The 226,881-nt window shown below is 60.6% G+C and carries 211 protein-coding genes, 3 tRNA genes and 6 pseudogenes (2 of these 220 only partly in view); 125 read left to right on the forward strand and 95 right to left on the reverse strand.

Annotated features, from left to right (window positions below; translation table 11 throughout):
- Positions 1 to 86, forward strand: partial view of an NADH:flavin oxidoreductase gene (locus tag BM110_RS16640; RefSeq protein ID WP_093513852.1) — the end only. The gene continues 1,018 nt to the left of window position 1, outside the view; only the last 86 of its 1,104 coding nucleotides appear in the window; the start codon falls outside the window, past its left edge; it ends in the stop codon at positions 84 to 86.
- 49 nt (positions 87 to 135) lie between these two features.
- On the opposite strand, the gene BM110_RS16645 is transcribed toward BM110_RS16640, so the two are convergent.
- From BM110_RS16645 to cysZ, 3 genes are all read right to left on the reverse strand, one after another.
- Positions 136 to 315: a hypothetical protein gene (locus tag BM110_RS16645; protein WP_093513853.1), complete on the reverse strand. Its 180-nt coding sequence runs from the start codon at positions 313 to 315 to the stop codon at positions 136 to 138.
- Between the two features lie 106 nt (positions 316 to 421).
- Positions 422 to 1,600, reverse strand: a complete 1,179-nt coding sequence (locus tag BM110_RS16650) for a glycosyltransferase family 4 protein (protein WP_093513854.1) — start codon at positions 1,598 to 1,600, stop codon at positions 422 to 424.
- Between the two features lie 54 nt (positions 1,601 to 1,654).
- Entirely contained in the window at positions 1,655 to 2,422 is a 768-nt protein-coding gene (cysZ, locus tag BM110_RS16655; protein WP_093513855.1) for a sulfate transporter CysZ, read from the reverse strand.
- A gap of 282 nt (positions 2,423 to 2,704) precedes the next feature.
- On the opposite strand from cysZ, the gene trxB reads away from it, so the two are divergent.
- Complete coding sequence (gene trxB, locus BM110_RS16665) at positions 2,705 to 3,667, forward strand: thioredoxin-disulfide reductase (RefSeq protein WP_016976180.1); 963 nt, start codon at positions 2,705 to 2,707, stop codon at positions 3,665 to 3,667.
- A 63-nt stretch (positions 3,668 to 3,730) separates the two neighbouring features.
- Here trxB and BM110_RS16670 read toward each other — a convergent pair whose 3' ends face one another.
- Genes BM110_RS16670 through BM110_RS16695 form a run of 6 tightly spaced genes read right to left on the reverse strand, consistent with a single transcriptional unit; the run spans position 3,731 to position 6,668 of the window.
- A complete protein-coding gene (locus BM110_RS16670) occupies positions 3,731 to 4,072 on the reverse strand; it encodes a HopJ type III effector protein (protein ID WP_071489183.1) in 342 nt (113 codons plus the stop codon).
- Positions 4,065 to 4,361, reverse strand: coding sequence for a DUF1244 domain-containing protein (locus tag BM110_RS16675; protein WP_092249369.1), 297 nt, complete (start codon positions 4,359 to 4,361; stop codon positions 4,065 to 4,067). Before BM110_RS16675 ends, BM110_RS16670 begins: the two co-directional genes overlap by 8 nt.
- A gap of 23 nt (positions 4,362 to 4,384) precedes the next feature.
- Positions 4,385 to 4,756: a dihydroneopterin triphosphate 2'-epimerase gene (gene folX, locus BM110_RS16680; RefSeq protein WP_003194073.1), complete on the reverse strand. Its 372-nt coding sequence runs from the start codon at positions 4,754 to 4,756 to the stop codon at positions 4,385 to 4,387.
- A gap of 2 nt (positions 4,757 to 4,758) precedes the next feature.
- On the reverse strand, positions 4,759 to 5,319 hold the full coding sequence (folE, locus tag BM110_RS16685) for a GTP cyclohydrolase I FolE (RefSeq protein WP_024077360.1): 561 nt from the start codon (positions 5,317 to 5,319) through the stop codon (positions 4,759 to 4,761).
- Between the two features lie 20 nt (positions 5,320 to 5,339).
- Positions 5,340 to 6,050, reverse strand: coding sequence for a dihydromonapterin reductase (folM, locus tag BM110_RS16690; protein WP_093513856.1), 711 nt, complete (start codon positions 6,048 to 6,050; stop codon positions 5,340 to 5,342).
- A gap of 57 nt (positions 6,051 to 6,107) precedes the next feature.
- On the reverse strand, positions 6,108 to 6,668 hold the full coding sequence (locus BM110_RS16695) for an antibiotic biosynthesis monooxygenase (RefSeq protein ID WP_092249363.1): 561 nt from the start codon (positions 6,666 to 6,668) through the stop codon (positions 6,108 to 6,110).
- Between the two features lie 217 nt (positions 6,669 to 6,885).
- Here BM110_RS16695 and BM110_RS16700 point away from each other — a divergent pair, with 217 nt between their 5' ends.
- Positions 6,886 to 7,836 carry a MerR family transcriptional regulator gene (locus tag BM110_RS16700; RefSeq protein ID WP_071489187.1) on the forward strand — a complete coding sequence of 317 codons (951 nt, stop codon included), beginning with the start codon at positions 6,886 to 6,888 and terminating at the stop codon, positions 7,834 to 7,836.
- Between the two features lie 4 nt (positions 7,837 to 7,840).
- Here BM110_RS16700 and BM110_RS16705 read toward each other — a convergent pair whose 3' ends face one another.
- Entirely contained in the window at positions 7,841 to 8,446 is a 606-nt protein-coding gene (locus BM110_RS16705; protein WP_071489188.1) for a hypothetical protein, read from the reverse strand.
- A gap of 63 nt (positions 8,447 to 8,509) precedes the next feature.
- On the reverse strand, positions 8,510 to 8,977 hold the full coding sequence (locus BM110_RS16710) for a PAS domain-containing protein (RefSeq protein ID WP_071489189.1): 468 nt from the start codon (positions 8,975 to 8,977) through the stop codon (positions 8,510 to 8,512).
- Positions 8,978 to 9,110: 133 nt separating this feature from the next.
- On the opposite strand from BM110_RS16710, the gene BM110_RS16715 reads away from it, so the two are divergent.
- Positions 9,111 to 9,566: a flavodoxin gene (locus BM110_RS16715; RefSeq protein ID WP_092249360.1), complete on the forward strand. Its 456-nt coding sequence runs from the start codon at positions 9,111 to 9,113 to the stop codon at positions 9,564 to 9,566.
- Here BM110_RS16715 and BM110_RS16720 read toward each other — a convergent pair.
- Positions 9,547 to 10,443: a LysR family transcriptional regulator gene (locus tag BM110_RS16720; protein ID WP_071489191.1), complete on the reverse strand. Its 897-nt coding sequence runs from the start codon at positions 10,441 to 10,443 to the stop codon at positions 9,547 to 9,549. The genes BM110_RS16715 and BM110_RS16720 overlap by 20 nt on opposite strands.
- A 98-nt stretch (positions 10,444 to 10,541) precedes the next feature.
- On the opposite strand from BM110_RS16720, the gene BM110_RS16725 reads away from it, so the two are divergent.
- The 8 genes from BM110_RS16725 (at position 10,542) to BM110_RS16760 (ending at position 20,766) form a co-directional block, all read left to right on the forward strand.
- Complete coding sequence (locus tag BM110_RS16725) at positions 10,542 to 10,913, forward strand: CidA/LrgA family protein (protein WP_071489192.1); 372 nt, start codon at positions 10,542 to 10,544, stop codon at positions 10,911 to 10,913.
- Positions 10,903 to 11,589: an LrgB family protein gene (locus BM110_RS16730; protein ID WP_071489193.1), complete on the forward strand. Its 687-nt coding sequence runs from the start codon at positions 10,903 to 10,905 to the stop codon at positions 11,587 to 11,589. The genes BM110_RS16725 and BM110_RS16730 overlap by 11 nt, the downstream gene beginning before the upstream one ends.
- Positions 11,590 to 11,738: 149 nt before the next feature.
- Positions 11,739 to 12,521: a class II aldolase/adducin family protein gene (locus BM110_RS16735; protein WP_093513857.1), complete on the forward strand. Its 783-nt coding sequence runs from the start codon at positions 11,739 to 11,741 to the stop codon at positions 12,519 to 12,521.
- A complete protein-coding gene (locus tag BM110_RS16740; RefSeq protein ID WP_093513858.1) occupies positions 12,521 to 13,423 on the forward strand; it encodes an alpha/beta fold hydrolase in 903 nt (300 codons plus the stop codon). Before BM110_RS16735 ends, BM110_RS16740 begins: the two co-directional genes overlap by 1 nt.
- Positions 13,424 to 13,540: 117 nt before the next feature.
- Complete coding sequence (locus BM110_RS16745) at positions 13,541 to 14,452, forward strand: SDR family oxidoreductase (protein WP_071489196.1); 912 nt, start codon at positions 13,541 to 13,543, stop codon at positions 14,450 to 14,452.
- Between the two features lie 482 nt (positions 14,453 to 14,934).
- Complete coding sequence (locus BM110_RS16750; protein WP_093513859.1) at positions 14,935 to 16,725, forward strand: DUF1302 domain-containing protein; 1,791 nt, start codon at positions 14,935 to 14,937, stop codon at positions 16,723 to 16,725.
- 26 nt (positions 16,726 to 16,751) lie between these two features.
- Positions 16,752 to 18,110, forward strand: coding sequence for a DUF1329 domain-containing protein (locus tag BM110_RS16755; RefSeq protein WP_071489197.1), 1,359 nt, complete (start codon positions 16,752 to 16,754; stop codon positions 18,108 to 18,110).
- A gap of 160 nt (positions 18,111 to 18,270) precedes the next feature.
- Positions 18,271 to 20,766: a LuxR C-terminal-related transcriptional regulator gene (locus BM110_RS16760; protein ID WP_093513860.1), complete on the forward strand. Its 2,496-nt coding sequence runs from the start codon at positions 18,271 to 18,273 to the stop codon at positions 20,764 to 20,766.
- On the opposite strand, the gene BM110_RS16765 is transcribed toward BM110_RS16760, so the two are convergent.
- Entirely contained in the window at positions 20,763 to 21,638 is an 876-nt protein-coding gene (locus tag BM110_RS16765) for a helix-turn-helix domain-containing protein (RefSeq protein WP_093128292.1), read from the reverse strand. The two genes, BM110_RS16760 and BM110_RS16765, sit on opposite strands and share 4 nt — an antisense overlap.
- A gap of 138 nt (positions 21,639 to 21,776) precedes the next feature.
- Between BM110_RS16765 and BM110_RS16770 the strand changes: the two genes are divergently transcribed.
- Complete coding sequence (locus BM110_RS16770) at positions 21,777 to 22,679, forward strand: DMT family transporter (RefSeq protein ID WP_093513861.1); 903 nt, start codon at positions 21,777 to 21,779, stop codon at positions 22,677 to 22,679.
- Between the two features lie 111 nt (positions 22,680 to 22,790).
- Here the strand turns inward: BM110_RS16770 and norR are convergent, their stop codons facing one another.
- On the reverse strand, positions 22,791 to 24,314 hold the full coding sequence (gene norR / locus BM110_RS16775) for a nitric oxide reductase transcriptional regulator NorR (RefSeq protein ID WP_093128297.1): 1,524 nt from the start codon (positions 24,312 to 24,314) through the stop codon (positions 22,791 to 22,793).
- 147 nt (positions 24,315 to 24,461) lie between these two features.
- Between norR and hmpA the strand changes: the two genes are divergently transcribed.
- The 8 genes from hmpA to BM110_RS16820 all read left to right on the forward strand — a co-directional run bounded on the left by hmpA (position 24,462) and on the right by BM110_RS16820 (position 33,218).
- Positions 24,462 to 25,643, forward strand: a complete 1,182-nt coding sequence (gene hmpA / locus BM110_RS16780; protein WP_092249340.1) for an NO-inducible flavohemoprotein — start codon at positions 24,462 to 24,464, stop codon at positions 25,641 to 25,643.
- 213 nt (positions 25,644 to 25,856) lie between these two features.
- The gene (locus BM110_RS16785) at positions 25,857 to 26,363 is read left to right on the forward strand and encodes a disulfide bond formation protein B (protein ID WP_058426762.1); all 507 of its coding nucleotides are present in this window, start codon (positions 25,857 to 25,859) and stop codon (positions 26,361 to 26,363) included.
- Between the two features lie 791 nt (positions 26,364 to 27,154).
- The gene (cyoA, locus tag BM110_RS16795) at positions 27,155 to 28,096 is read left to right on the forward strand and encodes a ubiquinol oxidase subunit II (protein WP_071489203.1); all 942 of its coding nucleotides are present in this window, start codon (positions 27,155 to 27,157) and stop codon (positions 28,094 to 28,096) included.
- A 3-nt stretch (positions 28,097 to 28,099) separates the two neighbouring features.
- Entirely contained in the window at positions 28,100 to 30,118 is a 2,019-nt protein-coding gene (gene cyoB / locus BM110_RS16800) for a cytochrome o ubiquinol oxidase subunit I (RefSeq protein ID WP_071489204.1), read from the forward strand.
- Positions 30,119 to 30,121: 3 nt separating this feature from the next.
- Positions 30,122 to 30,748, forward strand: coding sequence for a cytochrome o ubiquinol oxidase subunit III (locus tag BM110_RS16805; protein ID WP_058426759.1), 627 nt, complete (start codon positions 30,122 to 30,124; stop codon positions 30,746 to 30,748).
- Positions 30,748 to 31,089 (forward strand): cytochrome o ubiquinol oxidase subunit IV, encoded by a 342-nt coding sequence (gene cyoD / locus BM110_RS16810; RefSeq protein ID WP_016979640.1) that lies wholly within the window; start codon positions 30,748 to 30,750, stop codon positions 31,087 to 31,089. The genes BM110_RS16805 and cyoD overlap by 1 nt, the downstream gene beginning before the upstream one ends.
- 11 nt (positions 31,090 to 31,100) lie before the next feature.
- A complete protein-coding gene (gene cyoE, locus BM110_RS16815) occupies positions 31,101 to 31,988 on the forward strand; it encodes a heme o synthase (protein WP_003194050.1) in 888 nt (295 codons plus the stop codon).
- A gap of 144 nt (positions 31,989 to 32,132) precedes the next feature.
- A complete protein-coding gene (locus BM110_RS16820; RefSeq protein ID WP_093513862.1) occupies positions 32,133 to 33,218 on the forward strand; it encodes a pyoverdine biosynthesis transaminase PtaA in 1,086 nt (361 codons plus the stop codon).
- Between the two features lie 87 nt (positions 33,219 to 33,305).
- On the opposite strand, the gene BM110_RS16825 is transcribed toward BM110_RS16820, so the two are convergent.
- Positions 33,306 to 34,025: a hypothetical protein gene (locus BM110_RS16825; protein ID WP_093128306.1), complete on the reverse strand. Its 720-nt coding sequence runs from the start codon at positions 34,023 to 34,025 to the stop codon at positions 33,306 to 33,308.
- A 253-nt stretch (positions 34,026 to 34,278) separates the two neighbouring features.
- Between BM110_RS16825 and BM110_RS30195 the strand changes: the two are divergent.
- Positions 34,279 to 34,362 (forward strand): annotated as a pseudogene (locus BM110_RS30195) (hypothetical protein); the annotation flags it as partial.
- Here BM110_RS30195 and BM110_RS16830 read toward each other — a convergent pair.
- Together BM110_RS16830 and BM110_RS16835 are read right to left on the reverse strand one after the other, a co-directional pair.
- The gene (locus tag BM110_RS16830; protein ID WP_093513863.1) at positions 34,359 to 35,606 is read right to left on the reverse strand and encodes a 2-aminoadipate transaminase; all 1,248 of its coding nucleotides are present in this window, start codon (positions 35,604 to 35,606) and stop codon (positions 34,359 to 34,361) included. The pseudogene BM110_RS30195 and the gene BM110_RS16830 overlap by 4 nt on opposite strands.
- A gap of 83 nt (positions 35,607 to 35,689) precedes the next feature.
- Positions 35,690 to 36,589 (reverse strand): LysR substrate-binding domain-containing protein, encoded by a 900-nt coding sequence (locus BM110_RS16835; RefSeq protein ID WP_093128311.1) that lies wholly within the window; start codon positions 36,587 to 36,589, stop codon positions 35,690 to 35,692.
- A gap of 144 nt (positions 36,590 to 36,733) precedes the next feature.
- Between BM110_RS16835 and BM110_RS16840 the strand changes: the two genes are divergently transcribed.
- Positions 36,734 to 37,762 carry an amino acid ABC transporter substrate-binding protein gene (locus BM110_RS16840; protein ID WP_093513864.1) on the forward strand — a complete coding sequence of 343 codons (1,029 nt, stop codon included), beginning with the start codon at positions 36,734 to 36,736 and terminating at the stop codon, positions 37,760 to 37,762.
- An 11-nt stretch (positions 37,763 to 37,773) separates the two neighbouring features.
- On the opposite strand, the gene BM110_RS16845 is transcribed toward BM110_RS16840, so the two are convergent.
- From BM110_RS16845 to BM110_RS16860, 3 genes are all read right to left on the reverse strand, one after another.
- Positions 37,774 to 38,787, reverse strand: coding sequence for a diguanylate cyclase domain-containing protein (locus tag BM110_RS16845; RefSeq protein WP_256575435.1), 1,014 nt, complete (start codon positions 38,785 to 38,787; stop codon positions 37,774 to 37,776).
- 136 nt (positions 38,788 to 38,923) lie between these two features.
- Positions 38,924 to 40,816: an alkaline phosphatase D family protein gene (locus BM110_RS16850; protein WP_093513865.1), complete on the reverse strand. Its 1,893-nt coding sequence runs from the start codon at positions 40,814 to 40,816 to the stop codon at positions 38,924 to 38,926.
- A 433-nt stretch (positions 40,817 to 41,249) separates the two neighbouring features.
- Positions 41,250 to 42,047, reverse strand: coding sequence for an MlaA family lipoprotein (locus tag BM110_RS16860; protein ID WP_093128321.1), 798 nt, complete (start codon positions 42,045 to 42,047; stop codon positions 41,250 to 41,252).
- A gap of 166 nt (positions 42,048 to 42,213) precedes the next feature.
- On the opposite strand from BM110_RS16860, the gene BM110_RS16865 reads away from it, so the two are divergent.
- Complete coding sequence (locus tag BM110_RS16865) at positions 42,214 to 42,924, forward strand: response regulator (RefSeq protein ID WP_092249316.1); 711 nt, start codon at positions 42,214 to 42,216, stop codon at positions 42,922 to 42,924.
- Entirely contained in the window at positions 42,921 to 44,240 is a 1,320-nt protein-coding gene (locus tag BM110_RS16870) for an ATP-binding protein (RefSeq protein WP_093128326.1), read from the forward strand. The genes BM110_RS16865 and BM110_RS16870 overlap by 4 nt, the downstream gene beginning before the upstream one ends.
- A gap of 62 nt (positions 44,241 to 44,302) precedes the next feature.
- Here BM110_RS16870 and BM110_RS16875 read toward each other — a convergent pair whose 3' ends face one another.
- From BM110_RS16875 to BM110_RS16885, 3 genes are all read right to left on the reverse strand, one after another.
- Positions 44,303 to 46,546: an ATP-binding protein gene (locus BM110_RS16875; RefSeq protein WP_092249311.1), complete on the reverse strand. Its 2,244-nt coding sequence runs from the start codon at positions 46,544 to 46,546 to the stop codon at positions 44,303 to 44,305.
- A complete protein-coding gene (locus tag BM110_RS16880; protein ID WP_092249308.1) occupies positions 46,543 to 47,157 on the reverse strand; it encodes a biliverdin-producing heme oxygenase in 615 nt (204 codons plus the stop codon). The genes BM110_RS16875 and BM110_RS16880 overlap by 4 nt, the downstream gene beginning before the upstream one ends.
- A 194-nt stretch (positions 47,158 to 47,351) precedes the next feature.
- Positions 47,352 to 47,732, reverse strand: coding sequence for a response regulator (locus tag BM110_RS16885; protein WP_092249305.1), 381 nt, complete (start codon positions 47,730 to 47,732; stop codon positions 47,352 to 47,354).
- 183 nt (positions 47,733 to 47,915) lie between these two features.
- Between BM110_RS16885 and BM110_RS16890 the strand changes: the two genes are divergently transcribed.
- From BM110_RS16890 to BM110_RS16900, 3 genes are all read left to right on the forward strand, one after another.
- Positions 47,916 to 48,290, forward strand: a complete 375-nt coding sequence (locus tag BM110_RS16890) for a c-type cytochrome (protein WP_092249302.1) — start codon at positions 47,916 to 47,918, stop codon at positions 48,288 to 48,290.
- Between the two features lie 3 nt (positions 48,291 to 48,293).
- A complete protein-coding gene (locus tag BM110_RS16895; RefSeq protein WP_256575436.1) occupies positions 48,294 to 50,393 on the forward strand; it encodes a hypothetical protein in 2,100 nt (699 codons plus the stop codon).
- A gap of 67 nt (positions 50,394 to 50,460) precedes the next feature.
- Entirely contained in the window at positions 50,461 to 51,027 is a 567-nt protein-coding gene (locus BM110_RS16900) for a hypothetical protein (protein WP_092249296.1), read from the forward strand.
- A gap of 3 nt (positions 51,028 to 51,030) precedes the next feature.
- Here the strand turns inward: BM110_RS16900 and BM110_RS16905 are convergent, their stop codons facing one another.
- The 3 genes from BM110_RS16905 to BM110_RS16915 all read right to left on the reverse strand — a co-directional run bounded on the left by BM110_RS16905 (position 51,031) and on the right by BM110_RS16915 (position 52,984).
- On the reverse strand, positions 51,031 to 51,372 hold the full coding sequence (locus BM110_RS16905; protein WP_371914427.1) for a hypothetical protein: 342 nt from the start codon (positions 51,370 to 51,372) through the stop codon (positions 51,031 to 51,033).
- Between the two features lie 145 nt (positions 51,373 to 51,517).
- Complete coding sequence (locus BM110_RS16910) at positions 51,518 to 51,805, reverse strand: colicin E3-like toxin immunity protein (RefSeq protein ID WP_071496423.1); 288 nt, start codon at positions 51,803 to 51,805, stop codon at positions 51,518 to 51,520.
- A 15-nt stretch (positions 51,806 to 51,820) separates the two neighbouring features.
- Positions 51,821 to 52,984, reverse strand: coding sequence for an S-type pyocin domain-containing protein (locus BM110_RS16915; RefSeq protein WP_093128339.1), 1,164 nt, complete (start codon positions 52,982 to 52,984; stop codon positions 51,821 to 51,823).
- A 432-nt stretch (positions 52,985 to 53,416) separates the two neighbouring features.
- Between BM110_RS16915 and BM110_RS16920 the strand changes: the two genes are divergently transcribed.
- Positions 53,417 to 55,171, forward strand: a complete 1,755-nt coding sequence (locus BM110_RS16920) for a hypothetical protein (protein WP_093513869.1) — start codon at positions 53,417 to 53,419, stop codon at positions 55,169 to 55,171.
- Between the two features lie 88 nt (positions 55,172 to 55,259).
- Here BM110_RS16920 and BM110_RS16925 read toward each other — a convergent pair whose 3' ends face one another.
- Complete coding sequence (locus tag BM110_RS16925) at positions 55,260 to 55,628, reverse strand: PH domain-containing protein (RefSeq protein WP_071489223.1); 369 nt, start codon at positions 55,626 to 55,628, stop codon at positions 55,260 to 55,262.
- A gap of 138 nt (positions 55,629 to 55,766) precedes the next feature.
- On the opposite strand from BM110_RS16925, the gene BM110_RS16930 reads away from it, so the two are divergent.
- The gene (locus BM110_RS16930; protein WP_024077308.1) at positions 55,767 to 56,402 is read left to right on the forward strand and encodes a LysE family translocator; all 636 of its coding nucleotides are present in this window, start codon (positions 55,767 to 55,769) and stop codon (positions 56,400 to 56,402) included.
- Positions 56,403 to 56,410: 8 nt separating this feature from the next.
- Here the strand turns inward: BM110_RS16930 and BM110_RS16935 are convergent, their stop codons facing one another.
- Positions 56,411 to 56,740 (reverse strand): hypothetical protein, encoded by a 330-nt coding sequence (locus tag BM110_RS16935; RefSeq protein ID WP_093513870.1) that lies wholly within the window; start codon positions 56,738 to 56,740, stop codon positions 56,411 to 56,413.
- 274 nt (positions 56,741 to 57,014) lie between these two features.
- On the opposite strand from BM110_RS16935, the gene BM110_RS16940 reads away from it, so the two are divergent.
- From BM110_RS16940 to BM110_RS30200, 11 genes and pseudogenes are all read left to right on the forward strand, one after another.
- On the forward strand, positions 57,015 to 57,299 hold the full coding sequence (locus tag BM110_RS16940) for a hypothetical protein (RefSeq protein ID WP_093513871.1): 285 nt from the start codon (positions 57,015 to 57,017) through the stop codon (positions 57,297 to 57,299).
- Between the two features lie 476 nt (positions 57,300 to 57,775).
- Complete coding sequence (locus BM110_RS16945; RefSeq protein ID WP_371914395.1) at positions 57,776 to 58,687, forward strand: methyl-accepting chemotaxis protein; 912 nt, start codon at positions 57,776 to 57,778, stop codon at positions 58,685 to 58,687.
- Positions 58,688 to 58,696: 9 nt separating this feature from the next.
- The gene (locus tag BM110_RS16950; RefSeq protein WP_058423391.1) at positions 58,697 to 59,065 is read left to right on the forward strand and encodes a response regulator; all 369 of its coding nucleotides are present in this window, start codon (positions 58,697 to 58,699) and stop codon (positions 59,063 to 59,065) included.
- A 23-nt stretch (positions 59,066 to 59,088) separates the two neighbouring features.
- On the forward strand, positions 59,089 to 59,376 hold the full coding sequence (locus BM110_RS16955) for an STAS domain-containing protein (protein WP_058423390.1): 288 nt from the start codon (positions 59,089 to 59,091) through the stop codon (positions 59,374 to 59,376).
- Between the two features lie 40 nt (positions 59,377 to 59,416).
- A complete protein-coding gene (locus tag BM110_RS16960) occupies positions 59,417 to 61,456 on the forward strand; it encodes a chemotaxis protein CheA (RefSeq protein ID WP_093513872.1) in 2,040 nt (679 codons plus the stop codon).
- 29 nt (positions 61,457 to 61,485) lie between these two features.
- Positions 61,486 to 63,144: a methyl-accepting chemotaxis protein gene (locus BM110_RS16965; RefSeq protein ID WP_092249257.1), complete on the forward strand. Its 1,659-nt coding sequence runs from the start codon at positions 61,486 to 61,488 to the stop codon at positions 63,142 to 63,144.
- Positions 63,145 to 63,183: 39 nt separating this feature from the next.
- Positions 63,184 to 63,723, forward strand: a complete 540-nt coding sequence (locus BM110_RS16970) for a chemotaxis protein CheW (RefSeq protein ID WP_092249254.1) — start codon at positions 63,184 to 63,186, stop codon at positions 63,721 to 63,723.
- 9 nt (positions 63,724 to 63,732) lie between these two features.
- The gene (locus BM110_RS16975) at positions 63,733 to 64,542 is read left to right on the forward strand and encodes a CheR family methyltransferase (protein ID WP_093513873.1); all 810 of its coding nucleotides are present in this window, start codon (positions 63,733 to 63,735) and stop codon (positions 64,540 to 64,542) included.
- Complete coding sequence (cheD, locus tag BM110_RS16980) at positions 64,539 to 65,072, forward strand: chemoreceptor glutamine deamidase CheD (protein WP_058423385.1); 534 nt, start codon at positions 64,539 to 64,541, stop codon at positions 65,070 to 65,072. The genes BM110_RS16975 and cheD overlap by 4 nt, the downstream gene beginning before the upstream one ends.
- The gene (locus BM110_RS16985) at positions 65,035 to 66,111 is read left to right on the forward strand and encodes a protein-glutamate methylesterase/protein-glutamine glutaminase (RefSeq protein WP_093513874.1); all 1,077 of its coding nucleotides are present in this window, start codon (positions 65,035 to 65,037) and stop codon (positions 66,109 to 66,111) included. Before cheD ends, BM110_RS16985 begins: the two co-directional genes overlap by 38 nt.
- Positions 66,112 to 66,215: 104 nt before the next feature.
- Positions 66,216 to 66,415: pseudogene (locus BM110_RS30200) on the forward strand (type VI secretion protein); the annotation flags it as partial.
- A 78-nt stretch (positions 66,416 to 66,493) separates the two neighbouring features.
- On the opposite strand, the gene BM110_RS16990 reads toward BM110_RS30200, so the two are convergent.
- The 3 genes from BM110_RS16990 to BM110_RS17000 all read right to left on the reverse strand — a co-directional run bounded on the left by BM110_RS16990 (position 66,494) and on the right by BM110_RS17000 (position 69,724).
- Complete coding sequence (locus tag BM110_RS16990) at positions 66,494 to 66,895, reverse strand: hypothetical protein (protein ID WP_092249242.1); 402 nt, start codon at positions 66,893 to 66,895, stop codon at positions 66,494 to 66,496.
- Positions 66,882 to 67,337: a hypothetical protein gene (locus tag BM110_RS16995; protein ID WP_092249239.1), complete on the reverse strand. Its 456-nt coding sequence runs from the start codon at positions 67,335 to 67,337 to the stop codon at positions 66,882 to 66,884. Before BM110_RS16995 ends, BM110_RS16990 begins: the two co-directional genes overlap by 14 nt.
- Before the next feature lie 74 nt (positions 67,338 to 67,411).
- Entirely contained in the window at positions 67,412 to 69,724 is a 2,313-nt protein-coding gene (locus BM110_RS17000; RefSeq protein WP_256575437.1) for a TonB-dependent siderophore receptor, read from the reverse strand.
- Between the two features lie 120 nt (positions 69,725 to 69,844).
- On the opposite strand from BM110_RS17000, the gene BM110_RS17005 reads away from it, so the two are divergent.
- The gene (locus BM110_RS17005) at positions 69,845 to 70,024 is read left to right on the forward strand and encodes a hypothetical protein (protein ID WP_092249236.1); all 180 of its coding nucleotides are present in this window, start codon (positions 69,845 to 69,847) and stop codon (positions 70,022 to 70,024) included.
- 9 nt (positions 70,025 to 70,033) lie between these two features.
- On the opposite strand, the gene BM110_RS17010 is transcribed toward BM110_RS17005, so the two are convergent.
- The 3 genes and pseudogenes from BM110_RS17010 to BM110_RS17020 all read right to left on the reverse strand — a co-directional run.
- Complete coding sequence (locus tag BM110_RS17010) at positions 70,034 to 70,885, reverse strand: AraC family transcriptional regulator (protein ID WP_092249233.1); 852 nt, start codon at positions 70,883 to 70,885, stop codon at positions 70,034 to 70,036.
- Positions 70,886 to 71,379: 494 nt separating this feature from the next.
- A pseudogene (locus BM110_RS17015) lies at positions 71,380 to 71,937 on the reverse strand (transposase); the annotation flags it as partial.
- Positions 71,936 to 72,817: pseudogene (locus tag BM110_RS17020) on the reverse strand (DNA/RNA helicase, superfamily II protein); the annotation flags it as partial. The pseudogenes BM110_RS17015 and BM110_RS17020, both read right to left, overlap by 2 nt.
- A gap of 384 nt (positions 72,818 to 73,201) precedes the next feature.
- Between BM110_RS17020 and BM110_RS17025 the strand changes: the two are divergent.
- On the forward strand, positions 73,202 to 73,510 hold the full coding sequence (locus tag BM110_RS17025; protein WP_093513875.1) for a DUF3077 domain-containing protein: 309 nt from the start codon (positions 73,202 to 73,204) through the stop codon (positions 73,508 to 73,510).
- Between the two features lie 164 nt (positions 73,511 to 73,674).
- On the opposite strand, the gene BM110_RS17030 is transcribed toward BM110_RS17025, so the two are convergent.
- Positions 73,675 to 73,759 (reverse strand) — tRNA-Leu (locus BM110_RS17030).
- A 108-nt stretch (positions 73,760 to 73,867) separates the two neighbouring features.
- Between BM110_RS17030 and queA the strand changes: the two genes are divergently transcribed.
- The 6 genes from queA (at position 73,868) to BM110_RS17060 (ending at position 79,944) form a co-directional block, all read left to right on the forward strand.
- Positions 73,868 to 74,917 carry a tRNA preQ1(34) S-adenosylmethionine ribosyltransferase-isomerase QueA gene (gene queA, locus BM110_RS17035; protein WP_071489241.1) on the forward strand — a complete coding sequence of 350 codons (1,050 nt, stop codon included), beginning with the start codon at positions 73,868 to 73,870 and terminating at the stop codon, positions 74,915 to 74,917.
- 5 nt (positions 74,918 to 74,922) lie between these two features.
- Positions 74,923 to 76,038, forward strand: coding sequence for a tRNA guanosine(34) transglycosylase Tgt (gene tgt / locus BM110_RS17040; protein ID WP_003175976.1), 1,116 nt, complete (start codon positions 74,923 to 74,925; stop codon positions 76,036 to 76,038).
- Positions 76,039 to 76,081: 43 nt separating this feature from the next.
- Positions 76,082 to 76,420, forward strand: coding sequence for a preprotein translocase subunit YajC (yajC, locus tag BM110_RS17045; protein WP_003175975.1), 339 nt, complete (start codon positions 76,082 to 76,084; stop codon positions 76,418 to 76,420).
- Positions 76,421 to 76,482: 62 nt separating this feature from the next.
- The gene (gene secD, locus BM110_RS17050) at positions 76,483 to 78,354 is read left to right on the forward strand and encodes a protein translocase subunit SecD (RefSeq protein ID WP_071489243.1); all 1,872 of its coding nucleotides are present in this window, start codon (positions 76,483 to 76,485) and stop codon (positions 78,352 to 78,354) included.
- Positions 78,355 to 78,363: 9 nt separating this feature from the next.
- Positions 78,364 to 79,278 carry a protein translocase subunit SecF gene (gene secF / locus BM110_RS17055; RefSeq protein ID WP_071489244.1) on the forward strand — a complete coding sequence of 305 codons (915 nt, stop codon included), beginning with the start codon at positions 78,364 to 78,366 and terminating at the stop codon, positions 79,276 to 79,278.
- Between the two features lie 123 nt (positions 79,279 to 79,401).
- Positions 79,402 to 79,944, forward strand: coding sequence for a glycine zipper 2TM domain-containing protein (locus BM110_RS17060; protein ID WP_092249227.1), 543 nt, complete (start codon positions 79,402 to 79,404; stop codon positions 79,942 to 79,944).
- Positions 79,945 to 79,996: 52 nt separating this feature from the next.
- Here the strand turns inward: BM110_RS17060 and suhB are convergent, their stop codons facing one another.
- Entirely contained in the window at positions 79,997 to 80,812 is an 816-nt protein-coding gene (suhB, locus tag BM110_RS17065) for a type III secretion system regulator SuhB (protein WP_003175971.1), read from the reverse strand.
- A gap of 145 nt (positions 80,813 to 80,957) precedes the next feature.
- Here suhB and trmJ point away from each other — a divergent pair, with 145 nt between their 5' ends.
- The 21 genes from trmJ (at position 80,958) to BM110_RS17170 (ending at position 99,746) form a co-directional block, all read left to right on the forward strand.
- Entirely contained in the window at positions 80,958 to 81,728 is a 771-nt protein-coding gene (trmJ, locus tag BM110_RS17070) for a tRNA (cytosine(32)/uridine(32)-2'-O)-methyltransferase TrmJ (protein ID WP_092249224.1), read from the forward strand.
- Positions 81,729 to 81,730: 2 nt separating this feature from the next.
- Positions 81,731 to 82,513 carry a serine O-acetyltransferase gene (cysE, locus tag BM110_RS17075; protein ID WP_093128400.1) on the forward strand — a complete coding sequence of 261 codons (783 nt, stop codon included), beginning with the start codon at positions 81,731 to 81,733 and terminating at the stop codon, positions 82,511 to 82,513.
- Positions 82,514 to 82,798: 285 nt separating this feature from the next.
- Positions 82,799 to 83,290, forward strand: coding sequence for a Fe-S cluster assembly transcriptional regulator IscR (iscR, locus tag BM110_RS17080; protein WP_003194020.1), 492 nt, complete (start codon positions 82,799 to 82,801; stop codon positions 83,288 to 83,290).
- A gap of 50 nt (positions 83,291 to 83,340) precedes the next feature.
- Complete coding sequence (locus BM110_RS17085) at positions 83,341 to 84,555, forward strand: IscS subfamily cysteine desulfurase (protein ID WP_058423378.1); 1,215 nt, start codon at positions 83,341 to 83,343, stop codon at positions 84,553 to 84,555.
- A 99-nt stretch (positions 84,556 to 84,654) separates the two neighbouring features.
- Positions 84,655 to 85,041, forward strand: a complete 387-nt coding sequence (gene iscU / locus BM110_RS17090) for a Fe-S cluster assembly scaffold IscU (protein ID WP_028617851.1) — start codon at positions 84,655 to 84,657, stop codon at positions 85,039 to 85,041.
- Between the two features lie 28 nt (positions 85,042 to 85,069).
- Entirely contained in the window at positions 85,070 to 85,393 is a 324-nt protein-coding gene (iscA, locus tag BM110_RS17095; RefSeq protein ID WP_003175963.1) for an iron-sulfur cluster assembly protein IscA, read from the forward strand.
- 8 nt (positions 85,394 to 85,401) lie between these two features.
- Positions 85,402 to 85,923 (forward strand): co-chaperone HscB, encoded by a 522-nt coding sequence (gene hscB / locus BM110_RS17100; protein WP_028617850.1) that lies wholly within the window; start codon positions 85,402 to 85,404, stop codon positions 85,921 to 85,923.
- A 53-nt stretch (positions 85,924 to 85,976) separates the two neighbouring features.
- Positions 85,977 to 87,839, forward strand: coding sequence for a Fe-S protein assembly chaperone HscA (hscA, locus tag BM110_RS17105; protein WP_092249218.1), 1,863 nt, complete (start codon positions 85,977 to 85,979; stop codon positions 87,837 to 87,839).
- A 3-nt stretch (positions 87,840 to 87,842) separates the two neighbouring features.
- Complete coding sequence (gene fdx / locus BM110_RS17110; RefSeq protein ID WP_003175958.1) at positions 87,843 to 88,184, forward strand: ISC system 2Fe-2S type ferredoxin; 342 nt, start codon at positions 87,843 to 87,845, stop codon at positions 88,182 to 88,184.
- Positions 88,185 to 88,198: 14 nt separating this feature from the next.
- Complete coding sequence (iscX, locus tag BM110_RS17115) at positions 88,199 to 88,399, forward strand: Fe-S cluster assembly protein IscX (protein ID WP_016977667.1); 201 nt, start codon at positions 88,199 to 88,201, stop codon at positions 88,397 to 88,399.
- A 91-nt stretch (positions 88,400 to 88,490) separates the two neighbouring features.
- Positions 88,491 to 88,916 carry a nucleoside-diphosphate kinase gene (gene ndk, locus BM110_RS17120; RefSeq protein ID WP_003175956.1) on the forward strand — a complete coding sequence of 142 codons (426 nt, stop codon included), beginning with the start codon at positions 88,491 to 88,493 and terminating at the stop codon, positions 88,914 to 88,916.
- A 29-nt stretch (positions 88,917 to 88,945) separates the two neighbouring features.
- Positions 88,946 to 90,094 carry a dual-specificity RNA methyltransferase RlmN gene (gene rlmN / locus BM110_RS17125; protein ID WP_071489247.1) on the forward strand — a complete coding sequence of 383 codons (1,149 nt, stop codon included), beginning with the start codon at positions 88,946 to 88,948 and terminating at the stop codon, positions 90,092 to 90,094.
- Positions 90,095 to 90,106: 12 nt separating this feature from the next.
- A complete protein-coding gene (pilW, locus tag BM110_RS17130; RefSeq protein WP_093128403.1) occupies positions 90,107 to 90,865 on the forward strand; it encodes a type IV pilus biogenesis/stability protein PilW in 759 nt (252 codons plus the stop codon).
- Positions 90,865 to 91,836 (forward strand): RodZ domain-containing protein, encoded by a 972-nt coding sequence (locus tag BM110_RS17135; RefSeq protein WP_092249209.1) that lies wholly within the window; start codon positions 90,865 to 90,867, stop codon positions 91,834 to 91,836. Before pilW ends, BM110_RS17135 begins: the two co-directional genes overlap by 1 nt.
- A gap of 2 nt (positions 91,837 to 91,838) precedes the next feature.
- The gene (gene ispG, locus BM110_RS17140; RefSeq protein ID WP_071489250.1) at positions 91,839 to 92,948 is read left to right on the forward strand and encodes a flavodoxin-dependent (E)-4-hydroxy-3-methylbut-2-enyl-diphosphate synthase; all 1,110 of its coding nucleotides are present in this window, start codon (positions 91,839 to 91,841) and stop codon (positions 92,946 to 92,948) included.
- 21 nt (positions 92,949 to 92,969) lie between these two features.
- Positions 92,970 to 94,259 carry a histidine--tRNA ligase gene (gene hisS / locus BM110_RS17145; RefSeq protein ID WP_092249206.1) on the forward strand — a complete coding sequence of 430 codons (1,290 nt, stop codon included), beginning with the start codon at positions 92,970 to 92,972 and terminating at the stop codon, positions 94,257 to 94,259.
- Between the two features lie 41 nt (positions 94,260 to 94,300).
- On the forward strand, positions 94,301 to 94,942 hold the full coding sequence (locus BM110_RS17150; protein WP_032890712.1) for a YfgM family protein: 642 nt from the start codon (positions 94,301 to 94,303) through the stop codon (positions 94,940 to 94,942).
- Positions 94,935 to 96,086, forward strand: a complete 1,152-nt coding sequence (bamB, locus tag BM110_RS17155; protein WP_071489252.1) for an outer membrane protein assembly factor BamB — start codon at positions 94,935 to 94,937, stop codon at positions 96,084 to 96,086. Before BM110_RS17150 ends, bamB begins: the two co-directional genes overlap by 8 nt.
- A gap of 134 nt (positions 96,087 to 96,220) precedes the next feature.
- Entirely contained in the window at positions 96,221 to 97,690 is a 1,470-nt protein-coding gene (der, locus tag BM110_RS17160) for a ribosome biogenesis GTPase Der (RefSeq protein WP_058423368.1), read from the forward strand.
- Positions 97,691 to 97,818: 128 nt separating this feature from the next.
- Complete coding sequence (locus BM110_RS17165) at positions 97,819 to 98,967, forward strand: pyridoxal phosphate-dependent aminotransferase (protein WP_093513876.1); 1,149 nt, start codon at positions 97,819 to 97,821, stop codon at positions 98,965 to 98,967.
- Complete coding sequence (locus tag BM110_RS17170; protein ID WP_071489517.1) at positions 98,955 to 99,746, forward strand: amidohydrolase; 792 nt, start codon at positions 98,955 to 98,957, stop codon at positions 99,744 to 99,746. Before BM110_RS17165 ends, BM110_RS17170 begins: the two co-directional genes overlap by 13 nt.
- Positions 99,747 to 99,910: 164 nt before the next feature.
- Here the strand turns inward: BM110_RS17170 and leuA are convergent, their stop codons facing one another.
- The 4 genes from leuA to BM110_RS17195 all read right to left on the reverse strand — a co-directional run bounded on the left by leuA (position 99,911) and on the right by BM110_RS17195 (position 105,020).
- The gene (gene leuA / locus BM110_RS17175) at positions 99,911 to 101,590 is read right to left on the reverse strand and encodes a 2-isopropylmalate synthase (RefSeq protein WP_071489254.1); all 1,680 of its coding nucleotides are present in this window, start codon (positions 101,588 to 101,590) and stop codon (positions 99,911 to 99,913) included.
- A gap of 324 nt (positions 101,591 to 101,914) precedes the next feature.
- A complete protein-coding gene (locus BM110_RS17185) occupies positions 101,915 to 102,736 on the reverse strand; it encodes a M23 family metallopeptidase (RefSeq protein ID WP_093513877.1) in 822 nt (273 codons plus the stop codon).
- Positions 102,737 to 102,739: 3 nt separating this feature from the next.
- Positions 102,740 to 104,119 (reverse strand): exodeoxyribonuclease VII large subunit, encoded by a 1,380-nt coding sequence (xseA, locus tag BM110_RS17190; protein WP_093513878.1) that lies wholly within the window; start codon positions 104,117 to 104,119, stop codon positions 102,740 to 102,742.
- A gap of 10 nt (positions 104,120 to 104,129) precedes the next feature.
- A complete protein-coding gene (locus BM110_RS17195) occupies positions 104,130 to 105,020 on the reverse strand; it encodes a LysR family transcriptional regulator (protein WP_093513879.1) in 891 nt (296 codons plus the stop codon).
- Between the two features lie 99 nt (positions 105,021 to 105,119).
- On the opposite strand from BM110_RS17195, the gene BM110_RS17200 reads away from it, so the two are divergent.
- From BM110_RS17200 to guaA, 4 genes are all read left to right on the forward strand, one after another.
- Positions 105,120 to 105,887 (forward strand): sulfite exporter TauE/SafE family protein, encoded by a 768-nt coding sequence (locus BM110_RS17200; RefSeq protein WP_071489258.1) that lies wholly within the window; start codon positions 105,120 to 105,122, stop codon positions 105,885 to 105,887.
- Positions 105,888 to 106,012: 125 nt separating this feature from the next.
- Positions 106,013 to 106,561: a sugar ABC transporter ATPase gene (locus BM110_RS17205; RefSeq protein ID WP_093128416.1), complete on the forward strand. Its 549-nt coding sequence runs from the start codon at positions 106,013 to 106,015 to the stop codon at positions 106,559 to 106,561.
- 104 nt (positions 106,562 to 106,665) lie between these two features.
- On the forward strand, positions 106,666 to 108,135 hold the full coding sequence (gene guaB / locus BM110_RS17210) for an IMP dehydrogenase (RefSeq protein ID WP_010207937.1): 1,470 nt from the start codon (positions 106,666 to 106,668) through the stop codon (positions 108,133 to 108,135).
- Between the two features lie 80 nt (positions 108,136 to 108,215).
- Complete coding sequence (gene guaA / locus BM110_RS17215; RefSeq protein WP_092249186.1) at positions 108,216 to 109,793, forward strand: glutamine-hydrolyzing GMP synthase; 1,578 nt, start codon at positions 108,216 to 108,218, stop codon at positions 109,791 to 109,793.
- Positions 109,794 to 109,867: 74 nt separating this feature from the next.
- Here the strand turns inward: guaA and treR are convergent, their stop codons facing one another.
- Positions 109,868 to 110,572 (reverse strand): trehalose operon repressor, encoded by a 705-nt coding sequence (gene treR / locus BM110_RS17220; RefSeq protein WP_093513880.1) that lies wholly within the window; start codon positions 110,570 to 110,572, stop codon positions 109,868 to 109,870.
- A 237-nt stretch (positions 110,573 to 110,809) separates the two neighbouring features.
- Here treR and treP point away from each other — a divergent pair, with 237 nt between their 5' ends.
- From treP to BM110_RS17245, 5 genes are all read left to right on the forward strand, one after another.
- A complete protein-coding gene (gene treP / locus BM110_RS17225) occupies positions 110,810 to 112,252 on the forward strand; it encodes a PTS system trehalose-specific EIIBC component (protein WP_093125001.1) in 1,443 nt (480 codons plus the stop codon).
- A 118-nt stretch (positions 112,253 to 112,370) separates the two neighbouring features.
- The gene (gene treC / locus BM110_RS17230; RefSeq protein ID WP_071489266.1) at positions 112,371 to 114,017 is read left to right on the forward strand and encodes an alpha,alpha-phosphotrehalase; all 1,647 of its coding nucleotides are present in this window, start codon (positions 112,371 to 112,373) and stop codon (positions 114,015 to 114,017) included.
- A 69-nt stretch (positions 114,018 to 114,086) separates the two neighbouring features.
- Positions 114,087 to 115,307, forward strand: a complete 1,221-nt coding sequence (locus tag BM110_RS17235; RefSeq protein WP_093513881.1) for a maltoporin — start codon at positions 114,087 to 114,089, stop codon at positions 115,305 to 115,307.
- Between the two features lie 49 nt (positions 115,308 to 115,356).
- Positions 115,357 to 117,873 carry a phosphoenolpyruvate--protein phosphotransferase gene (gene ptsP / locus BM110_RS17240; protein ID WP_093513882.1) on the forward strand — a complete coding sequence of 839 codons (2,517 nt, stop codon included), beginning with the start codon at positions 115,357 to 115,359 and terminating at the stop codon, positions 117,871 to 117,873.
- Between the two features lie 2 nt (positions 117,874 to 117,875).
- Positions 117,876 to 118,154, forward strand: coding sequence for a PTS sugar transporter subunit IIB (locus tag BM110_RS17245; protein WP_071489269.1), 279 nt, complete (start codon positions 117,876 to 117,878; stop codon positions 118,152 to 118,154).
- A gap of 124 nt (positions 118,155 to 118,278) precedes the next feature.
- On the opposite strand, the gene mltF is transcribed toward BM110_RS17245, so the two are convergent.
- On the reverse strand, positions 118,279 to 119,739 hold the full coding sequence (gene mltF / locus BM110_RS17250; protein ID WP_093513883.1) for a membrane-bound lytic murein transglycosylase MltF: 1,461 nt from the start codon (positions 119,737 to 119,739) through the stop codon (positions 118,279 to 118,281).
- 287 nt (positions 119,740 to 120,026) lie between these two features.
- Between mltF and purL the strand changes: the two genes are divergently transcribed.
- Both purL and BM110_RS17260 read left to right on the forward strand, forming a co-directional pair.
- On the forward strand, positions 120,027 to 123,923 hold the full coding sequence (gene purL / locus BM110_RS17255; protein WP_093513884.1) for a phosphoribosylformylglycinamidine synthase: 3,897 nt from the start codon (positions 120,027 to 120,029) through the stop codon (positions 123,921 to 123,923).
- Between the two features lie 4 nt (positions 123,924 to 123,927).
- On the forward strand, positions 123,928 to 124,239 hold the full coding sequence (locus BM110_RS17260; RefSeq protein WP_015885716.1) for a YqfO family protein: 312 nt from the start codon (positions 123,928 to 123,930) through the stop codon (positions 124,237 to 124,239).
- A 173-nt stretch (positions 124,240 to 124,412) separates the two neighbouring features.
- Here BM110_RS17260 and nagE read toward each other — a convergent pair whose 3' ends face one another.
- The 7 genes from nagE to BM110_RS17295 form a co-directional block, all read right to left on the reverse strand.
- Entirely contained in the window at positions 124,413 to 126,119 is a 1,707-nt protein-coding gene (nagE, locus tag BM110_RS17265) for an N-acetylglucosamine-specific PTS transporter subunit IIBC (RefSeq protein ID WP_093513885.1), read from the reverse strand.
- 27 nt (positions 126,120 to 126,146) lie between these two features.
- Positions 126,147 to 128,657, reverse strand: a complete 2,511-nt coding sequence (ptsP, locus tag BM110_RS17270; protein ID WP_093513886.1) for a phosphoenolpyruvate--protein phosphotransferase — start codon at positions 128,655 to 128,657, stop codon at positions 126,147 to 126,149.
- Positions 128,658 to 128,686: 29 nt separating this feature from the next.
- Positions 128,687 to 129,709, reverse strand: coding sequence for an SIS domain-containing protein (locus BM110_RS17275; protein ID WP_092246726.1), 1,023 nt, complete (start codon positions 129,707 to 129,709; stop codon positions 128,687 to 128,689).
- Positions 129,690 to 130,796: an N-acetylglucosamine-6-phosphate deacetylase gene (nagA, locus tag BM110_RS17280; RefSeq protein WP_093125034.1), complete on the reverse strand. Its 1,107-nt coding sequence runs from the start codon at positions 130,794 to 130,796 to the stop codon at positions 129,690 to 129,692. The genes BM110_RS17275 and nagA overlap by 20 nt, the downstream gene beginning before the upstream one ends.
- A 10-nt stretch (positions 130,797 to 130,806) precedes the next feature.
- A complete protein-coding gene (locus BM110_RS17285; RefSeq protein ID WP_071489278.1) occupies positions 130,807 to 131,565 on the reverse strand; it encodes a GntR family transcriptional regulator in 759 nt (252 codons plus the stop codon).
- A 263-nt stretch (positions 131,566 to 131,828) separates the two neighbouring features.
- Positions 131,829 to 132,332, reverse strand: a complete 504-nt coding sequence (locus BM110_RS17290; RefSeq protein WP_071489279.1) for a L,D-transpeptidase family protein — start codon at positions 132,330 to 132,332, stop codon at positions 131,829 to 131,831.
- Positions 132,333 to 132,349: 17 nt separating this feature from the next.
- On the reverse strand, positions 132,350 to 132,898 hold the full coding sequence (locus BM110_RS17295) for an NUDIX hydrolase (RefSeq protein WP_092246731.1): 549 nt from the start codon (positions 132,896 to 132,898) through the stop codon (positions 132,350 to 132,352).
- A gap of 149 nt (positions 132,899 to 133,047) precedes the next feature.
- Between BM110_RS17295 and BM110_RS17300 the strand changes: the two genes are divergently transcribed.
- The 5 genes from BM110_RS17300 to purT all read left to right on the forward strand — a co-directional run bounded on the left by BM110_RS17300 (position 133,048) and on the right by purT (position 136,304).
- On the forward strand, positions 133,048 to 133,650 hold the full coding sequence (locus BM110_RS17300; RefSeq protein ID WP_071489281.1) for a CoA pyrophosphatase: 603 nt from the start codon (positions 133,048 to 133,050) through the stop codon (positions 133,648 to 133,650).
- A 36-nt stretch (positions 133,651 to 133,686) separates the two neighbouring features.
- A complete protein-coding gene (locus BM110_RS17305) occupies positions 133,687 to 134,211 on the forward strand; it encodes a gamma carbonic anhydrase family protein (protein WP_071489282.1) in 525 nt (174 codons plus the stop codon).
- Entirely contained in the window at positions 134,208 to 134,423 is a 216-nt protein-coding gene (locus BM110_RS17310; RefSeq protein WP_093513887.1) for a DUF1289 domain-containing protein, read from the forward strand. The genes BM110_RS17305 and BM110_RS17310 overlap by 4 nt, the downstream gene beginning before the upstream one ends.
- A 162-nt stretch (positions 134,424 to 134,585) precedes the next feature.
- Positions 134,586 to 135,053 carry a VUT family protein gene (locus BM110_RS17315; RefSeq protein ID WP_032890779.1) on the forward strand — a complete coding sequence of 156 codons (468 nt, stop codon included), beginning with the start codon at positions 134,586 to 134,588 and terminating at the stop codon, positions 135,051 to 135,053.
- Between the two features lie 69 nt (positions 135,054 to 135,122).
- The gene (gene purT / locus BM110_RS17320; protein ID WP_093513888.1) at positions 135,123 to 136,304 is read left to right on the forward strand and encodes a formate-dependent phosphoribosylglycinamide formyltransferase; all 1,182 of its coding nucleotides are present in this window, start codon (positions 135,123 to 135,125) and stop codon (positions 136,302 to 136,304) included.
- 103 nt (positions 136,305 to 136,407) lie between these two features.
- On the opposite strand, the gene BM110_RS17325 is transcribed toward purT, so the two are convergent.
- The 3 genes from BM110_RS17325 to BM110_RS17335 all read right to left on the reverse strand — a co-directional run bounded on the left by BM110_RS17325 (position 136,408) and on the right by BM110_RS17335 (position 140,061).
- Complete coding sequence (locus tag BM110_RS17325) at positions 136,408 to 137,721, reverse strand: MFS transporter (RefSeq protein ID WP_093513889.1); 1,314 nt, start codon at positions 137,719 to 137,721, stop codon at positions 136,408 to 136,410.
- Between the two features lie 276 nt (positions 137,722 to 137,997).
- The gene (locus BM110_RS17330; RefSeq protein WP_093125051.1) at positions 137,998 to 139,236 is read right to left on the reverse strand and encodes a transporter associated domain-containing protein; all 1,239 of its coding nucleotides are present in this window, start codon (positions 139,234 to 139,236) and stop codon (positions 137,998 to 138,000) included.
- A 12-nt stretch (positions 139,237 to 139,248) separates the two neighbouring features.
- Positions 139,249 to 140,061 carry a cytochrome C assembly family protein gene (locus BM110_RS17335; protein ID WP_093513890.1) on the reverse strand — a complete coding sequence of 271 codons (813 nt, stop codon included), beginning with the start codon at positions 140,059 to 140,061 and terminating at the stop codon, positions 139,249 to 139,251.
- 220 nt (positions 140,062 to 140,281) lie between these two features.
- On the opposite strand from BM110_RS17335, the gene ffh reads away from it, so the two are divergent.
- The 9 genes from ffh (at position 140,282) to thrC (ending at position 148,647) form a co-directional block, all read left to right on the forward strand.
- Positions 140,282 to 141,658, forward strand: coding sequence for a signal recognition particle protein (gene ffh, locus BM110_RS17340; protein WP_003193965.1), 1,377 nt, complete (start codon positions 140,282 to 140,284; stop codon positions 141,656 to 141,658).
- Between the two features lie 251 nt (positions 141,659 to 141,909).
- Positions 141,910 to 142,161, forward strand: a complete 252-nt coding sequence (gene rpsP, locus BM110_RS17345) for a 30S ribosomal protein S16 (protein WP_003175899.1) — start codon at positions 141,910 to 141,912, stop codon at positions 142,159 to 142,161.
- 5 nt (positions 142,162 to 142,166) lie between these two features.
- Positions 142,167 to 142,703, forward strand: a complete 537-nt coding sequence (rimM, locus tag BM110_RS17350) for a ribosome maturation factor RimM (RefSeq protein WP_053135622.1) — start codon at positions 142,167 to 142,169, stop codon at positions 142,701 to 142,703.
- Complete coding sequence (trmD, locus tag BM110_RS17355) at positions 142,685 to 143,458, forward strand: tRNA (guanosine(37)-N1)-methyltransferase TrmD (RefSeq protein WP_016971933.1); 774 nt, start codon at positions 142,685 to 142,687, stop codon at positions 143,456 to 143,458. The genes rimM and trmD overlap by 19 nt, the downstream gene beginning before the upstream one ends.
- A 45-nt stretch (positions 143,459 to 143,503) precedes the next feature.
- Positions 143,504 to 143,854 (forward strand): 50S ribosomal protein L19, encoded by a 351-nt coding sequence (gene rplS / locus BM110_RS17360; RefSeq protein WP_003175895.1) that lies wholly within the window; start codon positions 143,504 to 143,506, stop codon positions 143,852 to 143,854.
- A gap of 113 nt (positions 143,855 to 143,967) precedes the next feature.
- Entirely contained in the window at positions 143,968 to 144,864 is an 897-nt protein-coding gene (xerD, locus tag BM110_RS17365; RefSeq protein WP_092246741.1) for a site-specific tyrosine recombinase XerD, read from the forward strand.
- A gap of 139 nt (positions 144,865 to 145,003) precedes the next feature.
- Positions 145,004 to 145,735, forward strand: a complete 732-nt coding sequence (locus tag BM110_RS17370) for a thioredoxin fold domain-containing protein (RefSeq protein ID WP_010207987.1) — start codon at positions 145,004 to 145,006, stop codon at positions 145,733 to 145,735.
- 130 nt (positions 145,736 to 145,865) lie between these two features.
- The gene (locus BM110_RS17375; RefSeq protein ID WP_071489287.1) at positions 145,866 to 147,170 is read left to right on the forward strand and encodes a homoserine dehydrogenase; all 1,305 of its coding nucleotides are present in this window, start codon (positions 145,866 to 145,868) and stop codon (positions 147,168 to 147,170) included.
- A gap of 67 nt (positions 147,171 to 147,237) precedes the next feature.
- Positions 147,238 to 148,647 carry a threonine synthase gene (thrC, locus tag BM110_RS17380; RefSeq protein WP_092246747.1) on the forward strand — a complete coding sequence of 470 codons (1,410 nt, stop codon included), beginning with the start codon at positions 147,238 to 147,240 and terminating at the stop codon, positions 148,645 to 148,647.
- A gap of 88 nt (positions 148,648 to 148,735) precedes the next feature.
- On the opposite strand, the gene BM110_RS17385 is transcribed toward thrC, so the two are convergent.
- Positions 148,736 to 148,936 (reverse strand): hypothetical protein, encoded by a 201-nt coding sequence (locus tag BM110_RS17385; protein ID WP_093513891.1) that lies wholly within the window; start codon positions 148,934 to 148,936, stop codon positions 148,736 to 148,738.
- 314 nt (positions 148,937 to 149,250) lie between these two features.
- Between BM110_RS17385 and BM110_RS17390 the strand changes: the two genes are divergently transcribed.
- Positions 149,251 to 149,535: a DUF3509 domain-containing protein gene (locus tag BM110_RS17390; RefSeq protein ID WP_071489289.1), complete on the forward strand. Its 285-nt coding sequence runs from the start codon at positions 149,251 to 149,253 to the stop codon at positions 149,533 to 149,535.
- A 226-nt stretch (positions 149,536 to 149,761) separates the two neighbouring features.
- Here the strand turns inward: BM110_RS17390 and BM110_RS17395 are convergent, their stop codons facing one another.
- Entirely contained in the window at positions 149,762 to 150,961 is a 1,200-nt protein-coding gene (locus tag BM110_RS17395) for a CaiB/BaiF CoA transferase family protein (RefSeq protein WP_093513892.1), read from the reverse strand.
- Positions 150,962 to 151,097: 136 nt separating this feature from the next.
- Here BM110_RS17395 and BM110_RS17400 point away from each other — a divergent pair, with 136 nt between their 5' ends.
- Together BM110_RS17400 and recJ are read left to right on the forward strand one after the other, a co-directional pair.
- Positions 151,098 to 151,640 (forward strand): YaeQ family protein, encoded by a 543-nt coding sequence (locus tag BM110_RS17400; RefSeq protein WP_032858231.1) that lies wholly within the window; start codon positions 151,098 to 151,100, stop codon positions 151,638 to 151,640.
- 60 nt (positions 151,641 to 151,700) lie between these two features.
- Entirely contained in the window at positions 151,701 to 153,410 is a 1,710-nt protein-coding gene (gene recJ, locus BM110_RS17405) for a single-stranded-DNA-specific exonuclease RecJ (RefSeq protein ID WP_071489291.1), read from the forward strand.
- A gap of 76 nt (positions 153,411 to 153,486) precedes the next feature.
- Here the strand turns inward: recJ and BM110_RS17410 are convergent, their stop codons facing one another.
- The 4 genes from BM110_RS17410 to BM110_RS17425 all read right to left on the reverse strand — a co-directional run bounded on the left by BM110_RS17410 (position 153,487) and on the right by BM110_RS17425 (position 158,047).
- Positions 153,487 to 154,767, reverse strand: a complete 1,281-nt coding sequence (locus BM110_RS17410; protein WP_093513893.1) for a virulence factor family protein — start codon at positions 154,765 to 154,767, stop codon at positions 153,487 to 153,489.
- Complete coding sequence (gene mprF, locus BM110_RS17415; RefSeq protein ID WP_071489293.1) at positions 154,767 to 157,409, reverse strand: bifunctional lysylphosphatidylglycerol flippase/synthetase MprF; 2,643 nt, start codon at positions 157,407 to 157,409, stop codon at positions 154,767 to 154,769. The genes BM110_RS17410 and mprF overlap by 1 nt, the downstream gene beginning before the upstream one ends.
- Positions 157,410 to 157,688: 279 nt before the next feature.
- Positions 157,689 to 157,765: transfer RNA gene (locus BM110_RS17420), tRNA-Met, on the reverse strand.
- A 205-nt stretch (positions 157,766 to 157,970) separates the two neighbouring features.
- A tRNA-Met gene (locus tag BM110_RS17425) sits at positions 157,971 to 158,047 on the reverse strand.
- 279 nt (positions 158,048 to 158,326) lie between these two features.
- Here BM110_RS17425 and dinB point away from each other — a divergent pair.
- Positions 158,327 to 159,385, forward strand: a complete 1,059-nt coding sequence (gene dinB, locus BM110_RS17430) for a DNA polymerase IV (RefSeq protein ID WP_064054577.1) — start codon at positions 158,327 to 158,329, stop codon at positions 159,383 to 159,385.
- A gap of 130 nt (positions 159,386 to 159,515) precedes the next feature.
- Here dinB and BM110_RS17435 read toward each other — a convergent pair whose 3' ends face one another.
- From BM110_RS17435 to BM110_RS17450, 4 genes are all read right to left on the reverse strand, one after another.
- On the reverse strand, positions 159,516 to 160,469 hold the full coding sequence (locus tag BM110_RS17435; protein WP_093125085.1) for a hypothetical protein: 954 nt from the start codon (positions 160,467 to 160,469) through the stop codon (positions 159,516 to 159,518).
- A 20-nt stretch (positions 160,470 to 160,489) separates the two neighbouring features.
- Positions 160,490 to 162,205, reverse strand: coding sequence for a proline--tRNA ligase (locus tag BM110_RS17440; RefSeq protein ID WP_092246764.1), 1,716 nt, complete (start codon positions 162,203 to 162,205; stop codon positions 160,490 to 160,492).
- Positions 162,206 to 162,386: 181 nt separating this feature from the next.
- On the reverse strand, positions 162,387 to 163,919 hold the full coding sequence (locus BM110_RS17445; protein ID WP_093513894.1) for an AmpG family muropeptide MFS transporter: 1,533 nt from the start codon (positions 163,917 to 163,919) through the stop codon (positions 162,387 to 162,389).
- A gap of 43 nt (positions 163,920 to 163,962) precedes the next feature.
- Complete coding sequence (locus BM110_RS17450) at positions 163,963 to 164,316, reverse strand: MGMT family protein (protein ID WP_058423311.1); 354 nt, start codon at positions 164,314 to 164,316, stop codon at positions 163,963 to 163,965.
- 154 nt (positions 164,317 to 164,470) lie between these two features.
- On the opposite strand from BM110_RS17450, the gene BM110_RS17455 reads away from it, so the two are divergent.
- From BM110_RS17455 to groL, 5 genes are all read left to right on the forward strand, one after another.
- Positions 164,471 to 165,478, forward strand: coding sequence for a DUF481 domain-containing protein (locus BM110_RS17455; RefSeq protein WP_071489298.1), 1,008 nt, complete (start codon positions 164,471 to 164,473; stop codon positions 165,476 to 165,478).
- Positions 165,479 to 165,584: 106 nt separating this feature from the next.
- Positions 165,585 to 166,316 carry a HugZ family pyridoxamine 5'-phosphate oxidase gene (locus BM110_RS17460; protein WP_093513895.1) on the forward strand — a complete coding sequence of 244 codons (732 nt, stop codon included), beginning with the start codon at positions 165,585 to 165,587 and terminating at the stop codon, positions 166,314 to 166,316.
- Positions 166,317 to 166,382: 66 nt separating this feature from the next.
- Complete coding sequence (locus tag BM110_RS17465; protein ID WP_016975517.1) at positions 166,383 to 166,859, forward strand: FxsA family protein; 477 nt, start codon at positions 166,383 to 166,385, stop codon at positions 166,857 to 166,859.
- Between the two features lie 247 nt (positions 166,860 to 167,106).
- Positions 167,107 to 167,400 (forward strand): co-chaperone GroES, encoded by a 294-nt coding sequence (locus BM110_RS17470; RefSeq protein WP_003193940.1) that lies wholly within the window; start codon positions 167,107 to 167,109, stop codon positions 167,398 to 167,400.
- Between the two features lie 50 nt (positions 167,401 to 167,450).
- Complete coding sequence (gene groL / locus BM110_RS17475; RefSeq protein WP_092246773.1) at positions 167,451 to 169,100, forward strand: chaperonin GroEL; 1,650 nt, start codon at positions 167,451 to 167,453, stop codon at positions 169,098 to 169,100.
- Between the two features lie 75 nt (positions 169,101 to 169,175).
- Here the strand turns inward: groL and BM110_RS17480 are convergent, their stop codons facing one another.
- The 4 genes from BM110_RS17480 to BM110_RS17495 all read right to left on the reverse strand — a co-directional run bounded on the left by BM110_RS17480 (position 169,176) and on the right by BM110_RS17495 (position 173,657).
- Complete coding sequence (locus BM110_RS17480) at positions 169,176 to 169,523, reverse strand: hypothetical protein (protein ID WP_092246776.1); 348 nt, start codon at positions 169,521 to 169,523, stop codon at positions 169,176 to 169,178.
- A gap of 120 nt (positions 169,524 to 169,643) precedes the next feature.
- Positions 169,644 to 170,942 carry an ATP-binding protein gene (locus tag BM110_RS17485; RefSeq protein ID WP_092246779.1) on the reverse strand — a complete coding sequence of 433 codons (1,299 nt, stop codon included), beginning with the start codon at positions 170,940 to 170,942 and terminating at the stop codon, positions 169,644 to 169,646.
- Positions 170,932 to 171,630, reverse strand: coding sequence for a response regulator (locus tag BM110_RS17490; protein WP_092246783.1), 699 nt, complete (start codon positions 171,628 to 171,630; stop codon positions 170,932 to 170,934). The genes BM110_RS17485 and BM110_RS17490 overlap by 11 nt, the downstream gene beginning before the upstream one ends.
- 77 nt (positions 171,631 to 171,707) lie before the next feature.
- Positions 171,708 to 173,657 (reverse strand): LTA synthase family protein, encoded by a 1,950-nt coding sequence (locus tag BM110_RS17495; protein ID WP_093513896.1) that lies wholly within the window; start codon positions 173,655 to 173,657, stop codon positions 171,708 to 171,710.
- 200 nt (positions 173,658 to 173,857) lie between these two features.
- On the opposite strand from BM110_RS17495, the gene colR reads away from it, so the two are divergent.
- The 5 genes from colR to BM110_RS17520 all read left to right on the forward strand — a co-directional run bounded on the left by colR (position 173,858) and on the right by BM110_RS17520 (position 177,628).
- The gene (gene colR / locus BM110_RS17500) at positions 173,858 to 174,541 is read left to right on the forward strand and encodes a two-component system response regulator ColR (RefSeq protein ID WP_003175870.1); all 684 of its coding nucleotides are present in this window, start codon (positions 173,858 to 173,860) and stop codon (positions 174,539 to 174,541) included.
- A complete protein-coding gene (locus BM110_RS17505; protein ID WP_092246789.1) occupies positions 174,531 to 175,811 on the forward strand; it encodes a sensor histidine kinase in 1,281 nt (426 codons plus the stop codon). Before colR ends, BM110_RS17505 begins: the two co-directional genes overlap by 11 nt.
- A 188-nt stretch (positions 175,812 to 175,999) precedes the next feature.
- The gene (locus BM110_RS17510) at positions 176,000 to 176,680 is read left to right on the forward strand and encodes a class I SAM-dependent methyltransferase (protein ID WP_092246792.1); all 681 of its coding nucleotides are present in this window, start codon (positions 176,000 to 176,002) and stop codon (positions 176,678 to 176,680) included.
- A 4-nt stretch (positions 176,681 to 176,684) separates the two neighbouring features.
- Entirely contained in the window at positions 176,685 to 177,404 is a 720-nt protein-coding gene (locus BM110_RS17515; protein WP_092246795.1) for a lipopolysaccharide kinase InaA family protein, read from the forward strand.
- A complete protein-coding gene (locus tag BM110_RS17520) occupies positions 177,401 to 177,628 on the forward strand; it encodes a hypothetical protein (protein WP_028617789.1) in 228 nt (75 codons plus the stop codon). The genes BM110_RS17515 and BM110_RS17520 overlap by 4 nt, the downstream gene beginning before the upstream one ends.
- 250 nt (positions 177,629 to 177,878) lie before the next feature.
- On the opposite strand, the gene BM110_RS29405 is transcribed toward BM110_RS17520, so the two are convergent.
- From BM110_RS29405 to BM110_RS17535, 4 genes are all read right to left on the reverse strand, one after another.
- Positions 177,879 to 178,886, reverse strand: a complete 1,008-nt coding sequence (locus BM110_RS29405; RefSeq protein ID WP_139220339.1) for a hypothetical protein — start codon at positions 178,884 to 178,886, stop codon at positions 177,879 to 177,881.
- A gap of 454 nt (positions 178,887 to 179,340) precedes the next feature.
- Positions 179,341 to 180,438, reverse strand: coding sequence for a DUF1513 domain-containing protein (locus BM110_RS17525; protein ID WP_093513953.1), 1,098 nt, complete (start codon positions 180,436 to 180,438; stop codon positions 179,341 to 179,343).
- Positions 180,439 to 180,440: 2 nt separating this feature from the next.
- Positions 180,441 to 181,505, reverse strand: a complete 1,065-nt coding sequence (locus tag BM110_RS17530) for an imelysin family protein (RefSeq protein WP_071489310.1) — start codon at positions 181,503 to 181,505, stop codon at positions 180,441 to 180,443.
- 31 nt (positions 181,506 to 181,536) lie between these two features.
- Positions 181,537 to 182,964: a di-heme oxidoreductase family protein gene (locus BM110_RS17535; RefSeq protein ID WP_093513897.1), complete on the reverse strand. Its 1,428-nt coding sequence runs from the start codon at positions 182,962 to 182,964 to the stop codon at positions 181,537 to 181,539.
- A gap of 140 nt (positions 182,965 to 183,104) precedes the next feature.
- Here BM110_RS17535 and BM110_RS17540 point away from each other — a divergent pair, with 140 nt between their 5' ends.
- Entirely contained in the window at positions 183,105 to 183,668 is a 564-nt protein-coding gene (locus tag BM110_RS17540; protein ID WP_071489312.1) for an NAD(P)H nitroreductase, read from the forward strand.
- Positions 183,669 to 183,742: 74 nt separating this feature from the next.
- Here BM110_RS17540 and BM110_RS30205 read toward each other — a convergent pair whose 3' ends face one another.
- From BM110_RS30205 to gap, 8 genes and pseudogenes are all read right to left on the reverse strand, one after another.
- Positions 183,743 to 184,498, reverse strand: a complete 756-nt coding sequence (locus BM110_RS30205) for a methyl-accepting chemotaxis protein (RefSeq protein WP_370468593.1) — start codon at positions 184,496 to 184,498, stop codon at positions 183,743 to 183,745.
- Between the two features lie 102 nt (positions 184,499 to 184,600).
- Positions 184,601 to 185,881, reverse strand: a pseudogene (locus tag BM110_RS30210) (HAMP domain-containing protein); the annotation flags it as partial.
- A gap of 138 nt (positions 185,882 to 186,019) precedes the next feature.
- On the reverse strand, positions 186,020 to 186,421 hold the full coding sequence (locus BM110_RS17550; RefSeq protein WP_093513898.1) for a YbaN family protein: 402 nt from the start codon (positions 186,419 to 186,421) through the stop codon (positions 186,020 to 186,022).
- A gap of 146 nt (positions 186,422 to 186,567) precedes the next feature.
- Positions 186,568 to 187,176 (reverse strand): biliverdin-producing heme oxygenase, encoded by a 609-nt coding sequence (locus tag BM110_RS17555; protein ID WP_071489315.1) that lies wholly within the window; start codon positions 187,174 to 187,176, stop codon positions 186,568 to 186,570.
- Between the two features lie 133 nt (positions 187,177 to 187,309).
- Positions 187,310 to 189,874, reverse strand: a complete 2,565-nt coding sequence (locus BM110_RS17560; RefSeq protein WP_093513899.1) for a TonB-dependent receptor — start codon at positions 189,872 to 189,874, stop codon at positions 187,310 to 187,312.
- A gap of 115 nt (positions 189,875 to 189,989) precedes the next feature.
- Positions 189,990 to 190,958, reverse strand: a complete 969-nt coding sequence (locus tag BM110_RS17565) for a FecR family protein (protein ID WP_093513900.1) — start codon at positions 190,956 to 190,958, stop codon at positions 189,990 to 189,992.
- 74 nt (positions 190,959 to 191,032) lie between these two features.
- Positions 191,033 to 191,551 (reverse strand): RNA polymerase sigma factor, encoded by a 519-nt coding sequence (locus BM110_RS17570; protein ID WP_092246816.1) that lies wholly within the window; start codon positions 191,549 to 191,551, stop codon positions 191,033 to 191,035.
- Between the two features lie 213 nt (positions 191,552 to 191,764).
- Positions 191,765 to 192,766, reverse strand: coding sequence for a type I glyceraldehyde-3-phosphate dehydrogenase (gap, locus tag BM110_RS17575; protein ID WP_058426789.1), 1,002 nt, complete (start codon positions 192,764 to 192,766; stop codon positions 191,765 to 191,767).
- A gap of 221 nt (positions 192,767 to 192,987) precedes the next feature.
- On the opposite strand from gap, the gene edd reads away from it, so the two are divergent.
- The 4 genes from edd to BM110_RS17595 are packed head-to-tail and all read left to right on the forward strand — an operon-like array spanning position 192,988 to position 198,062.
- Complete coding sequence (edd, locus tag BM110_RS17580; RefSeq protein WP_071489320.1) at positions 192,988 to 194,814, forward strand: phosphogluconate dehydratase; 1,827 nt, start codon at positions 192,988 to 192,990, stop codon at positions 194,812 to 194,814.
- Positions 194,811 to 195,767 (forward strand): glucokinase, encoded by a 957-nt coding sequence (locus BM110_RS17585; RefSeq protein WP_093513901.1) that lies wholly within the window; start codon positions 194,811 to 194,813, stop codon positions 195,765 to 195,767. The genes edd and BM110_RS17585 overlap by 4 nt, the downstream gene beginning before the upstream one ends.
- Before the next feature lie 59 nt (positions 195,768 to 195,826).
- Positions 195,827 to 196,603 carry a response regulator gene (locus tag BM110_RS17590; RefSeq protein ID WP_219731708.1) on the forward strand — a complete coding sequence of 259 codons (777 nt, stop codon included), beginning with the start codon at positions 195,827 to 195,829 and terminating at the stop codon, positions 196,601 to 196,603.
- Entirely contained in the window at positions 196,593 to 198,062 is a 1,470-nt protein-coding gene (locus BM110_RS17595) for an ATP-binding protein (RefSeq protein ID WP_071489322.1), read from the forward strand. Before BM110_RS17590 ends, BM110_RS17595 begins: the two co-directional genes overlap by 11 nt.
- A gap of 60 nt (positions 198,063 to 198,122) precedes the next feature.
- Here the strand turns inward: BM110_RS17595 and BM110_RS17600 are convergent, their stop codons facing one another.
- Complete coding sequence (locus tag BM110_RS17600; RefSeq protein WP_093513902.1) at positions 198,123 to 199,052, reverse strand: AraC family transcriptional regulator; 930 nt, start codon at positions 199,050 to 199,052, stop codon at positions 198,123 to 198,125.
- Between the two features lie 327 nt (positions 199,053 to 199,379).
- Here BM110_RS17600 and BM110_RS17605 point away from each other — a divergent pair, with 327 nt between their 5' ends.
- Together BM110_RS17605 and BM110_RS17610 are read left to right on the forward strand one after the other, a co-directional pair.
- Positions 199,380 to 199,721 carry an antibiotic biosynthesis monooxygenase family protein gene (locus BM110_RS17605; RefSeq protein ID WP_010208042.1) on the forward strand — a complete coding sequence of 114 codons (342 nt, stop codon included), beginning with the start codon at positions 199,380 to 199,382 and terminating at the stop codon, positions 199,719 to 199,721.
- A 9-nt stretch (positions 199,722 to 199,730) separates the two neighbouring features.
- Entirely contained in the window at positions 199,731 to 200,009 is a 279-nt protein-coding gene (locus tag BM110_RS17610) for a hypothetical protein (protein ID WP_093513903.1), read from the forward strand.
- 123 nt (positions 200,010 to 200,132) lie between these two features.
- Here the strand turns inward: BM110_RS17610 and BM110_RS17615 are convergent, their stop codons facing one another.
- Complete coding sequence (locus tag BM110_RS17615; protein ID WP_092246825.1) at positions 200,133 to 200,765, reverse strand: flavin reductase family protein; 633 nt, start codon at positions 200,763 to 200,765, stop codon at positions 200,133 to 200,135.
- A 160-nt stretch (positions 200,766 to 200,925) separates the two neighbouring features.
- Here BM110_RS17615 and BM110_RS17620 point away from each other — a divergent pair, with 160 nt between their 5' ends.
- A complete protein-coding gene (locus BM110_RS17620) occupies positions 200,926 to 201,681 on the forward strand; it encodes a COG4705 family protein (protein ID WP_071489326.1) in 756 nt (251 codons plus the stop codon).
- A gap of 53 nt (positions 201,682 to 201,734) precedes the next feature.
- On the opposite strand, the gene BM110_RS17625 is transcribed toward BM110_RS17620, so the two are convergent.
- The 4 genes from BM110_RS17625 to BM110_RS17640 form a co-directional block, all read right to left on the reverse strand.
- A complete protein-coding gene (locus tag BM110_RS17625) occupies positions 201,735 to 203,054 on the reverse strand; it encodes an MFS transporter (RefSeq protein ID WP_071489327.1) in 1,320 nt (439 codons plus the stop codon).
- A 284-nt stretch (positions 203,055 to 203,338) separates the two neighbouring features.
- Positions 203,339 to 204,664, reverse strand: a complete 1,326-nt coding sequence (locus BM110_RS17630; protein ID WP_093125147.1) for a sigma-54-dependent transcriptional regulator — start codon at positions 204,662 to 204,664, stop codon at positions 203,339 to 203,341.
- A complete protein-coding gene (locus tag BM110_RS17635; protein WP_093513904.1) occupies positions 204,658 to 206,424 on the reverse strand; it encodes an ATP-binding protein in 1,767 nt (588 codons plus the stop codon). Before BM110_RS17635 ends, BM110_RS17630 begins: the two co-directional genes overlap by 7 nt.
- Before the next feature lie 195 nt (positions 206,425 to 206,619).
- Positions 206,620 to 208,143, reverse strand: coding sequence for a fumarate hydratase (locus tag BM110_RS17640; RefSeq protein ID WP_027605509.1), 1,524 nt, complete (start codon positions 208,141 to 208,143; stop codon positions 206,620 to 206,622).
- A 216-nt stretch (positions 208,144 to 208,359) separates the two neighbouring features.
- On the opposite strand from BM110_RS17640, the gene BM110_RS17645 reads away from it, so the two are divergent.
- Together BM110_RS17645 and BM110_RS17650 are read left to right on the forward strand one after the other, a co-directional pair.
- Positions 208,360 to 209,292 (forward strand): iron-sulfur-binding ferredoxin reductase, encoded by a 933-nt coding sequence (locus BM110_RS17645; RefSeq protein WP_093513905.1) that lies wholly within the window; start codon positions 208,360 to 208,362, stop codon positions 209,290 to 209,292.
- A gap of 30 nt (positions 209,293 to 209,322) precedes the next feature.
- Positions 209,323 to 210,072, forward strand: coding sequence for an enoyl-CoA hydratase (locus BM110_RS17650; protein ID WP_092246834.1), 750 nt, complete (start codon positions 209,323 to 209,325; stop codon positions 210,070 to 210,072).
- A 161-nt stretch (positions 210,073 to 210,233) separates the two neighbouring features.
- Here BM110_RS17650 and pyk read toward each other — a convergent pair whose 3' ends face one another.
- Positions 210,234 to 211,685, reverse strand: coding sequence for a pyruvate kinase (gene pyk / locus BM110_RS17655; protein ID WP_071496512.1), 1,452 nt, complete (start codon positions 211,683 to 211,685; stop codon positions 210,234 to 210,236).
- Between the two features lie 173 nt (positions 211,686 to 211,858).
- Between pyk and BM110_RS17660 the strand changes: the two genes are divergently transcribed.
- Positions 211,859 to 212,233, forward strand: coding sequence for a tetratricopeptide repeat protein (locus BM110_RS17660; RefSeq protein WP_092246837.1), 375 nt, complete (start codon positions 211,859 to 211,861; stop codon positions 212,231 to 212,233).
- A 224-nt stretch (positions 212,234 to 212,457) separates the two neighbouring features.
- Positions 212,458 to 212,817, forward strand: coding sequence for a PilZ domain-containing protein (locus tag BM110_RS17665; protein WP_071489334.1), 360 nt, complete (start codon positions 212,458 to 212,460; stop codon positions 212,815 to 212,817).
- A 76-nt stretch (positions 212,818 to 212,893) separates the two neighbouring features.
- Here the strand turns inward: BM110_RS17665 and BM110_RS17670 are convergent, their stop codons facing one another.
- From BM110_RS17670 to BM110_RS17695, 6 genes are read right to left on the reverse strand one after another with little or no spacing between them, the layout of a single operon-like run.
- The gene (locus BM110_RS17670; RefSeq protein ID WP_092246840.1) at positions 212,894 to 214,225 is read right to left on the reverse strand and encodes a DUF58 domain-containing protein; all 1,332 of its coding nucleotides are present in this window, start codon (positions 214,223 to 214,225) and stop codon (positions 212,894 to 212,896) included.
- 7 nt (positions 214,226 to 214,232) lie between these two features.
- Entirely contained in the window at positions 214,233 to 215,228 is a 996-nt protein-coding gene (locus BM110_RS17675; RefSeq protein WP_071489518.1) for an AAA family ATPase, read from the reverse strand.
- Entirely contained in the window at positions 215,225 to 216,394 is a 1,170-nt protein-coding gene (locus BM110_RS17680) for a DUF4350 domain-containing protein (RefSeq protein WP_093513906.1), read from the reverse strand. The genes BM110_RS17675 and BM110_RS17680 overlap by 4 nt, the downstream gene beginning before the upstream one ends.
- Entirely contained in the window at positions 216,391 to 217,920 is a 1,530-nt protein-coding gene (locus BM110_RS17685; RefSeq protein WP_093513907.1) for a DUF4129 domain-containing protein, read from the reverse strand. Before BM110_RS17685 ends, BM110_RS17680 begins: the two co-directional genes overlap by 4 nt.
- A complete protein-coding gene (locus BM110_RS17690; protein ID WP_093513908.1) occupies positions 217,907 to 218,887 on the reverse strand; it encodes a stage II sporulation protein M in 981 nt (326 codons plus the stop codon). Before BM110_RS17690 ends, BM110_RS17685 begins: the two co-directional genes overlap by 14 nt.
- Entirely contained in the window at positions 218,884 to 219,576 is a 693-nt protein-coding gene (locus BM110_RS17695; protein ID WP_092246852.1) for an RDD family protein, read from the reverse strand. The genes BM110_RS17690 and BM110_RS17695 overlap by 4 nt, the downstream gene beginning before the upstream one ends.
- A 167-nt stretch (positions 219,577 to 219,743) precedes the next feature.
- On the opposite strand from BM110_RS17695, the gene sbcB reads away from it, so the two are divergent.
- Positions 219,744 to 221,171 carry an exodeoxyribonuclease I gene (sbcB, locus tag BM110_RS17700; protein ID WP_092246855.1) on the forward strand — a complete coding sequence of 476 codons (1,428 nt, stop codon included), beginning with the start codon at positions 219,744 to 219,746 and terminating at the stop codon, positions 221,169 to 221,171.
- A gap of 88 nt (positions 221,172 to 221,259) precedes the next feature.
- On the opposite strand, the gene mvaT is transcribed toward sbcB, so the two are convergent.
- On the reverse strand, positions 221,260 to 221,634 hold the full coding sequence (gene mvaT, locus BM110_RS17705; RefSeq protein ID WP_016970296.1) for a histone-like nucleoid-structuring protein MvaT: 375 nt from the start codon (positions 221,632 to 221,634) through the stop codon (positions 221,260 to 221,262).
- A 351-nt stretch (positions 221,635 to 221,985) separates the two neighbouring features.
- Here mvaT and purU point away from each other — a divergent pair, with 351 nt between their 5' ends.
- A complete protein-coding gene (purU, locus tag BM110_RS17710) occupies positions 221,986 to 222,834 on the forward strand; it encodes a formyltetrahydrofolate deformylase (protein ID WP_071489376.1) in 849 nt (282 codons plus the stop codon).
- 86 nt (positions 222,835 to 222,920) lie between these two features.
- Positions 222,921 to 223,091 (forward strand): hypothetical protein, encoded by a 171-nt coding sequence (locus BM110_RS29610; protein ID WP_165447918.1) that lies wholly within the window; start codon positions 222,921 to 222,923, stop codon positions 223,089 to 223,091.
- On the opposite strand, the gene BM110_RS30215 is transcribed toward BM110_RS29610, so the two are convergent.
- Entirely contained in the window at positions 223,092 to 223,856 is a 765-nt protein-coding gene (locus BM110_RS30215) for a methyl-accepting chemotaxis protein (RefSeq protein ID WP_371914386.1), read from the reverse strand.
- A 93-nt stretch (positions 223,857 to 223,949) separates the two neighbouring features.
- Positions 223,950 to 224,981 (reverse strand): annotated as a pseudogene (locus tag BM110_RS30220) (cache domain-containing protein); the annotation flags it as partial.
- Between the two features lie 204 nt (positions 224,982 to 225,185).
- Between BM110_RS30220 and BM110_RS17720 the strand changes: the two are divergent.
- Positions 225,186 to 226,664: a helicase HerA-like domain-containing protein gene (locus BM110_RS17720; RefSeq protein ID WP_093513954.1), complete on the forward strand. Its 1,479-nt coding sequence runs from the start codon at positions 225,186 to 225,188 to the stop codon at positions 226,662 to 226,664.
- Positions 226,665 to 226,668: 4 nt separating this feature from the next.
- On the opposite strand, the gene BM110_RS17725 is transcribed toward BM110_RS17720, so the two are convergent.
- A protein-coding gene (locus tag BM110_RS17725) for a DUF721 domain-containing protein (RefSeq protein ID WP_071489378.1) crosses the window boundary here: on the reverse strand, positions 226,669 to 226,881 show its final stretch. It continues 243 nt past the right edge of the window; 213 of the gene's 456 nt are visible here — the last part of the coding sequence; its start codon lies off the right edge, out of view; the stop codon is at positions 226,669 to 226,671.

Below are 226,881 nucleotides of genomic sequence, written 5' to 3' on the forward strand. Positions count from 1 at the left end.
ACCCGGATTGGGCGTTGAAGGTGCGCGAAGGTCGCGAGGGCGACATCCTGCCGTTCAGTCGTGAGGCGTTGATGACGCTGGTGTGAGTGGCTGGGCTCCCTGTGATTACACAGGGAGCTTTATGCCGTCGGGCAGTTAGTACTGCGGCCCCTTGTACAGTTCTTTTGTGTGATCGGTTCTGTTCGGGCCTTTATGCCCCGGTTGGCCGTAGGCAGGAAGTTCTGCCCGAGATTTATCCATCCATTGTTGCTGGCGCGCCCATTCGGCGTTTGGCATGTTGACGCCATTACGTACACCCATTCCGTAAGCTGACATGTACCGTACCTCCATTATTGAAAGCCCTGCTCAGATAGCAGGTATCAATAATTGGTGTGCAGCATTAAGCAGTTCCTGATTTAAATATCAGGAAAGACATATTGATTCATCGCACATAAGGCTGTGTAGGAAGCGCGAGACTTTCATCACATGCACCGCGTAACTGATGCTCAAACTGCTCGATAATCGCCGGCCAGCCCTGGCGGCTCGCATGCTGGCGTGCATTCAGACGCATGCGGCGCAGGCTTTCAGCGTCCTCCAGCAGCCAATTGGCGGCCTCGCAAAACGCGTTCTCGTCTCCGGGCATCGCCAGCACGCCGTTGTAGCCGTGGCGGATATGCTGGCTTGCAGCGGCCTGGTCATAAGCCACCACCCCCAATCCTGATGCCATGGCTTCCAACACCACATTGCCGAAGGTTTCGGTGAGGCTGGGGAAGAGGAACACATCGCCCGATGCGTAATGCCGCGCCAGTTCCTCTCCGCGCAAGGTGCCGCAGAAAATCGCCTCCGGCAATTCCTTCTCCAGCGTCGCCCGCTGCGGGCCATCACCCACGATGATGAGTTTCATCTGGCGCAGTGGATAGGTGTCCTGCAAGGTCTCGAAGCAGCGCTTGAGCAACCCCAGGTTTTTCTCCTGCGCCAGTCTGCCCACGTAGAGCACGGCGGTTTGCTCACTGTTCAATGCCCAACTTTCCCGCAGCGCATTGTCGCGTTTGGCGGGATGGAACAGTTGGCTGTCCACTCCGCGCGACAACATCCCCAGACGTTCGAAATGCCGGCGCTCCAGCTCCAGGCGCTGGCTGGCGCTGGGCACCAGGGTCAGGGTCGAGCGGTTATGAAACCAGCGCAGATAGTGCGTGACCACCCGGCTCAGCATGCTCAAGCCGTACTGGTTCGAGTACTGCTGGAAGTTGGTGTGAAAGCCGCTGACCACACTGATCCCCAGGCGACGCGCGGCACGCAGGGCAGACAAGCCCAGGGGCCCTTCCGTGGCGATGTAGAGCACGTCCGGACGCTGACGGGTCCAGCGCCGCAGCAACTTGTGCATCGACGACTGCCCCCACTGCAGGCCTGGATATCCCGGCAGCGGCCAGCCACGGCATAGCAATAACGCGTCGTCGCTGGGGCGGCTCTGGTCGACGCCCTGGCGCGGTCGTACCAGTTCGACTTGATGGCCACGCGCCCGCAAACCCTCGCACAGGCGACCAAGGGTATTGGCCACCCCGTTGATCTCTGGCGGGAAGGTTTCGGTGATGAGGGTGATGTGAAGCGAAGCTGTCGTCATGACCCACAGTGTCTCCGTGGGGCATGTCGTCATTGTGTCATCGAGATGATGGATTTATGACAGGGTCACTTTTTGCTGCGCCGCCATCGCCTCGGCCCCTTGTTCGCGTACCCAGAACAGCGTCGCCCCGGCTACTGCCGCCGGCATCATCAGCAGGTTGACCACCGGCACCAGCAACACCAGGTAAACAATCCCGCCGAAGCTCATGCTCTGCCAGCGTTTCTGGCGCAGCCAGGCGAGCATTTCGTTCCAGCCCAGCTTGTGGTTGTCGGCCGGGTAGTCGATGTACTGGATCGCCATCATCCACACGCCAAACAGCAACCACAGCGGTGCGGCGACCAGATTGACCACCGGGATGAAAGACAGGATAAACAGGCCGATGGCCCGTGGCAGGAAGTAGCCCAGCTTGCGCATCTCCCGGGCGAGGGTGCGCGGTACCATCGCGATCAGCTCGCCCCAACTGAAGGCTGGGAAGTCATCGGTGCCGCGCACCACCACTTCAACCTTCTCCGAGAGAAAGCCGTTGAAGGGGGCGGCGATGATGTTGGCGAGCATGGTGAAGGTGAAAAACACCATCAACATCACCAGCACCACGAACAATGGCCAGAGCAGGTAGTTCAGGAAACCCAGCCAGCTCGGCAGCGTCGGCATCAGGTGGTCGACCCACAGGCTGAACTGATGACCGGCAAAATAGATCAAGCCGACGAACAGCACCAGGTTGATCGCCAGTGGCAGCAGCACAAACAGACGCAGGCCTGGGCTCAACACCAGTTTGAGGCCTTCGCGCAGGTATTGCGGGCCGGAAAGAGCAGGGGCGGGCATGGGGAACTCCGAGCAAAAGGGCGAACGCGCCGACCTTACCGGCTTTACATCGCAGGCGAAAGCCGCGACATCAGCCGTAACAAACCTGTCGATCAGTCGGGCCAACTACATAGTGACCGACTATGAGCTGGATTGTTATTCCGTATTTCCTTAATCTTGCCCCCCTCGATACGCTGCACCCATTATTTTCAGGGCCTGCGAGTTCAAGCCTTCCCCAAGTGCTTCGTGGTCCCTTTTTTATTCCAGCCGCCTTGTAGTCCGGGCGGTCGATAGGAGTGAGTCATGTCTGATACCCGTCATTCGCGAGTGATTATTCTCGGTTCCGGCCCTGCCGGTTACAGCGCCGCCGTCTACGCTGCCCGGGCCAACCTCAAGCCGCTGCTGATCACCGGCATGCAGGCGGGCGGTCAATTGACCACCACCACCGAAGTCGACAACTGGCCGGGCGACGTCCACGGCCTGACTGGCCCGGTGCTGATGGAGCGCATGAAAGAACACGCCGAACGCTTTGAAACCGAGATCGTGTTTGATCACATCAACCAGGTCGACTTCTCCAAGAAGCCTTACAGCCTGACCGGCGACAGCGGCGTATACACCTGTGACGCACTGATCATCGCTACTGGCGCCAGCGCTCGCTACCTGGGCCTGCCGTCGGAAGAAGCGTTCATGGGCAAGGGCGTTTCCGCCTGCGCGACCTGTGACGGTTTCTTCTACCGCAACAAACCGGTCGCCGTGGTCGGTGGCGGCAACACCGCCGTGGAAGAGGCGCTGTACCTGGCCAACATCGCCAGCACCGTGACCCTGGTCCACCGCCGCGAGACCTTCCGCGCCGAGAAGATCCTGATCGACAAGCTGCATGCCCGTGTCGCCGAAGGCAAGATCATCCTCAAGCTCAACGCCACTCTGGACGAAGTCCTGGGCGACAACATGGGCGTGACCGGTGCCCGCCTGAAGAACAACGATGGCAGCTTCGACGAGCTGAAAGTCGACGGCGTGTTCATCGCCATCGGCCACACCCCGAACACCTCGCTGTTCGAAGGTGTGCTGGAAGCCAAAGACGGCTACCTGGTGGTGCAGGGCGGCCGTGAAGGCAATGCCACCGCGACCAACATTGAAGGTATCTTCGCCGCCGGTGACGTGGCCGACCACGTCTACCGCCAGGCCATCACCTCCGCCGGCGCCGGTTGCATGGCGGCACTGGATGCCGAGCGTTACCTCGACGGCCTGCAGAACGCTTCGTTCTAACCAACGCCGCACAACAAATGTGGGAGGGGGCAAGCCCCTCCCACATTTTGTTTCAGGTCTGGCTCAGGATTTTCGAGTCAGAGGTTGGGCGGTGAACTTCACACCGGCCAAGCCGTTTGCGATCAATGCACGGATATTGCCGTGATCACTCCCCTCAGGCGTCGCCACCACCGAACGGTAATGCTCACCAAACGCCAGCAGCGCTTCCTGCTCGCTCAGCCCTTCCAGCACTGCCAGGCCCAGCGTCTTGCACGACCCTTCGTTCTGCCCGGCGGCATTCTCTACCGCGCCATTGGTGAACGCCTGTGGCTGGTACTCGTAACCGGCAGCGACAAACGCCAGGGTATCGGCAAAAACGTGTTCGCCGCTGTTGAGGCTGGCGCGCAGGGTATTCAAATCATTCATGGGGTTTTCCTTTGGCGAACGCCGCCTGTTGATCGGCGCTGGCTTCTTTCTGGTATTGGGTTTTCCACTCGGCGTACGGCATGCCGTACACCACTTCACGGGCGGCATCCAGGCTCAGCTCGATCTGGCGCGTGTCGGCCTCGGCCTTGTACCACTTCGACAAGCAATTGCGGCAGAAACCGGCGAGGTTCATCAGGTCGATGTTCTGCACATCCTTGCGGCTGTCCAGATGTGCCACCAGCCGGCGGAAGGCGGCGGCTTCGAGTTCGAGGCGTTGTTGGTCGTTCATAAGGTTCACGCAAATCTCAGGGGTTAACGGCTGGCCGCCAGGGTAATCGAAACCGACTCGGCAAAACGCAACGCATGGGGCTTGTCCACTTCCACTTCGGCGTACAGCACCGACTCATTGCTCATCACCAGGTCCAGCAACTCCTGGGTCAGGCGCTCCAGCAGGGCAAAACGATTGCCTTCGACATGGGCGATGATCGCCTTGGTGATGGTGCGGTAGTTCAGCGCGTGGTCGATGTCGTTGTCGCGCACGGCTTCCTGGGCGGCGTACAGGATGGTCAGGTTGATCAGCACATCCTGCTTGTTGAGGATTTCGTCCTCGTTGATGCCGATGAAGGTGCGCAGGCACAGGTCCTTGACCCGGATGCGCGCCATGCCTGGTTGAAGTTGTGGCATTGCTACTTGCTCCGTCCGATCAGTTGCAGGAACTCCATGCGCGTGGTGTTCGACTCGCGGAACGCGCCGAGCATCACCGAGGTGTTCATGGTTGAATTCTGTTTTTCCACACCGCGCATCATCATGCACATGTGCTTGGCTTCGATGACCACGGCCACGCCGGCGGCCTGGGTCACTTCCTGGATGGCGTCGGCGATTTGCCGTGTGAGGTTTTCCTGGATCTGCAGGCGGCGGGCGAACATGTCGACGATGCGCGCCAGCTTCGACAGGCCCAGCACCTTGCCGGTCGGGATATAGGCGACGTGGGCCTTGCCGATAAAGGGCAGCAGGTGGTGCTCGCACAGCGAGTACAACTCGATGTCCTTGAGGATCACCATCTCGTCATTGTCAGAGGCAAACAGCGCGCCGTTGACGATTTCTTCCAGGTTCTGCTCGTAGCCATGACACAGGTATTGCATGGCCTTGGCGGCACGCTTGGGGGTATCGAGCAGGCCTTCGCGCTCGGGGTCTTCGCCCAAGCCCTTGAGGATCTCGCGGTAATGGTGGGGCAGGGATAAGGTCATACAACATCCTCAAAAGCGGCTTACTTGATATGCCGCCCGCCGTTGACGGTCAGGGTGGTACCGGTGACATAAGGGTTATCCAGCAGGTAACGCACGCTCTGGTAGATCACCTCGGGCCCGGGCTCGATGCCCAGTGCGGACTTGGCCAGTACCTTGGCGCGGTAGGCGTCGTCGTCGCCGTCGTTGAACATCACCATCGCCGGGGCGATGCCGTTGACCTTGATCAACGGCGCCAATTGCGCGGCAAACGACAACGTCAGGCTGTCGAGCCCGGCCTTGGTGGCGCAATAGGCGATGTGCTGGCGGCTGCCCTTGCGCACCACGTCGTCGCTGATGTGCACGATGTCGGCCGGTGTCGAGCGTTGCAGCAAGGGTGAACAATGCAGGTTGATCAGGTACGGCGCAAGCATGTGCACGCTGAACATGTCGGTAAACGCGCGACTTTCGTCGTCGGGGGATTCCGCTATCCAGGCCGAGGCGTTATGGATAATCGCACGCAGGCTCTGGGTATGGGTGTTCAGCTCAGCGATAAACGCCAGGATACCGGCCTCGCTGGAGAAGTCGGCAAACACTGCGATCGCCCCACGCTCGCGCAAGGCCTGCACGCCGGGCCGTTCGCTGCGGTAGCTGAAAATCACCGGGTGGCCGTCGTCCAGCAAACGCTGGGCGCAATGCAGGCCGACACGCTGGCCGGCGCCGGTGATCAGGATCGGGGCGTTCGTTGCAGTCATGGGAGGCTCGAGTCGCTGGCAGGTTGAAACTATACCAGCGACCGAGCACCCCTGTATTCACGCCGCGGCTTCGGTAGCCTTGCGCGGTGTAGGGGCAGGATGCAGCCAGTTTGCCAACAGGTGGGTCGACAGTGGGATGAACCAGTAGACCATCAGTGGCGTCAGCGCCATGGTACTGACCAGCACGCGCGGTGCCAGGTCCAGTTCGCTCAGCAGTGGGTTCAGGACAAAGTTGAACAGCAGCGACACCGGGAAAAACGCCAGCCAGATCGCCACAGCCTGCTTCCAGCGAGGTGGGCGCGCGCCCACGGCGCCGAACCAGCCATCGATGCCACGTACGCGATGCTCCGACGGGTCGGCAAACAAGTCGCTGCCACGGCTCAGCCACGCACTGCGCGACGCGGAAAACTCCCAGGCATGCAGGGTCTTCTCATCGGCAAAGCGGAAAATGATCTGGAATTCATCATCGTTGGGCGGCGGTGCCAGGACGCCTGAGCCCAGGTAGCCGGGAAAGTCCGTGGCCAATTGCTCGCCTTCGCGCAGCCAGGCCATCAGTTCTTCATAGCGACCCTTGGCCACGCGACGCGCAACCATCAGGGTGACGGGAGAGGTAGACATTGTGTATCTCCAAATAGTGGGCGCTCGTGACCGGGTAGGTACGACACCAGGTGCAGCTGCGGGGTGATGCGGCTGCGCCTTGAAAAAGCAGGCAAGGATTATTCCTGTTTTGCTGAAATACGCCAGACACTTCTGTCGGTTCGCCCCGTGGCTTGAATCGTTCAACCGAATAAGCGTTAAATAGGATCCAAATCGACACGGATGTTCTTGACCTCTGATGCCCGAAACTATTGCTCCGCAGCGCGAAACGACCCTTGACCGCGTCGCTGTTTCCGATGATCTATTGCCGATTCGAGAAGTCGCTCGGCTGACGGGCGTCAACCCGGTCACCCTGCGTGCCTGGGAAAGACGCTATGGCCTCATCCAACCGGTCCGCACCGAAAGTGGGCACCGGTTGTATTCGCGCACCGATATCGACACCGTGCACCGTATTCTCGACTGGATCGAACGTGGCGTCGCCGTGAGCAAAGTGGGCAGGCTGCTTGCGCGCGATGAGCGCATCGGCGAACCCGGCCTGGCTGGCGGGGACAGCGTGGAGCGGGCCCAATGGCACGGGCAACTGCGCAGTGCAATCAGCGCGTTCGATGATCGCCAGTTGGATCGGCTGTACGGGCAGATATTTTCCGCCTACCCGCTCGCCGTGGCGTTCCAGGATATTCTCATGCCGCTCTGGCAGGAACTGTTGCGTCATCAAGGCCGCTTCGGCGAGGCCAGCGAATGGCTGTTCTTCGATAACTTCCTGCGTTCGCGTACGGCGCAACGTCTGCAGGTGATAGCCGCTTCGCCGCTGCCACGGGTGCTGCTGGCGGCCATAGCCGGAGAATGTCGCGAGCTGGAATTGTTGGTCGCAGGCCTGCTGCTGACGGGGGAGAAATTCGCCGTGAAGCTACTGGGAGTAGGCCAGCCACTCGATGAGTTGACCCTGGTCTGTGAAAAGACCCAACCGCAAGCGCTGGTGCTGTTTTCCAACCGCGCCCCCGGCAGCGAACTGCCACTGCGGCTCAAACGCCTGGCGCTGACCCTGGATTGCCCGCTGCTGCTGGCCGGTGACGCCGCGGACTTCGCCCAGGAAAGCCTGCAAGGCTCGTCAATCGGCTGCCTGGGCAACGAAGCACGGTTGATGCAGCGCCGCTTGCTGCAATTCCTGAGCGGTAGCCTGGATACCTGATGTTTCAGGCGTGCACTTCGGGATGGACCAGGCGGTGCTGGTGCAGGATGAACTGGCGCAGGCGCTCGGTTTCATCGACGTCGTCCTGGCTGAGCCGGTAAGCGAACAGGCCGCGTGCGGTTTCCCGTTCGAACGTTCCGCGCAGCGCAATGCGCTCATAGCCGGAAGGGCTGAACCACAGCGAAAAGGTTTTCGGTGGCTTGAGCCGGCCACGGATCTCCACCAGCACCCCTTTGAACGACACTTCATGCACCCACAACGCGCCCGTGCCGCCCTTGATATTCTCCAGGGCCACCGGCGTTTCGAGCGCCAGGCGCCACGGCCGGATCATCGGCCCATCCTCGAAAATACTCGGCACGCCCAGGCGCAGGTGCACGGCATGAAACTCATCTTCCACCAGGTGCAGCGGGAAGGTGAGTTGCTGATTGTCGAACTGTGCCTGGATGGTGACGTGATCGTGGGCCGCCAGGCGCGTGAGAAGATCGCGAATCTGCGCACCGCCGTTGACTGTCAGGCTCGATGACGCATCCCGCAGGTTCAATTGCGGGTTGTGCTGCATAGTCTGGATAAAATCCAGCTCGTCCTGGGTCAGGAGTGCATCGCGTTGCATGGGCTTGCTCAACGAATGTGGGAAGGCATTAAAACGCCATTATCCTCTTAATGACCGTTATTTCTAATCTTTGTTAGATCCACTGGTCGCCTTGAGTGCCGCCAGTTCGGCCTTGAGTTCGGCCACTTGCGCCTCCAGTTGAGCCACGCGCTGCTGGGCTTTGACCTGGACGCTCACATCTTTTTGCACGCCGACGCAATAAGTCTGTTTATCCGCCGGGTTGTAGACCGTCGACAGCGACAGCTCATTCCAGAAATGCGTGCCGTTCTTGCGGTAGTTGCGCAGGACTTCACGGCAGTGGGTGCCCGCGGCGAGGGCTTCGCGAATGGCGATCAGGGCGGGTTGGTCGCGGTCACCGGATTGCAGGAAGCGGCAATCCTGGTAGAGGATTTCGTCGCGGGTGTAGCCGGTCAGGCGCTCGAAGGCGGGATTGACGTAGATCAGTGGCAAGTCCTTGCCTTCCCGTTCAGCGATGACGATACCGTCATTCGAGGCGTCGATGACCATTTGCATCAAGTGAGCATTAATCATGCGGGGGATCCATCCATTTGGGTGCTGCAAGTCTAAGGCACCGCGCTCCATTTTCCACCCGGTATGGCGATTTTTGTAGCGGCGTTCAAGCTGTTAATATCCCACGCTTTCGCTCAACTACAGGATCAGATTGATGAAAGTCGCCATCCTTTCCGGCTCGGTCTACGGCACCGCTGAAGAAGTCGCTCGTCACGCTGCCGATATCCTCAACGCGGCCGGTTTCGAGGCCTGGCACAACCCACGCGCCAGCCTGGCCGACGTGCAGGCGTTTGCGCCGGACGCATTTCTGGCGGTGACGTCCACCACCGGCATGGGCGAATTGCCCGACAATCTCCAACCCCTGTACTCGACGATTCGCGACCAACTGCCCGCCGCCTGGCGCGGGCTGCCCGGCGCGGTGATCGGCCTGGGCGACGCCAGCTATGGCGACACCTTCTGCGGCGGTGGCGAGCAGATGCGCGAGCTGTTTGGCGAACTGGGCGTGCGTGAAGTGCTGCCGATGCTGCGCCTGGATGCCAGCGAAAGTGTGACCCCGGAAGCCGACGCCGAGCCGTGGCTGGCTGAACTGGTCACTGCACTGCGCGCTTGACCGGAAACTCACGCAGCAACGCCAGCCAGGCCTGGGCGGCTTTCGACAGGTAGGCGCCCTCACGCCAGATAAAGGCAATGTCCCAGCGCAGGTAGTCGGGCGCCTTGAGCGTCAGGCGCACCACCCCGGGTCGCACCAGCCCACGGGCGACCACGCTGGGCAGCAGCACCACACCCTGGCCGGCGGCGACCAATGCGGCGAGGAAGTCCGCCTGGCCGCTGCGACCGATTTCCTTCGGCGTAAAACCCAACTGTTCACACGCCTGCAGCAGGCGGTCGTTGAGCACGAAGCTGCGCTGGTACATCAGGAACGGCGTGTCGGCGAGTTCCTCCAGGCGTACCTGGGCGTTTTCCGCCAGGGGATGATCAATCGGCAACAGCGCGTCCAGGGGCTCATCGCAGAACGCTTGCCAGGCAAACGCCGGGTCGCTGGGTCTGAGGCTGCCCCCCACTTCCAGTTCACCGCTCAGGATGGCTTGCTCGATATTGCGACTGCCGCCCTCCAGCAATTGGATGGTCACGTTCGGGTAACGCCGGCGGTATTCGGCGAACAGTCCGGCAAACAACGTATCCCCGGCCAACAACGGCAGGCCCAGGCGCAGTTCGCCTCGGGTCAACTGGTGCATATCGTCCAGCTCGCTGAGCAACTCGTTTTGCAGGCGCAGCATGGCTTCGGCGCGTTGCAGGACGACTCGGCCGGCGGCGGTCAGGCGGATCTGCGAGCCGATTCGGTCGAGCAGTGGCGTGCCCAGGCTCTGCTCCAATTGCGCAACCTGTTTGCTGACGGCGGACTGGCTGATATGCAGGGTTTTGCCGGCCTGGGTAAAGCCACCCCGGTGAACCACTTCGACGAAGCTGCGCAGCTGTTTGAATTCCATGTGCGAAATTCCAGTTTGGAATAACTGGCAGTCTAACAATTCGCTGTGGGGATGGGGCATGCCTCTTTAAAATGAAGGCCTGCGAGGACCCAAAGCCCATGAAACGTTTCACCCGTCTGTTGATTGAACTGGTCGTGCTACTGGCCATTTACCTGTTCGGCTGCCAACTGGCGATGTGGTTGGCCTGGCCGATTCCCGGCGGTGTGGTGGGCCTGGGCCTGTTGTTGATGGCCTTCGCCAGCGGCCTGGTCAAACCGGCGGCCCTGCAATTGGGTGCCGGCGTGCTGATGGCCGAGATGCTGCTGTTCTTCATTCCGGCGCTGATGAGCCTGCTCGACTACGGCGGCCTGCTGCGCAATGAGGGATGGCGCATCCTGCTGGTCATCGGCTTGAGCACGTTGGCCGTGATGCTGGTGACCGCATTCACGGTGGAACTGGTGTGCCGCTGGAGGCTGCGCCATGAAGCTTGAACTGATGCCGGTGTTCTGGCTCGCCTTGACCTTGGGCACCTATATTTTCAGTCGCTGGATCTACCGTCGCACCGGGCGTTACCTGTTGTCGCCGCTGATCCTGGTGCCCGTGCTGTTGCTGGCGGTGGCCGTACCGATGAACACGGCCTACGCCGAATACTCTGCCGACACCCACTGGCTGATGCTGGTACTCGGCCCCGTCACCGTGGCGTTCGCCGTGCCGATCTGGCAGCAGCGGCGGTTGCTGGCGCGTTACTGGTCGGCATTGTTGCTGGGGATGGTGGCCGGCAGCGTGGCGTCCATCGCCACCTCATTCGGCCTGGCCAAAGCGTTGGCCCTGGACAGCTCGGTGACGATGTCCCTGGTGCCACGCTCCATCACCACGCCGTTCGCCATGCCGGTGTCCTCTGACCTGGGTGGCGTGCCGGAATTGACGGCGGTGTTCGTAATGTTCACCGGCGTATTCGGTGCGATGCTCGGCGGCGTGCTGCTCAAGTGGTTGCCCCTGCGTACGCCGCTGGCGCGCGGTGCGCTGTTTGGCGTGGGCGCCCACGGTGCGGGCGTGAGCCGGGCCCATGAAGTGGGCGGCGAAGAGGGCTCGGTGGCAGGCCTGGTGATGGTCCTGACCGGCCTGCTCAACCTGTTTGCCGCGCCTTTATTGGCGGCACTTCTCTGACGTCGGTTGCGCGGATTTAAACTATTCTCAAAGCTGACCCGTACGGTCATCAAGCTGGCTGCCAAGGCAACTACGGCGGCCAGGGCGTCTGACTAGACTGGCCCATCACTCAAAAAATAATAAGAAAGTGCGCCAAGGAGGTCGTTGCCGTGAGCCTAGCCCCCGTTCCATCGCCACAGAATGTCAAAGATCAGGTCAGCGCCGCCGAGTGGCAGACCCGCGTCGACCTGGCAGCCTGCTACCGCCTGGTGGCGATGCACGGCTGGGATGACCTGATCTTCACCCATATTTCGGCCAAGGTGCCGGGCACCGACGACTTCCTGATCAACCCCTACGGGCTGATGTTTCACGAGATCACCGCGTCGAGCCTGGTCAAGGTCGACCAGGCCGGCAACAAGCTGATGGACAGCCCCTACGAGATCAACCCGGCGGGCTACACCATCCACAGCGCCATCCATGAAGTGCGCCACGACGTGACGTGCGTCCTGCACACCCACACTGCCGCCGGTGTGGCGGTGGCTGCGCAGAAGCAGGGTGTCTTGCCGATCAGCCAGCAATCGATCTTCGTGCTGTCGAGCCTGGCTTATCACGCCTACGAAGGGGTGGCGCTGAACCACGAAGAGAAGGCCCGGTTGCAGGCCGATCTTGGCCAAAATAGTTTCCTGATGCTGCACAACCACGGTCTGCTGACCTGCGGCAGCACCATCGCCGATACGTTTCTGATGATGTTTACCTTCCAGCGCGCCTGCGATATCCAGGTGTTGGCGCAAAGTGGCGGCGCGCAATTGATCCCCATCGGGCCACAGATCCTCGCCGGTGCCAAGGCGATGGTGGCAGCTGTCACAAAGAGTGCTCAAGGTATGGGGGGCGCGCTGGCGTGGCCGGCGTTGCTGCGTAAATTGGACAGCCTCGATCCCGGGTATAAAACCTGATGCCTCTTGCCGAGATCCCGCTGAGTGTCTGGCGCAAACGCAGCCAGACGTTCGACTTCAACGGCCGCACTATCCGCTACTGGGTGGCGGGGCAGGGTGAGCCGTTGCTGTTGATCCATGGCTTTCCCACTGCCAGTTGGGACTGGCATTACCTGTGGCAGCCCCTGGCCCAACGCAACCTGGTGATCGCCTGCGACATGCTCGGTTTCGGCGATTCGGCCAAACCCCTCGACCACGGTTATTGCCTGCTGGAACAGGCGGATCTGCAACAGGCGTTGCTCGAGCACCTGCGCGTGGACCAGCCGGTGCACGTGCTCGCCCACGACTACGGCGACAGCGTCGCGCAGGAACTGCTGGCCCGGCACTACGAAGGTCGCTTTCACATGGCCAGCTGTGTGTTTCTCAACGGCGGGTTGTTCCCGGAAACCCACCGTCCGGCGCTGGTGCAAAAGCTGCTGCTCAGCCCACTGGGCTGGATGATCGGTCGTGCCTTTGGGCGCAATGCCCTGGCGGACAGTTTCAACCAGATCTTCGGGCCCGACACTCGCCCCAGCGAGAGTGCCCTGGATGATTTCTGGAGCCTGATCGACTCTCATGAAGGCACGCGCATCCTGCACAAACTCATTGCCTACATCCCCCAGCGACGGCGTCTGCGCGATCGCTGGGTCGATGCGATGCAACAGGCTGAAGTGCCGCTGCGGGTGATCGATGGCGAAATCGACCCGATCTCTGGCGCCCACATGGTGGCGCGTTACCGCGAGCTGGTGCCCCACGCCGACACAGTGCTGCTGGCCAATATCGGCCATTACCCGCAGATCGAGGCGCCGGTGCAGGTGCTCAGGCATTACCTGGCGTTTCGTGAGCGGATCGGGCGACCGACTTCGCGAATCGCCTATTCCTGAGCTGACGACTATCCCTGCGCCTTATCGAGCACCATTCAGCCCTGGCCGGCTTTATTGTGACCTGCGTCCCCGTGCCTGACACTCGACCCATTCCCATCGTCGCCATTGGAGTTCGGTATGAGTGAGTCAGTGCAGTTCCAGGATAAGGTCGTGATCGTCACCGGCGCCGGCGGCGGATTGGGCCGGGCCCATGCGCTGCTGTTCGCCAGGCACGGTGCCAAAGTACTGGTCAACGATCTCGGCGGTTCCACCCAAGGTGAGGGCGCCAATGCGTCGGCGGCCGATCGGGTGGTGGCCGAGATTCGCGAAGCGGGCGGTATCGCCGAGGCCAACCACGACTCTGTCACCGACGGTGACAAGATCGTGCAGAACGCCCTCGATGCGTTCGGGCGTATCGATGTGGTGGTCAACAACGCCGGGATCCTGCGCGACAAGACGTTCCACAAAATGGAGGACAGCGACTGGGACCTGGTTTATCGGGTGCATGTCGAAGGCGCCTACAAAGTCACCCGCGCTGCCTGGCCCCATCTGCGTGAGCAAGGGTATGGCCGGGTGATCTTCACCGCGTCCACCTCGGGTATCTACGGCAACTTCGGCCAGTCCAACTACGGCATGGCCAAGCTCGGCCTGTATGGGCTGACCCGCACCCTGGCGCTGGAAGGGCGCAAGAACAACATCCTGGTCAATGCCATCGCCCCCACCGGCGGCACCCGCATGACCGAAGGCCTGATCCCGCCGCAAGTGTTCGAGCGCCTCAAGCCGGAGCTGGTCAGCCCGCTGGTGGTGTACCTGGGCAGCGAGGCATGCCAGGAAACCTCGGGGTTGTTTGAAGTGGGCGGCGGTTGGATCGGCAAGACCCGCTGGGAACGCAGCCTGGGCGTTGGCTTTGATCCGGAGGCGGGGTTTTCGCCCGAAGACGTGGCTGCGCACTGGCAGCAGATCTGTGACTTCGAAGGCGCCGTTCACCCCAAGGACAACATCGAGGCGTTGAAGGAAATGATGGCCAACTTGCAGAAATACAGCCTGTGATCGTTGCTTGAAAAAGCTTTAATCCTGCGGGGCGCTGATGGCGCCCCATTTTATTCAGGGCAAAAAAAAGCCGCTGCAAACGCAGCGGCTGAAGTCAGACGTTGGATCAAGGAGCGACAAATCAACGTCAGTGAACACCGGTAACAGATTGAAAGCAGGCCTCAATCCATTTGAATCTGGCTTTTCTTCCGGTCGGGGAAGCGGGCCGTCTGCCCTGAAAGCCCGGTAAGAATAGTCGTTTGTAACAGGATGAGTAATGCCGGTTCGTGACAAGGACTGTTACCAAAACAGCAATAGTTGGGCTGCGCGTCATCCATTCTCCTGATAACCCCTTATCCACCCGCTGCATGCCCGCGCCCAAACCCCGGCCAGAGCGCCTTGTCATCCTTTCGAGCGACAACACGAATCCCTCCTTGGTGCGCTTATCGCTCCTGAGACGCGGCAGTAGGGTGGGGCCTTCTGTCACTCACCGGGGAAGACGCATGACAAGAACAACAATGCGCGCCATCTTCAGGCCACAGGCGCTGGCCGCTGCGGTTGCGTTGGGGTGCTGTGCCCAGGCACAGGCTGTTTCGTTCAACATTGGCGAGATCGAAGGGCAATTCGATTCTTCGCTGTCGGTGGGCGCGAGCTGGGGCATGCGCGACGCCGACAAGAAGCTGGTGGGCACCGTCAACGGCGGTACTGGCCAGGCGTCTACCGGCGATGACGGACGCCTGAACTTCAAGAAGGGCGAGACCTTCTCCAAGATCTTCAAGGGTATTCACGACCTGGAGCTCAAGTACGGTGACAGCGGCGTCTTCGTGCGCGGCAAGTACTGGTACGACTTCGAGTTGCAGGACGAAGACCGCGAGTTCAAGCAGATCAGCAATCACCATCGTGACGAGGGCGCGCGTTCTTCGGGCTATGAATTGCTCGATGCCTTCGTTTATCACAACTACTCCATCGGCGATCAACCGGGCAACGTGCGCCTCGGCAAGCAAGTGGTCAGCTGGGGTGAGAGCACCTTTATCGGTAACTCTATCAACAGCATCAACCCCATCGACGTTTCGGCTTTCCGTCGCCCTGGTGCAGAGATCAAGGAAGGGCTGATCCCGGTGAACATACTGTTCGCCTCCCAAAGCCTGACCAACCAACTGACAGTGGAAGGCTTCTACCAGCTCAACTGGGAAAACACCGTGCTGGATAACTGCGGCACCTTCTTTGGTGGGGATGTGGCGGCCCATGGCTGTAATGACAACTACACGGTGGGCAACCCGGCGATTGCGCCATTGCAGCCCGTCGCCGCCGCGTTCGGGCAAGGCTTTCAAGTGACCCGTGAAGGGGTGATCGTGCAGCGTGCACAGGATCGTGACGCCCGTGACAGTGGCCAATTCGGTACGGCGTTGCGTTGGTTGGGGGATGACACCGAATACGGCCTGTACTTCATGAACTACCACAGCCGCACACCGACGGTGGGCACCATCACCAACAATACGAGCCTGGCCCGGCTCGGTGCGATCGCCGGTGCAGCCAATGGCATCGCGCCCGGCTCCGGCGCAGGCCTGGTCCAGAGCCTGATGCTCGGTCGTGGCCAGTACTACCTGGACTACCCGGAAGATATCCGCCTGTTCGGTGCGAGCTTCTCCACCACCTTGCCCACCGGCACGGCGTGGACCGGCGAGATCAGCTATCGCCCCAATGCCCCGGTGCAACTCAACACCACCGACCTGACCCTGGCCCTGATCAACCCGGTCGCCGGGCAACTGGCCTCGCCGATCCGCAGCAACTTCGGTGACGACAACAAAGGCTACCGGCGCAAGGAAATCACCCAGATCCAAAGCACCATGACCCAGTTCTTCGACCAGGTGCTGGGCGCCGAACGCCTGACGCTGGTAGGCGAAGCGGCCTACGTGCACGTTGGTGGGCTGGAAGATAAATCCAAGCTGCGTTATGGCCGCGACTCGGTGTACGGCGCCTATGGCTTCCAGGGTGACACCGACGGTTTTGTCACGGCCAACTCCTGGGGTTACCGCGCCCGGGCGATCCTTGACTACAACAACGCCATTGCCGGGGTGAACCTCAAGCCCAACCTGTCCTGGTCCCATGACGTGGCGGGCTACGGCCCCAACGGCTTGTTCAACAAAGGCGCCAAGGCCATCAGCGTCGGCGTGGATGCGGATTACCGCAGCACCTACACCGCCAGCCTCAGCTACACCGACTTCTTCGGCGGCGACTACAACACCCTCACCGACCGCGACTTCATCGCCCTCAGCTTCGGCGCGAACTTCTGATCTGGCTTAAGGAAGGACAAGACTCTATGCGTAAGATAATTGCGGTAATGGCCCTCAGCCTGTTGGCGGCCCACGTCATGGCGGCGGTGTCGCCGGAAGAGGCGGCCAAGCTCGGCACCACCCTGACCCCGGTGGGCGCCGAAAAAGCCGGCAATGCCGATGGCTCGATCCCGGCCTGGACCGGCGGCATCCCGAAAAACGCCGGCGCAGTGGACAGCAAGGGCTTCCTGGCCGATCCGTTCGCCAGTGAAAAACCGTTGTTCGTGATCACCGCAGCCACCGTCGACAAATACAAGGACAAGCTTTCCGACGGCCAGGTGGCGATGTTCAAGCGCTACCCCGAGACCTACAAGATCCCGGTGTACCCGACTCACCGCACGGTCAACCTGCCGCCGGAGATCTACGAGTCGATCAAGCGCAGCGCGTTGAACGTCAAGCCGATCAACGACGGCAATGGCCTCGAAGGGTTCACCGGCAACCGCTACTACGCGTTCCCGATTCCGAAGAACGGCGTGGAGGTGTTGTGGAACCACATCACCCGTTACCACGGCGGCAACCTGCGCCGCATCATCACCCAGGCCACCCCGCAGACCAACGGCAGCTACACGCCGATCCGCTTCGAGGAAGAGGTGGCGGTGCCGCAACTGATCCCCGACATGGACCCGGCGAAGGCGGCCAACGTACTGACCTTCTTCAAGCAGTCGGTGACGGCGCCGGCGCGCCTGGCGGGCAACGTACTGCTGGTGCATGAAACCCTCGACCAGGTGAAGGAGCCACGCCTGGCGTGGATCTACAATGCCGGCCAGCGTCGCGTGCGCCGGGCGCCGCAAGTGGCGTACGACGGGCCGGGCACCGCCTCCGACGGCCTGCGCACCTCGGACAACTTCGACATGTTCTCCGGCGCGCCGGACCGCTACGACTGGAAGCTGGTGGGCAAGAAGGAGATGTACATCCCCTACAACAGCTACAAGCTGGACCAGCCGACGCTCAAGTACGACGACATCATCAAGGCCGGCCACATCAACCAGGACCTGACCCGTTATGAGCTGCACCGCGTGTGGGAAGTGGTCGGCACGGTCAAGCCGAGTGAGCGGCACATCTACGCCAAGCGCCACATGTACATCGACGAAGACAGCTGGCAGGTGGCGCTGGTGGATCACTACGACGGCCGTGGCCAACTGTGGCGGGTCGCCGAAGGCCATGCGCAGTTCTACTACGACCACCAGACCCCGGCCTACACCGTGGAAACCCTGTACGACATCATCGCCGGGCGCTACATCGCGCTGGGCATGAAGAACGAGGAGAAGAGCAGCTTCGTGTTCGGGTTCAATGCCAAGGCGGCGGATTACACCCCGGCTGCGCTGAGGGCCGAAGGCGTTCGCTGATCCCGATGTGAAATCAAAATGTGGGAGGGGGAAAGCCTCTCCCACATTGGGTTTTATGCATGGCTGGAAATCACCCCGCTGAATACTTCTTCAACAACCACCAACCACAGGACTAGGGTAGGCGTCACGTTGCATAACAATAAGAACGCAGGATGCAGCAATGACCGCCATGACACGCTGCCTGGACCGTCCTGGATTCATGCCTCGGCTGTCCGCCCACCATCTGTTGCGCCCACGCCTGGCCGAGCCTTTGCTCGCCGCGCCGGTCAGGGTCAAGTTGCTGTGCGCCCCCGGCGGCAGTGGCAAGAGTGCGTTGCTGGCCGAATGCGCGTTACAGGCGCCCGCGGAATGCCAGGTGTACTGGTTGCCGCTCAATGGCGTCGCCCTGAGCCCCCTCGACCTTTGCCGGCGCCTGGCGCAAAACCTCGGCTTGGCGTTCACTGACGAAGCCACGCTGCTGTCGGATCTTGGCCGCTGGCCAACATCGGCATGGGTGTTCCTCGATGATTTCTGCCGCTTGCCCACCCCAGAAACCGATGCCTTGCTCGACCGCCTGCTCACGGCAAGCAGCCCCTCGTTGACCTGGTGGCTGGGGGCGCGGCGCCGTCCAGCCTGCAACTGGCCGCGCCTGCTGCTCGACGATGAGTTGCTGGAGGGCGGCACTGAGTTGGCGTTCACCCTTGAAGAAATTCAGCAACTGCTCCCGCTGGGGCAGTCACCGGACAGCGTGTTTCAGTTCAGCGCCGGCTGGTGTGCCGGCGTGCGCATTGCGTTGCTGGGGGACGGCCATCCGCAGAAAACCTTGCTCGATTATTTGCAGCACGAACTGTTCAGCACTTTGCCGCCCGAGCTGACGGAAGCCTGGCGCGTGCTGGCACACATGCCACGCTTTAATCCGGGATTGTGCGAGCACTTGTTCGGCTTTGGCGACGGTGACCACTACCTGCGCGAGCTGCAGGCCCTCGGCGCCTTTATCCAGCCTTGGGAAGATACCGAGTGGTTGCAGGTTTTCCCGCCGCTTGCCCGGCTGATACGCGATGACCCCTGGCCGGCCAAGCGTTCCTGGCATCGGCGTGCCTGCCAGTGGTTCACCGCCGAACAGGACTGGCAGGCCGCGTTCGAGCACGCGCTGCTGGCCGAAGAATACGAGGTGGCGGTCAGCCTGCTACAGCACTTCAGTTTCGAAGACCTGTTCCGCCAGCAGAACGCCGTATTGATGCTGCGCTTGCATGAAGAGCATGGTGAAGAGTTGATGCTCGGCTCGGCGCAACTGGTGGGGCTGGTGACGGCGGCGTTGCTGTTCGCCGGGCGCTTCGACCAGGCCGCGCAATGCATCGACCAGTTGGCACGGTTTGCGCCGCAACCGACGGCGGTGCAACAACGCTACCTGCTGGCGCGCTGGCAGGCGCAGTGGGGTTGGCTGCTGCACTTGGGCGGCGATGCCGAGCGCTCCCGCGAACATTTCCTCGAAGCGCTGCAAGCCTTGCCCGACAGCGCCTGGACGTCGCGGCTGATGTGCCTGTCGGGCCTCACCCAGCAAGCGTTGCTGCGCGGCGAACTGGACGTGGCCCAGGCGCTGAGCCGCGAAGCGTTATGCCTGGCCCGCGCCCATGGATCGTTGCTGCTCGAGGCCTTGCTTGAGCTGGATCACGCGCAGTTGCTGGAGCAGCGCGGCGCCCCGTATCGCGCGCAGAGCCTGCTGGAGAATGTGCAGGCGATGTTGCTCAAGCAACGCCTGAAAGCCGGGCCGCTGGTGGGGCGTATCGCCCTGCGACGCGGGCACCTGGCGCTGCGTCAGGGCCAGGACAGCCTGGCTGCCGAGTGCTTCGAGAGCGGCATGAAGATGTGCCTGCACAGCCAGGACAAGCGCGTGCTCTACGGGTTTCTCGGCCTGGCCCTGCTGGCCGCCAACCGTGGTGACTACGCCGGGGCCTTTGTGCAACTGCGCGAGGCCGAACGCTTGATGCAACAGCGCCAGGTCCCCGACACGGTGTACCGCGCGGTGCTGCTGTTGGTCAGCGGGCATTTCTGGTTGCAGCAGGGGCGCGCCGAGTTGACGGTGGAAGCGGTGCGTCGTGTGCTTCGCCACTTTCGTGGTCCCCAGGCCAAACAGGCGCCGCCGGCCACCTTGGAACTGATCCCGCGCCTGGAATACTTGCTGGTGCTGGCGGAAGTGAAGCTGGGCTGCGCCGAGCAACCGGTGGCGCGTATGACGGCTTTGCTGGAGGCGGCCCATCAACGCGGCATGCTCTGCCTGGAAACCGAATTGCACCTGGTACTGGGTGAGGTCGCCTGGCAAGTCGGCGACCCAGGTCAGGCGCGCCGCTCGCTGCAAACCGGGCTTGAGCTGGCGGCGCGCTGCCAGGTGCAGCAGGCGATTCGCGAACTGCGGTTGCGCTCGCCGGGGTTGCTCAGTGAGTTGGGCATGGAGCCCCAGGCCGCCGTGTCGGGCACGGCGGAGAATCCCCTGAGCCAACGCGAGCTGGAAGTGCTGCAGTTGATCGCCCTGGGCAACTCCAACCTGGAAATCGCCGACCGCCTGTTTATCTCCCTGCACACCGTCAAGACCCATGCGCGGCGCATCCACAGCAAGCTGGGGGTGGAGCGGCGTACGCAAGCGGTGGCCAAGGCCAAGACCCTGGGGTTGATGACCTAGGCGCTGAAGGCCTGGCGATATTCGCCGGGGGTGGCACCCATGGCCTGGCGGAAGCGATGGGTGAAGTGGCTGGCGCTGGAGAAACCGCAGATCAACGCGACTTCACTCAAGGGCAGGGCGCCGCTGCGCAGCAGCGCCTGGGCGCGGGTCAGGCGGCGCGCCAGCAGGTACTGATGGGGCGGCAGGCCGAAGCTCTGGCGGAACATCCGCGCGAAATGGTATTCCGAGAGTGCGCACAGGCCGGCCAGTTGGCCCAGGCTGATCGGGTCTTCCAGGTGCTGGTCGATGTACTCCACCAACAGCCGCCGCTGGTACGCCGCCAGCCCGCCTTTAAGGCGCAGCCCGTCGCGTGCGCCCACTTGGCTGAGCAGCGTGTGGCTGAGCATTTCATGGGCCAGGCTGCTGGTCAGCAGGCGCTCGGCGGGTTCTTGCCAGTTCAGCGCAATCAGCTGGTGAAAGCGTCGCGCCTGGCCGGCATCTTCCAGAAAGGTGCTTTCGCGCAATTGCAGGGCGCGCGGTTCGCGGTCGAGCAGGGTAACGCAACCGAGAGCGAATTGCTCCGGGCTGAAATACACGTGGGCCAGGCGGATCTCGCCGTTGATCACCCAGGCTGACTGGTGTTCGGCGGGCAGGATGCACAGTTTGTCGGGGCCGCCCTTGGTGCCGGGTTGGTCGCGCCGAAACGTGCCGGTGCCGCCGCCGATGTAGCAGGATAACGTGTGATGGCTGGGGGCCTGGTAGTCCTGCGAGTCGTGATGGTTGCTCCACAGCGCCGCAGACAAGCCGTCACCGAGCTCGGCGCAGGCTTCGAGGCGTGCGTTGGGCGAACGGTTAAGCGCTTGGAAGACTTGCAGGGATTCCAGATCTGGCATGGTTCGTACTCTCCGACGCCTTGCATCCTACTCCGCAGGGTTATTGCTGTGATCCCATTGGCCGACAAAAGCGCAAGATTGTGCAAGAGCGCATCCCAGGCCGGCGGCCACACTGTGGCTCAACCGATGGAGCCCGCTATGAACCTTTCTCTGTATTTACTCACCGTGCTGATCTGGGGCACCACCTGGATCGCCCTCAAATGGCAGTTGGGCGTGGTGGCGATTCCTGTGTCCATCGTCTATCGCTTCACCCTGGCGGCGTTGGTGCTGTTTGCGCTGTTGCTGGTGAGCCGCAGGTTGCAGGTGATGAACCGACGCGGGCACCTGATCTGTCTGGCCCAGGGGCTGTGCCTGTTTTGCGTGAACTTCATGTGCTTCCTCACGGCCAGCCAATGGATCCCCAGCGGGTTGGTGGCGGTGGTGTTTTCCACGGCCACGCTGTGGAACGCGCTGAACGCCCGGGTGTTTTTTGGCCAGCGGGTGGCGCGCAATGTGTTGATGGGCGGCGGCCTCGGTCTGGCGGGGTTGGGCCTGCTGTTCTGGCCGGAGCTGGTGGGGCACACCGCCAGCCCGCAGACCTTGCTTGGCCTGGGCTTGGCGTTGCTGGGGACGATGTGCTTCTCGGCCGGCAATATGCTGTCCAGCCTGCAGCAGAAGGCCGGGCTCAAGCCGCTGACTACCAATGCCTGGGGGATGGCCTATGGATCGGCGATGCTGGCGGCTTACTGCGCGGTGCGCGGGATTCCCTTCGAGATGGACTGGAGTGCGCGCTACATCGGTGCGCTGGGGTACCTGGTGATTCCAGGTTCGGTGATCGGCTTTACCGCGTACCTGACGCTGGTCGGGCGCATGGGGCCGGAACGTGCGGCCTATTGCACCGTGCTGTTCCCGGTGGTGGCGCTGAATGTGTCGGCGTTTGCCGAGGGGTATCAGTGGACCGCACCGGCGTTGGCGGGGTTGGTGCTGGTGATGCTGGGTAATGTGCTGGTGTTTCGTAAGCCCAAGCCAGCGAGCCCGGCCTTCAAGGCAAAGGCAATCTAAAAATGTGGGAGGGGGCTTGCCCCCGATAGCGGTGTGACAGCCAGCCCATCCAGCACTGATCCCCTGCCATCGGGGGCAAGCCCCCTCCCACATGTGAACCAGTTGCCTGGGTTATTTGAGGCCCAGGCGCTTGGCCATCCGCCCGAGGTTGGCACGGTCCAGGCCCAGCTCGCGGGCGGCACTGGCCCAGTTGTGCTGGTGGCGTTCCAGGCAGGCGCTGATGATCTGGCGCTGAAAGTGTTCGGTGGCCTGGCGCAGGTCGCCGGTCACCGGGGCGACCGCCTCGGAGGATTCTTCAACCAGCGGTGCGCTGACATCGGGCAGGTCCAGGTCCTGGGCGTTCAGGCTGAGAATCTTCGGACGCTCGCGACAGTTACCCAGCGCCTTGAGTGCGCTGCGTCCGATCAAGTGTTCCAGCTCCCGCACATTGCCCGGCCAGTTATAGGCCAACAGTGCCGCCTGGGCATCGCTGGTCAGGCGCAGGCTGCCCAGGCCCATGCGCGAGCGGTTCTGCTCCAGGAAGAAACCGGCCAGCAGCAACACATCGCGTCCGCGCTCACGCAGCGCCGGGACCTGCAGCGGGTACACACTGAGGCGGTGGTAGAAGTCGGCGCGGTAGCGACCGTTGCGTACCTCGTCGGCCAGGTCGCGGTTGGTGGCGGCGATCAGGCGCACATCGACCTGGTGTTCCTTGTCCGAGCCCAGGCGTTGCAGCTGGCCGCTTTGCAAAACGCGCAGCAGCTTGGCCTGTACGGTCAGTGATAGTTCGCCCACTTCATCCAGGAACAGCGTGCCGCCGTTGGCCAGTTCGAACTTGCCACGACGTTCGTTCAACGCGCCGGTAAAGGCGCCGCGTACGTGGCCGAACAACTCGCTCTCCACCAGGGTTTCCGGCAGGGCGGCGCAGTTGAGGCTGATCAGCGGTTTGTCGGCGCGGGTTGAGGCGGCGTGGATGGCCTGGGCCACCAGCTCCTTGCCCACGCCGGTTTCACCGGTGATCAGCACGGTGAGGTCGCTGCCGCCCACCAGCTTGATTTCCTCGACCAGGCGCTTGTGGGGTTTGCTCTGGCCGATCATTTCCTTGTGCTGTTGGCCGCTGGCCTCGCGGTAGATTTCGGCGCGCAGGACCAAGTGTTCGATACGTTCGGCGACGTTCACGGTGGCGGCAGCGAGACTGGCGAACGCCTGCAGGGCGTCCAGTTCCACGCGTTCGAAACGCTCGGTATCGAGGGCGTCCAGCGTCAGCAGGCCCCAGGGCTGGTCGTCGACGAACAGCGGGCAACCCATGCAATCGTGTACTTCCAGGTGCCCGTGCAAACCATCGACCAGACCGTCGTAGGGGTCGGGTAATTCGCTGTCGCTGTCAAAGCGCGTGGGGCCGGGGCTGCCGAGCAGCACGGCAAAGCGCGGGTGCTCGCTGACCTTGAAGCGCCGACCCAGGGTGTCGGCGCTGAGCCCGTCCACCGCCAGCGGCACCAGCCACTCGCCGTCCAGGCGCAACAGCGCGGCGGCGTCGCAGGGCAACAGGGCGCGCATGGCTTGCAGCAGGCGGCGGTAACGTTCGCCCTCGGGCAGTTCGCGGGACAGGTCGGCGACCAGGGGCAGCAGGGTGGTGAGCAGCGATTGCGCAGTCATAATGACTCCTTGTAGTCCTAATGACTATAAGCTGTAGGAGGTCATACTGACTACATGTGAATTAACTAATTGAAAATAAACGGATTATTGGTTGGCACGAATACTGAGTAGATAAAGACAATCAGTAAAGAAGCCCAGGAGGCTCCCATGCTTAGTGCCCAAGACCGTGCCATCGTCAAATCCACCGTGCCCCTGCTGGAAAGCGGCGGTGAAGCGCTGATCACCCATTTCTACCGCATGATGCTGTCCGAGTACCCGGAAGTCCGCCCGCTGTTCAACCAGGCTCACCAGGCCAGCGGCGACCAGCCCCGTGCCCTGGCCAATGGCGTGTTGATGTATGCGCGACATATCGACCAGCTCGACCAATTGGGCGACCTGGTGGCCAAGATCATCAACAAGCACGTGGCCCTGCAGATCCTGCCGGAGCATTACCCGATCGTCGGTGCCTGCCTGCTGCGTGCGATTTGCGAAGTGCTGGGCAGCGAGATTGCCACCCCTGAAGTCATGAGTGCCTGGGGCGCGGCCTACGGCCAACTGGCGGATATCCTGATCGGCGCCGAAGCTGCGATCTACGCCGAAAAAGCCCAGGCACCCGGTGGCTGGCGGGGGGCGCGGCCGTTTATCGTGGTCAAGCGCGTGGTCGAGAGCGACGAGATCATCTCCTTCTACTTTGCCCCTGTGGACAATGGCCCGATCCTCGCCGCCGCGCCGGGCCAGTACATCGGCATGAAGCTGGTGCTCGACGGTGAGGAAGTGCGCCGCAACTACTCCCTGTCGGCGTTGACCGATAGCGGGATGTATCGCATCAGCGTCAAGCGCGAAGCGGGTGGTCGGGTGTCCAACTACCTGCACGACCAAGTGCATGTCGGTGCGACCATCGACCTGTTCACGCCGTCGGGCGAGTTCACCCTGGCGGCCAGCGATAAGCCGCTGGTACTGATCAGCGGCGGGGTAGGGATCACACCCACCCTGCCAATGCTCGAAGCCGCCCTGGCCACCGAGCGCCCGGTGCACTTTATCCACTGTGCACGTAACGGCGGCGTACATGCGTTTCGTGACTGGGTGGACGCCCTGGCGGCGAAGCATCCGCAACTCAAGCGCTTCTACTGCTACACCGAAGACGATGGGGTGAGCCCTGCGGCGGACAAGGTGGGTTTGCTCAGCCAGGAACAACTGGCCGCCTGGCTGCCCGAGCAGCGCGACCTGGACGCCTACTTCCTCGGCCCTAAAGGCTTCATGGTCGCGATCAAGCGCCACCTCAAGGCCCTGGGCGTGCCTGAGCAGCAAAGCCGCTACGAATTCTTTGGCCCGGCTGCGGCGCTGGAATAGGGTTTAGCCGATACACCGGGTCGGCATCATCGCAGTTCAGCCCGGCTCCCACAGGGGATCGCATTCCTCTGTGGGAGCCGGGCTTGCCCGCGATGGCGTCCGCCCCGTCACAACATTTCTCTGGATTAATCCGCTGTTAACCCCCCTCTGTTTAAACGGTGGCCTGTGTGTAAACTTGCGCCCATTGGCACAACCAAACAAAGGGATACGGGGATGAGTGACGAATTGCGTTTAGGCAGGGAGCGGCGCTTTCTGGTGTTGCTGGGCATCATCTGCCTGGCGTTGATCGGCGGTGCGTTGTACATGCAGGTGGTACTCGGCGAGGCGCCATGCCCGCTGTGCATCCTGCAACGCTATGCCTTGCTGTTGATCGCGATCTTCGCGTTCATCGGCGCGGCCATGCGTAAAAAAGGTGCGATCACGCTGTTCGAAGGCCTGGTAGTGCTCAGCGCCCTTGGCGGTGTCGCCGCCGCCGGTCATCACGTGTACACCCAGTTCTTCCCCCAGGTCAGTTGCGGCATCGATGTGCTGCAACCGATCGTCGATGACCTGCCGCTGGCCAAGGTGTTCCCCCTGGGCTTCCAGGTCGATGGCTTCTGCAGCACACCGTACCCGCCCGTACTGGGGCTTTCCCTGGCGCAATGGGCATTGGTGGCCTTCGTGCTGACCGTGATCCTGGTACCGCTGGGCATCTATCGCAATCGCCAGCGCAAAGCCTGAATCATTCACTCAAACGCCCCGGCGCTTCTTCATGAAGGCCGGGGCGTTTTTGCGTGTGGGAATTTGTGAACGGAACGTGACGCCGGACAATTTTGGGTGCGCGCAGTGTGCGACATGTTGTCACACGGAAGCCGCCGCAGGACGATTCTGACCCGCCGAACACCCGCTTAAATTTGCATAAAACCGCCAAGATGTGCTGTCAGTTCGTGGTGCTGGGAGGGCCGCGCACCTCGCGCCGCGCCAGGGATTTGGTGATGTCCGAATGCCTTGTTTTATGGGGGGTTGCATCGGTTTGGCAGCCCCTTACACGCGGTAAGGGGGGCGGCAGGCTGCCCTATAACACGGCAATTTTTGTGGTTTTTGTTGAGAATCGAACACGATAAGATCGCGAACCGTTGCAATAATGGTGAAGGATTATTGCTGTAATCGATAAAAATTATTTCTTTATAAGACATGGTTTATACATCGCTAGCTAACTACAATCGCCCGCACTGAATGTCCGGTGCTGTTCAATATTTGAGCACTGGAGCGGTCGAAGGGCAGATGGACGGCTCTGTGCGACCCCAAGGTTCCGGCAGCCTTTCAACTATCCGCACCAAATGGAATTGGTCTGTAACAAGGCCTTTAACCACGAAATCGAATAAGAACTCACCGCAGGTCCGTGAAACGTTCCCTTATGACGTGATGGGCAGGCTCTTATTCAATCGAAGAGAAATGCCAACCCTTGGCAGGGTGAAGTGTTGGCGATCAAAACCCAACTGCATTGCGCAAGCTGCTTTAGAGGTCGTGAGATGAGTAAAAACAGGTACCCCCGATTACTAGGCTTTTTGCCGCTGCTTGGCATGATGTTAATGCTGGGAGGCTGCAAGTGGACCTTGATGGACCCGAAAGGACAGATCGGTCTGGATCAACGAAACCTGATCATCACCGCCACCCTGCTGATGCTGCTGGTCGTGGTTCCTGTGATCATCATGACCTTCGCCTTCGCCTGGAAATACCGCGCGTCGAACACCAGCGCGACCTACGCGCCGAAGTGGTCGCACTCCACCAAGATCGAAATCGCGGTGTGGCTGGTCCCGATCCTCATCATCATCGCCCTGGGTTACATCACCTATAAGTCGACCCACGAGCTGGACCCGTACCGTCCGCTGGAGTCCGACGTCAAGCCGATCAACATCGAAGTGGTCGCGCTGGACTGGAAGTGGCTGTTCATCTACCCGGACCTGGGTATCGCCACGGTCAACGAGATCAAGTTCCCCGAGCACACCCCGCTCAACTTCCGGATCACCTCCGACGCTGTGATGAACTCGTTCTTCATCCCTGCCCTGGGTGGCCAGATCTACGCGATGGCAGGCATGCAGACCCGCCTGCACCTGATCGCCAACGAAAAAGCTGAAATGGAAGGCATCTCCGCGAACTACAGCGGCGCTGGCTTCACCGGCATGAAATTCAAAGCGATCTCGACGAGCCAGGAAGATTTCAACGCCTGGGTAGCCGAAGTCAAGGCCGCACCTAAACAGCTTGATCAAGCTGAATACGATGCCCTGACCAAACCGAGCCAGAACAACCCAGTCGCCCTGTACTCCGCGTATGAGCCGAACCTGTTTCAGAAAATCGTCGACAAGTACGAAGGTATGAAGCCAGGCAAGCCGGTCAAGCACGAGAAGAAAGAAGTGGCCGTGGTTGAAGGTTCTGACACGGGCTCGCATTCAACTGCTGGGGCAGAGGAGTAAACGATGTTTGGTAAATTAAGTTGGGATGCGGTCCCGTTCCACGAGCCGATCGTGATGGTGACCATCGCCATGATCGCGCTGGGTGGTCTGGCACTGTTTGCAGCAATCACTTATTTCAAGAAGTGGACCTACCTGTGGACCGAGTGGCTGACGTCCGTCGACCACAAGAAAATCGGCGTCATGTACGTCATCGTTGCCATGGTCATGCTGCTGCGTGGTTTTGCCGACGCCATCATGATGCGTACCCAGTTGGCCATGGCCACCGAGGGTTCGCCTGGCTACCTGCCACCTGAACACTATGACCAGATCTTCACCGCCCACGGTGTGATCATGATCATCTTCATGGCAATGCCATTCTTCACCGGCCTGATGAACCTTGCCTTGCCGCTGCAGATCGGTGCCCGTGACGTTGCCTACCCGTTCCTGAACTCCCTGAGCTTCTGGCTGCTGGTTTCCGGTGTTGTGCTGATCAACGTGTCCCTGGGCGTCGGCGAATTCGCCAAGACCGGTTGGGTTGCGTATCCGCCATTGTCGGGTATCCAGTACAGCCCGGGCGTGGGTGTGGACTACTACATCTGGGCGCTACAGTTATCAGGGCTCGGGACGACATTGACGGGGGTCAACTTCCTGGCCACCGTCCTGAAAATGCGCGCCCCTGGCATGAAACTGATGGACATGCCGATCTTCACCTGGACCTGCACCTGGGCCAACGTCCTGATCGTGGCTTCGTTCCCGATCCTGGCAGCTACCATGGCGCTGCTGTCGCTTGACCGTTACCTGGATTTCCACATTTTCACCAACGAACTTGGTGGCAATCCAATGATGTACGTGAACCTGTTCTGGGCATGGGGTCACCCTGAGGTGTACATCCTGATCCTGCCAGCGTTCGGTATCTTCTCCGAAGTGATCTCGACCTTTACCGGCAAGCGCCTGTTCGGTCACCACTCGATGGTCTACGCATCGGGCGCGATCTCCGTATTGGGCTTCATGGTGTGGCTGCACCACTTCTTCACCATGGGTTCGGGCGCCAGCGTCAACGCCTTCTTCGGCCTGGCGACGATGCTGATTTCCATCCCGACGGGGGTGAAGCTATTCAACTGGCTGTTCACCATCTACCACGGCCGTCTGCGTATCACCAGCCAGGTTCTGTGGACCCTGGGCTTCATGGTGACTTTCGCCATCGGCGGCATGACCGGCGTACTGCTGGCCATCCCGGGTGCTGACTTCGTCCTGCACAACAGCCTGTTCGTGATCGCTCACTTCCACAACGTGATCATCGGCGGTGCGGTATTCGGTTACATCGCTGGTTTCAGCTTCTACTTCCCGAAAGCGTTCGGCTTCAAGCTGCACGAAGGTTGGGGCAAGGCTGCATTCTGGTTCTGGATCTCGGGCTTCTTCGTCGCGTTCATGCCGCTCTACGCCTTGGGCTTCATGGGCATGACCCGTCGTCTGAACGCCACTACCAACCCTGAGTGGGTGCCGTACCTGTACGTCGCCATGTTCGGTGCGGTGATGATCGCCGTGGGTATCGCCTGCCAGCTGATCCAGCTGTACGTGAGTATCCGTGACCGTAAGCAGAACGCTTGCGAATCCGGCGACCCATGGAATGGCCACACCCTGGAATGGTCGACTTCGTCGCCACCGCCGTTCTACAACTTCGCCGTGATCCCTACCGCGAACACCATTGATGCGTTCACCGAAGCCAAGGAAGACGGTACTGCGTACCAGCGTCCGAAGCACTACGAACCGATCCACATGCCAAACAACACCGCCACTGGCGTGGTGATGGGCGCGTTGTTGACCGTGTTCGGTTTCGCGATGATCTGGCACATCTGGTGGCTGGCAATCGTGAGCCTGGTGGGCACTATCGGTTACTTCATCATTCACGCTGCCCGTGATGATCAAGGCTACATGGTGCCGGTCGAGACGATCGAGCGCATCGAAGCCGAGCAGCACGCTCGCCTGGTAGCCGAGAAGAAGATCCCGGCCAACCGTGTTGAAACCTCGTTGGAACAGGCTTAAACCATGTCGAACTTAGTGACCAATGCTGGACACGCCCATGTCGATGACCATGGGCACGATGACCATCACCACGACTCGGGGCCGATGACCGTTTTCGGTTTCTGGCTCTACCTGATGACCGACTGCATCTTGTTTGCGTCGATCTTCGCGGTGTACGCGGTACTGGTAAACAACGTAGCGGGTGGCCCGTCGGGCCACGACATCTTCGAACTGCCTTACGTGCTCGGCGAAACCGCCTTGCTGTTGTTCAGTTCGATCACCTACGGCTTCGCCATGTTGGCCTTCTACAAGGGCAACAAGAAAGGCGTACTGAGCTGGCTGGCCCTGACCTTCCTGTTCGGCCTGGGCTTCATCGGCATGGAGATCAACGAGTTCCACCTGCTGATCTCCGAAGGCTACGGCCCGCACCGTTCCGGCTTCCTGTCCGCGTTCTTCACGCTGGTAGGCACCCACGGTCTGCACGTGTCTGCCGGCCTGCTGTGGATGGCGGTGATGATGTATCAGGTCAATAAGCACGGCCTGACCAACACCAACAAGACTCGCCTGACCTGCCTGAGCCTGTTCTGGCACTTCCTGGACGTGGTCTGGATCTGCGTCTTCACCGTTGTTTACCTGATGGGGACTCTGTAATGGCTAATGCACACTCCCATGACCATGACAGCCATGATGCAAGCCACGGCAGCGTCAAGTCGTACGCCATCGGCTTCATCCTGTCGGTAATCCTGACGCTCATCCCGTTCGGTCTGGTGATGTACCCGACCCTGCCGAAGTCGATCACCTTGATGATCGTGCTGGCATTCGCGGTGATTCAGGTTCTGGTGCACCTGGTGTACTTCCTGCACCTGGACCGTTCCAAGGAGCAGCGCGACAACGTGGTTGCGTTCGTGTTCGCAGGGATCGTAATCGTACTGCTGGTTGGCCTGTCGATATGGATCATGTTCAGCATCCATACGTTCATGATGGCGAAGTGAGGTAAGACCCGATGTCGCTTAAGCACTTTATCCAAATCACCAAACCGGGGATCATTTTCGGTAACGTGCTTTCTGTGGCGGGCGGTTTCTTCCTGGCCTCCAAGGGACATGTCGATCTGGCCATCTTCCTGGCTGCAATGATCGGTACGTCCCTGGTGGTAGCTTCCGGATGTGTGTTCAACAACTGCATCGACCGTGACATCGATATCAAGATGGAGCGCACCAAGAATCGTGTGCTGGTCCAGGGCCTCATCTCCCTGAAACTGGCACTGATCTATGCGACCGTCCTGGGTGTTGCCGGTGTGGCGTTGTTGTACAAGGTGGCCAACCCGCTGGCGGCGCTGTTTGCCGTGATCGGTTTTGTCATCTACGTCGGCCTCTACAGCCTGTACCTCAAGCGCAAGTCGGTTCACGGCACGCTGGTGGGCAGTCTGTCGGGGGCGATGCCGCCGGTGATTGGTTATGTGGCTGTAACCAATAGCTTCGACATGGCCGCGCTGACGCTACTGGTGATGTTCAGCCTGTGGCAGATGCCGCATTCCTACGCCATCGCGATTTTCCGCTTCAACGACTACCTGGCTGCTTCGATTCCGGTCTTGCCGGTAAAACGGGGTATCCAGGTCGCCAAGAAACACATCCTGCTGTACATCCTGGCCTTCCTCGTGGCGACCTTGATGTTGACCTTCAGTGGCTACGCCGGCATGAGCTACCTTGCCGTTGCCGCCGCCATGGGCATGTACTGGTTGTACATGGCCTGGACCGGCTACAAGGCGGTGGATGACACCGTCTGGGCGCGCAAGCTGTTCGTGTTCTCGATCTTCACCATCACCGCGCTGAGCGTGATGATGTCCCTGGATTTCCAAGTGCCGAAAGAGCTGCTGCTGACCTACGCTCACTGAGTGGTCCTGCAGTGAAAAAGCCCCGCCTTCGAGAGAAGCGCGGGGCTTTTTCTTGGACGGGGTTTAAATCCCCGGCTGCGTTTATCGTCATACCCCTCAGTACGTGCTGTGCGAATCCATCACCCGCCTACAAGGAGTAGCCCTATGGTCAGCGTAAGTCGTCGGTCCCTTCTCGCCCTGGGCGCCGCCCTGCCTCTGCTGGGGCGCCTCGATTGGGCGGTTGCCAGCCCGCCGCCGACCAAGACTGACAAGGTGCTGCTCAACTACAACGAAAGCCCCTATGGGCCCTCTCAGGTCGCCCGCGAAGCCATGCAGAAGGGAATCGCCACAGCCGGGCGTTATCCCTACAAACACATGTACGCCCTGGCCGGGCTGTTTGCCCAGCAGCAGGGGATTGCCGAAGAACAGGTGGCGGTATTTGCCGGCTCCATGGCTGCACTGCGCTATGCAGTGCTGGCATTCACCAGCGAGACCCGCGGTCTGGTGATGGCTACGCCATCCTACGAAGTGCCACGCCAGGCGGCGCAGGCGAACAAGGCCTCGGTCAAGGAAGTCAGCCTCAACGCCGACCACGCCCACGACATCCCGGCCATGCTCGCTGCCGACCCCCAGGCCGGCATGCTCTACCTGTGCAACCCCAACAACCCGACCGGCACCGTGACGCCCACCGACGCCATTCGCCAGGCCTTGGCACACAAACCCGAAGGCAGCGTGTTGGTGGTGGACGAGGCCTATATCGACTTCGCCAATACGCCCAGCGTGGTCAGTTGGGTCAAGGACCACGATGACCTGCTGGTGCTGCGCACCTTCTCGAAAATCTACGGCATGGCCGGTGCCCGCCTGGGACTGGTGGTCGGTCATCCGGCGCTGCTGGAACGCCTGGCCGTGTTTGGCGGTGACAACGTCCCGGCGGGCAGCACGTTGCTGGGCGGCCTCGCCAGCCTGGAGGACGTGAAGCTGTTGCCGCAACGCAAAGCCCTCAACAATCAACTGCGTGATGAGACCGTGGCGTGGTTGAAAGGCCGGGGTTTCACCTGCAGCGCGTCACAGGCCAACTGCTTCATGATCGACGTGAAGCAACCGGCGGAGCAGGTGATCGAAAAGCTGGCGGCGCAAGGTGTGATGATCGGCCGGGTGTTTGAAAGCTGGCCGCAGTGGGTACGGGTGACGGTGGGGGACAAGCAGGATATGGCGCGGTTTCGCGAGGTGTTTGCGCAGCAGGTCAGTTGACGCGACGCCGAACACATGTGAGAGCGGGCGTGCTCGCTCCCACATGGTACCCAGCAGTGTTGCGGATTAAAGGGCTGGGATTAAGGGTTACTGCTGCGCGATGCTGTACCCATCAAACGCCGTCTGCTGCTGCAACGCAGTAATCACGCTCTTGCGGTTCAAAGGCTGTTCGGCGCCGGCGTTATCCACAAAGCTCTCGACTTCCAGCTCCGCTTCATCCCCTTCACCCACAAAGCTGAAGCCCAGGAACTCGAACGCCTCACGGTCAATGTTCAGCTTCGAGCGCGGCGTGCGCAGCGGCAGGGTGACGCTGATGCCATCCTTGCTGATCACAAACACTTCGGCTTCTTTCTTCGGGCGGGATGCCTTGCTCTTGCCGGCGCTCGGGTTGCTGATGGCCTGGTGGCTCTGGTTCAGCACTTTCAACGCCAGGCCGTAGACCAGCTCCTGGAACTCGGGGTCGTCCTTGAAGCAGGACAGGATGCGGCTGATGGAGAACTGGCTGCTCAAGTTTTCCAGGGCAGCGTTGTCGGCGGCCTCGGCGTCCTTGAGCTGCTTGAGCTGACCCATCAGGTCGTAGGCCTTGTCGTCGTCGAAGGCATCGTGGGCCTGACGGATGGCCACGCGCAGTTCGCGGATCTGGTCGCTTTCCTTGGAGGTGTGGAACGCGTCCAGCACCATCTCGCTGATGATCTTGGCGGCGGGCAGATGCTGTGAAAGATTGATGGCGTTTTCGTATTCGGCTTTGGCGTGCAAGGCGACGACGGATTCTTCGGTGGCAGATTGTTCGGTGTAAGAATCGGACATTGAAATTTCACTACTTCAGTAAACGAGGACAAAAAAGCGTCGGGCATTTTCAGGGGGGAGGGAGGTCAGGTCAAGGCAGCACACTGCCTTTGAGGTTGCGCTGATCCATATCAAGTGGCTGCTTGGGGAATTTCGCGACAACAAGCCTGGGGCTTGGCTGGCCCTGGTGATCTGCCTGATCACGCATAAAAACAATTGCACACCTGAACCGAGGAGACCACTCCAGGTCAGGTTTTAAAGAAATATTGCGATGTTCTCGGGGCAACCGCGCCCGGACTTCCCCGACACGGTCAAGGACTGGCCGAACGGCGGCAGGCCCGTGGATGCGCGCTACTAGTCCAACTGCTTGAGGCAGGCCTCGAGGATATCCAGGCCTTCCTCCAGTACTACGGGTTCGATGGTCAGCGGCGCAAGCAAACGGATAATGTGCCGCGACTTGCCGCTGGGCATCAGCAGCAACCCGGCGCCCCGCGCCAGGCCCAATAGTTGAGCGAGCTGTTGCGGCGCGGGTGTGCCGTCGGCGTTGGCCAACTCGATGCCGCGCATGGCGCCGACGCCGGTCAGGCGGCCCAAGTACGGCAGGCCTTGCGCCCGCCAGCTTTCATAGCGGCTGACGATGGCGTGTTGCTGCTGTGCGCCCCAGGCGTGCAGGTGTTCGTCGGTCATCGCATCCAGCGTGGCCAACGCCGCCGCACACGCGATGGGGTTGCCGGAATAGGTCCCACCCAAACCGCCTTTGGGCAGGTTGTCCATCAGCGCCTTGCGCCCGACCACGGCGCCCAGCGGTACTCCACCGGCGATGCTTTTGCCGAGCAGGATCAAGTCCGGTTCGATACCCAGCCGCGAAAAGGCAAAGCGCTGGCCGGTACGGCCAAAGCCTGACTGGATTTCATCGGCAATCAGCAGGATGTTGTGTTCATCGCAAAAGCGTCGCAGCGCCTGGGCAAACTCAACGTCCAGCGCAAGAAAACCGCCTTCGCCCTGCACCGGCTCGATGATGAAACAGGCCACATCGTTGACATCGATTTCCACGCTGAACAGGCGTTCCATGGCCTTCAACGCCTCGGCGCAGCTCACGCCGTTGTCGGCACTCGGGTAGGGCAGGTGATACACCGGACCCGGCAGCACACCGACCTTCTGTTTGTAGGGCGCTACCTTGCCGTTGAGGTTGAGCGTGGCCAGGGTGCGGCCGTGGAAGGCGCCGTCGAAGGCGATCACCGCCGTGCGGCCAGTGGCGCCGCGTACGATCTTCAGGGCGTTTTCCGCGGCTTCCGCACCGCTGTTGGTGAGCATGCCGCTGACTGGGTAGGTCACCGGGATGAATGTGGTCAGCCGCGCCATCAGTTCGATGTAGGGTGTGTGTGGGGCGGCGTTGAACGCGTAGTGAGTCAACCGGGTGGCTTGGTCACGAATCGCCTCGACCACGCCCGGGTGGCAATGACCGAGGTTGAGCACACCGATGCCGCCGACAAAATCGATGTAGCGTTTGCCCGTGGTGTCCCAGACTTCGGCGTTCTTACCGTGGCTGAGGCTGATGGGGTGAACGATGGAAATCGACTGGCTGATGGTTTCGTGGCTCATGAATCGCAGACTCGGCAGTGACGGGTGTCTTTTTATCTAAGCCGGGCACCTACCCTCGTCGCAAACGAAATAAAGTCGCCGGGTCATGACTGAAAATCGCGATGTGCGCCTACATAGTCGACCATCCAGTTCAGGAAAGCCTTCACCTTGGGAATCTCGCCGGCATGTTCGGCATGGGCAATAAAGTGCGCGCCGCTGCTGGGCATCGCATAGTCCCATGGAATCATCAGGCTGCCCTGGGCCAGTTCTTCGGCCACCAGGTACTGCGGCACCAATGCGACGCCATAGCCCGATTGCGCCGCACGAATGCACATGTAGAACGTGTCGAAGCGCGGCCCGTGGTAGCTGTTCTGCGAGTGCAGGCCCTGCTCCAGGAACCACTCATGCCAGGCCTCCGGGCGCGAGGTGCATTGCAGCAGGGTGTGACGTGACGAAGCATCACTGCCTTCGGCGACAAAACCCGGCGCACACACCGGCACCACCGCCTCACGGAACAGCTCGATGCAGGTCGCTCCCGGCCATGAACCCTGGCCGAAGAAAAACGCGATATCTGCCTTCGCCTGCAACACATCGAACGGCTCCAGCTCGTTGCGCACGTCCAGGTGGATGTTCGGATGCTTCGCTGCAAAATCCTTGAGCTTGGGCACCAGCCAGCGGTCGCCGAAGGTCGGCTGGGTGGCGATGCGCAGCACTTCGGTCTCGCCGCCGTAGGTGAGGATGTAGCGGCTGGAGATGTCCACCTGTGTGAGGATTTTGTGCACTTCGGCCAGGTACAGCGACCCGGCCGGCGACAGGTACAAACGCTGGCGCACCCGGTCGAACAGGTTGTGGCAGAGCATCTCTTCCAACTGCGCGACCTGTTTGCTCACCGCACTCTGGGTCAGGTGCAGTTCTTCGGCGGCACGGGTAAAGCTCAAGTGGCGGGCGGCTGCCTCGAAGCATTGCAGGGCGGTCATCGAAGGGGTCAAGCGTTTTGAAATCATGCACTTCATTCCAAATCGGAAGGAGCCTTTGCCTAAAGGTCGTTTGTGGCAGCGGCGCAAAGCCGTTGATACTGCCCGGCAGCACTATAAACCGGCGCGGGCTGTACGACGCCGAATAATAAGGAATGACAGGGAGAGCCATGCATGAACCCACTCAAAACCACCTTGGCCGTGATCGGCGCCACCGCTACATTGGGCCTGGCGAGCAGCGCGCAGGCGGGCGTGACCCTGGACGCCATCCAGAAGAAAGGCTTCATCCAGTGCGGTGTCAGCGACGGCCTGCCGGGTTTTGGCGTACCGGACAGCACGGGCAAGATGACCGGTATCGATGTGGACGTGTGCCATGCGGTGGCGGCGGCGGTCTTCGGCGACGCATCGAAAGTGAAGTTCACCCAGTTGACCGCCAAGGAGCGCTTCACCGCACTGCAATCCGGTGAAATCGACCTGATCTCGCGCAACACCACCTGGACCAGCTCCCGCGATTCGGGCATGGGCCTGGTGTTCACCGGCGTGACCTACTACGACGGCATCGGCTTTCTGGTGAACAACAAACTGGGCGTTACCGGCGCCAGGCAGTTGGACGGCGCGACCGTGTGTATCCAGGCCGGCACCACCACCGAGCTGAACGTCTCGGATTACTTCCGCACCCACGGCATGAAGTACACGCCGATCACCTTCGACACCGCCGACGAAAGCGCCAAGGGCCTGGAAGCCGGGCGCTGCGACGTGCTGACCACCGACCAGTCGGGTCTGTACGCCCAGCGCATCAAGATGGCCCACCCGGACGAGTTCGTGGTGTTGCCGGAAGTGATCTCCAAGGAGCCTTTGGGGCCGCTGGTGCGTAAAGGCGATGATGAGTGGTTCAGCATCGTCAAGTGGACCTTGTTCGCCATGCTCAATGCTGAGGAAATGGGCATCACCTCGCAGAACGTCGAGGAGCAGGCCAAGAGCAGCAAGAACCCGGATGTTGCCCGGTTGCTGGGAGCTGATGGCGAGTACGGCAAGGACCTCAAGCTGCGCAAGGATTGGGTGGTGCAGATCGTCAAGCAGGTGGGTAATTACGGCGAGGTGTTCGAGCGCAACATCGGCCAGGGCAGCGTGCTGAAGATCAAGCGCGGGCTCAATGCGCTATGGAACAACGGCGGCATCCAGTACGCACCGCCGGTTCGATAGCACGGGGGCTGTTATTCAGATACTCCATCTTTTCCCGCCGCTTTGGCGCGGTACAACGCCTGGTCGGCACGCGCCATCAGCGCGGCGGGGGACTCATCCTGTTCGCGCTCGGCTACACCCAGGCTCAAGGTGACTCTGAAGTCGCCGCCGTGCGAGCTGTGTTTCAATTGCTGGCGGATGCTTTTTGCCAGTGCCTTCGCACTGTCCAGCGAGGTCTTGGGCAGGACCAGCACAAACTCGTCGCCGCCCCATCGGGCCAACAGATCCCCACGGCGAATACAGCGTTGCAGGCATTCCACTACCTGCACCAGCGTCTGATCGCCCACGCCATGACCGAAACGGTCATTGATCGGCTTGAAGTCATCGATATCCATCGCGATCAGCGTCAGCGGCAGGCGAAAGCGTTGGGCGCGCTCGCATTCTTCCAGCAGCACTTTCTCCAGGCGGTAGCGGTTGGCGACCAGGGTCAGGGCATCCCGTTCGGCCAGCGAGCGGTTTTCATCCAGCTGTAGCTGCAACTGCTGGTTGACCCGCGACAGCTCGCGTGTGCGCTCGGCCACCAGCGCCTCAAGGGATTGATTGCGTCTTTCCAACTGTTCGACGGAGCATTTTCGCAGATGAATGTTGCGATGGGCGCCCACCATCCTTGCGACCGAGCCGTCGGCGTTACGCGCAATCACGTAGCCACGGTCTTCGATCCACAAGTAGCTGCCGTCTTTTTTGCGACAGCGGTACTCGGCCTGGTAGTAAGGGGCACGCCGGTGGATGTAATCGTCAAACAACTTCATCACTTGGGCATAGTCGTCCGGGTGAATTACGCTTTCCCAGGTGAATACACTGTTCTCCAGCGCGTGGCGGGGATAACCCAGCATTTCGTACCAGCCTGGGTTGCGGTAGACGAACCCGGTGTTGGCGTTCCAGTCCCAGATCCCATCGCTGACCAACTCCAGCACGGTGTGCAGCATGTCGGCGTTGAAGTGAGAGAAGTCCTGTTTCAACGGGTTGGTGTCGGAGTTATCGACCATGTGCGCATTCCTTGCCTGAGCAGACCTCAAGGCCTGCCGTTGTTGACGCCGATACTCCGTGGCTGGCGCTACTGTACAACGGGGCCTGGGTGCTTTGAATAGGGCAGATGTACGGCTAAAGGTTGATGGCTAATGGCTATTGATCAGGTGCCATCATCTCCGTCCGCCCCTTCCCATCAGCGTTGTGCTGGTAGATCGTTTCAGGCTGGCCTTGCTCGTTGAAAAACACCTGGCCGATCCCCGCCGAATTCCACAACCGCTCGCCGGCTTCGGCGTGCTCGGGAATATGCGGCACCACCTGCATACTGCGACGGCGCGTGAACCCGTTGAGGGGCGAGCGGGGTGAGTAGAGCCAACGGTTGAGCCGGTCAAACCATTCCAGCAGGCGTGGGGGGAATTCATTCTTGATGCCACTGCTGGTGATCTGCCAGATCCTGGGGCCCGCGTTGCGATGGCGGATCAGCACTTCGTAGACGAATGAATAGTGAACGTCACCTGAAAGGATCACGTAGTTACCCGGTGTACGCGAGTGGCGAAAGATATTGAGGATCACCTGGGCAGCGCCACGGTGGGCCATCCAGTTTTCCGCATCCACCAGCAACGGGTGGCCGCACCAGCTGAAAATCTTCTGGACCGTCTCGATCAACTTCACGCCAAAGATGGGGGCGGGGGAAACAATAATGGCCGAAGGATGGTCGAGCAGTTCCTGTTGCAGCTCACTCAGCGCCTCCCAGTCCAGCAGGCCGGACGGTTGCTTGAGGGTGAACTCGCTGCGCCACCGGCGTGTGCGGGTGTCGAGCACCACCAGGGCCGGGGTAGTGGGTAGCACGTAGTGCCATTGCTGGAAGTTGAGCAGCGCTTGGATCAAATCATCCTGGGCGGCGGCTTGCAGGTGGTTGGCCTGGGGCTGGCAGGTGAGCGACTGGGTTTGGCTGACCAGTTCGTTGAACGCATCCGGCTGGTTGCCCCAGCCCTGGCAGAGCAGGTAGGCCAGCAGAGCGTTACCGATGATGCGTTTGGAGAACGGGTGGCCGTAGGCGGTGGCTTCCCATTGGGCGCTGAGGTTCCAGTCGTCGGTGATGTCGTGATCGTCAAAGATCATCAAGGTGGACAGGTGCGCGAACACCCGGGCGACGCCTGGCAGGCCATTGCGGAATCGCTCGAGTTGTACGTGTTCGCGGAGGTAGCGCGGCTGTTCTTCTGTGCTCAGTTGCGGCGCTTCAGGCGCGATCAGTTCCCACGGCGTCGGCGACCATACCAGCAGGTACATCGCGATGACTTCAGCGAAGGTCACCAAGTGATTGTCGGCAGTGCTGCTGGTGAAGATCGGCTTTTTCACACCGCCAAAGAAGCGTTCACGCAGGGTTTCGTTGCTGTCCAGTGCCGGCAGCAGGTCGGCGCGATGGTAGTAGCTGGCACGATGCCTGTAGAGGCTGGCGCTGTCATCGATCACGGCGCCCTCCAGGTATTCATCGAACAGGCCCAGGCGTGCGATCAATGCATGTATGGCGCGCAACATCGGCCCGGCCACATCGTCGGCGTACACCTGGTCACCGCTCATCATCAGCAGGGCCGGACGCTCGGCGGCAGTGGTGGCGTCGGCCAGCAGGCGGTCGACACACAGCAGGCCTTCATCGGCGCTGTGATGGGGTTTGCGGCATGAGCCGTGTACCAACTGATGGATGCGGCTGTGCAAAACGAAGCTTGGGTATTGGGCGTTGGCGTACAGCAGGTGTGGCGCCCAGTCGGCGATGCCGGTGTTGTCGAACAGCAGGTCGTAACGGATCGTTATGTCCTGGGGCAACGCATCGTCCAGCGGTACATCGATCAAGTGGATAAAAGCATGGCGCCCCACCGGAACGACCTGGCAATGATCCAGGTTGATCTCCAGGATTTGGGCGGGCAGATGCAACTGCAGGGTCAGTTGCAGGGCTCGACTGCCCACCAGCCACAGTACCAGGCGCCGGGGTTCGAGGCGGCGCAGCAGTGGGCCGGCCAATACGGCGGGCAGTGTATCGAGGTGCGGCATGCAGGTAATGGTTCCACGCTGGGTTTAACCGGCAAGGTTAGCCCAGTGAATGTCATGGTTTTGTTAAGCAGGAGTACGAAGGGCCGTGCACTGCCCTTCGAATCAATGCAGGTTAGGGCAACCTGCCCTGCCCCAGGGAGTCTATCCCACCTCCGCTTTTGCGACGGTCGCTGGCGGCCGTGCTCTCAGGATCGGCGGCGCTCAGTGGCGAGTGTGTGACGTCAGTGCTGCGCTTCCTGCGCTGGGGCTCTGCATCATCCTGCTGCAGTGGGGGGTAAAAGCTGCCCAGTGTGTGATTGATTGCGCTTGGCATGGATGTTTCCTTATAGCGTTTAGAGGATGACTTCGCCTGTTGCAGCGAAGTGAGGCCAAACATAATGACGGCATAGCGAGCAGGCTATAAACCCACTGCTGCAAGAGATTACATGGTTGGCTACCGCGCTCTGAAGTCATCCGAAGCGCTGTTCGCACAACTGTCCAGCGCAGGAGATGTCGCGCCTGCCTGGCCCTCGCGCACAAAAGCCGCCCGATTTTCCGCCACTACATTACGCAACGCGCTGTAGTAATCCGGCAGTTTCTGCAGGCTGTCGGTGAGCGGTAACAATGATGCACGGGTATCGACCGTGCCGCCCACCAGGCTGATGGTGCCCAGGGTTTGCACGGTATCGCTGTCGCCCAGTGGCGAAACCAGGAAGCTCAAGACCTTGCCCGCCGCATCCCGGCTATTGCTGGTGCCCAGCAACGGCAGTTCGACAATCGGCCCATTGCCGATCCCCCACACGCCGAACGTCTGGCCGAAGTCGGCTGTATGGCGCGAGATGCCCAGGCGGTCCGACACATCGAACAGCCCCACCACGCCCACCGTCGTGTTCACGGCGAAACGCCCCAGGGTATTGACCGAGCGTCGCGGGTTGCCTTGCATGAGGTCGTTGATAAACACCGCCGGCTCGCCGAAGTTGCTCGCAAAGTTATGCACACCCTGCTGGAAAAAATCCGGCAGGTCACGGTAACCACGTGCTATCGGCGCCAGGGCGTAGTTATCCACAATACGGTTGAACGCAAACACGCCACGGTTGACTGGCTCGGCCGGGTCATACACCGGGTAATTCACCTGCGCACAGCGAGCAGGTGGCGCCACCTGGGTTGGGCTTGCGCAGCCCGTCAGGTAAGACACTGTCAGCAACAGCACGGCCTGGCGGGCCAGATGCCGGGGGTAGGTCAACGAGCGCATGGGCACAGCCTCCGCAAAAAAGGGAGGCCGATCCTGGCAGTGCAACCTTGCGCAAAGATGTCTGGTTTATTGCGGCGTTGACGCTTTATTGCACGATTGAAATATATGACGGACCGCGCCGAATGGTTTTAGATAGCGCCTCGAACCCACCCAGTGAAGACCGTCGGTGAGCAACTTGTTGATTGTGGACGATGACCTTGAAGTCCTCGCCCTGCTGAAGAAATTTTTCCTGCAACACGGCTATGGGATCGAGACGGCTGCCAGTGGCGCCGAGTTGTGGGCGGCCATGGAGCGCCAGCTGGCTGACCTGATCATCCTCGACCTGATGCTGCCCGGTGATAACGGCCTGCTGCTGTGCCAGCGCTTGCGCCAGCAATATGCGACGCCGGTGATCATGCTCACTGCCATGGGCGAACTCAGCGACCGTGTGGTAGGCCTGGAAATGGGCGCAGACGACTACTTGAGCAAACCATTCGATGCTCGCGAATTGCTGGCGCGGGTGCGCGCGGTCTTGCGTCGGGCGGGTGAAACGCGACTGCCGATGGGGGAGGTGGCACGCCCCCGGATCCACTTTGCCGGCTGGCAGTTGGACCTCACACGCCGCGAATTGCGTTCGCCCGACCAGGTGATGATCCCGTTGTCGTCCGGCGAGTTCGACCTGCTGCTGGTGTTCACCGAACACCCCCAGCGCGTGCTGACCCGTGAGCAGTTGTTGAACCTGGCGCGAGGCCACAGCCACGACGCTTTTGACCGCAGCATCGACGTGCAAGTGAGCCGCCTGCGTCGCAAGCTGGAATTCGATACCAAACGCCCGGCGATGATCCGCACGGTGCGCAATGGCGGCTACCAATTCACCGTCAGCGTGACCCGTTCATGAGTCGCCGCCCACGCGACACCGTGGCGCGCTGGATCGCCCTGACGGTGCTGGTCGCGATGTTCACCGCATTGGCGTTCAACGCCCTGTTCGTGCAACTGGCGGGGGTTTGGGCACGGCCGCCGCTCACCGAGACCGGGCTGCTGGAAAAGATCGCCGTGGTGGTGCGTGTGATCGAAGCGTCGGAGCCGGCGCAACGACCGCGTCTGGCCGAGGTCATGGCTGATGACGCGTTCAGCGTGAGGTGGTCGGCGCAGCGAACCGCCTTTGATCTACCCGTGCTGAATGACCCGGATTTCCAATCGGGAGAACAGGCCTTCGAGCACCTGCTGGACGGCCCGATCCGTCCCATGGAAGCCTATGAACCGTCTGACTGGCCCGACGGCAATGGCCACTACCTGCTGCTGATGCAACTGGCCGATCAGTCCTGGCTGATGTTTACCGCGCCTGCCCGCAGTTGGGGCCTGGACGAGGGCGCACGCAGTGTGATCGTGGTGTTAATGGTGCTGATCTCCACCGCACTGGTCACCCTGGTGGCCACTCGGCGACTGGCGCGGCCGCTGCAGGACTTTGCCCAGGGCGTGCGGCGCTTTGGTGCAGACTTTCGCGCACCGCCCATCGAGCCGGTGGGGCCCCATGAAATCCGCCAGGCGATCCTTGCGTTCAACAGCATGCAGGCGCAATTACGCCACTTCATCCAGGACCGCACGCAAATGCTCGCGGCCATCTCCCACGACCTGCGCGCACCGCTGACGCGCCTGCGCCTGCGCGGGGAATTCATCGAAGATGCCGACCAGCAGCAGCGGCTGTTTCGCGACGTCGATGAAATGCAGGCCATGATCAACACCGCCCTGGAATTCTTCCGCGATGACGCCCGGCTGGAGCAGGCTACGCAACTGGACCTGGCCGAGTTGCTGCAAACCCTGATCGACGACTACCGCGACCAGGCGATCGACATCACCTTTCGCGGCCCGCCACGCCTGGTGTACTTCGGCCGGCCCCTGGGCCTCAAGCGGGTGATCACCAACCTCGTGGACAACGCGATCCACTATGGCATCGCGCCGGAGATCGAGTTGCAGCACACACAGGACGAGGTAGTGATTCGCGTGCTGGATCGCGGGCCGGGCATTGCGGCCGAATATCGGGAGGAGGTGTTCCTGCCGTTCTATCGCCTGGAAGGCTCACGCAACAAAAGCACGGGCGGTGTCGGCTTGGGACTCTCGACCGCTCGGGCGATTGTGCTGGAACATGGCGGCACCGTGACCCTGGCTGAGCGCCAGGGCGGAGGGCTGGAAGCGGTGGTGGTGTTGCCCGTTTAAACATGGCTTGTGGCAAGCCCGCTCACCACAAAAGTCTCGACCTTCACAGTCGGGACGTTCAGTCAGGTATGCGAGTCGTCGATCACCTTCGGCACCGTAAACCGGAACTCACTTCCCCGACCCACTTCACTTTCGGCAACGATCTTGCCGCCATGGGCCTGGACGATGCCTTGGGTGATGTACAGCCCCAACCCGCTGCCGGTCGGGTTGTTTTCCGTCTGGGTCCAGTAGCGATCGAACACGTACGGCAGTTGTTCCGGCGCAATGCCTTCGCCGGAGTCGCGCACAGAGAACACAATCTCTTCGCCATTGCTCATGGCGCTGATGCCGATGTTGCCCTGGCGCGGAGTGAACTTGATCGCGTTGCCGATCAGGTTCGACAGCACCTGGAACAGACGCTCCGGGTCGGCATTGATCTGCAGGCCCGGCTCGGCGTTGAAAGACAGGTCGATGCCCTTATCCATCGCCAGCGGTGCCAGCAGGGAATAGGCTTCCTCGAAGATCTGGGTCACGTCGAGTGCCACCGGCTTGACCACATACCGCCCGGCCTCGATTTTCGAGGTGTCGAGCAAATCCTCCAGCAGTACGTTCATGCGCCCGGCCGCCTGTTGCATGGTGTCGATGGCCGAGGAAATTCGTCGCGAGGTGTGTGGGCCATCGGAGCTGAAGGCCTTTTGCATCATGCCGCACAGCATCGAGATCACTGTCATCGGGTTACGCAGGTCGTGGGACACCACCGCCACCAGTTCATCACGCGCACGCACCGCTTGTTGCTCACGCAGCACCTGGCGCGCCAGGTCGTTTTCCAGGGCCGAGCGGCGCAGGTCGTTGGCGGCAAAGTGGTCGCCATGGCTCCACTTGGTGGAGATACCGGCCATCTCCACTTTCCAGATTTCAAACGAGGTACGTGGGCGAAGGCGCAGGCCAGCGTCGGAGTTTTCCAGGTCCAGCGGTTTTTTCGGGTCGCCACTCCAATTGATGTTCTCTTTCACTTCCGGACGGAACCACAGCACAGCGTTATCCACCGGCTTGGGCAGGCTCATGGCCAACACGCCACTGGCCACCTGCTGGAATTCGGCGGCCGGCGGGTACACCGACACCAGGTTATGGCTGGAAAACACCGGCTCGCTGCGCCCTTGCAGCCACTTGTGCAAGGCGCGGATCTGCGCCGGCTCCGGGCAGTTGCCGTAGCGGTGCAACTGCTTGTCTTCGATGATCGCCACGCCGCCGGACAGGGTCAGGTCCATCAGTACCTGCGGTTGCTGGGCCAGGCCGTCGAATACGTTATCTTCCGAGCGTTTCATCGCCTGGTCGAGCAACGCCAGGGCCTCGACTTTTTCCTCGCGCTGACGGCTCAGGTCCAGGGCCTCCATGGCGCTGATCTGCAACGACAGCACCTGGCCGATGGTCTGGCAGGTGGTGCGCAGCTCGTTCGGCACCAGCAGCGGCTCGCGGTTGCCGCAACTGATCAGCCCCCAGAGTTTGTCGCCCTTCATCAGCGAAATGCTCATGGACGACAACACGCCCATGTTCTGCATGTACTGGCAGTGAATCGGCGACACGCTGCGCAGCGTGGCAAAGCTCAGGTCCAGCGGCTGGCCGGTGTCCGGGCGCAGCTTGGGCAACAGTGGAACCGGCTCGTAGGCCGCGTTCGGGATGATGCGTAGCCAGTTGGTGCGATACAGCTCGCGGGCTTGCTCCGGGATGTCGGACGCGGGGAAGAACAACCCGTTGAACAGCTCCATGGACGGCGCCGACGCTTCGGCGATCACCTGGCCGTGGCCTTCCTCTTCGAAGCGGTAGATCAGCACGCGGTCGTAGCCGGTCATGGCCTGGATTTCAGTCACGCTGATTTCGTACAGCGCTTGCAGGGTTTTCGCCGACTGCAAACGTTGCAGCATCTTGCCCAGGTCACTGGTGCGCCCGTTCAGTGCCCGTGGGCGGAAGTCTTTGAGACGTGGCTCGAATTCCAGCACCAGCACATTCTGATGGCGGTGCAGCAGGCCTTCGAACTCTGCGCCGTTAAAGGAAACGTGCAGCGGTGGCGCGTCAAAAAACGTGTTGTTTTCGGCCATGGCGGCAACCGCCTGGGCGGGCTCGGCGCCCATCAGCGTGTGCAGTGGCTGGCCCAGCAGCGCCTCGGGCGCATGGCCGAACAGGCTGCCCACGTTGGCACTGACCTGGATGATAGTCAGCTCGGGCTCGGACAATGTCAGCAGCACGCCATGGGGCTGGATTGCCCCCGGGAAGCGAATCGGCTCGTCGGCACAGTTGGCAAGCAGCTCTTCAAAATCTTCGGGTTTCATAGCAGTACCTCCTGGCTGTCGAGCCATTGCTCAAAGCAGCGGAATGTTGAACGGGCTGCCTCTACCGCGCGTTGTTTGGCGGGGGCATCCAGCGGCAGGCGGCCCAGGTAATCGAGAAAGTCTTTCCAGCGTCGACCGGTCTCGGCGCCGTATACATTGAGAAACGCCCCACCGTTGTCGGCGTTGACGTCCAGGCGCTGGGCCATTTCCCGGCGCAGCACTTGGCCGCCGAGGGTCGCGCCTTCCAGCACGTACAGGGCTCCGAGGCAGGCGGCGGGGGTGTCGAGGGTCGGGAGTTCGGCGCAGCGGGGCAGGGCGCCGATAGCCTGTTCATTCAGGCCCAGTGCATCCAGATCGTGCAGTAGCGTCGGGGTTTTCGTACGCGCCCCCTGATCGAAGCCCTCAGGGATCAACTCACATTCGTACAGCGCCGCTTCCATCGGTCCATAAAAACCGTAGTACGCCTCAAGCAAGCGCTGATACCAATCGGCATCCAGATGCTCAGAGAAAAACGGCAGGCGCTTCTCCAGCGCCACATGCAGCAGGGCCGTGCCTGTGCGCAACGTTTCCAGCAAAGAGGGCGCACCAACGTCATGGGCCTGTGAATGCATTCAGTGAGCTCGAACTGTGGGCCTCTCGGCCATGAATGACGCGTTAAACGGGCGACAATTCTACACAACTCATGGCGGGCAGCTGTACGCGCAAGGCGAAAAGGCTGACCAGCGGATCAGAAAAGTCGCTCCTTGCTTGCATAATGACCCTGGACGGCGCCATGAAGTTCGATCTGAATGATGTCGTGACGCTATCAGTGCATTGACAAGCCTTGTTGGGTCAACGCCGTTTGTACGCACTCAATCAAATGCTCAGTGCTCCACGGTTTGGGCAAAAAACGCACCGAGCCGCCCAACTGCGCCGCCAACTTGGTATTCCCCGAGGTCAACACCACCGGCACCGTCGGCCAACGATGGGCCACCACCTTGCTCAGGTCATAGCCATTGAGCAGGCCCGGCATCTGGATATCGCTGACAATCAGGTCGACCGGATCATCGGCCCGCTCAAGATAAATCATCCCCTCATCCGCCGAAGGAAACGACGTCACCAGCGCGCCGAAATCCTCCAGTACATCCACCATTAACGCCCGAATGATTTCGTCGTCTTCCAGCACCAAAATCGATGGCTGAGCCATGATCCTTACTCCACCATCAGGGATTCAGTAAGGTGGAGTGGGATGGGTTGGAATAGGTTCGATTGGATGTGTACCGGGCGATGGATGGTCGTTTCAGAGCGCTTCCCGGGCTGTTACCAGAAGCGGCGGAGGGAAATTGATACAGGCATAATCGGCCTACCGTTGCCGGCTGTGGAGCCTTTGATGAAATACGCCTTTTTCACCCTCGCCCTGATCCTTAACGCAAGCCCCGCTCTGGCGGCCGGCGACGCCGAGGCGGGCGGCAAGCTCTTCACCAAGACCTGCGGCGGCTGCCACAGCATCGGCGAAGGCGCGCGCGGCGGTTTCGGCCCGCAACTCAACGGCATCATCGGCCGGCCCGCCGGGACGACCACGGACTATCAGTATTCCGACGCGATGAAAAACTCCGGTGTGGTCTGGACCCGTGACAAGCTCGCGGCCTATATCGAGGCGCCGAAGAAGGTGGTGAGTGGTACGCGGATGATCTTCTGGGGTATCAGCGACCAGGAGAAAATTGAAAACATCCTGGCGTATCTGGAAACCTTCCAGCCCAAGTGATTGGTGTCGATCGAAGCCTGCGGGCTTTACCTTAAAAAAACCAGAGGCACGCTGATGGACCGGCAACTGCTCAAGCTCGCCCGCAACAAACAACTGGCACACCCCGCGATGCTCGACGAGTTCGACATCAACGATTGGATTGTGAAATACCAGGCGCTTTATCCTGGGCACAGCATCGAAAGAGGCTTCCTGGAAGGCGCACGCTGGCTGAACACCCAATTTAAACGGGTGAAGAGCAGCCGTCTGCACTATTCGTTCAGTACAGATGAGCCGCTGACGTATGACGCGCTGATCAGCGCACATATCGGGTCGGCCAATCACTTTTTCTGCGCAATGTCCGCCGAGGCCCTGCACGCCGTCGAGGCCAACCCGACAGCATCCCTTGAAGAGCACCTTTCATTCCGTTCTTCATTGACCAACGGTGAGTCCGGCCTGCCACCGGATCACCTCAACATGCTGCGGCTGGATTCGCTCTGCGGGCCGATCTGGGATCTTTATCAAAACCGCCATGACCTGCGTGTGCTGTTCCCCGACAACTGCCCGCATATGCTCAGCGCTATCAACTTTTTTGCCTATGAAAGCGACCTGGTTCAACTGACCCATAGTTTCAAAAAAATCTGGCAAGAGTTGTTGTACGGCGGCATGGAGTTTTTTGCCGACTCCAAAGGCGTACTGCTCTCCTCTGCGTCGGAGCATCTGGATCTGGTCAAAGTGATTTATGAATACCGCCGTGATCACCACAACGGTACTAACGGTCTGAGAATTTCCAACGACCTTCATCAGGGTCGCCAAACCTATGTGCCCCGGCTCGGGTGGCAGCGCTATATCCTATGCGTCGGCGCCGACGTGTTGTCGATCGGCAACTGGTCTGAATTAAGCGACAGCGTCCAGACAGCCGCGCTTTATGCGTATCTGTCGCCGTATTACATGATCGACGAGTACCTGCATCCGTTGTTCGATGCCTCTCTCGACCCGGCTGTAAAAAGTACAGAGTGCCAAAACCTGCTGCATATCTGGCTGCACCTTGCGGTGATCGCGGCGCAACTCAAAGAGCGCTATGGGCAGATGCCTGCGCCTCGGCAGTGGGAAGACCTGCTCAAGCTGTGTCCGCGGTTTTCCCGCAACACTCTTGTCGAACGGCTTGCAGAGTCCACGGGGCTTGCAGTTGAACAGGTAAACGCGGCCATTGATCTGCTCCTTTACGAGGCCAAGAGCCTGCAGCACGACCTGTGGTCGCGACCGTTGGTGAAGGTGGATGAAGACGTACTGATTCCGATCAGTGCGCCGTTGACGGCCAGCATTTCCAGGAATTTTGATATCTGGCTCAGCATCATCGACCCCAAAGGGAAGCAACGCGGACGACTGTTTGAACGTTACCTGCTCGCGGTGTTGGAAGATTGTCGCAAAACCAACCCGATCATGGCGGGCTTGACATGGTTGGGGGCGGTGAAGTTCAGAGGACCGTCCAAGGTTGTCGAGGAGATCGACCTTGTGTTCTCGTTTGGCAGTCTGCTGGTGGTGTGTGAATTGCGCAGTCGTCGAGCACCGATAACACCGCTGGATTACCACAACGATTTTTCCGACAACAATGGCATCATCCATAAAGCCCGCCAGGCGCGGCGAAAAGCCCAGCATATTCAGCAAGGACTGGGGGCATTTTGCAGCCAGTATTTTCCTCACCTCAGCGACGCGTCCGAAGTCACCGTGCTGCCGCTGGTGATCGTCAGTGGTCCTTATCACGCCGGTTTTGCATATGACGACGTGCCCATTCTGGATCCTCACTTGCTCAGGCATTTTCTCAAGGATGGCGAAGTCCGGTTTGGAGGACGCGCGGACTCCGATACCGCTCACGACTACGGCTATGCCTTATATAGCGATGTGGAAAGTGCGCAGCGTGAGTTCGCAGGTTATGCCGCGAACCCGGCTCTGATCAGGGTCTACCGAACCATGGCCCAGCCCCGGCTGCACAGGTACCCCCTGCGGGGCGAACAGGCTCAGCCAGTGCGGAGTCTGTTCTACGAGCTTTCGGGTTTCAGCTTCGAGGAGCAATTGGCCGTGGCACAGTCGGTTTCAGGCGGCAAACTGCGCAAAATTGACAGGTGATAAGGTTTGGAACATTCCCTGTGAGCCCTAGTCTCTTCATCACCCTCATTCGATAAGGATATCCTCCGTGAAGCGAATCGCATTGCTCTCCCTCGCTCTGGCCCTGGGCGCCTGCCAATCCAACCAACGCGACTCATCATCCAGCCTGTTCAAGGACGGCATTCAGTTTCGCCAGAAAACCGTGGCTGTGGATGCGGAACACGCCAAAGTCATTATGAAGTCCAGTGGCGGCACCCCCGCCGTCGACTTCTCGATCAGTCGCGAAGGCGATCCTGACTCACGCATGGAAGCCCTCGGCACGGTGATGGACACCGGCGAAGGCAAGGTCTTCAACTGGATCGCCAAGCTCAACCAGACCGTGGCCAGTGCGGGCTTCAAGCGTTTCCCACAACTGGAAATCCAGGCCGACCCCGGCAAGAAACTCACTGTATCGGGTTACGCGAACGACACCCGTACTGGTTACTACTACACCTGCGGGCCGGAGATGAATACGTTTAGCCCGGAGAAGGCAAAAGTGTATCTGGTGGAATTCCAATTCAAGGGTTCGGGGTGTGAGCAGCATGTGTATGACGTGACGGACCCGGCAAATCGGGTACCGGTGGCTGAGGCGGGGAGTGGGGGTAAGTCGGGTTGAGGGTTAGCCGTGGTGTGGTAGACCCTGCGGGAATACCACACCGTTGAAAGTGTGGGTGCAGCAGTTGCAGAAGGGTTTCATCTGCTCGGGCGTCAGCTGTGGGTTGACCTTTTGCAGCAGGCCGCCTTCGTCGACCCACAAGCCGCTGTAGTAGCTGTTTTCATCCGTTCTCACGTAATCCTGCTTGTCGCTTTCATGTTGCGCGACCATCCAGAACATCGGCTCCGGACGATCCAGGCGGGCGTTGGCTTCGCTGAACACCTGATCCCATGGGTGACCGACTTTGGAAAGTAGAAAGCGGAATAGCGGGGTGTAATCAAAGCCATGCCGTTTATGGCTATGCATCGAACCGCGGTTTGATTGTTTGTCTTTTTCGCTTTTGGTGTGCCGCTCATACCGGTAGGCGCGACAACTGCCGTGGCGCACGCCATGGGTTCGGGTGTTGACTGAGCGGTAGAGAAGGGGCTTTTGCGATGTGGGTTTCATTGCATCACGACGCCTTTTTGGATTGTTTTGGAGGCGGTGGCCAGGCGCCTTGGTAGCGGAAGGAGATTTGGTAGTCGAGGCGGTTGGGTTGGATCACGTGCTGGAAGTACGGCTGAATTAGCGTTATCCAATTGGGTTGGACGTTGAATACGTCGGCATATATCGCGGTCTCTTCGCTTAAGCCCAATGCTTCAAAAATACTGTCTGGGTCAGCGATATCCGCTGAGTATTCATCCGCTTTCAAGTCATTGCTGTGCTTTTCGTACCATCGCAGTCTGATTTTCATCACCATTTTCAGAATTCCTCTTTATCTATAAATTCGACGTTTCGGGTCCGCCGGTCCTCGACGCTCGGCGGTATAAGGATCAAATGCACCGAGGTGTTCCAAGTCACTTTTTCGATAGACTTCCAGCTCGGCTTTCTTGGAATCCCATTCAAATATTCTTTTTCCTTTTGCGTCTATCCAACGTTCGCGTAAGCCAACGCCCCCTCTTCTTGGCGTCACAGGCCTTTGCGGAATCAGACCAGGGAAGCCTGTTATATCTTCGGCTTTGGGGGCTGGGAAGTAGTCATGGTCTGGGTTTCTGAGCCCTTTCCTTGGCTTGTTGACCACCACATACAGCGGCCGTACCCCCGACTCCACCGGGAACACCAGAATAAAATCCCGATACTCCGGCGGATAAACCGGGTTCACCAGAATCTGCGCCGCTTTCTCCGTCGGCGGATAAATCCAGATCATCGGCGCTTGCGGCGCAGCCTCCAATGGCGGAATCCCCAGCGTGTCGCTGGGATCAACGGCGGGTGTCCAGATCAACTCCACACCCTCACCCAAATCCGCTACAAACTGATCGCTACGGTTTTGGAACTGCACCACATCAATCATCTGCCAATCGGCATGGTTGCCCGTGTAGAACCCATACCCCTTGAGCGTGCCGTCCTCGCGTTGCTCGATATGCAACCGCATCTGCGACCGCGCCCGTTGCATCGAACGCAACTGCTCCTCGCTGTAGAGCGCGCTATCACCCAGCTCTGACGGCCAGGCCAGCGCCACCAAGCCCGTCAGCAGGCCCCCGGCGACCGATCCAACGGCAGTTGCCGCCGACTCCCAAACGGCCGACCGCAACGCCAACTGGCCCAAACCTGCAGGCAATGTGCTGCCGCCGATCTTGCGCAAGGCAACCGCGCCCCTGCTATCCACCTCACGCCCACCCAGCAGGCTTAAGTGGCCGTACTCCTTGATCAGCTCCAGCGGGACATACCCGGCCTGGTCGAAGTAATGAGTGATGCCGTCAGGCAGTTGGCAAGGCTTCATGAAGACGCAGCCGGGAGGTTTGGCTCGCGTAGGGGCTGGGGCAGGGGATGGCTCGAAAAAATCAACCGATGGCGAATACGGCGCACGCGATGGCTGCGGCGTCAGGATGCGTTGTTTGCGTAACTCTTCTTCGGTGGGTGGGTAAGAGCGTTCTGGCATGACGGGCTCACGTCCTTGTGCGAGGAGGTGAGCCTACGAGCGCGCGAGCAGAAGCTTATGTCGGCTTAATTCGATTGTACGTGTGGGAAAAGTGGACTGAGATCTGGTTGGAAAGGCACGTTTCGATTATCTCGTTTTCTGTTTTTTTCGTTTAGCATTGGACTCAATCAGGTTGCGTAATACCGGAGTTGTATCTCTCAAACGATCCGTCCGTGAGAAAAGGAGGTAAAAGTTGCCGCGCAACGCCAGCCGAAATGGGAACCTTGGTTGCGGAGCCAATTGAAAACTGACATTTATATCTTTGATAAAGAAGATAAAACTGCGCCCGCATATAGACATCCTTCGCATCGCGCCTGCGGTTTGATAGCCTCGGAAACTGGCCGTATGAAACGCCGGGGGTAAAGGTAATAAAGAGCGAACAGGAAACTATTTATGATTTATGACAACGTTGATCCAGCGCTGCTTGCCTTTTTGCATAATCCTATGGCGGTAATGACCACGGAGCCTCCAGTAGGGGAACGTCTCAAGTGGCACACTCGAGTGCTTTACCGTATCCCGTTACTGCGTAGCCTGATTCGCTCCGAGCAGATCCAATCGTTACTCTGGGAAAAGCTTAGCGTTAACTTGCGGCATGCCCGCGACACCCTGCCTGATTATTTATTTGAAGACTACACACCCCTTAATCAGGAAACCATGCATCGTTTTACTGATCAGTTAGGTCTGTATTTCAAGGTTGGAGTTTTATTGTCGGGAGAGGACATTAAGTCAGCGTCTCGACGCGAAATGATCGCTGGGTTTAATGCGTCTTATACGTGGGCAGCGCTCGAATATACTTGTAATAGGGTTGCCGAAAGCTTGAAGCTGCGTGCAGTTCATAATTTGGCCATCCTCATGAATGCTAATTTATGGACGAGTTACTACCTAAGTGAAGTTTATTTTCTGATGGCGCAAGGTCTGCTGACGGCTAGGCTGGCGGGAGACACTCTTCATATTACGCCTACTGTGAAGCTACAACGACGGGTTAAGGGTTTTTGGCTAGCGGAAATTACCGAGGCTAATTCAAAGATCAGTGACTTGATTTCTCGGCATGACGCTATACCTTTACTTCAAAGATATGGGCGATTGCCAGAGGCGCTCCGAAAACTTTTGGTTGATCAGACCTTGGATAAATGTTTTTCCATACACGCCGACTATTTGTCAGAAGATATGGTCCGGCATCCGAAATATCAGTACCTGCGAGAAATCGTCGATTTTGCAGTTCACCTTGAGCTGCGTGTGATTTCAGGTCAAGTCACGACCGACGAAGCCTACTTGAGAAGTATTGTCAGCTCCGCAACAGTGGATATGATCAACAGTGCGCTGATTGGACGTTCACCCACGTTGGACTCAGCTAGCAGCTTTATTGAATACAAAGGCGGCGTATATATCAGGGGGGCGCTGAACTTTAAGTATGGGTTGAGAAAGTTTGTCAGGTTTTTATTGGGTGAGGCAAAAGGAAGTGAGAAAGGCCAAAATTTTGGTCACTTGCTAGGGGTGGGGTTCGAAAAAAATTATATCGTCAACTACATTCGGGATCTTAATGATCCGCGCTTCAAGGTCTATGATGAGTTTAAGCCGAGCAATAATTCGAAGGTTAAGGGGTATGATATAGATTTTATTCTTCAGGATGTAGAGGATGATATTTATTACTTTGTTCAGGTTAAGTATCAGTTGTCGGACATGCCGACCTACCTCGCGGAACAATGTCAGTTGTTTCTTAATGATAATTTCCGCGCCGGTTTTGTTCGCCAGTTAGCAGTGCTTAGAGATAGTCTGAGTGATGAGAGTATCCGCAAAAAGTTAAGTCGGCATGGTGTGGGCGGGGCTTATGAGCATAATAGTTATTTCGTGTTATTGCACAATATCCCATTTTTGAATTTTTATGAGTTGGACGGGTTTTTCTTTTATGAGTGGAATTTGCTCCGTAATTTACTGCGAAACGGGCGCGTGCAGGTTCGCAAAAATCGAGACCTTACGGAGGAGCGAGTTCTGAATAAACCACGGTTGCACCGGCCACAGGAGATGGTCGATGCTTACTTCAATCATACCCAGAGCGGCAGGCAGATGGCTGAGCACTATGATGTCTATTGTCGAGCTAACGCGCACTTTCTTTTTGATGACTTGAAGGTCATCTGCAAGCTGCTGTGAAATCACGCTCGCCGGTCACAGTGAGAAAACTGCATCGATCGTTTAAGCGGTGCAGGCTTTCACACTGTAGACTTTTCAAGGCCAGGAGTCAGAGCAGATGTTTGGAAATCAACCGCGAGATTTCCACAATCGAAGTCTTGCCGGTAAATTCGAATTTCACTTTGCCCAGCGACGAAAAGTAAATCTCCAGCTCCGAATCCAGGTCAAACGTCCCGGATGTCTCCACCGAATACGCCACGATGTTTTTATATGGCAGCGACGTGAAGTCTTTCTTGCTGCCGGTTATCCCCTGCACGTTCACCGCGATGATGCGCTTGGTGGTGAACACCACGCCGTCGCGCATGGCCTTGTAGGCGTCGACCACTTCTTCGCCGTCCAGCAGCAGGGCGGCGACGCGTTCGGCGTATTCGTTGTTTTGCTTGAGCTTGAAGAAGCCTTTGTTGTTGAAGTCGATCATGTCCTGCCTCTTGGGTGTATGCCGTTTTACTCGCGGATCTGTATCTAACGCGCGCATTTTGAACGCCCTACCATGGCGGCCAAGCTGACAACCTTGGCCAAATGTTTCGCCGACAACCTAACACCCAGGAGCCCAACAATGCCCGAACTGTCCAGTTGGCTGGCCTATGCGCTGATTTCACTCGGCATGGTGCTCACGCCCGGTCCGAACATGATTTACCTTATCTCCCGTTCGATCTGCCAGGGCCGCACGGCCGGGTTGATTTCCCTCGGCGGCGTGGCGTTGGGGTTTCTGGTTTATATGGTGTGCGCGGCTTTGGGGATCACGGCCCTGGTCATGGCGGTGCCGTTTGCCTATGACGCGCTGCGTTTCGGCGGCGCGCTGTACCTGGCCTACATGGCCTGGCAGGCGATCCGGCCGGGTGGGCGTTCGCCGTTCCAGGTGCGGGATCTGCCCAAGGACAGCCCGCGCAAGCTGTTCACCATGGGCCTGGTGACCAACCTGCTCAACCCCAAGGTGGCAGTGATGTATTTGTCGTTGCTGCCGCAGTTCATCGACCCGAACGGTCATGGCAGCGTGTTGACGCAATCCCTGGTGCTGGGCTTTACGCAGATTTTCATCAGCGTGAGCGTCAACGCCGTGATTGCCACAATGGCGGGGTCCATCGCGGTGTTTTTCGTTACCCGGCCGGGTTGGCAGGTGGTGCAGCGCTGGTTGATGGGCTCGGTATTGATGGGGTTGGCGGTGCGGATGGCGGTGGAGGGGCGGCGCTGAACCGTGCGTTACAGGATGGCTTTCAGGTAATCCTTGAGTGCGTTGAGCGGGGCATTGAGTTCATCCAGTGCCGACGTCTGGCGCACGCTCAGCGCCAAGCGCTGCAACTCGCGCCCCATCACTGTATCGGCCCCGCCCAGTGCTTCAAGCGCTTGATCAACACATTCCGCGACTTTGGATTGAATGGCCGCCAAGTCTCCCTGCCGCACCAGCAGCCCGAATACCTCCCGCTCATACCCATCCATCACCGGATCGTCCCGCAAGACCGGGCTGCCGCCGTCCGTCTCGTGCACCAGCTTCAGTGCAAAAAGCGCAACAGCTTCCAGCGTCAACTCCATGGTCTTGGTTCCTAAGGCTTGGGGGAGGGCGATGATCACTGTTCCAGGCAGGAAAAAAAAGCCCCCAATACCGCGAACCGCCAGGCTCACGCCCCTGTGAAGTCATTTGCCCAAGGAACAATGTTAATTAGCCATGTTCCAACTCGCCGTGCCAAATGCACTCGGCCACCAGACGGAGGCGGTGCAAGGCTTGACCCATTACAAGGACGCAAACACGCATGCACTCACTCCCCACCCAGGCCCCCACAGACACGCAAGTTGTGAGGATTAATCGATGATCTATCGCGGCGCAGGCTGGCTGACGTTGTTTACACCGGTGGCGATGGTGCTGCTATTGATGGGGCTGTGGCCCGACCCCAGCGTCAAACCCGGCAACACATCGCTGATGCAGGTGTTGCTCGGCTTCGGGGTGGGGTCAGCGATCAACACCCTGCTGGGCTTTGTACTGAACCGACAACCGCACGTCGATGGCGTGCGCCACCACTTCTTTTTCATGCCAATGCAATGGCCGGCGTTGGCGATCACGGTGGTCTGCGCGCTGATTGCCTTGTTGAAATAACCCTACCGGCCGCCCGGCAAGGGCGGCCTCAAGGAATGCCTGCCTCAGGTCCACGGGTCATTAACATATCGGTCATAAACCAGACGGAAGGCACTCAACAGACCTAAAGTTGAGGCGCTAGGGGCGGATAAACACTATGTCGTTTATATCCGCAACACTGTTCAAGGACCGAACTCATGCCCCAGCGCCTATCCAGCCGCATGCCCCTTCCCGTTTATCCTCGTTTCCGTTGGTTCGCCTTGATCCCGGTCGTGCCGGCCGTTTTGTGGATACTCGTGCAATCAACCTCGCCGGCCAATCTGCTGGCCTGCGCGGTACTGGTGGTGATCGGCCTCGGTGCCTGTGCCTGGAGCGCGGCTTCACAGCGCAACGCACTGCAGCGAGCGATTGCGCAGGCGCAGGCGGACCAGTCGAGTGCGCACGCACATGACGGCTTGGCCTCGCGTGCACAGCTCGATGAGGTATTGCTGGGTGCCATGCCCATCTGGGCCAAGCAGGTGGAGAGCTCGCGCCATCAGACCGAGGAAGCGATTGTGAGCCTGGTGAACCGTTTCACCGGGATCGCCACTCGCTTGGAGGAAACGGTACAAGCGTCGCAGCACGCGGCCGGCGAGCTGGACGGGCAGGCCGCTGACGGCGCGCTTGAGGTGCTGGCGCGCAGTGACAGCGAGTTGAGCCAGGTGATCAATTCGCTCAAGGCCACTCAAACCAGCCGTGACCAGACCCTGGCGCAGGTGCGCAGCCTGACCGCCTACACGGGCGAACTGCGTACCATGGCCGCTGATGTGGCAGCGATTGCCGCACAAACCAACCTGCTGGCCCTCAACGCGGCCATCGAAGCGGCGCGCGCCGGTGAGGCCGGTCGCGGCTTCGCGGTGGTGGCCGATGCGGTGCGCAGCCTGTCGAGCAAATCCAGTGAAACGGGCCAGCAGATGTCGGCCAAGGTCGACATCATCAACAACGCCATTACTCAATTGGTGCAGGCCGCGTCCAGCAGTGCCGACCAGGATAGCCATTCGGTGGCCGAGTCCGAAAACAGTATTCAAATGGTGCTCACACGCTTCCAGAACATCACTGGGCGCCTGGCCGAATCCGCCGACCTGCTCAAGCAGGAAAGCTACGGCATCCGCGATGAGATGACCGAGGTGTTGGTCAACCTGCAATTCCAGGACCGGGTCAGCCAGATCCTCAGTCACGTGCGCGACAACATGCACGCCCTGCATGACCATTTGCAACAGGCCAACCAGACCCCGGACCAGCCGCTGGCCATCGACGCCCGCCAATGGCTGGCGCGCATGGAAACCACCTATGCCACTGACGAGCAACGACGCCTCCATCGCGGCGAGGCGGCTGTGCAGTCGAATTCCCAAGACATCACTTTCTTTTAGGAGCACATCATGGCGAAGAATGTATTAGTGGTCGACGATTCCAGCAGCGTGCGCCAAGTGGTCGGCATCGCCTTGAAAAGCGCCGGTTACGACGTGATCGAGGCCAGCGACGGCAAGGACGCCCTGAACAAGCTGACCGGGCAAAAAGTGCACCTGATCATCAGCGACGTGAACATGCCCAACATGGATGGCATCACCTTCGTCAAGGAGGTGAAGAAGCTGGCCAACTACAAGTTCACACCGATCATCATGCTGACCACCGAGTCTCAGGAATCGAAGAAGGCCGAAGGCCAGGCCGCGGGCGCCAAGGCGTGGGTGGTCAAGCCGTTCCAGCCGGCGCAAATGCTGGCGGCGGTCTCCAAATTGATCCTGCCCTGACACCCGGCGCCAGGGAGGCCACCATGCCGATCACTCACGAAACAATCGACGACACCGCCCATGTGGGCATCGACGGCGAACTCACGATCTACACCGTCGCTGAACTGGCGGGCGCGTTGTTGTCGCAGATGGGCGCGGCCCCGCGCCTGGAACTGGACCTGTCCCAGGTGACGGAAATGGACGGTGCCGGCCTGCAGTTGCTGGCCGTCATCCAGCGTGAAGCCGGCATTGCCGGTACCGCCTTGAGTGTGACCGGCCAGAGCCAGGCAGTCATGCAGGCGCTCCAACTGTGTCGCAGCGCCGCGCTTTAAGCGGCACTGTCCCGTTCATTGATCGACAAGGAAAGTCCAGGTGAGCATCAATCTCGATCAGGCACTGCAGACCTTCATCGTCGAGGCGCGCGAGCTGCTGCAGGCCATGGAGCAATCCCTGCTGCAGTTGGAAAGCGACCCCGGCGACCAGGATGCCATCGGCGCAATTTTCCGCGCCGCGCACACTATCAAGGGGTCCGCCGGGCTGTTCGGCCTCGCGTCGATCGTGGGGTTCACGCATATCGTCGAAGACGTTCTCGACCGCCTGCGCGATGGCAGTGTGGCGGTGGACGCGGCGTTGATCGCGCTGCTGCTCAAGTGCGGCGACCACATGCTTGAACTGATCGACGTGGTCGCCAGTCGCGGTGAGACGCCGACCCCGGCCGCGCTGGAGCGCGGTGAGACCTTGCGCGAGGCGCTGAGCGACTACCAGCCGCTGCGCACCGCCACCGCCGACGTCGTACCCGCTGCGGTGCACGACGACACGGGGGCCGATGTGCTTTGGCATATTTCTCTGCGTTTCGGCGTGGACGTGTTCCGTAATGGCATGGACCCGCTGTCGTTCCTGCGCTACCTCGATACGCTGGGGCAAATGGTACAGGTCACCACCCTGACCGACAGCATCCCTGCCCTGGAGCACTGGGACCCGGAAAGCTGCTACCTGGGCTTCGAGATCGACCTGCGTTCGACGGCCAGCCATGCCACGCTCAACGAAGTGTTCGACTTCGTGCGCGACGACTGTGACGTGCAGATCCGCGCCGTTGACGAAACGCCCGAAAGCAGCGTCGCCATCGGCAGTGACCTGATCGCGCACGCCGAGCCAGGCCTGGCCCCCGCGTCGCCCCAGCGCCAGCCAGCGAACAGCGAGGCGAAAACCCGCGACGGCAGTTATGTTCGGGTCAACGCCGACAAGCTCGACGAGTTGATCAACCTGGTCGGCGAATTGGTGATCGCCAGCGCCGGCGCAAGCCTGTTGGCGCGTTCCTGTAACAACGACCCGCTGCAGGAGGCCACCTCGACGGTGTCGGGGCTGGTGGAAGAGATCCTCGATGGTGCCCTGCACCTGCGCATGATCCCCATCGGCGACACGTTCAACCGCTTCCGCCGCGTGGTGCGCGATGTCAGCCAGGAACTGGGCAAGGACATCGAGCTGATCATCAGCGGCGCGGAGACCGAGCTGGACAAGACCGTGGTCGAGAAGATCGGCGACCCGCTGATGCACCTCCTGCGCAACGCCATGGACCACGGTATCGAAAGTGCCGATGCGCGACGTGCGGCGGGCAAGTCGAGCAAGGGCCATCTGAGCCTGAATGCCTACCACGACTCTGGAAGCATCGTTATCGAAATCGCCGACGACGGCGCCGGGCTCAACCGCGACCGCATTCTGGAAAAAGCCCAGGAACGCGGGCTGGTGGCCAGCGGCGCGGTGCTCACCGACCAGGAGGTCTACAACCTGATCTTCGAAGCGGGCTTCTCCACCGCCGAGGCCGTCACCAACCTCTCCGGGCGGGGCGTCGGCATGGACGTGGTCAAGCGCAATATCACGCTGTTGCGCGGCACCGTGGACCTCGACAGCCGCCCAGGCCAGGGCACGGTGGTGCGCATTCGCTTGCCGCTGACCCTGGCGATCATCAATGGCTTCCTGGTCGGCATCGACCAATCCACCTACGTGATTCCGCTGGACATGGTCCAGGAATGCGTTGAGCTGGATGACCGCCAGCGCCAGTCCAGCCGCGATCAGGGCTATCTGGACCTGCGTGGCGAGGTGCTGCCCCTGGTGGACCTGCGCGACCACTTCAGCCACGAAGGCCCGGCCGCGCGCCGTCAGAACGTGGTGGTGGTGCGCTATGCCGAGCACAAGGCCGGGCTGGTGGTCGATGACCTGCACGGCGAGTTCCAGACCGTGATCAAGCCCCTGGGCAAGCTGTTCGGCGCACTGCGCGGTATCAGTGGCTCGACCATTCTGGGCAGCGGCGCGGTGGCCTTGATCCTGGATGTACCGGCGCTACTCAATCAAATCGTACAACTGGAAGCCCGCACGGCCCAGGCGCCTCAGTCGCCACCGCTCGTCGCCCGCTGACGTCTTTGCAATTCCATGGAGGTTCCCCGATGAAATGGTTCTACGATCTTAAAATTTCCACCAAGCTGATCAGCTCGTTCCTGGTGGTCCTGGCCCTCACCGGGGCCATGGGCGCCTTCGCTATCCTTCAGCTCGGTGCCGTCAACCAGGCCGCCCAGGACATCAAGGGCAACTGGATGCCCTCCATGCGTGCCGCCGCAGGCATGCGTTTTTTTGCCGCCAACTATCGCTTGAAAGAAAACCGCCACATCGGTACCGAGATTCCCGAAGAAAAGGCCCAGGCCGAACGCGAAGCCGCCGAGGCGCGCCAGCAGTTCGAAACCCGCATGCAGACCTACGAGCAATTGCTGTCGAACGATGAAGATCGTCAACTCCTGCTTAGCGTGAAAAGCGCATGGGACGCCTACATTGCGAGCAGCAAGCAGGTCCTGGAGTTTTCCCGTCAGAACCAGGAAGCCCAGGCGCGCAGTTTGCTCCGGGGTGAATCCAAAGGGCATTTCGATGAGGTGACCAGCCGCCTGCAGAAAATGGTCGAACTCAATGACGCCGGCGCCACTGCCGCGGGTGACAAGGGCTCGGCGCTGTATGAAAGCTCACGCGTGTCGATCATCGCGGTACTGGCCGCATCCCTGCTGATCGGTCTGGGCCTGGCGATATTCATCGCGCGGATCATTTCCCGGCCGTTGCGCCAGGCGGCGAGCGCCGCCGAGCAATTGGCCGAAGGCAACCTTAATGCGCACATCGAGCCAGGTGGCAAAGATGAAACCGGCATGGTGCTCAACGCCATGCGCAACATGGTCGGCAAGCTGGCCCATATCATCGGCGAAGTGCGTAACGCCTCCGATAACCTCGCCAGCGCCTCCGAACAAGTCAGCGCCACCGCGCAATCGATGAGCCAGGCCACCAGTGAACAGGCCGCCAGTGTCGAGGAAACCAGTGCGTCGGTCGAACAGATGAGCGCCAGCATCAACCAGAACACCGAAAACGCCAAGGTCACGGATGGCATGGCCAGCAAAGCGGCCAAGGAAGCCACCGAGGGCGGCGAATCGGTACAGCAGACGGTGGTGGCGATGAAGAAAATCGCCCAGCGCATCAGCATCATCGATGATATCGCTTACCAGACCAATCTGCTCGCGCTCAATGCCGCCATCGAGGCCGCCCGGGCCGGCGAGCACGGCAAGGGGTTCGCCGTGGTGGCCGCCGAAGTGCGCAAGCTGGCCGAACGCAGCCAGGTCGCCGCCCAGGAAATCGGCGAACTTTCTTCCAGCAGCGTGGAGATGGCCGAGAAAGCCGGCAAGTTGCTCGACGAAATGGTGCCTTCCATCAACAAGACGTCCGACCTGGTGCAGGAAATCAGCGCGGCGTCCGAAGAACAGGCCGCCGGTGTCGCGCAGATCAACACGGCGATGACCCAGCTCAACCAAGTGACCCAGCAAAACGCCTCGAGCAGTGAGGAACTGGCGGCCACGGCCGAAGAAATGAGCAGCCAGGCCGAGCAACTGCAACAGGCCATGAGTTTCTTCGTGCTGGATTCAGCGTCCAAGGCTGCGGTGCAAAGCACCGGCGTGGACAGCCCCGGCAGCACGCCCAACCGTCAACCGCCGCGCACCAAACCAACGCCGCCGCGCAAGGCGTTCGCCTACACCATGGCCAGTGCCCCGGACGAATCGGATTTCACCCGCTTCTGATCGCACGATCGATGCGGGCCTACAAGGGAGAGTAGTGACATGGGCGCAGTAATGACGACTCGGCAGACCGCGATGGCGGTCGATGAGGATGCGCAGTACCTGACCTTCATGCTGGGCGGCGAAATGTTCGCCATCGGCATCCTGGGGATCAAGGAAATTATCGAATACGGCAGCCTGACCGTGGTGCCGATGATGCCCGCTTTCGTGCGCGGGGTGATCAACCTGCGCGGCGCAGTGGTGCCGGTGGTGGACTTGTCGGCGCGCTTTGGGCGGGCCAACTCGGCGATCACCCGGCGTTCCTGCGTGATCATCATCGAGGCGAGTACCGAGGACGGTCAGCCACAGGACATCGGGCTGCTGGTCGATACGGTATCTGCCGTGCAGGAGATCCCCGCCACGCAGATCGAACCGCCACCGAGTTTCGGTGCGCGCATTCGCGCCGATTTCATCAGTGGCATGGCCAAGGTCGAGGGCAAATTCGTGATCGTGCTGGAAGTGGACAAGGTGCTGTCCATCGACGAGATGTCCAGCTTGGCCGAGGCCGGCCAGGCGCCGGCCCCTGACCTCGACCTGCGTTGAGGCTCGATCATGTCAGACACCGTCTCCATCGACGATCATGAATTCGGTCAGTTCCAGACCTGGCTGTACCGGGCGGCCGGCATCAACCTGTCGCCCGCCAAGAAAGCCCTGGTGGCCGGGCGCCTGTTCAAGCGCCTCAAGCACTATGAGCTGCAGAGCTATGGTGAGTATTTCAAGCTGATCATGAATGACCAGCGCAAGGGCGAACTGCAGGTTGCGCTGGATTTGCTGACCACCAACGAAACCTATTTTTTTCGCGAGCCCAAGCACTTCGACTTCCTGCGTCAGCACGTGCTGCCCCAGGCCGCGCCGGGCCGGATGTTTCGCGTGTGGAGCGCGGCCAGTTCCACCGGAGAAGAGCCCTACAGCCTGGCGATGACCCTGGCCGAAAGCCTCGGTACCACGCCCTGGGAAGTGATCGGCTCGGACATCAGCTCCCAGGTACTGGCCAAGGCGCGCACGGGGCATTACTCAATGGAACGCATCGAGACATTGCCCCAGCCGCTGCTGGTCAAGTACTGCCTCAAGGGCATAGGGCGTCAGGAGGGCACCGTCCTGATCGACAAGACCGTGCGCAACCGCGTCAACTTTATCCAGGTCAACCTTAACGAAGCGCTGCCGGCGCTGGGGGAGTTCGAGGTGATTTTCCTGCGCAACGTGATGATTTATTTCGATCAGCAGACCAAGAGCCAGGTGGTCGCGCGTCTGTTGCCGCTGCTTAAACGCGGTGGTTATTTGATCATCAGTCACTCCGAAAGCCTCCACGGCGTCAATGACACCTTGAAGCTGGTGGCGCCGTCGATTTACCGCAAGCCATGAAAAAGCCTGTGGGTACGACCGAAGTGGTATTGGCGCCTGGCCAAGTCAGTTTTGCAACGCGGCCGACGCGCCTGCGGACCTTGCTCGGCTCCTGTGTGGCGATTACCTTTTGGCATCCGCAGCGGCTGATCGGCGGCATGTGTCACTTCATGCTGCCGGGGCGCCTGCGCAACCATCAGCCCCTCGATGGCCGGTATGCCGACGAAGCCCTGGAACTGCTGCTGCGTCACGCGCAAATCAATGGCACGCATGCACGGGATTACCAGGTCAAGCTGTTCGGTGGCGGCGAGATGTTTCCTGATCTGCAACGCCGTCTGCCGACGCAGGACGTCGCCAGCCTGAATATTCGCGCGGCGCTGGCCCTGGCCGAGCGTCATCACCTGCACCTGACCGCCCAGGACATGGGCAGTACCGGTTACCGCACGATCATGTTCGACCTGTGGAACGGCAACGTCTGGGTTCGGCACCAACCAATGGGAATACTTCAAGAAGATGCCTACCAAAAAAATCAGTGTGCTGCTGGTCGATGATTCGGCCGTGGTGCGCCAGGTACTGCTGGCGATTCTCAGCGATACGCCGGATATCCACGTCATGGGGGCGGCTTCCGACCCGATTTTCGCCATGGACAAACTGGCGCGGGAATGGCCGGACGTGATCGTGCTGGACGTCGAAATGCCGCGCATGGACGGCATCACGTTTCTCAAGAAAATCATGAGCGAGCGGCCAACGCCGGTGGTGATCTGCTCCTCGCTGACCCAGAAAGGCGCGGAAACCTCCCTGCAGGCGCTGTCGGCGGGCGCTGTGGAAATCATCACCAAGCCCTCAACCGGCCTGAAGAGTTTCCTGATTGAATCGGCGGCCGAGTTAGTGGCCGCGATCCGGGCCGCCGCAAACTCCAACGTCAGGAACCTGGGAAAACGCAGCGTCAGCCCGCCCTTGGTTCCAGCCAGCAAGCTCAGTGCCGATGCGATCCTGCCCGCCGCCAATGGCCATGCCATGGCCCAGACCACCGAGCGCATCGTCGTCATCGGCACCTCCACCGGCGGCACCCAAGCGCTGGAAGCCGTGCTGACGGCACTGCCGCGCGTATGCCCGGGTATGGTGATCGTGCAGCACATGCCCGAGAAGTTCACCGCTTCGTTCGCCGAGCGCCTCAACAGCGTGTGCGAAATCGAAGTGCGCGAAGCGCGCAACAACGACCGTATCCTGCCTGGCTTGGCCCTGATCGCACCCGGCGGCAAGCACCTGATGGTCAACCGCAGCGGCGCCTATTACCACGCTCAGGTGATCGATGGACCGCTGGTCAACCGCCATCGCCCCTCCGTGGATGTGCTATTTCGCTCGGTGGCCCGCTACGCCGGCAGGAATGCCACCGGCATCATCATGACCGGCATGGGCGACGACGGCGCACGCGGGCTCAAGGAAATGCTCGAGGCCGGGGCCGCGACAGTCGCCCAGGATGAAGCCAGTTGCGTGGTGTTCGGCATGCCCAAGGAAGCCATCAAACTCAACGCCGCTCAGCGCATCATGGCGCTGGAGGATATTTATCGGGCGATCTTGCATAAGTGAGGGGGGAGGGTGATGTAGCGGGTGTGTAGGTCGGTGGTTTGAGGATGTTCACTGCACCGAACACGGCTCTTAGAAATAGAGAAATTCGAGAGCTGAGAGGGGGCGGGCAGCGGGTGATCCTCACTTGGAGTTGTCCGGGAACTCTGCGCAATGGGGAGCTGGCAGGGATATTGCCACCGAAACCGGCTTGGAGCACCGCCCGAAGTCGGATGGGGGGGGGCGTGGCCGGCTTCTACTGGCGTCGCTTCATGCTCTGCCAGTAGGCGTGGGATTCTCGCTGGTGTTGTGGAAGCCTGAGATCAAGTAAGGGTTAGAGCAGCAGCTCGCCGCGACAATGCGCCGCGGCAGAGTTTAATTGGAGACCAGATGCCGGCATGGGCCATCAGTGAGATGGCTTTCCATCCTTTGCGAGCAGTTCCTTTGCCATCTCCATTGCTTGCTCGCGTGAAGAAGCTAGAAGCAAAGGGTAGCCCCAGAACTTGGCAAAAACGATTGCGAATGCCCTGAAACCAAGACGTTTTGCCGAGTTGGGTTCGATCATGATCATAGCCAGAACTAACCTACGCAATTCAAGCTTGTGCTTTTTCATCCAGAGCGCGGTGCGTTTCTTTTCTTCCGGTGAGTGCTCATGGTCTTCGGCAGGTACGGTATCGGTCAAGATTACGAAGGACTCCCCGCGCTGCAGATTGGCCTCGAATTCGGCGAAATCCTTTTGGTGATCGTGTCCGGGCTCTTGCGTAAGGCTCATCCAGACAAAAGGGAAGTCAGAACTATTCACCGACATGGACGTTTCCTATGTTTTTAATGCAGCGCCAGGTGGCCGCAATGGCGAACACGCCTGGCAACGTAATGAAAAACACGGCCGAAAAAGCAACGTGCCAACCGTCGCGCAATCCGTCGGAAATTCCTCCGAGGGTATTCAGGGCGAGAAGTAGGCTGCCGAGAACCAAAGCTGCCCACTGAGCCTTACGGGTTCCTATCAGTGCGAGAAGGACCGTTACGATCCAAGAACCATAGAATGCTGAAAACATCCACAGTACATTGGGCTCAAACGTAATCGCAGGTGTCGCTCCGTGCGCTCTCACAAAATCGTTTACGTAGAAAAATAACTGAAAGGTGACAAAAAGTACGGCCCCCACAGCTGTCGTCAGCCAAAACACGGCCACTTTGTTTGCGTTGTTCCTGGCCGTGTCTTGGGCGGGGTCTAGGGTAGGCTTACTGGGCATAAGAGCTTTCTCGATAATCAATGGATGTTGTATGTCTGCGATGTACAACGGTTGAAATGTTCGATTAGGGGAAATCAATACCTGTAGTCCAGCGTCACCATTAAGTTGCGTGGTGCGCCATAACCTACAGTGTCAAAATCTCCTTTCTCCAACGCGTACTTCTTGTCGAGCACGTTGTTGACGTTGACTGCCGCGGTGATCTGCTTCGTGATGGAGTAGCGCCCCAACAGGGATACCAGCGCATAAGAACCTTGTTCACCACCCAACGAACTGGTGCCTGTGTTGGGTGCCTGGTAGAAGCGGCTTTGCCATTTGACGCCTCCGCCCAGCGTCAATTTGTTCCACTCTCCCGGCAACTGGTAGGTGCTGAAAAGCTGGGCAGTGGTGCGCGGTATTTGCGAATTCAAGCGGACGCCATCGCCATCTTGTGCCGTGAAATGGGCGATGCCTGAATAGATGTTCCAGCCACGCGCCAGCTCGCCCTGCAAGTCCAGCTCGATCCCGCGCGACTTCGTCCCATCCGAACCCATATAGGCTTGGGCACCACTTGGCGTATAGGTTCCTGCGACCATCTGTGCAGCGTTGTCCAGCTCGGTATGGAACAAGGCCACCGACGCATTCAGACGCCCATCCAGGTAAGCGCCTTTAAGCCCGACTTCCTTGGTTTTTCCCTTTGTCGGCGTGAGCACGTTGCCCTTGCTGTCGCGATAGTCGGTTTGCGGATTGAATATGCCCGTGTAGCTCACGTAGGCCGAATAGGTCTTATCGATGTCGTAGATCAAACCAGCGTACGGGGTGAATTCACTGCTCTTCTTGTAGTGCAACGACGAGCCGCCGACGGCGTCGTCGATTTCGTAGTTGCTGAAGCGGCCGCCGACAATGAGTTTCAGAGGCTCGGCCAGCGAGAACCGGGCTGCGCTATAGACACCGCTCTGTTTGATCAGGGTGCGAGTCGGTATCGAAGCCATGGCATCGAAGTTGGGGCGGGGAAAGGCCGGGCTCAGTTGATAGACATTGACCGGCGTGAAGGCTGCATAGAACGGAGCGATAGCGTCCTGACTGGCGGTGCGGCGCGAACTCGTCGCCCCCACCACCAAATCATGCTGGCGGCCAAGCAGTTCGAAGGGGCCGCTCGCCATCACATCGAAGGTGTTTTGACGGCTGCGACCTTCGGAAGCCAGTGCCACCGGAAGAGCCCCGTTGGGAAAGGAGCCCAGTCCCGTGGCGCGATCGGGGCGGCCGACCAGGCCGAGCAGTTCGGCATCGAATTCCGTGCGGTATTGATTAGCGACAGCCCGGAGATTCCAGCCGTTGTCAAAGCGGTGCTCGATCTCGGCAAACGCCGTCTTGAGCGTGTTGTCCCAATGGCTCCATTTCTGCGCATAGTTCTTGGAGCGTGAATACTCCGCCTGCGTGCCGTCGCTGAACCATAGCGGCATGCCTCCCCAGGTGGAGCCCTTCGGCGTGCTGTCCTGGTAGTCATAGCCCAGGCTCACCGTCGTGTCTGATGTCAGATCTGCCTCAATGATGCCGTAGAACGCCTTTCTCTGGGGCTTGTACCCATCAATGTACGAGTTTCCTTCCTGGGACGTCCCGACCATGCGGGCGCGGATACGGCCATCCTCGGTCAACGGAGTCGATACGTCGGCCATTTCCCGGTGGGTGTCCCAGCTCCCCGCACCGAGCGAGGCGGACGCCGAGAATTCGCGGGTCGGCCGTTTGCGCACCAGGTTGATGGCGGCCGAGGGATTGCCGGTGCCGGTCAGCAAGCCGGAGGCGCCGCGCACGACCTCGACACGATCGTAGAACGCGGTATCGAGGGAGCCGATGCCGCTCCCGTTGACAATGTCGCCGACGACAGTGGGTATGCCGTCGTACTGAACGTTGTTGATCAAGAAACCACGCGAATAGAAACTCGTCCGTTCGCTGTCTGATTGGTACGACGAGACGCCCGTGGTGTTATCCAGCACGCCCTGCACCGAGTTCAATTGCTGGTCGTCCATGCGTTGGCGGGTGATCACCGTCACCGACTGCGGTGTTTCCCGCAGCGACAGCGGCAGGTGCGTCGCCACCGACGTCTGGCCCGTAGTGTAGGAACCAGTACCTTCGGTGGTCGCCGTATCCACAGGGCCCGTTACGGTGATGGCCGGCAAGGCTATCTCCTCTTGAGGCTTTCCACCGGTCTTGGTCTGAATCTGCCCTGGCTCGGCCGCGAATGCGCCCTGCGCACTAATGAGAACTGCCGCCGCAACTGCCGAGCCCAGCACGGTGCGGGGCGCGCTCCTGATTTCGCTCTTGTACGGCCGATCCAAATGAGGATAGCCAGTGGGCTGTGCGCGCTTATCAATTGGCCAACGGAACTTCCCAACAGTTACGATGATGAACATCAACAATACTCATTTGTATTTGGATGTTACATTTAACAATAGAGACCGCTGGGAGTGATGGCGAAACTAGGCCAGATTGTTATTCAGTTAGGCCAATTGTGATGTTATGCAGGTGCCCGGATGGTTTTCGTCGAAGACCTGGCGTTGCACGAACATTTGCAGCTGCTGGTATTCGAGAAAGGCTTTGCTCTCGACGAGGAACCAGCCTTCACCAACATCACAACGTTGCGAAATGTCAGCAACTTCGCAAGGAAGGACTACAGGCGACGGTGGGCGGCCGCTGGTCCCGAACCAAGATAATCGGATGCATCAGGGGGATATTTCATTGGGGAGGATGATACCGGGCACGGAAGCGAGCTCTGCGCCGCTGATGCGATCCGATAGGTATCGTGCCGGAGGTTTGCCCATGGCCTTGCGGAACATAGTTATGAAACCGCTGGCGTTTTCGTACCCCAGCTCTAATGCTACCGTTTGCACGCTTTCGCCCTTCGTCAAACGTTGAAGTGCAAGGATCACATGCAGCTGCCGACGCCAGCCCCCAAAGCTCATTCCAATTTCATGCAGCAAAAGACGGCTCATGCTTCGCTCGCTCATGCCAATTCGAGTAGCCCAATCGGCCTTCGAGGTCTTGTCCGTGGGGTCGGCCAGCATCATTTCCACGAGGCGGCGCAATCGGGGATCACGCGGCATGGGCAGATGCAAGTCTTCCACCGGTGCCGCCACCAACTCATCGAGCAACGCGGCAATCAAACGGTCTTCTCGTCCACCCTGCGCGTATAACTCAGGAAACCCGGCCACCGTCAGTAGCAACTCGCGTAGTAATGGCGACACCGAAATCGTGCAACAGTTTTTCGGAAGGTCCGGTGCTGCGTCTGGCTCAACGAACAGGCAATAGCATTCCGTTTCACCCGCCCCCCGCGCCGCGTGTGGCAAATCTCCCGGTATCCATACGGCGCACTGCGGCGGCACGATCCAGACACCGTCTTCAATTTCGCAGTTGAGAATACCGCGTAGGGAGTAGATCAGCTGCGCTTTGCGGTGCTGATGCCTCGCGTTTTCCCAGTCCTTTGTCACCGATGTGGCACCTAACGCCACAACGGGGCGCGAGACGCTGTCGACGTCCCAAGGCACCGTTAGATCGGAGATTGCGATGCTAGACATGTTGTCTCGTAGAGCCTCGGATGGAAGATGAGGCTTTGGCCTAATCGGAAAATACTATGACCAACTTGCTCAATAACGTCTAGCCATTCCTTACGCCCGAGGCCTGGCTACTCCAGGAGGGGAGAGGCCAATTTTCTTGGCGACGGACAACCCGTTCCAAGGTCCTCGCGCGCTGGATCTTGTTCCACCAATGTTTGGGTCAAATAGCGGGCTCCAGCGGCAAATTCAACCTGAGCACCATCGAATGACTCAAGTAGTACGTTCACGAGGCCTGGATCAGGCCCAGCGACAGGAACGATCTATTGAAAGTACTTGGACATTGACTGCTTCTGGCCGATTCTGTTGAAAAAGTCGGATTTGCAGATCGGCTGAACTCACGCACGATCTCCACCGGAGAACCTACTCACCACATCGAGTGGTTTTCTGGCCCTTTGTTGAGCTTTGCAGCTCGGTTATTGGGTTGGTTTGAGGGTTTTTGCTTTGTGCAGACGCACCTATCCCGTAACCGGTGGCCCTTGAGAGGTAAATTTGGCCAGACGTCGTAGGTTCTGCACCGCGGCCGCCAGCGTGAACTCATCGGTCGCGCCACTCATGCCACGTAGTCGCAAGCGATCCAGTTTCAGGATGCGCTTGAGGTGGGCAAACAACATTTCGACCTTCTTACGTTCGTGGCGAGAGCGCACGTACGCAGGTGTCGTTGCGATTCGCCGAGCCACATCGCGCGCGGCTTCATGGACGCTGCGGGCGATCTTGCGGAACGCAGTGTTCGGGCAGCACTTGGCTTTCATCGGACAGGCAACGCAGTCGGTCTGCCTGGATCGGAAGATAATGGTGTTGGCTTTGGTGACGTGCGAACGCTCGTTCTTGAAGGCTCGCCATTCGCTACGTAATGCATTGCCAGCCGGGCAGCAGTATTCCTCAGCCTCTTCATTCCAGTGGAAATCGTTGCTCGAAAAACTGTCGTTCTTGCGTTCGGTTTTGTCCCACACCGGCACATGTGGCTCGATGTCCTTTTCCTCCAACATCCAGGCCAGCATCGACGCGGTACCGTAACCCGGGCAGGCGAATCAAGCTGTACGCCTTTCCGTCGGTTCCCGGCTCGAGCACGCCCCGTTGCAGCAGCTCCTTGTTCACCGCACTGATATTCATGCCCTTGAAGATTTCAGCCCTCCAGGCTTCCGGCAGCACGTAGTAGGTGTTGGTGGTGTGCAGTGCGTCCCCCATGCCGTGTTCCAGGGTCTTGCGAAAGCCCAGCCGATCAATCGTGCGTGGGCCGTGTTCATCGATTTTTGCGGCAGCAGATTCCCAGCGGGTAAAGCGGCTTTCTCCAAACCGCTCAATGACCTGTCTCAGCCGCGCCAAAATCGCATCACCCTCGAAATTTCCGGCGCCGCCATGCTCGGCCAGCCACGCATGCAGACACACGCGCGCGGCGGTCGTGGCTGTGCCGTCAGGCCAGCCGGTGACGCCGAAAGCGGTGGCCAACTCTCCGGCCGCTGCTGCGAGGCCAAAGCGAAGGGCTGCACGCTGGGCCTGTCCACTGGCCGATGCGGGTAGGTTTTGTGTGATGAACTGCTCCACCGTGCGGCGAACGATCACCGACCATCTGAGCATTTCTCCAGGCGCGCACAGTGCGTGCAGGAAGGCGGTGAGGGGTGTGCCGTAGTATTTGGCTACACGGACCTTGAGCGCATCGGAGAGGGCAGCAGCGTCCTCAAAACCGTTCAGCTCATCGAACATGCCGAGGCCTTTGCTCTTGTCAGCTGGCAGGGCGAGCATGCGAACTTCCATACCGGCTTTCAGCTCTTTGTTGACGTCTGCCATGTGCTGCGCCAACGTCTTCTCGCCCGTAGAGAGAAACAGCAAGCGCCACGCCTGCACGTAAGCGGGGTTTGTGCACGACTTTCCTCTTCCTAACGCCCGCAACCCTCCAGACTGGCCGCCGGAAATCTCTCGCCACAGATACTAACTTTCATCTCCAGGCGCTCCTGAGCTACTTTTTCTCCGTCGCTTCCAACCCAGCGACCGGACTTGAGAATCCGAGAAACAATAGGCGCATAGGCGCCACCATCCATTAGACTGTTGGCGCTTTTTTGTGCCCGCATGTCTGTGTCATGGTGGCTATGCGTGGGAGACCTTCGGGTCTGCCGGGTTCCTATTGTCCCGGTTTCTCAGCCCGCGCATAGCTGCCACCCATTCGCATGAGAAACGAACGTGGTAGCTCTCTACATTAGGAGCTTGAGCAATGAGCGTTTCTGATAGGTCGTACCCTCGCAATCCCACAACCCACACCTCCGCCCACTTGGGAGGTGCCCAATGATCAACCCACCTCTCAACAAAAACCTCGGCGTCATCACCTTCTCCAACTGCGGCAAACAGCCCAGCCTCCACCACCTATTCCGCGTCAATTCCGGCGTACCCATTCGCGATGCCCTTGAGCATGCCTCCGAGCTTCTCCATTGTTCAAAAATGCTGGCATTGGATGCAGCCATGGACAAAGGCGCAGATCGCTATGCCTGGGCGGCGCATTATTTGGGGGAGATGGCGAAGGCGGTGGTGGATGATTTGGCGAATGGGATGTTGCCGAATAGGGTGGCGGAGGAGGGGGATTCGGTTGAGGTATAGGCAGGTGGTTTGACGGTGTTGGGGCTGCCGCAATCGCAGGCAAGCCAGCTCCCACATTTGGACTGTGTTTCAGGTTGGAAGTGGGCGGTGGGGGATGAATCCGCTGGTGCCACTTTTCTACAGGCGAAAAAAAAGACCTTGAATTTCAAGGTCTTTTTTTAAGATGGTGCCCCGAGGGAGACTCGAACTCCCACTCCTTTCGAAAACGGATTTTGAATCCGCCGCGTCTACCAATTCCGCCATCAGGGCTCAATGGCGGCGAAGTATAGAGAGGTGATTACCGTTGGTCAATCACGTTTCATGGTCAATTTTGACTATTTCCGCTAGACTTCCCGGCCCTGCTAGACGAACCCCATCATGCGCGTTGCTGACTTTACTTTTGAGCTCCCTGATTCGCTGATCGCTCGCCACCCTTTGGCCGAGCGTCGCGCCAGTCGACTGCTGACCCTGGACGGGGTGAGCGGTGCCCTCGCACACCGTCAATTCACTGATTTGCTTGAGCATTTGCGCCCAGGCGACTTGATGGTGTTCAACAATACCCGGGTGATTCCGGCGCGGCTGTTTGGCCAGAAAGCCTCTGGCGGCAAGCTGGAAATCCTGGTGGAGCGGGTGCTGGACAGCCATCGCGTGCTGGCCCATGTGCGCTCCAGCAAGTCGCCGAAACCGGGCTCTTCCATCCTCATTGACGGCGGTGGCGAAGCCGAGATGGTGGCGCGCCATGATGCGCTGTTCGAGCTCAAGTTCGCCGAAGAGGTGTTGCCGCTGCTGGAGCGTGTCGGCCATATGCCGTTGCCTCCTTATATAGACCGCCCCGACGAGGACTCGGACCGCGAGCGCTATCAGACGGTGTACTCCCAACGCCTGGGCGCCGTTGCCGCGCCGACGGCCGGGTTGCATTTCGACCAGCCGCTGCTGGATGCGATTGCGGCCAAGGGCGTCGAGACCGCCTATGTGACCCTGCACGTGGGGGCCGGGACGTTTCAGCCGGTGCGTGTGGATAACATCGAAGACCACCATATGCACAGCGAATGGCTGGAAGTCAGCCAGGACGTCGTGGATGCCGTGGCTGCGTGCAAGGCGCGTGGCGGGCGGGTGATCGCGGTCGGCACCACCAGCGTGCGCTCCCTGGAGAGTGCGGCGCGTGATGGCGTGCTCAAGCCGTTCAGCGGCGATACCGATATCTTTATCTACCCAGGTCGGCCGTTCCATGTGGTCGATTGCCTGGTCACCAACTTCCATTTGCCGGAATCCACGCTGTTGATGCTGGTGTCGGCATTTGCCGGTTACCCCGAGACCATGGCCGCTTATCAAGCCGCCATCGACAATGGGTACCGTTTTTTCAGCTACGGTGATGCGATGTTTATCACCCGTAACCCGGCGCCACGCGGCCCAGAGGAACAACTATGAGTCGTATGTCGTTTGAATTGCTCGCCACCGACGGTAAAGCCCGTCGTGGTCGCCTGACTTTCCCGCGCGGCACCGTCGAGACCCCGGCCTTCATGCCCGTGGGCACCTACGGCACCGTCAAGGGCATGCTGCCGCGTGACATCGTCGCCACCGGCGCCGAGATCATCCTCGGCAACACCTTCCACCTGTGGCTGCGCCCGGGCACGGAAGTGATCAAGAAGCACGGCGACCTGCATGACTTCATGAAGTGGCAGGGCCCGATCCTGACCGACTCGGGTGGTTTCCAGGTGTTTAGCCTGGGCGCCATGCGCAAGATCAAGGAAGAGGGCGTGACCTTCGCCTCGCCGGTTGACGGTTCCAAAGTGTTCATGGGCCCGGAAGAGTCGATGCAGGTGCAGCGCGACCTGGGTTCCGACATCGTGATGATTTTCGACGAGTGCACGCCGTACCCGGCAGACGAAGATGTCGCGCGGATTTCCATGGAGTTGTCGCTGCGTTGGGCCCAGCGCTCGAAGAACGCCCATGGCGACAATACGGCGGCGCTGTTCGGGATCGTCCAGGGCGGCATGCATGAAAGCCTGCGCAAGCGCTCGCTGGAAGGCCTCGACAAGATCGGCTTTGACGGCCTGGCCATCGGCGGTCTGTCGGTGGGCGAGCCCAAGCACGAGATGATCAAGGTGCTGGATTACCTGCCGGGCCTGATGCCCGCTGACAAACCTCGTTACCTTATGGGCGTTGGCAAACCGGAAGATCTCGTAGAGGGTGTGCGCCGCGGTGTGGACATGTTCGATTGCGTGATGCCAACCCGTAATGCCCGCAATGGGCATCTGTTCATCGATACAGGCGTGCTGAAGATCCGTAACGCGTTCCATCGCCATGATGATTCGCCGCTGGATCCCACCTGTGACTGCTACACCTGCCAGAACTTCTCCCGTGCTTATCTGCACCATCTGGACAAGTGCGGGGAAATGCTGGGTAGCATGTTGAATACCATCCACAATTTGCGTCACTACCAAGTCCTGATGGCTGGTTTGCGCGAGGCTATTCAACAGGGTACATTGGCCGCCTTCGTCGATGCCTTCTATGCCAAGCGCGGGCTCCCTGTGCCGCCCTTGGACTGAGTTTTCCGACCCTAAGATTCACTATTTGCAACTGGAGTGCTAAATGAGCTTTTTTATCTCTAACGCCATGGCTGATGCCGCTGCGCCTGCCGCTGCCGGTCCTATGGGCGGTGGTTTCGAGTGGATTTTCCTGGTCGGCTTCCTGGTCATCTTCTACCTGATGATCTGGCGTCCACAGGCCAAGCGCGCCAAAGAGCAGAAAAACCTGCTCGGCAGCCTGCAAAAAGGCGACGAAGTGGTGACCACTGGCGGCATCGCCGGCAAGATCACCAAGGTTTCCGATGCTTTCGTGGTCCTGGAAGTTTCCGACACCGTAGAAATGAAGTTCCAGAAGGGCGCCATCGCCGCCACGCTGCCAAAAGGCACGCTCAAAGCGATCTGAGTAACAACCTTTACCAATCGACGGGGCGCGCAAGGCGCCCCGCGTTATAAGCGGGCGGCGTGATGCTGAACAAATACCCTCTGTGGAAATACGTACTGATCCTGGCGGTGCTGGCGATCGGTTTTATTTATTCCGCTCCCAATCTCTATCCTGATGACCCGGCGATCCAGATCACTGGCGCCAGCACTTCGCTGCAGGTCAATCAGGCTGATCTGGAACGCGCGAGCAAAGCGCTCAACGACGCGGGTATCCAGGTCAAGGCGGCAACGTTGGCAGCTGGTGCGAAAGGCGGTTTGCTGCGCCTGACCAAGGCAGAAGACCAATTGCCGGCCAAGGATGTCGTGCGCAAGGCCATGGGTGACGACTATGTGGTCGCGCTCAACCTGGCACAGACCACGCCACAATGGCTGCGCAGCATTGGCGCGCACCCGATGAAGCTGGGCCTGGACTTGTCCGGTGGCGTGCACTTCCTGCTGGAAGTCGACATGGACAAAGCCCTCGACGCGCGCCTGAAAGTCTACGAAGGCGATGTGAAGAGCCTGCTGCGCAAAGAGAAGTTGCGTTATCGCAGCCTGCCGCAGATCAACGGCGCCATCCAGCTGGGCTTCTCTGACGAAGCATCCCGCGAACAGGCCCGTGCGCTGGTGCGCAAGAACTTCAACGATTTCGATATCGTACCGGCCGACCTCAATGGTCAGCCTGTACTGCGTCTGGCGATGACGCCAGCCAAGATCGCGGAAATCCGTGAGTACTCCATCAAGCAGAACTTGACCACGGTGCGTAACCGGGTCAACGAACTGGGTGTGGCCGAGCCGATCGTTCAGCGCCAGGGCGCCAACCGCATCGTGGTTGAGCTGCCAGGTGTACAGGACACGGCTGAAGCCAAGCGTATCCTGGGCAAGACCGCCAACCTGGAATTCCGTCTGGCGGCTGAGCCGGGTGCTACCCGCGCCACGGCCGAAGAGTTCGAATTCCGCGAAGGTAACCGTCCTCCTGCATTGATCGAGCGTGGCTTGATCATCACCGGTGACCAGGTCACCGATGCCAAGGCCGGTTTCGATTCGCAGCACGGTACGCCTGAAGTGAACATCCGCCTGGATGGCCATGGCGGCGACCTGATGAGCCGCGCCACGCGCAGCAACGTCGGTCGCAGCATGGCGGTGATCTTCATCGAGCAGCGCCCGGTCACCACTTACACCAAGCAAATGGTCGACGGCGTCGAGAAAGACGTACCGGTCCAGACCTTCAAGGAAGAGAAGAAGATCATCAGCCTGGCGACCATCCAGTCGCCACTGGGTGCTCAATTCCGTATCACCGGCCTGAACGGCCAGGGTGAATCGTCTGAGCTGGCCCTGTTGCTGCGTGCCGGTGGCCTGGCGGCGCCGATGTACTTCGCTGAAGAGCGTACCATCGGCCCGAGCCTGGGTGCCGACAACATCACCAAGGGTATCGATGCAGCCTTGTGGGGCATGCTGTTCGTGTCGCTGTTCATCATCGCCATCTATCGCTTCTTCGGCATCATCGCCACCGTGGCCCTGGCGGGCAACATGGTGATGCTGCTGGCCCTGATGTCGCTGCTGGGCGCTACACTGACCCTGCCAGGTATCGCCGGTATCGTACTCACCATGGGTATGGCGGTAGACGCCAACGTACTGATCTTCTCGCGGATCCGTGAAGAGATCGCGGCAGGCATGACCGTACAGCGTGCAATCAACGAAGGCTTCGGCCGGGCATTTACGGCGATTCTCGACTCCAACCTGACCACGTTGCTGGTCGGCGGGATTCTCTTTGCCATGGGCACCGGCCCGGTCAAAGGTTTTGCGGTGACCATGTCCCTCGGTATCTTTACCTCGATGTTCACGGCCATCATGGTGACCCGCGCAATGGTCAACCTGATCTTTGGCGGGCGTGACTTCAAGAAGTTGTGGATTTAAGGGGCTGCCATGTTACGTACAATCAACTTCATGGGCGTTCGCAACGTTGCGTTCGGCGTCACCGTGCTCCTTACCGTTCTGGCGTTGTTCAGCTGGTTCCATAAGGGCCTGAACTACGGTCTGGACTTTACCGGCGGTACGCTCATCGAGCTGACCTACGAGAAGCCTGCCGACGTTACCCTGGTGCGCAACGAGCTGGTCAAGGCCGGCTATCACGAAGCCGTCGTGCAGAGCTTCGGTGCGACCACCGACCTGCTGGTGCGCATGCCGGGCGAAGACCCGCAACTGGGTCACCAGGTGGCGGAGGCCTTGCAGAAGGTCGGCGGCGACAACCCGGCATCGGTCAAGCGCGTCGAGTTCGTCGGCCCGCAAGTCGGTGAAGAACTGCGCGACCAGGGCGGCCTCGGCATGCTGATGGCGCTGGTCGGCATCATGATCTACCTGGCGTTCCGCTTTCAGTGGAAGTTCGGTGTCGGCGCGATTGTGTCGCTGATCCACGACGTGATCGTGACCGTGGGTATTCTGGCGTACTTCCAGGTGACCTTCGACCTGACCGTACTGGCGGCTGTGCTGGCTATCATCGGTTACTCGCTCAACGACACCATCGTGGTATTCGACCGGGTTCGTGAGAACTTCCGCGTACTGCGCAAGGCGTCGCTGATCGAGAACATCAACGTCTCCACCACCCAGACCCTGCTGCGCACCATGGCGACGTCGATCTCCACGCTGCTGGCGATTGCGGCGCTGATGATCTTCGGTGGCGACAACCTGTGGGGCTTCTCCCTGGCGCTGTTCATCGGCGTACTGGCGGGTACCTATTCCTCGATCTACATCGCCAACGTGGTGCTGATCTGGCTGAACCTCAACAGCGAAGACCTGATCCCTCCGGCCAGCACTGGCAAGGAGGTCGACGACCGTCCTTGATGGGCGCTTGTTGATCTGCTGTTACAAAGAAGGCACGAGTATTGAACTCGTGCCTTTTTTTTTGCTCCAAGGCTGGGTATAGCGCGGATCTTTCGATCCGTTTGTGATGGTCAGGAGGTTCACGTGAACAAGTCGTTACTGGTTGGTGCGGTATTGGGTGCTGTCGGTGTGACTGCCGGGGGTGCTGTTGCCACCTACAGCCTGGTAAAAAGCGGCCCTGAGTATGCGCAAGTGCTGGCAGTGCAGCCGGTGAAAACCCAGATAAAAACCCCGCGCGAGGTCTGCAAGGACGTCGCCGTGACCCGGCAGAAGCCGGTGCAGGATCAGCATCAGATCGTCGGCACTGTGGTAGGTGCACTGGCCGGTGGCCTGCTCGGCAACCAGGTCGGTGGCGGTAATGGCAAGAAGCTGGCTACGGTAGCCGGTGCGGTGGGTGGCGGTTACGCCGGTAACAAGGTTCAGGAAGGTATGCAGAACCGCGATACCTACACCACCACGCAAACCCGCTGTAACACCGTCAACGACATCAGCGACAAGGTGGTCGGCTATGACGTGCGTTACAACCTGGATGGCAAGGAAGGCACCGTGCGTATGGATCGTGATCCAGGTGGCCAGATCCCGGTCGACAAAGAAGGTCGTCTGATCCTGGGTCAGAATCAGCAATAATCCCAGGCATAAAAAAAGCACCCCTTGGGGTGCTTTTTTTGTGCTCGCTCGCTTAACGCTTCAGCGAAGCCGGCAGGTGCGGCTGGATCGCCGTCAGTACTGCCTTGAAGCATTTGGTGTTGCCGGCAACCACGTGGCCTTTTTCAAGGAAGTCGTGGCCACCGGTGAAGTCGCTCACCAAGCCGCCTGCTTCCTGGATCAGCAGGGCACCCGCAGCCATGTCCCACTCGGACAGGCCCGACTCCCAGAACGCATCAAAACGACCGGCGGCCACATAAGCCAGGTCCAGGCTTGCTGCGCCAGCGCGGCGAATACCAGCGGTCTGGCCAACCAGGGCGCGGAACATGCCCAGGTAGTTTTCCAGGTTGTCCATCTGGTCGTCACGGAACGGGAAGCCGGTACCCAGCAGGGCGCCGTCCAGACTGGTGCGGCCGCTGACGCGCAGGCGACGACCGTTCAACTGGGCGCCACGGCCACGGCTGGCGGTGAATTCTTCCTGGCGGACTGGGTCGAGTACAACGGCGTGTTCCAGGCGGCCACGGTATTTGCACGCGATGCTCACGGCAAAGTGTGGGATGCCGCGCAGGAAGTTGGTGGTGCCATCCAGTGGGTCGATGATCCACAGGTAGTCTTCGCCTTCACCGCTGCCTTTGTGCAGGCCGGTTTCTTCACCGAGGATGCCGTGGGTAGGGTAGGCCTTGCGCAGGGCGTCGATGATTTTCTGTTCGGCGGCGCGATCAACCTCGGATACGTAATCCTTGGCGTCTTTTTCGTCGACCTTGATGGTATCCAGGCGCTCGATGGAGCGGAAGATCAATTCACTGGCGCTGCGGGCGGCGCGCAGCGCGATATTCAGCATGGGCTGCATGGATGTGTCACCTAAGGTTGTTAAAGAAAGCCGAGCATTCTAGCAGAAACTTTCTTCAGGTGAAGGACGACGTTAGCTTTCATGGCATAACCTTAGGCTGTTCTGTAAGATTTGCTCCCCTTTCCCGTGTCCGAGAGCGCCTCCCTTGCTGCAAAACATTCGTGTCGTCCTGGTCAATACCAGTCATCCCGGCAACATCGGCGGGGTGGCGCGAGCCATGAAAAACATGGGGCTGACGCGCCTGGTGCTGGTCGACCCGCGCGTGTTCCCGCATCACGAGGCCGATGCCCGTGCATCCGGCGCCAATGACCTGCTTGAAAAAGCCCAGGTCGTCGCCACCTTGGAAGACGCCTTGGTCGGCTGCAACCTGGTGCTTGGCACCAGCGCCCGTGACCGTCGCATCCCCTGGCCACTGCTGGATCCGCGTGAGTGCGGCACCAAGGTGGTGGAAGAGGCCGCTGGTGGTGCTGAAATCGCCTTGGTGTTTGGTCGTGAAGACTCCGGCCTGACCAATGAAGAGCTGCAGCGATGTCATTACCACGTGCACATCCCATCAGACCCCGAGTTCAGCTCGCTGAACCTCGGGGCAGCGGTGCAGGTGTTGACTTACGAAGTGCGCATGGCCTGGCTGGCCGCTGCTGGCCAGCCGAGCAAGGTAGAGAAGGACGAGGTTGCCTCGACCAAAAGCGGCGAACTGGCCACTATGGACGAGCTGGAACGGTTTTATGAGCACCTGGAGCAAACCCTGGTGGCCATCGAATTCCTCGATCCGGAAAAACCACGGCACTTGATGGCGCGCCTGCGTCGCCTTTACGGACGCAGCTCGGTCAGCCGGGCGGAAATGAATATATTGCGTGGCATCCTCACGGAAACCCAGAAAGCGGCCCGTGGCGAGCTTCTTAAGCGGAAGGATTAAAAATGTTCGAGCGTCTGCGAGAAGATATCCAGAGTGTTTTCCACCGTGACCCGGCGGCGCGCAACGCCTTTGAAGTGCTGACCTGCTACCCGGGCATGCACGCCATCTGGATTCACCGCTTGTCCGGTGCCCTGTGGGGCATGGGCTGGAAATGGCTGGCGCGGCTGGTGTCGAACTTCGGTCGTTGGTTGACCGGGATCGAGATTCACCCGGGCGCCAAAGTCGGGCGCCGTTTCTTTATCGACCATGGCATGGGCATCGTGATTGGCGAGACCGCCGAAATTGGTGATGACGTCACCCTTTATCAGGGCGTGACCCTGGGCGGCACCAGTTGGAACAAAGGCAAGCGCCACCCGACGCTGGGTGATGGCGTGGTGGTAGGGGCGGGCGCCAAGGTGCTCGGTCCGTTCACTGTCGGGGCGGGCGCCAAGGTCGGTTCCAATGCTGTCGTGACCAAGGCCGTACCGCCGGGAGCGACCGTAGTCGGTATTCCAGGCCGGATCATCGTCAAGCCGGAAGTCGGCGATGAGCAGGAGGCCAAGCGCAAGGCCATGGCCGAGAAGATCGGTTTCGATGCTTATGGTGTCAGCGAGGACATGCCGGACCCGGTGGCGCGTGCTATCGGCCAGTTGCTCGACCATCTGCAGGCGGTTGACGGCAAGTTGGAGGGTATGTGCGGTGCGCTGAAGGATCTGGGCAGCCCTTACTGTGCGAAAGATCTGCCTGAGTTGCGCGAAGAAGACTTCGCCGAGATCAAGGACGAGGCTGCGTCCAAGGCCGGCTGAGACCTTTCTGTGGGAGGGGGCTTGCCCCCGATAACAATGTGTCATTCACCACTTTCGTGGCTGGTACACCGCTATCGGGAGCAAGCCCCCTCTCACATTTTGGTCTCCGTTGATCCAGCGATCTCCATCCGCCCCTGTTCTCGCTGTTCGTCGTCGACCCATCCTGCTATGATTCGCGCGCCCTTTTTACGGGTAATCCTGACTAAAGTACTAGGTCTTATAGTTGACTTAAATACTCGGGAATCGCATACTTGCTCCCATTCTGAAACACCTTGGTACTTGTCCATGAGACTGACTACAAAAGGCCGATACGCGGTGACCGCCATGCTCGACTTGGCTTTGCACGCGCAAACTGGGCCGGTGTCCCTGGCCGATATCTCTGAGCGCCAAGGCATTTCCCTGTCCTACCTCGAGCAACTGTTCGCCAAATTGCGTCGCAGCAACCTGGTTTCCAGTGTGCGTGGGCCGGGTGGTGGCTATCAGTTGTCCCGCGACATGCAGGGCATTCAGGTCGCCCAGGTGATCGACGCGGTCAACGAATCCGTCGACGCCACCAAATGCCAGGGGCTGGGTGATTGCCACGCCGGCGACACCTGCCTCACGCACCACTTGTGGTGTGACTTGAGCCTGCAGATCCATGAGTTTTTGAGTGGTATCAGCTTGGCTGATCTTGTGACTCGCCGTGAGGTGCAAGAAGTAGCCCAGCGTCAGGACCAGCGCCGTTGCAACACCAAGGCGCCGCGTCTGGACAAGATCGAAGCGTCCGCCGTCGAGTGACAGCCGAAGAGCTAACGGCGCGCCAGCCAGCCTGATTTAGGAGAAAGTCCATGAAATTGCCGATTTACCTTGATTACTCAGCGACCACCCCGGTTGATCCGCGTGTCGCGCAAAAGATGAGCGAATGCCTGCTGGTTGACGGAAACTTCGGCAACCCGGCCTCCCGTTCCCACGTGTTCGGCTGGAAGGCCGAGGAAGCGGTCGAGAACGCTCGTCGCCAAGTGGCTGACCTGGTGGGTGCAGACCCGCGTGAAATCGTCTGGACCTCCGGTGCCACCGAGTCCGACAACCTGGCTATCAAGGGCGCGGCGCATTTCTACGCGACCAAAGGCAAGCACCTGATCACCACCAAGATTGAGCACAAGGCTGTCCTCGACACCATGCGCCAACTGGAGCGTGAAGGTTTCGAGGTCACCTACCTCGAGCCGACCACCGACGGTATCGTCACCCCGGCCATGATCGAAGCCGCGCTGCGTGAAGACACCATCCTGGTTTCCGTGATCCACGTGAACAACGAAATCGGCACCATCAACGACATCGCGGCCATCGGCGAGCTGACCCGTTCCAAGGGCATCCTGCTGCACGTCGACGCTGCACAGTCCACCGGCAAGGTCGACATCGACCTGTCGAAACTGAAAGTCGACCTGATGTCGTTCTCGGCCCACAAGACCTACGGCCCCAAAGGCATCGGCGCCCTGTACGTGAGCCGCAAGCCACGTGTGCGCATCGAAGCCACCATGCACGGCGGCGGTCACGAGCGCGGCATGCGTTCGGGCACCCTGGCGACCCACCAGATCGTCGGCATGGGCGAAGCCTTCCGCGTGGCCAAGGAAGACATGGCTGCCGAAAACGTGCGCATCAAAGCGCTGAGCGACCGCTTCTACAAGCAGGTCGAAGGCCTTGAAGAGCTGTACATCAACGGCAGCATGACCGCCCGCGTACCGCACAACCTGAATTTGAGCTTCAACTACGTCGAAGGCGAGTCGCTGATCATGGCGCTCAAGGACCTGGCGGTTTCGTCCGGTTCGGCCTGCACTTCCGCGTCCCTTGAGCCTTCGTACGTACTGCGCGCCCTGGGCCGCAACGACGAACTGGCACACAGCTCGATCCGCTTTACGTTCGGCCGCTTCACCACCGAAGAGCAAGTCGACTACGCCGCGCAGAAAGTCTGCGAGGCCGTCAACAAGCTGCGCGTCCTGTCGCCGCTGTGGGACATGTACAAAGACGGTGTCGATATTTCCAAGATCGAGTGGGCGGCACACTAACTATAGAAGCCGCCACCCCAGCTCTGTAGGAACGTGGCGGAAAACGCAGGCGTTTCTACAGGGTTCCAGAGCGGCCCTGATGAGTGAGGATTCAGTACCATGGCTTACAGCGAAAAGGTCATCGACCACTACGAAAACCCGCGCAACGTCGGCAAGATGGATGCGGAAGATCCTGATGTCGGCACCGGCATGGTCGGCGCTCCGGCGTGCGGCGATGTGATGCGCCTGCAGATCAAGGTCAACGACGCTGGCGTTATCGAAGACGCCAAGTTCAAGACCTACGGTTGCGGTTCGGCTATCGCCTCCAGCTCCCTGGCGACCGAATGGATGAAAGGCAAGACCCTGGATGAGGCTGTCACTATCAGCAACACCCAGCTGGCCGAAGAACTGGCCCTGCCGCCCGTGAAAATCCACTGCTCGGTACTCGCAGAAGACGCCATCAAGGCGGCCGTTCGCGACTACAAGCAGAAGAAAGGCTTGATCTAAGCATTTGGCGACGAGTAAGGAGTCAACGATGGCTATCAGCATGACAGAAGCGGCTGCGCAGCACATTCGCCGCTCCCTGAATGGGCGCGGTAAAGGTGAGGGGATTCGTCTGGGTGTTCGCACCACGGGCTGTTCCGGCCTTGCCTACGTGCTGGAGTTTGTCGACGAGGTGGTTGCGGAAGACCAGGTGTTCGAAAGTCACGGCGAGAAAGTGATTATCGACCCCAAGAGCCTGACCTACCTGGACGGCACCGAACTCGATTTCGTCAAGGAAGGGTTGAACGAAGGCTTCAAGTTCAACAACCCCAACGTACGCGGTGAATGTGGCTGCGGCGAAAGCTTCAACATCTGAGGCTATTCGTGGGTACTCCTTGTCATTTCGCTTTATTCGAGCTGCAGCCGAGCTTTCGGCTTGACCTTGAGCAGCTTGCCACGCGCTACCGAGAACTGGCGCGTGGCGTGCACCCGGACCGCTTCGCTGACGCTTCCGAGCGTGAGCAGCGCCTGGCGCTGGAGCAATCGGCCAGCCTCAACGAAGCCTATCAGACGCTCAAAAGCCCCCCGAAACGCGCGCGCTACCTGCTCGCGATGAACGGTGGCGAGTTGCCGCTGGAAGTGACCGTGCATGATCCGGACTTCCTGATGCAGCAGATGCAGTGGCGCGAAGAACTCGAAGACTTGCAGGACGAGGCCGATCTGGCTGGTGTTGCAGTCTTCAAGCGTCGTCTGAAAACCGCCCAGGATGAGCTCAACGAAAGCTTCGCAGCCTGTTGGGATGATGCAGCGCAACGTGAGCAGGCCGAACGCCTGATGCGGCGCATGCAGTTCCTCGACAAGCTCACCTACGAAGTGCGCCAGCTAGAAGAGCGCCTCGACGATTAACCCCGTGTGCTGCCCGTGATGCACGCCTGATAGACAGATAAGACCTGATTACCATGGCCCTACTGCAAATCGCCGAACCCGGCCAAAGCCCTCAACCGCACCAGCGTCGCCTGGCGGTCGGGATTGACCTGGGCACCACCAATTCCCTGGTTGCTGCCTTGCGCAGCGGCCTGTCCGAGCCGCTGCCGGACGCTGATGGCCAGGTGATCCTGCCCTCTGCCGTGCGCTATCACGTTGATCGTACCGAAGTGGGTGAGTCGGCCAAGCTGGCGGCGTCTTCCGACCCTTTGAATACCGTACTGTCGGTCAAGCGCTTGATGGGTCGTGGTCTGTCCGACGTCAAGCAATTGGGCGACCAGTTGCCGTACCGCTTTGTCGGTGGCGAATCCCATATGCCGTTCATCGACACCGTCCAAGGCCCGAAAAGCCCTGTGGAAGTGTCGGCCGATATCCTCAAGGTACTGCGTCAGCGCGCGGAAAAGACCCTGGGCGGCGAACTGGTCGGCGCGGTGATCACCGTTCCCGCTTATTTCGATGATGCCCAGCGCCAAGCTACCAAGGATGCGGCCAAACTTGCCGGCCTGAACGTGCTGCGCCTGCTCAATGAGCCGACCGCTGCAGCCGTGGCCTATGGCCTGGACCAGCATGCCGAAGGCCTGGTTGCCATTTACGACCTGGGCGGTGGCACCTTTGATATATCGATTTTGCGCCTGACCGGTGGCGTCTTCGAAGTGCTGGCCACTGGTGGCGACAGCGCCCTGGGCGGCGACGACTTCGACCACGCCATTGCGGGTTGGATCATCGCCAGCGCCGGCTTGTCTGCCGACCTGGACCCGGGCGCGCAGCGCAACCTGCTGCAGACCGCTTGCGCGGCCAAGGAAGCGCTGACCAATGCGGCAAGCGTTGAAGTTTCCTACGGCACTTGGTCAGCTCAGCTGACGCGCGAAGCCTTCGATGCGCTGATCGAGCCTATGGTCGCCCGCAGCCTGAAAGCCTGCCGCCGTGCCGTACGTGATTCCGGTATCGAACTGGAGGACGTGGGTGCAGTGGTCATGGTCGGTGGTTCCACCCGCGTACCACGCGTGCGTGAAGCCGTCGCCGAAGCCTTTGGCCGCCAGCCGCTGACTGAAATCGATCCGGACCAGGTGGTCGCCATCGGCGCCGCGATCCAGGCAGACACCCTGGCCGGTAATAAGCGCGATGGTGGCGAACTGCTGCTGCTCGACGTGATCCCGCTGTCCCTGGGGCTGGAAACCATGGGGGGGCTGATGGAGAAGGTGATACCACGCAACACCACCATCCCCGTCGCCCGTGCCCAGGATTTCACCACTTACAAAGATGGCCAGACGGCCATGATGATCCATGTGCTGCAAGGCGAGCGCGAGCTGATCAGTGACTGCCGCTCCCTGGCGCGCTTCGAATTGCGCGGCATTCCGGCGATGGTGGCTGGCGCGGCAAAGATTCGCGTGACCTTCCAGGTCGACGCCGACGGCCTGCTCAACGTCGCTGCGCGTGAGTTGGGTTCGGGTGTTGAAGCCAGCATCCAGGTCAAGCCGTCCTACGGCCTGACCGACGGCGAAATCGCCAAGATGCTCAAGGACTCGTTCCAGTATGCCGGTGACGACAAGGTCGCTCGCGTGCTGCGCGAGCAACAAGTGGATGCCCAGCGCCTGCTCGAAGCGGTGCAGGGTGCCCTTGATGCCGACGGCGAGCGCCTGCTGGATGCCGAAGAGCGCATGGTCATTGACCTGCAGATGCAGGAACTGGCCGAGCTGATGAAAGGCAACGATGGCTACGCTATCGAGCAACAGACCAAGCGCCTGTCGCAAGTGACAGATGCCTTTGCCGCCCGCCGCATGGATCAGACGGTGAAAGCCGCACTGGCCGGGCGCAACCTGAATGAAATCGAGGAATAATCAATGCCGCAGGTCATTTTTCTGCCACACGCCGAGCATTGCCCGGACGGTATGGTCGTGGAGGCTGAGACCGGCAAGTCCATCCTCGAAGTTGCCCATGACAACCACATCGAGATCGAAAGTGCCTGCGGCGGTGTCTGCGCCTGCACCACCTGTCACTGCATCATCCGCGAGGGTTTCAATTCCCTGGAAGAAGCAGACGAGCTGGAAGAAGACTTTCTTGACCGTGCCTGGGGCCTGGAAGCGACTTCTCGCCTAAGCTGTCAGGCAAAGGTTGGCACGGAAGACATCACCGTCGAAATCCCGAAATATTCCCTCAACCATGCAGCCGAAGCGCCGCATTGATTCAAGGAAGTGTCATGAGTCTTAAATGGGTTGATGTGCAAGAGATCGCTATCCTGTTGGCCGACGCCAACCCGGATCTGGATCCTTACTCCCTGAACTTTGTAGCTTTGCGTGACATGGTCATGGCGCTGCCAGGGTTCGAAGATGAGCGTGATCGCGGTGGTGAGAAGGTCCTGGAGGCTATCCAGACTGCCTGGAAAGAAGAACAGGACTGACGCCTCCCTTACGCAGTTAGGCAATACCCAATAACCCGCGTATAATTCGCGGGTTTAATTTTTCGTAAATTACCGTTTCTGGAGTTACACCATGGCTGTTCAACGTACTTTCTCCATCATCAAGCCTGACGCTGTTGCAAAAAACGTCATCGGCGAGATCACCACTCGTTTCGAAAAAGCCGGCCTGAAGGTTGTAGCTTCGAAACTCAAGCAACTGTCCAAGGCTGAAGCTGAAGGCTTCTACGCTGAGCACAGCGCTCGTGGCTTCTTCGGCGACCTGGTTGCCTTCATGATCTCCGGTCCTGTTGTTGTTCAGGTTCTGGAAGGCGAAAACGCTATCGCTCTGAACCGTGAGCTGATGGGCGCTACCAACCCTAAAGAAGCCGCTGCCGGCACCATCCGTGCTGACTTCGCCGAGTCCATCGACGCCAACGCTGTACACGGTTCGGACTCCGAAGCCGCTGCTGCTCGCGAAATCTCGTACTTCTTCGCCGCTACTGAAGTAACCGCTCGCTAAGCATCGGCTTAAAGAGTGAGGGTGAATCCATGACGACATCGACTGTAAAAACCAACCTGCTGGGGCTGACCCAGCCGGAAATGGAGAAATTCTTCGACTCAATCGGGGAGAAGCGTTTCCGTGCCGGTCAGGTAATGAAATGGATTCACCACTTTGGCGTCGATGATTTCGACGCCATGACGAACGTCAGCAAGGCCCTGCGCGACAAGCTCAAGGCCATTGCCGAGGTACGTGGTCCGGAAGTGGTCAGCGAGGACATCTCCAGCGACGGCACCCGTAAATGGGTGGTGCGCGTTGCGTCCGGCAGCTGTGTCGAGACCGTGTACATTCCCCAGGGCAAACGCGGCACCTTGTGCGTTTCGTCCCAGGCAGGCTGTGCCCTGGACTGCAGTTTCTGCTCCACCGGCAAGCAAGGCTTCAATAGCAACCTCACCGCCGCCGAAGTGATCGGCCAGGTGTGGATTGCCAACAAATCCTTTGGCAGCGTCCCGGCGACCGTCGACCGTGCCATCACCAACGTGGTGATGATGGGCATGGGTGAGCCGCTGCTGAACTTCGACAACGTGGTTTCGGCCATGCACCTGATGATGGACGACCTGGGCTACGGCATCTCCAAGCGCCGTGTAACCCTGTCCACCTCCGGCGTGGTGCCGATGATCGATGAGCTGTCCAAGCACATCGACGTCTCCCTGGCGTTGTCGCTGCACGCACCCAATGACGCATTGCGTAACCAATTGGTGCCAATCAACAAGAAGTATCCGCTTAAGATGCTGCTCGAATCTTGCCAGCGTTATATGTCGTCCCTGGGCGAAAAGCGCGTGCTGACCATCGAGTACACCTTGCTCAAGGACATCAATGACAAGGTTGAGCACGCGGTCGAGATGATCGAGTTGCTCAAGGACACCCCGTGCAAGATCAACCTGATTCCGTTCAACCCGTTTCCACATTCCGGCTACGAGCGGCCGAGCAATAACGCCATCCGTCGTTTCCAGGATCAACTGCACCAGGCCGGCTACAACGTCACCGTCCGCACCACCCGTGGTGAAGACATCGACGCCGCCTGTGGCCAATTGGTCGGGCAGGTGATGGACCGCACCCGCCGCAGCGAGCGCTATATCGCCGGACGCGAAGTGAACGCCGCCGACGATTTGCCGCTGATCGCTGTGAATCGAATCTGAGAGAGGAACTCTATGCCCTTGCGCCTTGCGCTGCTTTTACTTTTTACCGGTCTTGCGGCCGGTTGTGTTTCATCGGGCCATGACAGCCCTTTGCAAACCGGTAAAGGCCGTGATGAGGCGCGAGTTGCCTATGTGCAACTGGGCTTGGGTTACCTGCAACAAGGCATGAGCGAGCAGGCCAAGGTGCCGTTGAAGAAGGCCCTTGAGCTGGACAGCCACGACGCCGATGCCAATGCCGCACTGGCCCTGGTGTTCCAGGCCCAGGCCGAGCCTGAACTGGCTGACCGCTATTTCCACAAGGCCCTGGCCGCACGCCCTGCCGATCCGCGGCTGCTGAACAACTACGGCAGTTTCCTGTTTGCGCAGGAACGTTATGAGCAGGCCGCCCTTTATTTCCAGCAAGCCAGCGCCGATACCCTCTATCCTGAGCGTTCGCGGGTGTTCGAGAACCTTGGGGTCACCTCGATCCGCCTCGGCCAGCGCGACAATGCTCGCCGGCAACTGGAAAAAGCCCTGCATTTGAACGGTCGTCAGCCTCGGGCATTGCTCGAAATGGCTGAGATATCCTTTGATGACAGGCATTATGTGCCGGCACGTGACTATTACGAACGTTTTAGCCTGCTCAGCGGGCAAAATGCACGTAGTCTATTGCTCGGTGTGCGACTGGCGACGGTTCATGAAGAACGCGACAAGGCCGCACGTTTTGGCCAACAACTCGAACGACTCTATCCCGGTACGCCGGAATATCAGCAATACCTGTCGGAGCAATGATGAAAGCGGCGCACCCGGAAGTTGTAGCAGCTAATCGCGTAAACCCAGGCGACACCTTGCGTCAGGCCCGCGAAAGCAATGGTTGGTCGCTGGCGGAAGTGGCCCTCAAGCTCAATTTGACCACTACATCCCTGGGCAACCTGGAAGCTGGCGCGTTCGATAAGCTGCCTGGGCATACCTTCGCCCGCGGCTATATCCGTGCCTACGCCAAGCTGCTGGGGATCGACCAGGCAGTTTTGGTCCAGGAATTCGACCAGTTCACCGGCACCGACTCCCAGGGCAGCAATGTGCATGGCTTGGGTCGCATCGAAGAGCCGGTGCGGGTTTCCCACACGATTTTGCGAATTGTCAGCCTGCTGCTGCTGATCGCTGTCATTGGTGGCGGTTTTGTCTGGTGGCAAGACCAGACCTCCCAGCGCACCAAGGACCTGACCAGCAACGCCATGGAGCACGTCGAAGTCGAAAGCGCCGACGGCACCACCCAGATTCATCCGCTGGACGAGCCGGAAGACCAGGCTGTAGCAGAAGGCCAGACCACGCCTGAAGCGCCGCTTGCCACTGAGCAGCCTGCACCGGAAACCCCGCCTGCCGCGACCGCTGTCGCACCGGCTCCCGCGACGCCTGCCGCTCCGGCCCACACCCCGGCCGCTCCTGTACAGGCGCCAGCGACTCAGGCCCAGACCGCCCCGGCAGCGATTTCGCCACCTACCACCCCAGCGTTGATCGCCGGTGATGGCCGCGTACAGATTACCTTCGTCGCCGACTGCTGGACGCAAGTCACCGACGGCAATGGCAAAGTGCTGTTTAGCGGTCTGAAGCGTAAGGGAGATACGCTCGACCAGGGCGGCAAGCCTCCTTTGACGCTGCGTCTGGGCTTTGCCCGTGGCGCGCAAGTGGCCTACAACGGCCAGCCTGTGGACGTAGCGCCGTTCACCACCGGCGAGACCGCTCGCCTGAAGTTGGGACAATAGTCATGCACGGCGAATCTCCAATCAAACGTCGCGTATCGCGCAAAATCTGGGTCGGCTCGGTGCCGGTGGGTGGCGACGCCCCCATCGCCGTACAGAGCATGACCAACAGCGACACCAATGACGTGGCCGCCACCGTTGCCCAGATCAACCGCCTGGAAGCCGCTGGCGTGGACATCGTGCGCGTTTCCGTGCCGGACATGGATGCTGCCGAGGCCTTTGGTCGCATCAAGCAACAGGTCAAGGTGCCGTTGGTTGCCGACATTCACTTCGACCACAAGATCGCCTTGCGCGTGGCCGAGCTGGGCGTGGACTGCCTGCGTATCAACCCGGGCAACATCGGCAGCGAAGCCCGTGTGCGTGCGGTGGTGGATGCTGCTCGCGATCGCGGCATTCCGATCCGCATCGGCGTCAACGCCGGTTCCCTGGAAAAAGACCTGCAAAAGAAATACGGCGAGCCGACCCCGGCCGCGCTGGTTGAATCCGCGCTGCGCCACGTCGAACACCTTGAGCGCCTGAATTTCCAGGACTACAAGGTCAGCGTAAAGGCCTCCGACGTGTTCATGGCGGTAGAAGCCTACCGCCTGCTGGCCAAGGAGATCGTGCAGCCGTTGCACCTGGGTATCACTGAAGCCGGCGGTTTACGCTCAGGCACAGTGAAATCTGCGGTGGGTCTCGGTATGCTGCTCGCCGAAGGGATTGGCGATACTATCCGCATCTCCCTGGCGGCAGACCCCGTAGAGGAAGTGAAAGTCGGTTACGACATTCTCAAATCCCTGCGTTTGCGTTCCCGAGGCATCAACTTCATTGCCTGCCCGAGCTGCTCGCGGCAGAACTTCGACGTGGTGAAAACCATGAACGAACTGGAAGGACGCCTCGAAGACCTGCTGGTGCCGCTGGATGTTGCGGTGATCGGATGCGTGGTCAACGGTCCGGGTGAAGCCAAAGAGGCGCACATCGGCCTGACCGGCGGCTCACCGAACCTGATCTACATCGACGGCAAACCGTCGCATAAGTTGACGAATGACAATCTGGTGGATGACCTCGAAAGACTGATCCGCGAGAAAGCGGCCGAAAAGGTCGCGGCTGACGCAGCGCTGATCGCGCGCGGCTAAGAACGAATTTAAGGATTTGATGTGAGCAAGTCTCTGCAAGCCATTCGTGGCATGAACGACATCCTTCCGGAGCAGACGCCGCTGTGGCGCTACTTCGAGGGCACTGTTGCGCGCCTGCTGGATAACTACGGTTACAAGCAGATCCGCATGCCGATCGTCGAGTTCACCGAGCTGTTCAAGCGCTCCATCGGTGAAGTGACCGACATCGTCGAAAAAGAGATGTACACCTTTGAGGACCGCAACGGCGACTCCCTGACCCTGCGTCCGGAAGGCACTGCCGCGTGCGTGCGCGCCGTACTCGAACATGGTCTCACCGGTGGCGGCCAGCCACAGAAGCTGTGGTACATCGGCCCGATGTTCCGCCACGAGCGCCCGCAGAAAGGTCGCTATCGCCAGTTCCACCAGATCGGCCTGGAGGTGTTCAACCTCGACGGTCCGGACATCGACGCCGAGCTGATCGTGCTGACCTGGCGTCTGTGGGGCCTGCTGGGCATCCGCGACGCGGTCAAGCTTGAGCTCAACAGCCTGGGCACCAGCGAGTCCCGGGGCCGCTATCGCGTGGCCCTGGTCGAGTACCTGTCCGCCCACCTGGACAAGTTGGACGAAGACAGCCAGCGCCGTCTGAAAACCAACCCGTTGCGCGTCCTGGATACCAAGAACGCCGACACCCAGGCCGTGCTGGTCAACGCGCCGAAAATGGCCGATTACCTGGACGACGAATCCCGCATCCACTTCGAGGGCCTCAAGGCTCGCCTGGAGGCAGCCGGTATTCCTTACGTCATCAATCCAAAGTTGGTGCGTGGCCTCGATTACTACAGCAAGACGGTCTTTGAGTGGGTCACCGACAAGCTTGGTGCCCAGGGCACCGTGTGTGCCGGTGGCCGCTACGACGGCCTGGTCGAGCAGATGGGCGGCAAGCCGACCACCGGCGTGGGTTTTGCCATGGGCATCGAGCGGCTGATCCTGCTGCTGGAAACCCTGGAGCAGGTCCCGGAAGAGATCTCCCGCCAGGTGGATGTGTACCTGTGCGCCTTTGGCGAGGCCGCTGAACTGGCTGCCCTGGCCCTGAGCGAACAAGTACGCGATCAACTGCCGAACCTGCGCCTGCAGGTCAACGCCGGCGCCGGCAGCTTCAAGAGCCAGTTCAAGAAGGCCGACAAGAGCGGTGCGCTGTATGCACTGATCCTCGGCGAAGACGAACTGGCCCAGCAAGTGATAGGTTTCAAACCCCTGCGTGGCCAGGGTGAGCAACAGAACATTGCCTTTGATGCGCTCGCTGCGCACTTGGCCACCTGCGTCGTGCAGGGTTGAAGCTGTCGAACAGCCGAATTTAGCGATTAAGGAGTATTGGGGTGTCGAGTACTGATGATGAGCAACTGGCCGAGTTCAAGGACTGGTGGCAGCGCAACGGCAAGCCCCTGGTTACTGGCGGTCTGCTGGCTTTAGTGGTGGTGTTCGGCTGGCAGGCCTGGACCAAGTATCAGGCCAACCAGTCCCAAGGCGCCTCGATCCTCTATCAGCAATTGCTGGAAACCACCCTGACGCCGGACGGCAAGCCCGACCCTGCGCAGGTTGCAGACCTGGCCGGTAAGCTGAAGAACGAATTCGGCGGTAGCACCTACGCCCAATACGGCAGCCTGTTCGTCGCGAAGGTCGCGGTCGACACCGGCAAGCTGGACGACGCCGCCGCTGAGTTGAAGGCCATCGCCGACAAGCCGACCAACCCGACCCTGGGTGAAATCGCACGTCAGCGCCTGGCCCAGGTACTGGCGGCACAGAACAAGGCTGACGAAGCACTCAAACTGCTCGACGGCGATGCTGACAAGGCATTTGTAGCCACTCGCGAAGAGCTCAAGGGCGACCTGTTGGTCCAATTGGGTCGTACCGACGAAGCCAATGCTGCGTACAAGAAAGCCAAGGCGGCGCTGTCTGATGAAGCGGCGGTCGGTGGCTTACAAATCAAGCTGGACGACTTGGCCAAAGGGGATGCGTGACGTGATCCGTTGGAAACATGCAGCATTGCTGGCTCTGGCCATTCTGGCCGCGGGTTGCAGCAGCAACAGTAAAAAAGAACTGCCGCCTGCGGAGCTGACCAGCTTCAAGGAAGAAGTGGTCCTGCAAAAGCAGTGGAGCCGCTCCATCGGTGACGGCCAGGGTGAAACCTACAACATGCTGGTACCGGCTATCGACGGTGAAAATATCGTCGCCGCCGACGTGACCGGCGTCGTCATTTCCATGGATCGCATGAACGGCGACGTGAAGTGGAAGAAAGACCTCGAAATTCCGGTATCCGGCGCCGTAGGCGTAGGTTACGGCATGGTCTTGCTCGGCACGCTCAAGGGCGAAGTCGTGGCGTTGGATTCCAGCACCGGTGAAGAGAAATGGCGCGCTCGCGTGACCAGTGAAGTGCTCGCACCGCCTGCCACCAACGGCGATATCGTCGTGGTGCAAACCCAGGATGACCGTGTGATCGGCCTTGACGCCAGCACCGGCGAACAGCGTTGGTTGTACGACAGCACCCCGGCGGTGCTGACGTTGCGTGGTACCAGTGGTCCGATTGTGACCAACAATCTGGCCGTTGCAGGCCTGTCGACCGGTAAAGTGGTCGCCCTGGATACCCAGAACGGCGTGCCGGCCTGGGAAACCCGTGTGGCCATCCCGCAAGGTCGTTCCGAACTGGACCGCGTGGTGGACATCGATGGCGGCCTGCTGCTGTCGGGTGAAACCCTCTACGTCGCCACTTACCAGGGCCGTGTTGCGGCACTGGACCTGCAGAGCGGCCGCGTCAACTGGCAGCGTGATGCTTCCAGCTACGCCGGTGTCGCCCAAGGGTTTGGCAGCGTCTACGTCAGCCTGGCGTCCGGCACCGTTGAAAGTGTCGACGAGCGTTCCACCACGGCACTGTGGAGCAACGATTCCCTGGCGCGCCGCCAGTTGTCGGCACCGGAAGTGTTCTCCAGTTATGTCGCGGTCGGCGACTTCGAAGGCTACCTGCACCTGTTGAGCCAGGTGGACGGTCGTTTCGTCGGTCGTGAGCGTATCGACAGCGACGGCCTGCGTGCGCGTCCGCTGGTGGTGGGTAACATGCTTTATGTGTATGGCAACAGCGGCAAGCTGGAAGCCCTGACCATCAAGTAAGAACTATGCTTGGGGTAATACCCAGGCGGCCCCGCTCAGGCGGGGCATGCGGCATTTGATTATGCTGCCCCGAGCACCAGCCGCTGCCCTGCAGCGGCTTTTGTATTTTCTGAAATAACGAAGTGGAGAGCCGCATGGTTCCCGTAATCGCCCTGGTGGGCCGACCTAACGTCGGCAAGTCCACCTTGTTCAACCGCCTGACCAGGACTCGCGACGCCATCGTCGGCGACTTGTCCGGTCTGACCCGTGATCGCCAATACGGTGAGGCAAAGTGGCAAGGGCGCTCCTACATTATCGTCGACACCGGTGGTATCTCCGGTGACGAGCATGGCATGGACGAAAAGATGGCCGAGCAGTCGCTGCTGGCCATTGAAGAAGCCGATGTCGTGTTGTTCCTGGTGGACGCCCGTGCGGGCTACACCGCTGCCGACCAGATGATTGGCGAGCACCTGCGCAAGCGCAACAAGCGTTCCTATCTGGTCGCGAACAAGATCGACAACATCGATCCTGAAGCTGCCCGTGCCGAATTCAGCCCGATGGGCCTGGGCGATGCGATCCCGGTCGCAGGTGCCCACGGTCGTGGTATCACCCAGATGCTGGAAATTGCCCTGCGCGATTTCCCCAAGGATGACGTCGAGGAGGAAGAGGGCGAAGAGGAAATCGTTGCCGAAGGTGAGGAAGCCAAGCGCATTCCTGGCCCGAGCGAAAAAGACGGTATCAAGATCGCTATCATCGGTCGTCCCAACGTCGGCAAGTCGACCCTGGTCAACCGCATGCTCGGTGAAGACCGGGTCATCGTCTATGACCAGCCCGGCACCACCCGCGACAGCATCTACATCCCGTTCGAACGTAACGAGGAAAAGTACACGCTGATCGATACCGCCGGTGTGCGCAAGCGCGGCAAGATCCACGAGGAAGTCGAAAAGTTCTCGGTGGTCAAAACCCTGCAGGCGATCAAAGACGCCAACGTGGTGATCTTCGTGATGGACGCCCGCGAGGGTGTGGTGGACCACGACCTCAACCTCCTGGGCTTTGCCCTGGAGGCCGGTCGTGCCCTGGTGATCGCGATCAACAAGTGGGACGGCATGACGCCGAGCGAGCGCGACTTCGTCAAGGTCGAGCTGCAACGTCGCCTGTTCTTCGTCGAGTTCGCCGACATCCACTTCATCTCGGCACTGCACGGCACCGGCGTGGGCAACCTGTACGCTTCCGTGCAGAACTCGTTCAAGTCCGCAGTGACCCGCTGGCCGACCAACCGCCTCACCCAGATCCTGGAAGATGCGGTTGGCGAGCACGCGCCGCCGATGGTCAACAATCGCCGGATCAAACTGCGTTACGCCCACTTGGGTGGTGCCAACCCGCCGATTATCGTGATTCACGGTAACCAGATCGAGAAGGTGCCGAAGTCCTATGTGCGTTACCTGGAAAACACCTACCGCCGTGTCTTGAAACTGGTCGGTACGCCGATCCGTATCGAGTTCAAGGGTGGCGAGAACCCATACGAAGGCAACAAGAACACACTGACTGACCGTCAGGTGAACAAGAAGCGTCGTTTGATGACTCACCACAAGAAGGCCGACAAGAAGCGCCGCGATAAGAAGTAACGACAGCTTCAAGTTGTCAGCTGCAAGAGAGGGCTCCTTTGGAGCCCTTTTTTGTGCCTGGTGGTTTGCCCCTTGACCTGCTTGCGGCTTGCAGCTTAAAACTTGTAGCTCACCCGAAGGGGGCTCCCATGATCACCAGCAAGCTGCCGAATGTCGGCACGACCATTTTCACCACCATGTCGCAACTCGCCGCCGAAACCGGTGCGCTGAACCTGTCCCAGGGCTTTCCGGACTTCAATGGCCCCCAGGGTTTGCTCGATGCGGTGGGCAAGCATATCGCTCTCGGGCACAACCAATACGCGCCCATGACCGGCCTGCCGGTGCTGCGCCAGCAGGTAGCCGCCAAGATCGCCCGTAGCTATGGCGCCACGGTCAATGCGGACACTGAAGTGACCATTACCCCTGGTGCTACCGAGGCGATCTTCTGTGCGATCCAGGCGGTGATTCGCCAGGGTGATGAAGTCATCGTGTTAGACCCCAGCTACGACAGCTACGAGCCTTCGGTGGAGCTGGCCGGCGGCCGTTGCGTGCACGTGCAACTGAGCCTGGATGGCTTCGCGCTGGACTTCGAGAAGATCAAGGCGGCGCTGTCACCGCGTACGCGGATGATCGTCCTCAATTCCCCACACAACCCGACCGGCGCGCTGATCAGCCGCGCCGAACTGGACCAGTTGGCCGAACTGATCCGCGACCGTGACATCTACCTGGTCAGCGATGAAGTCTACGAGCACCTGGTATTTGACGGTGTGCCCCACGTCAGTGTGCTGGCCCACGATGAGCTGTATCAGCGTGCGTTCGTGGTCAGTTCCTTCGGCAAGACTTACCACGTCACCGGTTGGAAAACCGGCTACGTCGTCGCGCCGCCGGCCCTCACCGCTGAACTGCGCAAGGTGCATCAATACGTCAATTTCTGTGGTGTAACCCCGCTGCAGTACGCATTGGCCGATTTCATGGCAGAACACCCGGAGCATGTCGACGAGTTGCCAGCGTTCTATCAGGCCAAGCGCGATCTGTTCTGCGACCTGCTGGTGCCATCGCGCTTCAGCTTCACCCCAGTGACCGGCACCTACTTCCAACTGGTGGATTACTCACAGATCCGCCCGGACCTGGATGACGTCGCCATGTCACTGTGGATGACCCGCGAGCATGGCGTGGCGACGATTCCGGTCTCGGTGTTCTACCAGACCCCACCCCAAGGCCAGCGCCTGGTGCGCCTGTGCTTTGCCAAACGCGAGGAAACGCTGCAACAAGCGGCTGAAAAACTATGCGTGATCTGAGTGCACTGCCGAACCTGAACATCGCCCTGGTCCAGACCAGCCTGGCCTGGCACGACCGCCAGGCGAACCTTGAGCACTTCGAGTTATTGTTGGAACAGGCGCAAGGTGCCGATCTGATCGTATTACCGGAGATGTTCACCACCGGTTTTTCCATGGAATCTGCGACCCTCGCCGAACCCGAGAACGGCCCGACCCACCGTTGGCTACAGGCACAGGCCGCGAAGTACAACGCCGTCATCACCGGTAGCGTGATCATCCAGGCTGCCGACGGCAGCCACCGCAACCGCCTGCTGTGGGCACGGCCGGATGGCGAGGTGTTGCATTACGACAAGCGCCACCTGTTCCGCATGGCCGGCGAGCACAACCACTACACCCCCGGTGAGCGCCAGGTGCAGTTCGAAGTGAAAGGCTGGCGTATTCGCCCGTTGATTTGCTACGACCTGCGCTTCCCGGTGTGGAGCCGCGATGCCCAGGACACCGACCTGCTGCTGTACACCGCCAACTGGCCGGGGGCGCGGCGCTCGCACTGGAACCGACTGCTGCCGGCGCGGGCGATTGAAAACCTGTGCTATGTGGCGGCGGTGAATCGGGTGGGCACGGATGGGAAGGGCTTTGCCTACACCGGGGACAGCCAGGTGTTGGACTTCCAGGGCGAGACCCTGCTGAGTGCGGGGGAGGCGGATGGGGTGTTCCAGGTCAATCTGGATGCAGCAGAGCTGGCGGCGTACCGCACGCGGTTTCCGGCGAACCTGGATGCCGATACTTTCCAGTTTGTCTGACAGACCGCTATCGGGGGCAAGCCCCCTCCCACATTTTGAATGTATTCACAAATTAAAGTGTGGGAGGGGGCTTGCCCCCGATGAGGCCCTCACAGACCACAAAAAACCAAAAAAAAGGCCCCAGGACTCATATCCAGGGGCCTTTCACATTTTAAGCAGACTGCTTATGCCGCCTTCGCTGCCAACTGGCTCAACGAACGGTTCAGCGCGCTGAACAGCGCCTTGAAACTGGCCGTGGTGATGTTTTCATCAATGCCCACGCCATGTACCGGACGCTCACCGTTCACACGCAGTTCGATGTAGGCCGCCGCCTTGGCGTTGGTGCCCGCACCGATCGCATGTTCGTTGTAGTCCATGATCTCCACGCCAATCGGCAAGCCGGCCACCAACGCTTCCAGGGCGCCGTTGCCTTTGCCTTTCCAGTGCAGGTTGGTTTCGCCCTGGCCCTTGCCCGAGACTTCCACCTCGACAAAACTGTTGCCGTTTTCTTCCTGCAGGCGATGGCTGACCAGCGCATACGGGGTATTGGCTTGCAGGTATTCGCGCTGCAGCAAGGCGTAGATCTGCGGTGCAGTCATCTCAAGGCCCACGCGGTCGGTTTCGGCCTGTACCACCTGGCTGAATTCGATCTGCATACGACGTGGCAAGCTGATGTCGTATTCCTGTTCCAGCAGGTAGGCGATGCCGCCTTTGCCCGACTGGCTGTTCACGCGAATCACAGCCTCGTAGCTGCGACCGATGTCGGCCGGGTCGATCGGCAGGTACGGCACTTCCCACAGCGCATCGTCTTTCTGCTGGGCGAAGCCCTTGCGGATCGCGTCCTGGTGAGAGCCGGAGAACGCGGTGTGCACCAGGTCGCCGACGTACGGGTGACGTGGGTGAACCTGAATCTGGTTGCACTCCTCGACGACTTTGCGCACGCCGTCGATGTCGGAGAAGTCCAGCTGCGGGTCGAGGCCCTGGGTATACATGTTCAGTGCCACGGTGACCAGGTCGACGTTGCCGGTACGCTCGCCGTTGCCGAACAGGCAGCCTTCGACACGGTCGGCGCCGGCCATCAGGCCCAACTCGGTAGCCGCTACGCCGGTGCCACGGTCATTGTGGGTGTGCAGACTGATGATCACACTGTCCCGACGGTTGATATGGCGACCGAACCACTCGATCTGGTCGGCATAGATGTTCGGCGTGGCGCACTCCACAGTGGCCGGCAGGTTGAGGATCATCTTGTGCTCAGGCGTCGGGTTCCACACCTCGATCACCGCGTCACAGACTTCCTTGGCGAATTCCAGCTCGGTGGCACTGAAAGTCTCCGGGGAGTATTCGAAGGTCCACTGGGTTTCCGGCTGCTGGGCAGCGTATTTGACGAACAGCTTGGCCGCGTTGACCGCGATGGCCTTGATGCCTTCCTTGTCCTGGTTGAACACAATGCGGCGGAAGGACGGCGACGTGGCGTTGTACAGGTGCACGATGGCCTTCTTGGCGCCGCGCAGGGATTCGAAGGTGCGTGCGATCAAGTCTTCACGGCCCTGGGTCAGCACCTGGATGGTGGTGTCCTCGGGGATGTGGCCGTCTTCGATCAGGGTGCGCACGAAGTCGAAGTCGGTTTGCGAGGCAGCGGGGAACGAGGCTTCGATTTCTTTCACGCCGACGGCGACCAGGGTCTTCCAGAAACGCAGCTTTTTCACTGCGTCCATCGGCTCGATCAGCGACTGATTGCCATCACGCAGGTCGGAGCTGCACCAGATCGGCGCTTCGGTGATGGTCTTCGATGGCCAGGTGCGGTCCGGGATATCGATGGTCGGGAACGCGCGGTACTTCGAAGACGGGTCTTTGAGCATGCTCATCGGGAAATCCTTTGTTGTAGGGGCCGAGAAAAGGCGGCCTGCCGTAGAACTGTTTTTAGGGATAAAACGTAAAGACGAGGCAGATCGATTCAGCCTGGCAGTCGTGCGCTGACGAGGCACAGGCTGCGGTGCTGGCGGAGCTGAATGAGGGTGTGAGAGGTTTTCATAGGCTCAACCCTAACTGCCGGGGTGAAAGATGGCAAGCAGTCGCTAAAAATTGAGAGAACTTCTGTTATTGACCTGTGAAACGAGATTTATTGCCTGAAGATGGTCTGGCGGCTGGATTTAATTGCGCGCCCGTTGTCGAGCGCGCAATCGAGCCTTTCAGGGTTGGAACGCGCCGATAAAGATCGCCGGATCAACCCGCGCATCATTCAGGCTGACGTTCCAATGCATGTGCGGCCCGGTCGCCCGACCAGTCGAGCCGACCTTGCCCACCACTGCGCCGCGTGTGAGCTGATCGCCCACTTTCACGTCGATCTTCGACATGTGGCAGAACATGCTGATAAAGCCTTGGCCATGGTCGACGAACACGGTGTTACCGTTGAAGAAGTAGTTGCCCACAAGAATCACTTTGCCATTGGCCGGCGTTTTGATCGGCGTACCGGCCGGCACGGCAAAGTCCAGGCCAGAATGGGGGTTGCGCTCTTCACCGTTGAAGAACCGCCGCACGCCAAACTTGCTCGACAGCGGCCCGTTCACCGGTTTGTCCAGCACCAGGTTGCTCGGCAGGTTAGGGCTGAAACTGCGGTAGGCCTTGAGCTGCACTGCCAATTCGCTTTCGATGCGCTTGAGCTGCGCCGGGTCAGGGTTTACCTGGCTTTTGTTTTTCAGGGTGATGCGCTGTTCCGGGTACTTTTTGTAGCCGACGATAAACGGCAGGTTGCGCCCGCCGCTGCTGATGCGCTCATTGCCCGGCTTGACCGTCAACGGAATACCGACAATCGCCAGCCAGGTGTCCGCTTCTTTCACCACCAGTACAGGCTTGCCCTGGTACGTGGCTTTGGGCGCGGCAGCGGAAGGACCGAGTTCGACCACGGCAACCCCGCCAGGCACGGGCTTGTTGAGGGTGCGGGAAATGTAGCTGTCGGCCTGCGCGTTAAAGGCAAGGCACAGCAGCATCAACACACTGAAGAGACGTGGCATTGATCAATCCAATAACGAAAGGGTGACGGGTGTCAGGTGGTTGTCTTCCACCCGCACCTGCAATTGGCCCTCACCGAGGCGCGCGGTCAGGCGCTGGCCGGTGTGGGTCTGCGCGGCATTGCGAATAGCCTGTCCGCGCTCGTCCAGCAGGATGCTGTAGCCACGGCCCAGGGTCGCCAACGGGCTGACCACATGCAGCGTCTGCATCTGGCTTTGCAGTTGCAGGCGCCGCGCCTTGAGGCCTTCGCGCATGGCGCGGGGCAGGCGTTCGGCGAGGCTGTCCAGGCGCTGGCGCAGCAGTGCCAGTTGGCGACCCGGGTGCTGGCCGGCAAGGCGCGTTTCCAGGCGGATCAGGCGTTCACGGCGGGTATTGAGGTTGCGCTCGAAGGCGCGGCGCAGGCGCATGTCAAGGTCGTCCAGGCGCTGGGCTTGCTGGCGCAGGCGTTCGCCGGGGTGACGCAGGCGCCGGGCCATGCCTTCCAGGCGCAGGCGGTCGTGGCTCAGGCGATTGCGCATCAGCAGCACCAGGCGGCGGTGCAGGTTTTCGACCTGGCGCACCAGGTGGCTGGCATCTGGCGCGAGCAGTTCGGCTGCGGCGGAGGGCGTAGGAGCGCGCACGTCTGCCACGAAGTCGCTGATCGACACATCGGTCTCATGCCCGACGGCGCTGACGATCGGTGTGACGCAGGCGTCCACCGCACGGGCCACGGCTTCCTCGTTGAAGCACCAGAGGTCTTCCAGCGAGCCGCCGCCACGGGCCAGGATCAGCGCATCGAAGCCACGGGCATCCGCGAGTTTCAACGCGCGCACAATCTGCGGGATCGCTTCGCGGCCTTGCACGGCGGTGGGGATCAGGGTCAGTTCAATGTTGGGCGCACGGCGGCGGAACACACTGATGATGTCGCGGATCACCGCGCCGGTCGGCGAGCTGATAATGCCGATGCGTCGAGGATGCGCCGGCAGCGGCACCTTGCGCTCGGCACTGAACAGGCCTTCGGCGCTGAGCTTTTCCTTCAGCGCATCGAACGCCAGGCGCAACGCCCCATCACCGGCCGGCTCCACGGTATCGAGGATCAGTTGGTAATCGCCCCGTCCCTCGAACAGTGAGACCTTGCCGCGCACTTTCACCGCCAGGCCATCCTTCAGCGCCTGGCGCACCCGTGCAGCGTTGTTGCGAAACAACGCGCAACGCACCTGGGCGCCGCTGTCCTTGAGGGTGAAATACACATGACCGGAAGCCGGGCGGGCGAGGTTGGAGATCTCGCCTTCGACCCAGATATTGGTGAACACGTCTTCCAGCAACACCCGCGCACGGCCGTTGAGCTGGCTGACAGTCAGGACTTCGCGGTCCAGGCCCAGACGGGCAAAAGGATCTTTAATCATGGGCGGCAGTTTATAGGCATTCGTGCAAGGTTTGGCAGAATTGCTCCACCAGCGCGCTCGGCGCCTGTGCGCAGGCCAGGGCCACGGTGCTGAGGCAGTCCGGGTCGGCCAGGGGCAAAAAGTGCACGTTGGCGGGGGCGATGTCCTGCATGGATTTTGGTAACAAGGCAATACCAAAGCCTGCCTGGATCAGTTGCAGCTGGGTGGTCTTGCGCGACATCACTCGCGCGGCCTTGGGGAAAAATCCGGCACGCATGCACAACTCGGCTGACAGATAGCTCAAGCCGCCGCGCTGGGGGTGGGGTATTGAAATAAACGCTTCGTCCTTCAATTGCCCTAGCTCGATGGGCGCCTGACTACGCGCTAACGCATGGTTGGGCGGTACGGCCAGCAACAGTTGCTCGTTATACAAAGGTATCACCCGAACCCCCTCGCGCTGGCGCAGCACCGGCAAGCGCAGTACGCCTACCTCAAGGCGACCGTCGGCGATTTCTTCCAGCTGCGCTTCGGAGGACAGTTTGACGATATCCATCGACACCCCAGGGCAGCGTTCCAGCCAAGCGCTGATGCCCTGCAGCAAAGGGCCGCTCATCGGCACAGTGCTCGAATGGCTCAGGCGCAGTGTGCCCAGTTCGCCATTGCCCACTTGGGTCGCCAGTTCGCAGGCCTTGAGTAGTTCACTCAGCAGGTTGCGGGCCCGCGGATAGAAGGCCTCACCCGCGGCCGTAAGGCGCGGTTGACGTGCGGTGCGCTCGAACAACGGGGTTTTCAGCTGGGTCTCCAGCTCCTTGATCTGTCGGCTCAAGGCTGACTGCGCCACAAACAGGCGCTCGGCGGCGGCACTGAAGCTGCCGCTGTCGGCGATTTCGACGAAGTACCGCAGTTGGCGGGTGGATATCACACGTCATGCCTTTTCGAGATAGGTAGAGGGTTTCGAAGATATTAGTCGCATCCCTCACCGATGGCTAAAGTGATGGCCATCTCTTGCAAGGAATACCCCATGAGCCCGGTTGAGCTGATGAGTCAGTGGTCGTTTGGCGGGATGGATTGGCTGGTGATCGGCCTGGGCATCGTCGTGGCCTATATCGTGTTCGGTATCGCGGGATTTGGCACCGCGTTGGTGGCGGGGCCGCTGCTGATCCTGTTCATGCCGTTGTCGAAGATCATCCCGCTGTTGGTGTTGCTGGATTTTGTCGCGGCGTTTGGCAACCTGCTGCAGTCGCGGCGCGATGTGAACAAGCCGGAGCTGCTGCGCTTGCTGCCGTGCATGGCGATTGGCTGCACACTTGGCGTGGTGTTTTTGCTCAACCTGCATTCGGACCTGTTGCTGTTGTTGATGGGCCTGTTTATCAGTGCCTATGCGATCTATAGCCTGGCGGTGAAGGCGCGGCCGACGCAGCTCGCTGCCGGGTGGTCAATACCCATGGGCACGGTGGGCGGATTGTTTGGTGCGTTGTTTGGCAGTGGCGGCTTTCTCTATGCGATCTATCTGAATAGCCGTCTCCCCAAAGACGCGGCGCGCGCCACCCAGAGTGCGTTGATCAGTTGCAGCACGGTGGTGCGCTTGAGCCTGTTCCTGATTGCCGGGGTGTACGCGGACCTGCCGCTGCTGATGTTGGCGCTGTGCCTGTTGCCGGCGATGGCCATGGGGCTGTGGTGTGGGCGCCGGTTGACGATGCGTATGTCGCGTGAGGCGTTTGTGCGGTTGGTGACGTGGTTGGTGCTGGCCAGCGGCATTGCATTGATCGGGCGGTATTTGAGTACTTGACCTGTTTTTTTCAGGGATTAAGCTGCCTGCCTTCACGGCCTCTTCGGGGGCAAGCCCTCACCCGCCCCAAAATGTGAGAGGGGGCTTGCTCCCGATGACGCCAGACGCCACACCGCAGGACTCCCATGAATTCCCAAAGCATCCTTGTCCCGAAAATCTCCACCTTGCCCGTCCACGAACCCCGCGCCCGGGCGATCGTGCGCTGGCTGGTGCGCAAGAACATCATCAAGGAAGAGCTGACCACCTGTGGCCGCACCGGCAACCGCATGGGCTACGCCCTGGCCGATGGCGCCCGCGCCGTGGTGCTTTACCCGCAGGCACTGCCGTTCAACGAACCGATCAATGGCCTGGAGATCATCTACAAGCGCTGCATCTACACGCCGGCCAAGGGCTTTCTCGAAGAAGCCGGTTGCCCGCAATGCCGCAAGGAAGTCGGCGAAGCGCTGTTCGAAAGCCTGGAAGACTGGATGCCCGGCCACACCGACAACTTCACCTGCCCGCTGTGTGGGTATGAAGACGACATCAACGGGTTCCTGTTCCTGCAGGAGTGCGGGTTTTCCAACCTGGGATTTATCTTCAACAACTGGGCGGAGGCAGGGTTCAAGCAAAGTTTTATCGACGAATTCGCCGATTGGCTGGACCAGAAGATGAGTTGGGTCAAAGTCGAGTTGTAACCCTTCTATCAGTATTCCCAAGTTTGTCAGAGTTTTACATTGAGCCCGACAGGGTGCATGTATATAATGGCGCGCTTCCATTTTCCCGCTCGGGAGCCCCCGCGATGCTGCGTATCAGCCAAGAAGCTCTGACATTCGACGACATTCTCCTAGTGCCCGGTTATTCCGAGGTGCTTCCTAACGAAGTCAGTCTCAAGACCCGCCTAACCCGTGGCATCGAGCTGAATATTCCCCTGGTTTCCGCTGCCATGGACACCGTCACCGAAGCCCGTCTGGCCATCGCCATGGCTCAGGAAGGCGGCATCGGCATCATCCACAAGAACATGACCATCGAGCAGCAAGCTGCCGAAGTGCGCAAGGTCAAGCGTTACGAAGCCGGCGTGGTGAAAGATCCGATCACCATCGAAGCCGACGCCACCGTGCGCGACCTGTTCGACCTGACCCGCCTGCACAACATCTCCGGCGTTCCGGTACTGCACGATGGCGACCTGGTCGGTATCGTCACTTCCCGTGACGTACGTTTCGAGAACCGTCTTGAAGTCACCGTCCGTGAAGTGATGACGCCCAAAGAGCGTCTGGTCACTGTCAAGGAAGGCGCCGACAAGAACGATGTGCGCGAGCTGCTGCACAAGCACCGCATCGAGCGCGTGCTGATCGTCGACGACAAATTCGCCCTCAAAGGCATGATGACCGTCAACGACATCGAAAAAGCCAAGGCTTACCCGCTGGCCAGCAAGGACGATCAAGGTCGTCTGCGCGTTGGTGCCGCCGTCGGTACCGGTAAAGATACCGGCGACCGTGTTTCGGCCCTGGTCGCTGCCGGCGTTGACGTGGTGGTGGTCGACACCGCCCACGGCCACTCCAAAGGCGTGATCGACCGCGTGCGCTGGGTCAAGCAGAACTTCCCTGAAGTACAGGTGATCGGCGGCAATATCGCCACCGGCGCAGCCGCCAAGGCCCTGGCCGAAGCGGGCGCCGATGCGGTCAAGGTCGGTATCGGCCCTGGCTCGATCTGCACCACCCGTATCGTCGCCGGTGTCGGCGTGCCGCAAATCAGCGCCATCGCCAACGTCGCCGCAGCCCTTGAAGGCACCGGCGTTCCGTTGATCGCCGACGGCGGCATCCGTTTCTCCGGTGACCTGTCCAAGGCCATCGTAGCCGGTGCTTCCTGCGTGATGATGGGCTCGATGTTCGCCGGTACCGAAGAAGCGCCAGGCGAGATCGAACTGTTCCAGGGTCGTTCCTACAAGGCTTACCGTGGCATGGGTTCGCTGGGCGCCATGTCCCAGGCGCAAGGTTCTTCCGACCGTTACTTCCAGGACTCCTCGGCAGGCGCCGAGAAGCTCGTCCCGGAAGGCATCGAGGGCCGTGTTCCTTACAAAGGCACCCTGAGCGCGATCATCCATCAACTGATGGGCGGCCTGCGTTCCTCGATGGGCTACACCGGCAGCGCCGACATCGAAGAAATGCGCACCAAGCCAGAGTTCGTACGGATCACCGGCGCCGGCATGGCTGAATCCCATGTCCACGACGTGCAGATCACCAAGGAAGCGCCAAACTACCGCGTAGGTTGAGGCTTCCAGCAAAATGTTAAGTAACCGGGGCTGTTCTTCAGCCCCGAGTTGTTTCTGATTCATTAGACGAGACTGACTTCATGGCCCTCGACATTCACGCCCACCGCATCCTGATCCTCGATTTCGGTTCCCAGTACACCCAGCTGATCGCCCGCCGCGTGCGCGAAATCGGCGTGTACTGCGAACTGCATCCGTTCGACATGGACGACGAAGCGATCCGCGAATTCGCACCGAAAGGCGTCATCCTCGCCGGTGGCCCCGAGTCCGTGCACGAAGCCAACAGCCCGCGTTGCCCGCAAGCGGTATTCGACCTGGGCGTACCGGTCTTCGGTATCTGCTACGGCATGCAGACCATGGCCGAGCAACTGGGCGGCAAGGTTGAAGGTTCCGAGCTGCGTGAATTCGGTTATGCCCGTGTCGACGTGGTCGGCAAGAGCCGCCTGCTGGACGGCATCGAAGACCACGTCGACGCCGACGGCCTGTTCGGCCTCGACGTATGGATGAGCCATGGTGACAAGGTCACCAAAATGCCGCAGGACTTTCACATCCTGGCCAGCACCCCGAGCTGCCCGATCGCCGGCATGTTCAGCGACGAGCGCCGCTACTACGGCGTGCAGTTCCACCCGGAAGTGACCCACACCAAGCAAGGCGGCCGCATCCTGTCGCGCTTCATCCTCGACATCTGCGAGTGTGAGGCCCTGTGGACCCCGTCCAAGATTGCTGAAGATGCCATCGCCCAGGTTCGCGCCCAGGTCGGCACCGATAACGTCCTGCTCGGCCTGTCCGGCGGTGTTGACTCCTCCGTGGTCGCAGCCCTGCTGCACAAAGCCATCGGCGACCAGCTGACTTGCGTATTCGTCGACAACGGCCTGCTGCGCCTGCACGAAGGCGAGCAGGTGATGGCCATGTTCGCCGAGAACATGGGCGTCAAGGTGATCCGCGCCAACGCCGAGGACCAGTTCCTCAACAACCTGGCCGGCGAGTCCGACCCGGAGAAGAAGCGCAAGATCATCGGCCGCACCTTCATCGACGTGTTCGATGCCCAGTCCAGCAAACTGGACAACATCAAGTACCTCGCCCAGGGCACCATCTACCCCGACGTGATCGAGTCGGCCGGCGCCAAGAGCGGCAAGGCCCACGTGATCAAGTCCCACCACAACGTGGGTGGCCTGCCGGAGGAAATGAACCTCAAGCTGGTCGAACCGCTGCGCGAACTGTTCAAGGACGAAGTCCGCCGCTTGGGCCTGGAACTGGGCCTGCCGTACGACATGGTCTACCGCCACCCATTCCCGGGCCCGGGCCTGGGCGTGCGGATCCTCGGTGAAGTGAAGAAGGAATACGCCGACCTGCTGCGTCGCGCCGACCACATCTTTATCGAAGAACTGCGCAAGGCCGACTGGTACCACAAAGTCAGCCAGGCGTTCGTGGTGTTCCAGCCGGTGAAATCGGTTGGCGTGGTCGGTGACGGCCGTCGTTACGCATGGGTCGTGGCCCTGCGTGCGGTGGAAACCATCGACTTCATGACCGCCCGTTGGGCGCACCTGCCATACGAACTGCTGGAGACCGTCAGTGGCCGTATTATCAATGAGATCGAAGGCATTTCGCGCGTGACGTATGACGTGTCGAGCAAGCCGCCGGCGACGATTGAGTGGGAGTGATCCTGCGGTAGCAGGTGAGCGTTGAATAACAAAACCCCGGTCATGTGCCGGGGTTTTGTGCTTTTGGTGTTTGTTTACCGCCGCGCAATATCCGAAAAGTAAAACTTATCCAACGTATGCCGCGACTCGGTGTACTCGAACTGCCGCCCGTCCTGCAAAAACGTCTGGTTACTTACCACTATCACATGGCTCTGACCTTCGAGGTCGAGGTGTGTCTGGTCGTCCTTGCCGCGCGGCAGGGCTTCGATGGTGCGTTGGGCGTAGGCGATTTGCAGCTGCAACGTCTGTTCGATAAACGCGTAGATCGACTGTTCGGCAATCGAGCGGTCCAGGCCGGGGATCACGTCGGCCACGAAGTGGTTGATGTCGAGGATCACCCGTTTGCCGCCGATGCGCCGTACCCGTTTGATGCGGGTGATCAGGGTGCCGGGTTCGGCTTCGATGTGTTGTAGCAGTGAGCCTTCCAGTGGGAACTGAGTGAATTCGACCACTTCGGTGCGTACGTCGTCGCCCAGGTCGGCATGGGTTTCGTGGAAGCTGACGATGCCGCCCAATTGGAACTCGATCGGGTTGGGCGACAACACGAACGTGCCCTTGCCGTGGATCTTTTGCGCAAACCCGCGCTCCTGCAACTGCTCGATGGCGCGACGCACGGTGCCTCGGCTGGCCTGGTAGCTGTCCATCAGTTCGGTTTCGGAGGGGAGGCGCGTGCCGCGTTGCAGGCGTTCAGTGGTGATGCTGGCAAGCAGATCCGTATAGATCTGGTTGTATTTGCTCATGGGGATGGCTCTTTGCCGGGGTTGCGGTCAAGGCAGGAACCTTAGTGGCAGAGAGGCGGTTTGTCCATTAGACCCTTGGTTCATGCGGCTTGCAGCGACGCGCTGTCCTACAAAAGATAAACAATATGTAACTCGTACAGACGAGTTGTTGCTTTAACTCGTACAGACGAGTACTTTTGCCCTCGGCGTGCTGCCAATGACTGCCCCCAATAAAAAAAACCAAAGTGGAACCCAAGCATGAGCCACGACTATTCCAATATCGCCCGCGAGATTCTCGAGAACCTCGGGGGCAGCGACAACCTTGAGCAAGCTGCTCACTGCGTGACCCGTCTGCGCCTGGCGCTCAAGGACCCGAGCCTGGTCAACAGCAGCGCGCTGAACCAGGTGGATCTGGTCAAGGGCTCGTTCTTTACCGGCGGTCTGTTCCAGGTGGTGATCGGCCCCGGCGAAGTGGAGAAGGTCTACGCCGCCCTGCGTGAACAGACCGGCCTCGCCGCCGCGACCATCGCCGACGTGAAGAAGAAGGGCGCCGACAAGACCAACGCCATGCAGCGCCTGGTGCGGGTGTTCTCCGATGTGTTCATGCCGATCCTGCCCGCGCTGATCATCGCCGGCCTGTTGATGGGCGTGAACAACCTGATGGGCGCCAAGGGCATGTTCATCGAGGGCAAGACGCTGCTGGAGGCTTATCCGGACCTGGATGGCCTGTGGAGCCTGATCAACCTGATGGCCAACACCTCGTTTGTGTTCCTGCCGGCCCTGGTGGGCTGGTCGGCGGCCAAGCGGTTTGGCGGCAGCGAAATCCTCGGCATCGTGCTCGGCCTGATGCTGGTGCACCCGGACCTGCTCAACGCCTGGAACTACGGCAAGGCGGTGGCTGGTCTCGACGGCCAGAGCCTGCCGTACTTCGATATCTTCGGTTGGTTCAAGATTGAAAAAGTCGGTTACCAGGGGCAGATCCTACCGATCCTGATGGCGGCCTACGTGATGAGCGTCATCGAGAAATGGCTGCGGGCGCGGGTGCCCAACGCGATTCAACTGCTGGTCGTGCCGATCACCACCATCGTCGTGACCGGCGTGCTGGCCCTGGCCATCATCGGCCCGGTGACCCGTCACCTCGGCATCCTGATCACCGAAGGCGTGGTCACCCTGTTTGACCTGGCGCCGATGGTCGGCGGGGCGATTTTCGGCCTGCTGTATGCGCCGCTGGTGATCACCGGCATGCACCACATGTTCCTCGCCGTGGACCTGCAACTGATCTCCACCCAGGGCGGCACTTTCATCTGGCCGATGATCGTCATGTCCAACCTGGCCCAGGGCAGCGCCGCGCTCGCGGTGTTCTACACCACCCGTAATGCACGGGACAAAAGCATGGCCTCGACCTCGGCAATTTCCGCGTACTTCGGCATCACTGAACCTGCGATGTTTGGCGTGAACCTGCGCTTCAAGTTCCCGTTCTATGCAGCGCTGCTCGGCTCGGCGCTGGGCAGCATTTTCCTGTCGCTGAACAAGGTGCAGGCGTCGGCCATCGGCGTCGGTGGCTTGCCTGGATTCATTTCGATCATTCCGCAGTACATCCCCAGCTTTGTTATCGGGATGGTCATCGCGATCGTGGTGCCGTTTGTCCTGACCTGTGCGTTGAGCATGAAAATTGTTCGGCCTGGATATCGCGTCGCCTGAACCATCGCAATCGGGGGCAAGCCCCCTCCCACATTGAAACGCATTTCAAATGTGGGAGGAGGCTTGCCCCCGATGAGGCCCGAAAGGCCTGCACAGCAATCAACTGAAGGAACCCACCATGCAAGACTGGCAACACTCGGTGATCTACCAGATCTACCCCAAAAGCTTCCACAGCCACGCGGGTAACGCCACCGGTGACCTGCTGGGCATCGTGGACAAGCTCGACTACCTCAAGTGGCTGGGCGTGGACTGCCTGTGGATCACCCCATTCCTGCGCTCGCCGCAACGCGACAACGGCTACGACATCAGCGACTACTACGCCATCGACCCCAGCTACGGGACCATGGCCGACTGCGACCTGCTGATCAGCGAAGCGGCCAAGCGCGGCATCAAGCTGATGCTCGACATTGTGGTCAACCACACCTCCATCGAGCACGAATGGTTCCAGCAGGCACGCAGCAGCCTGGACAATCCGTACCGCGACTTCTACATCTGGCGCGACCAGCCGAACAACTGGGAGTCCAAGTTCGGCGGCTCGGCCTGGGAATACGAGGCGCAAACCGGCCAGTACTTCCTGCACCTGTTCGACCACACCCAGGCCGACCTGAATTGGGACAACCCCAAGGTGCGCGCCGAGGTGTTCAAGCTGATGCGCTTCTGGCGCGACAAGGGCGTGGGCGGTTTCCGCCTGGATGTGATCAACCTGATCTCCAAGCCCGCCGATTTCCCCGAGGACACCAGCGACGGCCGCCGTTTCTACACCGACGGCCCGAACGTGCATGAATACCTGCAGGAAATGCACCGCGAAGTCTTCGAGGGACATGACCTGATCAATGTCGGCGAGATGTCGTCCACCAGCCTCGAGCACTGCATTCGCTACTCCAATCCCGCGTCGAAAGAACTGTCGATGACCTTCAACTTTCATCACCTGAAAGTCGATTACCCGAACCTGCAGAAGTGGGTGAAGGCTGACTTCGACTTCCTGCAGCTCAAGCAGATCTTCTCTGACTGGCAGCTGGGCATGCAGGCCGGTGGCGGCTGGAACGCGCTGTTCTGGTGCAACCACGACCAGCCGCGGGTGGTCTCGCGTTTCGGCAATGACGGTGAACATCGCGTGGTTTCGGCCAAGATGCTCGCCACCGCGCTGCACTTTCTCCAGGGCACGCCGTATGTGTACCAGGGCGAAGAACTGGGCATGACCAATCCGGGCTTTGACCGGATCGAACAGTACCGCGATGTGGAGACCCTGAACATCTTCCGACTCAAGCGTGATGCGGGGGAATCCGAGGCGTCGAGCATGGCGGCGATCATGCAGAAGTCCCGCGATAACGGCCGTACGCCGATGCAGTGGAATGCCGACAGGAATGCCGGTTTCAGCAGCGGAGAACCCTGGATCGGCATTCCGGCCAATGCCTCCATCATCAACGTCGAAAGCCAACGGGATGACCCCGAGTCCGTGCTGCATCACTACCGCGCATTGATTGCGTTGCGCCGTCATGAACCGCTGATCCAGGAAGGTATTTATCGCGAGCTGCTGCAAGGCCACTCGCAAGTCTGGGCGTACCTGCGCGAAGGCCATGGCGAACGCCTGCTGGTGCTGAACAACTTCTACGGCACGCCCTGCGAAATCCAACTGCCGGACAACGTGATCAACCAGGCGACTGAACAACGCCTGCTGATCAGTAACTACCCCGACTGCCCGGCGCGAACGGGCACGGTTGCATTACGCCCTTACGAATCGTTCGTGCTGCACCTCAAGGACTGAGACCCGCTGTAACCCCGTGTGGGAGCACGGGGCGCTGCAAAAAACATAATAAAAATATCGGAGTGCTTTATGAAAACAACAATAAAGCTGGGCCTCGTTGCGTCTTGTCTAAGCCTGCCTCTTGGCGTTCAAGCCTTGGAATTTGCGGGTTACGTGCGCAGTGGCGCGGGGACGTCGACGGGCAGTGGCCCACAGCAGTGTTTCCAATTACCCGGGGCGCAAACCAAATACCGTCTGGGCAACGAGTGCGAGCAGTACGCCGAACTGGAGTTGCGCCAGGACCTGCTCACCCTCGACGACGGCTCGGTGCTCAGCGTCGATGCCATGGCATCGCTCTACAACAAGTACGACCGCGCGCTGAAGTTCCAGGGCGAAAACAACGGCACCGCGCGCATGCCGCAGATGTATGCGCAGTGGTCCAACCTGCCAGCCCTTAATGGCGGTTCGCTGTGGGCCGGCCGGCGTTACTACAAACGTAACGACATCCATATCTCTGACTTCTACTACTGGAACCAGAGCGCCACGGGCGGTGGTATCGAGGACGTGCTGATCGGCGACCTCAAGTACAGCTATGCCATTTCCCGCAAGGACAACCTGTACCAGAAGGAATACGCCACCCGTCACGACTTCAACGTCGCGGGCTTCAAGACCAACCCTGGCGGCGAGCTGGAACTGGGCCTGAGCTACATCGAAAAAGCCGGCGGGCGCGACACCAACAGCGGTTGGGCGCTCACCGCGCAGCACGTGCAAAAACCTTTCCTGGGCGGCAAGAACAAGTTCGCCTTGCAGTACGGCGAAGGCCCCGGCACCGGCCTGGGTTACACCGGCAATACCTTGCTGGACAAGAGCAGCAAAAGTTACCGCGCCGTGGAGTTTTTCGATTGGCAGGTGACCCCGCGTTTCGGTGGGCAGATCGAAGCGGTATACCAGAAGGATATTCGTCCGGGCAGCCAGGACCAGACCTGGATGTCCCTCGGTGTGCGTCCGGCGTACGCCATCAGCGAACAGTTCAAACTGGTCGCCGAGCTTGGGCATGATCAGGTCGAGGCTACGGGCGGGACGCGCAAACTGAGCAAATTCACCTTCGCTCCGACCTGGTCGCCCAAAGGCCCGGATTTCTGGGCGCGGCCGGAGGTGCGCTTGTACTACACCTATGCCACCTGGAACGAAGCGGCCAAACGTGCGGCGAATGAATTGGCGGCGGGGTCGGCGTTGTCCGATACCGGCTCGTATGGCACGGCGCGGCATGGGTCGAACGTTGGTGTGCAGGTTGAGTATTGGTGGAAGTGACCCTTCCTCCGCTCAATGATATCTACGGAACAAAACAACAGGTGAAGTCATGACCACAACTCAACCCCTGGAATTACTGGCGCCCTTGTCGGGTGTGCTGCTGGCGCTGGACAAGGTGCCCGACCCGGTCTTCTCCAGCCGCCTGATCGGCGATGGCCTGTGCATCGACCCCACGTCGCAGACCCTCTGCGCGCCATTGGCCGGGACGATCAGCAATATCCAGGACAGTGGTCATGCCGTCAGCATCACCGACGACAACGGCGTCCAGGTGCTCATGCACATTGGCCTGGACACTGTGAACCTGGCGGGCAAGGGCTTCACCCGGTTGGTGCAGGAAGGCCAGCGGGTGGAGACCGGGCAGCCGTTGATCGAATTCGATGCCGACTACGTGGCGCTCCATGCGCGCAGTCTGCTGACCTTGATGCTGGTGGTCAGCGGCGAGCCGTTCAGCGTGTTGGCCACCGATGGTGTGGAGGTCGGCCAGCCGTTGCTGCAGTTATCCCCCGGTGAAGCCGTTGGCGCAGTGGACGAGGAGGAGGGCGATGCGCTGTTCTCCAAGCCGTTGACCTTACCCAATGCCAACGGTTTGCACGCCCGGCCGGCGGCGGTGTTCGCCCAGGCGGCGAAGGGGTTCAAGGCGAGCATCTACCTGCACAAGCAAACCCAGAGCGCCAACGCCAAGTCGCTGGTGGCAATCATGGCGTTGCAAACGGTACGGGGCGACAGCTTGCAGGTGAGCGCAGCAGGGCAAGATGCCGAAGAGGCGATCAAGGCGCTGGTGGCCTTGTTGGCTGAAGGTTGTGGCGAGGTAATTGCGAGCGTTGCCGAGCCCGTCGAAATTCAGTCGTCGGCGACCGTGCTGCGGGGCGTGTGTGCATCGCCGGGTTCGGCGTTTGGCCAGGTTGTTCAAGTGACTGAGCCTGAACTGACCATCACTGAGCAAGGCACGGGGGAAGCCACCGAACGTGCTGCCTTGGCGCGTGGCCTGCTGGCTGCCACTGAGGCATTGCAGGCGTTACGGGACAAGGCTGCCGGCAGTGCCCAGGCCGAGATTTTCCGCGCTCACCAAGAATTGCTCGAAGACCCGACCTTGCTGGAACAAGCCCACCGTTTGTTGGCGGAGGGCAAGAGCGCCGCGTTTGCCTGGAACAGTGCCACGCTCGCGACCGTCAAGCTATTCCAGGGGCTGGGCAACGCGCTGATCGCCGAGCGCGCGGCAGACCTGGCCGATGTCGGCAAGCGTGTGCTGAAACTGATCCTGGGTATTCAGGACAACGGCTGGGACTTGCCGGAGCGCGCGATCCTGATCGCCGAGCAATTGACCCCTTCGCAGACGGCCAGCCTGGATACCCGCAAAGTGCTGGGGTTCGTCACCGTTGGCGGCGGCGCGACCAGTCATGTCGCCATCCTTGCCCGCGCCCTCGGCCTACCGGCCATTTGCGGTGTTCCAACCGAGGTACTGGGGCTGGCCAATGGCAAACAGGTGTTGCTCGACGCCGACAAGGGCGAGCTGCACCTGGAGCCGGACCTGGCCGAAATCGAGCAACTGGACATTGCGCGCAAGCAACAGGCGCTCCGCCATCAGCGCGATGTGGCACAGGCGTCTTTGTCCGCCACCACCCGCGATGGCCATCACGTCGAAGTCACCGCCAACGTGGCCTCGTTGCAGGAGGTGGAGCAATCCCTGACCCTGGGTGGCGAAGGTGTCGGCCTTCTGCGCTCGGAATTCCTCTACCTGGATCGCAACCGTGCGCCAGGCCCCGATGAACAAGCGGCCACCTACACCGCCATCGCCCGTGCCCTGGGCACCGAGCGCAACCTGGTGGTGCGCACCCTGGACGTCGGCGGCGACAAGCCGTTGGCCTATGTGCCGATGGACGCCGAAACCAACCCGTTCCTCGGCCTGCGCGGTATCCGCCTGTGCCTGGAGCGTCCTGAGCTGCTGCGCGAACAATTCCGTGCGATCCTCGCCAGCGCAGGTTTTGCGCGGCTGCACATCATGTTGCCGATGGTCAGCCTGCTGTCGGAGCTGCACCTGGCCCGCAGGATGCTTGAAGAGGAAGCACTGGCGCTGGGGCTTACCGAGCTGCCGAAGCTGGGCATCATGATAGAAGTGCCGTCCGCCGCGCTGATGGCGGATGTGTTCGCGCCCCATGTGGACTTTTTCTCCATCGGCACCAACGACCTGACCCAATACACCCTGGCCATGGACCGCGACCACCCGCGCCTGGCCAACCAGGCCGATAGTTTCCACCCGGCGGTGCTGCGCCTGATCGCCACCACGGTCAAGGCCGCCCATGCCCATGGCAAGTGGGTGGGGGTGTGCGGTGCGCTGGCTTCCGAAGTGCTGGCCGTGCCGGTGCTGATCGGGCTGGGCGTGGACGAGTTGTCGGTCAGCGTGCCGTTGATCCCCACCATCAAGGCCACCGTGCGCGAACTGGACCTGGCCGACTGCCAGATCATCGCCCGTCAGGTACTGGGCCTGGAAGAAGCCGCCCAGGTGCGTGAGGCCTTGCGCCAATATCACGCAGCCACCGTTGAAACCTCACCTGTCATGGAGCTTTGAGCATGTTCGAGAAATTACAGCGGGCGTTCTGGAAAGCCCTGACGCCGGATTTGATTGCCGAGACCGTAGCAACACCGACGCAGAGTCTATTGCCGGCCGAAGTAATCAGCGCGTTGGGCGGCGCGGACAACCTCAAAACGCAGCAGCGTGTGGCGCTGACGCGGGTGCGGGTGCAGTTGCAGGATGCGGGGCGGTTGGATGAGGTGGCGTTGAAGGCGGCCGGTGTCGCAGGGGTGATGGTGTTAACAGGCGGCGTAGTCCATCTGCTCACCGGTCTCTAATCCAAATAGAGATCAAAATGTGGGAGGGGGCTTGCCCCCGATTGCAATGTATCTGTCAGCTTATTTGTAGCTGACACACCGCTATCGGGGTGCAAGCCCCCTCCCACTGGGTTTTGCTGTGTTCTTACAACTGTGGGTTGTCTTCCGGCGGCTTGGTCTTGTCGATACCCGGCACATGCAAGTTGCCTTCGACCACCTGGTTGCCCTCCAGCTGCGGCTGGGTCACCCAGGTGAGGATGTCGTAGTAACGCCGGATGTTTGCCACAAAGTGCACCGGCTCACCGCCTCGCGCATAGCCGTAGCGGGTCTTGCTGTACCACTGCTTCTGCGACAGGCGCGGCAGCATCTTTTTCACATCCAGCCACTTGTTCGGGTTCAGGCCTTCGCGCTTGGCCAGCGTGCGCGCATCCTCCAGGTGGCCGGTGCCAACGTTGTAGGCGGCGAGGGCGAACCAGGTGCGATCCTGTTCGGCGATGCTGTCGTCCAGTTCATCCTTGATCTTGGCCAGGTATTTGGCGCCGCCCATGATGCTTTGCTTGGGATCCAGGCGGTTGGACACGCCCATGGCCTGGGCGGTGTTCTGGGTCAGCATCATCAGGCCACGCACGCCGGTCTTGGAGGTGACGGCCGGCTGCCACAGCGATTCCTGATAGCCGATGGCGGCCAGCAGGCGCCAATCGACCTTTTCTTCCTTGGCATAGGCGCGGAAGTGTTTCTCGTACTTGGGTAAACGCTGCTGCAGATGCTGGGCGAAGGTGTAGGCACCCACATAGCCGAGCACGTCGACGTGCCCGTAGTAGCGGTCTTTCAGACGCTGCAACGTGCCGTTCTTCTCGACTTTATCCAGGTAACTGTTGATCTCGTTGAGCAGGCTGTTGTCATCACCGGCAGCGACAGCCCAGCTCTGGTTGCTGGCGTCGCCCAGGTCGAACGCCACGCGTACGTTGGGGAAGTACACCTGGTTCATCGCCACTTCGTTGGAGTCCACCAGGGTCAGATCGATTTGCCCCTCGTCCACCATGCGCAGCAGGTCGACTACCTCAACGGCGTCGGATTCTTCGTATTCAATTGCAGGATTCTGCTTCTTCAGCGCCGCCAATTGTTCGGCGTGGGTGCTGCCCTTGAGCACCATGATCTTCTTGCCCACCAGGTCCGCCGCGTTCGTCGGGCGGGACTGGCCATTGCGGTAGATGATCTGCGGAGTGACTTCCAGGTAAGGGTGGGAGAAACGTACCTGCGCCTTGCGCTGTTCGCTGCTGACCAGGCCGGCGGCGGCGAGGACCGGGCCGTTGGGTTTGCCCAACTGGCCGAACAGGTCGTCGAGGTTGTCGGCGGTCTCGATCTCCAGCTTCACGCCCAGGTCGTCGGCGAAGCGCTTGACCAGTTCGTACTCGAAACCGGTTTCACCGTTGCGGTCCTGGAAATAAGTCGCCGGGCTGTTCCGGGTGATCACCCGCAAGACGCCATCCTCCTTGATTCGCTCGAGCGTGCTGGGTTTATCAACACAGGCGCTGAGCATCAGGAAGAGTCCGGTGGCGATGAGCCATTTGGCGCATCGCGGTCGCAAAGCCGTTGGGGAGAACATCTGCGCAGTATACGCAAACGGCCCACGGCGCCATATCTCGACAGCGTGGGCGTTGTCTGCTAGCGCCGGCAAAACTGTGCTGCAACCCGCAGAAACGCGGCTTGGCGAGGGATTGTGACGGTTAAAATAACTGCGCCGAATGCCCCTCATGACCCGGCGAAAGGGGTGCAATCCGGCCAACTGACGTTCGGCGGCAGCCACCGGTAGCGTTTCGGGTGCCGTTGGCGGCGGTTTACGCTAGAATGCACGGCCTCAAAGCACACCCCCTTCCCGAGGCTGTCCCGAAGATGTTGATCCTGCGCGGCGCTCCTGCCCTTTCTGCCTTTCGCCACAGCAAGCTCCTTGAGCAACTGAGCCAGAAGGTTCCAGCTGTTACAGGCCTGTACGCTGAATTTGCTCACTTCGCCGACGTTACCGGCGTGTTGAACGCCGACGAACAGCAAGTGCTCGCACGCCTTCTGAAGTACGGCCCAAGCGTTCCGGTCCAAGAGCCTGATGGCCGCTTGTTCCTGGTGCTGCCACGGTTCGGCACCATCTCGCCCTGGTCGAGCAAGGCCAGCGATATCGCCCGTAACTGCGGCCTGGAGAAAATCCAGCGTCTGGAGCGTGGTATCGCTTTCTACGTCGCGGGCCAGTTCAGCGATGCCGACGCCGAGCTGATCGCCAGCAGCCTGCACGACCGCATGACCCAGATCATCGTCAGCCAGCTGGAACAGGCTGCCGGCCTGTTCAGCCATGCCGAGCCCAAGCCGCTGACCGCGATTGACGTGCTCGGCGGTGGCCGCGCCGCCCTCGAGAAGGCCAACACCGAGCTGGGCCTGGCCCTGGCCGAAGACGAGATCGACTACCTGGTCAACGCCTTCAACGGCTTGAAGCGCAACCCGCACGACATCGAACTGATGATGTTCGCCCAGGCCAACTCCGAGCACTGCCGTCACAAGATCTTCAACGCCAGCTGGGACATCGACGGCGAAAGCCAGGAAAAAAGCCTGTTCGGCATGATCAAGAACACCTACGTGATGCACAGCGAAGGGGTTCTTTCTGCTTATAAGGACAACGCCTCGGTGATCGTCGGCTCCGTCGCCGGCCGTTTCTTCCCGGACCCTGAGACCCGCCAGTACGGCGCGGTCCAGGAGCCGGTGCACATCCTGATGAAGGTCGAGACCCACAACCACCCGACCGCGATTGCCCCGTTCCCGGGCGCAGCCACCGGTTCCGGCGGCGAAATTCGCGACGAAGGTGCTACCGGTCGCGGCGCCAAGCCCAAGGCGGGCCTCACCGGTTTCACCGTGTCCAACCTGCAGATCCCGGGTTTCGAACAGCCGTGGGAAGTGCCGTACGGCAAGCCTGAGCGCATCGTCACCGCGCTGGACATCATGATCGAAGGCCCGCTGGGCGGCGCTGCGTTCAACAACGAATTCGGGCGTCCGGCGCTGACCGGTTACTTCCGGACCTTCGAACAATCCATCACCACCCCGCGTGGCGATGAAGTGCGCGGCTACCACAAGCCGATCATGTTGGCCGGCGGCATGGGCAACATCCGTGAAGAACACGTCAAGAAAGGCGAGATCCTGGTCGGCTCCAAGCTGATCGTGCTCGGCGGCCCGGCGATGCTGATCGGCCTCGGCGGCGGCGCGGCGTCCTCCATGGCCACCGGCACCAGCTCGGCAGACCTGGACTTCGCTTCGGTACAGCGCGAAAACCCGGAGATGGAACGCCGCTGCCAGGAAGTCATCGACCGTTGCTGGCAGTTGGGTGACAAGAACCCGATCAGCTTCATCCACGACGTCGGCGCGGGCGGTTTGTCCAATGCCTTCCCGGAACTGGTCAACGATGGCGACCGGGGTGGCCGCTTCGAACTGCGCAACATTCCAAACGACGAGCCGGGCATGGCCCCGCACGAAATCTGGAGCAACGAATCCCAGGAACGCTACGTACTGGCGGTTGGCGCAGAAGACTTCGCGCGCTTCCAGGCCATCTGCGAACGCGAGCGCTGCCCGTTTGCCGTGGTCGGCGAAGCCACTGCCGAACCGCAGCTTACCGTCACCGACAGCCACTTCGGCAACAGCCCGGTGGACATGCCGCTTGAAGTGCTGCTGGGCAAAGCCCCGCGCATGCACCGTTCGGCGGTACGTGAAGCCGAGCTGGGCGATGACTTCGACCCAAGCCAACTTGAACTGGCCGACAGCATCGAACGCGTGCTGCACCACCCGGCCGTGGCGAGCAAGAGCTTCCTGATCACCATCGGCGACCGCACCATCACCGGCCTTGTGGCACGTGACCAGATGGTCGGCCCGTGGCAAGTGCCGGTGGCTGACGTTGCCGTCACCGCCACCAGCTTCGACGTCTACACCGGTGAAGCCATGGCCATGGGCGAACGTACGCCGCTGGCCCTGCTGGATGCGCCGGCGTCAGGCCGCATGGCAATCGGTGAAACCCTCACCAACATCGCGGCGTCGCGCATCGGCAAGCTGTCCGACATCAAGCTGTCGGCCAACTGGATGTCCGCTGCCGGCCACCCGGGTGAAGATGCGCGCCTGTACGACACCGTCAAGGCGGTCGGCATGGAACTGTGCCCTGAGCTGGGCATCACCATTCCGGTGGGCAAGGACTCCATGTCCATGGCCACCCGTTGGAACGAAGACGGCGTCGACAAGACAGTCACCTCGCCGCTGTCGCTGATCGTCACCGGTTTTGCACCGGTTACCGACATCCGCCAGACCCTGACCCCGCAACTGCGCATGGACAAGGGCACCACCGACCTGATCCTGATCGACCTGGGCCGTGGCCAGAACCGCATGGGCGCGTCGATCCTGGCGCAGACCCATGGCAAGCTCGGCAAGCAGGCTCCGGACGTCGATGACGCCGAAGACCTCAAAGCCTTTTTTGCCGTGATCCAGGGCCTCAACGCCGACGGTCACCTGCTGGCTTACCACGACCGTTCCGATGGTGGCTTGCTGACCAGCGTTGTCGAGATGGCCTTCGCCGGTCACTGCGGCCTGAATATCGTGCTCGACAGCGTTGCCGAGGATGCGTCCGAGATCAACGGCATCCTGTTCAACGAAGAGCTGGGCGCAGTGATCCAGGTTCGCCAGGACGCGACCCCGGACGTACTCGCCCAATTCAGCGCCGCTGGCCTGGACGACTGCGTGGCGGTGATCGGCCAGCCGATCAACAACGGCGAGATCAACATCTCGTTCAATGGCGACACGGTGTTTGCCGGCCAGCGCCGCTTGCTGCAACGCCAGTGGGCCGAGACCAGCTACCAGATCCAACGCCTGCGTGACAACGCCGACTGCGCCGAGCAGGAATTCGACGTGATCCTGGAAGAAGACAACCCGGGCCTGAGCACCAAGCTCAGCTTCGACGTCAACCAGGACATCGCCGCGCCTTACATCAAGAAAGGCATTCGTCCACAAGTTGCCGTACTGCGTGAGCAGGGCGTCAACGGCCAGGTGGAAATGGCGGCGGCGTTCGATCGCGCTGGCTTCAATGCGATCGACGTGCACATGAGCGACATCCTCGCCGGTCGCGTTGACCTCAACGAGTTCAAGGGCCTGGTGGCCTGCGGCGGTTTCTCCTACGGCGACGTGCTGGGTGCCGGTGAAGGCTGGGCCAAGTCGGCCCTGTTCAACAGCCGTGCGCGCGATGCGTTCCAGGGCTTCTTCGAGCGCAACGACAGCTTCACCCTGGGTGTGTGCAACGGTTGCCAGATGATGTCCAACCTCAGCGAACTGATCCCAGGCAGCGAGTTCTGGCCGCACTTTGTACGCAACCGTTCCGAGCAGTTCGAAGCCCGTGTTGCCATGGTGCAGGTGCAGGAGTCCAACTCGATCTTCCTGCAAGGCATGGCCGGTTCGCGCATGCCGATCGCCATTGCCCACGGTGAAGGCCATGCCGAGTTCGCCAGTGAAGAAGCGTTGCTTGAAGCTGACCTGTCCGGCACCGTCGCCCTGCGTTTCGTCGACAACCACGGCAAGGTCACCGAGACCTACCCGGCCAACCCGAACGGCTCGCCGCGCGGGATCACCGGCCTTACCAGCCGCGACGGTCGCGTGACCATCATGATGCCGCACCCGGAGCGTGTATTCCGCGCCGTGCAGAACTCGTGGCGTCCGGAAGAGTGGAACGAAGACGGCGCCTGGATGCGCATGTTCCGCAACGCCCGCGTGTGGGTGAACTAAGGCCGTGTACAAGCTCAGCTTCTTCGTGCCCGACAGCCACGTGGAGACGGTGAAAACCGCTGTCTTCGCAGCGGGTGGCGGGCGCATCGGCAACTACGACAGCTGCGCCTGGCAAGTGCTGGGCCAGGGCCAATTCCGCGCGTTGGACGGCAGTCAGCCGTTTATCGGGCAGGTGGGCCAGGTTGAAGTGGTTGAAGAGTGGAAGGTTGAGCTGGTGGTGGCGGATGAGTTGATTGTGGCGGTTGTGGCTGCGTTGAAACTCAGTCACCCCTACGAGACACCGGCGTATGAGGTGTGGCAGTTGGCGGATTTTTGATTCGCACGCTGCAAAAACAAGAAACCCGCTGGGCCAGTTTGGCCAGCGGGTTTTTTGTCGGCTGTCAGGGCCTCATCGCGGGCAAGCCCGGCTCCCACATCTTGAATGTATTCACAGATAAAAATGTGGGAGCCGGGCTTGCCCGCGATGGGGGCTGTTCAGGCCAAGATTTGTTAGGCCCCAGCCCCAATCTGGCGACCGCTGACCAACCGCTCCAACGCGTCACCCAAGCCCGACGCTTTGTCACCAATCAACAAATGCCAAACACCGCTTTCCAGCTGGCTCACACCCTGGCAACCCAGAGCAGTCAGGTCAGCTTCAGACAACTCCGAGTCATCCCCTAACTCCACTCGCAACCGCGTCATCGCCACCGCTTCCAACTGGCGAACATTACCTCGGCCACCCAAGGCATTCAGCCATTTCTCAGCCTCTTGCACATTCACTGATACGGGCTTATCCACAGGCGCCGGTTGCACGGGCGCACTGGCAACAAACGAAGGCATGGCCAACCGAATCTCATCGGCAATGCTGTCTGCCATCGGCCCGACCACCACCTGCAAACTGCCGCCGTTACCTGGCCGTACGACCGCCATGGCACCCAGCGCTTTCAACTCCGCATCCACCGCCTTGTTGCGATCCACCATGTCCAACCGCAAGCGCGTGGTGCAGGCGCCGACACTCAGCAAATTCTGCGCACCACCCAAGGCCTGGATGTAGGCCGTGGCGCGCTGGTTATCTGTCATCACCTCAGCCTGCACCACCTGGATATCTTCCCGCCCTGGCGTCTTCAGGTTGAAACGACGAATGCAGTAGTTGAACACGCTGTAGTAGATCAGCGCATACGCCAACCCCACCGGGAACACCAACCAGCCGTTGGTGGACTTGCCCCAACCCAGCACCATGTCGATAAACCCACCGGAGAAGGTAAAGCCCAGGTGGATATTCAGCATATTGGTGACCGCCATCGACAGGCCGGTCAGCACCGCATGGATCAGGTACAAAAACGGCGCGAGGAACATGAAGGCGAATTCAATCGGCTCGGTCACCCCGGTCAGAAACGACGTCAGCGCCATCGACAGGAAAATCCCGCCCATCACTTTGCGCCGCTCCGGCAGTGCATTGCGGTACATCGCCAAACACGCAGCCGGCAGGCCAAACAGCATCACCGGGAACATGCCGGTCATGAACTGGCCGCCTTTGGGGTCGCCAGCAAAATAACGGGTCAGGTCGCCGGTCACCACGGCACCGGTCACCGGGTCGGTAAAGGTGCCGAACACGAACCACGCCATGTTGTTGAGGATATGGTGCAGGCCGGTGACGATCAGCAGGCGGTTGAACACGCCAAACACGAAGGCGCCCAGGCTGCCGCTTTCCATCAGCAGCACACCGAAGCTGTTGATGCCGTGCTGGATCGGCGGCCAGATCAGGCCGAAGATCACACCCAGCGCGACCGCCGAGAACCCCGTGACAATCGGTACGAACCTTCGCCCACCAAAAAACGCGAGGTACTCCGGCAGCTTGATGTCCTTGAAGCGGTTATACAGCGCGCCTGCCATCAGGCCGCTGGCGATACCGGCAAGCATGCCCATGTTGATGGTCGCGTCCATCACCTTGAGCGTGGAAACCATCACCAGGTAACCAATCGCACCCGCCAAACCCGCCGTGCCGTTGTTGTCGCGGGCGAAACCCACGGCGATGCCGATGGCAAAGATCAGCGCCAGGTTGGCGAAGATCGCCTGCCCGGCGTCGTGCATCACCGCGATGTTCAAAAGATCGGTGTCGCCCAGGCGCAGCAACAGGCCGGCGATCGGCAGGATCGCGATCGGTAGCATCAGTGCACGGCCCAGGCGTTGCAGGCCTTCGATGAAATGTTGGTACATGGCGAGTCTCCTTTTTTCTTGTTGTTGTCAGCTCAGCGGCCAGTGGTATTGACAGGCTTGGCGAACGGCCTGGGCGCTGCTCAGGTCGAGCAGGCCCTGGCTCAGTTGCCGGCATTGCGCCGCGTCCAGGTGGCGGACGCGGTCCTTGATTTCTCCGATCTGCGGCGGGCTCACCGACAGCTCGCTGACCCCCAGGCCGACCAGTACCGGCGTGGCCAGCGGGTCGGAGGCGAGGGCGCCGCAGACCCCAACCCAGCGCCCGTGTTTCGCCGCGCCTGCGCAGGTCTGGGCGATCAGCCGCAGCAGCGCCGGGTGCAGCGCATCGACGCGCGCGGCGAGGCCGGCGTGGTCGCGGTCCATGGCCAGGGTGTACTGGGACAGGTCATTGGTGCCGATGGACAGGAAGTCGGCATGTTTGGCCAACTGCTCGGCCATCAGCGCGGCGGCGGGCACTTCGATCATCACGCCCAGTTCGGGGCGCTGGGTCAGTTCCAGCTCGGCGCACAACTCGTCCAGGCGCTGGCGAATCTGCAACAACTCATCCACTTCGCTGACCATCGGCAGCAGGATGCGGCAGCGTTCCAGCGGGCTGACTTGCAGCAGCGCCCGCAGTTGCTGGTCGAGCAGTTCCGGGCGTACCTGGGCCATGCGGATACCGCGCAGGCCCAGCACCGGGTTGGCCTCGACCGGCAGTGGCAGGTAGTCGAGCTGCTTGTCGCCACCTACGTCGATGGTGCGGATGATCACCGACTTGTCGCCCATGGCATCCAGCACGGCCTGGTAGGCCTGGCGTTGTTCCTGTTCGTCCGGCGCGGTGCGGCGGTCGACGAAGAGAAACTCGGTGCGCAGCAGGCCGACGCCATCGGCGCCATTTTCAAACGCCACCAAGGCTTCGGCGCTGGAGGCAACATTCGCGGCAACTTCGATGCTCACGCCATCGGCGGTGCGTGCCGGCTGCCGGGCCTGGGCCTGTTGTTGCTGGCGCCGCAGTTTCTGCGTATCGCGAATCTGGTGTACTTCGGCGTGGCGCGCATCGCTGGGCGCCAGTTCCAGGCGGCCGTTGGCAGCGTCGAGGACCACGCGTTGGCCCTGGGGCACATCGAGGACTTCGGCGCCCAGCGCGACCACACAGGGCAAGCCTTTACCACGGGCCAAAATAGCCACATGGGAGGTGGCACCGCCTTCGGCCATGCAGATGCCTGCGGCATTTTGCGCGCTCAGTTGCAGCAGGTCGGACGGGGTGAGTTCGTGGGCGCTGACAATCGCCCCTGCGGGCAATTCGAAGTGCCAGGTTTCACCCAGCAATGCGCGCAGTACCCGTTGCTGCAAATCCCGCAGATCATTGGCGCGTTCGGCAAACAGCGGTTTGCCAAGGGCCAGCAACACGGCGCATTGCGCCTGGATCGCATCGCGCCAGGCATGGGTGGCGGCACTGCCGTGCTCGATGGCGCCGGTGGCGGCGTCCAGCAGGGTCGGGTCTTCCAGCAGGGCGAGGTGGGCGGCGAAGATGTCTTCTTCCTCGACGTTCTTGCGTTGGCGCGCATGATCCAGGGTGCTGCGGATTTCGCTGCGCACCTGCTCCAGGGCGGCATCCAGGCGTTGCAGTTGCTCGTCGGCAGCATGCTTGCCGGTGTCTGCCGGCAGTTCGATACCGGTCAGGCGGAACAATGGCCCGCAGACCAGGCCCGGCGCGGCACACACGCCTTGCAACACACCCACTTCGGTATTGACCCGACGGGGCGCGGCTGCCACCGGGGTGTGGTGTTCTTCCTTGACGACGGCTGACAAGGCCGCGATCACTGCCTGCACCGCCGCTTCGGCATCCTTGCCGCGACAGCTCACACGCACCTCATCCCCTTCACCGATACCCAGGCCCAGTAAACCGATCAGGCTGTCACACGAGGCGGTTTTATTGCCAAAGTGCAGCGAGGCCTGGCTGCTGAAACCCTGCGCAGCCTTGCGCACCAACGCCGCCGGGCGGGCATGTAAACCACCGCGATGGGTGATGCGTACGCGGGCGCTGGCTTCACCCGCCGAGTTATCCACAGGCGTCGACACCGACGCTGCCGAACGCGCCACGATCTGCAACAACGGCTCGCCGACCTTGACCGTTCTAGCCGCCACCGAGCGCAACTCGAAGCGCTCGCCATTGGTCAGGATGATCAGGCTGACCAGGCTCTTGCACTGGCGTGCAATGCGGTCCAGCTCAAACTGCACCAGCGCCTGGCCCTTGCTTACCCGCGCGCCATCCTTCACCAGCAAGGCGAAGCCTTCGCCGTTCAGTTCCACCGTATCGATGCCCACATGCATCAACACCTCGGCACCGTTGTCAGCGCGGATCGTCAGTGCATGCCCGGTGCGGGCGACGTGGATGATCACGCCGTCACAGGGTGCATGCAGGCAGTCATTCAACGGGTCGATGGCAATGCCGTCGCCCATGGCGCCGCTGGCGAACACTTCGTCGGGAACGTTGCCCAGGGCCAGCACCGGTCCGCTGAGGGGGGCGCTGAGGGTCAGGTCATTATTGTTGTTGGACATGGGCACGGTACTCATCAGGAAAACGCGACTCAGTGAGTGCGGGTAACTTTGCTCAGGTGACGCGGCTGGTCCGGGTCCATGCCCCGGGCTTCGGCCAAACCTGCCGCCATCACGTAGAAACTCTGGATCGCCAGGATCGGGTCCAGGGTCGGATGTTCGGCGCGGCTCAGGGTCAGGTCACGCTCGGCGATATCGTCCGGCGCAGCCAGCAACACGCGGGCACCGCGTTGACGCATGTCGGCGGCCAGGCTCAACAGGCCGGCTTGCTCGGCGCCGCGCGGGGCGAACACCAGCAGGGGGTAGTTGTCGCCAATCAGTGCCATCGGCCCGTGACGTACCTCGGCGCTGCTGAAGGCTTCGGCCTGGATCGCCGAGGTTTCCTTGAGCTTGAGCGCCGCTTCCTGAGCGATGGCAAAACCGGCGCCTCGACCGATCACCATCAGTTGCTGGCAGTCGCGCAGGGCGTCGATGGCGACCGTCCAGTCCTGCCTGGCGGCGGCACGCAGTTCGTCCGGCAAGGCGCGGCAGGCTTGCAGCAAGTCGGCTTCCTGGTTCCAGTGGCCGATCAGCAGCGCGCTGGCACTCAGTGTGGCGATAAAACTTTTGGTGGCGGCGACGCTTTGCTCCGGCCCGGCGCAGAGCGGCACGTGGAATTCGCAGGCGGCTTCCAGCGGTGAGTCTTCAGCGTTGACCAGCGAAATGCTCAGGGCGCCGCGTTTGCGCAGCAGGCGCAAGCTGTTGACCAGGTCCGGGCTTTGCCCCGACTGCGAGAAACCGAACGCCACTTGGCCGCTGACTTTCAACGGGGCTTGCAGCAGGGTCACCACCGACATTGGCAACGACGCCACCGGGATGCCCACGTGCTGCATGGCCAGGTAGGCGAAGTAGCTGGCGGCGTGATCCGAGCTGCCGCGGGCGATGGTCATCGCCACTTGCGGCGGCTGGCGGCGCAGGCGGCCGGCGACTTCTTCCAGCAGTGGGTCCAGGCGTTGCAATTGCGCCGACACGGCGTCGCAGGAGGCCAGGGCCTCTTCAAGCATTTTTGAAGTCAATGGTTTCTCCTTCGACCATTACGTCGGTGAGTGTCAGGGAGCGGTCCAGGCGCACGCAGTCGGCAAAACTGCCGGGTTGCAGGCGGCCGCGCTCTTCCAGGCCCAGGTAGTCCGCAGGAAATTGCGACAGGCGTTGTGAGGCTTCGCTGACGGGCAGGCCGATCTTCACCAGGTTGCGCAGCGCCTGGTCCATGGTCAGCGTGCTGCCGGCCAGGGTGCCGTCGGCCAGGCGCACGCCGCCCAGGCATTTGGTCACGGTGTGGCTGCCCAGCTTGTATTCGCCATCCGGCATGCCGGCGGCGGCAGTGGAGTCGGTGACGCAGTACAGGCATGGGATCGAACGCAGCGCCACGCGCATGGCGCCGGGGTGCACATGCAGCAAATCCGGGATCAATTCGGCGTACTTGGCGTGGGCCAGTGCGGCGCCGACGATGCCGGGCTCGCGGTGATGCAGCGGGCTCATGGCGTTGTACAAATGGGTGAAGCTGGTGGCGCCGGCAGCGAGGGCGGCGACGCCTTCTTCATAGCTGCCCAGGGTATGGCCGATCTGCATGCGCACGCCGCGTTCGCTGAGGGCGCGGATCAGGCCGTCATGCCCGGCGATTTCCGGGGCGATGGTGATCACGCGGATCGGCGCCAGGCGCAGATAGGCTTCCACTTCGGCCATCAATGCGGTGTGGGCAAAGTTGGGTTGGGCGCCGAGTTTTCCCGGATTGATGTAAGGCCCTTCCAGGTGCACACCCAGTACGCGGGCGCTGCCCTTCGGACGCCGTTCGCAGAAGGTGCCGAGCTGACCGAGTACGCTTGAGATTTCATCCACCGGCGCAGTCATGGTCGTAGCCAGCAGAGAAGTCGTACCGAAACGCACGTGGGTGCGGGTGATGGTCTCGAAGGCATCGCTGCCTTCCATGATGTCCTTGCCACCGCCGCCGTGGACGTGCAGGTCGATAAAACCCGGCAGCAGGTAGGGCAGGTCGTTGTCAGTCGGGTCGCAAGGGGTGCCTTCGATGGCGATCACCTTGCCGTGCTGATGCACCAGGCGGCCGCGAATCCAGCCGCTGGGCGTGAGGATGTTGTCTTCGGACATGGGCAGTTCTCTAGAGTCGCAGTTCAGCGGAGTAGTCATGGCGGCGCAGCTCTGCGACGAAGTCGTAGTAGTCGTTGCGGCAGTAGGTGTCGGTGATTTCGATCGGTGTGTTGTCGGCGGTGTAGCCGACCCGGGTCATCAGCAGCATCGCGGTGCCGGGGGCGATGCCCACCAGCGCGGCGAACTCGTCGGAAGCGTTGATCGCCTGCACATGCTGCAGGGCGCGCACGATGGGTTTGCCGATGCTTTCGAGGTATTCGTACAGCGAATTGCCAATGCCTTGCGGGTGCGGCAGTACCGAGGCGGGCAGGGTGCTCATTTCAATCGCCATCACCGTGTCATCCGCCTTACGCAAGCGTTTGAGGCGTGCCACTTTATCGGCGGGCGAAAGGCCCAGGCGGATCATCTCTTCGTGGGTCGGCTGGGTCAGTTCTCGTTCCAGCCATTGGGAGCTGGGCACGAAACCCTTGAGCCGCAGCATCTCGCTGAACCCCGAAAGGCGCGACAGCGGCTGTTCCAAGCGTGGCGATATATAGGTGCCGGAGCCTTGATTACGGCGGATCAGCCCTTGGGCAAACAACACTTCCAGCGCCTTGCGAGCGGTGACTCGCGAGATGCTCAATTGCTCGCTGAGGACGCGCTCCGAGGGCAGGGCCTGTTCGGAGGTCCACTGGCCGGCATGGATCGCTGCTTCCAGTTTGCGCGCCAATTGCAGGTACAGCGGCGTGGATTGTTTATCGTCGGGGCGCAGGGCCAGGATGGGGTTCATCTGTCAGGTTTCCGATGCGGTTATTGGAGTGTTGTCGCCCGGTATTGGCCGGAAATTAATACCACTTAAATACCATGTCAATGCAGCTAAAACGGTGCAAGCAGCGGTTTAAAGGCTCCACAATGAGGCCTGGTATGAAGTGGTATTAGAGAGGTCTTTATCGCGCACAGAACGGCGCAGCCCGCAGGGGTGAACTGGTATTCACCGGCGGGCACAGAGGGGGGGCGGGATTTTTTTCGAATTATTTTACGAACGGTACGAGATTACGGACGAATCTCGATCAGGGTGCCGTCCTTGACCAGGTTCCACACTTCGCGCATGTCCACGTTGCGCATGCCGATGCAGCCGTCGGTCCAGTCCAGGGTATGGAACCACTGTTCCGGGTACTCTTCGCTGTCGGGCGTGCCGTGGATCATGATCATGCTGCCGGGCTTCACGCCTTCGCGGCGGGCGCGGGCGGCGTCGCTGATATTGGGGTAGGAGATGTGCATGGCCAGGTTGAAGCGGTCGCTGGTCTTGCGCCAGTCGATCCAGTACAGGCCCTCTGGCGTGCGGCGGTCACCCTCGATCAGCTTGTGGCCCTTGGGGTTCTTGCCCAGGGAAATGCGGTAGGTCTTGAGCGGCTTGCCGTCGTTGATCAACTGCAACTGATGGGCGGACTTGAGCACCAGGACCTTTTCGACGGTCTTGCCGCCCAGGGTTTCCACGGTCGAGGCGGATGACAGGGTCGCGAACGACAGGCAGATAAGGGCAAGCAGCCAACGCATTAAAACGGTATCCCTAGTCATGGAGCGGGCAACACCCGCGGCTCTACAGCCTCGCTGCGCACCGGGAAGGCCTGCTGCCGACGGTCAGCAAAAAAGTATTCGAGGGTACGCCCGACCGTGCGGAACGCCAGCTCGGACCAAGGGATGTCGGCTTCGTCGAACAACTGCACTTCCAGGCTTTCGGGGCCGGCGGCGAAGTCCAGGTCAAGCAGGTCGGCGCGGTAGAAAATATGCACCTGATTGATATGCGGCACGTCGATCAGGGTGTAGATGCTCAGGTTGTGCACGCGGGCGCAGGCTTCTTCCAGGGTTTCGCGCATGGCGGCCTGTTCCACGGTCTCGCCGTTTTCCATGAAGCCGGCGGGCAGCGTCCAGTAGCCCAGGCGCGGCTCGATGGCGCGGCGGCACAGCAGCACTTTATCGCCCCATACCGGCACGGTGCCGGCGACGATATTGGGGTTCTGGTAGTGGATGGTCGAGCAGTGATCACACACAAAGCGCAGGCGGCCGTCGCCTTCGGGGATGCGTTGGGTAACCGGTTTACCGCACTGGCTGCAGAAATTCATGCTGGGGTTCCTGGAAAGTGCGTCTATCTTGGCGTGACGGGCAGGGCGCTGCAACAAGTTGTCGTTTAGCGACACCGGGCGGGTTTTGGGGTTGGGCACCCGCGAGCTTTGGTGCATGATGCAAGGTAGCCAACAGACCGAGATGACTCATGCTGGACGAGCTACTTCGCCGGGTAAGCAACCACACCCCCCACACGCTTGAAACCGACGGGCGTTTCCCCGAGGCTGCGGTGCTGGTGCCGATTACCCGCAGTGACGAACCTGAGCTGATCCTGACCCTGCGCGCCAGTGGCCTGTCGACCCATGGTGGCGAAGTGGCCTTTCCGGGCGGGCGGCGCGACCCCGAAGACCCGGACCTGATCTTCACCGCGCTGCGCGAGGCCGAAGAAGAAATCGGCCTGCCGCCCGGGCTGGTCGAAGTGATCGGCCCGCTGAGCCCCTTGATCTCGCTGCATGGCATTCGGGTCACGCCGTATGTCGGCGTGATCCCCGATTACGTCGAGTACTTGGCCAACGATGCCGAGATTGCCGCGGTTTTCAGCGTGCCCTTGGACTTCTTCCGACAAGACCCACGCGAACATACCCACCGGATCGATTACCAGGGCCGCAGTTGGTACGTGCCCAGCTATCGGTTTGGCGAATACAAGATCTGGGGGCTGACGGCCATCATGATCGTCGAGCTGATCAATCTGCTCTATGACGATGCCAAGATCAGCCTGCACCAGCCACCCAAGAGCTTCATCAATACTTGAGCCATCGCTTGAATGGCAACGCCGTGAGGAAAAACCATGAAATACCGCCTGGGCGACGCCCGCGTCGAGACTCATCCACAGAGCTGGGTGGCACCCAATGCCACGCTGGTGGGCAAGGTCAAGCTGGAGGAGGGCGCCAACGTGTGGTTCAACGCGGTGTTGCGCGGTGACAACGAACTGATCCTGATCGGCAAGAACAGCAACGTGCAGGACGGCAGCGTGATGCACACCGACATGGGCTACCCGTTGACCCTGGGCACCGGCGTGACCATTGGGCATAACGCAATGTTGCACGGCTGCACGGTGGACGATTACAGCCTGATCGGCATCAATGCGGTGATCCTCAACGGCGCCAAGATCGGCAAGCACTGCATCATCGGCGCCAATTCGCTGATCGGCGAAGGCAAGGAAATCCCCGATGGTTCGCTGGTGATGGGCTCGCCGGGCAAGGTGGTGCGTGAACTGACCGACGCGCAGAAACGCATGCTCGAAGCCAGCGCCGCGCACTATGTGCACAACGCACAGCGTTATGCGCGGGATCTGGTCGAGCAGGAAGAATGAATCCGATTGAACGCCCCGTTGCTTCGCCGTGCGTGAGCATTTGCGCGCTGGACGATGACGATATTTGCACCGGCTGCCAGCGTACGGTGGATGAGATTATGCGTTGGAGCCGCATGGATAACGCCGAGCGCCGGGTGGTGCTGGGGTTGTGTCATGAGCGGGCGGTGGCGAGTGGATTGGTGTTTATGGCCTCTAATAAATCCGGCGCCTGAACCAACGCTATCGGGGGCAAGCCCCCTCCCACAGTTGGCCGCGTTCAGTCTGTAGGAATGCAGTCAAAATGTGGGAGGGGGCTTGCCCCCGATAGGGCCATCCCAGACGACATATTTCAAAATGTGAAGTACCCTGTGCCCCTTGTTCACAGGTCCACTCCCATGCTCTTCCTGATCGCCTACATCAGCAGCGTCGTGCTGATCAACTTCGCCTTCTCCACCGCCCCGCACCTGGATGTCATCTGGTCCGCCTGGGGTGGCCTGGTCTTTATCCTGCGCGACATGGTGCAAACCCGCTTCGGCCATGGCGCAATCATCGCCATGCTGGCCGCGCTGGTGCTGTCGTATGTCACGTCCGACCCGGCCATCGCCCTGGCCAGCGCCACCGCGTTCGCGGTGTCCGAGTGCATCGACTGGCTGGTGTTCAGCATCACCAAGCGTCCGCTGCACGACCGTCTGTGGATCAGTTCGGCGCTGAGCATTCCCCTCGACACCTTTATCTTCTTCGGCCTGATCGGCGCGCTCACGCCGGCGGTAGTGGGTACTGCACTGGCGTCGAAGTTCGCCGGGGTCACGGTGGTGTGGCTGATCATGGCCTGGCGCATCCGCAAGCGGGCTGTCGCCAACTGAGGCCAATTCCTGCAGTTCATGTAAAATGCCGGCCTTTCTCCCAATGATCCGCTCCCCTGAGGACCTGAGATGACCCGAATCGGAACTCCATTGTCGCCAACCGCGACCCGCGTTTTGCTGTGTGGCTGCGGTGAGCTGGGCAAGGAAGTGGTAATCGAGCTGCAACGCCTGGGCGTTGAAGTGATTGCCGTGGATCGCTACGCCAACGCGCCGGCCATGCAGGTTGCGCACCGTAGCCACGTGATCAACATGCTCGACGGCGCCGCCCTGCGAGCGGTGATCGAGGTGGAAAAGCCGCACTTCATCGTGCCGGAAATCGAAGCCATCGCGACCGCCACCCTGGTGGAACTGGAGGCCGAAGGCTTCACCGTGATCCCGACCGCGCGCGCCACCTCGCTGACCATGAACCGCGAAGGCATCCGCCGCCTGGCCGCCGAAGAGTTGGACCTGCCAACCTCGCCGTACCACTTCGCCGATACCTTCGAAGACTACAGCAAGGCCGTGCAGGACCTGGGCTTCCCGTGCGTGGTCAAGCCGGTGATGAGTTCGTCGGGCAAGGGCCAGAGCCTGCTGCGCAGCGTCGAGGACGTGCAGAAAGCCTGGGACTACGCCCAGGAAGGCGGCCGTGCAGGTAAAGGCCGTGTGATCATCGAAGGCTTTATCGACTTCGATTACGAAATCACCCTGCTGACCGTGCGTCACATCGGCGGCACCACCTTCTGCGCGCCCGTCGGCCATCGTCAGGAGAAGGGCGACTACCAGGAATCCTGGCAGCCACAGGCCATGAGTCCGATTGCCCTGGCGGAATCCGAGCGCGTTGCCAAGGCGGTGACCGAGGCCCTGGGTGGCCGTGGCCTGTTTGGCGTGGAGTTGTTCATCAAGGGGGATCAGGTGTGGTTCAGCGAAGTGTCGCCGCGCCCGCATGACACCGGTTTGGTGACCCTGATTTCCCAGGACCTGTCGCAGTTTGCGCTGCACGCGCGCGCCATCCTGGGCCTGCCGATCCCGTTGATCCGTCAGTTCGGGCCTTCGGCCTCGGCGGTGATCCTGGTGGAAGGGCAGTCGACCCAGACGGCGTTCGCCAACCTCGGCGCCGCGTTGAGCGAACCTGATACCGCGCTGCGCCTGTTCGGCAAGCCCGAAGTGAATGGCCAGCGCCGCATGGGCGTGGCGTTGGCGCGGGATGAGTCGATTGAAGCGGCCCGTACCAAGGCGACCCGGGCTTCCCAGGCAGTGGTGGTAGAGCTCTAAAAGCATCGGGGGCAAGCCCCCTCCCACACTTGATCCTGTTCACAGAGTTAGATGTGTGAATACATTCAAATGTGGGAGGGGGCTTGCCCCCGATAGCGGTCTATCAGCCCACGCGATTCAAATCATTATCCCGCGTCTCTTTCAGGCACAGCACCGCAATCAGGCTGAGCAACGCCGCCGCCGACACATACCCACCGACATAACTCAGCCCACCCATCGCCACCAGCTTGGTCGCGAAGAACGGCGCGGCGGATGCCCCGACAATCCCACCCAGGTTATACGCCGCCGAAGCGCCGGTATAACGCACGCGGGTCGGGAACAGTTCCGGCAGCAGCGCGCCCATCGGGGCGAACGTCACGCCCATCAGGAACAGCTCCAGCGCCAGGAACAGCGCCACCGCCCAGGTCGAACCGTGGGTCAGCAATGGCTCCATGGTAAAGCCCGACAGAATCGCCAGGACTGCACCAGCGATCAGCACCGGCTTACGCCCATAACGATCACTGGCCAGCGCCGCCAGCGGCGTTGCCAAGCCCATGAACAGTACCGCGAAGCACAGCAGGCCGAGGAAGGTTTCACGGCTGTAGCCCAAGGTCGACACGCCATAGCTCAGGGAAAACGCCGTGGTGATATAGAACAGCGCGTAGCACACCACCATCGACGCAGCGCCCAGCAACACCGGCAGCCAGTGCTGGCTGAACAGCTCCACCAACGGCACTTTGACCGGCGCTTGCTGGGCGACGGCGTTGGCGAACACCGGCGTTTCGTGCAGCTTCAGCCGCGCGTACAGGCCTACCATCACCAGCGCCGCGCTGAGGATGAACGGGATGCGCCAGCCCCAACTGCGGAATTGCTCATCGCTGAGACTCATGGCCAGGATCAGGAACAAGCCGTTGGCTGCCAGGAATCCGATCGAAGGGCCGAGTTGCGGGAACATGCCGAACCAGGCGCGTTTGCCCTTGGGCGCATTCTCGGTCGCCAACAGCGCCGCGCCGCCCCATTCGCCGCCCAGGCCCAGGCCCTGGCCGAAACGCAGTACGCACAACAGGATCGGCGCCCAGGCGCCGATGCTGTCATAACCGGGCAGCAAGCCGATCAGCGTGGTGCACACGCCCATCAGCAGCAGCGAGGCCACCAGGGTCGATTTGCGACCGATACGGTCGCCAAAGTGGCCGAACAGCGCCGACCCCAGTGGGCGGGCGATGAAGGCGATACCGAAGGTCAGGAATGACGCCAGCATCTGCGCGGTGCCGGAGGTCTGCGGGAAGAACACCGGGCCGATCACCAGCGCAGCAGCCGTGGCGTAGATATAGAAGTCGTAGAACTCGATGGCGGTGCCGACGATGCTCGCCGTGGCGACCCGTGCGGTCGAGTTGGTCGGGGCGGCAGCAGGTGCGGCCTCGTTGTAGGTGGTGCTCATGGCGATATCCCTGACGGTCAGTGCGCGTTTGGACGCGGATTATTATTGGTCGAACACCCATGGATCAGGGTTGTGCGCGGGGCGGCTCGGGATGGGAGCGAACACCGGTCAGACACTGTAAAGCGGTGCCTGGACGCGTTCAGTGCGGGTAGCACGCGGTCGGGCGGGGCTCTGGTAAGCCGTCCCGATTATAGGAAGGGGTTTGAACACACAACAAGTCAAAATGTGGGAAGGGCAAGCCCCTCCCACATTATGTGGTTGTGTTTTGTCTGGGAACTAAGCGGCGACCGGCATCCGGCTGGTATGCCAGATCAGCACCTTGCTCACCCGGTTGTCCTCGGTCTCGAGGATTTCCAGGCGGTAGCGGCCTATTTTCAGGCACACCGCGCAATCCGGAATGGTCTCCAGCGCCTCGGTGACCAGGCCGTTGAGTGTCTTGGGGCCGTCGCTGGGCAGGTGCCAGTTCAGGCTCTTGTTCAATTCGCGGATCGAGGCGGCGCCGTCGATGATGTAGCGGCCATCCGGTTGCGCTTCGATATGCGGGTTGTCCGCACTCTGTTCGCTTTCGAATTCACCGACGATTTCTTCGAGGATATCTTCCAGGGTCACGATGCCGAGTACTTCGCCGTATTCATCCACCACCATGCCCAGGCGACGCTGCTGTTTGTGGAAATTCAGCAGTTGCAGTTGCAGCGGAGTGCTTTCCGGGACGAAGTAGGGCTCGTGGCAGGCCGCGAGCAACGCCTCTTTGGTCAGGCTCGCGTCGGGCAACAGGTGCTGGATCTGCCGCGTGTTGAGCACGGCTTCGACCTGGTTGATATCACTGTGGAACACCGGCAGGCGCGTGCGCTGGGAGGTGCGCAACTGCTCGATGATCTCCTCGATCGAGTCATCCAGGTTGATGCCGTCCACTTCGCTGCGGGGCACCAGGATGTCGTTGACGGTGATGTTGTCCAGAGCGTGGATGCCCGGCATGCCGGGGGTACGGCCTTCGGCGATCTCGGGTTCGGGTTCGTCATCATGGTCAGGCAGCGGTTCGTCGCTCTTCTTCACCACGCCGGTCTTGCGCGCGAACGGGCGCAGCAGCAACAGACTGATACCATTGAGCAGCCAGGCCAGGGGGTAGACGATTTTGAGTGGCACGCCCAGCAGCGTATTGCCGAAGCCCAGTACCGCTTGCGGATAGCGGGTGGCCAGGGCGCGGGGCAGGTAGTCGGCCAGGATCAACAGGGTCGCGCAGGAGATCAGCCAGCCGAGCCACGGCCCGTTCTGCGCCCAGGCGTATATGGCCAGCAGCGTGCACAGGATGACCACGGCGGCGCGACACAGGCTGTTGCACAGGATCAGGCTGTTACGCGGAAAGCTCAGGCGGGTGGCCGCCTTGTCGCCCTGGCGTGTTCCGGGGCGCAGGGCCAGCAAGTGTTGCTGGGCGGCTTCGATGGCAGTAAACAGCGCGGCCCATAACACCAGCAGGGCGATTACCGCGAGCATCGGCTCCAGGGGCAAGTTGTCCATGATCGCCGCCCGTCAGATATGCAGGATGTATTCGCGAACCAGCTTGCTGCCGAAATAGGCCAGCATCAGCAGGCAGAAACCGGCCAGGGTCCAGCGGATCGCCTTGTGCCCGCGCCAGCCGAGGCGGTTGCGGCCCCACAGCAGGACGCTGAACACGATCCAGGCCAGGCAGGCCAGCAGGGTCTTGTGCACCAGGTGCTGGGCGAACAGGTTTTCGAAGAACAGCCAGCCGGAGATCAGCGACAGTGAGAGCAAGGTCCAGCCGGCCCACAGGAAGCCGAACAGCAGGCTTTCCATGGTTTGCAGCGGCGGGAAGTTCTTGATCAGCCCGGACGGGTGCTTGTGCTTGAGCTGGTGGTCCTGCAGCAGCAGGAGCAAGGCCTGGAACACTGCGATGGTGAACATGCCATAGGCCAGGATCGACAGCAGGATGTGGGCGAGGATGCCCGGTTCTTCATCGATCACCGGCACCGTACCGGTAGGCGCGAATTGCGCCAGCAGCACCGTCAGCACGCCCAGCGGGAAGAGCAGTACCAGCAGGTTCTCGACCGGGATCCGGTAGCAGGCCATCAGTGTCAGCGCGATAACGGCTGCGGCGATCAGGCTGGCGGCGCTGAAAAAGTCCAGGGCCAGGCCGACCGGCGTCATCAAGTGCGTGAACAGGCTCGCGGCATGGGCGAGCAAGGCGAGGACGCCAAGGCCTACCAACAGGCGTTTGTCCGCCTTGGTGCCCTGGGCCAGACGAGTGCCCTGATAGACGGTCGCAGCGGCGTACAAGATGGCGGCGGCGAGGCTGGGTAGCAAACTGGGTGACAAAGGGAGCATAAATCCTGTTAGGCAAGCCCGAAAGGCGCTGAGTTTGGCATACCCCCGCGCAACACGAAAGACTCCCGGGCCAGACAGCGGGTGTGCATGGACGCAGTCTTCGCTATAATCCGCGACCTGCCCACGCCGCAGGCTCGCCGAGCGCTGTTTTTAATAGCGATTTACCACAGCCTGGGCCGCCATTACCTCGGTCTATGAATAGGGCCTGAAAGGATCGCGCATGTTTGAAAATCTGACTGACCGTCTCTCGCAGACGCTGCGCCACGTTACCGGCAAGGCCAAGCTGACCGAGGACAATATTAAAGACACCCTGCGTGAAGTGCGCATGGCGTTGCTGGAAGCCGACGTGGCCTTGCCGGTGGTGAAGGACTTCGTCAACTCGGTCAAAGAGCGCGCGGTGGGCACCGAGGTGTCCCGCAGCCTGACCCCGGGCCAGGCGTTTGTGAAGATCGTCCAGGCCGAACTCGAAAGCCTGATGGGCGCGGCCAACGAAGACCTGAACCTCAGCGCCGTGCCGCCGGCCGTCGTCCTGATGGCGGGTCTGCAAGGTGCGGGCAAGACCACCACCGCCGGCAAGCTGGCGCGCTTCCTTAAAGAGCGCAAGAAGAAGTCTGTGATGGTGGTGTCGGCCGACGTGTACCGTCCGGCGGCCATCAAGCAGCTGGAAATGCTCGCAGGCGAAGTGGGCGTGACCTTCTTCCCGTCCGACCTGAGCCAGAAGCCGGTCGACATCGCCAACGCCGCCATTAAAGAAGCCAAGCTCAAGTTCATCGACGTGGTCATCGTCGATACCGCCGGTCGCCTGCACATCGACGAGGAGATGATGGGCGAGATCAAGGCGCTGCATGCCGCGATCAACCCGGTCGAGACCCTGTTCGTGGTCGACGCCATGACCGGCCAGGATGCGGCCAACACCGCCAAGGCCTTCGGCGACGCATTGCCGCTGACCGGCGTGATCCTCACCAAGGTCGACGGCGACGCCCGTGGCGGTGCCGCGCTGTCGGTGCGTGCCATCACCGGTAAGCCGATCAAGTTCATCGGTATGGGCGAGAAGAGCGAAGCGCTCGAGCCGTTCCACCCGGAGCGTATCGCCTCGCGGATCCTCGGCATGGGCGACGTGCTCAGCCTGATCGAACAGGCCGAAGCCACCCTCGACAAGGACAAGGCCGACAAGCTGGCCAAGAAGCTGAAGAAGGGCAAGGGCTTCGACCTCGAAGACTTCCGCGACCAGCTGCAACAGATGAAGAACATGGGCGGCCTCGGCGGCCTGATGGATAAGCTGCCGAACATCGGCGGTGTGAACCTGGCGCAGATGGGCAATGCCCAGGGCGCGGCAGAGAAGCAGTTCAAGCAGATGGAAGCCATCATCAACTCCATGACCCCGGCCGAGCGCCGCGACCCTGAACTGATCAGCGGTTCGCGCAAGCGTCGGATCGCCATGGGTTCCGGCACCCAGGTGCAGGACATCGGTCGCTTGATCAAGCAGCACAAGCAGATGCAGAAGATGATGAAGAAGTTCTCCGCCAAGGGCGGTATGGCCAAGATGATGCGCGGCATGGGCGGTATGTTGCCCGGCGGTGGCATGCCCAAGATGTAAAGAATTCGAGCGGGGGCCCAGCTCCTGCTCCGACCCACAGGGATGTGGGATCTCCAGCAAACCCGCCGTTGGCGGGCGCTGACTCGCCGTTTTAACCGACGGCTCTATAGCAAATCTGGATGGCACGCTGATAGGCGCCGGAAAAAGACATTTGCAAAAGTCCGGATATTCCTTAGAATATGCGGCCTTTCGGGCACCTATGCCCGCTGTGCATTTAGATTTGCAGCACCGACTACAGGAACGATGTTCACATGCTAACAATCCGTCTTGCCCTTGGCGGCTCCAAAAAGCGCCCGTTTTACCACTTGACCGTAACCGACAGCCGCAACCCGCGCGACGGTTCGCACAAGGAACAGGTTGGTTTCTTCAACCCTGTTGCTCGTGGTCAAGAAGTTCGTCTGTCCGTGAACCAAGAGCGCGTAGCCTACTGGCTGAGCGTGGGTGCACAGCCATCCGAGCGCGTTGCAAAACTGTTGAAGGACTCGGCTAAGGCCGCAGCCTGAGCAATATGAACGCGACGCCAGCTGTTGCTGATGATTTGATCGTTATCGGCAAGATTTACTCGGTTCATGGCGTTCGCGGCGAAGTGAAGGTGTATTCCTTTACTGATCCGACTGAAAACCTGTTGCAGTACAAAACCTGGACGCTCAAGCGCGAGGGTAGTGTGAAACAGGTCGAGCTGGTCAGTGGACGCGGGAGCGACAAGTTCCTGGTCGCAAAGCTCAAGGGTCTTGATGATCGTGAAGAAGCTCGTCTTCTGGCCGGTTATGAGATCTGCGTGCCGCGCAACCTGTTCCCTGAATTGACCGACGGCGAGTACTACTGGTACCAGCTGGAAGGTCTGAAGGTTATTGATCAACTCGGGCAACTGTTCGGGAAAATCGATCATCTTCTGGAAACCGGCGCCAATGATGTAATGGTGGTCAAGCCTTGCGCTGGCAGCCTGGATGATCGCGAACGCCTGTTGCCGTATACCGAGCAATGTGTGTTGGCCGTCGACCTGGCAGCGGGCGAGATGAAGGTGGAATGGGACGCGGACTTCTAAGCGTGGCTAATTTGCGCATTGAAGTGATCAGTTTGTTTCCCGAGATGTTTTCCGCCATCAGCGAGTACGGCATCACCAGTCGGGCGGTGAAACAGGGGCTGTTGCAGCTCACCTGTTGGAACCCGCGAGACTACACGACGGATCGACATCACACTGTGGACGATCGCCCATTTGGCGGTGGCCCGGGCATGGTGATGAAGATCAAGCCCCTGGAAGACGCATTGGTTCAGGCCAAGGCCGCCGCCGGGGAGAAGGCGAAGGTGATTTACCTGTCCCCTCAAGGCCGTCAGCTGAAACAGGCTGGGGTCCGCGAACTGGCGAATGAGGAAGCACTGATCCTGATTGCCGGTCGCTATGAAGGCATTGACGAGCGTTTTATTGAAGCTCATGTCGATGAAGAGTGGTCGATTGGGGACTATGTCCTGTCCGGTGGCGAGCTGCCGGCGATGGTCCTGATAGATGCGGTTACACGACTGCTGCCTGGAGCTTTAGGGCATGTGGACTCCGCGGAGGAAGATTCCTTCACGGATGGTTTGCTGGATTGCCCGCACTACACCCGACCGGAGGTGTATGCGGATCAGCGTGTTCCCGACGTATTGCTAAGTGGCAATCACGCACACATCCGGCGTTGGCGTTTACAGCAGTCCCTTGGTCGGACCTATGAACGACGCGCCGATCTTCTGGAAAGCCGCTCGCTTTCTGGAGAAGAGAAGAAGCTGCTCGAGGAATACATCCTCGCGCGGGACGATAGTTAACAACGTATCGATGGTAGGTCCATTGACTTACCTTAGGAGCACAGCATGACTAACAAAATCATCCTTGCACTCGAAGCAGAGCAGATGACCAAAGAGATCCCTACCTTTGCCCCGGGCGACACCATTGTCGTTCAGGTGAAAGTGAAGGAAGGCGACCGTTCGCGTCTGCAAGCGTTCGAAGGCGTGGTAATCGCCAAGCGTAACCGTGGTGTGAACAGTGCTTTCACTGTTCGTAAAATCTCCAACGGTGTTGGCGTAGAGCGTACTTTCCAGACCTACAGCCCGCAAATCGACAGCATGGCCGTCAAGCGTCGCGGTGACGTACGTAAAGCCAAGCTGTACTACCTGCGTGACCTGTCCGGTAAAGCAGCTCGCATCAAGGAAAAACTGGCTTAAGTCCAGCTTTCCGATGCAGAAAAAAGCAGCCTACGGGCTGCTTTTTTGTGCCTGCGATTTGAGGTCCGAGATAGGATGCCAGCAGCCTCTCCCACTTTTCTGTTCGAGCCCCTATGCCTGCCATTGACCACCCCCTGATCGACCGTTTCCTCGACGCCCTGTGGCTGGAAAAAGGCCTGTCGGACAACACCCGCCAGGCCTACCGCAGCGACCTGGCGCTGTTCAATGGCTGGTTGCAGGAGAAAAATCTCGAACTGATCAACGCCGGCCGCGAGCTGATCCTCGACCACTTGGCCTGGCGTCTGGAGCAGAACTACAAGCCACGTTCCACTGCGCGATTCCTCTCTGGTGTGCGTGGTTTTTATCGCTATCTGCTGCGGGAAAAGCTGATCGCCATCGACCCCACCCTGCAAGTCGATATGCCACAACTTGGCAGGCCATTGCCCAAATCCCTGTCGGAAGCCGACGTGGAGGCGTTGCTCGCCGCCCCCGACCTCAGCGAAGCCATCGGTCAGCGTGACCGCGCCATGCTCGAAGTGCTCTACGCCTGTGGCCTGCGGGTGACCGAGCTGATCAGCCTGACGCTGGAGCAGGTCAACCTGCGCCAGGGCGTGTTGCGGGTAATGGGCAAGGGCAGCAAGGAACGGCTGGTGCCGATGGGCGAGGAGGCGATTGTGTGGGTCGAGCGCTACATGCGCGATGCTCGAGGCGAACTGCTCGGTGGGCGCCCAAGCGATGTGCTGTTCCCCAGCCTGCGTGGCGAACAGATGACTCGCCAGACCTTCTGGCACCGCATCAAGCACCAGGCCAAGGTCGCCGGGATCGGCAAGGCGCTGTCGCCGCACACACTGCGCCATGCATTCGCCACGCATTTGCTCAACCACGGTGCGGATTTGCGTGTGGTGCAGATGCTGCTCGGCCACAGCGACTTATCCACCACCCAGATCTACACCCACGTGGCGCGCGCGCGTTTGCAGGATATGCACGCCAAGCACCACCCGCGAGGCTGAAAACGTCCAATTTATCCGGCCGCGGGCTGCCCTGCGGCCCAACTGTGGTAGGCTTTGCCGGTTAGCAAAGGGGACGACCCAGACCTGTGTTTCCAGGCAGTGTCACTGCGCGTCCCTGCATCTGCCTTCAGGAGTTCCCATGCGCTTGACCCAGATTATTGCCGCCGCAGCCATTGCGTTGGTTTCCACCTTTGCCTTCGCCGATGACGCTGCCGAGCAGACCATCCGCAAGAGCCTGGCCAACCTGCAACTCGACACCCCGATCGAGAGCATCAGCGCCAGCCCGATGGCCGGCCTGTACGAAGTCAAGCTCAAGGGCAGCCGCGTGCTGTATGCCAGTGCCGATGGCCAGTACATCGTCCAGGGCTACCTGTTCCAGTTGAAGGACGGCAAGCCGGTCAACCTGACTGAAAAAGCCGAACGCCTGGGTGTTTCCAAGCTGATCAATGGCATTCCAGTGGCCGAGACCGTGGTGTACCCGGCTATCGGTGAGACCAAGACCCACATCACCGTGTTCACCGACACCACCTGCCCGTATTGCCACAAGCTGCACGCCGAAGTGCCTGCGCTGAACAAGCTGGGCGTGGAAGTACGCTACGTAGCGTTCCCGCGCCAGGGCCTGGGTTCGCCGGGTGACGAACAGTTGCAAGCCGTATGGTGTTCGGCCGACAAAAAAGCGGCCATGGACAAGATGGTCGACGGCAAGGAAATCAAGGCTGCCAAATGCGCCAACCCGGTCTCCAAGCAGTTCGCCCTGGGCCAGTCCATCGGCGTCAACGGCACACCGGCCATCGTTTTGGCTGACGGCCAAGTGATTCCGGGCTACCAGCCGGCACCACAAGTTGCGAAACTGGCGCTGAGTGCCAAATAAACCAGCATCGTCGAACCTTTGACGATCATGGCCTGTGGATAAGTCGACAGGCCACTAATTTGAAAGCCGCAGTCGTGCGGCTGTTTTCCACGGCCGACCTCGTGTCGGCCGTTTCATGGGGAGTTCTTCAGTGAAACCGGTCAAAGTAGGCATCTGTGGGTTAGGGACCGTCGGTGGCGGCACCTTCAACGTACTTCAGCGTAACGCTGAAGAGATTTCCCGCCGTGCAGGGCGTGGGATTGAAGTGGCACAAATTGCCACGCGTTCGCCAAAGCCTCAGTTCGAAACGACCGGTATTGCGATGACCAACGATGTCTTCGCCGTTGCCACCAACCCTGAAATCGATATCGTGATCGAACTGGTGGGCGGGTATACCGTGGCCCGCGAGTTGGTGCTCAAGGCCATCGAAAACGGCAAGCATGTGGTCACTGCCAACAAGGCACTGATCGCGGTGCACGGCAACGAAATCTTCGCCAAGGCCCGTGAGAAGGGCGTGATCGTGGCGTTCGAGGCTGCGGTGGCTGGTGGCATTCCGGTGATCAAGGCGATCCGTGAAGGCCTGTCCGCGAACCGTATCAACTGGGTGGCCGGCATCATCAACGGCACCGGCAACTTCATCCTCACCGAAATGCGCGAGAAGGGCCGGACCTTCGAAGACGTCCTCGCCGAAGCCCAGGCCCTGGGTTACGCCGAAGCCGACCCGACCTTCGACGTGGAAGGTATCGACGCCGCGCACAAGCTGACCATCCTGGCGTCCATCGCCTTTGGTATTCCGCTGCAGTTCGACAAGGCCTACACCGAAGGCATCACCAAGCTGACCACCGCCGATGTGAACTACGCCGAAGCCCTGGGTTACCGCATCAAGCACCTGGGCGTGGCGCGCAGCACCCCGGCCGGTATCGAACTGCGGGTACACCCGACGCTGATCCCGGCCGACCGCCTGATCGCCAACGTCAATGGCGTGATGAACGCCGTAATGGTCAACGGTGATGCGGCCGGTTCGACCCTGTTCTACGGCGCCGGTGCCGGCATGGAACCCACCGCTTCGTCGGTGATCGCCGACCTGGTGGACGTGGTCCGCGCCATGACCAGCGACCCGGAAAACCGTGTGCCGCACCTGGCCTTCCAGCCGGATTCGCTGTCGGCCCACCCGATCCTGCCGATCGAAGCCTGCGAAAGCGCCTACTACCTGCGCATCCAGGCCCAGGATCACCCGGGCGTACTGGCCCAGGTGGCGAGCATCCTGTCTGAGCGCGGTATCAACATCGAGTCGATCATGCAGAAGGAAGTCGAGGAGCAAAACGGCCAGGTGCCGATGATCTTGCTCACCCATCGCGTGCTCGAACAGCATATCAACGATGCCATCGCCGCCCTGGAAGCCCTGCAAGGCGTGGTCGGGCCGGTGGTGCGGATCCGCGTCGAACACCTGAACTAATGGTTTTGCGGCAAGGGCCCCGCAAGTTCGGCGGCCCTTGTTCAAGAATGCTCTAGAGGAGCCAGTCATGCGTTATATCAGCACCCGCGGCCAGGCACCGGCCCTGAATTTCGAAGACGTCCTGCTGGCAGGCCTTGCCACGGACGGCGGCCTGTACGTGCCGGAAAACCTGCCACGTTTCACCCAAGAGGAAATCGCATCCTGGGCTGGCCTGCCATACCACGAACTGGCGTTCCGCGTGATGCGCCCGTTCGTCACCGGCAGCATTCCGGACGCCGATTTCAAGAAGATCCTGGAAGAAACCTACGGCGTGTTTTCCCACAACGCCATTGCACCGCTGCGCCAACTGAACGGCAACGAATGGGTCCTGGAGTTGTTCCACGGCCCGACCCTGGCGTTCAAGGACTTCGCCCTTCAACTGCTGGGTCGTCTGCTGGATTATGTGCTGGAGAAGCGCGGCGAGCGCGTGGTGATCATCGGCGCCACCTCCGGTGATACCGGTTCGGCGGCCATCGAAGGCTGCAAGCACTGCGAAAATGTCGACATCTTCATCCTGCACCCGCACAAGCGCGTGTCGGAAGTGCAGCGCCGCCAGATGACCACCATCTTTGGCGAGAACATCCATAACATCGCCATCGAAGGCAACTTCGATGACTGCCAGGAAATGGTCAAGAACAGCTTCGCCGACCAGAGCTTCCTGAAAGGCACGCGCCTGGTGGCGGTGAACTCGATCAACTGGGCGCGGATCATGGCCCAGATCGTCTACTACTTCCACGCCTCGCTGCAGTTGGGCGGCCCTGCACGTTCAGTGTCTTTCTCGGTGCCGACCGGCAACTTCGGCGACATTTTCGCCGGTTACCTGGCGCGCAACATGGGCCTGCCGATCAACCAGTTGATCGTCGCTACCAACCGCAACGACATCCTGCACCGCTTCATGAGCGGCAACCAGTACGTCAAGGAAACCCTGCACGCGACCCTGTCGCCGTCCATGGACATCATGGTCTCGTCCAACTTCGAACGCCTGCTGTTCGACATGCACGGCCGCAACGGTGCGGCGATTGCTGGCTTGATGGACACCTTCAAGCGCGGCGGCGGTTTCAGTGTGGATGAAGAGCGCTGGACCGAAACCCGCAAGCTGTTCGACTCCCTGGCCGTGGACGACGCGCAGACCTGCGAAACCATTGCAGACGTCTATGCCCAGTCCGGCGAGCTGCTCGACCCGCACACCGCCATCGGTGTGAGGGCCGCCCGTGAATGCCGTCGCAGCCTGGATATCCCGATGGTCATCCTGGGCACTGCCCACCCGGTCAAATTCCCGGAAGCGGTGGAGAAGGCCGGTGTTGGCAAAGCGCTGGAGTTGCCAGTGCACCTGGCCGACCTGTTCGAGCGTGAAGAGCGTTGCACGGTGTTGGCTAATGACCTGACGGCCGTGCAGGCGTTTGTGAGCCAGCATGGCAACCGGGGTAAGCCGTTGTAAGGCACACCGCGTAGACAAAAACGCCGCTTGCCCTTCCCTGGGGCAGCGGCGTTTTTCGTTTATGGCAGGCCCCGCTTGGTATGCGCGGCTACGTGAGTAGTTTCTGCACGATGGCCAAGACAGCGCTGAACGCCGTAAACATGGCTATGACGACACCCAATGGATACCAGAAATTCTCACGGGTTATCTTGTGGGTCTCGGCAGCGAGTTTGCGTTGCTCCGCATAAATGCGTGATATGTCGGCGTGAATCTTCTCTAGCGCAGCTTGCTCTTTGTCGTGTTCCAGCATCGTCTTCATCCTTCACAGTAAGGGCCTTCTGACATGCGCTTTTATCTGCTTGGCAGCGTCACCAGCGCTCACCGAGTAAAGGATCCACCTCTGATCTGACCCTTGGGCAAAACCCAAAACGACTTGCCAGTGCGTAAGCAGTTATGTGCCGTCGTTTTTAGGTTGTCATGTTGCAAGCGCATGCTGGAATCCGTCACCCCCTGACGGCCCCATAAAGACGAAAAAGCGAACTTTCCTACGTCACAAACAGTCACTTAGGATAGATGCAGCTCCCGTTGAAACGATTGTTCCCGAACTATTGAGTGGTGATCGAGATGGAAAGTATCAGCCTATTGCTCGAAGAAGCACTGAGCCCTTATCAGGTTACGCTGACCACCTCTGGTGTGCAGGACGAGTGCCTGGTAACCGTGAAGAATCCTGCTGGCGCCATCGTGGTCGAGCGTGACGTCGACCGCGCCCAATTGATGGACAAGCGCGTACTGGTGGATGTGGTGGACTGCCTGCTGCGTGACATCAAAATTGCCGAAGGACGTCTGGAGCCTTCGGTCATCGCGGCCTTGCGCAACGCAGCCCTGACTCGCAACGCCACCGCCGCATGAAGAATTGTTTAACTGTGGAAACTTCCTACAGTGCGGCCGGTCAGACTTTGTAACAGCAAGAGCAAACATTGTGCTCCGGTGTTTGTGCCTTGCTGTACTGGTCTTTGTAGGCCACGTTTAACCCCAAAGTGTCTCCCCACGCTTTGGGGTTTCTTTTTGCCTGCGATTTGTCAGGCAAGTCATCTGGCACAGGGCATCTGGTGCCAAAGCCTGGCGGAATGGGACATCAGATCGCGCCTTCCTCGCGCAAGCGCACAATGGCGGCCGCGTCGTAGCCCAGGCCAGCGAGCACTACGCTGTTATGTTCACCCAGTTGCGGCCCCACCCATTCGCAACTGCCCGGCGTGTCCGACAGCTTGGGCACGATGCCCGGCATCTTGAATTCCTTGCCGCCGGGAAGCCGGGCCTTGAGGAACATCTCCCTGGCGAGGAATTGCGGGTCGCCCAACATGTCCTCGGCGCTGTAGATCCGGCTGGCAGGCACCTCGGCTTTGTTCAACAGGTCGACCACCTGGTCCAGCGGCAGCGAATTCACCCAGCGATCTATCACTCCATACAGCTCGTCACGGCGGCTATCACGCCCGTCGTTGCTGGCCAGCACCGGATCGTTGGCCAAGTCCTCACGGCCAATGGCCGACATGAAACGCTTGAAGATCGCATCACCGTTGGCGCCGATCTGTACATGCTTGCCGTCGGCGCTGGTGTGGATGGAGGAGGGCGTAATGCCGGGCATGATGTTGCCGGTGCGTTCGCGAATAAAGCCGAACACGTCGAACTCGGGGATCATGCTTTCCATCATGGCGAAGATGGCTTCGTACAATGCCACATCCACCACCTGGCCCAAGCCACCGTTGACCTCGCGATGACGCAGCGCCATCAGCGCGCCGATCACTGCCCACAATGCGGCAATCGAATCGCCAATGGAAATGCCGGTGCGCACCGGCGGGCGGTCTTCGAAACCGGTGATGTAGCGCAGGCCGCCCATGGACTCGCCGACTGCACCAAACCCGGGTTGGTCTTTCATCGGTCCGGTCTGGCCGAAGCCGGAGAGACGTACCATCACCAGCTTTGGATTCAGCGCGTGCAGGGTCTCCCAACTCAGGCCGAGCTTTTCCAGCACGCCGGGGCGGAAGTTTTCGATCAGGATGTCGGCGTCCGCCAACAGTTGTTTGAGAATGGCCAGGCCGTCCGGGTGCTTGAGGTTCAGCGTCAGCGACTGCTTGTTGCGCGCCTGCACGAACCACCACAGCGACGTGCCCTCGTACAGCTTGCGCCATTTGCGCAGCGGGTCGCCGCCGTCCGGCGATTCGACCTTGATCACCTCGGCGCCGAACTCCGCGCAGATTCGTGAGGCGAACGGGCCGGCGATCAGGGTGCCGAGTTCGATGACTTTCAGGCCGGCAAGTGGTTTGGCATTGAACGACATGAGGATCCTTGTCTGCGCAGTGCGATGGTGTGATGCCTTTTAACATAGGCGAGCAGCCCAGGGCAGCGCAGGATTCGTTGATTGGCCTCGTCATCGGTTAGACTGGCCGCCTTTCCCTGTCTCTAGAAGCCCGTTCATGGCCCAGCCGTCCACGACCTACAAATTCGAACTCAACCTCACCGACCTCGACCGCTCGGTGTATGAGAGCGTCAAACAGACCATCGCCCGCCACCCGTCGGAAACCGAAGAGCGCATGACCGTGCGTCTGCTGGCCTACGCACTCTGGTACAACGAGCAGTTGTCGTTCGGGCGTGGCCTGTCAGATGTCGACGAACCAGCCCTGTGGGAAAAAAGCCTGGATGATCGGGTTTTGCACTGGATCGAAGTCGGCCAGCCCGATGCCGACCGCCTCACTTGGTGCTCGCGCCGTACCGAACGCACCAGCCTGCTGGCCTATGGCAGCCTGCGTGTGTGGGAAGGCAAGGTGGTGCCGGTGGCAAACAACCTGAAAAACGTACACATCGCCGCTGTGCCGCAGGAAGTCCTGGAGACTCTGGCCAAAGACATGCCCCGCGTGATCAAGTGGGATGTAATGATCAGCGAAGGCACGATCTTCGTCACCGACGACCGCGGCCAGCACGAAGTGCAGTTGCAGTGGTTGGTCGGCGAACGCGGTTGATTGAGTCGCCGCCGGTCACCTGTTTTATTTCCGTATCAGAAGAGAAGTTTTCGTCACCCCATGCGTATCGATCCCCGCCCGTTGCCTGCCGTCCTGCCGTTTCTCGGTGAATTGCCACCGCTGTTGACCCGCCTCTATGCTGCGCGCGGCGTGCAATCCGAGGCCGAGCTGGATAAAAGCCTGGCGCGGTTGATTCCCTATCAGCAGCTCAAGGGCATCGACGCGGCGGTGGACCTGTTGGTGACGGCGTTGGAGCAACGCCAGCGCATCCTCATTGTCGGTGACTTCGACGCCGACGGCGCCACCGCCAGCACCGTGGGCACCTTGGGCCTGCGCCTGCTCGGTGCGGCCCATGTCGATTACCTGGTGCCCAACCGTTTCGAATACGGCTATGGCCTGACCCCGGAAATCGTCGCGGTGGCCCTGCAGCGCGAGCCGCAGTTGCTGATTACCGTGGACAACGGCATCTCCAGCGTCGAAGGCGTGGCGGCGGCGAAGGCGGCGGGTTTGCAGGTGCTGGTGACCGACCACCACTTGCCCGGCGACGAGTTGCCGGCGGCGGACGCTATCGTCAACCCGAACCAGCCCGGCTGTGAGTTCCCCAGCAAGGCGCTGGCCGGCGTGGGGGTGATCTTCTACGTGTTGATGGCGTTGCGTGCGCGCCTGCGCAGCTTGGGTTGGTACGAGAACAAGCCACAACCGAATATCGGCGAACTGCTCGACCTGGTCGCCCTGGGCAGCGTCGCCGACGTGGTGCCCCTGGACGCCAACAACCGCATCCTGGTGCATCAGGGGCTGGAACGTATCCGCGCCGGTCGTGCACGGCCGGGGATCAAGGCGATCCTGGAAGTGGCCAAGCGCGATGCCGCGCGTATCACCTCCACCGACCTGGGGTTTATCCTCGGGCCGCGTTTGAACGCAGCCGGACGCTTGGACGACATGAGCCTGGGCATCGAGTGCCTGCTCACCACCGACGTGGCCGCGGCCCGTGAAATGGCCGCGCAACTGGACGGCATGAACCAGGACCGCAAATCCATCGAGCAAGGCATGCAGCGCGAAGCCCTGGCCCAGCTCAAGGACTTGCCGGTGGAGTCGATGCCCTACGGTTTGTGCCTGTTCGACCCGGAATGGCACCAAGGTGTGATCGGGATTCTGGCGTCGCGCATGAAAGAGCGCTATTTCCGCCCAACCATTGCCTTCGCCGACGCTGGCGACGGTTTGCTCAAGGGCTCTGGGCGCTCTGTGCAGGGTTTTCATATCCGTGATGCCCTGGCGGTGGTCGCCAGCCAGCATCCGAACCTGATCAGCAAGTACGGCGGTCACGCCATGGCGGCAGGGCTGACATTGCCCGAGGAAAACTTCCCGCTGTTCGCCGAAGCCTTCGATGCCGAAGTGCGTCGGCAACTGCGCGAAGAAGACCTGACCGGGCGCCTGCTGTCTGATGGCACCCTGGCAGTGGAAGAGTTTCACCTGGAACTGGCCCGTGCGCTACGGCATGCCGGGCCGTGGGGGCAGCACTTCCCTGAGCCGTTGTTCCATGGCGTGTTTCAGTTGGTGGAGCAGCGCGTTGTGGGGGAGCGGCACCTGAAGGTCGTGCTCAAGAGCGAGTGCGGGTCGGTGAAGCTGGATGGCATTGCGTTTGGCGTGGACCGTGAGGTCTGGCCGAACCCGACGGTGCGTTGGGTGGAATTGGCCTACAAGCTGGATGTGAACGAGTTTCGCGGGAATGAAACCGTGCAGTTGATGATTGCGCACATCGAGCCGCGTTAGATCTCACCAACACCACAAAACCAATGTGGGAGGGGGCAACCCCCCTCCCACATTTTGATTTGTGTAAGGCTCGGGCTTATTCGGTTTTGGTTTGGTGTTTGACGATGATATCCACCAACCGCTTGGCCAGCGCCGGGTAGTTCTCATCGAAGTGATGCCCGCCTGGCAACTTGATGGCTTCACCTACAGCCGTCTTGTCCGTGCAGCCACTCTCGTCGACTTCTTCGGCGCCGTAGATGCACACCACTTTGTCAGCCGGCAGTTTGGCCATTTCCGGGCCTGTGGCCGCTTCTTTGCCCGCGTTGCCCAGCCAGCCTTCGACTTCAATCTCGAAGCTGCCAGTGCGTGCGAATGCCAGCAGGATGATTGCGTCCACACGCTGCTGCTCGTTTTCCGGCAGGCGGTTGTAGATGGCCGGCAGTACATCGGCACCGAACGAATAGCCGGTCAGTACGAAGCGCTTGGTGCCCCACTTCTGACGGTAGTGCTGCATCAGCTCGGTGAGGTCCTTGGCGCTTTGTTCCGGGGTCTTGTGCTGCCAGTAGTAGCGTAGGGTGTCGATGCCCACCACCGGATAACCGATCTTGGCCATTTCACCGGCCACGTCACGGTCGAGGTCGCGCCAGCCGCCGTCGCCGGACAGGAATAGGGTGACAGTGTCCTTGGCCTGGCCGGCCGGTACTTCAACCACCGGTATTGCCAGGCCGCCATTGTCCGAGCCCACCAGTTGCTTGCGCAGCTCGTTGTTCAGCACTTGCGGGTAATGAATGTCGTAGTCGCTGATGCTGGTGGTGGCGCGCGGTGTGTCGCGTACGAAACTGGCGCTTTCATCGTCAGGGTTGTCGTTCCAGGCCACCAGCCAGTTGCCGTGGGCGGCTGTCTTCGGCAGTGGGTCCTTGCAGCCTTCCTGCACCAGGGCGAAGCCGACGGAGATGGCGTTGGCGTTGTCGTCGTTCTGGGTGGCCAGCCAGCGCCAGGCGAGGGCAGCGCCAGGGCCGATGCCGCTGACCAGTGTCGCCGGGCCCTTGAGCTGGGCCAGGGCGCCTTGCAGCGCTTGTTCCTGCAGCTTGCAGTCATCCTTGGGCAGGACCACCTGGACAATCTGCGCCTTGCCGCCTTGGCTCAGGGCAATCAACTGGCTGTCGGTCAGGGTTTCATCGGCCATTACGGCCACGGCCACGCGGGCTTTCGGCGTGCCGTTGGGGGTCACCCGGGTCATGACCGAACCGTCGGCCTGGGGCAGTTGCTCCAGCACCGGCTGAGGGGCAGGGCGGTTCCAGTACCAATAGCCGCCACCCAGGACCAGGGCGAGCAGCACTACAAAGGCCAATACATACCGCCAGGAGCGTCGAATCATCAGCGTTTCACCAATCCAGTCAAGCCGCCCGCGATCAGGGCGGCGGTATCGGCCAGTGCCACCAGCGGATCAAGTCCTGCGGGCACGGCCATGTAACGGGGTTCCCAGTCAGGCTGGAACTTGTCTTTGAAGCGGCGCAAACCTTGGAAGTTATACAGTTGCTCGCCACGGCGGAACACCATCGAGCCCAGGCGTTGGGTCAACGGGGCGCCGCGTCGTGGTTGCAGGCCCGACAACGGCACCATGCCGAGGCTGAAGCGGGCATAGCCGTGACTCTTATAATGTTGAATCAGGCCGACCATCATGAATTCCATGGTCAGCTTGGGCGCGTCTGGGTGGGCGCGCATCAGGTCGAGACTGGCCAGGTCATGGTTGTAGGTCTCGAGCAGGTTGGCGAAGGCCACCGGGCGCCCTTCGAAGCGAATGATCGCGATGCGAAAGTGCTTGAGGTAGTCGTCGCTGAAGCGTCCCAGGGAAAAGCCTTTTTCCCGTACGTTCTTGCCGGTCAGCCAGGCATCGGAGATCACCTTGAGTTCGTCCATCGGCGCCGTGCCCGGTTCGCAGATCTCCAGGGACAGGCCGTCCCGCGAGCCACGGTTCCAGGTGTAACGCAGGTCCTTCATCTCTTTGCCCTTGGCTTCCAGGTCAAAGCGTTTGAGGTCGACACGGGCTTCTTCGCCCAGTTTGATCGCGGTGAGGCCGATGTCCATGTAGTACGGCAGGTTCTCCGCACGCACCTGGTAGAACACCGGGCGGGCGTGGTGGATGTCGCATAGGTCTCGGAACTGCCAGATCATCTCGGCCCGTGGCTGGGTGGGGCCAATCGGGTCGTACAAGGCTACCAGGCTGCGGCCGCGACGGGCGTACATGAGGAAAGCTTCATCATTGGGGTGGAACAGCAGCGCCTTGTCGCCAGTGAGCGCCAGGCCGCCGTCAGGCTGGGAAGAGGCCATCAGGATCTTGCTGGCACGCTCCAGTTCATCGGGTGTCGGCAGATGGATCACCGGGCGCGCAGTACGCAGCAGCCAGGTCAGGGACACGATCACCAGCAACACGGCGGCGCCCAGCAGCGAGCGCAAGCCACGAGGGGCGTTGGCGTCCAGGGTGAACTGCCACCACAGCTGATGGCTGTACGGGACATCCTGGTACGCAAACAGCAGCAGCCAGATCGACGCCCCGAGTACGCAGACACTGGCCACCAGGTACAGCGGCGAGAAGGGCAGCTCGGTGAGGCGGCTGGCGCGATAGAACGAGCGTCGGAAGATCGCCAGCAGGATCGCGGTCATGGTCATCAGGCTGGCTTCTTCCCAGTCGAAGCCTTTGAGCAGCGAGAGCAGGGCGCCCACCAGCAGCAGCACCATGGTCAGCATCCAGGCGGCCGACAGGCGTCGACGCAGGCCCTGGGCCAACAACAGGCACAACACGCCGATCAGGCTGGCGCCAAAGTGCGAGGCGTCAATCAGGCGGTGGGGAATCAGGAAGCCGATGTTTTCCAGGCGTGAGTCGATTTCGGGCGTGGCGCCAGAGAACAGCAGGACCACGCCGGACAAAAAAACCAGGACGGCCAGCACTGGCGCCGCCAGCCCCGAGGCGACCCGCAGGCTTTGCTGGGTCTGGAACAGGCGCTGCGCTTCGTTGACCAGCAGGAACACGCAGGCGATCAGCAGAGGCAGCACCACGTAGATCATGCGGTACAGCAGCAGGGCGGCGGCCAGTGGCGCGGCGCCCAGTTTGTCGGCGAACGCCGCCAGCAGGATCGCTTCGAATACACCCACACCACCCGGTACATGGCTGAGTACACCGGCGGCCAGCGCCAGCAGGTACACGAGCAGGAAGGGGCCGAAGGGCGGCGCCTCCGGCAGCAGCATATAAAGGACGGTAGCGGCAGCGGCAACGTCCAGTGCGGTAATGATCAGTTGCAGGAAGGTCAGGCGACGGCCCGGCAGGCGCAAGGTGCGGCGGCCGGCTTTTACCAACAGGTTGTCCGGGTAGGGTTGCTCCGGCAGGCGACGGCGATAAATGCCGATGCACAACACCGCCGACAACAGCAGCACCGCGCCGGCAATACCGCCCAGCACTGCCTGCGGCAAATGCAGGTAGGTTGATGCGGCGGGCAGGTTGCTCAGTGTTGCCAATGCTGCCAGTGGCGGCAGGGCAGTGCCCAGCGCCAGGCTGGCGAACACGGTCATATGGGCGACTTCGGACGCGCCGATGCCATGGCGTGCATATAAACGGTAGCGCACCGATCCGCCGGAAAGCATCGACAGACCAATGGCATTGCCAATCGCGAAGGCGGTGAAACCACCGAGGGCCAGGGTCTTGGCGGGCAGGTTCACGCCGGCATAGCGGGCGCCGGAGAACTCATAGCCTAATAGAATGACAAAACCGGCAACGGCTGCGGCAAACGCACCGAGCAGGGCTGGCTTGGGCACTTCCAGGATCGAGTCGTGGAGCGCGTAGAGGTCCAGCTCCAGCAGCAGGTGGCGGCAGGCGATCAGGGCGATGGCAAACAGCAATAAGGTGACGGCCAGCCCGATAGGCTGCCGATACTTGCTCACCAGATCCAGCCAACGCAAGCGGGTGGGTGTGATCGGTTGTTCTGCTGTGACAGTGTCTTGTGTTTCAGACGAGTTGGCGCGCATCAATCACCTCGTGGATTGTGCGCGACAGGATGGAGGTATCCAGCCAAGTTACCAATCCCTATGGACAAAATAATTACAAATATTAACGCGTATCGCCGGGGGCGGCGACTGCGGCCATTGGTCGTAGAGGGCAGCGCTTGAGCATTGAGCATAGCTTGCAATGAGATGGACTCTACAAACCGCGCGCGGTTTCATGAAAGATGCCATGCCATTGTTTCAGAAGAACTTTTTCACCGGATACAAAAAAGGCCACTCTTTCGAGTAGCCTTTCTTGATGTTTGGTTGCGGGAGCCGGATTTGAACCGACGACCTTCGGGTTATGAGCCCGACGAGCTACCAGACTGCTCCATCCCGCGTCTGTGGGCGGCATTCTACAGTCCAACGCCGAGGTGTCAACCGTTATCGGGCCGATGGGTCAAATAAGTGTGAATTGGCCTCTGAATGCTGGCCATGCACCGTAAGTGCGCGATGGCAAAGATTTTTTTGTCTTACAATTTTCGTACATAACAAAACAGGCACGCACAAAAAAGGCCACTCTTTCGAGTAGCCTTTCTTGATGTTTGGTTGCGGGAGCCGGATTTGAACCGACGACCTTCGGGTTATGAGCCCGACGAGCTACCAGACTGCTCCATCCCGCGTCTGTGTGTCGGCATTCTACAGAGGAACGCCGGTGTGTCAACCTGTGAATTAAAGAAAAGCGCTTGTGGTTCAATCGCTTAGCTCTCTATAAAAGCCCCTTGATACCCCTCGGGCCCAGTCTGGCCGAGGCTTTCAGCTCTATCGGAAGGGTAAATCCGATTGAGAAAATAAATTCATCCTGGAATTTTCCTACCGCTTAGGCGGAAGATTCAAACTACTGGTGCTATATACAGGTGTGAGTGCGATACTGGCCACCCGTAGGTAAACACCCCGTTTATATGACGCAGCGCAAAATCATCCACGTCGACTGTGATTGCTTCTACGCCGCCATCGAGATGCGCGATGACCCGAGCCTGGCGCAAAAACCGCTGGCGGTGGGCGGCTCGGCGGACCGGCGCGGGGTGATCGCCACCTGCAACTACGAGGCACGCGCCTATGGCGTGCGCTCGGCCATGTCCTCGCGGCATGCCTTGAAGCTGTGCCCGGACCTGACCATCGTCAAGCCGCGCATGGATGCCTATAAGGAAGCCTCGAAGGAAATCCAGACGATCTTTCGCGACTACACCGACCTGATCGAACCGCTGTCGCTGGATGAGGCTTACCTGGACGTGTCCGACAGCCCGCACTTTGGCGGAAGTGCCACGCGCATCGCCCAGGACATTCGTCGCCGTGTCTCCAACCAACTGCACATCACCGTGTCCGCAGGCGTGGCGCCGAACAAGTTCCTGGCCAAGATCGCCAGCGACTGGAAGAAGCCCAACGGCCTGTTTGTGATTACCCCGGACCAGGTCGAAGACTTTGTCTCGCAGTTGCGGGTCAGCAAGTTGCACGGTGTGGGCAAGGTCACGGCCGATAAACTGGCACGCCTGGGCATTGAAGACTGCCTGCAACTGCGCGAGTGGAACAAACTGGCGCTGGTGCGCGAATTCGGCAGTTTTGGCGAGCGGCTGTGGAGCCTGGCGCGTGGGATCGATGATCGTGTGGTGCAGAACGACAGTCGTCGGCAATCGATCAGTGTGGAAAATACCTACGATGTCGACCTGCCGGATCTCTCAAGCTGCCTGGCCAAACTCCCCGAACTGATGGAAACCCTGGCCGGGCGCATGGCGCGCATCGACAGCAGTTACCGGGCCGGCAAGCCGTTCGTGAAGGTGAAGTTTCATGACTTTACCCAGACCACATTGGAGCAGGCGGGGGCAGGGCGGGACCTGGAGAGTTATCAACAGTTGCTGACGCAGGCGTTCAACCGGGGAGGGAAACCGGTGCGGTTGCTGGGGATTGGGGTGCGCTTGCTGGATCTGAGTAACGGCAACGAGCAGCTCGAATTCTCCTGGTAAAAATGGGGAGCAAATTGTGGGAGGGGGGCTTGCCCCCGATAGCAGTGGATCAGCCAGCCTATCTATAGCTGACCCGCTGCAATCGGGGGCAAGCCCTCTCCCACATTTGACCGCCAACAATTTGAGGGGCTCAGCGTGCTCCAGGATCTGCGACTAGCCGCCCCGCATCCTTGGTCAGCGCCTGCAGAAACTCTTGCTGCAACTCGGGATCATTGCGGGTCAGTTCGATCAGGCTCTGTTCCAGTTCGCTGGCTTCTTCTTCCAGGCCCAGTTCCGACAAGCGCTTGACCCGGTGCACCCACTGGCTGACTTCGTCGTCTTCCAGGTCGTCGTAGATCAGGCCGTGGGCTTCCAGCAACTTGCCGCGCAGGGTGTTGCTGATCGCCAGGGTCGAGTCCGAATGCACATCGTCCTGGCCGTCTTCCACACTGATCTTCAAGGTCGTGACGCGGTTCAGGTCCTGCTCGGCAAATGGGCTGTCCAACAGGTTCAGGCGCAGGACGCCGTTGCGGTCGGTGGTCAGCTCATGGGTCTGCTTGCCGGCGGTGACCTGCACCGGGCGTTCGCTCCAGGGCAGGCTCGAATACTCCACGCGCTTGTCGCGCTGGACTTCATCGATACCCGCCAGGTTCTGTTGCGCACGGCCGTGGGATTGCACGTTCATGAACGGGTTGAGGCCGTCCACGCCATAGATCAGCCAGTCATGGGTCATGCTGGTCGGCAGGTGGCCGAGGGCGAAGATATTCGCCACGTTGGCGCCCGCGCCCGCCACCAGGGCGACTGCACCCAAGGGCATCTCGTAGAGCTTGCGCCAGGGCTGGTAAGGGGTATAGCGGTCGTAACGACGGGTGACTTCGTACTCGGTGACCTCGAAGGTCTTCTGCTCGTGAATGCGAACCCGGCGTTGCGGCAGCTCCAGCACTTTGGGCTCGCCGACATCGATCTGCAGGCTGTGGTCGAGTAACTTACGCTCGACCCGCTCCTCGTGCTCACTGCGTTGCGACATCTGGTTGGCGCAGCCGCTGACCAGCAGGGCGCCGCACAAGGCGGCGCCCCCCAGGGCTCTGGTGTTTCGCTTGAACATGACTTCTCTTGATCTGGTTTTCAGCGACGAATACGCGCCTGGAGGAAAGACAGCACGTCAGCCACCGGCAACGGTTGGGCTTCGGCTTCGGTCCGGCTCTTGTATTCCAGATTGCCATCGGCCAGGCCGCGGTCACTGACCACGATCCGGTGCGGGATGCCAATCAGTTCCATGTCGGCGAACTTGATGCCCGGGCTGGTTTTCTTGTCCCGGTCATCCAGCAGCACTTCAAAACCAGCAGCCGTCAATTCGGCATACAGCTTGTCGGTGGCTTCGCGCACTTGCTCGGTTTCATAACGCAGCGGCACCAGGGCGACCTGGAACGGCGCCAGGGCGTCACTCCAGATGATGCCTTTGTCATCGTTGTTCTGCTCGATGGCAGCGGCAACCACGCGGGATACGCCAATGCCGTAGCAGCCCATCTCCAGGGTGATCGGCTTGCCGTTCTCGCCCAGCACTTCGCACTTCATTGCCTTGCTGTACTTGTTGCCCAGTTGGAAGATGTGCCCGACTTCGATGCCGCGCTTGATTTCCAGGGTGCCCTTGCCGTCCGGGCTAGGGTCGCCGGCCACGACGTTACGCAGGTCGGCCACGGTCGGCACCGGCAGGTCACGTTCCCAGTTCACGCCGAAGTAGTGCTTGTCGTCGATGTTTGCGCCGATCCCGAAGTCGCTCATCAGCTCGACCGAACGGTCGATGATGATCGGCAGCGGCAGGTTCAGCGGGCCGAGCGAACCGGCACCGGCGCCAATGGCGTCGCGCAGTTCGGCGTCGGTGGCCATGACCAGCGGGCTGGCCACGCCAGGTTGGTTGGCGGCCTTGATTTCGTTGAGCTCGTGGTCGCCACGGATCACCAGGGCGATCAGCTTGCCTTCTTCCTCGGCGCGCACGATCAGGGTCTTGATGGTCTTTTCAATCGGCAGATTGAATTTCTCCACCAGGGCCGCGATGGTCTTGGTATCCGGCGTGTCCACCAGGCGCAGTTCTTCGGTCGGCGCCGGGCGGGACGTTTCCCGTGGCACGGCTTCGGCTTTCTCGATGTTCGCCGCGTAGTCGGAACCGTTGCTGAACACGATGTCGTCTTCGCCGGATTCGGCCAGCACGTGGAATTCGTGGGAGCCGGCGCCGCCGATGGAGCCATTGTCGGCTTCAACCGGGCGGAACTTCAGGCCCAGGCGCGTGAACACGTTGCAGTAGGCCTGGTGCATGCGGTCGTAGGTGACCTGCAAGGACGCCTGGTCAGCGTGGAACGAATAGGCGTCCTTCATGATGAATTCGCGACCGCGCATCAAGCCGAAGCGTGGGCGGATTTCGTCACGGAACTTGGTCTGGATCTGATACAGGTTCAGCGGCAGCTGCTTGTAGCTGCTCAGCTCGTTGCGCATCAGGTCGGTGATCACTTCTTCGTGGGTCGGGCCGGCGCAGAAATCGCGGCCATGGCGATCCTTGAAGCGCAGCAACTCCGGGCCGTACTCTTCCCAGCGCCCGGATTCCTGCCACAGTTCAGCCGGTTGGGTGCTCGGCATCAACACTTCCAGAGAGCCGGCGGCGTTCATTTCTTCACGAACGATGGCTTCGACCTTGCGCATCACCTTCAAGCCCATGGGCAGCCAGGTGTACAGGCCGGAGGCCAGTTTGCGGATCATGCCGGCGCGCAGCATCAGCTGATGGCTGATCACGACCGCGTCTGAAGGCGTTTCTTTCTGTGTGGCGAGCAAATATTGACTGGTACGCATGGTAGGCCGTTGTCGGTTGCTTGGACTTGAAATGACTTGGGATTGTACGGGCGCCGGCTGCTGGAGTACAGGCATCAGAATGCAGAGGGGTATGTGGGAGGGGGCTTGCCCCCGATAGCGGTGGATCAGTAACACATAAGCGCCTGACGACCTGCTATCGGGGCAAGCCCCTCCCACATTGTCAGTCTTCTTGCGGCGGACTCAACCGCGCCCGCCGATTTTCCTGGAACCAGTGCAACGCGATCAGGAACAGCGTCGGCACGCCCAGCAGGCAGGTGATCATGAAGAAATTGTGATACCCGAACTTCTCCACCATTACCCCCGAATACCCGCCGATCAGGCGTGGCAGCAACAGCATGATCGAGCTGAGCAGGGCATATTGGGTGGCGGAGAACTTGAGGTTGGTCAGGCTCGACAGGTACGCCACAAACGCCGAGGTCGCCAGCCCTGAGCTGAAGTTATCCAGGGAAATGGTGAAGATCAGCATCTGCAGGTCCGGGCCCATGTCGGCGAGCATCACGAACAGCAGGTTGGTGCCGGCCGACGCCACACCGCCGATGAACAGGATCGGCAGGATACCGAAGCGCACAATCAGCAGGCCGCCCATGCCTGCACCCAGCAGGGTCATGATCAGGCCGAAGATCTTGCTGACCCCGGCGATCTGGTCCTTGGTGAAGCCCTGGTCGATGTAGAACACGTTGGCCATCACGCCCATCACGGTGTCGGACATGCGATAGGTGGCGATCAGTCCCAACAACAGCAACGCCTGCCAGCGGTAACGCAGGATGAAGTCATTGACCGGTGTCAGCACCGGCGCCAGACCCCGGCGACCCATGGCCGACAGGCACAGCGACGTGAGGGTTATATAGAGGATGGCGCGCAGGAAGGCGCGGTCTTCCATCAGCAGATCCCACAGGCTCACGCCGTGGAATATCACGCTGCCGAAGTCCGTGTTGAACAACTGGGTAAACATTGCTGGTACCGATACCAGCAGCACGATCAGCACGAACACCGATGCCAGTTGGTGTACGAAGCTGTAGCGCCCGGCCTGCAACTGGGTGCGCAGTGGCACATCAGGTTCGCGCATGAACAGCGTGGTCAGCAGCGCCGGAATCATCAGCACGCCGAACAGTACGTAGGTGCCGGTCCAGGCCGAGTGCTTGTAGTTGAAACCGGTGGAACCGAACCCTTCGGCAAAGAACAGTGCGCCTGCGGTGGCCAGCAGCGCGGCGATGCGATAACCGGACATGTAGCTGGCGGCCAGCGCAGCCTGGCGGCTGTCGTCGGCGATTTCCAGACGGTAGGCGTCGACCGCGATGTCCTGGGTGGCGGAGGCGAAAGCCACGATGACGGCGATAGCGATCAGCCAGGACAAGTGTTTCTGCGGGTCGCAGAAGCCCATGCCGATCAATCCGAGGATCACCAGCGACTGGGCCAGCACCAGCCAGGAACGGCGGCGTCCGAGTTTACCGAGCAGCGGCAGGCGCCATTGGTCGAGCAGCGGCGACCAGACCCATTTAAAGGCATACGCCAAACCGATCAGGCTCGCATAGCCGATGGTCTCGCGTGCCACACCGGCCTCGCGCAACCACACTGAAAGCGTCGAGAACACCAACATGTAAGGCAGGCCGGCGGCAAAGCCGAGCAACAACAGGACTAACGTCGAAGGGCTGGCATAGGCAGCGAGCGCGGCGCGCCAGGTTTTACGGGGCATGGGCTGGAGTCTGCCTCAGATTTGCGGAAACAAAGCGCGCACTCTAACCGCTGTGCTCTACCGGGCGCCAGCCATGGCGCTGAATATCCACGCGATTGTTGCGGACCGTGACGCCTTCATCGCGCAAACGCGCCCGTTGTTCGTCACCCGAGGCACTGCCCACCGGCAGGCTTATCCGACCACCGGCACCCAGTACGCGGTGCCAGGGCAGCCGGGTGTCTTCTGGCAGTTGGCTCAACGTACGGCCCACCCAGCGTGCGGCACGGCCAAGGCCCGCCAGGTGAGCCAGCTCGCCGTAACTCACCACGCAGCCTTCGGGCACTTGCGCCAGGGTCAGGTACAGCGCGGTACGACGCATCTCGGCGGGGCTTTGCGGCGACTCGGCAGGTTGATTCATTGAGCGGCTATCCGTTTAAATCGTCGGCATATTTGTAAGAAACGTCGGTAAACATCGCGATGAGCATTGAACTCGACCTCGATACTTGAGTCAGTCCTAGCTATCTAACACGATAATGCCTCCTTTTCGCCAACCTTGAGCCCCATACCCGCTTATGTTGTCCAGAACCCTGCTGTGCCTTGCTGTTTTCAGCGCCTCCACGCCCTTGCTGGCCGACACCGTCTGGTTGAAGAACGGTGACCGTCTGACTGGCAAGATCAAAGTCTTTGATGGCGGCAAATTGCTGATCCAGACTGATTACGCCGGTGCCATCCCCGTGGACTGGAAGCAGGTGAAAACCCTGGAGAGCGACCAGGAGTTGCTGGTCAAGCAGGACGCCTACACCGGCGAGAAAGCCAAATCCCTGAAAGCAGCGGAGGATGGCAAGGTGGTGTTAGCCAACGGTGAAGCGCCCAAGACGGTGGACTTGGCAAGCATCCAGCAGATCATCAAGCCCAAGCCTGTGATCGAAGACCTGGTGTGGAAGGGCAATGTGGACATGGCGCTGGACTACAAACGCGCCGACAAAGACACCAACGATTACGACATCGATTTCAAGACCACCGCACGCCATGGTCAATGGCGCCATACCGGACAGGGCGAGTACAACCGCGAATTCCAGGACGATGTCACCACCACCGACAACTGGGCCCTGGAATACGATCTCGACCGCTTCCTGACCGAACACTGGTTCTGGCAGGGGCGCTTGACCTACAAGCGTGACAAGGTTGAAGACCTCTCGCGCCAGCGCACCGTCGGTACCGGCCCTGGCTACCAGTTCTGGGACGATGAGCTGGGGGCGTTCTCCCTGGGCTCGCTGGTCAACCGCACCGACTATGAATACGCCGACGGCGGCAAGGACAACTTCTATTCCCTGGCCATGAAGTGGAACTACAACCGCTACCTGGTGGGCAAGACCGTTGAATTCTTTACCAATGGTGAAGTGGGCAAGCCTATCGACGGTCCTGCTGAGTACTCGCTGGATGCGGAAATGGGCCTGCGCTACAAAGTCACCGAGTGGGCCTCTCTCAACCTCAAGGCCGAGCGCGACGTGATCAGTGGCGACTCCGACAGCAGCCTGAGCAAGACCCGCTACACCGCGGGCTTCGGCGTGGCCTGGTAACACGGTCGAACAAAACCTGCTTGGCAACCTTTGCCGATAATGATTACCTTGCGTTGAGATCCATTCCCATATGCCATGGGCGGCTGAATACCCGAGGAGTCATACGTTGAGCGCACAGGTTGCCAAGAACGCCCGAGAGCTGTTGCTCAAGGAATACCGTGGGGCTCTCTCCACTTTGTCCAAAGCCATGCCCGGCTTCCCGTTCGGCTCGGTCGTACCGTATTGCCTCGACGAGCAGGGTCGCCCGTTGATCCTGATCAGCCGTATCGCCCAGCACACCCACAACCTGCAGAAAGACCCCAAGTGTTCGCTGCTGGTGGGGGAACGCGAGGCCGATGATGTGCAGGCCGTCGGGCGCCTGACCTACCTGGCCGAAGCGGAAAAACTGGAGGAGGGCGACGCCATCGAGGCGGCGGCCGAGCGTTATTACCGCTACTTCCCGGATTCGGCCAACTACCACAAGGCCCACGACTTCGACTTCTGGGTACTCAAACCCGTACGCCACCGGTACATCGGTGGCTTTGGCGCGATTCACTGGGTCGACCAGTTGACCCTGGCCAACCCGTTCGCCGGCAAGGCCGAGCGCAGCATGATCGAGCACATGAACAGCGATCACGCCAAGGCCATTGCCCATTACGTCGATCTCAGCGGTTTGCCCACCTCCGAGCCCGCCCAATTGGCCGGCATCGACAGCGAAGGCATGCACTTGCGTATCGGCCAATCCTTATATTGGTTGCCGTTTGCGGAGCCTTGCAACACGCCGACACAAGTACGCGAAGCCCTGGTTTCATTGGCCCACGCCGAGGCCTGGCCGAAAAAAGCCAGCGCCAACGCTTGAATTCACGAAACGGCGACGTCATCTAAGGTGGACTGGCAAGGCATTCTTGCGTTGAGGAACCATTTGATGCGCCCTTTTTTATTGCTCTTTCTGCTGTTCCCGGTGTTGGAGCTGTTCGTATTCGTTCAAGTCAGCAGCGCGATCGGGTTTTTCCCGGCCCTGTTGCTGATCATTCTCGGCTCGATGCTCGGCGTTTTGGTGCTGCGCGTCGCCGGCCTGGCCACGGCGCTGCGTGCCCGTGAAAGCCTAAACCGTGGCGAGCTGCCCGCCCAGACCATGCTTGAAGGCCTGATGATGGCCCTGGCGGGTGGCCTGTTGATCCTGCCGGGCTTCATCAGCGATGTGGTCGGCCTGGTGATGCTGCTGCCGTTCACCCGCAAGCTGCTGGCCGGCAAGATGCGCCAGCGTGCCGAAGAGGCGGCGATTCGCCAGCGAGCTTTCGCCGACGACCTGCAACCCCGTGGCGGCCCCGCTCCGCGCCAGCCGCTGGGGCGTGAAGGGGATGTGATCGAAGGCGAGTTCGAACACCGCGACAGCAAATAACCGCTTCATTGGCACGGCACCTTCGGGTGCCGTGCTGCGTTTAACCGCAGGCAGACACAAAAATTTTCATCCCCGGCCCCTTGTAATAAGCATATGCGCCCTTATGTAACGGTCACCGCAAGGTTTCTGGTGGTGACACTGGACAGACTTCCGTGTTTCGCCCCGCGAACCGCGACCGGCACCGCCGGAATTTAACCCGCCGGAATTGATACCGGCCGATGAAAAACACAATTAGGAGAGATCGACAATGAAGCTTCGTCCTCTGCACGACCGCGTCGTAATCCGTCGCAGCGAAGAAGAAAAGAAAACCGCTGGCGGTATCGTTCTGCCAGGTTCGGCTGCTGAAAAAGCCAACCACGGTGTGATCGTCGCTGCGGGCCCAGGCAAGACCCTGGAGAACGGTGATGTACGCGCGCTGGCCGTGAAAGTGGGTGACAAGGTTGTTTTCGGCCCTTACTCCGGCAGCAACACAGTGAAAGTCGACGGCGAAGACCTGCTGGTTATGGCTGAGAACGAGATTCTCGCTGTTCTGGAAGACTGATTTCCCCGCTCATTTTCCCGTTACTCCAAAGTATTTAAGGAATATCGATCATGGCTGCTAAAGAAGTTAAATTCGGCGATTCCGCCCGCAAGAAAATGCTCACCGGTGTCAACGTCCTGGCTGACGCAGTAAAAGCGACCCTGGGCCCGAAAGGCCGTAACGTGATCATCGAGAAGAGCTTCGGCGCTCCGACCATCACCAAGGACGGCGTTTCCGTCGCCAAAGAAATTGAACTGGAAGACCGTTTCGAAAACATGGGCGCGCAGTTGGTCAAAGACGTTGCCTCCCGTGCCAACGATGACGCAGGCGACGGTACCACCACCGCGACCGTCCTGGCCCAGGCCATCGTCAACGAAGGCTACAAGGCCGTCGCTGCCGGCATGAACCCGATGGACCTCAAGCGCGGCATCGACAAGGCGACCATCGCCATCGTTGCCGAGCTGAAAAACCTGTCCAAGCCATGTGCCGACACCAAGGCTATCGCTCAGGTAGGCACCATCTCCGCCAACTCCGACAGCTCCATCGGTGACATCATTGCCCAAGCCATGGAAAAAGTCGGCAAGGAAGGCGTGATCACCGTGGAAGAAGGCTCGGGCCTGGAAAACGAACTGTCGGTTGTCGAAGGCATGCAGTTCGACCGTGGCTACCTGTCCCCATACTTCGTCAACAAGCCGGAAACCATGGTTGCCGAGCTGGACAGCCCGCTGATCCTGCTGGTCGACAAGAAGATCTCCAACATCCGCGAACTGCTGCCAGTGCTGGAAGCCGTGGCCAAAGCCGGCCGCCCACTGCTGATCGTTTCCGAAGACGTTGAAGGCGAAGCCCTGGCGACGCTGGTTGTGAACAACATGCGTGGCATCGTTAAAGTCGCAGCCGTCAAGGCGCCAGGCTTCGGCGACCGTCGCAAGGCCATGCTGCAGGACATCGCCGTACTGACCGGCGCTACCGTTATCTCCGAAGAGATCGGCCTGAGCCTGGAAAGCGCCACCCTGGAAAACCTGGGTAGCGCCAAGCGCGTGACCATCTCCAAGGAAAACACCATCATCGTTGACGGTGCTGGTGTAGATCAGGACATCCAGTCGCGTATCACTCAGATCCGTGCCCAGGTTGCCGAAACTTCCTCGGACTACGACCGTGAAAAACTGCAAGAGCGTCTGGCCAAGCTGTCCGGCGGCGTTGCAGTGATCAAGGTTGGCGCCGGTTCCGAAGTTGAAATGAAAGAGAAGAAGGCCCGCGTTGAAGACGCCCTGCACGCAACCCGCGCAGCCGTTGAAGAAGGCGTGGTACCTGGCGGTGGCGTTGCGCTGATCCGTGCTCTGGAAGCCCTGACCAACCTGACCGGCGACAACGCTGACCAGAACGTGGGTATCGCTGTGCTGCGTCGCGCTGTTGAAGCGCCGCTGCGTCAGATCGCTGCCAACTCCGGCGACGAGCCAAGCGTTGTGGTCAACGAAGTCAAGAACGGCAAAGGTAACTACGGTTACAACGCTGCGACTGGCGTCTACGGCGACATGATTGAAATGGGCATCCTGGACCCTACCAAGGTGACTCGTTCCGCACTGCAAGCAGCATCCTCCATCGGCGGCCTGATTCTGACCACCGAAGCGGCTATCGCTGACGCTCCGAAGAAAGCCGAAGTAGGCGGTGGCGGCGGCATGCCAGACATGGGCGGCATGGGTGGCATGGGCGGCATGATGTAAGCCAGCCTTACCCGGCTCATAAAAAACCCCGCCTGCAGTGATGCAGGCGGGGTTTTTTTATGTCCGGTTGACCGCTCAACCCATGCCGCCGCGTCGCAACAGCTTCTTGAATGTCATCCCCCTGGCAAGCGCCGAGGGCACACGTGCAGCGGACCACGGTGCAGACGTGTGGCCGAGCGGGCCTTGGGCAGACAGAGTCGCGGCTTTAGTGCGTGGCCTGGGTATGGGCCGCCGCCAGCGGCTGGACATGGTCACCTCGCCCAGCAGTTTAAGGGTGTGGGCGTCGTAGCCGGGTGACTTGATCGAACCAGTGAAGTCAGGCGCTGCGCGGCTCACGGCAGCCGCCTGACTGGCCAGCAGCGCGCTGGCGACGATACACAGCGATAGCATCAACGTGGATAAATGCTGTTTTTGGGGACGCATGAACGGGCTCTCCAACCGGGTCCAGAGGACGGGGACCCAGGGCGCAGGGGCAACCCTGGATCAGGTGGCGAGATTACGGAGAATGCCAACGGTTCACTGTCACAGGCTGTAACACGCAGGCTATTGCGGGCGCAGCGGCAGGATCAGGGTCAGGCGTGCCCCGCCCAACGGGCTGCGCGCCACGGACAACTCACCGCGATGCCATTGGCTGGCGCGCCTGGCCAGTGCCAGCCCGAGGCCGAAGCCGCCGGGGTCATCGCCGCCCATGGCCAGTCGTACAAACGGCTCGAATATCTTTTCGCGGTTTTCGGCGAGTATGCCGGGGCCGTCGTCGTCCACATGCAGCACCAGGTGCTGGTCATCCTGGTGGGCAGCGCTGACGCTCACTTGGTCACGGGCGTAGGTGATTGCATTACTCAACAAGTTGCGCACGATCAAATGCAACAAGGCGCGGTCGCCGATCAATTGCAGGTCCGCCGGCTCGGTGTCCAGGCTCAGGCGCCGCTGGTGCCCGTCGAGCAAGGCAAACTCCTGATGCAGCCAGTCACGGATAGGGATGGGCTCATGCTGCAGGTCGGCGGGGGCGCCCGCCATCCGGGCAAAGGCCAGGCTGGCGCGCACCAGGGCTTCAAGCTCTTCCACATCGGTTTGCAGGCGTTCCTGCAAGCGTATGCGCGTGGACGGGTCATCGCTTTTGCCCAGCAGGGTCAAGGCAAAACGCATGCGTGCCAGCGGCGTGCGCAACTCATGGGAGACGGCCTGGGAAACCTCTCGGTGACGTTCGCTCATGGCGTTGATGTCTTGGGCATGTTGCTGCAAGGTCTGCAGCACGGGCGCCCATTCCTTGCCCATGGCTGGCAGCATCGCATTGGGGGTACGGGCCAGGGTAGCCAGGCAGCTATCGAGCGCTTGCAAGTCGGCACTACGCTGGCGGCGTGCGCGCAGACCGAACCACATCCACAGCACCAGCGGCAGGCCGGCCACGCACGCGGTGATCCCATACACCGGGAATTGCAGCAGGTCCTTGACCTCGGCGGTGCCCCACATCGGGCCGAATTGGATCAGCGTTTTGTCGTCGAGCGGGAAATAGGTGATGTCTTCATCGCTGCTCTGCGCCGGTTGCTGGTGCTGAAGCATGATCAGCGCTTCGGGCGGCAGTTCGACCTCATCCAGGGTGACGAGCCGGATCGGGTACTGGAAGCGCGCGCGCAGTACCTCCATACGCGCTTCACGCTGGTCAGCCGGCAAGGCCTTGAGCTGCTCCGCCACCAGATAGCCCGGTCCGGCCATCAAGCGCAAAAAGCTGTATTCGCCGACAAACACCGAGGCATTGGCGCACAGCCACAGCAAATACAGGGTCAACGCGCCCCAGCCGGTGCCCGCGAGAATCGCCATCCAGGGTCGCACTCTAGAGAACATGCCGGGCCTCTTGCGGTGTCTCGACAAACAGGTAGCCCTGGGCGGTGATGGTCTGGATCGTCACCGGGCAGCCCAGGCCCATCAGCTTTTTGCGCAGGCGCGATACGCGCATATCCACCGAGCGATTGAGCCCGTCGTACTCCAGGCCGCGCAGGCTTTGCAGGAGTTTTTCCCGGGTCAGCAACACCCCGCAGTGGCGGGCGAAGATCGCAAGCAATTCGAACTCGGCCACCGAGAACTGCAAGGGCACCTCATCGAGCCAGGCGAAATGGCAGTCGAGGTCCAATCGAAACGTGCCCCATTGGTAATACGTACGGGGCGCCTGGGGATGGCGACGCAGCAGCGAGCGGATACGGGCCAGCAACAACAGCGGGTCGACCGGTTTGACCACGTAATCGTCCGCACCGACGTTGAACCCCGTCAGTTGCTCGGCGTTTTCGTCCAGCGCCGTCATCATCAGGATCAGGCCGGGGTACTGCTCGCGGATCTGTCGGCACAGGGTAAAACCGTCGATGCCGGGTAGCATCACATCCAGAATCAACAACGCCGGTTTTTCGTCGAGAATACGCTGGGCGGCACGGTCGCCACGGTGCTCCACCGCCACGCTGAAACCTTCGGCGCGCAGGAACTCCGCCGTCAGGGCGGCCAGTGGGCGGTCATCTTCGATCAGCAGCAGGGTGTCGGACATGAAAAGGCGTCGTCGCCGGAGAATGGGCGCAAGTGTTACGCCCTTGCCCCGCAGGAGGCAAGGGCCACGCGTGGCGATCAGCGGGCGCTGATGGCGGGTTCTGCGACCTTCGGCGCTTTCCAGCCCAGCAACTGTTGTTTGAAGCCATAGCTGGCGGCCTGGTAGTAGGTGATGGCGCGCAGGATCAGCGGGTCATCACTGCCCACCCGCAGCTCCTGGCTTTCACCCAGGGCCTGATCGTGGCGACGCAGGCCCTGGCGCGGGCTGAGGATCGCCAGGTCTTTACCGTCAAACAGCCCCAGGTGCTGGTAGTTGCCGACCACCACACGGGGTGGCAGTGGGTTGTCTTGCAGCAGGTTGCGACCGAAGAAGGTCGATTCGTAGCTCAGGTTGAGCAGGCCGAGCAAGGTGGGCGCCAGGTCGATCTGGCTGGCCAGTTGCGCGGTTTCCCGGGCGTCGACCAGCTTGGGGGCGTAGATGAACAGCGGTATCTGGTAGTTGCTGATGGGCAAGTCTTCCTTGCCCGCGCTGCCGGCAGTGTGGTCGGCGACAAACACGAAGATCGTGTTATCGAACCACGGCTTCTGGCGTGCCGCCTCCAGGAACTCACCGATGGCGTGGTCGGTGTACTTCACCGCACCGTCGCGGCCGTTACCGGATTTGATATCGATGCGCCCATCCGGGTACGTGTAGGGGCGATGGTTGGAGGTGGTCATCAGTTGCAGCAGGAACGGCTGCTGCTTGGCGTAGTCGGCATCGGCCAGTTTCAGGGTTTGTTTGTAGAGGTCTTCGTCGGCCATGCCCCAGGCGTTTTTAAATGAGATCTCCGATTCTGGCACGCTGCTCTGGTCGACGACCCGATAGCCGTTGCCGCTGAAGAACGCATTCATATTGTCGAAGTAGCCACGTCCGCCGTAGACGAACACGCTGTCGTAGCCGATGGCGGTGAGTTGCTGGCCCAGGCTGGCAAAGCCGCTTTCGCGGCCGATGCGCTTGACAATGGAGCGGCCCGGCGTGGGTGGGATCGCCAGGGTGATGGCCTCCAGGCCTCGGTCAGTGCGGGTGCCGGTGGCATAGAAATTATTGAAATACAGGCTTTGTTTGCGCAGCGCATCCAGGTTGGGCGTCAGGTTGCGCTCGTCACCGTTGCTGCCCATGTATTTGGCGCTGAAGCTTTCGATGGTCACCAGCACGATATTGGGTGTGCGCGGCGTGCCGGGGTTATCGATGGCGCGGCGGATATCCAAGGGGTCCTTGTCGATGAAGCGAGCATTGGGCTCACTCAGTTCGGCGCGCAACTGTTTGGCGACAACGTCCGCGGGCAGGCTTTTATAGAACTGGGTGTAGTCCAGTTCGTTGTTACGGAACGCGGCGAAAAACTGATACGGGCCATTGCTCGCCAGTTCGTTCTTGTAGGCGTTGCCACCTTGGGCGCGTGGGCTGTCCTGGCTGATCAGTTGCAGGCTGAGGCCAGCAACCACCAACAGGCCCAGGGCATTGACCAGGCGACCCCGCATTGCCGGCAGCGGTGCATTCATCGCGGCGATGAACGGTCTGCGCAGAGCCAGGCTCAACACAACGGCGAGCATCGCCAGCAGGCTGAGCAGCTTGCCGATCGGGTAGGACTCCAGCAGGTTGTTCAACACCTCATCGGAGTACACCAGGTAATCGACGGCGATAAAGTTGAAGCGCACGCCGAATTCATCCCAGAACAACCATTCGGCGACCGAGGTGAACAGCATGGCGAACAGGCTGACGGTCAGTACCGCCTGCAGGAACCAGCGGTGACCGCGACGGCGCCAGAGGGCAGGTGGGCACAGCAGCAGATACAACCCCAGTGGCAGGGCGGCATAGGCCAGAAAGCCCAGGTCGTACAGCAGGCCCACGCCAAACACCGGCAGCAGGTTGCCACCGACTTCGTCCAGGTGAGTGATGAGCAGCACGCTGCGCGTGAGCAGGAAAACCAACAGCCAGGCACCGGTGACCAGCAGCAAATAGCGCATAGGCGCTGTTTTGAGAAACCCCATGTCCAACTTCCTTATATCGATGGGCGCGATCTTCGCTCTGACACTGTAGTCAGTTTGTGAAGCTATAGTGAAAAACTCGTTCGACTAATTAATCGGTTGAAAACCTTTATCGACGGCGCTTGCGGGTCTATCCCTGAGCCACACTTGGCCTTAAGCTGCGCGAGCCAACACGGCCGTTACCGCGTACGGAGACACTGCCCATGCGAATTCTACTGGTTGAAGACAACCGCGATATTCTGGCCAACCTGGCCGACTACCTGGGGCTGAAGGGCTACACCGTGGACTGTGCGCAGGACGGTTTGTCGGGCTTGCACCTGGCCGCCACCGAGCATTACGACCTGATCGTGCTCGATATCATGCTGCCCGGCATTGATGGCTACACCCTGTGCAAACGCCTGCGTGAAGACGCCCGCCGCGATACGCCGGTGATCATGCTCACTGCCCGCGATCAGTTGGACGACCGGCTGCAGGGCTTCAAGTCCGGCGCCGACGATTACCTGCTCAAACCGTTTGCGCTATCGGAACTGGCCGCACGTATCGAAGCCGTGCTGCGCCGTGCCCAGGGCGGCGGTCGCCGCGCCCTGCAGGTCGGTGACCTGAGCTACGATCTCGATACCCTGGAAGTTACCCGCGAAGGGCGCCTGCTCAAGCTCAACCCGGTCGGCCTGAAACTGCTGGCGGTGCTGATGCAGAAGAGCCCGCACGTGCTGCGCCGCGAAATTCTCGAAGAAGCCCTGTGGGGCGATGACTGCCCGGACAGTGACAGCCTGCGCAGCCACGTTCACCAATTGCGCCAGGTGATCGATAAACCTTTTGCCAAGCCGTTGCTGCAGACGGTGCACGGTGTGGGTTATCGCCTGGCCGAGGGTCGTGATGGAGTTTAAGCAAAGCCTTGCGCAACGGATCATCATCGCCTTTGCCTTGATGAGTGCGTTGGTGGCGGGGGCCTTCGCCATGGGTATCGTGGCGACGGTGCACCTGGTGGAAGAGAAGTTGATCTCGGCGGGCCTGGGCGGCGACTTGCAACGCCTGCTGCTGATGGACACCGTCGAGGACTGGCGGCACCGGCCCGAGCCGGACCAGCTGTTTTATTTCAGTGGTGGCCCCGGCGACTTCGAGTTGCCCAAGGACCTACGCCACCTTGAGCCCGGTTTCCATGAAGTATTCCGCGAGGCGCTGTCGTACCACGCCATGGTCGAAGTGGTCGACGGGCGGCGCTACGTACTGTTGCAGGACCAAAGCGATTTCGAAGAGCGCGAGCGCGTGTTGTTCGCCGTGGTGCTGGTGGGCTTTGTGCTCAGCCTGGCGCTGGCGGTGTTCCTCGGCTGGGTGCTGGCGCGCAAAGTGATGGCGCCGGTGGTGCGCCTGGCCCGTCAGGTGCGCCACCGTGACCAATTGCTCGGCCTGGCCCCGCCCTTGGCGCCGGATTACGCGGCGGATGAAGTGGGCGAACTGGCGGTGGCGTTCGACGCCACATTGGGACGGCTGCGCCAGGCCCTGTCCCGTGAACAGCTGTTTACCAGTGACGTGAGCCATGAGCTGCGCACACCCTTGATGGTGTTGGCCAGCTCCTGCGAACTGCTGCTGGAAAACCCCGCCATCGATCAGCGCGGGCGCAACCAGGTGCTGCGCATTGCCCGGGCCTGCGAAGAAATGCGCGAACTGGTGCAGACTTTCCTGATGCTGGCCCGTGCCCAGCATGACGAAGCGGCAATGTCGCCCCAGGTCAGCCTGACGCAGGTGGCCGAAGATCTGCTCGGCATCTGGCGCGAGCCCATCGAGCACAAAGGCCTGGAACTGATCTATCAGCCCGGCACCCCCCTGGATACGCGCTATAACACCACCTTCCTGCATGCGGTGATGGGCAACCTGCTGCGCAATGCCCTGCACTACACCGAGCAGGGGTTTATCCGGCTGACCCTGGAACCGAGCGGATTTATCGTGGAGGACAGCGGTGTCGGTATCCCCGAGGACAAGCGCGAGGCGATGTTCGAGCCGTTCGTACGCGGCAGCGAGAAGCGCGGTGAGGGCCTGGGTTTGGGGTTGTCGCTGGTGCAGCGCATCTGCGAGAACCAGGGCTGGAGCGTCAGCCTCAGTACCATGGAGCCCAACGGCTGCCGCTTTCATGTGCAATTGAGTCAGGTCAACGCCTGACGCCATCCCCTGCCGCTATCCTGCCAGAGATCCCGGTAATTCGGCGAAGATGGCCCCATGCTATTGCGTGAGTCTGTAAAGTCTTGAAATGTATAGGGCTGGACAGGACAAGTTTTTCACAACGGGTTGACCTGTTAATCACAGTGCGCTGCTTAACGTTGTAGGCATCAGCTACTGGAGACCCGTTGATGCCTACCCCGATCAAGCTCGAATTTTCCGAAAAGTACGACGACGAACACGCTCAAGAATATTTGCTCAAGCATCAGGACAATCTGGCGCGCCGGTTGTCCCACAAACGCGACGAGCAATTGGCCCGTGGCGCGCTGGCGATGGCGGGTGAGCCTGGCCTGGTGCTGGACTTGCCCTGCGGCGCCGGGCGTTTCTGGCCCTTGCTGGCGGAAAAGCCCAACCGCGTGATCATTGGCGCCGACAACTCGGCGTCGATGTTGAAGGTGGCAATGGCAGCCCAGCCCGCCGATGTGGTGAAACGGGTACGACCCTTGCAGACATCGGCCTTTGATATTGCTTTGCCAGATAACGCGGTCGACAGCATTTTCTGTATGCGCCTGTTGCACCACATTGGTGATCCGGCGCATCGCGTGGCGATATTGCGCGAGTTTCAACGCGTTACCCGTGACAGCGTGATTGTTTCGTTGTGGGTCGATGGCAATTTCAAGGCCTGGAAACGCAAGCGGCTCGAACAGCAGCGTCGCAAGAAAGGTGAGCAGGAAGGTTACCAAAACAGATTTGTGTTACCGGCTGCTACTGTTGAAGCAGAGTTTGAGGAAGCCGGCTTCCGTGTCCAGGAGTCCCTGGACTTCATACCGCTCTACGCCATGTGGCGAGTGTACGTATTACGCAAGAGGTAACAGGATGGCAGTTGAGTGCGTAGCAGGCAGTCACGTAGCTCCCGAGGAACGATTCGATTATTTCTGGCACCAGCAAGGCGAGTGGGTCGAAGAGCCCAATCGTCGCCGTGGTGGTGAAAGCGGTGTGCAGCGTGTGATCAGCCCCAACGGACGCTTGCTCTACAGCAAGCGCCAGACCGGGCACATCTACCGCAGTTGGCTGCATCCGTTTGGCCGCCCGACGGTGCTGCGTGAGCGCGATGCCCTCAAGGGCTTGCGTTTGTTGGACGTGCGTGTGCCGGAAATGGTGTTTTGCGAAGCGCGCCGCGACCCCGAGCACCAATGGAAAGCGCTGCTGGTCACTGCCGCCCTCGACGGTTTCGACGAAATCGAGAACTGGTACGCCGCCGGTGGCCGCGAGCAATACGGCGAACTGGTGCATGAGCGTGTGCTCCAGGAACTGGCCGGCACCCTGGCGCGCATGCACAAGGGCCGATGGCAGCATGGCTGCCTCTACATCAAGCATATCTTTGTGCGGGTGACGGGCGAGGGTGACTCGGCCAACGTCGAAGTGGCGCTGCTGGACTTCGAGAAATGCCGCCAGCGCCTGACCGCTTATCGGGCCGCCTCCCATGACATGCTGCAATTGCGCCGCCATTCGTCGTGGAACGATACCGACTGGAAGAAACTCAGCTACTTTTACGAGACGGCGTTTGGCAGCGCTATCAAGGGTTTAACCAGATGAAGCTAGAAATAGCACGAGGTCTGTTCCTGGTCGGGGCGCTGGGCGTTGCAGCCCTGGCGCTGGCGGCGTGGGAACAGCCTCGCACCCAGGTGCTCAGTGCAACGCAGGGTGGCGCGCAATGCCTGTTGCCGCGCGTTGCCAAGGCGAGCACGGCGGCCAAGCCCGATCATGAGTTGTTGCTGTTCATGTTTGGCATGTCTCAAGGGATGAGGCCACAGAGTTGATGAGTTTAAAGGCAAAATGAAAAGGCCTCGCGTTACGAGGCCTTTTTTGGGCTTGTTAAAGTAGAAGGGCGTAACTTTCTTTAGTGTTTTTAATGTTCGGCCTCAGTGCGTGTATAACTTATTGAGCCGTTTTGTAGGTCAGGTACTCTGGTTGTAAAGTCGTAAAGAATGCTGTGGGGGCATTGCTTTATTTGCCGTGTTGCCTCGTTGAAGGTGCTGTCGGTTTATGAGTGTCAACGTTAACTTGGCATTATGTGGGAACTTCGTAGTTATGTTTTTTGGGCGGCAAAGCTCCAACTTCAGGGTACGCTATTTTTGTCTGCTTGGAGTACTCGGTTTTATCAGTTGGCAGGGCTGAGTAGGACCTTTCGTGGGCGACCCTATACAAGATGGCAGCCTCACTGCCTGCGTCGATTGTTGCGTAATTAAATGGAGGAGGAAGGGGTGAGTAGCGTTCACCGTCAATTTTTCCGTTGTTTTTGTATTGGTAGGGGGAAAAGTTTTTTTCTGGGTCGGCAGGGTCCGTGGGCATATGGTTACGATGGCTAAGTTCGGTTGTTAAAGAGTCAATGTAGTGGAGTAGACGTACCAAGTAGTAAGCAGCATTAGCTTGGCTTACTGGGTCTGGATTACTAGGAGTATAGTTACCGACAACCTCTATTAACCATTCATCGGGAATGATTTTAGGTCGGCTATTTACAATCTCACGATTCTCTTTGAGAATCTGACCTGCTAACCGCTTATCCCACTCTGGCCTTCCCGTAGGGCCAGTGGGTGCGACGTCGGTGTTTAATTCTGGGCGTTTGGCCTCAGTGCCACTGATGGGGGGCGTCGTTGTTTTAGGTGTTACAGTTTTCTCTGTATCTGGAGGTGTGTCGGAAGTTTTAGCTTGTGTATTATTTTCGGTTATATCGTTTTTTTTGTTTTTCTCTGTATCTTTGGCTGGGTCTTTCAGGGCCGAATAACCGTTCTCGAGGAAGTTCAAGAACAGTTCATAATTTGAGTTTTTTGTGGGCGGCTTTCCGGGGCCATTATAGCCATCATATATCGGTCGCCCAGGTGTAGGTGATGCTCTGCTGTCCGTGCCTGATGTGATGTACCCGACCACTTGCGAGAAATCGTACATCCTGTCTGCCCGATCATTGGGGTCGGGGTTATCAATCGAAAAGTTACCAACCTTTTTATAAGCCCGGTCGAAGTCACTTTCTGGGTGCGGTCCGAAATAATACTCTTTAAGTCTGGGATTGCTGTCGACCATTTCACGTGCGCCGCGGTTATCGCCCCATGGGCGTCCAGTGGGATGGGATGGAGGGTTGGCGCGTATAACCTGAGTCTTTTGGTCTGTATTGGAGTTGCGGGTATCCGGTCCACAGGGATAGTTAGTGGCTGGCGATTCAGATGGGCACGGCGATCGATTGGCGGGCGGTGTGTGCGCTGACTGCATACCGTTGAGCGTTATAAGGTTGAACATTTATTCTCCTGGCTTGTGTAGTGATTAAAGTCACGTAGCTAAGTGGTAAATGTTCCGAATTCGTTCCATAGAGTGCGAAAGTGCCTACGGCGAGTATCTTCTACTTCTTAAGGTATTGCCGAACTCAACTTACTCTCAGAGATTTCTGAGTTACTTCCCCCTTCTGATATCAAGCAGGCGTAACAGCGAGCCGTTGCTTAACGTGGCATTCGGCTCGTGTCGGGTGAGAAGCGACCTGCACTCAGATCAGATGCAGATGGTTATCCCAAAGCCCTGCCGGCAACTCCAGCGGCGTTGCCACCAACTGTTTCTGGCGACAATCGTAGAACCGGCAACGGCCCTGGCCCGAGGTCACGACAAACCCATCCTCGACCGCGCCCACGCCGGCGCAGTCGGGCAGCGGTCCGTCCAGGCGCAGCTCGCCGCTGTCCATGTTCCAGATAAAGAAGCGGTTGCCCCGTGGGGCAGTCAACGCCACCAGGCGCAATTCGCTGTGCACTGCGACGCTGGCTGTGTAGTGCCCCATCGCCTGCAACTGCTCGTCCGCCACCGGAAACGCCACGAATGGCTGCCCCGGACGCTTGATCGCCAGCAACTCGGAACGCTCCTGTGATGCCCCCATGAACTGCTGCCCGGTGAGGATGGTGCCATCGCTGGCGATCCCCATGTGCCGCACGCTGTTCATCTGCTGGCCGAGGGTTTCCTTGCTGATCAAGGTACCGTCGCGCTGCATCAGCACCAGGCTCGGTTCCATGGCGTCGAGGTTCATCTCCACGCGGCTTTCGGCTTCGGTACGAATGCCGCCGTTGGCCACCACCAGGGTCTCGCCGTCGGGCATCCACGACACCTGGTGCGGGCCGATGCCGTGGGTGGAGATCTCGCCGGTATGCACCAGCCGCTCGCCTTCGAACCGGTACACACCGAGCAGGCCACGGCCGGGGTCGGTTGTGTCGTTCTCGGTGGCGTACAGCCAGTCGCCGCTCTTGTGAATGACCGCGTGGCCATAGAAGTGGCGGTTGACCCGGGAGGTGATGGTTTGCAGCAGCGCGCCATCGCGCAGGTCGATCAGGTAACTCTCGGTGCCCGGGCGACGGGCGACAAACAGCGCAATCGGCAGCGTCGGGTGGTTGATGATGTCGTGGCAGCGCTGGCCGACCTGGGTGGCAAATACCTGCCTGCCGTCCAGGCGGTAACCCACGGCGTAGTGCTTGCCGTCCGCATCATCCCGCGCCGAGAGCAGCAGCGGGCCCTTGTCTTTGCTTTTGAACAGCGTCCAGCCACCCAGTGTGAGAGCACTGAGCAGCACGCTGCCGATGGCCAAAGCCTGTCGCCTGAGCATCATCAGTCACCGTCGTTGGCGTTAAAGCCCAGTTGGATGCCCAGCGCCTTGGCCAGCTCGCCCTCGTGCAGGCGGTGGACGACGTTGAGGCTGTCATAGATATCGTTGAGCTGCTGGCGCCCAGCGTCATCGTTCAACAGTTCGTTGAGGGTGCGCTGGTTGCTGGCGAACAGTTTCAGCGACGCGGCATAGGCGGCGTCGATCTTGTCGGCCAACGGCTTCTGCTCGGACGGCAGCAGGCCACGCAGGCCTTTGTTGTCGACGCCGACCCATACGGTCTGGGCTGCCGCGAGGCTGGCTTCGAGGCTTTGCAGGGACGACTGGCTGCGCCATGCATCGGCCTGGAACGGCTGCGGGATACCCTTGGTCTGGCGGCCCATCGGCGTGCCGAGTTTTTTCTTCAGGGTGTCCAGTGCGGTGACCTGCACGCGCAGCAGATCGGCAATGGCTTCGTGGGAATCGGCGTAGCGCTGGTTCGGAAACTTGGTCATCTGCGCCAGCATGCCGTCGGTGCTGTTCCAGCTGGCCAGGATCTCTTCGGCCAGGGCCTTCTGACGGTCACCGATGGCGACCAGCAGCGGGCAGTAACGGGCCTTTTGTGCGTCGTCGGCGATGTCGGTCTTGGCGTCGTAGAGGATGTATTCGTAGGCGGACAGGCCTTGCACCACCACGCTGGACTTGGCCAGGGCGGCGCCGTCGATCTGCGGCTGGCTGGCGACCAGTTGCTCGACCTGGCGGCCGACCAGGTTCTTCTTGTCCGGCCAGAACTGCACCTGCCACGAACGGTTGCCCTCGGCCAGCGGCCCGATCAGCAGCGGTTGCAGCTCGGCCCAAGCCTTTTGTGCATGCAGGAAATCGGCACGCGCGGTGTCCAGGCTCTCCTTGCCCTGGCAGTAGGCCAGCGCGCTGACGGCCAGTTGGCGGTCGGCTTCGACCCAGCGGCTGTAGGTCGGCAGGATCACTTGCTTGGCGATGGCCGCAGAGGTCACTGCTTGCGGGTCTTGCGGCGAGCAGGCGCCTAGGGCGAGGGCGGCCAGGCTGGTGAACAACAACTTGGGACGGAACATGTCGAGCTCCCTTCTATAAGTGGGGCGAAGCTTATAAAGAATTCAGGAACGCCAGCAACGCTGCGCGCTGCTCGGCATTGAAGGACAACACATGCTGCTGCGCCGCTTGGGCTTCACCGCCATGCCACAGCACGGCTTCGAGCAGGCTGCGGGCGCGGCCGTCATGCAAGAACTGGGTATGGCCACTCACGGTTTGCGTCAGGCCAATGCCCCACAACGGCGGCGTGCGCCAGTCGCGGCCACCGGCCTTGAATTCTGTGCGGTTGTCGGCGAGGCCCGGTCCCATGTCGTGCAACAGCAGGTCGCTGTAGGGGCGGATCACCTGGTTGGCCAGTTCAGGTTCGGCGGCATTGGCGGCCGTGGTGAATGCAGGCGTGTGGCAACCCTGGCAGCCGGCTTGATAGAACAGGTTTTTACCGGCCAGCACCTGCGGCGTGTTGACGCCACGGCGCGCCGGCACCGCCAGGTTGCGCGTGTAGAACAGCACCAGGCGCAGGATGTTGTCGCTGACTTCCGGCTCGCCATCGGGGCCATTGCCGTTGGGGGCCTGTTTGCAGGCGACTTGGGCATCGGTGCAGTCATCAAAGGGTCTCAGGGATGTGGTGAGGCCCATATCACCAGAGAACGCGTGAACATTTTGTTGATTGAGGTTGGGTTGCCCGGCTTTCCAGCCAAAACGCCCGAGCACGGTTTTTTGCTGGGCGTCGTCCCAGACCCAATTGGCGCGGCCGACAATGGCTTGCTTGTCGGCGGTCTTCGGGTCGGTGTTGCGTAGGATGTCGGCGTCGCTGATGGCTTCGAGCAAGCCCAGGCCGATCATCGGCGGCGCGATGCGTGCGGAAAAGCGCGTGTCGGGGTGCATCGGGCCGTAGCCAAGCTGGGTGATCTGCAGGTCGGGTTTACGCAACTCGACCACCGTGCCGTCCTTGAATGTCACGTTGACCGGCGTGTAATCGACCCGCACCTTGCCTTCCGGCGGCACGCCGGGCACGGCCATGTCCTGCAATTGCCCACCGTAGACCGGCTCGGGCACCACACCAATCTGCTCGATGGCCTTGGCATAGGCGGGCGCATCCGGAATCGACAGGCGTACCAGCATCGACACCGCGTTGGGTGCATCGGGCAGCGGTGGGTGACCACGACCGTCTTTTATATGGCAGTTCTGGCAGGCGTTGGTGTTGAACAGCGGGCCGAGGCCATCACGCGCCGTGGTGGTGGACGGTGCGATCACCCAGGGGCTGCGAAAGAAGCTGTTGCCGACGCTGAAATCCAGGCGGCGGGTGGGCGACAGGTTGGCCGAGGGCAGGGAAAACGCGTTCTGGTCGCGCTTGTTCACCGTCGCAGCACCGCCCGCCCGTGATTCACCCGGCTCGGCCTTGGTAAACCTGGGCGCGTCATCGCAGCCAGCCAGGCTCAAGGCCAGCAAGGCTGCGGACAGGCGAAAAAGCGAAGGGGACATCGAATTTCCTGAACCACGGCGGAAAATAAGGTCGCAAAGTCTAACAGGGCAGGGCGCAATGAATAAGAGCAATTATCGTTTGGTGGCATCCCGATTCATTCCCGCTAGAATGACCGCACATTTTTTTCTGGAGGTGGCCCATGCAGGCTCTCGACGCTTTGCTCAACCGTGTTTCCGTGCCGCGCCTGCTGGAACCGGCGCCGACCCAGGAGCAGCGCGATGTGCTGTTTGCCGCCGCCATGCGTGCGCCCGACCACGGCCAACTGCGCCCTTGGCGCTTCCTCACGGTTGAAGGCGCTGCTCGCGAACAGATGGGCACCTTGTTGGCCGAAGCGGCCCGGCTGCAAGACGCCGATGCGCCACAGGCGGTGATCGACAAGGCCCAGAACGGCCCGTTGCGCGCGCCGTTGGTGGTGGTGGTGATTGCCCGTTTGCAGGAGCACTTCAAGGTGCCCAAGTCCGAGCAACTGCTGGCTGCTGCCTGTGCGGCTCATGGCATCCTGTTGGCGGCGTATGCCCAGGGGATTGGTGCGGTATGGCGCACCGGGGAATTGTCCTACTCGGCCCACGTGGCCAAAGGCCTGGGGCTGACGGCGGATGAGGAGGTGATTGGCTTCCTGTACCTGGGCACACCGCAGAACCCGCCGCGTACCGCGGCTAAAGAAGACCTGACGCAGTTTGTCAGTGCCTGGACCGGTCTCTAAATCCAAAGTGATCAAACTGTGGGAGGGGGCAAGCCCCCTCCCACATTGGAACTGTGTTGTTTTTGAAATTGGGTTTACACCCTGAACTGATCCATCAACTTCATCTGCTGGCTGGCCAGTGCATTGAGTTGGCTGCTGATGGCCGCCGACTCGGTGGCCTGGCCGGTGAGGGTTTCGGTCACGGTACGGATCGCCGAGACGTTGCGGTTCACCTCTTCGGCCACGGCGCTCTGCTGTTCGGCGGCGCTGGCGATCTGCAGGTTCATGTCGCTGATCACGGTCACCGCATCGCTGATCTTGCCCAAGGCCTGCACCGCCTGATGGATCTGCCCGGCATTGCTCTGGGCCTGGCTCTGGCTGGAATGCATGGTCGCCACCACGCCACGGGTGCCGCTCTGGATGCGCTCGATCACCAGGCGGATTTCCTCCACCGAATCCTGGGTACGCTTGGCCAGGTTACGCACTTCGTCGGCTACCACCGCAAACCCTCGGCCGCTTTCCCCGGCGCGTGCCGCTTCGATGGCGGCATTAAGGGCCAGCAGGTTGGTCTGCTCGGCAATGCTGCGGATCACTTCCAGCACTGAACCAATCTGTTCGCTGTTGACCGCCAGGGCTTCGACTTCGCCCACGGCCTTGCTGACTTCTTCGGCCAGGGTGGTGATGTCGCGGGTGCTCTGCTCGATGATCGACATGCCTTCACGCGCCGACTGGTCGGCACCGCGTGCCGCGCTGGCGGCATTGGACGCGCTGTTGGCGACGTCGTGGGCGGTGGCGCTCATTTCGTTGGACGCGGTGGCCACCTGGTCGATTTCGCGGAACTGCACCTGCATGCCTTCGCTGGTCTGGCGTGCGATGGCCGAAGACTGGTCTGCGGTGCCGCGTGCTTCGGTGATGCTTTGCTTGATCTGGGCGATGGTCGGTTGCAGCTTGTCGAGGAAACGGTTGAACCAGTTCACCAGTTCGCCCAGTTCATCCTTCTTGGCGTAGGCCAGGCGTTGGGTAAGGTCGCCGTCGCCGCTGGCGATGTCCTTGAGCATGGCGGCCACGCTGTTGATCGGCCGGGTCACGCCGGTAGCGGTCAGCCAGATCAATAGCAAACCGAGCAGGCCGGCGGCGGCGGCCACCAGCAGTGCCTTCAGGGTGCCGGCGGATTGGGCGTCGTCAAGCACCCGCTGCAACTTGACGTTGTCGGCGAGCATCACGGCTTTTGGCAGCTTGATCACCACGCCCCAGGATTTGGCGTCGGCAATCGGCTTGACCGGGTACACGGCGCGGATGGTGTCGTCCTGTTCGCGGATCATGCGGTTGTCACTGGCCAGCAACTGTACGATTTCCTTGCCCTCGGCGCCGAGGGTGTCGATCAGGTTCTTGCCGACCTTGGCCGGCTCGCCGCTGTAGGCGGCAATCAGGCCGGTACTGGAGAGAATCTCCAGGTGCGCTGCGCCGTTGAACAGGTCCTTCTGTGCAGCGTCGGCGGTTGCTTGCAGGGCGGTGAGGGCGATGTCGACACCGACGACGCCGATGAGTTTACCCCCCACGATCAGTGGCGAGGCGATGGTGGTCATCAGTACCTTTTTGCCGGCCACCGTATCTTCATAGGGGTCCAGCAGGCAGGTATTGCGGGTGTCCCGTGGGCAGGTGTACCAGATGTTGTAGGGCGTACCGTTGAGGGTGAGGGTGGTCTTGTTCAGGTCTTCTTCGACCATGATGGTGTTCAAGCCTTCACCGCCGGCACGGCTCCAATAGCTGGAGAAGCGCCCTGTTTCGTTGGAGACGCGTGCCTTGTCATCGACGAACTCGCTGTCCTTGCCGTCCAGGCCGTTGGGTTCGAATGACAGCCAGAACCCCAGCACTTTGCTGTTGCGATCAAAGGTGGTTTTCAGGCTCTGGTTGATTTCTTCGCGCAGCGCGCCGGCTTCCAGGCCACGCTTGCTGGCCATGGTGCGCAAATCCTTGATCTGGTCGGCCAGCGCTGTCAGCGCCATCAGGCTGTCGCCAAAGGTTTTCTGCAACTGCACCGCTTGCTCGGCGGCCCTGGCTTGCAGCAGTTGTTCCACGCTGGCGGTGAGCATGCGCGAGCTGGAATCGCTGACCAACAGATCATTCTGGTTGGTGTTGTAGATATTGATGCCGACGACCAGCGCTATCACCCCCAACAGGCAAAGGCCGGACAGCAGCACGATTTTCAGGCGGATGGAGAGGGTGTTGAACATAGGCTCACTCGCGAATGGACTGGTGGGGATGCATGCAGCAGAGCCAAGTCCATTCAGCGCTATGTCTGAAACATCGGCGTCACAAATCAATTCATGAGAAAGAGGCGATGAGCGGTAGGAAAACACCTACATGCGGCGTCAGACAGGCGCTGCAAGCCTTTCCGGGCGTGACCAGATCCACAGGTTGCCCAGGCTCATTCCGGCAATGGCCAGGTAGATCGGCCAGCCGTGATCGAGCATCACCAGCATCAGCACGGCGCACAGCAGCATGCTTACAGTGGCGCTGACTTTGGCCCGGCGAGCGATGATCTTGCCGTTGCGCCAGTTGAACAGGATCGGCCCGAACAGCCGGTGGTTCTCCAGCCAGGCGCTGAGGCGTGGCGAGCTTTTAGTGGCGGCCCAGGCGGCCAGCAGGATGAATTCGGTGGTGGGCAAACCCGGCACGACAATCGCGATCAACCCAATGCCCAGGCTGACATAGGCCAGCAGGCCGAAGAGGATCCGGGCGATTTTCGAGGTGGATTGGGTTTTGCGGGTCATGGTTTATTTGTAACGTCGCGAAGTGAGCGCCAACTGTTGGAGGGGCTTGCCCCCGATGGGGATGTGTCAGCTAGAGAAGCGTTGACTGGCACTCTGCTATCGGGGGCAAGCCCCCTCCCACAGTTGATGGCATTTCAATCTGGATGTCAGGCCAATTCAGGGGCGCTAGCGTACGCCTGTTCGAGCAAGACGGTGAAGCGTACAAACGCGTCGATCGCACCTTTTTCCACTGCGGCTTCCTCTTCGGCACTGAACTCCAGGGCGTCGAGGGTACGGGTGAAGCTTTTCCAGCCTTCGGCGCGACCACCGGCCGGCTCACCCAGGTGACGGGCACCGAAGGTTTCGCTCAGGCCCAGGCCCACGGCACGCTTGATCAGGAACGCAGCGCCCAGTTTGGAGCCTTCGGACACAAACAGCCAGCCCAGGGCTTCGGCCTTGCTCGGGTTTTTCACGGCGCCGGCGACCGGTGCAGGCACCTCGGTGTCCAGGTCGCCCAGGTCCAGTTTGGCGGCTTCGGCACGGCAACGTTCGGCCAGGTCCGGCACGATCTTGATCAGTTCGGCATCGTTGTACAGGGCCACCAGTTCCGATTGGAACAGGTACTGCGCCACCACGAAACGGGCGAAGTTGGCCCGGGTTTCAAACGGGGCGTGGGCCTTGACCAGTGCGTCGAGCTTGGTGTGCGGCTCGTTGGTGATCTGGTTCAGGCGTTGGGAGCGCAGGCTTGCGCGTTCTGCGGTAGGGGAAGCGGTCATGAAAAGTCCTTGAGAAGGGATGCGCCTGGGTGCCCGAAAGAGAGCTGTTATCAACTAGACGAACAAGAAGACGCGGCACAGTAAAAAATCCTCACCCCGTCGAAGAAATTTCAACGGGGTGAGTAGGGCGGTGCTAGATGTCCCAGATCACGTTGATCGCAAAGTTGCGGCCCGGCTGGGTCAGGCGGTCGAGGTTGGCTGGGCCGGTCACGGCGGCTTCGCCGACACTGTCGTAGCTGCGCACGTCATCCCAGTTCCAGTACTTCTTGTCGGTGAGGTTGTAGAGGCCGCCGTTGATGGTCACGTCGTGGGTGACTTTGTAGAAGGCGGTCAGGTCGACCACACCGAAGCCAGGGGTCTTGAAGGGGCCGCTGGTGTCGCCGTCCGGCGCGTGGAAGGTGGTGCTGTCGACGCGATCCTGCTTTTTCACCAGGGTCCAGCTCAACAGGCCACCGTAGTTGTCCTGGTCGTAGCCCAGGCCGAAGACCCCCTTGAGCGGGTTGACGCTGTTCAGCGGCTCGCCATTATCGTCGTTGCGGCCATAGGCATAGGACACCGAGCCCTGGGTGTAGAGACCTTGCGGCGCACCGAAGGCATCCAGGTTCAGGCGGCCCTTGGCTTCGGCGCCCTTGATGGTGGCGCGCTTGATGTTGATGGCCTGGAACTGTTCAAGACTGCCCCCGGCAACGGCGTTGTCTTCGTCGATAAAGTCGCGATATTTGTTGTAAAACACGGCGATCTCGAAGGAGCCTTCGTCGAACTTGCCGCGAATCCCGGTTTCGACGCCTTTGCTGGTTTCTGGCTTGAGGTCGGGGTTCGGCTCGACGGTGTAGCCCAGGTTCAGGTTTTCAAAGCGGCCGTACAAGGCCTTGGCAGACGGCGTACGGAAACCTTCGGCGTACTGGCCGAACCAGGTGTATTGATCCGTCAGGGCGTACGTCAGGCCAAACTTGGGCGTCACACGGTGCCAGGTTTTTTCCTTGTCGCTCACCGGGTCCGCCCCTGTCGGGTTGACGGTGTTGAGAAATTCCTGGGTCAGCTTGGGTTTGAGCTGGGTGTAGTCGTAGCGCACGGCGGGCAGGAAGGTCCACTTGTCCCAGGTGATCTGGTCCTGTGCGAACAGCGAATACGTGTTGATGGTCGGGTCGGGGAAGTCGCTGGACTGCTTCACACTGTCGCTGGCAATCGGGCTGGGTGCACCGATGGCGGTGCACCCACTGCCGACGGCCACGCAGGTCGCGTTGCCCTCGCGCGAACCGGTGACTTTCTGCTGCTTGAGGGTGGTGCCGTAGGTCACCTGGTGGTCGGTTTCACCGAGGCTGAACGCCTTGTCGAGCTGGGCGTCGAAAATCCACTGTTTTTCCTGGTAGAGCGTGTCGCGGGTGCGCAGGACACGACGGCCTGACTGATAGATCTCGGCGGTGGTCTGGTCGGTCTTGGCGATCTGGTAATTGAGGCTGGTCTTGATGCGGTCGGCAATCGGCGACTCGAGGGCGAAGCTGTTTTCCAGGCCGAAACGTTCACGGGTAATGGTGTCGTTGCCACGACGATCACGGTAGAGGTTGAAGCCTCGGCCGCCGATGAACGGGCCTCCTACCGCGTTCTTCAGGTTGACGTCGCGATCGTCTTTGTACTTCTCGTAGGTCAGGCCCAAGCGGTTGTCATCGCCATAGTTCCAGCCGAGCTTGGCCAGGATGTTGGTGGTGCGCGCGTCCTCCGGGTTGGCGCCGGTGCGGGCCAGGCCGGTGGCGTTGTTGCCGTCGTAGGATTCGGTCTCGTGGCCATTGCGCTGGCTCAGGTGCAGCAAGCCATCGAAGTCCTGCACGCGGCCGGCGACGGTGCCGGAGGTCAGCCAGCTTTCGTCGGCGGAGCTGTAGCCGGTCTTGAGGCGGGCGCCGAAATCCTGGCCTGGCTTGATGATGTCGTCCGGGTCGAGGGTGAAGTAGCTCACGGCGCCACCGATGGCGCTGCTGCCGTACAGGGCGGAGGCCGGACCGCGCAGGATCTCCACACGCTTGACGATCTCCGGGTCGACGTAGTTGCGACGGGTCTTGGCGTAGGGGCCGTTGAAAAAGTTGTCCGGCACTTCCACGCCGTCCACCTGGGTGAGGATGCGGTCGCCGTCGATACCGCGGATGTTGAAGCCGGCGTTACCGGAGCGGGTGCCCGCGCCGCCGACCGAGACGCCGGGCTCGTAGCGCACCAGTTCGCGGATGTTGTTGACGTTCTGGCGGTCCAGTTCTTCGCGGTCCTGCACGCTGACGGTGCTCGGTACGCTGGTCACATCCTGCTCGTTACGGGTGGCGCTGATGGTTACCTGTTGCAGGTTTAGGGTGCCGCCCGCTGCGCGTTTTTCCAGGATGATGTTGTTGCTGCCCAGCTTGCGATAGCTCAGGTTGGTCCCCACCAACAGCCGGTCCAGGGCTTTTTCCGGCGACAACGGACCGCGTACGCCAGGGGATGACACACCCTGGGCCAGTTCCGCCGGCAGGCCGACCTGCCAGCCGGTCACGGCGGTAAATGCGTTGAGTGCAGAGACCAGCGATTGCTGCTCGATGCTGAAGTTGTAGTTGCCATGGCTGCGCGGAGCAGGCTCGGCGGCGGTGGCGGTCATCACTGGCGCACCGGCCAGCAGGATGGCCGCCGTCAGCAAGGACAGCACGGGCGAAGAGGACCGGCGGTTGAAACAAGAGGACATCGAGAGCGCTCCGGGGTACGAATCTTATAGTTGCGAACCGAACCAAATAGGAATCAGTTGCATTGGCTAAGACGAGACGTACCAGTGCCAGCTATCGAGTAAAAATAATTCTCATTTAGTTGAGGATCACCAGCGCCGGGTATTCCGACAACTTGGCCGAGGTGATGTGGGCCAGCGAGCGCACCACATCCAGGGGCTGGTCGAGGCGGTAATTGCCGGTGACGGCGACGCTGGCGAGTTGGTCGTTGGTGTTGACGATCCAGCCAGGGTAATAGCGGCGCAGCTCGGCGAGCACTTCGCTCATGGGGCAGTTTTCGAAGATCAGCCGGCCTTGCACCCACGCCAGGTCCTTGTTGGCGTCCAGTCTGGCGGGCGAGCCGAAACCCTTGGGGCCGACGCGGATGCTTTCCCCGGCGCTCAGACGCACGCGGGCATCATTGAAGGTATTGCTCAGGTCGACATCGCCGCGTTGCACCTGCACCTGTGCTTCGCCATTGAGGTAGCGCACGGCGAAGGCGGTATCGCGCACGCTGGCGCGCACGGGGCCGGCGTCGATTTCCAGGGGCAGGCCATGGTTGGGTTTGATTTCGAAAAACGCCTCGCCCTGGTACAGGCGAGCGATGCGCTGATGGTCCTTGATGCTGCTGGAAAACGCCGAATTGGTGTTGAGCAGCACCTTTGAACCGTCGTCCAGTTGCAGGCGCTGGCGTTCGCCCACCACGGTGAGGTGATCGGCCTGCAGGCGCACCGGCAGGTTGCTGAAACTGAACAGCCCGATCAGCAACACGGCGGCGGTGGCCAAAGGTTTCCAATGGGGTTTGATCCACCGCCAGGCGCTGGGCTTGCGCGGTGCTGCCAGGGCGACGGCGGCGCTGTGCACTGGCGCGCCACCCCAGGCCGCCTGGGCCTTGGCGAAGGCGTGGACGTGGGCGGGATCGCTGGCCAGCCAGGCTTCGAATTCGGCCTGCTGCCCGGGCTGCGGGCACTGCAAGGCGATCAGCCAGTCGAGGGCTTGGTCCATGGCCGTGTCTTGCAACACCTCATGAGCCAGCTCATGGGGGTGCAGTTTGTTCGGGTCCGTCACGGTGTTCCTCGGGTCTTCGCCACGTTCTATTTAACTTTCCTACAGCTTGGGTCGACGTTTCTGTCGGGGGAAGCTTAAGGCCGATCCAGCCGTTCGGCCACACCTACACAGATGGCCATGATCAACTTCAGTTCCTTTTGTACGGTGCTCAAGGACACTTCCAACTGATCGGCGATCTCCTGGTAACTGTAACCGTGCAGGCGGCTGAGGATGAAGATCTGCTGCTGGCGGGCGCTCAACTGGCCCAGGCTGACGCTCAGGGCCTCGAGCATTTGCTCGGCCTGGGTGGCATCTTCGGGCGTGCTGATGGGGGCGGCGACACTTTGCAGGACGTCCAGCGGGACATCTTCCTGCAGCGTGCGTGCCTGGATCCTGCGCGCACGCAGATGATCCAGCGCCAGGTTGCGCGCGGTCTGATAGACGAAGGGTTCAAGGTGATCGATCGGCCGCTCGCTGAGGGCCCGGGTGACGCGCAGGTAGGTTTCCTGCAACAGGTCCTCGGCGGTGCTGTGGTTATTGACCATCCGCTGCAAGGTGCGAAGCAGAATCACCCGCTGGGCGAGAAAGACGTGGTTGAAGCGAGATTGGCTCACAGTGCTACCAGACCGATTTGCAGTTAATGATAATGCTTATCATCAACTGAAATGGCAAGTAGCTATTTTCCTTATGCGGGACACAAACCAGTGTGGGAGGGGGCTACACCCCGATGGCAGTGTGTCAGTCAACAAAGATGTTGAATGTGCCACCGCTATCGGGGCAAGCCCCCTCCCACACAAGCCCCTTCAGAAGGTCCCGCACAGCTCACATTACTCGGCGTTGCACAGCGCCAGGCAGTTATCCAGCATGCGGTTGGAGAAGCCCCACTCGTTGTCGTACCAAGCCAGCACTTTCAGCAATTTACCGCTGACCTTGGTGTGATTGGCATCGAAGATCGACGACAGCGGGTTGTGGTTGAAGTCACTGGAAACCAGCGGCAGGGTGTTGTAGCCGAGGATCTTCGAGTGCTGGCTGGCTTCTTTGAGCAGCGCGTTGACTTCTTGCGCCGTGGCTTCTTTCTTCAGTTGTACGGTGAGGTCCACCAGCGACACGTTGATCACCGGCACCCGCACCGCCATGCCGGTCAGCTTGCCCGCCAGCTCCGGCAGCACCAGGCCTACCGCTTCGGCGGCGCCGGTCTTGCTCGGGATCATGTTCTGGGTGGCCGAACGCGCGCGGTACGGGTCGGTGTGGTAGACGTCAGTCAGGTTCTGGTCGTTGGTATAGGCATGGATGGTGGTCATCAGGCCGCTCTCGATACCCAGCTCGCGGTGCAGCACTTGAGCCACTGGCGCCAGGCAGTTGGTGGTGCACGAGGCGTTGGAGATGATCTGGTGGGATTGACGCAGAATGTCATGGTTGACGCCGTAGACCACGGTGGCGTCCGCGCCCTTGGCCGGTGCCGAGATGATCACCTTGCGTGCGCCGGCGGTAATATGGGCGGCAGCCTTGTCACGGTCGGTGAACAGGCCGGTACATTCGAACACCACGTCGATCTTGTGCGCAGCCCAGGGCAGGTCGGCCGGGTTGCGAATGGCACTGACGGCAATCCGGTCGCCATTGACGGTCAGGCTTTCCTGATCGTGGGCGACCTCTGCTTCGAAAGTGCCATGCACGGTGTCGTATTTGAGCAGGTGGGCATTGATCGAACTGTCGCCCAGATCATTGATGGCGACGATCTGCAAATCCTGGCGGTAGCCTTGGGTATACAGTGCGCGCAGGACATTACGGCCGATACGGCCAAAACCATTGATTGCGATACGAAGAGTCATTGGAAAGTGCCTGTCGTCGATTTGTTGTAAGAATTACAAGATTATTCGCATAAAAATAGAAAACAAGCCTTTTTAGTGGCAATATTTTGTTCAATCTACAACGAGTGACCTGAATCAACTGGTCCGATGATCCAAACGACTCCCTGCCATCCCATGCGCTGCGGGCGTTTGATCAGCATAGACACTCAGGTCGCCACATCCGTTAGCCTGGAGTTCTACACATGCATCCCCGCGTCCTTGAGGTCACCGAACGGCTTATCGCCCGCAGCCGCGCCACCCGCGAGGCTTACCTTGCGCTCATTCGCGGCGCAGCCAGCGACGGTCCGATGCGCGGCAAGCTGCAATGCGCCAACTTTGCCCACGGCGTGGCCGGTTGCGGCACTGAAGATAAAAATAGCCTGCGCATGATGAATGCCGCCAACGTGGCAATTGTTTCGTCATATAACGACATGCTCTCGGCGCACCAGCCGTACGAACATTTCCCTGAACAGATCAAGAAAGCCCTGCGCGAAGTCGGCTCGGTCGGCCAGTTCGCCGGCGGCACTCCCGCGATGTGCGACGGCGTGACCCAGGGCGAGCCCGGTATGGAGCTGAGCCTGCTCAGCCGTGAAGTCATCGCCATGTCCACGGCGGTAGCGCTGTCCCACAACATGTTCGACGCGGCCTTGATGCTGGGCATCTGCGACAAGATCGTCCCCGGCCTGATGATGGGCGCGCTGCGCTACGGCCACCTGCCGATGATCTTCGTACCGGGTGGGCCGATGCCGTCGGGCATTTCCAACAAGCAGAAGGCCGATGTGCGCCAGCGCTATGCCGAAGGCAAGGCCACCCGCGAAGAGCTGCTGGAATCGGAGATGAAGTCCTACCACAGCCCCGGCACCTGCACCTTCTACGGCACCGCCAACACCAATCAGTTGCTGATGGAAGTCATGGGCCTGCACCTGCCGGGCGCCTCGTTCGTCAACCCGTACACGCCGCTGCGTGATGCGCTGACCCGCGAAGCCGCGCACCAGGTCACGCGCCTCACCAAGGCCAACGGCAACTTCACGCCGATCGGCGAGATCGTCGACGAGAAATCCATCGTCAACTCCATCATCGCGCTCAACGCCACCGGCGGCTCCACCAACCACACCCTGCACATGCCGGCCATCGCCATGTCGGCGGGCATCATCCTCACCTGGGACGACATGGCCGACCTTTCCGAGGTGGTGCCGACCCTGTCCCACGTGTATCCCAACGGCAAGGCCGATATCAACCACTTCCAGGCGGCGGGCGGCATGTCGTTCCTGATCCGTGAGCTGCTCGAAGCCGGCCTGCTCCACGAAGACGTCAACACCGTGGCCGGCAAGGGCCTGAGCCGCTACACCCAGGAGCCGTTCCTGGTGGACGGCGAGCTGATCTGGCGCGACGGTCCCATCGAGAGTCTCGACGAAAGCATCCTGCGCCCGGTGGCCCGCGCGTTCTCGCCCGAGGGCGGCTTGCGCGTGATGGAAGGCAACCTGGGACGTGGCGTGATGAAAGTCTCGGCCGTGGCCCTCGAGCACCAGATTGTCGAAGCACCCGCCGTGGTGTTCCAGGACCAGCAGGACCTGGCCGATGCGTTCAAGGCCGGCCAGTTGGAAAAAGACTTCGTCGCCGTGATGCGCTTCCAGGGCCCGCGTTCCAATGGCATGCCGGAATTGCACAAGATGACGCCGTTCCTCGGTGTGTTGCAGGACCGTGGCTTCAAGGTCGCGCTGGTAACAGACGGGCGTATGTCGGGCGCGTCGGGTAAGATCCCCGCCGCGATTCACGTCAACCCCGAAGCCCAGAGCGGCGGGCCACTGGCGCGGGTGCAGGATGGCGATATCATTCGTGTGGATGGCGTGAAGGGCACCCTGGAGCTTAAGGTGGACGCCGAAGAATTTGCAGCGCGTGCGCCTGCCACGGGCCTGTTGGGTAACAACGTGGGGGCCGGTCGCGAGCTGTTTGCATTTATGCGCTTGGCCGCAAGCTCCGCAGAGCAGGGCGCCAGCGCCTTTACCTCTGCCTTGGAGACGCTTAAGTGAAGTTAGCGCTGGTCGGTGACATCGGGGGCACCAATGCCCGTTTTGCGTTGTGGCGGGATCAGGAACTGCATTCGATCCGCGTGCATGCCACGGCGGATCATTCCAGTCCTGAGGCCGCTATCAAGGTTTACCTCAAGGAGGAAGGCCTGGAAATCGGGGACATCGGCGCGGTGTGTCTTTCCGTCGCTGGTCCGGTGAGCGGAGATGAATTTAAATTCACCAACAACCACTGGCGCCTGAGCAAGACTGCGTTTTGCAAGACATTGCAGGTGGATGATCTGCTGTTGGTCAATGATTTCTCGGCCATGGCCCTGGGCATGACCCGCCTCAAGCCCGACGAATTCCGCGTGGTCTGCGAGGGCACGCCGGAGCCGTTGCGGCCTGCGGTGGTGATCGGTCCGGGCACCGGGCTGGGTGTCGGTACCTTGCTGGACCTGGGCGGTGGCCGTTTTGCGGCGCTGCCGGGGGAGGGCGGGCACGTCGACCTGCCGCTGAGCAGCCCACGGGAAACCCAGCTGTGGCAGCACATCTACACCGAGATCGGGCATGTCAGCGCTGAAACGGCTTTGAGCGGTGGCGGGCTGCCACGTCTGTACCGGGCGATCTGTGCGGTCGACGGCCATGCGCCGGTACTGGAAACCCCCGAAGCCATCACGGCCGCCGGCCTGGCCGGTGACCCGGTGGCGATGGAAGTGTTGGACCAGTTCAGCATCTGGCTGGGCCGCGTAGCCGGTAACAATGTGCTGACCACCGGCGGACGCGGTGGTGTGTACATTGTGGGCGGGGTGATACCGAGGTTTGCCGACTTCTTTATCCACAGCGGTTTTGCCAGGAGCTTTGCTGACAAAGGCTGCATGAGCGAATACTTCAAGGGTATTCCGGTGTGGTTGGTGACGGCGCCGTATTCCGGGTTGACCGGGGCTGGCGTCGCGTTGGAACAGGCTTTTGCATAGGGACTGATGGTCCTATCGGGGGCAAGCCCCCTCCCACATTTGGAACGCATTTGCCCCCGATGAGGCCATCAATAACACCCCATAACAACAAGGAGGACCCCGTGAGCGTAATCAGTAAATCGATCCTCCTGGTCGATGACGACCAGGAAATCCGCGAATTGCTGCAGACCTACCTCAGTCGCGCCGGTTTCCAGGTGCGTGGGGTGCCGGATGGCGCGGGGTTTCGCCAGGCGATGAACGAGGCACCGTGCGACCTGGTCATCCTCGATGTGATGTTGCCGGACGAAGACGGTTTCAGCCTTTGCCGCTGGATCCGCCAGCACCCGCGCCAGGCGCAGGTGCCGATCATCATGCTCACCGCCAGTTCCGACGAGGCCGACCGTGTGATCGGCCTGGAGCTGGGCGCCGACGACTACATCGGCAAACCCTTCAGCCCTCGCGAGTTGCAAGCGCGGATCAAGGCCTTGTTGCGCCGTTGCCAGTTCGGCCAGGAGCGCAGCAGCGGCGGCGATGTGCTGGTGTTCGATGAGTGGCGGCTGGACATGATCAGCCACCGTCTGTTCCATGTGGACGGCGAAGAAGTGATCCTCTCCGGCGCCGATTTTGCCCTGCTCAAATTGTTTCTCGACCACCCGCAGCAGATCCTCGACCGCGACACCATCGGCAACGCCACCCGGGGTCGTGACCTGATGCCGCTGGATCGCATCGTCGACATGGCTGTCAGCCGCCTGCGCCAACGCCTGCGCGACACCGAAAAGCCCCCTCGTCTGATCCGCACCGTGCGGGGCAGTGGTTATCAACTGGCAGCCAGCGTGGTTGCCGGCAATGTCCACTGAGCCGTTGACCGAACGCCGCCGACGCTTCCCGGTACCGCGTTCGCTGCTGGGGCGCATGCTGCTGCTGACGCTGCTGGCAGTGTTGTTCGCCCAGGCGCTGTCCAGCGTGATCTGGGTCTCGCAATTGCGCGCCACCCAGCTCGAAGGCCTGGTCACCAGTGCCCGCAGCCTGGCGCATTCGATGACCGCCAGCGTGAGTTATTTTCGTTCGTTACCGGTGGCGTATCGGCCGCTGGTGCTCGATCAACTGCGCAGCATGGGTGGCACGCGTTTTGTGGTGACGCTCAATGATCGCCCGCTGGACATGGCCATCCTGCCGCAGACCCCGCGCAAACAGGCGGTGCTTGAAGCGGTGGATGAGGTGCTCAAGCAGACCCTGGGCGCCGATGTGCATATGTCGGTGGAGTTCGTCAGCGCCGAAGACCTGCGCATCTTCAATGCCGGCCTGAAACTCGATGAGCTGCCGCGTTCCTGGGCCCACTACGCGCTGACCCTGGAACCGGTGAACCCGCCGGTGCTGGTCACCCAGATCCAACTGGCCCAGGGCGAATGGCTGTACATCGCCTCGCTGTTGCCCGAGCCCTACACCAGCCTTGAAGAACAAGGCCTGCCGTCCCAGCAGGTGTGGTTTATCGTGCTGACCAGCGGTTTTCTGCTGCTGTTCATCGGCCTGCTGGTGCACTGGCAAAGCCGGCCGCTCAAGCGCTTGGCGCGGGCGGCGCGGGACATGTCCCTGGGCGCCGACGTGGAGCCAGTGGCCGAAGGTGGCGGCAGCGAAGTGGTGGAAGTGGGCCGTGCTTTCAACGCCATGCGTGAGCGCATCAGCCGCTACCTGACCGAGCGCAGTCAATTGTTCAGTGCGATTTCCCACGACTTGCGCACACCGATCACCCGCCTGCGCCTGCGCGTGGAACTGCTGGAGGACGAGAACCTGCAAACCAAGTTCGGCCGTGACCTGGATGAACTGGAGTTGCTGGTGAAGGGCGCGCTGCAATGCGTGAAGGACACGGATATCCACGAGAACATTGAGCCGGTGGACCTCAATCATGTGCTCGAATGCCTGGTGGAGCCTTACGTGGCACCCAACGGCAACGGCCGGGTCACGCTGGACGGTGCTGCCCTGGCGGCGTATCCGGGCAAGCCGCTTGCGCTTAAGCGCTGCATCGGCAACCTGATCGACAATGCCTTGAAGTATGGGCAGAACGCCCATCTGCACATCGAGGACGATGGCGCGGAGTTCGTCCTGCATGTGGACGACGAGGGGCCCGGCGTGCCGGAGCAGCGCCTGGAGCAAGTCTTCGAGCCACACTTCCGCCTCGCCGGGCAGCAACAGGGTTATGGCTTGGGCCTGGGGATTGCGCGCAACATTGCGCACAGCCATGGCGGTGAAGTGAGTTTGCAGAATTTGCGTGAGGGTGGCTTGCGCGTGACCCTGCAACTGCCGCGCGGATTAGACTGAACACAAGCGGTAACAGTGTGGGAGGGGGCAAGCCCCTCCCACATGTTGATCGTCATTGGCTCAGATGCTCTGGCGCAACCGGGCCAGGTCACGCAACGGCGGTGCGCCAAACAATCGGCTGTATTCCCGGCTGAATTGCGATGGGCTTTCATACCCCACCCGATACCCCGCCGCCGATGCTTCCAACCCTTCGGCAATCATCAAGCGCCGTGCCTCCTGCAAGCGCAACTGCTTCTGGTATTGCAACGGGCTCATGGCGGTGATCGCCTTGAAACGGTGGTGCAAGGTCGAAACGCTCAGGTTCACTTCCTTGGCCAGGTCATCGATGCGCAGCGGTTGTTCGTAGTTGCCGTTCAACCACTTGATCGCCTGGCTGACGCGATGGCTCTGACTGTTGGCCACGGCGATTTCATACAGCCGATAGCCCTGCGGCCCACGCAATAACCGGTAAAGAATTTCGCGGTTGATCAACGGCGCGAGCATGGCGATGTCTTTCGGCGTATCCAACAGGCGGGCCAGTCGCAGTACGGCGTCCAACAGTTGGCCATCGATGCGGTCGACGTACATGCCGCGAGAAGTCGGGCGCGATGGCACGCCCATCGGGCCAGCCTCGGCAATCAGCGCGGTGAGCTGCGCCGGATCGATATTGATGCGCACCGACAGGTTCGGGTCCTGCGGCGTGGCATCGATGATCCGCCCGGCCACCGGCATCGCTACCGAGAACACCAGGTAGTTGAGCGGGTCGTAGGCAAAGATTTCGTCGGCCAGGCGTACTTCCTTGCTGCCACTGGCGAGGATGCACAGGGCCGGTTCCACCAGCACCGGCATGAAGTCGCGCGGGGTGTTGTGGCGGTTCAGAAACAGGGTGGTGATGGCCGTACCGTAGGAACCGTCCTCCCAGGTATGCCGGTGCACGATGCTGGCCAGTTCGGCGCGCTGTTTTTCCATCTCGGCGTCGAGGGGAATGGCTGTATGTTCGGGCGACGACATGGAACGTCCTCTACTGGCTACTTCGATGGGGTCAGCTTAGCGGCGGCTTTTCAAACAGTGTTACGTCGATTCTGCACAATCCTTGCCTGATCCTGCGATACATCGTGAATCAGGCAATCGCGGCACCTGTCATCTCCCTGAAACAAGGCGTCGGGCCATCGAATAAACCTCTGTGCCAGACGTCCCTCCTACGCTTCTCGCAGGATTGTGCAATAAGCCGACAGGAATTGACTAACCGCGCGCCGACTCGCGCCGTTATCTTTGATCCTGTGGCAACACGCCCTCACAGTGCTTGCCGAGCATCACTTCTCAACGGGAGAGTCGAACATGTCCACCCCCATTCCCGCGAGCCATATGGCCTTTATCCGCGCCCGCACCGGGTGCAGCACCGAACTCGGTGCACGCTTGAGCAGTTTGATCGAACCGGGCCGCCAGGCTCAGGGTTGCCTGCAGTTCTCGTTGCAGCATTCCCAGGTTGATCCTGATGTGTGGTTGATCTCCGGTTTCTGGAGCAGCGAGCAGGCGATGAGTGCCTACTTCAACTCCCCGGCGCTGATGATCTTCACCGAGCTGTTGAACGACATGGTCGTGCGCAGCATGGACTTCCAGACTTTCACCGATGCATCCGCCGCACACGCCTACGGCGAGTACCTGCAACTCGCCGGCTGAAGGTCTAGAATGGCCGACTTTCCATTGGCCAGGACCTGCAACATGGCACGTAAACAATTTGCCCTCCACGAAGCCGTATCCGCCGTAGTACCGGGTGAAGGGGGCTACAGCGCCGCCGTTGCCGTCAAGGCACTGGATGGCATGGGCGCCCCGCAGTTTCACAAGATCCTTGACGGACAGACGTTCAAGACGGCCTCCGATGCTGACGATGCAGCCACTGTGCAGCTTGAACGGCTGACCGGTGTGGACGAAGAGGGTCAACTGACCTGGGCGAGCGCCGCCAACTGAGCAACACCGACAGTCCAATGTGGGAGGGGGCGTGTCCCCGATAGCGGCGTGTCATTCAACAACGATGTTGAATTGCCATTGCCATCGGGGGCAAGCCCCCTCCCACGTTTTATTGTCTTTCAGTCAGGGTTTGCTGGCGCCTGGGCGATACATCCTGAACAGGGCTTCTGGCCCCAACTGAAAGTAATCCGCCGGTCCGCCACCGCGCAGGATCGGCTCGGCGGCGGCGGTATCGTAGATGCCATCCTTGAGCAGCCACTTGGCAATGTGCACCGCGACCACCTCGCCGAGCACCAGCCAGCTCGGCACCAATGCCTTGTCGGCACGTTGCAGCTGAATGATCTGCGTCACCTTGCATTCGAACGAGACCGGGCTTTCGCCCACCCGCGGCACACCAACGATCTTCGAGGCCACCGGCGTCAGGCCGGCCAATTCAAACTCGTTCACCTCAGGTGAGACGGCAGCACAGCTCTGGTTCATCTGCTCGGCCAACGGGCGGGTGGCCAGATTCCACACAAACTCGCCGGTCTGTTCGATGTTGTTCAGGCTGTCTTTGCGCCCGACGCTGGAAAATCCAATGATCGGCGGAATGTAGTTGAACGCATTGAAAAAACTGTAGGGCGCCAGGTTCAGGTGACCTTCGTTGTCATGGGACGAGATCCAGCCGATCGGCCGTGGACCGACGATGGCATTGAACGGGTCATGGGGCAGGCCGTGGCCGTTGGCGGGTTCGTAGAAGTGGATATCGTCAGGCATGGCCGGGGTTCCTGCAGTGGTCGTCGATGAAGTGGCCATACTATGGAATTTTCATTCATCGCCCACCTATTTTTCACAGCTCCACCGTCAGTCTGCGGCCACTGTCGACAACCCAATAAGTCGGCCTATTGAGAGACTGAGCTTTGGAGCCTTCCCCCTTATGAATAAACTTCCTCAGATCACCCTGGCGTTCTGGGTCATGAAAATCTGCGCGACCACCTTGGGCGAAACCGCCGGGGATTTGCTGTCGATGACCCTGGATGTCGGTTATGCCATCAGTTCGATGATGCTGATCAGCGTGTTCCTGATCACCTTGGTGACGCAACTGCGCTCGAAAACCTATAACCCGGTGCTGTACTGGATCGTGATTCTGTCCACTAGCACCGCAGGCACCACGATGTCGGATTTCATGGACCGCACCTTGGGGCTGGGTTATGCCACGGGCTCCATGATCCTGATCGCGATCCTGATGATCATCTTCGCGTTGTGGCACCTCAGCGGCGATTCGCTGAACGTGAACAAGGTGCAGACCTTTCGGGGTGAGTTGTTCTACTGGATGGCCATCCTGTTCTCCAACACCTTGGGCACCGCGTTGGGCGATTTCCTGGCAGATGACTCCGGGCTGGGCTTTGCTGGCGGCGCCTTGTTGATCGGCTCGGCGATTGCGGCGGTGGTGGCACTCAAATACTTCACCAGGATTTCTTCGGTGCTGTTGTTCTGGGTGGCGTTTGTACTGACCCGGCCGTTCGGCGCGACCTTGGGTGACTTCCTTACCAAGCCCCATGAAAAGGGCGGGTTGGACTTCGGCACCATCGGTTCGTCGGCAGTGTTGGCGGCGGTGTTGGTGGTGATGATTGCGGGGGCGTCTTACGCGCAGCGGCGGTACGGACGTAAGACGATAGCTGAGTTGTCCTGATTCAACCTGTGGGAGGGTTTGCCCCCTCCCACAGGGTTGACTGCAACTGACGTTTAGTCGGTGGTAATGCGCGAGTGCTTGCGGGTGTCCTTCATGGTCACGTAGACCACCAGCGACACCGCGATGCACGCCGTCACGTACCAGTAATAACCGGTTTCCATGCCGATGCTCTTGAACCACAGCGCGATGTATTCAGCGGTGCCGCCGAAGATCGACACCGTCAGCGCATACGGCAGGCCCACGCCCAGGGCGCGGATTTCGGTGGGGAACAGTTCGGCTTTCACCACGGCGTTGATCGAGGTGTAGCCGCTGACGATGATCAGCGCCGCCATGATCAGGAAGAACGCGCCCCACCAGGTCTGGATGGTATGCAGGGTGGTGAGGATCGGCACGGTGAACAGCGTACCGAGTATGCCGAAGGCGATCAGGATCGGCCGCCGGCCGATTTTATCCGACAGCCCGCCGACGATGGGTTGCAGGCACATGAACAGGAACAGCGTCGCCGCCGAGATGGTGGTGGAGTCGGAAATGCTCATGCCGACGGTGTTCACCAGGTACTTCTGCATGTAGGTGGTGTAAGTGTAGAACGCCAGCGTACCGCCCATGGTCAGGCCGACCACGGTCAGCAGTTCCTTGGGGTGGCGCATCAAGGTGCGCATTGCGCTTTCCTTGGCCTTTTCCTTTTTGGTGAACGACTCGGTTTCTTCCATGCCGCGCCGCAGGTACAGCGCAACCACTGCGCAGAGTGCGCCGATGGCGAACGGGATACGCCAGCCCCAGGCATACAGTTGCTCGGTGGTCAGCAGTTGTTGCAGCACGATCAGCACCGCCAGGGCGATGAGCTGGCCGGAGATCAGCGTCACGTATTGGAAGCTGGAGTAGAAACCACGACGTTGCTTGGTCGCCATCTCGCTGAGGTAAGTGGCGGAGGTGCCGTATTCGCCGCCGACCGACAGTCCCTGCAGCAAGCGGGCAAAAACCAGCAGGATCGGCGCACCGATACCGATGATTTCATAGCCCGGGCTCAGGGCAATCAGCAGCGAGCCGAAGCACATCAGGTAGACCGAGGCCATCAGGGCTTTTTTACGGCCGACCTTGTCGGCGTACAGGCCCATCAGCCAGCCACCGATCGGGCGCATCAGGAAGCCCACGGCGAAGATCGCGGCGGTGTTGAGCAGTTGGGCGGTGGTGTCGCCTTTGGGGAAGAAAGTCTTGGCGAAGTACAACGAGAAAGCGGCGTAGACGTACCAGTCGTACCATTCGACCATGTTGCCGACGGAACCACTGAAAATCGATTTGATGCGGCTGGAGGTAGTGCGCTCTTTTGCCGGCGCGGCCGCCGACCCCAGAGGCAGGGCGTTGGAGTTATCCATTGAAGGATCCTTCATCTAGTTGTTTTTATGGAGCGGCGCGTGCGCAGCCTGGGTCGAGCTATAGCAGGAGCTGTGCCAGGTGGATGAAGGCCCGGAACAGAGGGGTTTGAGGATTTATTTGAGCGAAAAACCGCTGATGATTTGCAGGCGGTGGGCGGAAATCCGCTTATGGCTGTTGTCCTCATTGGGGGCAAGCCCCCTCCCACACTTGAATGTATTCACAGATCAAAATGTGGGAGGGGGCTTGCCCCCGATAAGGCCTGGCAGTCAACACAAAGGTTGGCCTAGAGAAACATCTCCCGCACCAACCCATGGCGCTGCATCTTTTCATTGAAGGTACGCCGTGGCAGTTGCAGCTCGGCCAGTACCGCCTTGATATCGCCTTTGTGTCGGGTCAGCGCGGCTTTCAGGCAGTGGGCTTCGAAGGCCTCTTGCTGCGCGGCCAGGGACTGTCCGGCCTCGATGCCTTCCGGCTCCGGGTCGCCCAGGCCCAGCACCTGGCGTTCGGCGACGTTGGCCAACTCGCGCACGTTGCCCGGCCAGTCATGGCTGAGCAAGCGCCCCAACTGCGCGCCGCTCAATGGCTCGACGCTGCGGCCCAGGCGTTCGGCAGCACTTTGTGCAAAGTGATCGAACAGCAACGGGATATCTTCGCGGCGCTCGCGCAGGGGCGGCAGGCGCAATTGCGCGACGTTCAATCGATACGCCAGGTCTTCGCGAAAGCGCCCGGCGCGGGCCTCTTCCAGCAGGTCCGGCTTGGTGGCGGCGATGATGCGCAGGTCCACGTGGATGCTCTGGTTGGAGCCCAGCCGCTCCAACTTCTGCTCCTGCAGCACACGCAGCAATTTCACCTGTTGGGCCAGCGGCATGCTTTCGATTTCATCGAGGAACAGCGTGCCGCCGTGCGCGTATTCCAGCTTGCCGATGCGCTTGCCCTGGGCGCCGGTGAACGCGCCGCTTTCGTGACCAAACAGCTCGGCCTCGAATAACTGTTCCGGGATCGCCGCGCAATTGAGCGCCACGAATGGCTTCTTCGCACGTGGACCAAAATCATGCAGGCAGCGCGCGACCATCTCCTTGCCACTGCCGGTCTCGCCACGGATCAGCACGTTGACCGGCAGGCTCGCCAGGTCCAGCACCTGGCGGCGCAAGGTCTGCAAACCCCGGGACACGCCCAGCAGCGTCGATTCCAATTGCGCCCGGTGGTCGGCCTGCTGATGCAGGCGACGGTTTTCCAGGATCAAGCCACGTTTGTCCAGGGCACGGCGCAGGCTGTTGAGCAGGGCGTCGGGGCTGAAGGGTTTTTCGAGGAAGTCATAGGCGCCGTCGCGCATGGCTTCGACCGCCATCGGTACATCGCCGTGGCCGGTGAGCAGGATCACCGGTAAATCGGCATCACGGCGCCGCACTTCAGCCAGCAGTTCCAGGCCGCTGAGACCCGGCATGCGCACGTCGCTGAGGATCACGCCGCGGAAATCCCTGGGCAGTTGCGCCAGGCATTCTTCGGCGCGGCTGAACAACTGCACTTCAAAGCCTGACAGGCTCAACCATTGCTCGACGGCCGTGCGGATGCTGGCTTCGTCATCGACCACAATCACCGCGTTCAACATAGGTCGGGCGTCTCCAGCGCGATGGGCAAGGTCAGGGTAAAGACTGCGCCGTCGCCCCGGTTACCGGCGATCAGGCGACCGCCCAATTCGTGCACGATAGCGTAGGACACCGCCAACCCCAAGCCGAGGCCGTCTCCCACCGGCTTGGTGGTGAAGAACGGGTCGAACACGCTGCTCAGGTGTTCTTCGGCAATCCCGCCGCCGCTGTCGCTGACCGTGAGTTGCCAGAGTTGCTGGTCGGCGTGCAGGCGGATTTCCAGGCGTTTGCGCGGTTTGTCGGCCATGGCGTCGAGGGCGTTGCGTAACAGATTGATCAGCACCTGTTCCAGGCGGATCGCGTCACCGCGTACCCAGGCGGGGCGGGCCAGGTCCAGCACCACGCCGATGGCCTCATCGCGCAGGCGTGCGTCGAGCAGGTGCAGGGACTGGTCGACCACCGTGGCCAAGTCCAGGCGTTCGCGCAGGCCACTCGGGCTTTTGCGCGCGAAGGTCTTGAGGTGGCCGGTGAGGGCGGCCATGCGTGTGAGCATATCGTCCAGCGGTGTCAGGGCCTCGTAGGCGTCGTCAATGCGGCCGTGATCGAGCAGCAGGCGCAAGGTGGCCAACTGCATGCGCTGGGCGGTCAGTGGCTGGTTGATTTCGTGGGCGAGGGCGGCGGACATCTGCCCCAGCGCCGCCAGTTTGGCCGATTGCACCAGGCCATCCTGGGCGGTGCGCAACGCCTGGGTGCGTTCTTCCACCAGTTGCTCAAGCTCCTCGCGGCTGCGCTGGCGCAAGCGGGCCAGGCGCCAGCGTTGGGTCAGGAACAGCACCAGGAACACCAGCGCCAGCCAGGAACCGGCGGCAGCGAGCCCGGCGTTGCGTTGGTCCTCAAAGGCGAACTGGGGCTTGCGCAGCAGGTGCAGGGTCCAGCCTTCGGCTTTCAGGGGCAGCGATTCCCAGATGTAGTTGGCATTGCCATCCGGGCCGTTGACGCGCATCAGATGGCTGTTTTCGTCAAAGCGCTGCAGGGTCTGGGTTTCCAGCGCCTGCAGTTGTTTTTTGTCGTATTGGCGGGTGGCTTTCAGCTCGGCAAGGTCGTTGGCCGATAACGGTCGCAGGTTGCGATAACGCCAGCCGGGCTGGTTGGCGATAAACACGATGCCGCGCGCATCGCTGACCAGCAGCAGGTCATTGCCCTGGGCCCATCCGCGTTCGAGCTCGGGGAACTCCAGCTTGACCACCATGGCGCCGAGGAACTGCTCGTGTTCATCCAGCACGGCGCTGGAGAGGAAATACCCTGGGATGCCGGTCGTCACCCCCACCGCATAAAAACGCCCGGTGCCCTGGCTCAGAGTCTGGCTGAAGTACGGTCGGAACGCGTAGTTATGGCCCACGTAACTGCTCGGCAGGTTCCAGTTGCTGGCGGCGACCGCCAGGCCGGTGCGATCCATCAATTCCAGGGTGGAGGACTGCGCGGCCCCATTGATGCGTTCGAGCTTGCGGTTGAGCACGTCCTGGGTGGCGGCGTCCAGCGGGCCTTTCAACGCGCTGATCATTTCCGAGTCCAGCGCCAGCACGGCGGGTAGCGCACGGTAGCGTTCGATCAGGGTGTGCAACGAGCTGGCATAGAGTGCAAGTTGCTGATTGGCACGGGCGGCATCGTCCACCAGGGCCTGGCGTTCAGCGTGGCGGGTGGCCAGGGCTGCGGCCAGCAGTGCGCCAGCGATGATCAGCAGGGAGTAGAAGGTCAGGCGCAGGGCGCGCGGGATCACGATCATACGGTGATGGGCAGGCACGGTAAGGGGAGTGCACCATAGCATGCACGACGTTTATGTTGGGGCAAGCCCGCTCGCCACAACAAGCCCAGTGGTCACAGAAAGCCCAGAGGTCACAACCGCCGCGTTTTCCACAGGCCATAAAAAAGGCGACCGGGCCATGGGCCGCAGTCGCCTTTATGTTTGGAGGGGAAGCGCTTACTGCACTTCTACCGCCAGGCTTTCACTGATCTTTTTCTGCCAGATGGCAGGACCGGTGATGTGCACGGACTCGCCCTTGCTGTCGACAGCAACGGTGACCGGCATGTCTTTCACGTCGAACTCGTAGATCGCTTCCATGCCCAGTTCGGCAAACGCGACAACACGCGACTTCTTGATGGCTTGCGCCACCAGGTAAGCAGCGCCGCCGACGGCCATCAGGTACACGGCCTTGTGGTCCTTGATCGCTTCGATCGCAGTCGGGCCGCGTTCGGATTTGCCGATCATGCCCAGCAGGCCGGTTTGTTCGAGGATCTGGCGAGTGAACTTGTCCATCCGCGTAGCGGTGGTCGGGCCTGCCGGGCCAACCACTTCTTCGCGCACCGGATCAACCGGCCCGACGTAGTAGATGAAGCGACCTTTCAGGTCCACCGGCAGGCTTTCGCCCTTGTTCAACATCTCGACCATGCGTTTGTGCGCGGCGTCGCGACCGGTGAGCATCTTGCCGTTGAGCAACACGGTTTCGCCTGGTTTCCAGCTCTGCACTTCTTCCGGGGTCAGGGTGTCGAGGTTGACGCGACGGGCCGACGGGCCGGCTTCCCAGACGATTTCCGGGTAGGCATCCAACGGTGGCGCTTCCAGCGACGCCGGGCCCGAACCGTCGAGCACGAAGTGTGCGTGGCGGGTGGCGGCGCAGTTGGGGATCATGCACACCGGCAGGGACGCGGCGTGGGTCGGGTAGTCCATGATCTTCACGTCGAGCACGGTGGTCAGGCCACCCAGGCCCTGGGCGCCGATGCCCAGTTGGTTGACCTTCTCGAACAGCTCCAGACGCATTTCTTCGATACGGTTCTGCGGGCCGCGCTTTTTCAACTCGTGGATGTCGATGGATTCCATCAACACTTCCTTGGCCATCACCGCAGCTTTCTCGGCGGTGCCGCCGATGCCGATACCCAGCATGCCCGGTGGGCACCAGCCGGCGCCCATGGTCGGAACGGTCTTGAGCACCCAGTCGACGATCGAGTCGGACGGGTTGAGCATGGCCATTTTCGACTTGTTCTCGGAGCCGCCGCCCTTGGCCGCCACGTCCACTTCCACAGTGTTACCCGGGACGATGGAGTAGTGGATGACCGCCGGGGTGTTGTCCTTGGTGTTTTTGCGCGCGCCTGCCGGGTCGGCGAGGATGGATGCACGCAGGACGTTTTCCGGCAGGTTGTAGGCGCGACGCACGCCTTCGTTGATCATGTCGTCCAGGCCCATGGTGGCGCCATCCCAACGCACGTCCATGCCCACGCGCACGAACACGGTGACGATACCGGTGTCCTGGCAGATCGGACGATGGCCGGTGGCGCACATGCGCGAATTGATCAGGATCTGGGCGATGGAATCACGGGCTGCTGGCGATTCTTCGCGCAGGTAGGCTTCGTGCATGGCCTGGATGAAATCAACGGGGTGGTAGTAGGAAATGAATTGCAGGGCGTCGGCAACGCTCTGAATCAGGTCGTCTTGCTTGATCACGGTCATGAGTCGCGCTCCTCTATAAGGGAACATTCAATAAAGGTGGGCCCAGTGTTGCATCGGTCGGCTGAGGCCACCTTTCCAAGGCACGCCAAAGTGGTGCAGGCGCGACGCTAAAAAGGCGCGGCAGTATAACCCGGCGCGGTGGCCGATACACCCGACTATGGTCAAACTGTCGCAGGCATGATTCCCTGTGCGCGCCCCTTGTGATTGAGTCCTTATATGCCTGAACTGTACGTCGGCGAACACCATTGGTCGGTAGCCCCCGGCAGCAACCTGCTGGATGCCTTGAACCTGGCGGGTGTGGCCGTGCCCTACAGTTGCCGCGCCGGCAGTTGCCATGCCTGCCTGGTGCGGTGCCAGGGCCAGGTCGAAGACAAGCAGCCCGAGGCCTTGAGCCCGGCGCAGCGCCAGGACGGCTGGCGGTTGGCCTGCCAGTGTCAGGTCAGCGGCGACCTGCGGGTCGAAACGTTTGACCCGACGCGTGACGGCTTGCCGGCCCAGGTGGTGGGTGTCGATTGGCTGAACCCGAACGTGCTGCGCCTGCGCCTGCAACCAGAGCGAGGTTTGCGTTACCGGGCTGGGCAGCACCTGGTGTTGTGGGCCGGGCAAGTGGCGCGACCTTATTCCCTGGCGAGCTTGCCCCAGGAAGATCCATTCCTGGAGTTTCATCTCGATTGTCGCCTGCCCGGCGAATTCAGCGATCTTGCCCGGCAGTTGCAGGTGGGTGATCGACTGCGCCTGGGGGATTTGCGCGGCGGTGCGCTGCAATATGATCCGGACTGGCAAACACGGCCATTGTGGCTGCTGGCATCCGGGACTGGGTTGGGGCCCCTGTGGGGTGTGTTGCGTGAGGCGCTGCGCCAGGATCACCAGGGCGCCATCCGCGTCATTCACCTGGCCCATGATGCCGAAGGCCATTATCTGGCCGAGCCCTTGGCTGCGCTGGCTGCACAGCATCCCAACCTGTCGGTGGAACTGTGGACGGCGGCGCAGGTGGCCCAGGCATTGGCGCAACTGCGGCTTGTTTCGCGGCAAACGCTGGCCTTACTCTGCGGGCACCCGGCCAGCGTCGAGGCGTTTTCCAGGCGCCTGTTCCTGGCGGGATTGCCGCGTAATCAGCTGCTGGCCGATGTGTTCTTGCCCCGCGGTTGAGCGCTGAATGTTCCAGCCGCGAGATTTGCCATGACCGATGCCATCCAACAGTTGCGCGAACGCGGGGCGTTGATCCTGCAGTTCAATCGTCCCGACAAGAAGAACGCTCTGACCCGCGCCATGTACACGCAATTGGCCAATGCACTGGAGCACGCCGACGCGGATGCCGATATCCGCTGCGTGCTGATCCAGGGCAGCAGCGAGTGCTTCACGGCCGGCAACGACATCGGTGATTTTCTCGAACAGCCGCCCAGCGACCTCGACAGCCCACCGTTTCACTTCATGAAAAGCCTGCTCAACTGTCGAAAACCCGTAATTGCTGCGGTGGCGGGGTCTGCGGTGGGTATTGGTACAACCCTGCTACTGCATTGCGACCTGGTGTACATCAGCCGCGATGCGCGTTTGCGCATGCCGTTCGTCAACCTGGGGTTGTGCCCGGAGTTTGGCTCGAGCCTGATCTTGCCAAGGTTGCTGGGGCACGCAAAGGCCGCCGAATTGTTGCTGTTGGGTGAGGGATTTACCGGCGAACAGGCAGTGGCGTGGGGGCTTGCCACTGAAGCGCTGGGCAACGGCGAGGCGGCGCTGGCCAAGGCGCGGGAAGTGGCCGAACGGTTTGAGACCCTGGCGTCGGGTGCGGTGCAGGTGACCAAGCAGCTCATGAAAAGTGTGGATCGCGAGCAGTTGCGCCAGGTGATCGAGGAGGAGGGTGCCTTGTTCACCCAGCGGTTGAAGTCGCCGGAGGCGATTGCGGCGCTGTCAGCGTTTATCACCCGGCGATGAATGTGTGGTGGTTGATCGGGCTTCATCGGGGGCAAGCCCCCTCCCACCTTTGGTCGGCGGCGCGGTCAAGATGAGGTGCTTTGGCATCAAACAACCGCTTCCCTGAAATGCAAAAAGCCCCGCCATTTTCATGGCGGGGCTTTTGTTTGTCAGCGTGTCACTCAGACCTGAGGGTCGCCCACGTGCAGGATCTTCATGCCATTGGTGCCACCGGTGGTGTGGTAGCTGTCGCCTTTGGTCAGGATGACCCAGTCGCCTTGCTCCACGACGCCGCGCTTGACCAACTCGTCGATTGCCTTCTGGCTGACTTCGTTCGGTGCCAGTGAAGCCGGATCAAACGGAACGGTGTACACGCCACGGAACAGCGCCGCGCGGGCCTGGGCTTCACGGTGCGGTGTGAACGCGTAGATCGGCACCGAGGAGCGGATGCGCGACATGATCAACGGCGTGTAGCCACTTTCGGTCAAGGCGATGATCGCTTTAACGCCCGGGAAGTGGTTGGCGGTGTACATGGCGGCCAGGGCGATGCTCTGGTCACAGCTTTCGAACTCTTTGCCAATACGGTGGCTGGAGGTCTTGCTGGTCGGGTGCTTTTCGGCGCCGAGGCAGATACGTGCCATTGCCTGAACGGCTTCCAGCGGATACGGGCCGGCGGCGCTTTCAGCCGAGAGCATCACGGCGTCGGTGTAGTCGAGCACGGCGTTGGCCACGTCGGACACTTCGGCACGGGTCGGCATCGGATTCTGGATCATCGATTCCATCATCTGGGTCGCCACGATCACCGCTTTGTTGTGGCGGCGTGCGTGCAGGATGATCTTTTTCTGGATACCGATCAGCTCGGCGTCACCGATTTCCACGCCCAGGTCGCCACGGGCAACCATCACCGCGTCGGAAGCCTTGATCAGGCCGTCGAGGGTTTCGTCGTCGGCCACGGCTTCGGCGCGTTCGATCTTCGCCACCAGCCAGGCGGTGCCGCCGGCTTCGTCGCGCAGTTTGCGAGCGTATTCCATGTCGGCGGCATCGCGCGGGAAGGACACGGCGAGGTAGTCCACTTCCATTTCGGCGGCGAGCTTGATGTCAGCCTTGTCTTTTTCAGTCAGGGCCGGTGCCGTCAAGCCACCGCCACGACGGTTGATGCCTTTGTGGTCGGACAGCGGGCCGCCGATGGTCACGGTGCAGATCAACTCGGTGCCGGTGGCGGTGTCGACGCGCATGACCACGCGGCCATCGTCCAGCAGCAGTTCGTCACCGACGCCGCAGTCCTTGACCAGGTCCGGGTAGTCAATACCCACGACTTGCTGGTTGCCTTCGGTCAGCGGGTGGCTGGTGGAGAAGGTGAAGGTGTCGCCGATTTTCAGCTCGATCCGCTTGTTGGCGAACTTGGCGATACGGATTTTCGGGCCTTGCAGGTCACCCAGCAGTGCCACGAAGCGGCCGTGTTTGGCAGCCAGGTCACGCACCAGCTTGGCGCGAGCCTTGTGCTCGTCCGGGGTGCCGTGGGAGAAGTTCAGACGGGCAACGTCCAAACCAGCCAGAATCAGCTGTTCGAGGACTTCCGGCGAGTTGCTGGCCGGGCCAAGGGTGGCGACGATTTTGGTACGACGGACGGACATGCACAGACTCCTGAGTTCAAGCGCTGAGGAAGGCTACTATGCTCTTTCGTTGTAGTCATTGTTCGTTTGCACTACTTATCGACGATTGCCTTGTTTTCGCTGCGGCTGAATACGAACATCCTTGAAGATTTTTAACGAGGGGTCGATACACTGCACAAGACAGGAGAACCCTCATGCGAATTTTGCTCATTGCTGCCCTGGCCGTCAGTGTTATCGGCTGCACCCGTTGGTCGATGGACCACCATTTGAACAATGCCTACCGCGCCTACAAGGTCGGCGATTGCGAGCGTGTCACCCTGGAGTTGTCCCAGGTCGACCGTGAAAGCCGCACGCGCCGCTATGTGCAACCGGAGGTATCGATGTTGCGCGGGCAATGCCTTGAACGGCAGAAACTGTTCGTCGATGCGGTGCAGACCTATCAATTCATCATCAATCAGTACCCGTCGAGTGAGTACGCCTATCGTGCTCGTGCGAGGCTCGATACCTTGCAGCAGTTGGGGCATTACCGCGGTGCAAGTGTCGCCCAGCCGCGTCCCGCTTCATTGTGATGATAATCGCCATTTCATAACTGGCCTGTTGCCAGTCTTGGGCTATCCTTTGAATGTTCGTTTGTACAAGTTTCTATGCAAACGAATGCGGGCCCGGACTCGGTAGCTGTTCTGGCGACGGACTATTGCCCGTTGTCTTACCGAGATCCATGGAGAGCGGGTTTTATTACTCGTTCCGAATCACTGGCACGGCCGCGTTATGGCCACTGGATGGCGATCTCACCATGTTTACCGACCGACGGATCGAGCGGCATCAGCTACCTTACTTCCTGCAAGTGTTTAACCGTCTCACCGACAAGCCCATCGGTTTTTTGGGCAATGTTTCGGAAGACGGGCTGATGTTGATCAGCCAATTGCCCATGATGGTCGACGTGGATTTCGAGCTGCGCTTGAAGATTCCGGAGGCTGACGGCACCTTTTATCCCATTGATCTCACGGCTACCTGCCTGTGGAGCCACGAAGATATCAACCCGCAGCATTACGATTCCGGGTTCAGTGTGCTGCAGGCCCCGGAGGAGTATGGGCAATTGATCAACGTCTTGTTGCATTACTTCAGTTTTGACCCCTTGCAGGCTTCGGCCTAGCTACAACGCACTGTCGACCCGGTTCAGAGGGATTTACCTCTGCCGTGGTCGAGTGTGGTTTTTCAGAACGCTTTTCTCAGAAAGCGCCGGCTTTCTTCCAGCCCAGGTAGCGTGTCACCAGTGCGGGGCCCAGCTCGGATGGCAAGGTGTCCAGGACGGATAAGCCATGTGCGGTCAGGCGGTCATGCAGCTCGTCCCGTGTGTTGAGGTAGTCGATGGTGCCGCTGTAGGCCAGGGCTTCGGGCAAGGTTTGCACGGGGGCTTGACGCAGTTGGTCGAGTACCTCCTCGCGCAAGCTGGCCACCAGCACCTTATGTTGACGACTGATGCGTTTGACGGCCGTCAACAGGGCTTCATCGTCCTCGTCCCGCAGGTTGCTCACCACAATGACCAAGGCTCGACGCTTCTGCCGGGCCAGCAGTTGGCTTGCCGCCGCCTGGTAATCGGCGGTCCGTCGGGTGGTGTCCAGGTCGTACACCGCATTGAGCAACAGGTTCAACTGGCTACTGCCCTTGACCGGCGCCAGGTAGCGCGATTGGTCACCGGCAAAGGTGCACAGCCCCACGGCATCGCCCTGGCGCAAGGCAACATAGCTGAGCAGCAGGCACGCATTGAGGGCGTGGTCAAAATGAGACAGTTCGTCATCCTGGCTTCGCATGCGCCGGCCGCAATCAAGCATGAATACTATCTGCTGGTCGCGCTCATCCTGGTATTCACGGGCGATGGGGGTGCGTTGTCGGGCGGTGGCTTTCCAGTCGATCTGTCGCAGGCTGTCGCCTTCGCGAAACTCACGTAGTTGATGAAATTCCAGCCCCAGACCGCGCCTTTGACGTTGACGAACGCCCAATTGGCTCAGCCAGTTGTCCACACCCAGCAGTTGGGCGCCGTAGAGCCGAGCGAAATCCGGGTAGACGCGGGTGGAGTCGCTCACTTCGATATGGCGTCGTGCCGCCCACAGCCCCATAGGGCTGGGTAGATGTATTTCGCAACGGCTGAAACTGAAATGCCCTCGCCGCAGGGGGCGAAGGCGGTAGCCCAGTTCGCTGCGTTCACCGGGATACAAGGTTATGGGTTGAGGCATGTTCTCCACGCTCAGCCCGTCGGGGGCATGATCGAATACCTGCACCGTCAGCGGCTGTGGGAAGTCGTGCTCCAGAGCCAGGCGGATTTCGCCCCAGCGTCCCAGCGCCAGGCTGCCGGGCATCTGCCGTTGTACATGCGGAGATGGGCGGCGATGCAATCGTACGGCGTCCAGCATGGCCAGCAGCAACAACGCCAGGAGTAACCCCCAGACGACTGAGTGCAAGGTGTCCGGTACTGTGAGCTGCAATGCTGCCGCAGTGCCCAGCAAAATGCCCAGACCCAGCAATGCGCCGAGCCAGTTCAACAGCAGACGGGTCGGCTTCATGGGCGAGTCACTGCCGGGGTGCCGGAATCTGATCCAACAACTGCCTGAGCACTTGGTCGACCTCCAGCCCATCGATATCCAGCTCTGGCGCGATACGTACGCGATGACGCAGTACTGCCAGGGCGCATCCCTTGATATCGTCCGGTGTTACAAATTCACCACCGCGCAACAAGGCGCGGGCACGGGCGCCGCGGACCAGGTCGATTGAGGCGCGCGGTCCGGCACCGATCGCCAGCCCTGGCCAGCTGCGTGTAGCGCGTGCCAGGCGCACGGCATAGTCGAGCACCTGTTCATCCAGGGCAAGGTCACTGGCAACCTGCTGCAGTTGCAGCACATCTTCGGCCTGCAATACGGTGCGCAATGGGTGTACAGCCAGCATGTCGGCCCGCGACGAGCGGGTGACTTCGCGCACCATCTCCAGTTCCTGCTGCGCGTCGGGGTAATCCATGCGCACCTTGAGCATGAATCGATCCAGTTCCGCCTCCGGCAGGGGGTATGTGCCTTCCTGTTCGATGGGATTCTGGGTCGCCAACACCATGAACGGTTGGCCGATGGGCAGCGCCTCGCCTTCGAGGGTCACCTGCCGTTCCTGCATGGCCTCGAGCAAGGCTGCCTGGGTCTTGGCTGGAGCACGGTTGATTTCATCGGCCAGCAACAAGTGGGTGAACACCGGCCCCTTGCGCAGCTTGAACTGTTCGGTATGCAGGTCATACACGGCGTGGCCTGTGACGTCGCTGGGCATCAGGTCCGGGGTGAACTGGATACGCGCGAAATCGCCCTCGAAGCAGCGTGCCAGGGCGCGCACCAGCAAGGTTTTGCCCAGCCCTGGCACGCCTTCGAGCAGCACGTGGCCACCGGCGATCAGTGCGGTCAGGACGTCTTCGATCACCGAATCCTGGCCAATCACTGCCTTGCGCAACTCAGTGCGCAGGGCTTGGGCTTGCCCACTGGCGCGTTGCAGGGCTTCACTGGTCAAGGCAGTGGTGCTTGGGAAATCACTCATAAGGCATTCCTGAGGGTTTGCAGGCACGCCACCTGTCGGCTGAAATCGGCGCTGGAAAGCCGTTTTGCCGGGAGTGGGCCAAGGGCCTGGTTGATGACGTGAGAGGGTTGGCGCGTCAGGTGTTCAAGCACGTGGCGCTGTTCTGCGTTGTCGAGGCGTTCAAAACCGGGGTGGCGGCGTCGGGCCGCACGCAAGATATCGCGTTGCAGGGCCTGCAGCAGGGTGCCCTGGCCGCTTCGCCGCAGCAGGAAATCGGCACTGGCTTTCAGGTGTTCCTGCAATTGGCGACGCGCGGGGGATGCAGGGGCCCGAATCGGGCCTTGACGCACGCCGGCCCGCCAAAGTCCCAAGGCGACGAGGGCAGTGAGTGCCACCAGGGCTTGGGGGAAATACCGCATCAGCAAGGTGAACAGGTCGTCGAAGTCGCTGGTGAACAGCAAAGTCACGGCGGTGCCCTGGTTCAGGTACCACAGCAGCCAGGCATTGTCGTGCTTGCCGATGTTCGGGGTTTTCCACAGGTCGCTGTCCGTGATCACTGTGACGCTGCCTTCCCCAAGGTCGAGCTGCATCAGGTGGCTGGCCCTTGCGCTGTTGGCGGAGAATTGAGCCAGGTGCTTGGGGTCGGTCAGGTTGAAATCTGTGTCGAAACTGAAATAAGCCGGTGCGGTTTCATTGTCGACATAGAGTTTGGTCAGGTCCCGGGCTTTCTTGCTTGAGGGCTTTTTGAGGGAAGTGGCAGGTTCTTCAGGTTCGTCACTCAGTGTCTGGTGAATCTGCAGGCGATCGAGCAGCAGGTCACCGCTTTTGCCAGTCTCTTCATCCCACAGCGCCTCGGCGACCAGCAACAGATGGCCGCCTGATCTGGCCCACTCCAGCAACTGTTCTACCTGGCGTGGCGACATATTACTGCGCTCGCCGAGCAGCAGTAGGCTGTTGCCCTTGGAGGGCAAGGTATCCAGCTGTTTCAGGTTATAGGCATGCTCTACGGTCAGGCCTTGTTGGCGCAGAAAGTGTTCGGCTGCCAGGTAAGGATTGGCCAGCGCCTCTGGCGAAGGACCACGATCTACCACTTCGTCATAGGGAGTCGCCTTGCTCCATGCGTAGTAACCGCCCGCGCCAAGCAGGCACGCCAGTAATAACCCCACCCATAGTAATGGCCGATTCATGGATTGCTCCCTGGGCTGAACAGGGCGCGCCAATCACTGCATAGTTTCTGCTGGGCAGGGAGCGGAGGCAGGCGGTGACCATAAGCGAGGTTTTGCCAATGACGGGTCAGTTCATCACTGAAGGCCAGCAGCTGTGGTTGCTGCAACTGGTGTACACGTGCCAGGACCTGGCCTTCGGTATCAGCGCCTTTCAATGGCAGGTTGAAATCATGCAATAACCGGCTGAGCAGGCCTCGATACAGCAGGGCGAGGGCTACCCTGGGTTGGGTGGCCCATAGCTGTTCGGCGGCGCCGGCAACGTCGTCGGGCAAGGTTTCGGTACCCAGTTCAAGACCGAACAATTGCGTGGGCAGGGGTTTGGCAACCTCTGTCTTACGCGGCCCGCGCCGGCTGACGAAGGTGTGCAACCAGTCTCGGTAACGCCACGCGAGCATGATCAGGCTGCCGATGAAAACGCCCCACAGTAGAACTTCCAAGCCTTGGGCGATGTGCTTGAAGGTATTGCTGTTGAGGTTGTCCAGCAGCGCCTTCAGCCAATCGGGAAGTCTGCCGTCACTGTGTGTTTTGTTTTTACCGGCTGGCTTTTCTTCGCCAAACCGATAACGGGTTACGGTTTCCGGGTTCTTGAAGGGCGGTTTGTCCAGCAGCGATTTGATGGATTGGCTCGCGCTCGGGGTACTCAGCGGTTTGGAGGGACTGGAAGCTTCGGCCATGACAGGAGGGCTGAGAGGCAGCAGCATCAGTCCGATCATCAATAACAACAGCGGGGCCACATTGCTCAGGCGCTGACGAAGGCGTCGGAAGACCAGCTCCAGGTCCCAGGCTTCCAATACGGTGCGACGATTAAGGTAGAGGCTGAAGCCGCAGGCGACATAGATGGGTTCCCAAAATATCAGCAGCAAGACATAGAATGCGTTGCCCAGGTGCTCCAGCCATAACCCTTCCGAACTTGTCGCCAATAACAGGCGCTGCCAGTCCCAATCCATCTCGAGGTTTTGTGGGATGAACAGATAGAACAGTGCCATGCAGCCGAACCACAGGCCTATTTCCAGGTGCATTCCGATGATGGTGAGCCAGCGCGCGGCTCCGGCATTGCGTTGCTGCAACACGCCCAGGCGTTTCTGGCGTGCCGGGCCGTCCAGGCCTTCGAGCTGGCTCACCGGCATTACAAAGCTGCGGCTCAGGCTCAGCCGTCGCCAGGTCAGGCTGGCCAGCAGTTGACCCTTGAGGAGGAGCGGCCACTGGCGCACAGCGTGCTTGATAGTGGGCGTTTCACCAAACAGGGCCTTGGACAAAATGTACAGCGGCAAGCGGTCGAAGGCCGGCTTGAGCCACCAGAACAGAAATATGGCGGTGGACGGATACTGCCACAGCAGGGCTGTAAGCAAGGCGAACACAGGTACGGTGACCAATGCCCAACTGCCCATCAATAGCACGCGATGCTCCCGTGCCATCAAGGCGCCAAGATCCATGGCTTCCCAGGCAGTACGCGGCCGTATGACCACGCTGGCATCAGTCAGGCGCATGGCGATTCCTTCCCGCAAAGCCCAGGTAAGTGCCCACCAGCAGCCACAGAACAGCGCCCACCAGGTATTTGACCCACGGGGTTATCACGGTGGTGGATGACCAATAAGCCTCGATGAGCGCTGCGATCAGCAGGAAAATCATGACACCGCAGAGCATTTGCACGCTCTTGCGTGCAGCCAGCCGCAATGATTCACCACGGGTCAATTGTCCCGGAGCGATCAGTGCCCACCCCAACTGCAAGCCTGCGGCCCCGGCGAGGGCGATCGCGGTCAGTTCGAATGCGCCATGGCCGATGACGAATGACCAGAAGGTCTGGCCATAGCCGATCTCGGTCAGGTGACCGGAGACCGCACCGATGATGAGGCCGTTGAAAACCAGAAAGAACACGCTGCCCAGACCGAACACTAAACCGGCGGCAAACGTCTGGAACGCGATACCGATGTTGTGCATCACGTAGTAGCCGAACATCATCCAGTCTTCGCTCGATGCACGCTCGGCGGCGCGGCCCAGGCGGCTGGCATCAGGGTCGTACATGCCCTGCATCTCGGCCACCTGTTGCGGGCTGACGATGCTGTAGATCAGGTCGGGAAACAGGTAGACCAGCAGGGCAATACCCACCAGGCTGCCAAAGAACAGCAGGCTGGCGATCAGCACAAACCGCCACTGCTCCCGTACCAGCCGAGGAAAATCAGCGAGTACAAAGCTCAGCGCATTCGCCGCCAGTTGGCTGCGATGACGGTAGAGTTGTTGGTGGCCGCGCAGGGCCAGTTGTTGCAATGGGTCTACCAGATAGCTGCTGTAGCCGCGTTCCTGGGCCAGGGCCAAATGCTGGCACAGGCGTCGATATTGATGAGGGAAATCGGCCACGTCACCGGCCTTGGCCTGGCCTTGCTCCAACTGTTTGAGCTGTTCGGCGAAGGCTTGCCATTGGCGCTGGTGACGGCTTTCGAAAAGGCTCTGTTTCATGCTGGCCCCAGCAGGCCACGGGCCACGCCATTGAGTTGTTCCGCAGCGCGGGCAGGGGATACCTGCAAGGGGGCGGCAAGAATCGAGGCCAATTCGTGAACGCGCTCGGTGGACAGTTCCCCCTGGCGTTCCGCGAAACCAAGGATCGCCCGTTGTTCGCTCAAATCCAGGGCGAAGGGCAGGCGCAGGGCCGTCGCTTGAGGAATCTGGGGGCGTACCAGCGGCTGTTCACGGTAGATCACCAGAGTGCCGGCGGCCAGGTCGCCCAGGCGCTTGAAATGGGGGTGCTGCAGGCAACTGATCGCGCCGAGGCAGTAGCCGAACGGCAGCATGTCGACAAACCGCAGCAGGTTGCGGATCAGTGATGCGGACCAGCCAATCGGAGTGCCGTCATCTTGTACGACACGCAACCCCATGACCTGCTTGCCGGGTGAGCAACCCTGGTTGAGCACCTCGAACAGCACCATGTACCACCAACTGATCAGGAACAGCAGCAGCGCTCCCAGGCCGATACCGACGTTGCCAAGCAAGGCCAATGGCACCAGCAGAACGCCCATGACCACCGCGCGTACGCCCAGGTCGAAGGCAAAGGCGAGCACGCGCGGCACCAGGCCGGCCGGGCGCAGGGGCAGGTCGATGCCCTCCGGGGTCTCGATCTGGTAGCGGGTGTCCAATGGGGCTGACGGCATCGCGATCCTTGGCAGTGCAGAGTGGCTGGAAGACACGGATGCTAGCAGTGTCGGGGATGGAAGCAACCACTCAAGATTTTGCTGGATGTTTGTACAGTATATTTGGTGCTGGTCGCGGACGCCTTCCAGCGCCTAGACTTTGTCGATCTTCAGTACAGGAACAGCCCGTGAACTCCATTTTCTGGTACGACTATGAAACCACCGGCATCAACCCGCGCAGCGATCGCCCTCTTCAGGTAGCCGGAATTCGTACCGACCTTGAACTCAACGAGATCGGCGCGCCGGTCAATCTCTATTGCCAGCCCAGCGACGATATCCTGCCGCACCCCATCGCCTGTGCGATCACTGGAATCACGCCCGCAATACTCGCGGAAAAAGGCTTGGCCGAGGCCGACTTCATGACTCGGGTGCACACTGAACTGGCCGTCCCGGGTACATGCGGCGCCGGTTACAACACGCTGCGGTTTGATGACGAGATGACGCGCTACAGCCTCTATCGAAATTTTTTCGACCCCTACGCACGAGAATGGCAGGGGGGTAACAGTCGCTGGGATTTGATCGACGTGGTTCGCACCGCCTACGCCCTGCGCCCGGAGGGCATCGAGTGGCCGCAGGAGGATGGGCGTGTCACGCTCAAGCTGGAGCGGCTGACCGAAGCCAATGGTATCGACCATGGCCAGGCACACGATGCGTTATCCGATGTGCGTGCCACGATTGCATTGGCTCGGCTGGTACGTGAGAAACAGCCCAAGTTGTATGAATGGCTGTTTCAACTGCGCAGCAAGCAACGGGTGATGGACCAGGTGCGTCTGCTGCAACCGATGGTGCATATTTCCGGGCGTTTCTCTGCCGAACGTCATTACCTGGGGGTGGTGCTGCCGCTTGCATGGCACCCGCGTAATCGCAATGCATTGATTGTCTGTGACCTCGGACTCGACCCGCAAGGGCTGCTGGACCTTGATGCCGATACCTTGCGCCAGCGTCTCTACACTCGCCGTGACGATCTGGCCGACGGTGAACTGCCGGTCCCCCTCAAATTGGTGCATATCAATCGCTGCCCCGTGGTGGCGCCCTTGAATGTGCTGCGCGCAGAAGATCGTGAGCGTCTGCACTTGGACATGAGTATTTATCAGGAGCGGGCGCTGCGGCTAACTGACGCACAGGAACTTTGGCGCGATAAGTTGGCGGCCATTTACGCGCACGAAGACTTCACGCCGAGTTCGGACCCTGAGCAACAGCTTTACGACGGTTTTATCGGAGACCGTGACCGGCGTTTATGTGAACAAGTCCGAACGGCTGAACCTGCGCAATTAGCGCGCCAGCAGTGGCCTTTTGATGACGAGCGTTTGCCTGAATTATTGTTCCGCTACCGAGCACGCAACTTCCCCGATACGTTGAACAGCGAGGAGCAACTGCGCTGGAAACTTTTCTGTCAGCAACGTTTGTCGAGCCCGGAATGGGGCGCACCGAATACCCTTGAGGCGTTTGAACAGGCTCGGCGTGAATTCGCTATAAGTGCTTCACCGTTGCAGTCCCAGGTGCTGGAGCAATGGCAGGAGTATGCGGACTCTCTAGCAACCAGAATGAATCTGTAGTCGGTTTTGCAGACTATGCAGACAATAAAAAACGCCAGCAAGCTGGCGTTTTTTATGTGTAACGGCTCAGGCGCAAGCCTGGTGAGGCTTAGCCCAGCAGGGTAGCCCAACCTTCAACTACGTCACCGCCCCACTTGGCTTTCCACTCTTTCAGCGTTTTGTGGTTGCCACCTTTGGTTTCAATCACTTCGCCGTTGTGCGGGTTTTTGTACTGTTTGACTTTGCGGGCACGCTTGGTACCGGTAGTTTTTACGGCGCCGCGTGGAGCCTTAACTTTCGACTCTGGATCCAGCAGCGCAATGATGTCACGCAGGGATTTGGAGTATTCACCCATCAGGGCGCGCAATTTACCTTCGAATTCCAGCTCGGTTTGCAGTTTGTCGTCTTGGGACAGGTTCTTCAAACGGGCTTGCAGCTCTTTGATAGCTTCTTCGGTGGCACGGTATTCGTTGATCAGAGACATGTGGACTACCTTATGTAGAGCGCTGATTGACAGGGATAGTGGCCCAATAATAGTCAGGCGGTTTGCCCAAGTAAACATTTAAGGTCGCATTTATGTGAATTACTTTGAATGTTTGTAGCAATGCTATGCATTCGAGTTAATTACCAGGGCGTAGACCCTAAGATAAATCTGCTTGAAAAGCGGGAGCAGCCGTGACGTGGCGCAACAGCCTCATATATGCAGTGGTAAAACCATAGGCTATTAAGGGACAAGGCTGTGGGCGGTGATCGGAATAAACGTTAACGAGTACTGCAGTTTTCCTGCGCAATCGCTAGAATGGCGACCTTTGCGAAGTTCTGGAGTTTTCCCCTAATGCGCACTTTTCGGCTGGTGATTGCTTGCCCGGACCGGGTCGGCATCGTTGCCAAAGTCAGTAACTTTCTGGCCTCCCACAACGGCTGGATCACCGAGGCGAGTCATCACTCGGACAATCTCAGCGGTTGGTTCTTCATGCGTCACGAGATTCGTGCCGATTCGCTGCCTTTTGGTCTTGATGCCTTCCGCGAAGCGTTTGCGCCGATCGCCGAAGAGTTTTCGATGACATGGCACATCACCGACACCGAGCAGAAAAAACGCGTGGTGTTGATGGCCAGCCGCGAATCCCACTGCCTGGCCGATTTGCTGCACCGCTGGCACAGTGATGAACTGGACTGCGAGATCGCTTGCGTGATTTCCAACCACGACGACCTGCGCAGCATGGTCGAGTGGCATGGCATTCCGTATTACCACGTGCCGGTCAACCCGCAGGACAAGGAGCCGGCGTTCGCCGAGGTTTCCCGCCTGGTCAAGCAGCACGAGGCTGACGTTGTGGTGCTGGCGCGCTACATGCAAATCCTGCCGCCGGAACTGTGCCGCGAATACGCCGGCAAGGTAATCAATATTCACCACAGCTTCCTGCCGTCGTTCGTAGGGGCCAAGCCGTACCATCAGGCTTCCCTGCGGGGCGTGAAGTTGATCGGCGCGACTTGCCATTACGTCACCGAGGAGCTGGACGCCGGCCCGATCATCGAGCAGGACGTGGTGCGTGTCAGCCACAGCGACAGCATTGAAGACATGGTGCGTTTCGGCCGTGACGTCGAGAAGATGGTCCTGGCCCGAGGCCTGCGCTACCACCTGGAAGACCGCGTGCTGGTGCACGGCAACAAGACAGTGGTGTTCTGACCGACCTGTTGTGATTGAAGAATGAAGGGCCTGGGCGTTAAATCGTTCCAGGCCTTTTTTCTTTGCGCGCCTTTGAGGATTGAGCGATGAGTGATCCGTTGGACAAAGCCACGTCAAAAGCCCCCGCTACGTTGGGGGAGGGGTGTTTGAGTCGATATGACCCGGATGACCTGGACAGCGAGGACGGCACCGAATTTCCCGGTGCCGCCGAGTTGTGGGAGCAGGAGCAGGCCAGGTCCGAGCCTGAGGACTGCTGATCAAATCCGGAAACTACCGACCAATTGCTTCAACCGTGTCGCTTGTTGCTCAAGGTCGGCACATGCTCGCAGCGTGGATTGCAAGTTTTCCACCCCTTCCTGATTGAGGGTGTTGATCTCGGTAATGTCCATGTTGATCGACTCCACCACTGAAGTCTGTTCCTCAGTCGCGGTGGCGACCGACTGGTTCATGCCGTCGATCTCGCCGATGCGCTGGGTCACGCTGTTCAGGCGTTCGCCGGCCAGGTTGGCGATGTCCACGCTGTCGAGGCTATGGCGCTGACTATCACTCATGGTACTGACCGAATCCCGGGCGCCGACTTGCAGTTCCTCGATCATCTTCTGCACTTGCTGCGCGGATTCCTGCGTGCGATGCGCCAGGTTGCGCACTTCATCGGCAACCACCGCAAACCCACGGCCCGCTTCCCCGGCACGTGCCGCTTCAATGGCAGCGTTTAACGCCAGCAGGTTGGTTTGCTGGGAAATACTGGTAATGACTTCGAGAATCTGGCCAATATTCACCGTCTTGCTGTTAAGCGCTTCGATATTGCTGCTGGAAGCGCTGATCATCGCTGACAGCTGATTCATCGCCTTGATATTGCGCTCGACCACTTGCTGGCCGTCCTCAGCCAGATGCCGCGCATCGCTGGCCTGATGGGACGCTTGCGCGGCATTGCGCGCAATTTCCTGGGCGGCTGCGCCCAATTCATTGATGGCGGCGGCGACACTGTTGGTACGGTTGGCCTGCTCGTCGGAGTTGACCATCGACGAGTTGGACGCGCTGACCACCCGCAGTGCTACCTCATTCACCTGTTCGGTGGCTGAGGACACCTCGCGGATCGACGTATGAATACGCTCCACGAAGCGGTTGAACGCGTTACCCAGTGTGCCGAACTCATCATGATTCTGGATGGTCAGACGACGGGTCAGGTCGCCTTCGCCATCGGCAATATCCTGCATGGCGCGGGTCATCACATGCAGCGGTTGCATCAATACGCGGATAAGCATGCCGAGCAGGGCAATGATGATCACCACGGCAATAACCGTGGCTATTACCGCCGAAGTGCGGAATTCGCTGAGCATGGCGAAGGATTTGTCTTTATCTACTGAAATACCGAGGTACCAGTTCACCGAGGGCAGGCCCTTGATCGGTGTAAAGGTCACGATGTTGTCCTTGCCGTTGACCTCGACTTCGCTGAAGTCAGGGCTGATCTTCGGTGTGTTTTTTGGATAAACGTCAGCCAGGGTTTTCATCACCAGGTTTTTGTCCGGGTGTACCAGTACCTTGCCATCGGCGCTGACCAGAAACGCATAGCCCATGCCGCCGAAGTCCAGCGCGCCAATGTTATCCACCAGGGTTTGCAGGCTCAGGTCGCCACCCACTACGCCGATGCTCTGAGCGCCTCGAGTGCTGGGGGTAGCCACGGAGATGATCAATTTGCCGGTGGCCGCATCGATATAGGGTTCGGTCAGGGTTGAGCCGTTGCTGCTTTGGGCGCCCTTGTACCAGGGCCGCACACGCGGGTCGAAACCATCCGGCATCTTGGTGTCGGGGCGGATGGTAAAGGCGCCCTGACTGTCGCCGACGTAGGTCGCCATAAATGAGGACGTCAGGGTTTTCTGTTCCAACAGGCCGGCAACCGCAGACGGCTCGGGGTTGATGGCGATGTTTTGTGCGGCGTTTTCCACCAGCGCAATACGCCCGCTAAGCCAGGTTTGAATGTTGCTGGCGGTGACGTCGCCCATTTCATGCAGGTAGTTGTTGAGGTCGTCGCGAATGGCGTTGCGTTGCAGGTAGTCGTTGTAGAGGGTAAACAGCGCGAAAGCCGCGATGACGATAAGGGAGGCTGCAAGCAGGATTTTGTGGCTGAAGCGCAGATTTTTATTCATGGCTTGTAGGGTCCGCTAAGGTCTTAATATCCAAGGCGCGTCCTTGTGGGATGCGCAAAATGACAGCGTCAAAAAAGGTGTGATACTTCTTGTAGTAGCTCTGGTGGTCCATGTAGGAACTATCTGACCTATTTTTAGACTTTGTGGGTCTCACATCTGCCTGTATCGACCTGGCGACACTAAAGATTAACCATGGGTGACGAAATGCCTGACTCCTCGCAACTGCTTATCGGTGCCGATCTTTCCGGCCAACCCATCGCCCAGGCCATGCGGTTGGCCAATCGCCACGGGTTGATCGCCGGTGCCACCGGCACGGGCAAGACCGTTACATTGCAATGCCTGGCGGAAGCCTTCAGTGACGCCGGCGTGGCGGTGTTTGCCGCGGACATCAAAGGGGACCTTTGCGGCCTGGGCGCCGCAGCGAACCCGCAAGGCAAGGTCGCCGAGCGCATCGCCAGCATGCCTTTCCTGAACTACACGGCCAAGGCTTATCCGGTCACGCTGTGGGATATCCACGGGCAGTCCGGTCATCCATTGCGCACCACCATCAGCGAGATGGGCCCGTTGTTGCTCGGTAGTCTCCTGGAGCTCACGGACAGCCAACAGTCGGCGCTTTACGCAGCGTTCAAGGTGGCGGATCGCGAAGGCTTGCTGTTGCTGGACCTCAAGGACCTCAAGGCGCTGCTTAACCACCTGCGCTATCACCCGGAATTACTGGGTGAAGACGCGGCGCTGATGACCACCGGATCCAGCCAGGCCCTCTTGCGGCGCCTGGCGGTGCTGGAGCAACAGGGCGCTGAAGCCTTGTTTGGCGAACCGGCCCTGCAGTTGGAAGACATCCTGCAACCCACCAGCGATGGGCGCGGGCGCATCCATCTGCTGGACGCCAGCCGCCTGGTGCACGAGGCGCCGAAGGTGTATGCGACGTTCCTGCTGTGGCTGTTGGCGGAGCTATTCGAGCAACTGCCCGAGCGTGGCGATGCAGACAAGCCGCTGCTTGCACTGTTTTTTGATGAAGCTCATTTGTTGTTCGCCGATACGCCCAAGGCCTTGCAGGAGCGCCTGGAACAGGTGGTGCGGCTGATTCGCTCCAAAGGCGTCGGTGTGTATTTCGTCACTCAATCGCCAGGCGACCTGCCGGACAGCGTGTTGGCCCAACTCGGCCTGCGCATCCAGCATGGCTTGCGGGCGTTCACCACCAAGGAACAGAAATCCCTGCGCGCCGTAGCGGATGGGTTTCGGCCAAACCCTGCATTTGATGCCTTGTCGGTATTGACGGAACTGGGCACAGGTGAGGCCTTGGTGGGCACCTTGCAGGAAAAAGGCACGCCGGAAGTCGTCCAGCGCGTTTTGGTGGCACCGCCGCAATCACGGATAGGGCCGCTCAGCGAAGCCGAACGCGCCGCGTTGGTAGCCAGCTCGCCGCTGCAGGGGCGTTATGACAAGCCGATCGACCGGGAGTCCGCTTACGAAGTGCTGATGTCACGCAAGGCGCTTGGCCCGACCGAAGAAACCAGGCCGACCAACGACGAGCCGAGCTTCACCGACAGGGCCGGTGCATTTCTGGGCACCACGGCAGGCAAGGCGTTGAAATCGGCGATGCAGCAGGCCGCCAATCAGATGGGACGGCAACTGGTGCGTGGTTTGTTGGGATCGTTGCTAGGCGGCAGCAAGCGCAAATAGAGATTCAGGGTTTGGGCCTGGCGTGGGCTGCCAGCCGCTCAAGTGCAGCGCGCAAGGCGGGGTTGCTGATCCCGTCGGCTGTTGCCTGAATGGTTTCGGCGGCATTCGTCGACAGGTCGTGAGTATGCTCCACCACGGCAGGCAGGGTGGTGGGCGGTTGTACCTTGAACTGGATGCGCGTCAGGCCGGCGAATTCATCAAAGGCCATCAATTGACG

Source organism: Pseudomonas sp. NFPP28, assembly GCF_900115535.1.
In the GTDB taxonomy this organism is placed as follows: domain Bacteria; phylum Pseudomonadota; class Gammaproteobacteria; order Pseudomonadales; family Pseudomonadaceae; genus Aquipseudomonas; species Aquipseudomonas extremorientalis.

Bases quoted from the DNA above. Each gene is read 5' to 3' on its own strand.
- BM110_RS16645 (WP_093513853.1), bottom strand. From the start codon at position 315: ATGTCAGCTTACGGAATGGGTGTACGTAATGGCGTCAACATGCCAAAC.
- BM110_RS16650 (WP_093513854.1), bottom strand. From the start codon at position 1,600: ATGACGACAGCTTCGCTTCACATCACCCTCATCACCGAAACCTTCCCG.
- cysZ (WP_093513855.1), bottom strand. From the start codon at position 2,422: ATGCCCGCCCCTGCTCTTTCCGGCCCGCAATACCTGCGCGAAGGCCTC.
- trxB (WP_016976180.1), top strand. From the start codon at position 2,705: ATGTCTGATACCCGTCATTCGCGAGTGATTATTCTCGGTTCCGGCCCT.
- BM110_RS16670 (WP_071489183.1), bottom strand. From the start codon at position 4,072: ATGAATGATTTGAATACCCTGCGCGCCAGCCTCAACAGCGGCGAACAC.
- BM110_RS16675 (WP_092249369.1), bottom strand. From the start codon at position 4,361: ATGAACGACCAACAACGCCTCGAACTCGAAGCCGCCGCCTTCCGCCGG.
- folX (WP_003194073.1), bottom strand. From the start codon at position 4,756: ATGCCACAACTTCAACCAGGCATGGCGCGCATCCGGGTCAAGGACCTG.
- folE (WP_024077360.1), bottom strand. From the start codon at position 5,319: ATGACCTTATCCCTGCCCCACCATTACCGCGAGATCCTCAAGGGCTTG.
- folM (WP_093513856.1), bottom strand. From the start codon at position 6,050: ATGACTGCAACGAACGCCCCGATCCTGATCACCGGCGCCGGCCAGCGT.
- BM110_RS16695 (WP_092249363.1), bottom strand. From the start codon at position 6,668: ATGTCTACCTCTCCCGTCACCCTGATGGTTGCGCGTCGCGTGGCCAAG.
- BM110_RS16700 (WP_071489187.1), top strand. From the start codon at position 6,886: ATGCCCGAAACTATTGCTCCGCAGCGCGAAACGACCCTTGACCGCGTC.
- BM110_RS16705 (WP_071489188.1), bottom strand. From the start codon at position 8,446: ATGCAACGCGATGCACTCCTGACCCAGGACGAGCTGGATTTTATCCAG.
- BM110_RS16710 (WP_071489189.1), bottom strand. From the start codon at position 8,977: ATGATTAATGCTCACTTGATGCAAATGGTCATCGACGCCTCGAATGAC.
- BM110_RS16715 (WP_092249360.1), top strand. From the start codon at position 9,111: ATGAAAGTCGCCATCCTTTCCGGCTCGGTCTACGGCACCGCTGAAGAA.
- BM110_RS16720 (WP_071489191.1), bottom strand. From the start codon at position 10,443: ATGGAATTCAAACAGCTGCGCAGCTTCGTCGAAGTGGTTCACCGGGGT.
- BM110_RS16725 (WP_071489192.1), top strand. From the start codon at position 10,542: ATGAAACGTTTCACCCGTCTGTTGATTGAACTGGTCGTGCTACTGGCC.
- BM110_RS16730 (WP_071489193.1), top strand. From the start codon at position 10,903: ATGAAGCTTGAACTGATGCCGGTGTTCTGGCTCGCCTTGACCTTGGGC.
- BM110_RS16740 (WP_093513858.1), top strand. From the start codon at position 12,521: ATGCCTCTTGCCGAGATCCCGCTGAGTGTCTGGCGCAAACGCAGCCAG.
- BM110_RS16745 (WP_071489196.1), top strand. From the start codon at position 13,541: ATGAGTGAGTCAGTGCAGTTCCAGGATAAGGTCGTGATCGTCACCGGC.
- BM110_RS16750 (WP_093513859.1), top strand. From the start codon at position 14,935: ATGACAAGAACAACAATGCGCGCCATCTTCAGGCCACAGGCGCTGGCC.
- BM110_RS16755 (WP_071489197.1), top strand. From the start codon at position 16,752: ATGCGTAAGATAATTGCGGTAATGGCCCTCAGCCTGTTGGCGGCCCAC.
- BM110_RS16760 (WP_093513860.1), top strand. From the start codon at position 18,271: ATGACCGCCATGACACGCTGCCTGGACCGTCCTGGATTCATGCCTCGG.
- BM110_RS16765 (WP_093128292.1), bottom strand. From the start codon at position 21,638: ATGCCAGATCTGGAATCCCTGCAAGTCTTCCAAGCGCTTAACCGTTCG.
- BM110_RS16770 (WP_093513861.1), top strand. From the start codon at position 21,777: ATGAACCTTTCTCTGTATTTACTCACCGTGCTGATCTGGGGCACCACC.
- norR (WP_093128297.1), bottom strand. From the start codon at position 24,314: ATGACTGCGCAATCGCTGCTCACCACCCTGCTGCCCCTGGTCGCCGAC.
- hmpA (WP_092249340.1), top strand. From the start codon at position 24,462: ATGCTTAGTGCCCAAGACCGTGCCATCGTCAAATCCACCGTGCCCCTG.
- BM110_RS16785 (WP_058426762.1), top strand. From the start codon at position 25,857: ATGAGTGACGAATTGCGTTTAGGCAGGGAGCGGCGCTTTCTGGTGTTG.
- cyoA (WP_071489203.1), top strand. From the start codon at position 27,155: ATGAGTAAAAACAGGTACCCCCGATTACTAGGCTTTTTGCCGCTGCTT.
- cyoB (WP_071489204.1), top strand. From the start codon at position 28,100: ATGTTTGGTAAATTAAGTTGGGATGCGGTCCCGTTCCACGAGCCGATC.
- BM110_RS16805 (WP_058426759.1), top strand. From the start codon at position 30,122: ATGTCGAACTTAGTGACCAATGCTGGACACGCCCATGTCGATGACCAT.
- cyoD (WP_016979640.1), top strand. From the start codon at position 30,748: ATGGCTAATGCACACTCCCATGACCATGACAGCCATGATGCAAGCCAC.
- cyoE (WP_003194050.1), top strand. From the start codon at position 31,101: ATGTCGCTTAAGCACTTTATCCAAATCACCAAACCGGGGATCATTTTC.
- BM110_RS16820 (WP_093513862.1), top strand. From the start codon at position 32,133: ATGGTCAGCGTAAGTCGTCGGTCCCTTCTCGCCCTGGGCGCCGCCCTG.
- BM110_RS16825 (WP_093128306.1), bottom strand. From the start codon at position 34,025: ATGTCCGATTCTTACACCGAACAATCTGCCACCGAAGAATCCGTCGTC.
- BM110_RS16830 (WP_093513863.1), bottom strand. From the start codon at position 35,606: ATGAGCCACGAAACCATCAGCCAGTCGATTTCCATCGTTCACCCCATC.
- BM110_RS16835 (WP_093128311.1), bottom strand. From the start codon at position 36,589: ATGATTTCAAAACGCTTGACCCCTTCGATGACCGCCCTGCAATGCTTC.
- BM110_RS16840 (WP_093513864.1), top strand. From the start codon at position 36,734: ATGAACCCACTCAAAACCACCTTGGCCGTGATCGGCGCCACCGCTACA.
- BM110_RS16845 (WP_256575435.1), bottom strand. From the start codon at position 38,787: ATGGTCGATAACTCCGACACCAACCCGTTGAAACAGGACTTCTCTCAC.
- BM110_RS16850 (WP_093513865.1), bottom strand. From the start codon at position 40,816: ATGCCGCACCTCGATACACTGCCCGCCGTATTGGCCGGCCCACTGCTG.
- BM110_RS16860 (WP_093128321.1), bottom strand. From the start codon at position 42,047: ATGCGCTCGTTGACCTACCCCCGGCATCTGGCCCGCCAGGCCGTGCTG.
- BM110_RS16870 (WP_093128326.1), top strand. From the start codon at position 42,921: ATGAGTCGCCGCCCACGCGACACCGTGGCGCGCTGGATCGCCCTGACG.
- BM110_RS16875 (WP_092249311.1), bottom strand. From the start codon at position 46,546: ATGAAACCCGAAGATTTTGAAGAGCTGCTTGCCAACTGTGCCGACGAG.
- BM110_RS16880 (WP_092249308.1), bottom strand. From the start codon at position 47,157: ATGCATTCACAGGCCCATGACGTTGGTGCGCCCTCTTTGCTGGAAACG.
- BM110_RS16885 (WP_092249305.1), bottom strand. From the start codon at position 47,732: ATGGCTCAGCCATCGATTTTGGTGCTGGAAGACGACGAAATCATTCGG.
- BM110_RS16890 (WP_092249302.1), top strand. From the start codon at position 47,916: ATGAAATACGCCTTTTTCACCCTCGCCCTGATCCTTAACGCAAGCCCC.
- BM110_RS16905 (WP_371914427.1), bottom strand. From the start codon at position 51,372: ATGCATAGCCATAAACGGCATGGCTTTGATTACACCCCGCTATTCCGC.
- BM110_RS16910 (WP_071496423.1), bottom strand. From the start codon at position 51,805: ATGGTGATGAAAATCAGACTGCGATGGTACGAAAAGCACAGCAATGAC.
- BM110_RS16915 (WP_093128339.1), bottom strand. From the start codon at position 52,984: ATGCCAGAACGCTCTTACCCACCCACCGAAGAAGAGTTACGCAAACAA.
- BM110_RS16920 (WP_093513869.1), top strand. From the start codon at position 53,417: ATGATTTATGACAACGTTGATCCAGCGCTGCTTGCCTTTTTGCATAAT.
- BM110_RS16925 (WP_071489223.1), bottom strand. From the start codon at position 55,628: ATGATCGACTTCAACAACAAAGGCTTCTTCAAGCTCAAGCAAAACAAC.
- BM110_RS16930 (WP_024077308.1), top strand. From the start codon at position 55,767: ATGCCCGAACTGTCCAGTTGGCTGGCCTATGCGCTGATTTCACTCGGC.
- BM110_RS16935 (WP_093513870.1), bottom strand. From the start codon at position 56,740: ATGGAGTTGACGCTGGAAGCTGTTGCGCTTTTTGCACTGAAGCTGGTG.
- BM110_RS16940 (WP_093513871.1), top strand. From the start codon at position 57,015: ATGATCTATCGCGGCGCAGGCTGGCTGACGTTGTTTACACCGGTGGCG.
- BM110_RS16945 (WP_371914395.1), top strand. From the start codon at position 57,776: ATGCCCATCTGGGCCAAGCAGGTGGAGAGCTCGCGCCATCAGACCGAG.
- BM110_RS16950 (WP_058423391.1), top strand. From the start codon at position 58,697: ATGGCGAAGAATGTATTAGTGGTCGACGATTCCAGCAGCGTGCGCCAA.
- BM110_RS16955 (WP_058423390.1), top strand. From the start codon at position 59,089: ATGCCGATCACTCACGAAACAATCGACGACACCGCCCATGTGGGCATC.
- BM110_RS16965 (WP_092249257.1), top strand. From the start codon at position 61,486: ATGAAATGGTTCTACGATCTTAAAATTTCCACCAAGCTGATCAGCTCG.
- BM110_RS16970 (WP_092249254.1), top strand. From the start codon at position 63,184: ATGGGCGCAGTAATGACGACTCGGCAGACCGCGATGGCGGTCGATGAG.
- BM110_RS16975 (WP_093513873.1), top strand. From the start codon at position 63,733: ATGTCAGACACCGTCTCCATCGACGATCATGAATTCGGTCAGTTCCAG.
- cheD (WP_058423385.1), top strand. From the start codon at position 64,539: ATGAAAAAGCCTGTGGGTACGACCGAAGTGGTATTGGCGCCTGGCCAA.
- BM110_RS16985 (WP_093513874.1), top strand. From the start codon at position 65,035: ATGCCTACCAAAAAAATCAGTGTGCTGCTGGTCGATGATTCGGCCGTG.
- BM110_RS16990 (WP_092249242.1), bottom strand. From the start codon at position 66,895: ATGTCGGTGAATAGTTCTGACTTCCCTTTTGTCTGGATGAGCCTTACG.
- BM110_RS16995 (WP_092249239.1), bottom strand. From the start codon at position 67,337: ATGCCCAGTAAGCCTACCCTAGACCCCGCCCAAGACACGGCCAGGAAC.
- BM110_RS17000 (WP_256575437.1), bottom strand. From the start codon at position 69,724: ATGTTCATCATCGTAACTGTTGGGAAGTTCCGTTGGCCAATTGATAAG.
- BM110_RS17005 (WP_092249236.1), top strand. From the start codon at position 69,845: ATGGTTTTCGTCGAAGACCTGGCGTTGCACGAACATTTGCAGCTGCTG.
- BM110_RS17010 (WP_092249233.1), bottom strand. From the start codon at position 70,885: ATGTCTAGCATCGCAATCTCCGATCTAACGGTGCCTTGGGACGTCGAC.
- BM110_RS17025 (WP_093513875.1), top strand. From the start codon at position 73,202: ATGATCAACCCACCTCTCAACAAAAACCTCGGCGTCATCACCTTCTCC.
- queA (WP_071489241.1), top strand. From the start codon at position 73,868: ATGCGCGTTGCTGACTTTACTTTTGAGCTCCCTGATTCGCTGATCGCT.
- tgt (WP_003175976.1), top strand. From the start codon at position 74,923: ATGTCGTTTGAATTGCTCGCCACCGACGGTAAAGCCCGTCGTGGTCGC.
- yajC (WP_003175975.1), top strand. From the start codon at position 76,082: ATGAGCTTTTTTATCTCTAACGCCATGGCTGATGCCGCTGCGCCTGCC.
- secD (WP_071489243.1), top strand. From the start codon at position 76,483: ATGCTGAACAAATACCCTCTGTGGAAATACGTACTGATCCTGGCGGTG.
- secF (WP_071489244.1), top strand. From the start codon at position 78,364: ATGTTACGTACAATCAACTTCATGGGCGTTCGCAACGTTGCGTTCGGC.
- suhB (WP_003175971.1), bottom strand. From the start codon at position 80,812: ATGCAGCCCATGCTGAATATCGCGCTGCGCGCCGCCCGCAGCGCCAGT.
- cysE (WP_093128400.1), top strand. From the start codon at position 81,731: ATGTTCGAGCGTCTGCGAGAAGATATCCAGAGTGTTTTCCACCGTGAC.
- iscR (WP_003194020.1), top strand. From the start codon at position 82,799: ATGAGACTGACTACAAAAGGCCGATACGCGGTGACCGCCATGCTCGAC.
- BM110_RS17085 (WP_058423378.1), top strand. From the start codon at position 83,341: ATGAAATTGCCGATTTACCTTGATTACTCAGCGACCACCCCGGTTGAT.
- iscU (WP_028617851.1), top strand. From the start codon at position 84,655: ATGGCTTACAGCGAAAAGGTCATCGACCACTACGAAAACCCGCGCAAC.
- iscA (WP_003175963.1), top strand. From the start codon at position 85,070: ATGGCTATCAGCATGACAGAAGCGGCTGCGCAGCACATTCGCCGCTCC.
- hscA (WP_092249218.1), top strand. From the start codon at position 85,977: ATGGCCCTACTGCAAATCGCCGAACCCGGCCAAAGCCCTCAACCGCAC.
- fdx (WP_003175958.1), top strand. From the start codon at position 87,843: ATGCCGCAGGTCATTTTTCTGCCACACGCCGAGCATTGCCCGGACGGT.
- iscX (WP_016977667.1), top strand. From the start codon at position 88,199: ATGAGTCTTAAATGGGTTGATGTGCAAGAGATCGCTATCCTGTTGGCC.
- ndk (WP_003175956.1), top strand. From the start codon at position 88,491: ATGGCTGTTCAACGTACTTTCTCCATCATCAAGCCTGACGCTGTTGCA.
- rlmN (WP_071489247.1), top strand. From the start codon at position 88,946: ATGACGACATCGACTGTAAAAACCAACCTGCTGGGGCTGACCCAGCCG.
- pilW (WP_093128403.1), top strand. From the start codon at position 90,107: ATGCCCTTGCGCCTTGCGCTGCTTTTACTTTTTACCGGTCTTGCGGCC.
- BM110_RS17135 (WP_092249209.1), top strand. From the start codon at position 90,865: ATGAAAGCGGCGCACCCGGAAGTTGTAGCAGCTAATCGCGTAAACCCA.
- ispG (WP_071489250.1), top strand. From the start codon at position 91,839: ATGCACGGCGAATCTCCAATCAAACGTCGCGTATCGCGCAAAATCTGG.
- bamB (WP_071489252.1), top strand. From the start codon at position 94,935: ATGCGTGACGTGATCCGTTGGAAACATGCAGCATTGCTGGCTCTGGCC.
- der (WP_058423368.1), top strand. From the start codon at position 96,221: ATGGTTCCCGTAATCGCCCTGGTGGGCCGACCTAACGTCGGCAAGTCC.
- BM110_RS17165 (WP_093513876.1), top strand. From the start codon at position 97,819: ATGATCACCAGCAAGCTGCCGAATGTCGGCACGACCATTTTCACCACC.
- BM110_RS17170 (WP_071489517.1), top strand. From the start codon at position 98,955: ATGCGTGATCTGAGTGCACTGCCGAACCTGAACATCGCCCTGGTCCAG.
- leuA (WP_071489254.1), bottom strand. From the start codon at position 101,590: ATGAGCATGCTCAAAGACCCGTCTTCGAAGTACCGCGCGTTCCCGACC.
- BM110_RS17185 (WP_093513877.1), bottom strand. From the start codon at position 102,736: ATGCCACGTCTCTTCAGTGTGTTGATGCTGCTGTGCCTTGCCTTTAAC.
- xseA (WP_093513878.1), bottom strand. From the start codon at position 104,119: ATGATTAAAGATCCTTTTGCCCGTCTGGGCCTGGACCGCGAAGTCCTG.
- BM110_RS17200 (WP_071489258.1), top strand. From the start codon at position 105,120: ATGAGCCCGGTTGAGCTGATGAGTCAGTGGTCGTTTGGCGGGATGGAT.
- BM110_RS17205 (WP_093128416.1), top strand. From the start codon at position 106,013: ATGAATTCCCAAAGCATCCTTGTCCCGAAAATCTCCACCTTGCCCGTC.
- guaB (WP_010207937.1), top strand. From the start codon at position 106,666: ATGCTGCGTATCAGCCAAGAAGCTCTGACATTCGACGACATTCTCCTA.
- guaA (WP_092249186.1), top strand. From the start codon at position 108,216: ATGGCCCTCGACATTCACGCCCACCGCATCCTGATCCTCGATTTCGGT.
- treR (WP_093513880.1), bottom strand. From the start codon at position 110,572: ATGAGCAAATACAACCAGATCTATACGGATCTGCTTGCCAGCATCACC.
- treP (WP_093125001.1), top strand. From the start codon at position 110,810: ATGAGCCACGACTATTCCAATATCGCCCGCGAGATTCTCGAGAACCTC.
- treC (WP_071489266.1), top strand. From the start codon at position 112,371: ATGCAAGACTGGCAACACTCGGTGATCTACCAGATCTACCCCAAAAGC.
- BM110_RS17235 (WP_093513881.1), top strand. From the start codon at position 114,087: ATGAAAACAACAATAAAGCTGGGCCTCGTTGCGTCTTGTCTAAGCCTG.
- ptsP (WP_093513882.1), top strand. From the start codon at position 115,357: ATGACCACAACTCAACCCCTGGAATTACTGGCGCCCTTGTCGGGTGTG.
- BM110_RS17245 (WP_071489269.1), top strand. From the start codon at position 117,876: ATGTTCGAGAAATTACAGCGGGCGTTCTGGAAAGCCCTGACGCCGGAT.
- mltF (WP_093513883.1), bottom strand. From the start codon at position 119,739: ATGTTCTCCCCAACGGCTTTGCGACCGCGATGCGCCAAATGGCTCATC.
- purL (WP_093513884.1), top strand. From the start codon at position 120,027: ATGTTGATCCTGCGCGGCGCTCCTGCCCTTTCTGCCTTTCGCCACAGC.
- nagE (WP_093513885.1), bottom strand. From the start codon at position 126,119: ATGTACCAACATTTCATCGAAGGCCTGCAACGCCTGGGCCGTGCACTG.
- ptsP (WP_093513886.1), bottom strand. From the start codon at position 128,657: ATGTCCAACAACAATAATGACCTGACCCTCAGCGCCCCCCTCAGCGGA.
- nagA (WP_093125034.1), bottom strand. From the start codon at position 130,796: ATGTCCGAAGACAACATCCTCACGCCCAGCGGCTGGATTCGCGGCCGC.
- BM110_RS17285 (WP_071489278.1), bottom strand. From the start codon at position 131,565: ATGAACCCCATCCTGGCCCTGCGCCCCGACGATAAACAATCCACGCCG.
- BM110_RS17290 (WP_071489279.1), bottom strand. From the start codon at position 132,332: ATGCGTTGGCTGCTTGCCCTTATCTGCCTGTCGTTCGCGACCCTGTCA.
- BM110_RS17295 (WP_092246731.1), bottom strand. From the start codon at position 132,898: ATGAATTTCTGCAGCCAGTGCGGTAAACCGGTTACCCAACGCATCCCC.
- BM110_RS17300 (WP_071489281.1), top strand. From the start codon at position 133,048: ATGCTGGACGAGCTACTTCGCCGGGTAAGCAACCACACCCCCCACACG.
- BM110_RS17305 (WP_071489282.1), top strand. From the start codon at position 133,687: ATGAAATACCGCCTGGGCGACGCCCGCGTCGAGACTCATCCACAGAGC.
- BM110_RS17310 (WP_093513887.1), top strand. From the start codon at position 134,208: ATGAATCCGATTGAACGCCCCGTTGCTTCGCCGTGCGTGAGCATTTGC.
- BM110_RS17315 (WP_032890779.1), top strand. From the start codon at position 134,586: ATGCTCTTCCTGATCGCCTACATCAGCAGCGTCGTGCTGATCAACTTC.
- purT (WP_093513888.1), top strand. From the start codon at position 135,123: ATGACCCGAATCGGAACTCCATTGTCGCCAACCGCGACCCGCGTTTTG.
- BM110_RS17325 (WP_093513889.1), bottom strand. From the start codon at position 137,721: ATGAGCACCACCTACAACGAGGCCGCACCTGCTGCCGCCCCGACCAAC.
- BM110_RS17330 (WP_093125051.1), bottom strand. From the start codon at position 139,236: ATGGACAACTTGCCCCTGGAGCCGATGCTCGCGGTAATCGCCCTGCTG.
- BM110_RS17335 (WP_093513890.1), bottom strand. From the start codon at position 140,061: ATGCTCCCTTTGTCACCCAGTTTGCTACCCAGCCTCGCCGCCGCCATC.
- ffh (WP_003193965.1), top strand. From the start codon at position 140,282: ATGTTTGAAAATCTGACTGACCGTCTCTCGCAGACGCTGCGCCACGTT.
- rpsP (WP_003175899.1), top strand. From the start codon at position 141,910: ATGCTAACAATCCGTCTTGCCCTTGGCGGCTCCAAAAAGCGCCCGTTT.
- rimM (WP_053135622.1), top strand. From the start codon at position 142,167: ATGAACGCGACGCCAGCTGTTGCTGATGATTTGATCGTTATCGGCAAG.
- trmD (WP_016971933.1), top strand. From the start codon at position 142,685: ATGGGACGCGGACTTCTAAGCGTGGCTAATTTGCGCATTGAAGTGATC.
- rplS (WP_003175895.1), top strand. From the start codon at position 143,504: ATGACTAACAAAATCATCCTTGCACTCGAAGCAGAGCAGATGACCAAA.
- xerD (WP_092246741.1), top strand. From the start codon at position 143,968: ATGCCTGCCATTGACCACCCCCTGATCGACCGTTTCCTCGACGCCCTG.
- BM110_RS17370 (WP_010207987.1), top strand. From the start codon at position 145,004: ATGCGCTTGACCCAGATTATTGCCGCCGCAGCCATTGCGTTGGTTTCC.
- thrC (WP_092246747.1), top strand. From the start codon at position 147,238: ATGCGTTATATCAGCACCCGCGGCCAGGCACCGGCCCTGAATTTCGAA.
- BM110_RS17385 (WP_093513891.1), bottom strand. From the start codon at position 148,936: ATGCTGGAACACGACAAAGAGCAAGCTGCGCTAGAGAAGATTCACGCC.
- BM110_RS17390 (WP_071489289.1), top strand. From the start codon at position 149,251: ATGGAAAGTATCAGCCTATTGCTCGAAGAAGCACTGAGCCCTTATCAG.
- BM110_RS17395 (WP_093513892.1), bottom strand. From the start codon at position 150,961: ATGTCGTTCAATGCCAAACCACTTGCCGGCCTGAAAGTCATCGAACTC.
- BM110_RS17400 (WP_032858231.1), top strand. From the start codon at position 151,098: ATGGCCCAGCCGTCCACGACCTACAAATTCGAACTCAACCTCACCGAC.
- recJ (WP_071489291.1), top strand. From the start codon at position 151,701: ATGCGTATCGATCCCCGCCCGTTGCCTGCCGTCCTGCCGTTTCTCGGT.
- BM110_RS17410 (WP_093513893.1), bottom strand. From the start codon at position 154,767: ATGATTCGACGCTCCTGGCGGTATGTATTGGCCTTTGTAGTGCTGCTC.
- mprF (WP_071489293.1), bottom strand. From the start codon at position 157,409: ATGCGCGCCAACTCGTCTGAAACACAAGACACTGTCACAGCAGAACAA.
- dinB (WP_064054577.1), top strand. From the start codon at position 158,327: ATGACGCAGCGCAAAATCATCCACGTCGACTGTGATTGCTTCTACGCC.
- BM110_RS17435 (WP_093125085.1), bottom strand. From the start codon at position 160,469: ATGTTCAAGCGAAACACCAGAGCCCTGGGGGGCGCCGCCTTGTGCGGC.
- BM110_RS17440 (WP_092246764.1), bottom strand. From the start codon at position 162,205: ATGCGTACCAGTCAATATTTGCTCGCCACACAGAAAGAAACGCCTTCA.
- BM110_RS17445 (WP_093513894.1), bottom strand. From the start codon at position 163,919: ATGCCCCGTAAAACCTGGCGCGCCGCGCTCGCTGCCTATGCCAGCCCT.
- BM110_RS17450 (WP_058423311.1), bottom strand. From the start codon at position 164,316: ATGAATCAACCTGCCGAGTCGCCGCAAAGCCCCGCCGAGATGCGTCGT.
- BM110_RS17455 (WP_071489298.1), top strand. From the start codon at position 164,471: ATGTTGTCCAGAACCCTGCTGTGCCTTGCTGTTTTCAGCGCCTCCACG.
- BM110_RS17465 (WP_016975517.1), top strand. From the start codon at position 166,383: ATGCGCCCTTTTTTATTGCTCTTTCTGCTGTTCCCGGTGTTGGAGCTG.
- BM110_RS17470 (WP_003193940.1), top strand. From the start codon at position 167,107: ATGAAGCTTCGTCCTCTGCACGACCGCGTCGTAATCCGTCGCAGCGAA.
- groL (WP_092246773.1), top strand. From the start codon at position 167,451: ATGGCTGCTAAAGAAGTTAAATTCGGCGATTCCGCCCGCAAGAAAATG.
- BM110_RS17480 (WP_092246776.1), bottom strand. From the start codon at position 169,523: ATGCGTCCCCAAAAACAGCATTTATCCACGTTGATGCTATCGCTGTGT.
- BM110_RS17485 (WP_092246779.1), bottom strand. From the start codon at position 170,942: ATGTTCTCTAGAGTGCGACCCTGGATGGCGATTCTCGCGGGCACCGGC.
- BM110_RS17490 (WP_092246783.1), bottom strand. From the start codon at position 171,630: ATGTCCGACACCCTGCTGCTGATCGAAGATGACCGCCCACTGGCCGCC.
- BM110_RS17495 (WP_093513896.1), bottom strand. From the start codon at position 173,657: ATGGGGTTTCTCAAAACAGCGCCTATGCGCTATTTGCTGCTGGTCACC.
- colR (WP_003175870.1), top strand. From the start codon at position 173,858: ATGCGAATTCTACTGGTTGAAGACAACCGCGATATTCTGGCCAACCTG.
- BM110_RS17505 (WP_092246789.1), top strand. From the start codon at position 174,531: ATGGAGTTTAAGCAAAGCCTTGCGCAACGGATCATCATCGCCTTTGCC.
- BM110_RS17510 (WP_092246792.1), top strand. From the start codon at position 176,000: ATGCCTACCCCGATCAAGCTCGAATTTTCCGAAAAGTACGACGACGAA.
- BM110_RS17515 (WP_092246795.1), top strand. From the start codon at position 176,685: ATGGCAGTTGAGTGCGTAGCAGGCAGTCACGTAGCTCCCGAGGAACGA.
- BM110_RS17520 (WP_028617789.1), top strand. From the start codon at position 177,401: ATGAAGCTAGAAATAGCACGAGGTCTGTTCCTGGTCGGGGCGCTGGGC.
- BM110_RS29405 (WP_139220339.1), bottom strand. From the start codon at position 178,886: ATGGTCGACAGCAATCCCAGACTTAAAGAGTATTATTTCGGACCGCAC.
- BM110_RS17525 (WP_093513953.1), bottom strand. From the start codon at position 180,438: ATGCTCAGGCGACAGGCTTTGGCCATCGGCAGCGTGCTGCTCAGTGCT.
- BM110_RS17530 (WP_071489310.1), bottom strand. From the start codon at position 181,505: ATGTTCCGTCCCAAGTTGTTGTTCACCAGCCTGGCCGCCCTCGCCCTA.
- BM110_RS17535 (WP_093513897.1), bottom strand. From the start codon at position 182,964: ATGTCCCCTTCGCTTTTTCGCCTGTCCGCAGCCTTGCTGGCCTTGAGC.
- BM110_RS17540 (WP_071489312.1), top strand. From the start codon at position 183,105: ATGCAGGCTCTCGACGCTTTGCTCAACCGTGTTTCCGTGCCGCGCCTG.
- BM110_RS30205 (WP_370468593.1), bottom strand. From the start codon at position 184,498: ATGCAGGTGCAGTTCCGCGAAATCGACCAGGTGGCCACCGCGTCCAAC.
- BM110_RS17550 (WP_093513898.1), bottom strand. From the start codon at position 186,421: ATGACCCGCAAAACCCAATCCACCTCGAAAATCGCCCGGATCCTCTTC.
- BM110_RS17555 (WP_071489315.1), bottom strand. From the start codon at position 187,176: ATGACCGCTTCCCCTACCGCAGAACGCGCAAGCCTGCGCTCCCAACGC.
- BM110_RS17560 (WP_093513899.1), bottom strand. From the start codon at position 189,874: ATGTCCTCTTGTTTCAACCGCCGGTCCTCTTCGCCCGTGCTGTCCTTG.
- gap (WP_058426789.1), bottom strand. From the start codon at position 192,766: ATGACTCTTCGTATCGCAATCAATGGTTTTGGCCGTATCGGCCGTAAT.
- edd (WP_071489320.1), top strand. From the start codon at position 192,988: ATGCATCCCCGCGTCCTTGAGGTCACCGAACGGCTTATCGCCCGCAGC.
- BM110_RS17590 (WP_219731708.1), top strand. From the start codon at position 195,827: ATGAGGCCATCAATAACACCCCATAACAACAAGGAGGACCCCGTGAGC.
- BM110_RS17595 (WP_071489322.1), top strand. From the start codon at position 196,593: ATGTCCACTGAGCCGTTGACCGAACGCCGCCGACGCTTCCCGGTACCG.
- BM110_RS17600 (WP_093513902.1), bottom strand. From the start codon at position 199,052: ATGTCGTCGCCCGAACATACAGCCATTCCCCTCGACGCCGAGATGGAA.
- BM110_RS17605 (WP_010208042.1), top strand. From the start codon at position 199,380: ATGTCCACCCCCATTCCCGCGAGCCATATGGCCTTTATCCGCGCCCGC.
- BM110_RS17610 (WP_093513903.1), top strand. From the start codon at position 199,731: ATGGCCGACTTTCCATTGGCCAGGACCTGCAACATGGCACGTAAACAA.
- BM110_RS17615 (WP_092246825.1), bottom strand. From the start codon at position 200,765: ATGCCTGACGATATCCACTTCTACGAACCCGCCAACGGCCACGGCCTG.
- BM110_RS17620 (WP_071489326.1), top strand. From the start codon at position 200,926: ATGAATAAACTTCCTCAGATCACCCTGGCGTTCTGGGTCATGAAAATC.
- BM110_RS17625 (WP_071489327.1), bottom strand. From the start codon at position 203,054: ATGGATAACTCCAACGCCCTGCCTCTGGGGTCGGCGGCCGCGCCGGCA.
- BM110_RS17630 (WP_093125147.1), bottom strand. From the start codon at position 204,664: ATGTTGAACGCGGTGATTGTGGTCGATGACGAAGCCAGCATCCGCACG.
- BM110_RS17635 (WP_093513904.1), bottom strand. From the start codon at position 206,424: ATGATCGTGATCCCGCGCGCCCTGCGCCTGACCTTCTACTCCCTGCTG.
- BM110_RS17640 (WP_027605509.1), bottom strand. From the start codon at position 208,143: ATGACCGTGATCAAGCAAGACGACCTGATTCAGAGCGTTGCCGACGCC.
- BM110_RS17645 (WP_093513905.1), top strand. From the start codon at position 208,360: ATGCCTGAACTGTACGTCGGCGAACACCATTGGTCGGTAGCCCCCGGC.
- BM110_RS17650 (WP_092246834.1), top strand. From the start codon at position 209,323: ATGACCGATGCCATCCAACAGTTGCGCGAACGCGGGGCGTTGATCCTG.
- pyk (WP_071496512.1), bottom strand. From the start codon at position 211,685: ATGTCCGTCCGTCGTACCAAAATCGTCGCCACCCTTGGCCCGGCCAGC.
- BM110_RS17660 (WP_092246837.1), top strand. From the start codon at position 211,859: ATGCGAATTTTGCTCATTGCTGCCCTGGCCGTCAGTGTTATCGGCTGC.
- BM110_RS17665 (WP_071489334.1), top strand. From the start codon at position 212,458: ATGTTTACCGACCGACGGATCGAGCGGCATCAGCTACCTTACTTCCTG.
- BM110_RS17670 (WP_092246840.1), bottom strand. From the start codon at position 214,225: ATGAAGCCGACCCGTCTGCTGTTGAACTGGCTCGGCGCATTGCTGGGT.
- BM110_RS17675 (WP_071489518.1), bottom strand. From the start codon at position 215,228: ATGAGTGATTTCCCAAGCACCACTGCCTTGACCAGTGAAGCCCTGCAA.
- BM110_RS17680 (WP_093513906.1), bottom strand. From the start codon at position 216,394: ATGAATCGGCCATTACTATGGGTGGGGTTATTACTGGCGTGCCTGCTT.
- BM110_RS17685 (WP_093513907.1), bottom strand. From the start codon at position 217,920: ATGCGCCTGACTGATGCCAGCGTGGTCATACGGCCGCGTACTGCCTGG.
- BM110_RS17690 (WP_093513908.1), bottom strand. From the start codon at position 218,887: ATGAAACAGAGCCTTTTCGAAAGCCGTCACCAGCGCCAATGGCAAGCC.
- BM110_RS17695 (WP_092246852.1), bottom strand. From the start codon at position 219,576: ATGCCGTCAGCCCCATTGGACACCCGCTACCAGATCGAGACCCCGGAG.
- mvaT (WP_016970296.1), bottom strand. From the start codon at position 221,634: ATGTCTCTGATCAACGAATACCGTGCCACCGAAGAAGCTATCAAAGAG.
- purU (WP_071489376.1), top strand. From the start codon at position 221,986: ATGCGCACTTTTCGGCTGGTGATTGCTTGCCCGGACCGGGTCGGCATC.
- BM110_RS29610 (WP_165447918.1), top strand. From the start codon at position 222,921: ATGAGTGATCCGTTGGACAAAGCCACGTCAAAAGCCCCCGCTACGTTG.
- BM110_RS30215 (WP_371914386.1), bottom strand. From the start codon at position 223,856: ATGGTCAACTCCGACGAGCAGGCCAACCGTACCAACAGTGTCGCCGCC.
- BM110_RS17720 (WP_093513954.1), top strand. From the start codon at position 225,186: ATGCCTGACTCCTCGCAACTGCTTATCGGTGCCGATCTTTCCGGCCAA.